The 230686-nt window shown below is 62.7% G+C and carries 189 protein-coding genes, 2 tRNA genes and 32 pseudogenes (1 of these 223 only partly in view); 93 read left to right on the forward strand and 130 right to left on the reverse strand.

Features of this window, described 5'->3' with window-relative positions; translation table 11 throughout:
* Both ACF0H6_RS02045 and ACF0H6_RS02050 read left to right on the forward strand, forming a co-directional pair.
* Positions 1-172, forward strand: the 3' portion of a protein-coding gene (locus ACF0H6_RS02045) for a VOC family protein (protein WP_395248258.1). It extends 302 nt beyond the left edge of the window; 172 of the gene's 474 nt are visible here — the last part of the coding sequence; the start codon falls outside the window, past its left edge; its stop codon occupies positions 170-172.
* 109 nt (positions 173-281) lie between these two features.
* On the forward strand, positions 282-701 hold the full coding sequence (locus ACF0H6_RS02050) for a VOC family protein (protein ID WP_395248259.1): 420 nt from the start codon (positions 282-284) through the stop codon (positions 699-701).
* A 68-nt stretch (positions 702-769) separates the two neighbouring features.
* On the opposite strand, the gene ACF0H6_RS02055 is transcribed toward ACF0H6_RS02050, so the two are convergent.
* The 5 genes from ACF0H6_RS02055 to ACF0H6_RS02075 form a co-directional block, all read right to left on the reverse strand.
* Complete coding sequence (locus tag ACF0H6_RS02055) at positions 770-2296, reverse strand: LCP family protein (RefSeq protein WP_395248260.1); 1527 nt, start codon at positions 2294-2296, stop codon at positions 770-772.
* A gap of 158 nt (positions 2297-2454) precedes the next feature.
* Entirely contained in the window at positions 2455-2973 is a 519-nt protein-coding gene (locus tag ACF0H6_RS02060; RefSeq protein WP_395248261.1) for a GbsR/MarR family transcriptional regulator, read from the reverse strand.
* 51 nt (positions 2974-3024) lie between these two features.
* Positions 3025-4647 carry an ABC transporter permease gene (locus tag ACF0H6_RS02065; protein WP_395248262.1) on the reverse strand — a complete coding sequence of 541 codons (1623 nt, stop codon included), beginning with the start codon at positions 4645-4647 and terminating at the stop codon, positions 3025-3027.
* Positions 4644-5627 carry an ATP-binding cassette domain-containing protein gene (locus ACF0H6_RS02070; RefSeq protein ID WP_395248263.1) on the reverse strand — a complete coding sequence of 328 codons (984 nt, stop codon included), beginning with the start codon at positions 5625-5627 and terminating at the stop codon, positions 4644-4646. Before ACF0H6_RS02070 ends, ACF0H6_RS02065 begins: the two co-directional genes overlap by 4 nt.
* Before the next feature lie 100 nt (positions 5628-5727).
* Positions 5728-7017 (reverse strand): MFS transporter, encoded by a 1290-nt coding sequence (locus ACF0H6_RS02075; RefSeq protein ID WP_395248264.1) that lies wholly within the window; start codon positions 7015-7017, stop codon positions 5728-5730.
* Here ACF0H6_RS02075 and ACF0H6_RS02080 point away from each other — a divergent pair.
* Positions 6992-7222, forward strand: coding sequence for a hypothetical protein (locus tag ACF0H6_RS02080; RefSeq protein WP_395248265.1), 231 nt, complete (start codon positions 6992-6994; stop codon positions 7220-7222). The genes ACF0H6_RS02075 and ACF0H6_RS02080 overlap by 26 nt on opposite strands.
* On the opposite strand, the gene ACF0H6_RS02085 is transcribed toward ACF0H6_RS02080, so the two are convergent.
* From ACF0H6_RS02085 to ACF0H6_RS02100, 4 genes are all read right to left on the reverse strand, one after another.
* The gene (locus ACF0H6_RS02085) at positions 7203-7772 is read right to left on the reverse strand and encodes a cysteine hydrolase family protein (RefSeq protein WP_395248266.1); all 570 of its coding nucleotides are present in this window, start codon (positions 7770-7772) and stop codon (positions 7203-7205) included. The genes ACF0H6_RS02080 and ACF0H6_RS02085 overlap by 20 nt on opposite strands.
* 3 nt (positions 7773-7775) lie before the next feature.
* Complete coding sequence (locus tag ACF0H6_RS02090) at positions 7776-8243, reverse strand: MarR family winged helix-turn-helix transcriptional regulator (protein ID WP_395248267.1); 468 nt, start codon at positions 8241-8243, stop codon at positions 7776-7778.
* 69 nt (positions 8244-8312) lie between these two features.
* Positions 8313-9044: a PhzF family phenazine biosynthesis protein gene (locus ACF0H6_RS02095; RefSeq protein WP_395248268.1), complete on the reverse strand. Its 732-nt coding sequence runs from the start codon at positions 9042-9044 to the stop codon at positions 8313-8315.
* A complete protein-coding gene (locus tag ACF0H6_RS02100) occupies positions 9007-9180 on the reverse strand; it encodes a PhzF family phenazine biosynthesis protein (RefSeq protein ID WP_395248269.1) in 174 nt (57 codons plus the stop codon). The genes ACF0H6_RS02095 and ACF0H6_RS02100 overlap by 38 nt, the downstream gene beginning before the upstream one ends.
* Before the next feature lie 390 nt (positions 9181-9570).
* On the opposite strand from ACF0H6_RS02100, the gene ACF0H6_RS02105 reads away from it, so the two are divergent.
* The gene (locus ACF0H6_RS02105) at positions 9571-10224 is read left to right on the forward strand and encodes a maleylpyruvate isomerase family mycothiol-dependent enzyme (protein WP_395248270.1); all 654 of its coding nucleotides are present in this window, start codon (positions 9571-9573) and stop codon (positions 10222-10224) included.
* An 87-nt stretch (positions 10225-10311) separates the two neighbouring features.
* Here ACF0H6_RS02105 and ACF0H6_RS02110 read toward each other — a convergent pair whose 3' ends face one another.
* The 4 genes from ACF0H6_RS02110 to ACF0H6_RS02125 form a co-directional block, all read right to left on the reverse strand.
* A complete protein-coding gene (locus tag ACF0H6_RS02110) occupies positions 10312-10659 on the reverse strand; it encodes a hypothetical protein (RefSeq protein WP_395248271.1) in 348 nt (115 codons plus the stop codon).
* Positions 10660-11098: 439 nt separating this feature from the next.
* The gene (locus tag ACF0H6_RS02115) at positions 11099-11653 is read right to left on the reverse strand and encodes a hypothetical protein (protein ID WP_395248272.1); all 555 of its coding nucleotides are present in this window, start codon (positions 11651-11653) and stop codon (positions 11099-11101) included.
* Positions 11654-11674: 21 nt separating this feature from the next.
* Positions 11675-11860 carry a hypothetical protein gene (locus ACF0H6_RS02120; protein ID WP_395248273.1) on the reverse strand — a complete coding sequence of 62 codons (186 nt, stop codon included), beginning with the start codon at positions 11858-11860 and terminating at the stop codon, positions 11675-11677.
* A gap of 129 nt (positions 11861-11989) precedes the next feature.
* Positions 11990-12145 (reverse strand): hypothetical protein, encoded by a 156-nt coding sequence (locus ACF0H6_RS02125; RefSeq protein ID WP_395248274.1) that lies wholly within the window; start codon positions 12143-12145, stop codon positions 11990-11992.
* A 220-nt stretch (positions 12146-12365) separates the two neighbouring features.
* On the opposite strand from ACF0H6_RS02125, the gene ACF0H6_RS02130 reads away from it, so the two are divergent.
* Complete coding sequence (locus ACF0H6_RS02130) at positions 12366-14687, forward strand: hypothetical protein (protein WP_395248275.1); 2322 nt, start codon at positions 12366-12368, stop codon at positions 14685-14687.
* A 96-nt stretch (positions 14688-14783) separates the two neighbouring features.
* Entirely contained in the window at positions 14784-15443 is a 660-nt protein-coding gene (locus ACF0H6_RS02135) for a class F sortase (protein ID WP_395248276.1), read from the forward strand.
* A gap of 1035 nt (positions 15444-16478) precedes the next feature.
* Here ACF0H6_RS02135 and ACF0H6_RS02140 read toward each other — a convergent pair.
* Entirely contained in the window at positions 16479-16775 is a 297-nt protein-coding gene (locus ACF0H6_RS02140; protein ID WP_395248277.1) for a hypothetical protein, read from the reverse strand.
* A gap of 787 nt (positions 16776-17562) precedes the next feature.
* Between ACF0H6_RS02140 and ACF0H6_RS02145 the strand changes: the two genes are divergently transcribed.
* Positions 17563-18174 (forward strand): dihydrofolate reductase family protein, encoded by a 612-nt coding sequence (locus ACF0H6_RS02145; protein WP_395248278.1) that lies wholly within the window; start codon positions 17563-17565, stop codon positions 18172-18174.
* Here the strand turns inward: ACF0H6_RS02145 and ACF0H6_RS02150 are convergent.
* Positions 18166-18591: a hypothetical protein gene (locus ACF0H6_RS02150; protein WP_395248279.1), complete on the reverse strand. Its 426-nt coding sequence runs from the start codon at positions 18589-18591 to the stop codon at positions 18166-18168. The two genes, ACF0H6_RS02145 and ACF0H6_RS02150, sit on opposite strands and share 9 nt — an antisense overlap.
* A gap of 261 nt (positions 18592-18852) precedes the next feature.
* Between ACF0H6_RS02150 and ACF0H6_RS02155 the strand changes: the two genes are divergently transcribed.
* From ACF0H6_RS02155 to ACF0H6_RS02185, 7 genes are all read left to right on the forward strand, one after another.
* Entirely contained in the window at positions 18853-20040 is a 1188-nt protein-coding gene (locus ACF0H6_RS02155; protein ID WP_395248280.1) for a CE1758 family FMN-dependent luciferase-like monooxygenase, read from the forward strand.
* Positions 20040-20516 carry a MarR family winged helix-turn-helix transcriptional regulator gene (locus ACF0H6_RS02160; RefSeq protein WP_395248281.1) on the forward strand — a complete coding sequence of 159 codons (477 nt, stop codon included), beginning with the start codon at positions 20040-20042 and terminating at the stop codon, positions 20514-20516. Before ACF0H6_RS02155 ends, ACF0H6_RS02160 begins: the two co-directional genes overlap by 1 nt.
* Positions 20513-21256, forward strand: coding sequence for a CE1759 family FMN reductase (locus ACF0H6_RS02165; protein WP_395248282.1), 744 nt, complete (start codon positions 20513-20515; stop codon positions 21254-21256). The genes ACF0H6_RS02160 and ACF0H6_RS02165 overlap by 4 nt, the downstream gene beginning before the upstream one ends.
* Before the next feature lie 105 nt (positions 21257-21361).
* A complete protein-coding gene (locus tag ACF0H6_RS02170) occupies positions 21362-22498 on the forward strand; it encodes a type III polyketide synthase (RefSeq protein WP_395248283.1) in 1137 nt (378 codons plus the stop codon).
* The gene (locus ACF0H6_RS02175; RefSeq protein ID WP_395248284.1) at positions 22498-23226 is read left to right on the forward strand and encodes a class I SAM-dependent methyltransferase; all 729 of its coding nucleotides are present in this window, start codon (positions 22498-22500) and stop codon (positions 23224-23226) included. Before ACF0H6_RS02170 ends, ACF0H6_RS02175 begins: the two co-directional genes overlap by 1 nt.
* Positions 23219-24361: an FAD-dependent oxidoreductase gene (locus ACF0H6_RS02180; RefSeq protein ID WP_395248285.1), complete on the forward strand. Its 1143-nt coding sequence runs from the start codon at positions 23219-23221 to the stop codon at positions 24359-24361. The genes ACF0H6_RS02175 and ACF0H6_RS02180 overlap by 8 nt, the downstream gene beginning before the upstream one ends.
* A 69-nt stretch (positions 24362-24430) precedes the next feature.
* A complete protein-coding gene (locus ACF0H6_RS02185) occupies positions 24431-25120 on the forward strand; it encodes a peptide deformylase (protein WP_395248286.1) in 690 nt (229 codons plus the stop codon).
* Here the strand turns inward: ACF0H6_RS02185 and ACF0H6_RS02190 are convergent.
* Positions 25117-27147, reverse strand: a complete 2031-nt coding sequence (locus ACF0H6_RS02190; protein ID WP_395248287.1) for a S9 family peptidase — start codon at positions 27145-27147, stop codon at positions 25117-25119. The two genes, ACF0H6_RS02185 and ACF0H6_RS02190, sit on opposite strands and share 4 nt — an antisense overlap.
* Positions 27148-27216: 69 nt before the next feature.
* On the opposite strand from ACF0H6_RS02190, the gene ACF0H6_RS02195 reads away from it, so the two are divergent.
* The 4 genes from ACF0H6_RS02195 (at position 27217) to ACF0H6_RS02210 (ending at position 30269) form a co-directional block, all read left to right on the forward strand.
* Positions 27217-28071 carry a methyltransferase domain-containing protein gene (locus tag ACF0H6_RS02195; protein WP_395248288.1) on the forward strand — a complete coding sequence of 285 codons (855 nt, stop codon included), beginning with the start codon at positions 27217-27219 and terminating at the stop codon, positions 28069-28071.
* Between the two features lie 109 nt (positions 28072-28180).
* Entirely contained in the window at positions 28181-28642 is a 462-nt protein-coding gene (locus ACF0H6_RS02200) for an NfeD family protein (protein ID WP_395248289.1), read from the forward strand.
* Between the two features lie 53 nt (positions 28643-28695).
* Complete coding sequence (locus ACF0H6_RS02205; protein ID WP_395248290.1) at positions 28696-29679, forward strand: SPFH domain-containing protein; 984 nt, start codon at positions 28696-28698, stop codon at positions 29677-29679.
* 242 nt (positions 29680-29921) lie between these two features.
* Positions 29922-30269 (forward strand): RNA polymerase-binding protein RbpA, encoded by a 348-nt coding sequence (locus ACF0H6_RS02210; RefSeq protein WP_059389983.1) that lies wholly within the window; start codon positions 29922-29924, stop codon positions 30267-30269.
* A gap of 118 nt (positions 30270-30387) precedes the next feature.
* Here ACF0H6_RS02210 and ACF0H6_RS02215 read toward each other — a convergent pair whose 3' ends face one another.
* The 18 genes and pseudogenes from ACF0H6_RS02215 to ACF0H6_RS02300 all read right to left on the reverse strand — a co-directional run bounded on the left by ACF0H6_RS02215 (position 30388) and on the right by ACF0H6_RS02300 (position 51297).
* Positions 30388-31131, reverse strand: coding sequence for a polyprenol monophosphomannose synthase (locus ACF0H6_RS02215; protein WP_395248291.1), 744 nt, complete (start codon positions 31129-31131; stop codon positions 30388-30390).
* 453 nt (positions 31132-31584) lie between these two features.
* Positions 31585-33249 carry an amidohydrolase gene (locus tag ACF0H6_RS02220; RefSeq protein ID WP_395248292.1) on the reverse strand — a complete coding sequence of 555 codons (1665 nt, stop codon included), beginning with the start codon at positions 33247-33249 and terminating at the stop codon, positions 31585-31587.
* A 31-nt stretch (positions 33250-33280) separates the two neighbouring features.
* Positions 33281-36178: a DEAD/DEAH box helicase gene (locus ACF0H6_RS02225; protein WP_395248293.1), complete on the reverse strand. Its 2898-nt coding sequence runs from the start codon at positions 36176-36178 to the stop codon at positions 33281-33283.
* A 24-nt stretch (positions 36179-36202) separates the two neighbouring features.
* Complete coding sequence (gene tatC / locus ACF0H6_RS02230) at positions 36203-36997, reverse strand: twin-arginine translocase subunit TatC (RefSeq protein WP_395248294.1); 795 nt, start codon at positions 36995-36997, stop codon at positions 36203-36205.
* Between the two features lie 48 nt (positions 36998-37045).
* Positions 37046-37312: a Sec-independent protein translocase subunit TatA gene (gene tatA, locus ACF0H6_RS02235; RefSeq protein WP_395248295.1), complete on the reverse strand. Its 267-nt coding sequence runs from the start codon at positions 37310-37312 to the stop codon at positions 37046-37048.
* A gap of 32 nt (positions 37313-37344) precedes the next feature.
* Positions 37345-37695 carry a hypothetical protein gene (locus ACF0H6_RS02240; RefSeq protein WP_395248296.1) on the reverse strand — a complete coding sequence of 117 codons (351 nt, stop codon included), beginning with the start codon at positions 37693-37695 and terminating at the stop codon, positions 37345-37347.
* A 44-nt stretch (positions 37696-37739) separates the two neighbouring features.
* Complete coding sequence (locus ACF0H6_RS02245; protein ID WP_395248297.1) at positions 37740-39731, reverse strand: helix-turn-helix transcriptional regulator; 1992 nt, start codon at positions 39729-39731, stop codon at positions 37740-37742.
* Between the two features lie 110 nt (positions 39732-39841).
* Positions 39842-40237, reverse strand: a pseudogene (locus ACF0H6_RS02250) (FKBP-type peptidyl-prolyl cis-trans isomerase).
* A 43-nt stretch (positions 40238-40280) separates the two neighbouring features.
* Positions 40281-41220, reverse strand: a pseudogene (locus ACF0H6_RS02255) (FKBP-type peptidyl-prolyl cis-trans isomerase).
* Between the two features lie 110 nt (positions 41221-41330).
* Positions 41331-42695, reverse strand: a complete 1365-nt coding sequence (gene pafA / locus ACF0H6_RS02260; protein ID WP_395248298.1) for a Pup--protein ligase — start codon at positions 42693-42695, stop codon at positions 41331-41333.
* A gap of 1 nt (position 42696) precedes the next feature.
* Positions 42697-43404: a proteasome subunit alpha gene (gene prcA, locus ACF0H6_RS02265; protein WP_395248299.1), complete on the reverse strand. Its 708-nt coding sequence runs from the start codon at positions 43402-43404 to the stop codon at positions 42697-42699.
* Between the two features lies 1 nt (position 43405).
* A complete protein-coding gene (gene prcB, locus ACF0H6_RS02270; protein WP_395248300.1) occupies positions 43406-44215 on the reverse strand; it encodes a proteasome subunit beta in 810 nt (269 codons plus the stop codon).
* 78 nt (positions 44216-44293) lie between these two features.
* Positions 44294-44497, reverse strand: coding sequence for a ubiquitin-like protein Pup (locus ACF0H6_RS02275; protein WP_184735227.1), 204 nt, complete (start codon positions 44495-44497; stop codon positions 44294-44296).
* Between the two features lie 123 nt (positions 44498-44620).
* A pseudogene (gene dop, locus ACF0H6_RS02280) lies at positions 44621-46238 on the reverse strand (depupylase/deamidase Dop).
* A gap of 50 nt (positions 46239-46288) precedes the next feature.
* Positions 46289-48103 (reverse strand): proteasome ATPase, encoded by a 1815-nt coding sequence (gene arc, locus ACF0H6_RS02285; RefSeq protein WP_395248301.1) that lies wholly within the window; start codon positions 48101-48103, stop codon positions 46289-46291.
* Positions 48104-48186: 83 nt separating this feature from the next.
* A complete protein-coding gene (locus ACF0H6_RS02290) occupies positions 48187-49257 on the reverse strand; it encodes a tRNA (adenine-N1)-methyltransferase (protein WP_395248302.1) in 1071 nt (356 codons plus the stop codon).
* 136 nt (positions 49258-49393) lie between these two features.
* Positions 49394-50565, reverse strand: a pseudogene (locus ACF0H6_RS02295) (site-2 protease family protein).
* The gene (locus ACF0H6_RS02300) at positions 50566-51297 is read right to left on the reverse strand and encodes an HAD family hydrolase (protein WP_395248303.1); all 732 of its coding nucleotides are present in this window, start codon (positions 51295-51297) and stop codon (positions 50566-50568) included. It lies immediately after the preceding pseudogene.
* Between the two features lie 121 nt (positions 51298-51418).
* On the opposite strand from ACF0H6_RS02300, the gene ACF0H6_RS02305 reads away from it, so the two are divergent.
* On the forward strand, positions 51419-52327 hold the full coding sequence (locus tag ACF0H6_RS02305; protein ID WP_395248304.1) for a PAC2 family protein: 909 nt from the start codon (positions 51419-51421) through the stop codon (positions 52325-52327).
* On the opposite strand, the gene mshC is transcribed toward ACF0H6_RS02305, so the two are convergent.
* Both mshC and ACF0H6_RS02315 read right to left on the reverse strand, forming a co-directional pair.
* Positions 52324-53607, reverse strand: coding sequence for a cysteine--1-D-myo-inosityl 2-amino-2-deoxy-alpha-D-glucopyranoside ligase (mshC, locus tag ACF0H6_RS02310; protein ID WP_395249852.1), 1284 nt, complete (start codon positions 53605-53607; stop codon positions 52324-52326). The two genes, ACF0H6_RS02305 and mshC, sit on opposite strands and share 4 nt — an antisense overlap.
* A 16-nt stretch (positions 53608-53623) precedes the next feature.
* A complete protein-coding gene (locus ACF0H6_RS02315; protein ID WP_395248305.1) occupies positions 53624-54457 on the reverse strand; it encodes an undecaprenyl-diphosphate phosphatase in 834 nt (277 codons plus the stop codon).
* A gap of 52 nt (positions 54458-54509) precedes the next feature.
* On the opposite strand from ACF0H6_RS02315, the gene ACF0H6_RS02320 reads away from it, so the two are divergent.
* A complete protein-coding gene (locus ACF0H6_RS02320) occupies positions 54510-55442 on the forward strand; it encodes an aldo/keto reductase (RefSeq protein WP_395248306.1) in 933 nt (310 codons plus the stop codon).
* 35 nt (positions 55443-55477) lie between these two features.
* On the opposite strand, the gene ACF0H6_RS02325 is transcribed toward ACF0H6_RS02320, so the two are convergent.
* A complete protein-coding gene (locus ACF0H6_RS02325; protein WP_395248307.1) occupies positions 55478-55747 on the reverse strand; it encodes a hypothetical protein in 270 nt (89 codons plus the stop codon).
* Positions 55748-55786: 39 nt separating this feature from the next.
* Here ACF0H6_RS02325 and ACF0H6_RS02330 point away from each other — a divergent pair, with 39 nt between their 5' ends.
* Entirely contained in the window at positions 55787-56020 is a 234-nt protein-coding gene (locus tag ACF0H6_RS02330) for a DUF5703 family protein (protein WP_395248308.1), read from the forward strand.
* Positions 56021-56038: 18 nt separating this feature from the next.
* Here ACF0H6_RS02330 and ACF0H6_RS02335 read toward each other — a convergent pair whose 3' ends face one another.
* Positions 56039-57199, reverse strand: coding sequence for an acyl-CoA dehydrogenase family protein (locus tag ACF0H6_RS02335; protein ID WP_395248309.1), 1161 nt, complete (start codon positions 57197-57199; stop codon positions 56039-56041).
* 10 nt (positions 57200-57209) lie between these two features.
* Positions 57210-58514: a M20/M25/M40 family metallo-hydrolase gene (locus ACF0H6_RS02340; protein WP_395248310.1), complete on the reverse strand. Its 1305-nt coding sequence runs from the start codon at positions 58512-58514 to the stop codon at positions 57210-57212.
* 276 nt (positions 58515-58790) lie between these two features.
* On the opposite strand from ACF0H6_RS02340, the gene ACF0H6_RS02345 reads away from it, so the two are divergent.
* Positions 58791-58873, forward strand: a tRNA-Leu gene (locus ACF0H6_RS02345).
* 239 nt (positions 58874-59112) lie between these two features.
* Here ACF0H6_RS02345 and ACF0H6_RS02350 read toward each other — a convergent pair.
* The 3 genes and pseudogenes from ACF0H6_RS02350 to ACF0H6_RS02360 form a co-directional block, all read right to left on the reverse strand.
* Positions 59113-60025: pseudogene (locus ACF0H6_RS02350) on the reverse strand (MaoC family dehydratase).
* Complete coding sequence (locus ACF0H6_RS02355) at positions 60022-61386, reverse strand: 3-oxoacyl-ACP reductase (RefSeq protein WP_395248311.1); 1365 nt, start codon at positions 61384-61386, stop codon at positions 60022-60024. The pseudogene ACF0H6_RS02350 and the gene ACF0H6_RS02355 overlap by 4 nt, the downstream one beginning before the upstream one ends.
* A 5-nt stretch (positions 61387-61391) precedes the next feature.
* Entirely contained in the window at positions 61392-62762 is a 1371-nt protein-coding gene (locus ACF0H6_RS02360) for an acetyl-CoA C-acetyltransferase (protein WP_395248312.1), read from the reverse strand.
* 68 nt (positions 62763-62830) lie between these two features.
* On the opposite strand from ACF0H6_RS02360, the gene ACF0H6_RS02365 reads away from it, so the two are divergent.
* Together ACF0H6_RS02365 and ACF0H6_RS02370 are read left to right on the forward strand one after the other, a co-directional pair.
* A complete protein-coding gene (locus ACF0H6_RS02365; RefSeq protein WP_395249853.1) occupies positions 62831-63553 on the forward strand; it encodes a TetR family transcriptional regulator in 723 nt (240 codons plus the stop codon).
* A gap of 35 nt (positions 63554-63588) precedes the next feature.
* On the forward strand, positions 63589-65691 hold the full coding sequence (locus tag ACF0H6_RS02370; protein WP_395248313.1) for an acyl-CoA dehydrogenase: 2103 nt from the start codon (positions 63589-63591) through the stop codon (positions 65689-65691).
* 136 nt (positions 65692-65827) lie between these two features.
* Here the strand turns inward: ACF0H6_RS02370 and glgA are convergent, their stop codons facing one another.
* Positions 65828-67033: a glycogen synthase gene (gene glgA / locus ACF0H6_RS02375; RefSeq protein ID WP_395248314.1), complete on the reverse strand. Its 1206-nt coding sequence runs from the start codon at positions 67031-67033 to the stop codon at positions 65828-65830.
* A gap of 104 nt (positions 67034-67137) precedes the next feature.
* On the opposite strand from glgA, the gene glgC reads away from it, so the two are divergent.
* Both glgC and ACF0H6_RS02385 read left to right on the forward strand, forming a co-directional pair.
* Positions 67138-68520: a glucose-1-phosphate adenylyltransferase gene (glgC, locus tag ACF0H6_RS02380; protein ID WP_395248315.1), complete on the forward strand. Its 1383-nt coding sequence runs from the start codon at positions 67138-67140 to the stop codon at positions 68518-68520.
* 108 nt (positions 68521-68628) lie between these two features.
* On the forward strand, positions 68629-70080 hold the full coding sequence (locus ACF0H6_RS02385) for an SDR family NAD(P)-dependent oxidoreductase (RefSeq protein WP_395248316.1): 1452 nt from the start codon (positions 68629-68631) through the stop codon (positions 70078-70080).
* 81 nt (positions 70081-70161) lie between these two features.
* On the opposite strand, the pseudogene ACF0H6_RS02390 reads toward ACF0H6_RS02385, so the two are convergent.
* The 3 genes and pseudogenes from ACF0H6_RS02390 to ACF0H6_RS02400 form a co-directional block, all read right to left on the reverse strand.
* A pseudogene (locus ACF0H6_RS02390) lies at positions 70162-71012 on the reverse strand (transglutaminase N-terminal domain-containing protein).
* Positions 71009-71935, reverse strand: coding sequence for an alpha-E domain-containing protein (locus tag ACF0H6_RS02395; RefSeq protein ID WP_395248317.1), 927 nt, complete (start codon positions 71933-71935; stop codon positions 71009-71011). Before ACF0H6_RS02395 ends, ACF0H6_RS02390 begins: the two are co-directional and overlap by 4 nt.
* A 72-nt stretch (positions 71936-72007) precedes the next feature.
* Positions 72008-73564: a circularly permuted type 2 ATP-grasp protein gene (locus tag ACF0H6_RS02400; protein ID WP_395248318.1), complete on the reverse strand. Its 1557-nt coding sequence runs from the start codon at positions 73562-73564 to the stop codon at positions 72008-72010.
* Positions 73565-73677: 113 nt separating this feature from the next.
* On the opposite strand from ACF0H6_RS02400, the gene ACF0H6_RS02405 reads away from it, so the two are divergent.
* The 4 genes and pseudogenes from ACF0H6_RS02405 to ACF0H6_RS02420 all read left to right on the forward strand — a co-directional run bounded on the left by ACF0H6_RS02405 (position 73678) and on the right by ACF0H6_RS02420 (position 78446).
* Positions 73678-74721, forward strand: coding sequence for a YeiH family protein (locus tag ACF0H6_RS02405; RefSeq protein ID WP_395248319.1), 1044 nt, complete (start codon positions 73678-73680; stop codon positions 74719-74721).
* Positions 74722-74725: 4 nt separating this feature from the next.
* Positions 74726-77328 (forward strand): annotated as a pseudogene (pepN, locus tag ACF0H6_RS02410) (aminopeptidase N).
* A 119-nt stretch (positions 77329-77447) separates the two neighbouring features.
* Positions 77448-77831, forward strand: coding sequence for a hypothetical protein (locus ACF0H6_RS02415; protein WP_395248320.1), 384 nt, complete (start codon positions 77448-77450; stop codon positions 77829-77831).
* Positions 77832-78194: 363 nt separating this feature from the next.
* On the forward strand, positions 78195-78446 hold the full coding sequence (locus ACF0H6_RS02420) for a hypothetical protein (protein WP_395248321.1): 252 nt from the start codon (positions 78195-78197) through the stop codon (positions 78444-78446).
* 14 nt (positions 78447-78460) lie between these two features.
* On the opposite strand, the gene ACF0H6_RS02425 is transcribed toward ACF0H6_RS02420, so the two are convergent.
* The 5 genes and pseudogenes from ACF0H6_RS02425 to ACF0H6_RS02445 form a co-directional block, all read right to left on the reverse strand.
* On the reverse strand, positions 78461-79552 hold the full coding sequence (locus ACF0H6_RS02425; protein WP_395248322.1) for a biotin/lipoate A/B protein ligase family protein: 1092 nt from the start codon (positions 79550-79552) through the stop codon (positions 78461-78463).
* A gap of 91 nt (positions 79553-79643) precedes the next feature.
* Positions 79644-79903, reverse strand: a pseudogene (locus tag ACF0H6_RS02430) (type B 50S ribosomal protein L31).
* A 140-nt stretch (positions 79904-80043) separates the two neighbouring features.
* Positions 80044-80854, reverse strand: a pseudogene (locus ACF0H6_RS02435) (TrmH family RNA methyltransferase).
* Between the two features lie 7 nt (positions 80855-80861).
* Complete coding sequence (locus tag ACF0H6_RS02440) at positions 80862-81647, reverse strand: sulfite exporter TauE/SafE family protein (RefSeq protein WP_395248323.1); 786 nt, start codon at positions 81645-81647, stop codon at positions 80862-80864.
* Between the two features lie 33 nt (positions 81648-81680).
* Positions 81681-82466, reverse strand: coding sequence for an ABC transporter ATP-binding protein (locus ACF0H6_RS02445; protein ID WP_395248324.1), 786 nt, complete (start codon positions 82464-82466; stop codon positions 81681-81683).
* Between the two features lie 135 nt (positions 82467-82601).
* Between ACF0H6_RS02445 and serB the strand changes: the two genes are divergently transcribed.
* Positions 82602-83495, forward strand: coding sequence for a phosphoserine phosphatase SerB (gene serB, locus ACF0H6_RS02450; protein WP_395248325.1), 894 nt, complete (start codon positions 82602-82604; stop codon positions 83493-83495).
* Positions 83496-83577: 82 nt separating this feature from the next.
* On the opposite strand, the gene ACF0H6_RS02455 is transcribed toward serB, so the two are convergent.
* Positions 83578-84327: an SDR family oxidoreductase gene (locus tag ACF0H6_RS02455; protein WP_395248326.1), complete on the reverse strand. Its 750-nt coding sequence runs from the start codon at positions 84325-84327 to the stop codon at positions 83578-83580.
* A 39-nt stretch (positions 84328-84366) separates the two neighbouring features.
* Positions 84367-85092, reverse strand: coding sequence for a beta-ketoacyl-ACP reductase (locus ACF0H6_RS02460; RefSeq protein ID WP_395248327.1), 726 nt, complete (start codon positions 85090-85092; stop codon positions 84367-84369).
* Between the two features lie 154 nt (positions 85093-85246).
* On the opposite strand from ACF0H6_RS02460, the gene ACF0H6_RS02465 reads away from it, so the two are divergent.
* The 4 genes from ACF0H6_RS02465 to ACF0H6_RS02480 all read left to right on the forward strand — a co-directional run bounded on the left by ACF0H6_RS02465 (position 85247) and on the right by ACF0H6_RS02480 (position 87530).
* Positions 85247-85816 carry a DUF3099 domain-containing protein gene (locus tag ACF0H6_RS02465; RefSeq protein WP_395248328.1) on the forward strand — a complete coding sequence of 190 codons (570 nt, stop codon included), beginning with the start codon at positions 85247-85249 and terminating at the stop codon, positions 85814-85816.
* The gene (locus tag ACF0H6_RS02470) at positions 85813-86160 is read left to right on the forward strand and encodes a hypothetical protein (RefSeq protein WP_395248329.1); all 348 of its coding nucleotides are present in this window, start codon (positions 85813-85815) and stop codon (positions 86158-86160) included. The genes ACF0H6_RS02465 and ACF0H6_RS02470 overlap by 4 nt, the downstream gene beginning before the upstream one ends.
* Positions 86161-87015 (forward strand): SURF1 family protein, encoded by an 855-nt coding sequence (locus ACF0H6_RS02475; protein ID WP_395248330.1) that lies wholly within the window; start codon positions 86161-86163, stop codon positions 87013-87015.
* 71 nt (positions 87016-87086) lie between these two features.
* Positions 87087-87530 (forward strand): SRPBCC domain-containing protein, encoded by a 444-nt coding sequence (locus ACF0H6_RS02480; protein ID WP_395248331.1) that lies wholly within the window; start codon positions 87087-87089, stop codon positions 87528-87530.
* Between the two features lie 9 nt (positions 87531-87539).
* Here ACF0H6_RS02480 and ACF0H6_RS02485 read toward each other — a convergent pair whose 3' ends face one another.
* A complete protein-coding gene (locus ACF0H6_RS02485; RefSeq protein WP_395248332.1) occupies positions 87540-89138 on the reverse strand; it encodes an ABC-F family ATP-binding cassette domain-containing protein in 1599 nt (532 codons plus the stop codon).
* 365 nt (positions 89139-89503) lie between these two features.
* Here ACF0H6_RS02485 and ACF0H6_RS02490 point away from each other — a divergent pair, with 365 nt between their 5' ends.
* The 4 genes from ACF0H6_RS02490 to ACF0H6_RS02505 all read left to right on the forward strand — a co-directional run bounded on the left by ACF0H6_RS02490 (position 89504) and on the right by ACF0H6_RS02505 (position 92426).
* Positions 89504-90262 carry a hypothetical protein gene (locus ACF0H6_RS02490; RefSeq protein ID WP_395248333.1) on the forward strand — a complete coding sequence of 253 codons (759 nt, stop codon included), beginning with the start codon at positions 89504-89506 and terminating at the stop codon, positions 90260-90262.
* A gap of 156 nt (positions 90263-90418) precedes the next feature.
* Positions 90419-91033: a biotin transporter BioY gene (locus ACF0H6_RS02495; RefSeq protein WP_395248334.1), complete on the forward strand. Its 615-nt coding sequence runs from the start codon at positions 90419-90421 to the stop codon at positions 91031-91033.
* A 5-nt stretch (positions 91034-91038) separates the two neighbouring features.
* Positions 91039-91806, forward strand: coding sequence for an energy-coupling factor ABC transporter ATP-binding protein (locus ACF0H6_RS02500; RefSeq protein WP_395248335.1), 768 nt, complete (start codon positions 91039-91041; stop codon positions 91804-91806).
* Positions 91803-92426: an energy-coupling factor transporter transmembrane component T family protein gene (locus ACF0H6_RS02505; protein ID WP_395248336.1), complete on the forward strand. Its 624-nt coding sequence runs from the start codon at positions 91803-91805 to the stop codon at positions 92424-92426. Before ACF0H6_RS02500 ends, ACF0H6_RS02505 begins: the two co-directional genes overlap by 4 nt.
* Here the strand turns inward: ACF0H6_RS02505 and ACF0H6_RS02510 are convergent.
* From ACF0H6_RS02510 to ACF0H6_RS02545, 8 genes and pseudogenes are all read right to left on the reverse strand, one after another.
* Entirely contained in the window at positions 92423-93652 is a 1230-nt protein-coding gene (locus ACF0H6_RS02510) for a thiolase family protein (protein ID WP_395248337.1), read from the reverse strand. The two genes, ACF0H6_RS02505 and ACF0H6_RS02510, sit on opposite strands and share 4 nt — an antisense overlap.
* Positions 93645-95055: pseudogene (locus tag ACF0H6_RS02515) on the reverse strand (class I adenylate-forming enzyme family protein). Before ACF0H6_RS02515 ends, ACF0H6_RS02510 begins: the two are co-directional and overlap by 8 nt.
* Before the next feature lie 136 nt (positions 95056-95191).
* A complete protein-coding gene (locus ACF0H6_RS02520) occupies positions 95192-95524 on the reverse strand; it encodes a metal-sulfur cluster assembly factor (RefSeq protein ID WP_059389266.1) in 333 nt (110 codons plus the stop codon).
* A 14-nt stretch (positions 95525-95538) separates the two neighbouring features.
* On the reverse strand, positions 95539-96333 hold the full coding sequence (sufC, locus tag ACF0H6_RS02525; RefSeq protein ID WP_395248338.1) for a Fe-S cluster assembly ATPase SufC: 795 nt from the start codon (positions 96331-96333) through the stop codon (positions 95539-95541).
* 38 nt (positions 96334-96371) lie between these two features.
* The gene (locus ACF0H6_RS02530) at positions 96372-96728 is read right to left on the reverse strand and encodes a non-heme iron oxygenase ferredoxin subunit (RefSeq protein WP_395248339.1); all 357 of its coding nucleotides are present in this window, start codon (positions 96726-96728) and stop codon (positions 96372-96374) included.
* A gap of 24 nt (positions 96729-96752) precedes the next feature.
* On the reverse strand, positions 96753-98063 hold the full coding sequence (gene sufD / locus ACF0H6_RS02535; RefSeq protein WP_395248340.1) for a Fe-S cluster assembly protein SufD: 1311 nt from the start codon (positions 98061-98063) through the stop codon (positions 96753-96755).
* Positions 98064-98065: 2 nt separating this feature from the next.
* Positions 98066-99542 (reverse strand): annotated as a pseudogene (sufB, locus tag ACF0H6_RS02540) (Fe-S cluster assembly protein SufB).
* An 11-nt stretch (positions 99543-99553) separates the two neighbouring features.
* Positions 99554-100321: a helix-turn-helix transcriptional regulator gene (locus ACF0H6_RS02545; RefSeq protein ID WP_395248341.1), complete on the reverse strand. Its 768-nt coding sequence runs from the start codon at positions 100319-100321 to the stop codon at positions 99554-99556.
* Positions 100322-100476: 155 nt separating this feature from the next.
* Between ACF0H6_RS02545 and ACF0H6_RS02550 the strand changes: the two genes are divergently transcribed.
* From ACF0H6_RS02550 to ACF0H6_RS02560, 3 genes and pseudogenes are all read left to right on the forward strand, one after another.
* Positions 100477-101442: an ABC transporter ATP-binding protein gene (locus tag ACF0H6_RS02550; protein WP_395248342.1), complete on the forward strand. Its 966-nt coding sequence runs from the start codon at positions 100477-100479 to the stop codon at positions 101440-101442.
* Positions 101439-102217, forward strand: a pseudogene (locus ACF0H6_RS02555) (ABC transporter permease). The gene ACF0H6_RS02550 and the pseudogene ACF0H6_RS02555 overlap by 4 nt, the downstream one beginning before the upstream one ends.
* Before the next feature lie 59 nt (positions 102218-102276).
* On the forward strand, positions 102277-103221 hold the full coding sequence (locus ACF0H6_RS02560) for a heme A synthase (protein ID WP_395248343.1): 945 nt from the start codon (positions 102277-102279) through the stop codon (positions 103219-103221).
* 518 nt (positions 103222-103739) lie between these two features.
* On the opposite strand, the gene ACF0H6_RS02565 is transcribed toward ACF0H6_RS02560, so the two are convergent.
* Positions 103740-104702, reverse strand: coding sequence for a heme o synthase (locus ACF0H6_RS02565; RefSeq protein WP_395248344.1), 963 nt, complete (start codon positions 104700-104702; stop codon positions 103740-103742).
* Between the two features lie 405 nt (positions 104703-105107).
* Between ACF0H6_RS02565 and tkt the strand changes: the two genes are divergently transcribed.
* The 6 genes and pseudogenes from tkt (at position 105108) to pgl (ending at position 113375) form a co-directional block, all read left to right on the forward strand.
* Positions 105108-107234 (forward strand): transketolase, encoded by a 2127-nt coding sequence (gene tkt, locus ACF0H6_RS02570; protein WP_395248345.1) that lies wholly within the window; start codon positions 105108-105110, stop codon positions 107232-107234.
* A 56-nt stretch (positions 107235-107290) separates the two neighbouring features.
* Positions 107291-108410 (forward strand): annotated as a pseudogene (tal, locus tag ACF0H6_RS02575) (transaldolase).
* A 5-nt stretch (positions 108411-108415) separates the two neighbouring features.
* Entirely contained in the window at positions 108416-110047 is a 1632-nt protein-coding gene (locus ACF0H6_RS02580; protein WP_395248346.1) for a glucose-6-phosphate isomerase, read from the forward strand.
* 15 nt (positions 110048-110062) lie between these two features.
* The gene (zwf, locus tag ACF0H6_RS02585) at positions 110063-111628 is read left to right on the forward strand and encodes a glucose-6-phosphate dehydrogenase (RefSeq protein WP_395248347.1); all 1566 of its coding nucleotides are present in this window, start codon (positions 110063-110065) and stop codon (positions 111626-111628) included.
* On the forward strand, positions 111625-112548 hold the full coding sequence (locus tag ACF0H6_RS02590) for a glucose-6-phosphate dehydrogenase assembly protein OpcA (RefSeq protein ID WP_395248348.1): 924 nt from the start codon (positions 111625-111627) through the stop codon (positions 112546-112548). The genes zwf and ACF0H6_RS02590 overlap by 4 nt, the downstream gene beginning before the upstream one ends.
* An 8-nt stretch (positions 112549-112556) precedes the next feature.
* Entirely contained in the window at positions 112557-113375 is an 819-nt protein-coding gene (gene pgl / locus ACF0H6_RS02595) for a 6-phosphogluconolactonase (protein WP_395248349.1), read from the forward strand.
* Positions 113376-113488: 113 nt separating this feature from the next.
* On the opposite strand, the pseudogene ACF0H6_RS02600 reads toward pgl, so the two are convergent.
* From ACF0H6_RS02600 to ACF0H6_RS02680, 17 genes and pseudogenes are all read right to left on the reverse strand, one after another.
* A pseudogene (locus tag ACF0H6_RS02600) lies at positions 113489-113722 on the reverse strand (RNA polymerase-binding protein RbpA); the annotation flags it as partial.
* Between the two features lie 98 nt (positions 113723-113820).
* Entirely contained in the window at positions 113821-114078 is a 258-nt protein-coding gene (secG, locus tag ACF0H6_RS02605; protein WP_366175926.1) for a preprotein translocase subunit SecG, read from the reverse strand.
* A gap of 46 nt (positions 114079-114124) precedes the next feature.
* Positions 114125-114940, reverse strand: a complete 816-nt coding sequence (gene tpiA / locus ACF0H6_RS02610) for a triose-phosphate isomerase (RefSeq protein ID WP_395248350.1) — start codon at positions 114938-114940, stop codon at positions 114125-114127.
* Between the two features lie 83 nt (positions 114941-115023).
* Positions 115024-116252, reverse strand: a pseudogene (locus ACF0H6_RS02615) (phosphoglycerate kinase).
* A gap of 9 nt (positions 116253-116261) precedes the next feature.
* Positions 116262-117272 carry a type I glyceraldehyde-3-phosphate dehydrogenase gene (gene gap / locus ACF0H6_RS02620; protein ID WP_395248351.1) on the reverse strand — a complete coding sequence of 337 codons (1011 nt, stop codon included), beginning with the start codon at positions 117270-117272 and terminating at the stop codon, positions 116262-116264.
* Between the two features lie 296 nt (positions 117273-117568).
* Positions 117569-118193 (reverse strand): annotated as a pseudogene (locus tag ACF0H6_RS02625) (superoxide dismutase).
* Between the two features lie 131 nt (positions 118194-118324).
* Positions 118325-119306: pseudogene (gene whiA, locus ACF0H6_RS02630) on the reverse strand (DNA-binding protein WhiA).
* A gap of 9 nt (positions 119307-119315) precedes the next feature.
* Positions 119316-120332, reverse strand: a complete 1017-nt coding sequence (gene yvcK / locus ACF0H6_RS02635; protein ID WP_395248352.1) for a uridine diphosphate-N-acetylglucosamine-binding protein YvcK — start codon at positions 120330-120332, stop codon at positions 119316-119318.
* Positions 120332-121255 carry an RNase adapter RapZ gene (gene rapZ / locus ACF0H6_RS02640; RefSeq protein WP_395248353.1) on the reverse strand — a complete coding sequence of 308 codons (924 nt, stop codon included), beginning with the start codon at positions 121253-121255 and terminating at the stop codon, positions 120332-120334. The genes yvcK and rapZ overlap by 1 nt, the downstream gene beginning before the upstream one ends.
* Positions 121256-121339: 84 nt before the next feature.
* Positions 121340-123374, reverse strand: a pseudogene (gene uvrC, locus ACF0H6_RS02645) (excinuclease ABC subunit UvrC).
* 65 nt (positions 123375-123439) lie between these two features.
* On the reverse strand, positions 123440-124108 hold the full coding sequence (locus ACF0H6_RS02650) for a lysophospholipid acyltransferase family protein (protein WP_395248354.1): 669 nt from the start codon (positions 124106-124108) through the stop codon (positions 123440-123442).
* The gene (locus tag ACF0H6_RS02655; RefSeq protein WP_395248355.1) at positions 124095-124811 is read right to left on the reverse strand and encodes an HAD hydrolase-like protein; all 717 of its coding nucleotides are present in this window, start codon (positions 124809-124811) and stop codon (positions 124095-124097) included. The genes ACF0H6_RS02650 and ACF0H6_RS02655 overlap by 14 nt, the downstream gene beginning before the upstream one ends.
* 100 nt (positions 124812-124911) lie before the next feature.
* Positions 124912-127837 (reverse strand): annotated as a pseudogene (gene uvrA / locus ACF0H6_RS02660) (excinuclease ABC subunit UvrA).
* 65 nt (positions 127838-127902) lie between these two features.
* Positions 127903-128284, reverse strand: a pseudogene (locus ACF0H6_RS02665) (GntR family transcriptional regulator).
* Positions 128281-130227, reverse strand: coding sequence for an ABC transporter ATP-binding protein (locus ACF0H6_RS02670; protein ID WP_395248356.1), 1947 nt, complete (start codon positions 130225-130227; stop codon positions 128281-128283). The pseudogene ACF0H6_RS02665 and the gene ACF0H6_RS02670 overlap by 4 nt, the downstream one beginning before the upstream one ends.
* Entirely contained in the window at positions 130224-131969 is a 1746-nt protein-coding gene (locus ACF0H6_RS02675) for an ABC transporter ATP-binding protein (RefSeq protein ID WP_395248357.1), read from the reverse strand. The genes ACF0H6_RS02670 and ACF0H6_RS02675 overlap by 4 nt, the downstream gene beginning before the upstream one ends.
* Positions 131970-132107: 138 nt before the next feature.
* A complete protein-coding gene (locus ACF0H6_RS02680; RefSeq protein ID WP_395249854.1) occupies positions 132108-132887 on the reverse strand; it encodes a trans-aconitate 2-methyltransferase in 780 nt (259 codons plus the stop codon).
* Positions 132888-132943: 56 nt separating this feature from the next.
* Here ACF0H6_RS02680 and ACF0H6_RS02685 point away from each other — a divergent pair.
* From ACF0H6_RS02685 to ACF0H6_RS02695, 3 genes and pseudogenes are all read left to right on the forward strand, one after another.
* Positions 132944-135491 (forward strand): annotated as a pseudogene (locus ACF0H6_RS02685) (DEAD/DEAH box helicase).
* 41 nt (positions 135492-135532) lie between these two features.
* On the forward strand, positions 135533-136069 hold the full coding sequence (locus ACF0H6_RS02690; RefSeq protein ID WP_395248358.1) for a GNAT family N-acetyltransferase: 537 nt from the start codon (positions 135533-135535) through the stop codon (positions 136067-136069).
* 34 nt (positions 136070-136103) lie between these two features.
* Positions 136104-137421 (forward strand): annotated as a pseudogene (locus ACF0H6_RS02695) (alpha/beta fold hydrolase).
* Positions 137422-137431: 10 nt separating this feature from the next.
* Here the strand turns inward: ACF0H6_RS02695 and ACF0H6_RS02700 are convergent.
* The 4 genes from ACF0H6_RS02700 to coaE form a co-directional block, all read right to left on the reverse strand.
* Positions 137432-138466, reverse strand: a complete 1035-nt coding sequence (locus tag ACF0H6_RS02700) for a TerC family protein (RefSeq protein WP_395248359.1) — start codon at positions 138464-138466, stop codon at positions 137432-137434.
* 178 nt (positions 138467-138644) lie between these two features.
* Positions 138645-140732, reverse strand: a complete 2088-nt coding sequence (uvrB, locus tag ACF0H6_RS02705; protein ID WP_395248360.1) for an excinuclease ABC subunit UvrB — start codon at positions 140730-140732, stop codon at positions 138645-138647.
* A 29-nt stretch (positions 140733-140761) separates the two neighbouring features.
* Positions 140762-141091, reverse strand: a complete 330-nt coding sequence (locus tag ACF0H6_RS02710) for a hypothetical protein (protein ID WP_395248361.1) — start codon at positions 141089-141091, stop codon at positions 140762-140764.
* A 9-nt stretch (positions 141092-141100) separates the two neighbouring features.
* Positions 141101-142321: a dephospho-CoA kinase gene (gene coaE, locus ACF0H6_RS02715; RefSeq protein WP_395248362.1), complete on the reverse strand. Its 1221-nt coding sequence runs from the start codon at positions 142319-142321 to the stop codon at positions 141101-141103.
* A gap of 22 nt (positions 142322-142343) precedes the next feature.
* Here coaE and ACF0H6_RS02720 point away from each other — a divergent pair, with 22 nt between their 5' ends.
* Complete coding sequence (locus ACF0H6_RS02720; RefSeq protein WP_395248363.1) at positions 142344-143033, forward strand: IMPACT family protein; 690 nt, start codon at positions 142344-142346, stop codon at positions 143031-143033.
* A gap of 349 nt (positions 143034-143382) precedes the next feature.
* Here the strand turns inward: ACF0H6_RS02720 and rpsA are convergent, their stop codons facing one another.
* The 4 genes from rpsA to polA all read right to left on the reverse strand — a co-directional run bounded on the left by rpsA (position 143383) and on the right by polA (position 150204).
* On the reverse strand, positions 143383-144861 hold the full coding sequence (gene rpsA, locus ACF0H6_RS02725) for a 30S ribosomal protein S1 (RefSeq protein WP_395248364.1): 1479 nt from the start codon (positions 144859-144861) through the stop codon (positions 143383-143385).
* 167 nt (positions 144862-145028) lie between these two features.
* Complete coding sequence (locus tag ACF0H6_RS02730; protein ID WP_395248365.1) at positions 145029-145976, reverse strand: polysaccharide deacetylase family protein; 948 nt, start codon at positions 145974-145976, stop codon at positions 145029-145031.
* Positions 145977-146018: 42 nt separating this feature from the next.
* Positions 146019-147323, reverse strand: a complete 1305-nt coding sequence (locus tag ACF0H6_RS02735) for a GNAT family N-acetyltransferase (RefSeq protein WP_395248366.1) — start codon at positions 147321-147323, stop codon at positions 146019-146021.
* A 76-nt stretch (positions 147324-147399) separates the two neighbouring features.
* Positions 147400-150204, reverse strand: a complete 2805-nt coding sequence (gene polA / locus ACF0H6_RS02740) for a DNA polymerase I (protein WP_395248367.1) — start codon at positions 150202-150204, stop codon at positions 147400-147402.
* 19 nt (positions 150205-150223) lie between these two features.
* Between polA and ACF0H6_RS02745 the strand changes: the two genes are divergently transcribed.
* Entirely contained in the window at positions 150224-150691 is a 468-nt protein-coding gene (locus ACF0H6_RS02745; protein ID WP_395248368.1) for a hotdog fold thioesterase, read from the forward strand.
* Here ACF0H6_RS02745 and ACF0H6_RS02750 read toward each other — a convergent pair.
* From ACF0H6_RS02750 to ACF0H6_RS02765, 4 genes and pseudogenes are all read right to left on the reverse strand, one after another.
* Positions 150644-151241, reverse strand: a pseudogene (locus ACF0H6_RS02750) (dihydrofolate reductase family protein). The gene ACF0H6_RS02745 and the pseudogene ACF0H6_RS02750 overlap by 48 nt on opposite strands.
* 36 nt (positions 151242-151277) lie before the next feature.
* The gene (locus tag ACF0H6_RS02755) at positions 151278-151499 is read right to left on the reverse strand and encodes a hypothetical protein (protein WP_395248369.1); all 222 of its coding nucleotides are present in this window, start codon (positions 151497-151499) and stop codon (positions 151278-151280) included.
* Positions 151496-152710 (reverse strand): anion permease, encoded by a 1215-nt coding sequence (locus ACF0H6_RS02760; protein WP_395248370.1) that lies wholly within the window; start codon positions 152708-152710, stop codon positions 151496-151498. Before ACF0H6_RS02760 ends, ACF0H6_RS02755 begins: the two co-directional genes overlap by 4 nt.
* A 263-nt stretch (positions 152711-152973) precedes the next feature.
* The gene (locus tag ACF0H6_RS02765) at positions 152974-153378 is read right to left on the reverse strand and encodes an HAD domain-containing protein (RefSeq protein WP_395248371.1); all 405 of its coding nucleotides are present in this window, start codon (positions 153376-153378) and stop codon (positions 152974-152976) included.
* Between the two features lie 224 nt (positions 153379-153602).
* Here ACF0H6_RS02765 and kynA point away from each other — a divergent pair.
* The 8 genes and pseudogenes from kynA to ACF0H6_RS02805 all read left to right on the forward strand — a co-directional run bounded on the left by kynA (position 153603) and on the right by ACF0H6_RS02805 (position 160896).
* Positions 153603-154395, forward strand: a pseudogene (gene kynA, locus ACF0H6_RS02770) (tryptophan 2,3-dioxygenase).
* Between the two features lie 45 nt (positions 154396-154440).
* Complete coding sequence (gene kynU / locus ACF0H6_RS02775) at positions 154441-155679, forward strand: kynureninase (protein ID WP_395248372.1); 1239 nt, start codon at positions 154441-154443, stop codon at positions 155677-155679.
* Positions 155676-156521, forward strand: coding sequence for a PaaX family transcriptional regulator C-terminal domain-containing protein (locus ACF0H6_RS02780; RefSeq protein ID WP_395248373.1), 846 nt, complete (start codon positions 155676-155678; stop codon positions 156519-156521). The genes kynU and ACF0H6_RS02780 overlap by 4 nt, the downstream gene beginning before the upstream one ends.
* Positions 156522-156638: 117 nt before the next feature.
* Positions 156639-157742, forward strand: coding sequence for an outer membrane lipoprotein carrier protein LolA (locus tag ACF0H6_RS02785; protein WP_395248374.1), 1104 nt, complete (start codon positions 156639-156641; stop codon positions 157740-157742).
* Positions 157739-158718, forward strand: a pseudogene (locus ACF0H6_RS02790) (ABC transporter ATP-binding protein). Before ACF0H6_RS02785 ends, ACF0H6_RS02790 begins: the two are co-directional and overlap by 4 nt.
* Before the next feature lie 61 nt (positions 158719-158779).
* Positions 158780-159580, forward strand: a complete 801-nt coding sequence (locus tag ACF0H6_RS02795; protein ID WP_395249855.1) for an ABC transporter permease — start codon at positions 158780-158782, stop codon at positions 159578-159580.
* Positions 159581-159607: 27 nt separating this feature from the next.
* Positions 159608-160228, forward strand: a complete 621-nt coding sequence (locus ACF0H6_RS02800) for an L-threonylcarbamoyladenylate synthase (protein WP_395248375.1) — start codon at positions 159608-159610, stop codon at positions 160226-160228.
* Between the two features lie 2 nt (positions 160229-160230).
* Positions 160231-160896 carry an alpha/beta family hydrolase gene (locus tag ACF0H6_RS02805; RefSeq protein WP_395248376.1) on the forward strand — a complete coding sequence of 222 codons (666 nt, stop codon included), beginning with the start codon at positions 160231-160233 and terminating at the stop codon, positions 160894-160896.
* A gap of 19 nt (positions 160897-160915) precedes the next feature.
* Here ACF0H6_RS02805 and ACF0H6_RS02810 read toward each other — a convergent pair.
* The 3 genes and pseudogenes from ACF0H6_RS02810 to hrpB all read right to left on the reverse strand — a co-directional run bounded on the left by ACF0H6_RS02810 (position 160916) and on the right by hrpB (position 166726).
* A pseudogene (locus ACF0H6_RS02810) lies at positions 160916-163094 on the reverse strand (elongation factor G-like protein EF-G2).
* Positions 163085-163954 carry a M50 family metallopeptidase gene (locus tag ACF0H6_RS02815; protein ID WP_395249856.1) on the reverse strand — a complete coding sequence of 290 codons (870 nt, stop codon included), beginning with the start codon at positions 163952-163954 and terminating at the stop codon, positions 163085-163087. The pseudogene ACF0H6_RS02810 and the gene ACF0H6_RS02815 overlap by 10 nt, the downstream one beginning before the upstream one ends.
* 69 nt (positions 163955-164023) lie before the next feature.
* Positions 164024-166726 carry an ATP-dependent helicase HrpB gene (gene hrpB, locus ACF0H6_RS02820; RefSeq protein WP_395248377.1) on the reverse strand — a complete coding sequence of 901 codons (2703 nt, stop codon included), beginning with the start codon at positions 166724-166726 and terminating at the stop codon, positions 164024-164026.
* A 98-nt stretch (positions 166727-166824) separates the two neighbouring features.
* Here hrpB and ACF0H6_RS02825 point away from each other — a divergent pair, with 98 nt between their 5' ends.
* Together ACF0H6_RS02825 and ACF0H6_RS02830 are read left to right on the forward strand one after the other, a co-directional pair.
* On the forward strand, positions 166825-167010 hold the full coding sequence (locus ACF0H6_RS02825) for a hypothetical protein (protein ID WP_395248378.1): 186 nt from the start codon (positions 166825-166827) through the stop codon (positions 167008-167010).
* Between the two features lie 143 nt (positions 167011-167153).
* Positions 167154-168080 (forward strand): SPFH domain-containing protein, encoded by a 927-nt coding sequence (locus ACF0H6_RS02830; RefSeq protein WP_395248379.1) that lies wholly within the window; start codon positions 167154-167156, stop codon positions 168078-168080.
* Between the two features lie 22 nt (positions 168081-168102).
* Here ACF0H6_RS02830 and ACF0H6_RS02835 read toward each other — a convergent pair whose 3' ends face one another.
* Positions 168103-168363 carry a hypothetical protein gene (locus ACF0H6_RS02835; protein WP_395248380.1) on the reverse strand — a complete coding sequence of 87 codons (261 nt, stop codon included), beginning with the start codon at positions 168361-168363 and terminating at the stop codon, positions 168103-168105.
* 227 nt (positions 168364-168590) lie between these two features.
* On the opposite strand from ACF0H6_RS02835, the gene ACF0H6_RS02840 reads away from it, so the two are divergent.
* The 3 genes from ACF0H6_RS02840 to ACF0H6_RS02850 all read left to right on the forward strand — a co-directional run bounded on the left by ACF0H6_RS02840 (position 168591) and on the right by ACF0H6_RS02850 (position 171300).
* On the forward strand, positions 168591-169169 hold the full coding sequence (locus ACF0H6_RS02840) for a hypothetical protein (RefSeq protein ID WP_395248381.1): 579 nt from the start codon (positions 168591-168593) through the stop codon (positions 169167-169169).
* Positions 169087-170142, forward strand: coding sequence for a CehA/McbA family metallohydrolase (locus ACF0H6_RS02845; protein WP_395248382.1), 1056 nt, complete (start codon positions 169087-169089; stop codon positions 170140-170142). The genes ACF0H6_RS02840 and ACF0H6_RS02845 overlap by 83 nt, the downstream gene beginning before the upstream one ends.
* 114 nt (positions 170143-170256) lie before the next feature.
* Complete coding sequence (locus ACF0H6_RS02850; protein WP_395248383.1) at positions 170257-171300, forward strand: NAD(P)-dependent alcohol dehydrogenase; 1044 nt, start codon at positions 170257-170259, stop codon at positions 171298-171300.
* 120 nt (positions 171301-171420) lie between these two features.
* Here ACF0H6_RS02850 and ACF0H6_RS02855 read toward each other — a convergent pair whose 3' ends face one another.
* Entirely contained in the window at positions 171421-171567 is a 147-nt protein-coding gene (locus ACF0H6_RS02855; RefSeq protein WP_284755784.1) for a lmo0937 family membrane protein, read from the reverse strand.
* 218 nt (positions 171568-171785) lie between these two features.
* On the opposite strand from ACF0H6_RS02855, the gene ACF0H6_RS02860 reads away from it, so the two are divergent.
* The 8 genes and pseudogenes from ACF0H6_RS02860 (at position 171786) to ACF0H6_RS02895 (ending at position 178854) form a co-directional block, all read left to right on the forward strand.
* Positions 171786-172376: a TMEM175 family protein gene (locus tag ACF0H6_RS02860; protein WP_395248384.1), complete on the forward strand. Its 591-nt coding sequence runs from the start codon at positions 171786-171788 to the stop codon at positions 172374-172376.
* An 89-nt stretch (positions 172377-172465) separates the two neighbouring features.
* Positions 172466-173443, forward strand: a complete 978-nt coding sequence (gene trxB / locus ACF0H6_RS02865) for a thioredoxin-disulfide reductase (protein ID WP_395248385.1) — start codon at positions 172466-172468, stop codon at positions 173441-173443.
* 123 nt (positions 173444-173566) lie between these two features.
* The gene (locus ACF0H6_RS02870; protein ID WP_395248386.1) at positions 173567-174817 is read left to right on the forward strand and encodes an Nramp family divalent metal transporter; all 1251 of its coding nucleotides are present in this window, start codon (positions 173567-173569) and stop codon (positions 174815-174817) included.
* 82 nt (positions 174818-174899) lie between these two features.
* A complete protein-coding gene (locus tag ACF0H6_RS02875) occupies positions 174900-176147 on the forward strand; it encodes an APC family permease (protein WP_395248387.1) in 1248 nt (415 codons plus the stop codon).
* A 95-nt stretch (positions 176148-176242) separates the two neighbouring features.
* Entirely contained in the window at positions 176243-176632 is a 390-nt protein-coding gene (locus ACF0H6_RS02880) for a hypothetical protein (protein ID WP_395248388.1), read from the forward strand.
* Between the two features lie 135 nt (positions 176633-176767).
* On the forward strand, positions 176768-177025 hold the full coding sequence (locus ACF0H6_RS02885; RefSeq protein ID WP_395248389.1) for a mycoredoxin: 258 nt from the start codon (positions 176768-176770) through the stop codon (positions 177023-177025).
* 87 nt (positions 177026-177112) lie between these two features.
* Positions 177113-178197, forward strand: a pseudogene (locus tag ACF0H6_RS02890) (S-(hydroxymethyl)mycothiol dehydrogenase).
* Between the two features lie 137 nt (positions 178198-178334).
* Positions 178335-178854: pseudogene (locus tag ACF0H6_RS02895) on the forward strand (MBL fold metallo-hydrolase).
* Here ACF0H6_RS02895 and ACF0H6_RS02900 read toward each other — a convergent pair.
* The 4 genes from ACF0H6_RS02900 to ACF0H6_RS02915 all read right to left on the reverse strand — a co-directional run bounded on the left by ACF0H6_RS02900 (position 178851) and on the right by ACF0H6_RS02915 (position 183165).
* Complete coding sequence (locus ACF0H6_RS02900; RefSeq protein WP_395248390.1) at positions 178851-181169, reverse strand: FdhF/YdeP family oxidoreductase; 2319 nt, start codon at positions 181167-181169, stop codon at positions 178851-178853. The pseudogene ACF0H6_RS02895 and the gene ACF0H6_RS02900 sit on opposite strands and share 4 nt — an antisense overlap.
* Before the next feature lie 103 nt (positions 181170-181272).
* Entirely contained in the window at positions 181273-182046 is a 774-nt protein-coding gene (locus ACF0H6_RS02905; RefSeq protein WP_395248391.1) for a biotin/lipoate A/B protein ligase family protein, read from the reverse strand.
* Entirely contained in the window at positions 182046-182849 is an 804-nt protein-coding gene (locus ACF0H6_RS02910; RefSeq protein ID WP_395248392.1) for a thioesterase family protein, read from the reverse strand. The genes ACF0H6_RS02905 and ACF0H6_RS02910 overlap by 1 nt, the downstream gene beginning before the upstream one ends.
* 121 nt (positions 182850-182970) lie before the next feature.
* Positions 182971-183165, reverse strand: coding sequence for a DUF1918 domain-containing protein (locus ACF0H6_RS02915; RefSeq protein ID WP_395248393.1), 195 nt, complete (start codon positions 183163-183165; stop codon positions 182971-182973).
* Positions 183166-183356: 191 nt separating this feature from the next.
* Between ACF0H6_RS02915 and ACF0H6_RS02920 the strand changes: the two are divergent.
* Positions 183357-183735: pseudogene (locus tag ACF0H6_RS02920) on the forward strand (DUF1016 N-terminal domain-containing protein); the annotation flags it as partial.
* A gap of 162 nt (positions 183736-183897) precedes the next feature.
* A complete protein-coding gene (locus ACF0H6_RS02925; protein ID WP_395249857.1) occupies positions 183898-184383 on the forward strand; it encodes a PDDEXK nuclease domain-containing protein in 486 nt (161 codons plus the stop codon).
* 8 nt (positions 184384-184391) lie between these two features.
* On the opposite strand, the gene ACF0H6_RS02930 is transcribed toward ACF0H6_RS02925, so the two are convergent.
* The 3 genes from ACF0H6_RS02930 to ACF0H6_RS02940 all read right to left on the reverse strand — a co-directional run bounded on the left by ACF0H6_RS02930 (position 184392) and on the right by ACF0H6_RS02940 (position 187005).
* Positions 184392-185048, reverse strand: coding sequence for a DNA alkylation repair protein (locus ACF0H6_RS02930; RefSeq protein WP_395248394.1), 657 nt, complete (start codon positions 185046-185048; stop codon positions 184392-184394).
* A gap of 27 nt (positions 185049-185075) precedes the next feature.
* Positions 185076-186050 (reverse strand): dienelactone hydrolase family protein, encoded by a 975-nt coding sequence (locus tag ACF0H6_RS02935; RefSeq protein WP_395248395.1) that lies wholly within the window; start codon positions 186048-186050, stop codon positions 185076-185078.
* 481 nt (positions 186051-186531) lie between these two features.
* Positions 186532-187005, reverse strand: a complete 474-nt coding sequence (locus tag ACF0H6_RS02940; RefSeq protein ID WP_395248396.1) for a DUF805 domain-containing protein — start codon at positions 187003-187005, stop codon at positions 186532-186534.
* A gap of 230 nt (positions 187006-187235) precedes the next feature.
* On the opposite strand from ACF0H6_RS02940, the gene ACF0H6_RS02945 reads away from it, so the two are divergent.
* The 7 genes from ACF0H6_RS02945 (at position 187236) to ACF0H6_RS02975 (ending at position 194505) form a co-directional block, all read left to right on the forward strand.
* Positions 187236-188630 carry a DUF222 domain-containing protein gene (locus ACF0H6_RS02945; RefSeq protein WP_395248397.1) on the forward strand — a complete coding sequence of 465 codons (1395 nt, stop codon included), beginning with the start codon at positions 187236-187238 and terminating at the stop codon, positions 188628-188630.
* 180 nt (positions 188631-188810) lie between these two features.
* Entirely contained in the window at positions 188811-189806 is a 996-nt protein-coding gene (locus ACF0H6_RS02950; RefSeq protein WP_395248398.1) for a carbohydrate ABC transporter permease, read from the forward strand.
* 49 nt (positions 189807-189855) lie between these two features.
* On the forward strand, positions 189856-191172 hold the full coding sequence (locus ACF0H6_RS02955; protein ID WP_395248399.1) for an ABC transporter substrate-binding protein: 1317 nt from the start codon (positions 189856-189858) through the stop codon (positions 191170-191172).
* 29 nt (positions 191173-191201) lie between these two features.
* Positions 191202-192131, forward strand: a complete 930-nt coding sequence (locus ACF0H6_RS02960) for a carbohydrate ABC transporter permease (protein ID WP_395248400.1) — start codon at positions 191202-191204, stop codon at positions 192129-192131.
* A gap of 36 nt (positions 192132-192167) precedes the next feature.
* Complete coding sequence (locus ACF0H6_RS02965; RefSeq protein ID WP_395248401.1) at positions 192168-193532, forward strand: MBL fold metallo-hydrolase; 1365 nt, start codon at positions 192168-192170, stop codon at positions 193530-193532.
* 41 nt (positions 193533-193573) lie between these two features.
* Positions 193574-194362, forward strand: coding sequence for an HAD family hydrolase (locus ACF0H6_RS02970; RefSeq protein ID WP_395248402.1), 789 nt, complete (start codon positions 193574-193576; stop codon positions 194360-194362).
* A gap of 11 nt (positions 194363-194373) precedes the next feature.
* A complete protein-coding gene (locus ACF0H6_RS02975; protein ID WP_395248403.1) occupies positions 194374-194505 on the forward strand; it encodes a hypothetical protein in 132 nt (43 codons plus the stop codon).
* A 132-nt stretch (positions 194506-194637) separates the two neighbouring features.
* Here the strand turns inward: ACF0H6_RS02975 and nrdF are convergent.
* From nrdF to nrdH, 4 genes and pseudogenes are all read right to left on the reverse strand, one after another.
* Positions 194638-195613, reverse strand: a pseudogene (gene nrdF, locus ACF0H6_RS02980) (class 1b ribonucleoside-diphosphate reductase subunit beta).
* A 121-nt stretch (positions 195614-195734) separates the two neighbouring features.
* A complete protein-coding gene (gene nrdE, locus ACF0H6_RS02985) occupies positions 195735-197855 on the reverse strand; it encodes a class 1b ribonucleoside-diphosphate reductase subunit alpha (RefSeq protein WP_395249858.1) in 2121 nt (706 codons plus the stop codon).
* A gap of 56 nt (positions 197856-197911) precedes the next feature.
* Positions 197912-198382 (reverse strand): class Ib ribonucleoside-diphosphate reductase assembly flavoprotein NrdI, encoded by a 471-nt coding sequence (gene nrdI / locus ACF0H6_RS02990; RefSeq protein WP_395248404.1) that lies wholly within the window; start codon positions 198380-198382, stop codon positions 197912-197914.
* Positions 198383-198437: 55 nt separating this feature from the next.
* Complete coding sequence (gene nrdH, locus ACF0H6_RS02995; RefSeq protein WP_028267421.1) at positions 198438-198680, reverse strand: glutaredoxin-like protein NrdH; 243 nt, start codon at positions 198678-198680, stop codon at positions 198438-198440.
* Positions 198681-199167: 487 nt separating this feature from the next.
* Here nrdH and ACF0H6_RS03000 point away from each other — a divergent pair, with 487 nt between their 5' ends.
* Both ACF0H6_RS03000 and ACF0H6_RS03005 read left to right on the forward strand, forming a co-directional pair.
* Entirely contained in the window at positions 199168-200169 is a 1002-nt protein-coding gene (locus ACF0H6_RS03000) for a LysR family transcriptional regulator (protein ID WP_395248405.1), read from the forward strand.
* Positions 200170-200220: 51 nt separating this feature from the next.
* Positions 200221-200728, forward strand: a pseudogene (locus ACF0H6_RS03005) (DUF2004 domain-containing protein).
* Positions 200729-200805: 77 nt separating this feature from the next.
* On the opposite strand, the pseudogene metE reads toward ACF0H6_RS03005, so the two are convergent.
* A pseudogene (metE, locus tag ACF0H6_RS03010) lies at positions 200806-203138 on the reverse strand (5-methyltetrahydropteroyltriglutamate--homocysteine S-methyltransferase).
* Positions 203139-203203: 65 nt separating this feature from the next.
* The gene (locus ACF0H6_RS03015) at positions 203204-204172 is read right to left on the reverse strand and encodes a methylenetetrahydrofolate reductase (protein WP_395248406.1); all 969 of its coding nucleotides are present in this window, start codon (positions 204170-204172) and stop codon (positions 203204-203206) included.
* A gap of 448 nt (positions 204173-204620) precedes the next feature.
* Here ACF0H6_RS03015 and ACF0H6_RS03020 point away from each other — a divergent pair, with 448 nt between their 5' ends.
* Positions 204621-204818, forward strand: coding sequence for a hypothetical protein (locus ACF0H6_RS03020; RefSeq protein WP_395249859.1), 198 nt, complete (start codon positions 204621-204623; stop codon positions 204816-204818).
* Between the two features lie 58 nt (positions 204819-204876).
* On the opposite strand, the gene ACF0H6_RS03025 is transcribed toward ACF0H6_RS03020, so the two are convergent.
* From ACF0H6_RS03025 to ACF0H6_RS03040, 4 genes are all read right to left on the reverse strand, one after another.
* Complete coding sequence (locus tag ACF0H6_RS03025; RefSeq protein WP_395249860.1) at positions 204877-205704, reverse strand: carbohydrate ABC transporter permease; 828 nt, start codon at positions 205702-205704, stop codon at positions 204877-204879.
* Between the two features lie 47 nt (positions 205705-205751).
* Complete coding sequence (locus tag ACF0H6_RS03030; RefSeq protein WP_395249861.1) at positions 205752-206645, reverse strand: carbohydrate ABC transporter permease; 894 nt, start codon at positions 206643-206645, stop codon at positions 205752-205754.
* A 72-nt stretch (positions 206646-206717) separates the two neighbouring features.
* Positions 206718-208076 (reverse strand): extracellular solute-binding protein, encoded by a 1359-nt coding sequence (locus ACF0H6_RS03035; protein WP_395248407.1) that lies wholly within the window; start codon positions 208074-208076, stop codon positions 206718-206720.
* A 106-nt stretch (positions 208077-208182) separates the two neighbouring features.
* The gene (locus tag ACF0H6_RS03040) at positions 208183-209436 is read right to left on the reverse strand and encodes an ROK family protein (RefSeq protein ID WP_395248408.1); all 1254 of its coding nucleotides are present in this window, start codon (positions 209434-209436) and stop codon (positions 208183-208185) included.
* 127 nt (positions 209437-209563) lie between these two features.
* Between ACF0H6_RS03040 and ACF0H6_RS03045 the strand changes: the two genes are divergently transcribed.
* Positions 209564-210472 carry an aminoglycoside phosphotransferase family protein gene (locus ACF0H6_RS03045; RefSeq protein ID WP_395248409.1) on the forward strand — a complete coding sequence of 303 codons (909 nt, stop codon included), beginning with the start codon at positions 209564-209566 and terminating at the stop codon, positions 210470-210472.
* 3 nt (positions 210473-210475) lie between these two features.
* Here the strand turns inward: ACF0H6_RS03045 and ACF0H6_RS03050 are convergent, their stop codons facing one another.
* A complete protein-coding gene (locus ACF0H6_RS03050; RefSeq protein ID WP_395248410.1) occupies positions 210476-211624 on the reverse strand; it encodes a class I SAM-dependent methyltransferase in 1149 nt (382 codons plus the stop codon).
* 257 nt (positions 211625-211881) lie between these two features.
* On the opposite strand from ACF0H6_RS03050, the gene ACF0H6_RS03055 reads away from it, so the two are divergent.
* Positions 211882-212262: a cupin domain-containing protein gene (locus ACF0H6_RS03055; RefSeq protein WP_395248411.1), complete on the forward strand. Its 381-nt coding sequence runs from the start codon at positions 211882-211884 to the stop codon at positions 212260-212262.
* A gap of 243 nt (positions 212263-212505) precedes the next feature.
* Here ACF0H6_RS03055 and ACF0H6_RS03060 read toward each other — a convergent pair whose 3' ends face one another.
* The 12 genes from ACF0H6_RS03060 to ACF0H6_RS03115 form a co-directional block, all read right to left on the reverse strand.
* A complete protein-coding gene (locus tag ACF0H6_RS03060; RefSeq protein ID WP_395248412.1) occupies positions 212506-212952 on the reverse strand; it encodes a hypothetical protein in 447 nt (148 codons plus the stop codon).
* 18 nt (positions 212953-212970) lie between these two features.
* On the reverse strand, positions 212971-213438 hold the full coding sequence (locus ACF0H6_RS03065; RefSeq protein ID WP_395248413.1) for a T6SS immunity protein Tdi1 domain-containing protein: 468 nt from the start codon (positions 213436-213438) through the stop codon (positions 212971-212973).
* Between the two features lie 335 nt (positions 213439-213773).
* Positions 213774-214304 carry a hypothetical protein gene (locus ACF0H6_RS03070; protein ID WP_395248414.1) on the reverse strand — a complete coding sequence of 177 codons (531 nt, stop codon included), beginning with the start codon at positions 214302-214304 and terminating at the stop codon, positions 213774-213776.
* A 70-nt stretch (positions 214305-214374) separates the two neighbouring features.
* A complete protein-coding gene (locus tag ACF0H6_RS03075; protein ID WP_395248415.1) occupies positions 214375-214770 on the reverse strand; it encodes a hypothetical protein in 396 nt (131 codons plus the stop codon).
* 133 nt (positions 214771-214903) lie between these two features.
* Complete coding sequence (locus ACF0H6_RS03080; RefSeq protein ID WP_395248416.1) at positions 214904-215137, reverse strand: DNA/RNA non-specific endonuclease; 234 nt, start codon at positions 215135-215137, stop codon at positions 214904-214906.
* 26 nt (positions 215138-215163) lie between these two features.
* Complete coding sequence (locus tag ACF0H6_RS03085; RefSeq protein WP_395248417.1) at positions 215164-215694, reverse strand: hypothetical protein; 531 nt, start codon at positions 215692-215694, stop codon at positions 215164-215166.
* A gap of 41 nt (positions 215695-215735) precedes the next feature.
* Positions 215736-217397 carry a hypothetical protein gene (locus ACF0H6_RS03090; RefSeq protein ID WP_395248418.1) on the reverse strand — a complete coding sequence of 554 codons (1662 nt, stop codon included), beginning with the start codon at positions 217395-217397 and terminating at the stop codon, positions 215736-215738.
* A gap of 4 nt (positions 217398-217401) precedes the next feature.
* Entirely contained in the window at positions 217402-217527 is a 126-nt protein-coding gene (locus tag ACF0H6_RS03095) for a hypothetical protein (protein ID WP_395248419.1), read from the reverse strand.
* 7 nt (positions 217528-217534) lie between these two features.
* Positions 217535-217693, reverse strand: a complete 159-nt coding sequence (locus tag ACF0H6_RS03100) for a hypothetical protein (protein ID WP_395248420.1) — start codon at positions 217691-217693, stop codon at positions 217535-217537.
* On the reverse strand, positions 217690-218061 hold the full coding sequence (locus tag ACF0H6_RS03105) for a WXG100 family type VII secretion target (protein ID WP_395249862.1): 372 nt from the start codon (positions 218059-218061) through the stop codon (positions 217690-217692). Before ACF0H6_RS03105 ends, ACF0H6_RS03100 begins: the two co-directional genes overlap by 4 nt.
* A 114-nt stretch (positions 218062-218175) precedes the next feature.
* Complete coding sequence (locus ACF0H6_RS03110; protein ID WP_395248421.1) at positions 218176-219681, reverse strand: hypothetical protein; 1506 nt, start codon at positions 219679-219681, stop codon at positions 218176-218178.
* A gap of 116 nt (positions 219682-219797) precedes the next feature.
* Positions 219798-221597: an RDD family protein gene (locus ACF0H6_RS03115; protein WP_395248422.1), complete on the reverse strand. Its 1800-nt coding sequence runs from the start codon at positions 221595-221597 to the stop codon at positions 219798-219800.
* Positions 221598-221785: 188 nt separating this feature from the next.
* Here ACF0H6_RS03115 and ACF0H6_RS03120 point away from each other — a divergent pair, with 188 nt between their 5' ends.
* The 4 genes from ACF0H6_RS03120 to ACF0H6_RS03135 all read left to right on the forward strand — a co-directional run bounded on the left by ACF0H6_RS03120 (position 221786) and on the right by ACF0H6_RS03135 (position 227702).
* Positions 221786-222082 carry a WXG100 family type VII secretion target gene (locus ACF0H6_RS03120; RefSeq protein WP_395248423.1) on the forward strand — a complete coding sequence of 99 codons (297 nt, stop codon included), beginning with the start codon at positions 221786-221788 and terminating at the stop codon, positions 222080-222082.
* A gap of 415 nt (positions 222083-222497) precedes the next feature.
* The gene (locus tag ACF0H6_RS03125) at positions 222498-222773 is read left to right on the forward strand and encodes a hypothetical protein (RefSeq protein ID WP_395248424.1); all 276 of its coding nucleotides are present in this window, start codon (positions 222498-222500) and stop codon (positions 222771-222773) included.
* Between the two features lie 595 nt (positions 222774-223368).
* Positions 223369-227091 carry an FtsK/SpoIIIE domain-containing protein gene (locus ACF0H6_RS03130; protein WP_395248425.1) on the forward strand — a complete coding sequence of 1241 codons (3723 nt, stop codon included), beginning with the start codon at positions 223369-223371 and terminating at the stop codon, positions 227089-227091.
* Entirely contained in the window at positions 227088-227702 is a 615-nt protein-coding gene (locus ACF0H6_RS03135) for a hypothetical protein (protein ID WP_395248426.1), read from the forward strand. Before ACF0H6_RS03130 ends, ACF0H6_RS03135 begins: the two co-directional genes overlap by 4 nt.
* A gap of 139 nt (positions 227703-227841) precedes the next feature.
* Here ACF0H6_RS03135 and ACF0H6_RS03140 read toward each other — a convergent pair.
* Both ACF0H6_RS03140 and ACF0H6_RS03145 read right to left on the reverse strand, forming a co-directional pair.
* Positions 227842-227914, reverse strand: a tRNA-Ala gene (locus ACF0H6_RS03140).
* A 208-nt stretch (positions 227915-228122) separates the two neighbouring features.
* A complete protein-coding gene (locus ACF0H6_RS03145; RefSeq protein ID WP_395248427.1) occupies positions 228123-229175 on the reverse strand; it encodes an NAD-dependent epimerase/dehydratase family protein in 1053 nt (350 codons plus the stop codon).
* On the opposite strand from ACF0H6_RS03145, the gene ACF0H6_RS03150 reads away from it, so the two are divergent.
* Positions 229174-229779: a ScbR family autoregulator-binding transcription factor gene (locus tag ACF0H6_RS03150; protein ID WP_395248428.1), complete on the forward strand. Its 606-nt coding sequence runs from the start codon at positions 229174-229176 to the stop codon at positions 229777-229779. The genes ACF0H6_RS03145 and ACF0H6_RS03150 overlap by 2 nt on opposite strands.
* 1 nt (position 229780) lies before the next feature.
* On the opposite strand, the gene ACF0H6_RS03155 is transcribed toward ACF0H6_RS03150, so the two are convergent.
* A complete protein-coding gene (locus tag ACF0H6_RS03155) occupies positions 229781-230668 on the reverse strand; it encodes a ScbA/BarX family gamma-butyrolactone biosynthesis protein (RefSeq protein ID WP_395249863.1) in 888 nt (295 codons plus the stop codon).
* Positions 230669-230686 lie beyond the last annotated feature (18 nt).

Here is a 230686-nt window from a genome sequence, read left to right on the forward strand (position 1 = left end):
ATGCGGTTGGCTCAAGGACAAGTTCGGTCTGTCCTGGCAGATTGTCCCGACCATTTTCACTGAACTTTTGAGTGGCCCGGACCCCGAGGGCGCGCAACGGGCGATGGCTGCCATGCTGCAGATGAAAAAGCTGGACATCGCGGCCCTCCAGAGTGCCTACGACGGCGCCTGAGACCGGATTCCCCGCGCCCGGCAAAATCCTGTGGATGCATCCGGACAGCGCTGTTAGCATGACGAAAAGGTAGCCGAGCCCGCTGCCGCAACAACTGAGGAGCCACGTAATGACCACGAACCTCAATCCTTACATCAGCTTTCGGGACAATGCCAAGGAGGCCATGGCCTTCTACAAGTCAGTCTTCGGAGGAGAGCTGACCCAGAGTACCTTCGCGGAGTTCCACGCCAGCGAAGACCCCGCCGAAGGCGAGAAGATCATGCACTCGGCACTCAAGATGGACAACGGAATGCAGTTGATGGCTGCTGACACCCCCAACAGCATGGATTACAGCCCCGGCAACAACATTTCGGTGTCGCTCAGTGGCGACGACGAAACCGAGCTTCGTGGCTATTGGGACGGACTGGCCGACGGCGGGACGGTCACTGTCCCGATGGAGAAGGCACCGTGGGGCGACATCTTCGGAATGCTGACTGATAAGTTCGGCATTGCGTGGTTGGTCAATGTATCGGGGGAGCAGCCCCAGTAGTTGGAAGCGCTTAAAGTCAAAGCGCCCTCCGTCCCGCATGGCGGGCCGGAGGGCGCTTGATTTTGACGCTATCCCGTCGGGTTAGTCGTCTGGCACGTCTGGTCTTGCGCGGTCTGGGCAACCACATCATTCGGCTTGGGGGCCGGAAGAGTCGGCTTGTTCCCAGTGGCGTAGTCTTGCCCGGCGTAGAGCTGGACTCCTTGGACGCCGGTAACCTGTTGTACGCTCGTCGCCGGCAATCCAAACATTGCGGCAACGTCCGCGGCTACGTCGGCAAAGCCGGCACCGTAGTAGACCATGGTTTGCGGCCTCGTATCGGCCTGTATCCGGGCCAACTTGGTAAAGCCGCCGGCGGACAGCAACGCTCCGATTTCCTGGCTCCTGCCGGTCACGCCTGTTCCATTGGCGACAGTAACTGGCTGGAGAGCCTTGTCGTAGGGGGCTTTCGGAGCTTCGGTAGACGGGGCTGCCGAAGGAGCCGAGCTAGGTGCAGGCTGGCTGAGATCGGCGCTCTGCTTCAAAGTGGCGAAGAAGTTGCTTGCGGCCGGTTGATCGAGGTCCAGCCTGTTCGGATCGGACGCGGCTGGAACGTTGGGAATCGTGATGAAGTTGACCTTGGCAGGGTCGATGTTCTTGAGCCTGCCGGAGATGGTCAGGAGAGCCGGGACCGAGGCCAACCCGTCATCAACAGTGAGGTTCTTTGTCACGGTATCTGCAATGCTCAGCATTTTCTGCGGATTTCCCAGCGTTCCGTCGGCCTTGAGCTTCCGCACCAGGGAACCGAGGAATGATTGCTGCGCCTTGATTCGGCCCAAGTCCCCGCCATCCGTAAATGCATGGCGGGTACGCAGGAACGCGAGGGCTTGGTCGCCTTGGACCTGCGAGGTGCCCTTGGGCAAATGCAGGCCTGAATCCGGGTCGTTCACTGCAGAGCTCACGCAAACGTCAACGCCTCCAACGGCCTTGGAGAGTTCGGTCACAGCGTTGAAGTCGGCCATCATGAAGTGGTCCACCTCCAGGCCTGTGAGCTTGTTGACGGTGTCCACAGCGCAGCCCACCCCCGCCTCGGCCATCGCACTGTTGATCATGGCATTTTTGCGTTCGGGGTAGTGCTGGCCGGTCTTGTTGTCAGTACAAGCAGGGATGTCGACCAACAAGTCACGGGGGAGGCTGATGACGTTGACGTGATTGTTGTCCGCGGAAATGTCCACGAGCATCATCACATCGGATTGGCCATAGCCGGAGGACTGGTCGGTGGTGCCGAACTGCCCGTTCTTACCGCTTCGGGTGTCGGTACCCAGGACCAGAATCTGTAGGCGGTCTTTGCTGTCGTCCACAGGGCCTTCCGTCCTCGGGCCTCCGGCACCAAGGGCAGATGCTGAAATATTGGACTGAAGGCGCCAAACCCAATACCCTCCAAAGGCAAGGACAGCGAGCAGCAAGACAGCCACTGCTGCGCTGGTGATTTTGAACCAACGGGGCGCGCGGCGATAGCTGAAACGCCGGCTTCGGGTAGCCAATTTGCCCTGGCCCGGATAGGCGACAGGTGCGGGCTGACCCGATTCCGGGCTGGGTGCATCGGGGCGTGTTACCAAAAGGGGACTACCTCTCCGGGGGAATAGCGGACGGCCTCTATTGTAGCTGGGGCCTCTGGGAAGGCACCGAATGCCCCGCGATAGCGGATGAGGGCAGCCGAGAAGTCCCCGCGATTGAACCCGGTTTTCAGCCCCGTTTAACAGCAAGTGTGAACGAGTCAATCAGGACTGCGGGGGAGCAGATCCGGCGCCCGGCCGCCGTCGTACTGTTGTTCCTCCCGCTGTTGCTCCCACTCAGCCATGAGCGCCGGGAGGCGGGCATCCATGAACCTGTAGAAGCTCGACATCTCCTCGAGGCGACCGGCAGCGGTGGAAGTTTGGTCACCTATCGCCGAGTACGCGACGTCGGCGAGGCCGGCCAGCGCGCGGTAAATCGGGCGTTCCTGGGCGAAGGCAGCCAACCACACGTTGGGAGGGATCTCATAACGGTCCCGGCGGCTGCCCGGCTGAGCCAAGCGCCGCACGAACGCAATTGATTGCAGATAGCGGACCGCGCCCGAGATTGCGGCCGCGCTCACTCCCAGGATCCCGCCAAGGTCGAGCGCAGTCAGGCCACCGTCCTCTGCGACCGTCAGGGCCATGAGGACCCGCGCAGGCATCTTCGGCATACCGGCGGCAGTAAGGATGGCGGCCGATTGCTCGGCCGCCGCACGAAGCGCCCGTTCATCTCTGGCCATTCGGTTGATGCTCCTTTCTCGAATCGCTCCGCGCTGAATTGTCTGCGAGCGCTATGCCGTGTTCAGTTCGCGCCGTTTCATGCCTACGGTTGCCAGAATGGCGACGGCGACCGCGATGCACAACATCCAAATGCCTCCGGTCCAATCCGTGGACGTGCCGACCGGCACGGGGGAGTGAGTGAACGGTGAGAGGTCGCGGGCCCATTGCGGCATTCCGACCAGACCGCCGAACAGTCCAAACACAGCACCGAGTCCTAGCAGCGTCCAGCCGAGGCCAACCGTCCAGCCCGGGAGCAGAACGAATACCAGTGCCAGCACGGTGAGATACACCAGGGCCGCGGGCAGCTGGGCTGCGGCTGCAGAGAAGGAATCTTCCGCTTGTGCGGAGGTATCGCCGATGGCCCACGAGCTCAGGCTCGACGCCGCGGCCCCGCTGAGGAGCACGAGCACTATTGAAACAGTGCCGACCGTGAGGTAACTCACCAGCCAACGGGCCCTGGACACCCTGGTGGCGAGGACTTGCTCGGCCGTGCCCTCCGTTTCTTCCTGGCGCATACGGATGACCACTTGCGTCGCACAAGCTGCTGCAAGCACGCCAACCATCACGAAGATGGCCGAGATGAAGAGTTGGACGAGGGACCCCTTGCCCCCGGGGATGAGACCGGCCATGATCTTCTCCACAGTCGGGTCCGCGGCCGCTGCGCTTGAGACTGCCTGTGCCAGGGTGCCTGTCAGCAGACCCCCAAAGGCGCTGCCGACGCACCAACCCACTACGGTGGGCCACTGGAGCCGCCATGCGAGGCCGAATGAACTCGACAGGAAACTGCGGGCATCCACGCGACCGAGCCTGCCGGCGAGCAGGCTCGCTCCGCTATCGCGTTGCGACTGAAGGACAAAGACCAGCGCGAGAAACGCCGCCGTGAGCGCGAGGTTGAGCAACAGGGGAGTGAGGGTGTTCTGGTCATAGGCGAGGGTTTGCTGGCCCCAACCGATCGGCGAAATCCAGCTCCACCAAGCCACCGTCATGTGGAGGTGGTCGGCGGAAGGCGTGCCGAGGGCATCGCCAATCCCGCGGAAGACGTAGGCCGCGGTGACGGCAGCGGCTGCGACGCCGTTGGCGCCGCGCGAAGTGCGCATGAGTTGGGCGGCGGAGAGTCCGACCGCGAGGAACGTGAGCCCGACGGCGGCAGTCGCACAGCCGGCGACGATCGAGCCCTTGGCGTCCAGACCACCGACGATAAAGGCGATCGCCAGGAAGAGCCCGTTGACGACGTTGACCAGAGCGCCGTAGACGATCGTGGCGACAGTCGGCAAAGTCCGCCCGGCCGGAGTGGATGCGAGGAATTCTGCCCTTCCTGATTCTTCCTCCGCCCGCGAATGCCGTACGGCCAGAAACGTATTCATCAGGCCCGCGAGCAGGGCAATGAACGTGAAGATCTCAAAGAAGACGAACTGATCGAGTCCGCCGCCCTCCGGTGTCCCGCGGAGCATGAGGATGCTCGGATTCGCCACGGCGAGTTGCAGGATGTTCTGACGTCCCGAGGGATCGCCGTATGCCTTGTCGACCGCGGAGACAGTGAAAAGAGCCAAGAGGGCGATTCCGACAATCCAGATCAGCAGCTGCAGCCGGTCCCGCCGGATCCGTTGCAGCATCAGCGTGAACACAGCGTTCATCGCACGCTCGCCACCTTGCCTGTTTCCCGGCGTCGGGCCTTGCGTGCCCGATGCGCCACCGAGGCTTCCGCCGGATTGATGTCGTCCCCGTAGTGCCTCAGGAACAGTTCCTCGAGCGACGGCGGTGCAATCCTGAGACCTTTGACGTTGAGGTCCGTCAGCGCGGGTAGTACGGACGAAATCTTGTCGCTGTCCACCGTGAAGCGGGCGCGGCCGTTGACCAACTCAATGTCGTGGGCGGATGGAATGCGCGCGATGTCGGCATCCGTGAGTCCGTTCTGCGCGAAGGACACCTCAGTTCGAGTGAGGTGCCTTAGGTCGGCGAGAGTCCCCGTCTCCACTGTTTTGCCGGCACGGATGATGGTCACCCGATCGCAGAGCTGCTCGACCTCGGAAAGTATATGGCTGGAGAGCAACACGGTTGTCCCCAGCGAAGCCGCGCGCCGTATCTCTTGGTTGAACACGCTCTCCATGAGCGGATCCAGTCCACTCGTGGGTTCGTCGAGGATGTACAAGTCTGCGGGTGAGGCAAACGCGGCCACCAAGGCTACTTTCTGGCGGTTCCCCTTCGAATAAGAGCGGCCCTTCTTCGACGGGTCCAACTGAAAGACCTCAATCAACCGGGCTTTGCGCTCAGCGTATGCCTCCTTGTCTTCAGTACCCCCACGCAGGCGGCTGAGCAGATCGATGGCCTCGCCGCCGGAAAGGTTTGGCCACAGGCTGACATCTCCAGGAACGTATGCAATGCGCTTGTGCAGTTCAACCGCGTTGCTCCATGGGTTTTGTCCAAAAACCGTCGCGTTGCCGCCGCTCGAGCGAGCGAGACCGAGCAACACCCGGATGGTGGTGGACTTGCCGGCGCCGTTAGGGCCAAGGAATCCATGCACCTCTCCGGCTTCGACAGAAAGGTCAAGTCCGTCGAGAGCCCGGACGCGACCAAAGCGTTTCTCAAGACCGTGAGTCTCAATAACTGTGTTCATATTTCGCACGCTACGCTCGATTCACAATTTTGTGAATATTCTTAACGGAACCTTAACGCGAGCGCTGAAAGCCACCCGGCGGGGTTGGCCGCCGTCGAACTCAATGCTTCGCGGCAACGGCTGGAACGCTGCGGTCAAAGACTGTCAGCACAACCATCACGGCACCGATAGCGATGAGGACCCAGGCCAAAGTATGGAAACCCGCATCAGTGGCGGACGGTCCGAAGGCAATGCCGATGAGGCTGGAGGAGCCGATCGCGCCGAGATACATGGACGTCCGCAGCAGCCCGGACGCCACCGCAATCTCGGCAGCGGTGGTCTGCAGGTACAGCGCTGCCTGGTTGGCGAAACTGCTGAAGCCATTCGTTAGGCCAAGCAACAAGGTCATTCCGATCAACAGCAGCACACCGGAGCTGTGGTTCGTCTGAAGCATCACTGCGGCGGAAAGCGCCAAGGCCGCTCCGGCGAGAATCAGCGGCCAGCGTACCCAGCCTCGGCCCGAGACAATCCGTGCAACCACAATGCTTATGAAGCTCAGTGGAATGAGGATCAGCCCTACCGTCGCGGCATTCAGCCCCAGGCTTTGTTCCATCCATTGGCTCGACGCGTACATCGAGGTGTAAGTGGCTAGCGCGGCCAGGATGGAGCGCAGGTAGGTACGTTGCAGCGGTCCGTTCCTACCGAGCATCCGGACATCGATCAGCGGGCTGCGCGCCCACCGTTCCCACCACAGAAGCACCCCGCCCAGGACCGCAGCCACGACGGCAAGCCACCACGCCGGCGTCGTCAACGCCGACAAGAAAACCAGCAGCGAGACAACGACGCCCGCGAAGAGCGCAATTCCCGGCAGGTCCAGCATGGCGAGGAGGCTGCCGCGGGTCCTCTTTTGAACTGGCGCGTCCTTGGCAACGCCTAGCAAGGTAAACACAAATGCCAACAACGCCAGCGGTATGTTTACGGCGAAAAGGGCCCGCCAGCCGAGGGACCCGGCCATGGACTCCGCCCAGGGCAAGCCGACGACGGCGGTCACTTGCGCGGCGATCGAAAAATTCCCCAAGACGCGGCCCGGCACGCCGATCCCCGCCTCGTCAGCCCGCCGCCGGACCAAGGCCATCGCCGTCGGGTAACACGCCGAGGTTCCGATACCTATGAGCGCCCGCGAAACCATCAGCACTCCCAAGTTCGGCGCCAGCACGCCAACCACTCCGGCCAGCAGGAGGATGGCGACGCCGGAGAGGAAGACCCGCCTGGGCCCGAAGAGCACAGAGAGTTTCCCCATGGTCGGCTGAGCGACGGCGCTGAATAAGTACAGGATGGAAATGAGGCCGGCGGTAGCTGCCGGACCGGACCGAAAGTCGTTCCCGATGCCCACCAGTGCTGTAGCGATCATCGAGCTATTGATCGGATTCAGCGTGGACCCAAGCAGTAACGGAGCGGTGAACCTCCAGCCCAGTGGGTTCGAGGCCCGGTTCTCCTTGTTGAAGCCTGGGACGCCGGTGACGCTCGTCGGGGGAGCGGGAGACAAAGTGCTCCCGTCCACCGACGGGCTCGATGGCCGGGCGGCGTCCGGCGCTGTCACGGCCGGGTGGCTTTGAGCATGTCCAGGATTTCCTGAGTTGTTCCGGTCTCGCCGAGTCGGGGGAATATACCCGTGACTGAGTTTTCGTGCGCGCTCATGGTCAAATCGGTCATGGCGTCTAGTGCCAGGGTGACGTTAAGCCCAGCCTCGTGAGCGCTCCGGGCCGTGGATTCCACCCCGATGCTGGTGGCAACGCCTGTCAGTACAACGTGGGTTACGCCCAAGTTTTCCAACAGGGCGCCGAGGCCGGTACCGGTAAACGCGCCCCACGTCTTCTTGGTCACAAGATGGTCGCCCGGCTGCTGGTTCAATTCAGGCAGCAGCTCGGCAAAATCGGCGGGAAAACTCCTTCCCGCGCTGCTGAGGCCCTGGTCCGTCCGTCCGGGAGCACCTCCGGTGACATTCACCAGCACCACGGGCAGACCATGGCTACGAAAGGCGTCGGCCAGCTCCGCGGCGTTCTTCACGACGGGCTCGATTGGATGGGCTTTCGGAGAGGCAACTATTCCGCGTTGCAGGTCAACAATGATCAGGGCGGTCTGTGGGTCAAGCGTGGAGATGGTCATGAGTTACGACTCCAAAAGACGTTTGAGTAGGTGGATGGCACCGGGCAGCTGTTCTTGTTCGTCCGGCGTGAGTTTGGACTGGATAGTGCGGTAGAGCCAATCAGCCTTGGCCGCTCGGCTGGCGGCGATGCTCGCCCTTGCTTCGGCAGTAAGGGAAAGGATTCTCTGACGGCCGTCCGAAGGATCCTGTCCACTCTCAACGAGCCCTGCGCTTGAAAGCGTGGAAATGATGGCCCCCATGGACTGGGGGCGCATTCCCTCGGCGCGGGCCAGGGCAGACATAGTGGCACTGCCGTCGCGTTCCAAATGGATCACTACAGCCTTTTGAGCATTCGTCAGGTTGTCCACCTGTGAGTGCTCACGCAGGCGACGGGTGAACTGGCCGATGAGCACGCGGAGTTCAGCGGCAGCTTCCAGCATCCGCTCTCCTTCAGCTGCTTCAGCTCCTTCGGCTTCCGAGCGAGACGTCATGATCGCGACGCTATCAGATAGTAAGGCAAACTGAAAAGACTTCCTTACTATTTTGGGACTCATCAGCGGCTAGGCGGGTCCAGCGATCTCGACGGCTTCACCGCTCACGACAATTCCGCCCGACGAGGGAATGTCGACCGTGAGTACGCTCGGCCGGCCAACATGGCTGCCTTGCTGCACCACCACCCCGCGTGGCGTCTCCACCAGCGAGAGCAAACGAAGGTATCCACCCAACGCCGCGGCGGCCGAACCTGTCGCCGGATCTTCAGTGATGGTGCCTACGGGGAAGAGGTTGCGCGAGTCGAACTCGTCCGTACCGATCTCGCAGAGCGTCGTGACAGTACCGGCCCAGTTCTGGGCATCCATCAGCGCGCGCATGGGATCCGGGTCGAAAACGAATGAGTCAAAGACCCCTCGTTCGGCGAGGACAAGAATGGGGTGCCAGTTTCCGGCAAAGGCAATCATCGGAGGGTAACCGGGGTGCAGTTCAGCCCTGCCGACGCCGAGCAACCCGAGCAGGGAGTCCAGGACGCCGTCGGGGAACTCGGCAACTCGAGGCTCCACGCTCGTGAAGCATGCCGTCACGGCAGCTCCCCGGCCTTCAGTCTCGATCACCACTGGGCCTACTGCGGTATCGAAGACAAAGGTCCCAGCACCATCACGGCCTGACAGCGCAACAGCCAACGCAATTGTGGCATGGCCGCAAAACGGCACCTCGGCGATAGGGGAGAAGTACCGCACACGGTTTCGTCGGGGGTCTCCATCAACTCCCTTCTCGGTGACAAAAAACGGTTTCGGCATATCCGATCTCGGCGGCGATATTCTGCATCGAGATGTCGTCGAGGCCTATTGCGTCCAAGACCACTCCCGCCGGATTTCCCCCGTCCGGAGTGTCTGTAAAAGCCGCATAACGCAATACATCCGAGGTTTGTTTCATGCCGATATCCTCGCACGGACGGGAGCGAGCAGATTCTTGCGTTGATCTGTGCAGGAACCAGGCGAGTTGGCGCCTGGTTCGAGGAAATCTGGGTTCTTGACCGGGCCGTAATCGCCAGAGAAACTTGGCGCATGGCAAGGGCAAACGTCAAAGGCATTGCCGCCGTGGCCGCTGTGGCAATGTTGATCGGATGCTCCTGAGGTTGTGGGCTATCTGCCCAGATGGTGCAGGCTTGGGCTAGTGGGGTCCGCAGCTGCGCAGACCGTCTAGTCTGGCTTTGGATGAGTGCCGAGACGGCCGAGCCCCACAGATGAATTAGGCTGCCTGAAAGCGTCTATAAGTGCGGCGTTGAGTTGAAGCTCCGAAAGCGGAATAGAGGAAAGAAGCGTTATGGCAAGTTCTTCGGAAGCCCATCTCTGGGCTCTCGCGCATGCTGAGCGCGCAGCGCTGGCGCAGGACTTGGCTGGACTCAGTGCGGAACAGTGGCATCACCAGACGCTATGTGGGCAGTGGGATGTCGAGCAAGTCGTCGCGCACCTCACTGCCGCCGCGAGCCTGAACCAGTGGCGGTGGCTGCGAAGCATGCTCGGCGCGCGTCTTCGCCCAGATGTGCACAACCTTCGCAGACTGCAAGAGCACCTTGGTAACACCCCGGCTGAGACCCTCGCCCGGTTTAGGGCAGTCATCAACAGCACCACCGCACCGTCCTCCCATACTCCGGCCTACCTGGGTGAAGTTGTGGTGCACGCCCAAGATATTCGCCGTGCACTGGGGCTTCCCCATACCCCGAGCATCGCCGCATTAACAGCCGTCGCGGACTTCTACGCGCGCCGCAACTTCACGGTTGCCAGCCGCGCGAACGCTGCAGGCCTCCAGCTAAGGGCAGATGACGGGACATTCACAGCTGGCACGGGACTGCAAGTTACCGGACCGACCGTTGCACTGGTGATGACCATGGCCGGACGGGTTCCTTACCTTGAGGACCTCAAGGGTCCGGGGGTGCCGACTCTTCGGTCACGCCTCGAAAGCTCCGCACCTCAATAATCACGACTTAAGCGGGACCTGCACCTTTCCGGCTGAGTCCTAATAAACCCTCGAGCAGCCAAATTTGCTAATGCGACATGGCCGTCTTCAGGGGTGAATTATCGAGGAGTCGAACCAGACGTCCTCGTGTCCAGGTGCGAGTAGGAACCGCCAGCCGGGGGGCAATGCAACGTAGGCCAGGATGTGAGGGCACCAATCGCTGATGTGGGATACGTGCACGGGGACGAAGAAGTCGGGGTCGTCGGATAGTTCTTCGCCGGCCCAGATATACCAACCGGTGGTGTCTCCGGCGGGAGAATGCCTTAATCCATTGATCGGATGCATGCCATTGCGGACGTTTCGAGAGATTCCTACTTTCATGTGCTGCGGCGCTGCCGTCGGCGTGACGCTGAATCGCCTGCAAAATTCTTGCTGATCATTGGTGGCGCTAGTCATTGGACCTCCCGGTGTTTTGGTCGCGTGTGGAATGAGTTCTGTAGCGGGCCTTCTGCTTCCAAGCAGCCGGAACCGGGGGAGTACGTATCGCTGTCCTGTTCTGCAGATTCTGCCATCGGATCACTTCTACTTGACATAATGTAGATTATCGGCGATAAAACTACGGGGGTTGAAGTAGCTGAGAAAACTCCCGTCCTATGACGAATCTGACGTCACACAAGTCGAAGCTGCCTACGATCACGCCGCGGCGCTTTGGCTGATCGAGTTCATGCTGTGGTCCGAAGAGGCAGGAATCTCCATCCGGAGCTCTGACGTCAGCATCAACGGCCAACCGCTTGATGTTCCGCGCTGGTAGGCGCTTTTTTCGACTTGCTCGACCGTTTCAGGCGCCCCTCTGCCAATCGCACTACGTCGGTCGAAGAGGCTTAGGCAGTAACCCCTAAATCCACTGACCTTCCGCCAGCTCGGACCAGAAATCGACATGGTGGGTGGGCAATTTTTGGTTGGGGAGCCTGAAAAACTCGGCTTGGAAATACGAAACGAGATCGCTGCCGTAGTAGATCACATCGGTTTGATGCACGGAAAAGACCGGGCTGCCGGCAGGCGCAGGAGCTGCCGGCATGAAACGGTGGGAATAGAGCGGAATAAGGATAGGCACGGTGCCCAAGCGCTCACGTGCTGCTTGGAGGGCTTCCTTAACTTCAGTGGGCCGGTCGCCCCATTCCTCGGGCCAGAAACCATTCTCCCGAACGTCAAACAACACGCCATCGCGTGGCCAGTCGAGCCTATTCTGAATCCCCGCGGGATCGCCCAGCCAATCAACCCATTTCGGGCCTATAGGCAACGCGAGGCTCAGAAACTGCACATGGTCAGGACTAAACTCGAACGAGAACTGCCCTTCAATATCATCGATTTGCCAAGGCGATAAGCCCGGAGCCAAGGGAACCTTCGCCGCGTAAAGAACCTCTACGGCTTCTTCAACAAGAGAACTCACGCCATAAATCTAGCCGTAGGGCTACTCGTCCCACATCAACACGTCTCGCTGCCAGTCAATAACGGGAGTTGCACTAAGTGCGAGAAGAATCAGGTCGTAGGCCTCACCATCAATGAGTCCTTCATCGAATGCCTGGCCGACTTCTTCGAAGGAGCCGGGCGTGTCCGGGTACGGGGTGGAGTCCCACTCGGCCTGCGCTGCGGCCAAACCTTTCGTTCGTCACGTAGGGCCATGCGAACAGTTCACGGATCATGGTGTCCTTGGCAATGTCTCCAGCGGCGTAGCGCTCGGCGATTTCGTAAGGACTCGCTCCGCTGAACCCTTCCGGGATCGGCTTCACTCCCTGGCTTCCGCCTGCGTCAGCAGCTTACTGATAGCCGGCTGGCTGACGCCAAGGGCACGGGCAACAACACGTTGATCGGCAGTCTCCACGGCCATCCGGATGCTCCTGATGTAGCCGCTAAATACGCCATTGTCGCCTGCGCCCTCCACTGACTCTTCTCCTTGCAGGTAGGCAATGTTCAGCGAAAACCCACGCGATGGGTCTGACCAAACCCGCGTCGACCCATTTCAACTGTCAAGTTCTTGACAGTTGAGGGCTCTGAGAACCGAGCTCTTCTCTCGGATTGCGTTTTGTCCGGCTCTCTACAAACGGGACCACATCAAGCGTGGTCATCGCGTGAATTGGCACGGTTGAAGAGAAGGGAACATAGTGAGTAAAAGTAGATTCGATCGAGGCCCCGGCAGCCCACCGGGAAAGACAACGGGCTGGCGGGCGTTCGCCAAGATCGGTGTCATGGCAGCCACCGGCGCCTTGGCCCTGTCCGTCGTCGGGACAGGCGGTATCTTGGCCGCGCCTGCGGCCCAGGCCGCAACAGACCTGCCGGGCATGCATCAATCCGGTATCACCGTCCAGGCTCCGCCGCCCAGGGGGTTTGGGGATTGGTCAATGTGGCTGGGATCCCTGAACCTGAACGGTGTCGCCGGCGGTCCGACGGCTTTCTGCTTCGACGTCGGAGTCCCGGCCGGCCCTGTCGGCTCCGGTGCCGTGGGATCCCTGGGCAACCCGCAACTCAATTACGCGATCCAGAAGTACCAGGACGACCCAGCTAACCATGCTGCATTGGCGTACTTGGCGCACGAGCTCGCGGATCCGAGGTTCAACGTTCCATGGAGCGGCGACGGCGTTCCCTACGCTAACCTTCGGGACTCATCTGATCCGCAAATGCCCGGCATCCGTGCGCAGGCCGCGGCGATGCTCGCCGATGCCCGGGCCAATTCCGGGCCGTATTCCACGCAGCCAAAACTCTCGATGGACGCAAGCGGTCGAGGCGGTACGGTCACCTCGACGGAACTGGTTTCCGCGACCGGAAACATGCTGAGCGGTTTCTCGGCCCGCGCCGTCCTGAACGGCCCCGCAGTATGGACAGGAACGAACTCCAAGGCAATCACTCTCCACACCGGAGATCAGCTCGGCTTCGCGGCCACTGGAAACGGAACCGTATCCGTGACGGTGACGATCGACGCTCCCGGGGTATCTGCTACCACCTATTCGGTGCCAGGGTTCCAGAACCTTCTCGTTGCTGGCGGTGCTCAACCCGTCACAGGAACGTCGGCCGACGCCAGGGCGGTCGTCGATTTCCAGCCCGTAGCGACCTCGACCGCTAGCCGATTCGTGGAGGGCCGCCAGCCGCTGGTGGATGTCCTGCACGTGAACACGTCCACGGGAAACGCCAAAGACTGGGCGTTCCTGAACGGCGGCGACGTTCCAGCCCGCTTTGACATCGACTGGTACTACAGCCCCGTCAAGCTCGCCCCGGCCGTCCAGATACCGGCTGCGGCCCTGAAAGTGGCCTCCGGAACGGGCACCGCAACCGGACCCGGAGACGTCACCGTGACCGCTGACCAAACAGCGGAGAAAGCCGGCTACTACTACCCGGTGGCCCGCTTCTCCAAGGCGGCCCAGCCCGCCGAACTGAAGAAGTACTTTCGTTCCGACTGGACAGCTGGTTTCAACGATTCCAATGAGGAGACGATCCAGAAGTACCAGCCCGAGATAGCGACCAAGGCATCGAACATTGAAAACGGCATGGTCTACGACGTCATCATCGTGACCGGAAACGAGCCTGGCAAAGAATTCGCAGTGACCACGAATCTGATTCTGACCTCCTCGGACCCCGTTGCGGGCGGCATGGAAACCGCGCCGGCTGATGCCGAAATCGTGGGTACAGTCGCCACGAAGGTCACCGGCAACGGCGAATTCAAGACCGCGGCCGTCGAGGTTCCATGGGAGAAGATCGTCGCCGAAAAGTGGTCCAAGGGCCTGAAAGCCAACCTGTACTTCTCCGAGAAGATCGACGGTAGCGAGTCCACCAAGGCGTGGGAGGGCAAGGAACTGCTGCCCAACGAAACTGTGCCGCTCGCGAAGCCTTCCATCGTGACCAAGGCTTCAGAGAACGGCACCGTACCGCTCGTGGGCCACGACACAGGGGTTGTCTCCGGCCTCATACCGTCCGGCGCCGGCGTCAAAGTCACCACGAAGGTAACGCAGTACAAATTTGACGATTCGACCGACGGCTCCGCCCAGGCCGTCTGCGCCAATCCGTCCTGGACCTCCCCGGAACAGAAAGTCACCTTAAGAGGTGAAATCACCTACCCGAGCCACACCATCGCTTACAAAGGCACTTACGGGTACGTCGAGGAACTGAACCTGACCATCGACAAGGGCCCGGGCAAGGAACCGTTCACCGCGCAGCTGCACAAGGGCAACTGCGGCGAAAAAAACGAAACCGTCATCGTTTTCCCCGAAGCATTCACTGTCACCCCGGACAAGCCGGCCCTGATGGTCAACACCGGATTCGCTCCGGCCACCGGCACAGCGCCGGCGGCCCGGCCGAACATGCCGCTGTTGATCACCGGCGGCGGCACCTTCGCACTGGCCCTGCTCGCAGGAGCAGGGCTGTTCTACCGCAAACGCCTCACCAACCGCAGAGCTGAAGCGGTCAGCGAGCATGCCGACGAAGTCGCCAACTAGAGAGCCTTAACCGGCACCACCATATTGACGCGGGCACCCGGATCCAGCCCACCAGGCTGATCGCCGGGTGCCCGCCTAACAACCAAGGAAAGTCCAATGATAGAAACCCGCGACCGTCCCGACGCCCGGTGGAACCGCATCGTATTCACTGTCGTGGTCCTTATTGGCGCGGCCGGAGCCACCGCGGGCGTCTTGGCGTTCACATCACCACCCGCTCCCCCGGCAGCGCAGCCGGCACCTGTCCTGGCGCCGTTTACTGACACGGGACCAGACACCTTCACAGACCGGGCCGAGATCCCCAGCCTTCCGCCGGCCACGCTCGCCATCCCTGGAGTGGGCCTCAATGTAGGGCTCGCAGGCCAGGGCCGCGACGATTCCGGGTACCTGGTGATCCCGGAACCTTCAAAAGCCGCCCGCTACACAGGGTCCGCGACCGTATGTGCCGCGAAGGGATCCACCCTGGTGGCAGGGCACGTAAACTTCCCGGACGGATCGATGGCCCCGATGGCCTCCCTTGCCCGGGTCACGAAGGGCATGCCTCTCTATGTATCCGACCAGACCGGCGTTACCTGCCGGTACAAGATCATCGGCCTTGAATCGCTGGCAAAAACGTCCCTGCCCGCGGAGACTTTTGCCACCGATGGCCCTCCCCTACTGCGGATCGTCACCTGCGATCTCACCAGCTCCTTCGTGCCCGTTGCGGAACACACCCAGTTCGCCAACATCATTGTGGCCACTGCGATCCCCTGGCCATGACCTCCGATCAGTGGGAAGTAAAAGGGGACCAAACCGGGCACGTCCGTGGCAGCGCGGCGGTTGTTGTTGATCGAGGCGTAGGAAAAAATGAACCCTCCGGTGCCTCCAAATGCGTCCGGCTAATCTCTACCGATCGTCGGTGCCCCCAATCGCGGTTCGAGGCGGGTCGGCCCTGTCATGCGGGGTTGTCCTCCCGGGAACGCGGCTCGCGTGCCGGACAGCGCTATGTTCGGGCCTGCTTGGGCCGCGTCTGCTCCAGACCAAGGATGCCAACGCCTCCCGGACCCCGGGCAGGGCAAGAGCGCTGGCAGGGGACATTCCGTGGAGGCGGGCCCAGAGATAGCCGCGTTCGCTGCACACAAAGTCCACTAGTGCCCTCTTGTGGCCCTTGGGCACGCAACTCAACGCCCTGTTCGTCTCCAACCGGGACAGCGCGGCGCCTGGTTCCGACCGGAAGCCGGTCTCCTCCGCATGCCGGGATGCCCGATGTTCGATCACCTGCAGGCCTTGTTCTGCGACGTCCCGATCCCAGCCGGCCCTGAGCAACAGCGCCTTTAGTTCCTCCCACAGAGGCGATGAACGGGCGGGCACGGGTAATACAGCCACCGGAATCCGCGGCCACTCGCTCTCATGCCCGTATACCGACACCAGCGGCGCTCCCATCGCCAGCGCGTTGTTGTTCTTAATGTCTGCCCAAACCCCGTCCCGCACATCCCGCTCCGAGAGCCAGTGCCGTTTGGTGATCGATCCAGGTTCGGAGCCCATTGCGGACAACTGTCAGTAGCCATGCGCAGGCCGGCGCCTCCGCGGGAATCCCGCCGTCGCAAAGAACTTCGGTGGCGTAGAACAGCGGATCTTCGGGATCAATCGACGGGAACTCGTGCTGAAAACGGGAAAGTAGCGCCGGAAGAAACGAACCAAACAACTCCCGGGTCCATGGACCGTTCCTGCCCTCTCCCTGCCATCTAGCCACCAGGTCCAATAGGAGGGCGTCGCGTTCGGTTGAAGTCGAACACTGCCCGTAGGTCTCTGGACTCACGCGGCGATACCCCACTGCCTCGCAACATCGCCCATCAGTTCCGCGGCCGCGCGGAACTGGGCGGCCAGCCGGCGTCGTCGTGCGGGATCCGCCTCGGGCAGGCGCTGGACCACAAGCTCGGAGGCTCCCATATTGCGGATGGAATCCATCAGCTCCCGCAGCTGGAGCTCTGCCAGCACGGCCGCGTCGGAAGGGCCGTGATCGACGCCCAAGGCGCCGACATCCGACAGGAACCCCTCTACATCGAAGATTCCCTCGTTGGAATCAAGGTGGACCAACTCGCCGGCAATCACATTCGGCGGTCTTGATGGTGCACTTCGGCGCATTCTGCCGTCCAGTGACAATCTCACAGGCGGCAACGCTCCGCCTTCTGCCACACCCTTCGCGAGCAGGGTCTTTACGGTCGAGTGGGATACACCCACGGACCGGGGCAATGGCACGCAACGATAGATTTCCGGCCGCCAGCTCCATGGCGACGCTCACCCGGGCACTGCCTCTCAGGCTCGAAAGGCCCAGCTGCTCAGCCTCCACCAATTCGGCCCACGTACTGAGGCCGAAGGCCGTCCATGCCCTCGCCTCGTACAGCTCCAAAGCAAGCTTCACGACTTGGCCAACCAGACGGTCGACAACATCCGCCTGGCGGCTAAGCTCAGCCAACCGCAGGCGTAGCCGGCGGACTTTGACGCGCGCACCCCCGACATCCAACTCCTGCTGCATACCTGCGCACCTCCCCAAAAGTACTAAGAATCACCCCGTTCGCCGTCCTGTCGCTCGGTGAACGGTCAAAATGAGCTCTCGTTAGAACTAGTGGCTCGTCGCTTCAATTTGTGTCGCAAAAGCCTTGGAAGCCCAGATCGGGTTGAATCATCCACTCCCCTTTCACCCGCAACACCCGGGAATTCGTGCGAACCGAAACAGAGCAGCCATCGATACCCGGTTCACTGCCGTCGCCGAACTGACCAATCAGGCCCGGTTAACACTTCCTTGACACCGGGACCGATTCAGCAGTCGAATCGGTCCCAGACCGATCGTAGAAAGACGATTAGGCGGCGCAGGGTAAAGATCCAAGGAGAACCGGATATGAGCACGATCGTGGTGCAGGCATTCATCACCCTTGACGGAGTCGTCCAGGCGGGCGGCGGCCCGGACGAGGACCGAGAGGGCGGCTTCGAGCATGGCGGATGGCAAGCCGATCACAACCCCGAAGAGCTCGGAGAGATCATCACGGAGTGGGAGAGCAAGACCGAGGCCCTGCTGCTCGGCCGTAAGACCTACCAGATCTTCGCCGGCGCCTGGGGCGTTTGGGACGAGAATGCCGGGGGCTTCGAGGGAGAGCTGACCAGGAGGTACAACCGCATCCCCAAGTACGTTGCGTCGCGCACGCTGGCCGAGGTCAGCTGGAAGAACTCACAGCTTCTCGGCCCCGATGTTGCGGCCGCGGTGGAGAAGCTCCGCTCAGATCCGGGCGGCGAGATCCGTGTGTGGGGCAGCACCGAGCTGGTCAAAACCCTGGCCGAACACGATTTGATAGACGAGTACCGGCTGGTTGTCTATCCCCTCGTGCTGGGCACCGGCAAGAAGTTGTTCTCTGACGGGTTCGCGCTCACCAGACTGACGTTGATCGAGACTCGCGCACTGGCGGCCGGCCTTCTGGTCAACACGTACCGTCCATTCCGCGCGGGCTCAGCTTGATCGCCCCTCATCGGGCATCAGCTGTGACAAGCAAGACGTGTAATTGGACATGACCTCTTCGAAGGCCAGCAGGCGCAGGCCTCCGTAGGCTGGGGCATCGGCCCAGCCAGCGATTGTGCCTTCAGCGTCGCAGAGGAGCGGTTCGCAGGTTGTTTCGGTTGTAGACAATGCAGCAATTCCCCAGGGGTGGGTGGGAACTGCGATAGTGATCTTTGCTGCCTCGAAGGTATCCCGGAGTACGTAGTGAATCACGGTCCGCCAAGACTGCAGGAACGGTGATTGCAACTGTGCAATGAGCTCGTCATCCTGGCTGTCGTACCCCCTCGCCAGGCTGGTTGAAAGTTCATCCCACTCTTGGGCATCACGGACCATCAGGTGTCCCGCACGGATGCGGGCAACGGCTTCATTCAACATCATGGCCACTCCCCCAAGCTTTCCCGCTAACGGCGGCATTCGGCCGCACTGATCGATTTACGGTGACAACGGACGGCGCGCCAGGAAGATTCCCGCATGTGACGGCCACCGAGAGTTGCCGATCTCAGCCGGAACAGAATTTCGTCTGCTCCCCCAGAACGCTTCCCGAGGCCGGGTCATTGCAGGGAATACATGCGCGCGCATGTTGTTTAACAGTATGCGCAGTCATGCAAACGGCGGACGCGCCCATAAGGAGCAATCACAATGCAGTTCGGAATCTTCACCGTCGGCGACATCGCGCCCGACCCGATCACGGGCTACACCTACAGCGAGGCAGAGCGGATTCAGAACATCATCCGGGTCGCCAAGCGTGCGGATGAAGTCGGCCTGGACGTGTTTGCCCTGGGCGAGCATCACAACCCGCCGTTCGTACCATCGTCACCAACGACGCTTCTCGCATATATCGCGGCCGAGACCGAGCGGATCATCCTCAGCACGTCAGTCACCCTGATGACCACCAACGATCCCGTGCGGATCGCCGAGGACTATGCGATGTTGCAGCACGTCGCAAAAGGGCGCCTCGATCTCATGGTCGGCCGGGGCAATACCGGCCCGGTCTACCCGTGGTTCGGCAAGGACATCCGGCAAGGTGTCGCGTTGGCGCTGGAAAACTACAACCTGCTCCACCGGCTGTGGCGCGAGGACGTGGTCGATTGGGAGGGACAGTTCCGGACCCCGCTCCAAGGCTTCACATCTACACCGCGTCCTTTGGACGACGTTCCTCCGTTCGTCTGGCATGGATCGATTCGCACGCCCGAAATCGCCGAACAGGCTGCCTACTACGGCAACGGGTTCTTCGCGAACCACATCCTGGCCCCGAACTTCGCCTTCAAGCCACTGGTCGACCTCTACCGCCGTCGCTTCGAGCACTACGGCCACGGCACGGAAGCCCAGGCAATCGTGGGGCTCGGCGGGATGTCCTTCATTGCGAAGCGCTCCCAGGACGCGGTCAACGCCTTCCGGCCGTACTACGAGAACTACCCGCTGTTCCGGGGCTCGCGGCTTGAGGATCACCTGGCCGCTACGCCGATCACCGTTGGGAGCCCACAGGAAGTCATCGACAAGGTCCTGACCTTCCAGGAGGGCTTCGGGGACTACCAACGGCAACTGTTCGCGCTGGACGGGCTGGCGCTGCCGATCGAGGTGGCCCTGGAGCAGGTTGAACTCCTGGGCACCGAGGTGATACCGGTGCTGCGCAAGGAGATGGAGGCCCGCCGTGCGCCGGACGTACCCGACGCTCCGACCCACGGGTCGCTCGTTGTCGCCAAATACGGCGACGCCGAACCACGGCAGCCGCGTCCTAACCCAAATCGGGGCGACAATCTCTCCGGCACGTCACCGTACCAGGACAGCGACCCGGCCATCGCGGCGCACTTCCCCGGGGCGTTCTGATGGACCGAACCACCCGGCTCGCGAATGTTGCCTGGGAGTCCTTATTCCGGGTCCAGGCCACGCTCGCCCTCGAATTTGAAAGCACCGGCAACTGGACAGGCCTGCTGCCCCGCGAGTACGGGGTCCTGTACGCACTATCGAAGACGCCGGACGGATTACGGATCTCGGAGCTCGGTGAGGATGCGCTTCTGTCCCAGGCCGGCATCTCGCGGCTCGTGACGAGATTGGTGGGACGAGGCCTCGTCGAACGCACTGACGACCCCCAGGATGCCCGGGCCTGTCGCATCCGGCTGACCGACGAGGGACGCAAAATCCAGCGTGACCTAGGCGCCCGACACGCCCGCCAGGTGGCCGAAGCGATGACCCGTGCGCTCGAGCCCGAAGAGCTCGCGGTCCTGTCGCAGCTTACTGACACGCTCCTGCGCGCCTGCCCGCCGATAACCAGCCAATCACATCTCAGGAAGGGCAACCGATGAAGACTCTGCACCCCGCCACCAACAATCTCGGAGCCAAGGCAACCGAGCGGACAGTGAAGCTCGCGGTCGTCAGCGCTGGTGTCAGCGATCCCTCTTCGAGCCGCCTTCTGGCTGACCGCATCACCCAGAAGGCAATCGACACGCTCGGGGAGGCAGGCATCCGGGCGCAGGTCAGCATGATCGACCTTGGCCCTCTGGCAGTGGACATCGCGCGGTCATTGGTCGCCGGCTACCCGAACGAACCGGTCCAGGCGGCGATCGATCGCCTCGCCACGGCCGATGCCGTCGTCGCGAGTACGCCAGTCTACAAAGCCGGCATCAGTGGTCTGTTCAAGTCATTCGCCGACCTGATCGATAACGACCTGCTCATCGCGAAGCCGGTGGTCCTCGCCGCCACTGGCGGTACAGCCCGTCATGCGATGGTGGTCGACGGACAACTGCGGCCCCTCTTCGCGTTCCTCCGCGCACTGCCGCTGCCGACATCGCTGTACGCGGCGCCCGAGGACTGGGGAACGACGGACCTCGGCAAGCGGATCGCGCGGGCCGCGACCGAGCTCACCCTCATTCTGCGGAGCGGCGTCACAGGCGACATCGCGGAAGAGAACTGGAACGGTTACCAGCACCAGTTCGGCGGCAACGCAACACGCGCCGGCCGCACGGCCGACGATGTCAACTTCGACAGCGACCTGATGAGACTCGCGGCCGGGGGACGTTCCAGCAGCTCCGGGGATCCAGACTGATCGATACTTCGCGGAACGGGCGCCAGAGGGTGAAAAGCTCACAAAAACGGCCACAATTCCATCCTCTGCCATTGTCAACGGCATCTTCGTCGCCAACAATGAAGCATGCCGGTCTACGTGAGGTCTCTCGAAACAGCCGTACCGCCCACAGTGCTTGTGCAACCACAGGCGCGCGACGTCTTTGCAGCTCAACCGGGCCTGACGCGCCTCGGATCCCGACTCGTCCGCACATGCTTTGATTCAGCAGCCATCGATACCCGGTTCACCGCCGTCGCCGAACTGACCCTGGACAACCATTCCGAGAACCCTGCCTTTTATGACCCGGACACCGGGCAGGTATTGAGCCCCAGCACCAAGTTTCGAAACGAGATTTTCGCGGTAGAAGCCACCAAACTGTTCATCGAGGCCGCGAAAGCCGCTGTTGGGAAATGTCCCGACATTGACTTGCTCGACATCACCCATGTCATCACCGTCTCGTGCACTGGATTCTTCAATCCCGGACCCGACTACAAGGTGGTGCGCGCCCTCGGTCTCAGCCCGGCCGTCCAGCGATACCACCTCGGCTTCATGGGCTGCTACGCCGCGTTTCCGGCGCTCCGTGCGGCCCGGCAGTTTTGTCAGGCGGATCCCTCCGCCGTTGTGTTGGTTATCTGCGCAGAGCTTTGCTCGCTCCACCTCCGGACCTCCAACGATCCGGACACCATCATGGGATCGGCAATCTTCGCGGACGGCGCGGCAGCCGCCGTCGTGACTTCCCGCGAACCGGAAGGGCCGGACCCAGTGATCAGGCTGGACCATTTCGAAACGGTCCTCACGCCGGTCGGCGAAGAAGCCATGGCGTGGAATATTGGCGACGAAGGTTTCGAAATGGTTCTCGGCACGTACGTGCCGCACATTATCGAAGAGCACATCACCGGAGCGCTCGAACCGCTACTTGCGCGGGACCCTTCGCTGGCCGGTCTCCCCTACCGGGACATCAAACATTGGGCCATTCATCCTGGCGGACGCAGCATCTTGGACAAAGTCGAGTCGAAGCTCGAACTCACCGAAGAACAGCTGATTCCCGCGCGCGAAATCCTGCGCAACTACGGCAACATGAGCAGCGCCACCGTTCTCTTCGTCTTGAAACACATCCTCGGACAAACCCCGTCGCAACGCGAGGAACGCATCTGTTCCATGGCGTTCGGGCCCGGCCTCACTGTGGAGACGGGGCTGTTCACCCGCATTTCCCCCGAACTGTGATGACTTGCCTCCCCCACCCATCCCGTTTTCTCGGCGAACGGGATGTAACCGCCGTCGAGGACATGGACCGCCCGGACTGCGAAATCGGGCGGCTCAACCGGAGTTATGCGCGGTTTCCGCTCGTCAACGCGGTGGTGTCAGGCTGGCGGGGTATCTACAGCTCGCGGATCAAGCCTTTGCTCACGACGGCGGGGCCCACCACGGTGCTTGACATCGGCTGCGGCGGTGGCGACGTCGCCCGAAGCCTCGCGCGCAGGGCCACAGCGGACGGCTACCGGCTCGAGATCACCGCCATCGATCCGGACGAACGGGCCTTCCATTTCGCAAACTCCGCACCGCCAGTGCAGGGCGTCAGCTATCAGAGGGCTCTCAGCTCGGAGCTGGTCACGGAAGGACTCAAGTTCGACGTCGTTATTTCCAACCATGTCCTGCACCATCTGACATCCGCCGAACTCGCCGATTTCCTCCACGATTCCGAACAGCTGTGCCACCGGCTCGCGCTGCACAACGATCTCACGCGAAGCCGCCTCGCCTACGCACTTTTTTGGGGGGGCTCCTGGCCGCTTGGCATTGGCTCCTACATCCACGGTGACGGACTCACGTCCATCAGGCGGAGCTACACCGCGCCGGAACTGAGTGCCGCCACTCCCCCGGCTTGGATGGTTGAACCGAGCGGCTTGTGGCACAACCTGCTGGTCTACCGGCCCGGCGAGGTCCACGATGTTTGACGTCGCGGTGGTCGGAGCAGGACCTGTCGGGCTATTCATGGCAGCCCTGCTGCTACAACTCGGGCATCACGTTGCCGTCCTGGAGCGGCGCCCGACGCCGGGCCGCCAGACCCGCGCCATCGGAATCCATCCTCCCGCGCTCGCGGCCCTCGACGCAGCGGGTGCCGCCCATGAGCTGCTCGCTTCCGGCGTCCGGATCACGCAAGGTGCCGCGTACAGCGGCGGCCGAAAAGTCGCCGACATGAATTTCGCCCGCCCGTCCGCCGAGTACCCCTTCATCCTTTCGGTTCCGCAATACCTCACCACCCAGGCCCTTGAATCCAGGGTCGTCGAGCTCGATCCGTACGCCCTCCGCCGCGGCGTCAACGTTGAGGAAGTAGCCGACGACGGCGGGTACTTGCGGTTGCGGGGACAGGAGGACGGCGCTCCAGTGGAGTTCCTGAGCCGCTTCGTCGTGGCGGCGGACGGCGTCCATTCCGCCGTGCGCGAGGGCCTGGGGCTTGAGCCACGCCTGCGCACCTATCCCGACTTCTACGTCATGGGTGATTTCCGCGATGAATCGATGTACGGCGACAACGCGGTCCTTTTCCTTGAACCCGGCGGAATCGTGGAATCCTTTCCTCTGCCCGGCGGCATCCGCCGATGGGTGGTCAGGCTCGGCGCTCCGTGCCAGGAACCCACTCCCCACGCGCTCGCCGCCCTCATCAAGAAGCGGACCGGCAGCACAGTGGACTCCGCAAGCAACACGATGATCAGTGCTTTCGGTGTTACCTCGAGGCTGGTCTCCCGAATGGTCCACGGACGGGTCGCCCTGATTGGAGACGCCGCCCACGAGATCAGCCCGATCGGCGGCCAAGGGATGAACCTGGGCTGGCTGGATGCAGTGGCACTGGCACCGCTCATCAGTGAAGCCTTGGGCACCGCAGCCCGAAATCCCTCGACGATGGAACTCGCGCACTTCGAGCGGGACCGCCAACGTGCTGCGAAGAAGGCCATCTGGCAGGCCAACCTGAACATGGCGCTGGGCCGCCCCTTGCCCCCGACGGTCCTCAGCGTACGGAATGCCTTGATAGGCCGAGCCATTACCTTGCCGGTGTTCTCGGAGCTTGTTGCCCGGAGATTCACGATGCACTAGGCCCGGTTTGCGCCCGGCCGCGACGGTCTGCAGAGTTCGTTTGAGCGGCCAGCCCACTAAGCTCAAGCCATGGACTTTGAGACCCGCCCCCTGGCTACCGGCCCGGACACGACGTTCACTGCTTCCCGGATCCGCACCGCGGTTCAGGATCTGCTCGGGCTCGAGGGCCTCCCGCCCATCGTCCAGGCCGGCCATCCGGTGCTGCGGCAACGCGCCGCGCCTTACGACGGCCAACTCGACGACACCGAACTGGCACAGCTGATCGAGCGGATGCGGGATGTCATGCACGCCGCCCCTGGAGTGGGCCTCGCAGCCCCGCAACTCGGCATCCCCCTGCAACTCGCCGTACTCGAGGACCATTTCGACGTCGATCCCATCGCTTCAGAGATCCGCGAAAGAACACCTCTGGCCTTCTTCGCGATCCTGAATCCCAGTTACGAACCGGAGGGGACTTCCACGGCGTCATTCTATGAAGGCTGCCTGTCCGTGCGCGGATTCCAAGCCGTCGTGACGAGGCATCGGAACGTTCGTCTGGAGTACCAGCGACCTGATGGATCTGCCGCCTCGGCCGGCTACTCCGGATGGCAGGCAAGGATAGTCCAGCACGAAACCGACCACCTGCACGGGGGACTCTATTTGGACAGGGCCGAACTACGGTCCTTGGCAAACGACGGCGAGTACTCCGCGAATTGGGCATACCCGGGAATCGACGAGGCACGCCTCGGTCTCGGTTTCCTTGACTCCGAGCCGAGCCCTTAGACCATGGATGATCCTGTTTCGCGCGCCGGATTTGCCGCAGATGGCAGATGCTTTGCCCACCACTCGAGGATCTGTTCGAAACGTTGACGCCGGTGATACGGCGTGCCCGAGCGCGATAGCTCGTGGTCCTCACCCGGGAACAGAAGCAGCGCAGTCTCCACGCCCTGGGCCTTAAGGGCTGCGAAGTATCGCTGGCCCTGCTCAACCGGGCAACGGAGATCGTTTTCGCTGTGGATCACCAGCGTGGGTGTCCGGACAGATGTCACGACGGCCATGGGGCTTTGGGCTGCCATCTGCTCAGCCGATGCCCCCGTATATTCGCCGCCGAAGAACCAGCCGATATCCGAGGAGCCCGTGAAACTGACCGGGTCAAGGAAGCCACGCTCGACGATCGCGGCCCTGAAGCGGTGCTCATGGCCGATAACCCACGCAGTCAGGTATCCGCCGTAGGAACCGCCCATGACACCCACAGCGTCCCTGTCCATGGACGGATACTCCTGCAGCGCGCCGTCGAGGAAAGTGAGGACATCTGCCATGTCCACGGTGCCCATCCGTTCCTTGATCGCTCTCCCGTGCATTTGTCCGTATCCGGCGGACCCGCGGGGGTTGCACATCAGTACGGCATAACCCGCCTCCGCATACACCTGTGCCTCGTCGAAAAAGGCGCCAGTGTACTGTGAGAACGGGCCGCCGTGGATGTTGAGCAGCACCGGGTGCGGGCCGGCCCCCGCAGGGAGCACAACCCAACCATGGACGGGGTAGCCATCGGCGCCAACGGCAGTGAACTCCATTGGTTCGCGGATAGTCGTCTCGGCCCTGAGCGCAGCGGAGAAATCCGTCAGTAGATGAAGGCCGCCCTGATCCAAGACGCCCACTTCGCCGGTGCTTGATCCATCGCTGACGCTCACAGCCACGATCGAGCCCGCCGCCGAAGCGCCCAACACTACCTGCGGCCGTTGGACAAGAACGTTCTTTTTCCCGTCGGCCGCCCACTCAATCAATTCCACGGCCCCGCGGCTCGTGTTGAGCGCGAGGACACTGTCATTTCCTGCAGGCTCAAGGCGCCCGGAAGAAAGGTCCTCGTTCTCGACGTCGCTCAGCATCACGGCCTCGTCTGGGCCGACCGGCATCGCATACAAGGCCGTGTTTCGAGCGACAAAGTCCACGCCGTCGTCTCCCAGGTCCTGGGCGGTGAAGAACAGCCACTCGCCGTCGCGGGATTCACGGACATCGTGGACCGCCTGCGGGGCGGCATGGGGACGCACAGCCACGGGCTCCCCTCCCCCGGCCGGGACAGAGTAAATGGCTGAGGCAATATCGGCGTCGCTCGCTTCGTGAAGCGATGCCACAAAGTAGATGCTGCTGCCGTCGCGGTTGAACGACGCCGCCACGTGATCGGCCTGCTCAAAAGTCAACTGCTTTGCCTTTGGCACCAGGCCCGCCGCATCCCGTCCAGCCTCTTTCGCCGCCCGGCCCACGGGAACCACGGGAGGTTCGGCCCCAAGCTCCGGGACTTCGACGACGAAGAGCTGGGCGGGTTTGTCCGCCGTGTAGCCGAGCCCGTTATGCCGGTACTGGTTGTCCGTGATCAGCCGGGCGTCCTCGCTACCGGCTCCCACACCGTCAACCGTTCCATAACGGCCTTCCTCCGGGACCCGTGAGGAGAAAACAATCCGACGCGAGTCCGGAGCCCAGGAGAATTCGGAAACGCCCAACTTCTGCTCCGTGACAGCCTGCGGTTCACCGCCGTCGGCCTCCACAACATAAAGCTGGGGTTTGCCCTCCGCCAGTGCCCTGACGAACGCCAACGCACGGCCGTCGGGCGAAAAAGCCGGGGCAGTGTCCCGGAATCCACGGGTGATGCGTCGGGGCGGCACCGCCGGATCGAAGGGTATGGACCAGAGCTGGCCCACATATGCGTCGGCGTCGAAGTCGGCCCGGGTCACGGACACCACGGCGCGAGTGCCGTCGGGATGAGCGGCAGGAGCAGAAACGGAATTCAGCAACGGAAGTTGTTCGGCTTTCACGCTGGTGAGCCTAGCGCCCGGCTCCGCCCCGCGGTTTGCGCCACTCCGGCCCACCGTAGGATTGTCCATATGCCTTCCGACGCCGTTGCCTCTCTGCGCTGCCCCGTCTGCCGCGGTACCCTCGGCTTGATCACCACCGGGCGTACTGGCCTGAAATGCGTATCGGGGCACAGTTTCGACGCCGCCAAACAGGGCTACTTCAATCTGCTCACCGGCAAGGGCACTCCTTTCGAAGCGGACAGCGCGGAGATGGTGGCGGCCCGCAGCGATTTTCTGGGTGCAGGCCACTACGGACCGCTGGCCAACGCGCTCGCAGAGCTGGCCGCACCCGAACTAGCCGCGCCGGGATCCCTCGTCTTGGATTCCGGCACGGGAACCGGCCATTATCTCCGCGCAGTGCTTGACCGGACTCCCGCAACGGCGATCGGACTCGATATCTCAAAGTTTGCGCTCCGCCGCGCCGCCCGGCTGAATCCCGACGCTATCAATCTGGTCTGGGACATCTGGCGTCCCCTGCCCCTCGCCGATCAGGCCGTGGATGTCCTCACCGTTGTCTTTGCTCCCCGGAATCCCCCGGAGTTCGCCCGCGTCCTCCGCCCGGGCGGCCGTGTGATTGTGGTGACTCCCCGGAGCGGACACCTCGCGGAAATTGCGGAGAGGACCGGGATGCTCAGCATTGAGGCGGGCAAAGAAGAACGTCTGGCCGAGTCAATGCGGGAGTTCTTCGTTCCCGGGGATTCGCTCCAACTCGATGTGGACCTGACGCTCACTGGACGTGACGTCGCCGACGTCGCCTTCATGGGCCCTGCAGGACACCATCTTGAGCGCGCTGCACTCGTGGCGTCGACGGCGGGAGAAACGTCCGTTCGCACCACCGCAAAGTTCGCCATCAGCGTTTTCATTGCCCCCGAGCAAGGCTCCTAACGCGAACCTTCACACCGGGCTAGGATGGGAAAACAGCGACTGTGATCTTGCTGACGGTGCAGTCCGGATCAGACCGGTTGCCGCCGCAAGTCCGGAAACAGGGGGAACGATGTTTGAATGGCTTGGAAGCAACTGGTGGGCTCTCTGGCTCACGGTGTTTCTCGCATTTGCCGTTGTAGAAATGCTGACACTCAACCTCTTCTTCATCATGCTCGGCGGTGGAGCATTGGCCGGACTTGTAGCGGACTTTGCCGGCGCGGATCTGTGGCTTCAGGTCGTTGTGTTCTGCATCGTATCCCTGCTCATGGTCGCCTTCGTCCGGCCCGTCGCCGTGAGGCATCTTCGGAAGGGCCCTTACGAGCTGGCCACCAACGTGGACCGTCTGATCGGCCAATCGGCGCTCGTGATGGAGTCCGTGAGTGCCACAGCGGGCCTCGTCAAGATCGGTGGCGACGTATGGAGCGCCCGCAGCGCCGCGGGAGTCATCGACGCCGGCCAGACAGTGCAAGTCACCAGGATCGACGGCGCGACGGCGGTAGTAGCGTCGACAGCGGAAAACAGCCCTCGCTGAGCGATCACACACAAGACCACATCAATTGCGTATCTGGGGAATGAAGGAGATGTATGGATAGCTTGGGAGGAACGGCAGCCGCAATAGTGCTGCTAGTTCTCGTCATATTTGTGATCATCGTGTTGGTCCGATCAATCAGGATCATCCCGCAAGCGCGCGCCGGCGTCGTCGAACGCCTGGGCAAGTATCAGCGCACCCTCAACCCGGGACTCACCATCCTGATCCCTTTCGTCGACCGTCTGCTGCCGCTTTTGGATCTTCGCGAACAAGTTGTTTCCTTCCCGCCGCAGCCCGTGATCACAGAGGACAACCTGGTTGTATCCATCGACACCGTGGTCTACTTCCAAGTGACGGACCCCCGGGCGGCGACCTACGAAATCGCCAACTACATCCAGGCTGTCGAACAGCTGACCACCACCACGCTCCGCAACGTGGTTGGCGGCCTGAACCTGGAAGAGGCGCTGACCTCGCGTGACCAGATCAACGGCCAGCTTCGCGGAGTGTTGGACGAAGCTACTGGACGTTGGGGAATTCGGGTTTCCCGCGTGGAGCTCAAGGCAATTGATCCACCCCACTCCATCCAGGACTCGATGGAGAAGCAGATGCGCGCCGAGCGGGACCGGCGTGCTGCAATTCTGACCGCCGAGGGTACCAAACAATCGCAGATCCTCACGGCCGAAGGCCAACGGCAGGCCGCCATCCTTGCCGCCGAGGGCGACGCCAAGGCAGCTATCCTCCGCGCCGACGGTGAAGCGCAGGCCATTCAGAAAGTCTTCGACGCCATCCACAAGGGCAACCCGGATCAGAAGCTGCTTGCCTACCAATACCTGCAGACCTTGCCGAAAATTGCTGAAGGATCGTCCAACAAACTGTGGATCATCCCTAGCGAGGTCGGCGAAGCTTTGAAGGGCATCGGAGCCGCCTTGGGAGGCACCAACGCCGCACCAGGCGTTGCAGACCTCTTCAGCGATCCTCAGAAGGCAGCTACGGAAGTCCCCGCGGAATCACATCCGCCAGCTCAGGGTCCGTCTGTCTAGGACACCGTTACTAGGCGAGGGGGCCAGCCAAGGAATTGGCTGGCCCCTCGCTTTTGTCCTCTCCGCATCGATCCGCGTATAATGGTGTATTTGTCCGGCCGGTTCAGTCCGAACGGAACATTAACGCTTAGTCAGGCGTTTCATCTAGTGATGCAACGTGTGCATTCAGTAGCCCGGGCGGCGTCAATGCGACGTCCGGCTAGCGCGGAGCCTGGCTCCGCGAACAGACAGAGGGAGTAATCATGAGCGATCGCAGCCTGCGGGGTATGCGTCTTGGCGCCCAGAGCATGGAAACCGAATCCGGAGTCGAGCCGGCACCGCGTCAGCGGGTGGAATACCGCTGCGCGGACGGGGAGCAGGTCTTCGTTACCTTCTCTTCCGAGGCCGAGATCCCCCCTGTTTGGGTTTCCAAGACTGGCAAGGAAGCGCTCCTGGTTGATGGCGAACGCCCCGTTGACACCAACGAGAAGGCAGTCCGTACGCACTGGGACATGCTCCTGGAACGCCGCAGCCTTCCCGAGCTCGAGCAGATCCTCGAAGACCGCCTGAACATCCTGCGCGAACGTCGCGGCGAACGTCGCTCGGCATAACCCCGCAGTTCTACGACAAACCGCTCTAGGACAAAAAGTCCCAAGACAAAAGGCCGGTCCGCGCTCTTCCGAGAGCGCGGACCGGCCTTTGCCGGTTTGGTCTACTTGAAGCTTGGACCTACTTTGAGACCGGGGTCTTCTTCTTGGTCAAAGCGGCCCACCGGGAGGCCAGCCCCCACTTGGTGACGTTGATCATGGCCTCAACAACGATGTTGCCGCTCATCTTGGAAGCCCCAAGTTCACGCTCTACGAAAGTGATGGGGCGTTCGACGATCTTCAGGCCGAGCTTGGCGACCCGCCAAGCAAGGTCTACCTGGAACCCGTAGCCGACCGATTCGACTTGGTCCAGCTTGAGCGCCTCGAGGGTGCTGCGACGGAACGCGCGGTAACCCCCGGTGATGTCCTTGATCTTCAGGCCGAGCATAAGCCGGGCGTAGGTGCTCCCGGTGCGTGAAATTGCCTGACGGTAGAGCGGCCAGTTCACTGTGCCGCCACCCGGAACCCAGCGGGATCCCATGGCGAGGTCTGCGCCGTCGTTGATGGCATCCAACAGCAGCGGCAACTGCTCTGGCTGGTGTGAACCGTCGGCGTCCATCTCAACCAGGACGTCGTAACCGGCCGCCATGCCCCACTTGAACCCGGCAATGTAGGCGGCTCCGAGGCCTTCCTTACCCTTGCGGTGCAGGACGTGCACTTGGCTGTCCTCGGCCGCAATTCCGTCGGCGAGCTGTCCCGTGCCGTCAGGGCTGTTGTCGTCGACAACGAGGACATCGGACGCGGGCACGGCCGCGCGCAGCCGTCCGAGGGTCTTGGGCAGCGATTCCAGCTCGTTGTACGTGGGGATGATCGTCAGGACACGCAAGAAGAGGCCTTTCCTTGATGGAGCGGTCAGTGGGCCCGTAGCAACAGCGTGGCTGGCGTTCAGGCGCAACTCTCCATTATAGGACGACAACCGGGCGTGCTCTGCACCACCTGTGCCATTCGCCACACTCTGAAACAAACGCACGGGCTGCTTGGCCGCGGGCAGGTCCACAAACCCAGGTCCAGTGCCGGCCCGCGTGTTGAACTCGAGGCCGAACCGTTTTCTGTTGCACAGTGGACCTGCCCACTACGAGTGCCGCGGTCCTGGAAAACGGGTCCGTTGACTGTTTTTGACAACGGAACCGACCGCGGCCAGACAACCAGGTATTCCCTGTGGCAGCCTGTTGAGCCTAAATGCTACGGGCTACACAAATCCTGTCAAGCAGCGCCTGACCTGCGGATTCACTCATAACCGCAGGTCAGGAGGCCTTCACGGCAGGCAAGATACTTGCAATTATGACCGCAAGGATTCGCTTGCGAAGATCTCCTGACCTTCGCGCACAGTTTGCACGCAGACGGGATCGCTCGCGCTGTCCAGGGCAGGGAGAAGTGGCGTGCGCGCCCGTGGATCGGTGGACCAGGACTGGACGCGGTCATCAGCAACCTGGACCATCAGTTCTTCAACCTCCCAAACGGCAAAGCTTGCTGGGGCTCCGGGTACCAGCTGGCCCATGAGCGGATTGCGCTGCTTGCTTGCCCTCCAACCGGCCCTGGTGTGTCCAAGGAACGCGGCCCGCGCCGAAATGGCCTGATCCGGGTTGCTGTGCTCCAAGCAAGCCCTGACACTGGCCCACGGGCGCAAAGGGGTTACCGGGCTGTCGCTTCCAAAGCACACAGGAACGCCCGTGGAGTAATACGAGGCGAAGGGGTTCATGGCTGCGCTACGCGTGCCCAGCCGCTGCTCGTAAAGTTTTCCGGCCCCGCCCCAGGCGGCGTCGAAGGCGGGTTGCGCACTCACCGTAATCGAATATCTGGCAAGCCGGGCGAGATCGTCTGCGTCCGCCATTTCCACGTGCTCGAAGCGATGGGCGGCGGAGCGGACCCGTTGCTCTCCCACCTCTGCGGCCGCAAGGTCCAAGGCATCCAACGCTGTCTTCAGTCCAGCGTCTCCAATGATGTGGAAGCCGGCTTGGATACCAAGCGTTGAACAAGCCGCAAGGTGACGGGTGGCCTCGTCGACGGAGAGGTACAGGTTTCCGCGATGACCGGCGGCGTCGGCATAGTCCGAAGTGAGGGCGGCGGTTCTGGATCCGATGGAACCGTCGATGTTCAAGTCGCCGGCCAAGCCAAGAACCGGGGCTCCCAAGCCCCCGAGAATGGATGCGGCATGATCGGCTGAAGCTGCCAGTTCCCCCCAATAAGGCAGGATCTCGGGGACGCCCGCATCACCTGCATTCCAGGCCGCGGACATCCGCAGATCCTCGACGCTGCAAATGTGCGGAGCTGCCATCTCGGCCAGCGCCACGTAACCGTTGGCAGCAGCCTCGCGGAGCGCCAATTCCTGGTACCGGCGGCGTTCTGCGTCGGGGAATTGCCTGGCGACCAAGCGTGCGGCTGTGTGGGCGGCCCTCAGGACCTGCGCAGAACCGTTGTACCCATCAAGGCCTTGGAGGTTGGCGGCGGACACCAAGGAAGACGACACAAGGGCGGAGTGTGCGTCCACTCGCGCCAGATAGACCGTGCGCCCACCGGCTGCGCGTTCGAGTTCCTCCGGTGTGGGAAGCGTCCCTTCCTCCCACAGCGATTCGTCCCACCCGTGGCCCAGCACCGAGCCGGTGGCCTCAAGACCCGCCGCGGTCCGGGCGACGGCGTCGAGCAACTCGCGCGCCGAGCCGACCCCGGACAGTCGCAGGGATTGGGAAGCTATTCCCGTCTCGGTGAGATGCATGTGGGAATCCACGAAACCGGGAGCCAGCAATGATCCCTGGAGATCAATGATTTCCATCGAAGAATCGGCAATCGACGTCGCGGCCTGTTCTGAACCGACCCAGGCAACGGTGTCTCCGTCAACCAGCATTGCCGTCGCGAAGGGATCCGCTGCCGTGTAGATGGATCCGTTCCGGTACATCGTGACCTTGCGCGGCTGGGTTTCGGCGGCGGACACGCCTGGATGGCTCATGGAGTTGCTCCTTGCTTTGAATCTGTCATGGTCAGGCGACGTTGGAGTAGGCCACTACGCCGCGACGGATGAGTTCGATCGCTTCGCGGCACATCTTGGCCTGGCGCCGTTCAAGCCCGGGAATCTTGGCCATCTGGTCCAGCAGATCGATCACTTGCTTCGCCCAGCGCACGAAGTCGCCCGCGGCAAGGTCGGTGCCACTGAGAACCTCTTGAAGGTGGCGTCCTTTGGCCCATTTGTAAATCGGCCAGACAAGTCCAAGTTCCGGCTCTGCGGTCAAGGGCAACTTGTTCTTATCCTCGACATCTTCCAGTGCAGACCACTCGTGCACCACGATATCCACTGATGTTTCGAGCGATATGGAAGGCATCTTCGGCCGTAGACCACGGTCCTCTCGCTTAGCCTGGTAAACCATGACGCTGGCCAGCGCAGCGAGTTCCGCGGCATCGAGATCCTTGATGGCACCTTGTCGAATGGACTGGGAAATCAGCAGGTCCTTTTCGCCGTAGATGCGGCGCAGGCGCTGGCCGTCCGGGCTGATGGTGACCTGGCCGCCGTCGGACGTCTGAAGGTAACCGTAACCGGCAAGGACATCGCAGACGCGGTCAAAAGTCTTCGCGATGGTATTGGTGCGTCCTTGGATCTGACGGACCAGACCGTCGGTTTCATGGCGCAGTTTCCACCAGCGCTCGGCCCAACGGGCATGGTCCTCGCGCTCGCTGCAGCCGTGGCAAGGGTGGGCACGCAACGCTTTGCGCAGGTCCGCGATTTTCTTTTCCTGGTCCGGCATGTAGCGGGCGCGGCCAAAGTCCTCGTTCCTGTTGGTCCCCCGGGCCGGCGGACGCCCTTCGCGCACCGCGTTACGCATCGCGGATGCGAGATCACGGCGGGATTTGGGCAGCTTCGCGTTGAACGACTTCGGTATGCGGATCCACGACACCGGAGCAACAGGCCCTTCGACCTCGTGGGCGCCGATCCTGTGCAGCTGGCTATCCTCCGTAAGGACTGCCGGACGCGGTTCGCGGGCGTTGGGGTCAGCATTGAGTACGACGGCGTAACCTGGCGTGCGTCCGCCGGGAACCTTGACGATGTCACCCGGCATGAGTCGTGTGAGGGAATCCACGGTCACCGACTTGCGCGCCCGGGAGGTGCTCCTCGAGGCAAACTGCTCGGCGTCGCTCAGGTCCCTTCTGAGCTTGGCGTACTCGGTAAAGTCGCCAAGGTGGCACTTCATGGATTCCGCGTAGCCGGCGAGCGACTCTTCACGGCTTCGAACCTGCCGTGCGAGTCCCACCACTGAGCGGTCGGCCTGGAACTGGGCGAACGACGATTCCAGGATCTGCCGTGCCCGGGGACGTCCGAATTGGGCAATGAGGTTGATGCTCATGTTGTATGTGGGCCGGAAGCTCGAATTGAGCGGATAGGTGCGCCGGGAAGCCAGGCCTGCGACGGCGGTAGGGTCGGTCCCAGGTTGCCAAAGGACCACGGCGTGCCCTTCAACGTCGATGCCACGCCTACCGGCCCGGCCGGTGAGCTGGGTGTACTCCCCTGCTGTGATGTTCACGTGGGCTTCGCCATTGAACTTGTCGAGCTTCTCCAGGACAACGCAGCGCGCGGGCATGTTGACCCCCAACGCCAGGGTTTCGGTGGCAAACACGGCTTTCACCAGACCATCGGCGAAAAGCTTTTCCACGACTTCCTTGAAGGTGGGTAGCAGACCGGCATGGTGGGCAGCGAGCCCACGGAGCAGACCGTCGCGCCAGCTCCAAAAACCGAGGACATCGAGGTCGTCAGCGGGAATCTCGCGGCTTGCCTCATCCACCCGCGAAGCAATGATCTGTTGTTCCCGCTCGGTGGTCAGCCACAGCCCGGCAGCGGCGCACTGTGCCACAGCGCCGTCGCAGCCCGCACGGGAGAAAATGAAGGTAATGGCAGGAAGGAGTCCTTGTCGATCCAGGCTGGCGATGATTTGTGGCCGGCTGGCCTTGCGTACCGGACTGCGCTGCTCTCCCGCATTGGATTCACGCTGGCGGTCTTGCCTGCGGCGGCTGCGCCCACCGTGCCCGAAGCGGCCACGGAAGTTCATCTGGCTCTCCGCCCTGGCCATGGACAGCAGCTCGGGGTTGACCTCGAATTCCTTTTGTGCCGGATTCCGGTCCTGCTCGCGCCGCGCCACGGGCGCTGGGGGCTCGACGGCGGTTGCCCCCGGAGCGATCTCGTCAAAGCTTGTGTCCCCCGCAAAGAGATCAACAATCTCGCGGCCAACCATGACGTGCTGCCACAAAGGGACGGGACGGTGCTCGGAGACGATCACATCGGTGTGTCCGCGAACCGTATCCAGCCACGCGCCGAATTCCTCTGCATTGGAGACGGTGGCACTGAGCGAAACCACCTGCACTTCGCTGGGCAGGTGGATGATGACTTCTTCCCAGACGGCGCCACGGAAGCGGTCAGCAAGGTAATGCACCTCATCCATCACCACATAGCCAAGATCTCCAAGGGTGTCAGAGTCCGCATACAGCATGTTTCGCAGGACCTCGGTGGTCATGACCACGATGGGAGCTTCACCGTTGATGGTGGTGTCACCAGTCAGCAGCCCCACGTTTGAGGCCCCGTACTTTGCGGTGAGCTCAGAGAACTTCTGGTTGCTCAGCGCCTTGATGGGCGTCGTGTAAAAAGCCTTAAGCCCCCGTTCAAGGGCAAGGTAGATGGCGAACTCCCCGACGATTGTCTTTCCGGCTCCCGTGGGCGCCGCCACCAGCACGCCTTTGCCTTCCTGGAGCGAACGGCACGCGTCACGCTGGAAATCGTCAAGTTCGAATTCCAGCGACTGGGCAAAGGTGCCAAGGTAGGTTTTCGACTCGGCACTCCGTTGCGCTGCGGCTTGGAAGGCTTCTGAGGGCGAAAGCGCCCCTGAATTGGAGGACATGCTTCAAGCCTAGTGGCCGGAAGTCTACAGATTCTCCAGATCAGCCGCAGGTGTTGCGACGTCGGCCGTGGCTTCCGTCTCCGCAGTAACTTTTGACTGACGGCGTGCGCGTCTCTTGTCATTCAGGATGCATATCCCGATTGCGGCGAAGAACAGCGCAAGAAGGGGGCCGGCGAGCATGAACATTGACAAGGCGTCCGCGCCGGGTGCCGCAATGGCCGCGAGGACGAACACCAGGAAGACGGTGATGCGCCACGCCTTGAGGATGGCTTTGCCGCTTAAGATGCCCGCCATGTTGACGCCCACCAGTATCACCGGGACCAGGAATGCGATACCAAGGAAAAGCAGCATATGCGTCGCAAATGTCAGGTACTGCGACGCATCGATATTGTTAGCACCGTTTTGCGGCGTGAACTGCAGCAACGCCCGCACGACGTTTGGAATGACCAACCATGCGACATAGACCCCAACCAGGAACAACGGCACCGCTGCGGCCATGAAGCCGAGCGTGTATCGGCGTTCCTTCTTGGTCAGACCAGGTGTGATGAACGCCCAAATCTGGTAGATCCAGATCGGACTGGACAGGACCAGGCCGATCTGGATGGCAATTCGAAGCTTGAAGTCGAACGGGTCACCCACGCTCGCGAAATTCAGCACCGCGGTCCGCTTAGTCTCCTGGGCGATCTTCACCAACGGATCCGACAGGCCGTTGACCACAGGCTCATAGAAGAACCACCCCGCCACGGCGCCCAAAAGCACGCCGATGGCAGCCTTAATAAGCCGATTCTTAAGCTCCTTCAGGTGCTCGAGGAGCGCCATCCGCCCTTCGGGGTTGGCTTTGCGGCCCGTCTTCGTTGCCACTACTGCTTAGCTACGGTTTGCTGGCGGAACGTCAGTGTCGTTACCGCTCCGGTTGGCTTCGGGGTAGTTGACCACTTTGCCTTCAACGGGGTCCGAGTCGTCCTTGGCCGCCGGCTTGCCGTCGTTCTTCATTTCCTTGACTTCGGATTTGATGATGCGCATCGACTGGCCAAGGCTCCGGGCCATGGCGGGCAGCTTCGGGGCCGCAAACAGGAGCAGGGCCACGATGATGATAATGACAATTGGCCAGGGGCCATCAAATAGTCGTCCCACGGGAAGTCCTTTCGTTGGAATACATCCTACGTCTAACTGAATTCGATGTCGTGCAAAGACTGGGGTTGGCCGCGTTCTGCTTTGCGCTTAACACGCTTTTGGCGACGCATTTCCTGGCGAATGGCCTTGGCCGTCACGTAATCATGACGCATCTGTTCCGGTGAGGCAAAAACGGCCACGCCGAACTCTTCGGGTGACGTTTCGCCGTCGTCGTCCGCGGGCTCCCCGAGGTGCGGGCGATGCCCGATCCGCTCCCCCGCTGCACTGAGCTCACGCACCGTAGCCATGAACTTCCGGAACAGGCGGACGCCCAGCACGACATAGAAGAGCAGCGAAACCGCAATCAGAGCGACCCATAGAAGGATCCAAGACCACCAAGACATTTGAGTAGTCTATCCAGCAATCAGTGCTTGCCTTGGGCTCATCGTCAGTATTGGGCGAGGGCGGCAGACACCCAAGCGGCAGAAGTCTCTGCCAACTCCGCGGGTTGCAGGATCCGGACCGCACCGCCGTGCTGGGCAACGAACATCGGCAACCAATCCGCACTACCGAACCGGACCTCGGCAAGCAGGCCGCCGTCAGGAAGCACCGCCGTCCGCTCGGCATAGTAGTCATCGGCCAGCCCGGCGCCCTGCCGGGTCAATTGAAGGACGACCACAACGTCGTCGTCGTTGGGCGTGAACAGTTTGACCGGGACACCATCCTCGGGGCTGGAATTCGTGGAAACCATCCGGCCGTTTGGCTCGATCACTTCGATACGGTCCAGGCGGAAGTTTCTCAGCCCTGCTTTGCTGTGGCAGTACGCCTCGAAGTACCAGGTGTTATCCAGCGAATAAAGCCGGAGGGGGTCCACATCGCGTTCCGAGACCGAATCGCGCTGCTGGGACAGATAGCGAAGGCGCAGCTGACTGCCCTTCTGGATCGCGCCGGTGATTGTCTCGAAAACCCCGGCCTCGGCTGGGGTGACGGGCGGGCCGGCCACGGCCGCGGCCAGGCGGCCAGCCTCCCCCGCAGCACCCGTGAGCTTCAAGGTCACGGACTCCAGTGCCCCGGTTTGCTCGTCTGCCGACATTCCCGCCTGGGCGGGAAGCCCACCCAAAGTGGCGAGGCCGGTGAGCAGCGCACACGCTTCGTCGACGCTGAAGCGGATGGGCCTGTTAAGCTCGAGATGCTCCCTGATGTAGACGTGCTCGTTTTCCCAATCGATATCGAACAAATCATCCGGATATCCTTCAGGACGTCCGGAGCAGATCAGGATCTTCAAGTCCTCAAGCAATTCCTTACGGCTGACACCGAAGCGATCCGCCACCTCCTGAATCGGCAGTCCTTGGTGGTGCACGAGGAAAGGGACCAACTGCAGCATGCGGTTGAGTTGGTCCTCCGAAGTCCGCTTGCGCGCCCGCGGCGCCGGTCCGGCGTCCGGGAAACGGGCCTCCACGACGGGGCTCGACGCGAACGCAGCGGCAGCCTCAAGGCGGCGGATCACGGCATCCCGCAGCTCGGGAGGTCCGGCCACGAGCACATGGGGACCATAGGAGGCCAGTTCTTCCGCGAACAGCTCGCTGTCCCGAAACTGCACGGAGACGCGATTCCTGCCCGCTTGGCGGCCGCTGTTGCTGGAAACACTTACAGCGCGCTTGCGGAGACCCAGCAAGCGGCCTTCGGCAACGTCGAGTTGGGCCTCCTGCAAGGGAAGTTCATTCAGGCTGTCCAGCTCGGCGCGGGTATCAAAGCCAGGAGGAATCTCGCAATGTTCCGCTGCCTCTACCTGAACTTCGCTGGTCATCCGGGACAGACGGAAGAAGCGTTTGGCCTTCCGGTCTCTGTCGAAGCCCACCAGATACCACTGGCCGAAGCGACTCCCCAGGCCCCACGGTTCTACGAGCCGGTGTTCGTCCTTGCCGGTACTCGCGGCACGATAGCCGAAACTGACGGGGTGCTGTCCATTCATTGCCGCGATGATGTCGTCAAAAGCCTGGCCCGCCGGCTTGATGCGCGGCTGGACGCCTGCCGGAAGTTCGACGTCGGCAAGGTCGCCGGAAGCATGCAGCTTCCGCAGCGCGCTGGCCGCGGCGGTGCCCAGTGCTGCGCGTTCCCACAATTGCGCGGCGAGAAGCAAGACCGTACCCTCCGAGGGCGTCAGCTTCACATCCGGCAAGCGGTTGGATACCTTGCCGATGCGGTAACGCGTGGATGCGGGATCGTCGGAGCCGAATCCATGGGCAAAGAGCGTTTCGATTTCGAAACCAAACTGCTTCAGGTCCGCCTTGTCCCGTTCAAACATGCGGCCGAACGCGACGTCGCTGTCGCCGGCGTCGTGGTAGACCTTGTCCCTGAGTACAGCCCGGGAGAGCCCGTACTTTGTGTTCAGGAGGGCGATCAAAAGGTTCAGGAGTCGTTCGGTACGTGATGCGGACACGATTGCAACGTTACTAAATTCCGCCGCCAAAGGCGGAAGGCGCGTCAGCCGCCGGATTGCTCCGGCCGCTGACGCGCCTTCTTATGCTGTGAAACTTAGTGCTGGGGAACCTAGCGAACTGCCACGAGATCCACAACGAAGATCAAGGCTTCGTTGGGCTTAATAGACGCGCCTGCGCCACGGGAACCGTAGGCCAGCTCGGAGGGGATTTCCAGCCGACGGCGGCCGCCGACCTTCATGCCGAGCAGCCCCTGGTCCCAGCCCTCGATGACCTGGCCGACGCCGACGCGGAAGTCCAGCGGCGCTCCACGGCCCAGGAGGCGTCGAATTCTTCACCCGTGGGACCAGGCAACGCCCACATAGTGGGTGGAGACGGTGTTGCCGGCCTGAGCCTCGACGCCGTCCCCGACGATGATGTCCTTGATAACGAGCTCCGTAGGGACCTCGCCCTCCGGGAAGTCGATTTCCGGCTTCGTGCGGTCGTAATCACGCTGACCAAATGACATGGGTACTCCTCAAATGATTGTGATGTGCGGGGGTTGTGAAAGGTTACTGGGCGCCCAGGATGTCCACGACGAAGACCAGATCGCCCGTGGGCTGGCCCTGGGATGCGGCGGCGTCGCCATACGCGAGGGCCTTGGGGATAACCAGGAGGACACGGGAGCCTACCGTCTTGCCGGCAAGGCCTTGCGTCCAGCCCTTGATGACGCCGTTCAGCGCGAAGCTAGCCGTCTGGCCCTTGTCGTAACTGGAGTCGAACTTCTTGCCATCAGCCAGGGTCACGCCGACGTAGTTGACCGTCAATGTGTCGGTCTCCTTGACGACTGCGCCCTTGCCCTTGATGAGGTCCATGGGAGATAAGGGCCGTCGGTGCCTTCGCCCCGTCAATGGAAATCTGCGGAACGCCCTTGTCATCTACCTTGACCGTAGGGAGGCCTGCGGGCGGAGTGACGGTATCGCCCTCGGGCTTGGCCAGGGGCTTGACTGCGTCCTTGACGCCTATGACCTTGAAGACCACCAGCTGTGTTGACGTTGCCGCGGCTTCTGCGGTCGCAGCGGTTCCGGGCACGGCGAAAGCGATGTCGGCTCCCACCTTCGCACCGACCAGCGCGTTGTAAAGGATGGCGCTGCCTGTCTTGAGCTGGTCGTTCAGTTCCACGGGCTGGGACCCAGAGGGAAAGGTGTCGTCAAGTGTCTTGCCGTCTTTACCGTCGACGGCAACGTAGGTGATCTGCGCCACTTGGCCGGCTTTCACTTTGTCACCAGTGCCGTCGCTCACCATTTTGATGGTTGGCTGCGTCACGTCCAGCGGTTTGGTGAAGTCCAAGCCGGGTGCCTTCTTGTCTCCATTATCGGAGACCTTGAGGGAATCCAGCTTGGCCACTTCGCCGGCGGACTGACTTGTGGGCTCCGGAGCTGCTGCCGGGGTTCCGCCGCAGGCGGTGAGCAGCAAGATGCCGGGGATAAGAATTGCTAGTAGACGTCGCACAAATTGAACTTTCGTCGGGGCAAAAGGAGGGCACGGCCGGGCCAGGCTCGGCCATGCGCGTAGAGGCCCGGTTAGAGGCCAACGTCAAGAATAACCCGTGAAGCTGGGAGTCAGCTCATTGAGTCCAGCAGGGCGTCCACCCGTTCGTCGACGCTGCGGAAGGGATCCTTGCACAATATCGTCTGATGGGCGCGATCGTTCAACTTCAGATGGACCCAGTCCACGGTGTAGTCGCGGCCAAGTTCCTGGGCCCGCCGGACGAAGTCGCCGCGGAGTTTTGCCCGGGTGGTCTGCGGCGGCGCATCAACGGCATCCTTGATGTCCGTATCCGCCACCAATCGCCTGGCCGCGCCACGGTTCTGGAGCAGGAAAAAGAGTCCGCGCTTGCGTGAAATGTCGTGATACGTCAGATCCAGCTGGGCGATTCGCGGGGAGTCAAGGCCGATTCCATGGCGGCGCATGTATCCATCCATCAGCTTCTTCTTGATGGCCCAGTCCACTTCCGTGTCGATTCCGCTGGTGTCGCCACTTTCGATGGCGTCCAGGGTGCGCTCCCACAAATCCAGGATGAGCGGCACGTGGGGGTTATGCGCTCCGTTTGAAGACACAAACGCGCTGACCTTGTCGAGGTACTCACGCTGGATATCCAGGGCCGTCAGTTGCCTGCCGTTGGCAAGGCGCACCAACGCTTTGCCGCTCAGATCGTGGGAGATTTCGCGGATACTGCGAATGGGATTCTCCATGCGCATGTCCCGCATGATGACTCCGGCTTCAATCATGCGCAGGAGCAGATCCACCGTTCCCACTTTCAAAAGCGCGGTGGTTTCGCACATGTTCGAGTCGCCCACAATCACATGCAAGCGGCGGTAGAACTCGGCATCTGCGTGTGGCTCATCACGGGTATTGATGATGGGGCGGGACCTCGTGGTTGCCGACGATACGCCTTCCCAAATGTGGTCTGCGCGTTGGGAAAACGCGAAGGTGGCCCCGTGAGGTGTCTTCAGGACCTTGCCTGCACCAGCGATCAGCTGCCGCGTGACGAGGAAGGGAATCAGTATTTCAGCGAGCCTCGAGAACTCGCCGCGGCGCGGAATCAGATAGTTCTCGTGGCTTCCGTAGGAGTTGCCCGCAGAGTCGGTGTTGTTCTTGAACAGGTAGACGGTTCCGTTGAATCCCTCTGCGGCGAGGCGGGCCTGGGCTTCGTCCACAAGGTCGTCGAGAATGAGCTCGCCCGCCCGGTCGTGGGCGATCAGTTGTGCGAGGTCGTCACACTCTGCCGTGGCATATTCCGGGTGCGAGCCGACGTCCAGGTACAGGCGTGACCCGTTGGTCAGGAAGACGTTGGAGGACCGCCCCCAGCTCACGACTTTGCGGAAGAGATACCTGGCGACTTCCTCGGGGGCCAAAGGCCTCGAGTCCGGACTCGAATACGAAATACCGAACTCGGTTTCAATCCCGAATATTCTCTTATCCATTTCAGGCCTCCCCTGCCAGCAACTGCGTGATTTCTTCGGCCCTCAGACGCCGGAAGGCCCGCCGGGACCCGCGTCCACTCTCCGGGCTACGGTCCAGCACTGCTGCCTCCACGGCCGTTCCGGGCAGGGCCTCCACCTCCTTGTCGGTCGCTAGTGCCTTGACTGCCAAACGCAGTGAACCAGCCAGGTCAAGCTCTGCCTTCCAGCCACCGGCCACGGTCTCCGCAACCTGCTCGGCCAAGCCGCCCATGACCACGAATCCGTTCTCATCCGCAATCGAGCCGTCAAAGGTCAGCCGATACAAATGGTCCTCGGCCTGGGTCCGCCCGACCTCCGCGACGGCGAGCTCCACCTCAAACGGCTTCTGTTCCGCGGTGAAGACGGCGCCGAGGCTTTGCGCGTAGACGCTCGCGAGCCCGCGGGCAGTGACGTCTTCCCGATCGTACGAATAACCGCGGACGTCGGCGTAGCGGACGCCCGCCTGCCGAAGGCTCTCAAACTCGTTGTATTTGCCGACGGCAGCAAAAGCGATCTTGTCATAGATCTCACCGATTTTGTGCAGGGACGGCGAGGGGTTTTCCGCCACCAGGGCGATGCCGTCGGCGCAACTGATCACGACGACGGAACGGCCCCGGGCGATCCCCTTCCGCGCGAAATCCGCGCGGTCCTTCATCAGCTGCTCGGGCGAAACATAGAACTGCTGGGTCATGTCAGGCCTCCCGTCCGGCGACTGCGCGCGATTCAATAATGGATGCCGCGATCATCGCTAGCTCCCTCTCGGGCACGCGGCGTGCACCGGCGCGGTTGACTGTGTACACCACCGGCCAGAGTTGGCGGACCGGATCCGGGCCGCCCGTCGCGGAGTCGTCGTCGGCGGCGTCATAGAGGGCTTCGACGGCGACGGAGACAGCTTCCTCTTCGGAGAGGTTCGGACGCCACAGTTTCTTCAATGCGCCCCGCGCGAATACGGAACCAGAGCCGACCGAGTGGTGCTCCAATTCCTCGTATCGTCCGCCGGTGACGTCGTAGGAAAACAGCCGTCCCACGCCGGCTACCTGATCGAAGCCCGCGAAGAGCGGGATTACTGCGAGGCCCTGCATGGCCATGGGAAGGTTTCCCCTGATCATGGCCCCAAGCCGGTTCGCCTTGCCGTCCAAACTCAGCAGCGTGCCTTCGATCTTTTCGTAATGTTCTAGTTCAACCTGGAACAAACGGGTGATGTCGATCGCGAGGCCTGCAGTTCCGGCAATGCCCAGGACGGAGTACTCGTCGGCCGGGAAGACCTTTTCGATGTGCCTGCTGGCAATCACATTGCCCATTGTGGCGCGCCGATCCCCCGCCATCAGGACACCACCGGGATAGCTGAGGGAAACAATCGTGGTGGCGTGCGGGACCGGTGGAATCTGCCCCGCGGGCAATGCTTGATTGAAAGGAAGGAGTTCAGGCCAGGAGCGTTGCAGATGCTCTGTGAACGAGGACGTGGCTTGGGTGGCAAGGTGGCCGGCTGCTGGATCCTGCATGGCTGCGCTCCTTCGACTCTGACATCCGATGCCCGGCGGCCTCACGCCGGCCGGGCCCTGAGATTAGCTGGGGGCTGCTTACTGGCCGCCCTTTTGCACAAATGCCCGGACGAACTCTTCGGCGTTCGATTCGAGTACACCGTCGATTTCGTCGAGGAGATCGTCTACGCCCTGCGTGGCGACCGAAGCCTGAGCCTCCGGCGCGGCGGGCGGTGCCTCGGGTACGTCAGCCTCTGTCTCGACGTCGCGCGACTGCGGTTGCTGCTGCTCCTGAGCTGCCATTTTCCTTCTCCATTCTGTCCATCCCCGGCGACGGGGACTTCCTGTAATGCCATACTGCCACGGGGCGGGCCGCGCCGCTGCGGTTTTGCGGACCCGTTTAGCGGCCTTTCCCCAGCCGCGCCTTCAGGCGGGCGGGGCCGGGTCCAAACCGAGCAATTCACGGAGAAAAGCACCGGCTGTGGCGTGCTTCTGAAAGAGTTGGCCGGTCAGTGCCTTCGTTCCACGAAGGGGTTCCCGCGTGGGCACCCGCTGGAGTTTGCCGATGCCGGGAACGTCGAAAATGACTGAGTCCCAGCTGGCGCCGACCACATCCTTGCCGAAGCTGGACACGCACTTCCCGCGGAAATATGCCCGGGTGTCCGAAGGCGGCTCAACCACCGCCCGGCTGATGGCGGCGTCGTCCACGATCTTCTGCATACGGTCGCGGGCAAGCAAGCGGTAATACAGGCCCTTCTCCGGCCTGACGTCGGACCATTGCAAATCGACCAGTCCCAAGCGGGCGTCGTTCCACTCCAACCCGTCGCGGTTCCGGTAGCCCTCCAGGAGGGACATCTTCGCTAGCCATTCCACGGAAGACGCTGCAGCTCCAGGGTTGCTCCCCAAAAGCCCCAACGTTGACTCCCACCGGTCCAGGACCTCGCGGGTATGTCCGTCTCCGCTGAACGAATCGGAAACCCCGGACTCCTGGGCAAGCTTGGCAGCGGCCTCGTAGTACATCCACTGGATATCCAGCGCTGTGACGCGGCGCCCGTCAAGAAGCCTGACCGTGGCGGTTAGGGACGTGTCGTGGCTGATGGCCTGGAGGCCCGCAACGGGCTCATGCACCTCGATCTTCGGAGCTTTGCCGGCCTCGACAAGGCTCAATACCAAGGCCGTGGTGCCGAATTTGAGGTAGTTGGACACTTGGCTTAAATTCGCCGTCGCCAATGATCACGTGCAAACGCCGGTACTTGTCCGCCGTCGCGTGAGGTTCATCACGGGTGTTGATGATCGGACGCCTGATGGTGGTTTCCAGTCCTACCTCGGCCTCGAAGAAGTCCGCACGCTGGCTGATCTGGAATCCGGAAACAGAACCGTCCTGACCCTTGCCGAGCCTGCCAGCTCCGCAAATGACCTGGCGTGTCACGAAGAACGGCGTCAGACCCCGGACAATGTCCCCGAAAGGCACGGACCGCGGCATGAGGTAGTTCTCGTGCGATCCGTAGGACACCGACTTGTTGTCCGTGTTGTTCTTGTACAGGTTGATGGCCGGCAAATCGGGATCCGCCGCCACTTTCCGAACCGTGGCTAAGGCAACAAGGTCACCGGCGGCGTCCCACGCAACGATGTCCCGCGGATTCGTGACCTCAGGACTGGAGTATTCCGGATGGGCGTGGTCAACGTACAAGCGCGCCCCGTTACCGAGGACCATGTTCATCAGCAGCGACCCGGACTCGTCACTCCCATCGGCTTCGAGTTCCTGGCGCCCGTACGCCAGCGCGACTGCCTCGGCGTCGAGCACTGGAGGCCTGTCCGTGAGCTGGCTGGGATCTGCGGCACTACGCTCCACCGTCCAGCCACGCGCGTCGTGCAGGGGTTCTTCGTCCGTATAGTCCCAGCGCGTTTCAGCGCCCCCGGCCGCCCGCTGCCGCGTCAGGTTCGCATAGGCCTGGATGATGCGCGCTGACATCATCGTTGCGTTCGCCCCCGGCGCAGAAGGCGCGTGGATGCCGTATTCGGTTTCCGAACCCATGACCCGCATGGCCCCGCCCGCGGGAAGTTTGTCCGAGGGCAGGCCTTCCGGCCGGGCCGTCACAGGTACTGGCCGGTGTTGGGAGTCGTTTCGATCGACTTCCCGGGCTCCTGGCCTGCCTTGCCCTGAACGATGGTCCGAATGTACGTAATGCGTTCGCCCTTCTTGCCTGAGATGCGTGCCCAGTCGTCCGGATTGGTGGTGTTGGGCATATCCTCGTGCTCGCGGAATTCGTCGACGACGGCGCGCAACAGGTGATCGATCCGCAGGCCCTTCTGCTGGGTCAGAAGGAGATCCTTGATGGCATACTTCTTGGCCCGGTCCACGACGTTTTGGACAACCGCACCGGAATTGAAGTCCTTGAAGTAGAGCATTTCAGTGTCGCCATTGGCGTAAGTGACTTCAAGGTACTCATTGGACTTTTCCGTGGAGTACATGGCTTCAACCGTGCGCTGGATCATGGCGTCCACCGTGGCCTGGACGTCGCCGCCGTGCTCGGACAGGTCCGTTGCATGGAAGGGCAGGTCGGTAGTGATGTACTTGGCAAAAATGTCGGCTGCCGCTTCGGCGTCGGGTCGCTGGATCTTGACTTTCACGTCCAGCCGGCCCGGGCGAAGGATGGCCGGATCGATCATGTCTTCGCGGTTCGAGGCACCGATCACGATCACATTGTCCAACCGCTCGACGCCGTCGATCTCGCTCAGGAGCTGCGGCACGATGGTTGTTTCGACGTCGGAGGAGACACCGGTGCCGCGGGTCCGGAACAGAGAGTCCATCTCGTCGAAGAACACCACCACGGGACTGCCGTCCGACGCCTTTTCACGGGCGCGGGCAAAGATCAGGCGGATATGGCGTTCCGTTTCACCGACGTACTTGTCGAGGAGCTCAGGACCCTTGATGTTCAGGAAGTAGCTCTTCAGGTCCACGTTGCCGGCCCGTTCAGCAGCACGGGCCGCAAGCGAGTTCGCAACGGCCTTGGCGATCAGCGTCTTACCGCAACCCGGAGGGCCGTAAAGCAGGATGCCCTTGGGAGCCTTGAGTCCGTGCTCCCGGTAAAGGTCCGGGTGCAGGAACGGCAGCTCGACGGCGTCGCGGATCTGTTCGATCTGTGGGCCAAGTCCGCCGATGTCCTCGTAGGTAATATCCGGGACTTCCTCGAGAACGAGATTTTCGACTTCTGCCCGGGGAACCTTCTCCAGGGCATAGCCTGTGCGGGAATCCAGCGACAATGCATCGCCGACGCGAAGGTGAACCTTTTGCAGGGCGCCGGAGAGCCTGACAACCCGCTCTTCGTCTGCCCGGCCCACCACCAAGGCGCGGTCGGTGCCCAGCATTTCCTTGAGCGTGACGAGCTCGCCGGCCCGCTCGTATCCCAGCCCGGTCACCACAAGCAGCGCCTCGTTGAGAAGGACTTCCTGCCCTACGGCCAGCTGGTTGATATTCACCAGCGGGCTGACCCCCACGCGCATCTTGCGCCCGGCGTTGAAGATATCCACCGATTCTTCGGTGGCCGCCTGGCCCGTGCTGCCCGCGGTTGGTTGCCGCTTGGGGTTGATCTGCAGGACAGTCCCGAAGCTGTACGGCGGTTGCCCGTCCTGTTCGAGGGCGCCTTTGAGCCGCAGGATTTCGGCCTTGGCTGTTTCCAGCATGGTCACGAGCTTGGTGTTGTTCTGCGTAGCGGCGGCCAGCTGACGGTCGATATGGCGCAGCTTGTCGCGAAGGATGTTTATCTGGCGTTCCGCGACGGTGAGCTCACCAGACGCATCCACCGGCTGGATGACCCCACCACCGTGGCCCACTTTTCCTTCAGCCACAGCCTTGTTCGATGGCTCCTCAGGGCTTGTCCGCCCGAAGTCATTGTTCGACGTATCCACGAAGCACCAGCTCCTTCCCGCTTTCTATAAATAGACCTTAGCCCTCAAAAGCGTTGGGAAACCTGTGACATCCGGAATGCGGACTAGTTTTTGATGTTTGGCTCGTCCGAGGGCGAGGGCTCGTCCTTGACGTTGGTGCCCGCGATCGCGTCACGCGCCGCACGGCGCAGTTTCTTGTCAGAAACGGCCCGCTCCCCTACAGCCCCGGGTGTCCACGCGTTCAGGTCCTCTTCGCTGAACTCCGTCTTGGAAGGACGGCGCTTGACGGAGATTCCTGTTACACCGTCCGCGAGGCGGCGGGTCACCAGCAGGAAGCCGGTGTGGGCCACCATGCGGTGGTCCGGCCGGACGGCAAGTCCCTCGAGGTGCCAGCCGCGGACCATGGACTCCCACGCGTCCGGCTCAGTGAACCGGCCGTCGGCGCGAATGGCCTCGGCAGTACGGGAGAGCTGGGTGACGGTGGCAACGTAGTTGATCCACACGCCGCCCGGGGCCAGGACCGTCGCGACGGCGTCGAGGCATTCCCAGGGAGCGAGCATGTCCAGCACGACCCGGTCCACGGAGCCGGGCTCTTCACTGCGGACAACTTCCTCGCTGGAAATCCCCCAGGAGATCTTCCAGGCAGGGTGGGGACCGCCGAAAATGGTCTCCACGTTGCCCCGGGCAATGTCGGCAAATTCTTCGCGGCGCTCGAAAGAGTGCAGGTAGCCGCCGTCGCCCACTGCACGAAGCAGGGAGATCGAGAGGGCACCGGAGCCCACGCCGGCTTCCACTACGCGCGCACCCGGGAAGATGTCGGCCATGGTCACGATCTGGCCGGCATCCTTGGGGTAGACCACCGCGGCACCTCGGGGCATGGACAACACGAAGTCGGAGAGCAGCGGCCGGAGCGTCTGGTATTGCTGGCCGATGTTGTTGGCCACCACCGAGCCGTCAACCTTGCCGATGATTTCGTCGTGGTTCAGGAAGCCGCGGTGCGTGTGGAAGGCTCCGCCTTCCTCCAGCGTGATGGTATTCATCCGCCCGCGTTCATCCGTGAGCTGTACCCGCTCACCCACCCGGAACGGCCCGCGCCGCCGTGCAGCACCAGTCGGCTGGATGGCAGGGTTGGCGGCGCCGATGGCCGTGTAGTTGGCGGCGGTTTCGCTGCTCATGAGTGTGTCCTCGCTCCTGTACGGCTTGGCCGTCAATTGTTGCCGCTGTTACTGCTGTTACTGCTGTTACTGCCGGGGGGCGCGCTGTGCCGGCCTGCTTATTTCTCGACCGGCAGGTAACTCTACCGGGAAGGTACTACGGGCGCCCGCTCCGGCGGGCTTCTTTACCTGTAATGGCTGTCACTACGGCCTGCTGCCGCAGCAGGCCAATGACTGTGCCGGCTTCGTCCACAACGGCGTACTCGCCGCCGTTGAGCTGGGCCAAGTATTGGATCAATTCCTGGCCATTGGACGTCATTGGCACGTACGCGCCCTCGGCGAGAGGAGTTGAAACGGCTGTGACCAGTGTCGCGTATATCTCTGAGGCAGGCACGCCTGCAACAGCGGCAGGATCGACAAGACCTTGCGGCCGCCCGTCGGGTCCGCAGATCACGACGGCGGGAAAACCGCGGGGCGCCACGCTGAGGACATCGGCAACCGTGGCTGAATTCGGAATCCCGACGGCGGGTTCCGCCAGGGCGGCTGCGCTCACCAGGTGAAGCCGACCGCGGAGCGTGGCGTTCTTGATGGCACCCGAGGCACCCATCCAGAGGAAGCTGCACACCAGGAAGGTGATGAGCACGGTGGACAGATCCGGGGTGCCCCCGCTTAGCAAAGGCAGAGCGATGATCCAAACACCCAAGACGATCGCGATGACCCGCCCGGCCCAGCCTGCCGCCACCGTTCCCTTTTCCTGGCTGCCCGTCACTTTCCATACCGCGGACTCCACCAAACGACCACCGTCAAGGGGCAATCCGGGGAGCACGTTGAAAATGCCGATCAGCAGGTTGGCGGCCATGAAGATGTTCGTCAGCGTGTCTGCTACCCCGGTGAAGGTATCGGCTGCGCGCAGCAGCCAGGTGGCCCCCGCAAGGACGAAGTTCGCTGCGGGCCCCGCCAGGGCAACCACCACGGACCGGCCGGGGGAAGCGGTAAAGCTCTCAAACTGCGTGTGCCCACCCCAGAGGTTCAGGACGATCCTCTCCGTGGGCCATTTGAAGGCCTTGGCGCTCAAGGCATGGGCAAGTTCATGGACCAGCACCGAGAGCGCAAGGAGAACGGCATAGGCGAAGGCAACAAGGTAGGCACCTAGCCCCAAGTAGGGATACCGGGCGAGCACCAAAGGGCCGAATGCGATGACCGTGAACGCCGCGATGATGAACCAGGAATAAGCCAGGTGGAGATGGGGATGCCTGCAATGCGGCCGAGGGGGATCCCATCCTTACGGCCGCCGCGGGCGCTGTGTCCGCCGTTCCGGGAAGTGCTCACCTAGTTTGCCTGTCCGAGGAACGCCCCAGCCGGCACGTTGGCCGATGCCCGCGATGCCACGAGCGCTTCGAGGTCGGCCATTCCGTGCCCCAGGAGGGTGTCCCACGTAGCGCGGCGCGCGTCGTCAGGCAGCGGCATCTGGTGCGGAATTCCCACAGTGACCACGCCGGAAGCTACCGCGGAGGCAACCCCAGGGACGGAATCCTCGAGGGCGACGCAATGGTCGACCGTCAGCTCGGGGTCCGTTTCCCCGAGGCGCTCGACGGCAGTGAGGTAAGCCTCCGGGTGGGGCTTGCCTTGGCTGACGGTGTCCCCGGTGATAAGGAACTCAAAGTACGGTTTGGGAAGGCTGGCCACGACTTCCCGGGCCATGGGACCTTCGGACATGGTCACAAGGGCGCAACGGACGCCGGCCTGGTACAACTCGTCAAGCAGTTCCCGGGCGCCCGGGCGCCACGGCACTTCGAGGCGCAGGCGCTCGGTGACCTGGCCGCTCAAGGTATCGACAATTTCGCGCTTTTCCAGGTTGACGCCTGCCGCCTGGAGGATGCCGGCGGAGTGCATCAGCGATTGTCCTACCAGCTGCATGGCTTGTTCATGGCTCCAAACGCCACCGTGGGACTCTACGAGGGCGCGCTCTGCGGCGATCCAGTACGGCTCGGTGTCCACGAGGGTGCCATCCATGTCCCATAGCACGGCTTTGAGGAGGGGCTGGGTGGCTGAGGCATGCATGCAATCAAGTCTACGTGGAACGAACGGAGGCAATTGCCGCGCTACCCCCGCGGCGAAGTGTGGCCACGCTGGTCCTCTCAACGCCATGCATGGGTGGCTGTCTTGGACGTAGGGTGAGTGAATGAACAGTTTGGACGGAGCCCCTGACGGACAGGTCACAACACCCGAGCCTGAGCGCCTTCTCCAGCCTGTAGCCGAGGGCCAGCGCATCACTGTGATGCTTGCGGCTTTCGAAGGCTGGAACGACGCCGGCGAGGCGGCCAGTGATTCCCTGCACTACTTGAACAAGTTGTGGCAAGGGAAGAAAGTAGCGTCCGTTGATGCGGACGACTACTACGACTTTCAGTTCACCAGACCTACCGTGCGGCGCAACGCGGCCGGGACCCGGAAGGTGAAATGGCCTTCCACACGCCTTTACAAGGCCAGCGTCCCTGGAAGCAATGTGGATGTGGTGTTCGTGCTTGGCACAGAGCCTTCCTACCGCTGGCGCGCCTACACGGCTGAGCTTCTGGTGCACGCCGAAACTCTCAAGGTCGACTACGTTGTGCTGATCGGCGCACTCTTGGCTGATGTACCGCACAGCCGCCCGATCCCGGTCAGTACTACCACGGACGACGGCGGATTGCGGCAGCGCTTGAATTTGGAGGCCTCGCAGTACGAGGGCCCCGTCGGCATTGTCGGCGTTTTGGGTGAATTCGCCCTGCTCGCGGGGCTGCCCACGGTATCCCTTTGGGCAGCCGTTCCGCATTACGTCGCCCAAGCGCCGTCCCCCAAGGCGCAACTGGCCATCTTGAATAAGATCGAGGACCTGCTACAAGTACCGCTCGATACCCACGCCCTCAGCGAGGAATCCGAGGCCTGGGAGCGTGGCGTGGACGAGTTGGCTACCGAGGACCCTGAAATCGCCGCGTACGTGCGTCAGCTTGAAGAAGCCAAGGACACGGCTGACCTGCCGGAAGCGAGCGGCGAATCCATCGCCCGCGAATTCGAGCGCTACCTCAAGCGCCGCGGCAGGCCCGAAAGGGACTAGAGCTCGACGCCGAGCAATCCGTTGACGGCGTCGCTCACCAGGGCGGCGTCCAGAGCACTTGGCGTGTCACCGGAGTGGTCGCTGAGTGCTGCCGCTGCCCAGGAGTCAACGGCCGCGATAGCGCCGGGAGCATTAAGATCATTCGCCAGTTCCGCGCGCATCCGGGTCAGAAGTTGTGCCGCGGTGCCCTCCGGTGCAACGTCCCTGGCCGCACGCCATGTGCTGAGCCGTTCCTTTGCTTGAGCGAATCCCTCGTCGGTCCAGGACCAATCGGCCCGGTAGTGATGGGCGAGGATTGCCAAGCGGATTGCGGCGGGTTCTTCGCCCGAGGCGCGGAGTTTGGACACGAGCACCAAGTTGCCCTTGGACTTGCTCATTTTTTCCCCGTCCAGGCCCACCATTCCAGCGTGGGCATAGTGATGTGCTAAGGGAACGCCGCTGAGCGAATAAGCGTGTCCCGCGCCCATTTCGTGGTGCGGGAAGACGAGGTCCGAGCCGCCGCCTTGGACCGTGAAGGGCGCCGGCAAGTACTTCTGGGCGATGACCGTACACTCAATGTGCCAACCAGGACGTCCGTCGCCGAGGCTTGCGCCGGGCCAACTCGGCTCACCGTCGCGGGCAACGCGCCACAGCAAAGGATCGAGGGCGTTGCGTTTGCCGGCACGGCCTGGATCGCCACCACGCTCCGCGAAAAGTTCCAACATTTCAACTTCACCGAGCCCCGAAATGTCCCCCAGCGTCCACGCATCCGGGCTGTCGGAGCGTTTGCCGGCGGTCTCGACGTCGTAATAAACGTCGCCGTCGGGCTGGCCGTCGGTGCCGTGCACGCGGTACGCGAGGTCATCCGCGATCAACTTTTCAATCGCAGGCACGATCATCGGGATGGCCTCGACGGCGCCGATGTAGTGGTTGGGAGCCAGCACGTTGAGGGCGTCCATGTCGCTGTGGAAAAGCTCAATCTGGCTTGCTGCCAACTCACGCCAGTCGACGCCGGTAGCCGTGGCGCGCTCCAGGAGGGGATCGTCGACGTCAGTGACGTTCTGGACGTAGGCAACCCGCTGGCCGCCGTCCCGCCACGCCCGGTTAAGCAGATCGAAAGCGACGTAGCTGGCCGCGTGGCCCATGTGGGTGGCGTCGTAAGGAGTGATCCCGCAGACGTACATGGATTGCTCGGCGCGTGGCTCGAGGTCCACGAGGGCTTTGAGGGCGGTGTCGAACAGCCTGAGTTGGGGCATGCTGCCGGGCAGTTCAGGCACAGGGCGGGAGATCCACGATTTCACAGCCTCAACCATAGTGCTAGGCACTGATGACATTGAAACCGAGCAGGATATAGAGGGCGAGTCCCAGCAGGATGCGGTACCAGACGAAGACACGGTAGCTATGGGTGGAAATGAACTTGAGGAACCAACCGATGATGACGAATCCCACAACAAAGGCAATGACCGTGGCCAAGGCTGTCTCCGGCAGGCCGAACGGACCCGTGATTCCTTCCTTGGAGACCACTTTGTACAGCTGGTAAAGGCCGCTGCCAAAGACCGCAGGGATTGCCAGCAGGAAGGAATACCGCGCGGCGGCTTCACGGGTGTAACCCATCAACAGGCCTGCGGTGATGGTTCCTCCGGAGCGGGATACGCCAGGGATGAGCGCCATGGCTTGGGCCAGCCCGTACAGGATGCCGTGCTTGTAGCTCAACTCGCTCAGTTCACGTTCCTGCCGACCCACCGCGTCGGCAACCGCAAGGATCATGCCGAACACAATAAGCATGGTGGCCACGATCCACAGACTGCGGAGGACGGATTCGATCTGGTTCTGGAAGAGCAGGCCGAGCACGATGATGGGCAGGCTGCCAAGGATGACCAACCAACCCATCCGGGCATCCGGATCGTTCCTGGAGACCTTGCCCCGCAGGGATCCGAACCAAGCCCGCACAATCCTGACGATGTCCCGCCAGAAGAAAACGATCACCGCGGTCTCGGTACCCAACTGCGTAATGGCCGTGAAAGCAGCACCGGGCTCCGCCGCATTGGGCAGAAACGAGCCGACAATTCGCAGGTGTGCACTTGAAGAAATCGGAAGGAATTCGGTAAGACCCTGCACCAGGCCGAGGAATGCTGCTTCTATCCAGTTCACGTCAATAGACCCTACGTCATGAACGGGCCGAACTCCCCGTAAGCTATCAGCTATGCAGCAGCGTTACGTCGGCAACAGTGGGTTTCGGGTGTCCACCCTTTCGTTGGGCACCATGTCCTGGGCGGAAGAAACAGACGAACAGGATGCACGCGAGTTGCTCCATACCTTTGTTGCGGCAGGCGGCACCATGATCGATACCGCGGCCTCTTACGCGGGCGGACAAGCAGAGGCTCTTTTGGGCTCCATGCTGGGCGACGTCGTGGCCCGCTCGGAGCTTGTCATTTCCACAAAAGCCGGCGTCTCGACGTCGGACGGTCGCCGCAGGGTCGATGCCTCCCGCGGCTCCATGTTGTCCTCACTCGACGCCAGCCTCGCCCGCCTGGGAACCGACTACGTCGACATCTGGTTCGCCCAGGCATGGGACGGCAATGTTCCGCTGGATGAGACACTTTCCGCCCTTGACCTTGCACTGCGGACGGGGCGTGCACGGTACGTCGGTATCTCCAATTACAACGGCTGGCAGACAGCCAAAGCGGCCGCCGTCGCAGGATTCACCATCGTGGCCAACCAATCTGAATATTCTCTCTTGCACCGGAGGCCTGAAGACGAGGTGGTGCCCGCCATCGAAGACGCAGGCCTCGGACTCATGGCTTGGGGGCCGCTCGGCCGCGGAGTACTCACCGGGAAGTACCGCGGACAGATTCCCACCGAATCGCGCGCCGCCGAGGGACGCCTGAGCGGCTACGTCGAAAAGTACCTCGATGCGCGTGGCGGACGGGTGGTCGAAGCCGCAGCCATGGCCGCGCGTGGTTTGGGACGCTCCGCCGTCGACGTATCCCTGAGCTGGCTGCTCTCCCGGCCGGGCGTATCAACCGCAGTGGTAGGCGCACGGAACGCGGTTCAGCTGAAGGAACTGCTCGATGCCCAGCTGACTCCTCTCCCCGCCGAAATCTCGCGGGCGCTCGAGGACGTTTCCGCCGTCTAGGGCTGGCCCTACTGGCTGATCTATACTGGCTGGTCCTACTGGTCCAGGATCTCGAGTTCGTCTTCATCGAGGAGTTCGTTACTGTCCTCGTCGTCATCGTCATCGTCGTCGAACACCTGAAGTGGTGTGACTTCCGAGTAGGCCTCGTATAGTGAATCCTCATATACCTCAAAGGCATCTGCGACGGCGAAAAACGCTGCCTCTACAGTGGGATCTCCTTCGCCCCTGCGGGCGGAAGCGGCAATCAGGTGCTCTTCCAAGGCAGCTGTCAGTGACTGAAGCGCGACACGCGGATCGATGCTCATGACTTCACGTTAGCCCGAAAAAGACGAAAATGGAGAGGGATGAGAGAACAATTTCTAAGCAGCTCGGTGGAACGCCAACGGGACTATGCACGGCAGTACGAGTACCTCGTACTGACTGTCAGCCCTGACGATTCCCTGCCCGACGCGCGGCGTCGGCTCGTGGAACACTCCGAGTACGGCAAGTGGGAACTGGAGCGCAGCATCCTCTACATCGGCGGTGGCCGCCGTTTTTGGTTGCGCCGCAAAGTGCTCAACGTACAGCGCACCGTGTAGCGGATCCGGACTTCGAGTTCAGCCTTCGAGGGGGCCGAGCCACGCATTGGCGATGGTGTTGTGTGCCGATTCATCATTGGACGGATGGAAGATCCCGGCCAGGACATCGCGGTAGAGCCGTTCAAGCTCGGATCCGCGGAAGTAACTGGAGCCTCCGGAAACCCGGATTGCAAGGTCCACCATGGTCCGGGCGTTCTCCGTGGCGCGCACTTTGAGGCCGACGAACTTCGGAAACCAGTGGGCTCCATGGTCAACCAGGGCATCCACGTCACGGGCAACTGACGCCAGCTGGGTTTGGATGGCATCCATGGCCATGGCGCCGTCAGCAACCTTCCAGCGGATGTCCGGGTCTTGCGCGAAGCTCCGGCCTCCGTATTTGGCGGAAGTCCTGCGTTTGGCTGCCTCAACGGCCAGGGCGAACGCCCGTTCTCCGATACCCGTGTATACGGCGGCTAACAGGGTTTCGAAACACGCGAAGATCGCGAAGATCAGGGGATCCCCGTTCGGTCCCACGGGCAGTTTACGGAAGATGCGCTCCGGCGGTGCCACCGCGCCGCGGAGGACCGTAGTGTTGGATTGGCTGGCGCGCATGCCCAGCGTGTCCCAGTCATCCAGTGTTTCGTGGCCTGCGTCGTCGCGACGGATGAAGCCGAAGACCAGCTCACCCTCCCCCTGCCGCGCGTCGCTGTCCTTACCGAAAATCCCGAGGCGGGTCCAAGCCGGTGACAGGCTTGTGAAGATCTTCCAGCCGGTGAAGCTGTACCCGCCGTCGGGCAGCGGTTCAGCCGACGTGCCTGAGTCAAAGAGCATGGAGTCATTGCCGGCCTCCGAAATGCCAAACGCGAAAATCTCGCCTTGACCGGCTTCCTTGAGGACAAAACCGAGCGAATTGTCGCCGCGCTCCGCCAGGACATGCGCGACGCCGGTCCAGACGAGGTGCATGTTGACGGCCAACGCGGTGGCCGGAGCTGCCGTCGCAAGCCGCCGTTGAAGCGCAGCCGCCGCTTCGAGTCCGAGCCCCCATCCGCCGTCGGGCCCGGAGACGAAGATCTTCAGGTAACCGGCCGCGGCGAGCTCCGCCAGGTCCTCATGGAAGAACGAATTGTCCTGATCGTAACCGGCGGCGCGGATCTTCATGCGTTCCAGCAGTTCGTCCGGCAGGATCTCCTCGGGAGTCAAGGCATTCTCCTTAGTAGTTGCTGAGCAGGGTGTTCAGTACCCGTGCTCCGAACTGGAGGGAATCGGCCGGGACGCGTTCGTCAACGCCGTGGAACATCCCCGTGAAGTCGAGTTCGTCCGGCAACATGAGCGGCGCGAATCCGTAGCCGGTGATGCCGATCTTGCTGAGCGACTTGTTATCGGTGCCGCCGGACAGTGTGTACGGCAACACCTTGGCTCCCGGATCTTCCGAGTGGAGGGCATCGATCATCGCATCCACCAGGTTGCCGGCAAACGGAACCTCAAGCGACACGTCGTCGTGAACGTAGCTGACGTCCACGCCCTCTCCCGCGAGCCGCTTGATGGTTTCGAAGACGAGTTCCTGCTGGCCGGGCAGCGTGCGGCAATCCACGAACGCCTCGGCGGATTCGGGGATGACGTTGTGCTTGTATCCCGAGCGCAAGAGCGTGGGATTGGACGTGTTCTGCAGTGTGGCGCCGACAAAGCGCGCTACCGTGCCGAGTTCCTTCAGCAGGGTCTCGGGATCGTCCGGATTGAATTCGACGCCGGTCAGTTCAGTGACGCCGTCCAGGAACTGGCGCGTGGTGGGCGTGAGTTCGATCGGCCAGCGGTACTCCCCGATGCGGGTGACGGCTCCGGCGAGGCGGGTAATGGCGTTGTCCGTGTTAATCTGCGAACCGTGCCCGGCCCGGCCGTGTGCCATGAGCCGCAACCAGGAAATACCCTTCTCCGCAGTCTGGAGGAGGTACGTCCGCTGGCCGCCGATCGTCGCGGAGAAGCCACCCACCTCGGAGATAGCCTCCGTGGCTCCGTCGAACAACTCACGCCGGTGTTCGACGGCGTAGCGCGCGCCATAGTTGCCGCCGGCTTCCTCGTCCGCGAAGAAGGCGAAGATGATGTCGCGCTTGGGTTTGCGTCCAGTCCGGGCGAAATCGCGCATGACGGACAGGATCATGGCGTCCATGTCCTTCATGTCCACGGCACCCCGTCCCCAGATGAGCCCGTCTTTGAGTTCGCCGCTGAAGGGGTCCACGGACCACTGGTCTTTGAGCGCAGGAACAACGTCAAGGTGGCCGTGAACCACCAGGGCGTCGGCTGAAGGATCCTCACCCGCCATGCGCGTCACTACGCTTGCCCGGCCGGGAGCCGACTCAAAGATTTCAGCGTCCAAGCCAACTTCACTGATCAGAGCCGCGGCGTATTCGGCTGCAGCGCGCTCCCCCGGCCCAGAGCCGTCGCCGTAGTTGGAGGTGTCTATCCGGATAAGTTCCTGGCAGATCCGGACTACTTCGTCCTCGGGTCGGATATCAGTCATGGAACTCTCCTTGCTGGCTGGGATTCATGTACTCCGGCAGGCAGGCGTCGTAGTGCGGACGCTCCCGCGCGCTTCCCTCAGCCTACCCACCGGGTGCCGGTTTAGCCTTGCGTCTTTTCGTGTTTTGACCCGGATTGGCGCGGACTAATTGCCGGCCCCTGGCCTCGCTAGGAACCGGTTTTTTTATTTCCCAGAATCCGTGTTAGAGTTTTTCTCGCTGCTTCGGAGGAAAGAGAAGCGCCGAGAGGCGCAGAACGAAGGCCCCGAACACCACCTGCGCGGGTGGCGGAATGGCAGACGCGCTAGCTTGAGGTGCTAGTCCTCGAAAGGGGGTGGGGGTTCAAGTCCCCCTCCGCGCACAAATACAAGGTCCGGAATCGTAATGATTCCGGGCCTTGTTTGTTTAATATGAATTTGCAATTTCGGCAATTGTGCGGCGTTCATCACAATTATCAAAGTGACATTTCCGGAAATTCACTCAGGGCCACCGACCAGGCCCCTTCGAACGGCGACGGCGGCCACCCAAGTGGGCGGCCGCCGTCGTGATCGGTCCTTCAATGCTGAAACTGCAGCACTTGAAAACTACAGCGTTCGAAAACTACAGCGCAGTCACGGACCCGCTGAAGTGCTTCCTGCCGCTCCTTGGATTCCAGGCGACATAGTCCGAGCGCGCCCACGTTCCTGCCGCAGAGTGCACCGTGCCGATTTCGAGGGCCACCCGTGCCGGGAGGAACACCGGTGCTTCGAAGTTCACGTCCCAGCGGAATGCTTCAGACTTCACCGAACCAACGTCGGCCAAAGCCCGGGATGCAAGATACATGCCGTGTGCGATGGACCCCCGCAGACCCAGTGCCTTGGCCGAGAGGACGCTGAGGTGGATCGGGTTGAAGTCTCCGGATACCGCGGCGTAGAGGCGACCGGTATCAACACCGAGTTGCCACACGGCCGTCGGTGCCGGAGCCGTGAACTCTCCGGGGGCACCGGCCACCGTCGATTTGTCGACTCCCGGCAGGAACACGCTTTTGGCCAGGGTAGGTCGAAACGCCTCGCCACAGCATGTCCCCATCGCCGCTGGACCGGACCTCGGCCACAACGTCCAACTGGGTCCCGGCCCGGTGGCCGCGCATGTTCTCGGCCCAGGACCGGATGTCGAGCGCTTCGCTGAACTGCACCGCCCGCAACTGCTCCACACGGTTCTTCAAGTGGATCATTCCCAGCAGCGGAACCGGGAAGTCGTCCCGATTGAGCACGCTCATGGCGACCGGGAATGCCAGGGCGTGCATGAAGCCAGCCGGCAGAACGTCACTAGCCTTCTCGCCGATCAGGTGCTGGTATGCAGTCAGGTTCCCTACATCGGCCTGCACCCCGCGTACCTCATGACTCCCCCGAGGCAACACGTTGACCGCCTGGAACCCGAGTACCCTCCTGCGTGCCGCTGTGGCCGCCGCATTCACATACAGCTTCGAAAGCGATGGCAGGTCCCCCAAGATGAGCGGTTGTTCCGTAGTCATGCACCCACCAGGTTCTGTCCGCAGACCCTCAGAACTTCGCCGGAAATCCCGGCTGCTGCGTCCGAAGCGAGGAAGGCGATCGCCTCCGCTACATCGCCCGGTTGGCCGCCCTGCTGAAGCGAATTCAGCCGGCGGGCCACCTCCCGGGTAGCGAAGGGGATCCGTGCCGTCATCTCGGTCTCAATGAAACCCGGAGCGACGGCGTTAATGGATCCGCCACCCTCTGCCAGGAGCGGCGCAGTGGCGCGCACCATTCCGATCACCCCACCTTTGGAAGCGGCATAGTTGGTCTGCCCGCGGTTTCCCGCGATACCGCTCGTGGAGGCCACCGACACAATCCGGATGGCCTTCCCGAGCTGCTCGGAACCCAGCAATGCCTCATTGATTCTTAGCTGCGAGGCTATATTGACGCCGATGACGGAGTTCCAGCGGGCCTCGTCCATGTTGGCCAAAAGCCTGTCCCGGGTGATGCCGGCGTTGTGGATGACGATGTCCACGCCGCCATGGCGTTCGATGGCATGCTCGATGATCCGGGTCCCCGCATCCTCCGCCGTGATGTCCAGTTGGAGCGCAGTGCCGTGGACCTCATTGGCGACAGCAGCAAGGTGTTCACCTGCCGCGGGGATGTCCACCACCACGAGCCTGGCGCCGTCGCGGTACAGCGTCCGTGCGATCGCCGCACCGATTCCGCGGGCGGCACCGGTGACTACAGCCACCTTGCCCGCCAGCGGTTTATCCGCGTCGGCCGGAAGCCGGCCGGCGCCCGTGGTGACCGTCAGGAACTGTCCATCCACGAACGCGGATCGACCGGACAGGAAGAACCGCAGCGCACCCAGTGTGCTTGAGCTGGTGGTGCCGGCGCTGTCCGCAAGAAGTATGCCGTTGGCTGTTGCGCCGGCCCTGAGTTCCTTGGCGAGGGACCGCAGCAGCCCGTCAACACCCTGGCGCGCCGCGGCAAGAGCCGGGGCGGCCGCGGAAGCGGAGGTGCGGGAGATGGTGATGACTCGCGCACCACGCGCCAAGTCGCGGAGCGATTGTGCCGCCGTGAGGACAGGTTCAGCGAGACCTTCCGGGCGTTCGACGTCGTCGAGCACCAGGATGATCGCGCCGAGCTTTTCCTTGGGCAAAGCATTGCGCCGCACATCCAAGCCCCAACCCACCAGGGCAGCAGCCAATTCGTCCGCGCCGCCAGTGGTGCCCGCCGTCTTCCCGTTCCCGCTCCCCAGCAAGAGCACCGGACCGGGAACCAGCGGCTCTCCCGCCTTGTACCTCCTCAGCACGGCGGGCTGGGGCAGACCAAGCTTCTTGGCCAAATCCTTGCCGAAACCCTGACTGACAAATTGTGTGTACTTGTCCGTCATGCCGGCTACCGCCCTTCCGGAGCAGTGTATGCCTCAAGGATCGCGACGACGCCCTGTCCCCCGGCAGCACAGATGGAAATGAGGCCACGGGCCGGACGGCCATCAACAGGTCCGTTCTCGTGGAGCATCTTCGCCAGCGAGGCGACAATGCGTCCGCCCGTGGCCGCAAAGGGATGCCCTGCGGCGAGGGATGAACCATTGACGTTCAGCTTGGCGCGATCGATCTTGCCAAAGGCGCCGTCCAATCCCAAACGGCTACGGCCAAAGTCCTCGTCTTCCCAGGCGGCGAGCGTGCTCAGGACGGTGCCAGCAAAGGCCTCGTGAATTTCGAAGAAGTCAATGTCCTCGAAGGACAGCCCGTGGCGGGCTAGAAGCCGTGGCACAGCAAATGCAGGAGCCATGAGGAGCCCGTCCTTGCCGTGGACAAAATCGACGGCAGCCGCTTCACCGTCGACCACGACGGCCAGCTTGGGCAAGCCGCGGGCATCAGCCCATTCCTCGGTGCCCAGCAGCACCGTTGAGGCGCCGTCGGTGAGCGGAGTGGAGTTGCCGGCTGTCATGGTGGCCTCCGCCCCAAGACCCTTGCCAAAGACCGGCTTGAGGGTGGCCAGCTTCTCCATGGACGTGTCCGGCCTGAGGTTCGAATCGCGGCTCAGTCCGCGGTAGGGAGTCACGAGGTCGTCAAAGAAACCACGCTCGTAGGCTGCGGCCAAGTTGTGGTGGCTGTTGAATGCGAGCTCATCCTGGGCTTCGCGGCTGATCTTCCATTGGGCCGTGGTCAGCGCCTGGTGCTCACCCATGGACAGGCCGGTCCGCGGCTCTCCGGTGTTCGGGGCATCCGGAGCGAGGTCCTTGGGACGCAACCGCGAGAGAACCTTAAGCCGTTCAGGCAGGGACTTCGCCCGGTTCAGGTCGAGCAGGACTTCCCGTAGTCCCTCGCTGACTGCAATGGGGGCGTCGGACGCTGAGTCGACGCCGCCTGCGATGGCCGAGTCGATCTGACCGAGCTTGATCTTGTTCGCCAGGCCCAGGACGGTTTCAAGGCCGGTGGCGCAGGCCTGCTGGAGATCATATGCGGGCGTCTCGGCCGACAGCGCAGAGCCAAGCACCGCCTCGCGGGTCAGGTTGAAATCGCGGGAGTGCTTCAGGACAACCCCGGCTGCAACTTCACCGATCCGCTCCTCCTGGAGCCCGTAACGCGCGATCAACCCGTCCAAGGCCGCTGTCAGCATGTCCTGGTTGGAGGATTTGGTGTAGGCGCCGCCGGTCCGGGCAAAGGGGATCCTGTTTCCACCCACCACCACGGCCTTGCGCGGTGCGCTCGGGCCGGCGGGGGTTTCCTGTGGTGCGCTTGCGGAATGTGCTGCAGCAGGCATGCGTTTCTCCTCATGATCACGTCGGGTTACTGATACCCAGCGTACCTGATACGCTGAGTATCGTGAACATCCCCAGCCCAGCACTTTCTGCAGGCCACGACGGCGCGACCCAGCACCTCGCGGACGGCGAGGTTCCCGCCGTCGACGGCCGTGCCGCCCGCTGGCAGAACCACCGTGAGGAGCGTCGCCGCGAGCTGATCAAAGCCGCGCGCAAAGCGGTCCACGCACTGGGCAGCGACGCTTCCATGGAGGAGATCGCGACCGCGGCAAGTACATCCAAGTCTGTGTACTACCGGTATTTCGGGGATAAAGCCGGCTTGCAGCAGGCCATGGGCGAAGTAGTGCTGGGACAAATGCAACGGCGAATGAAAGAAGCCGCAGAGAGCGCGCAGACTCCCCGCGAAGGCTTGCTGGCCATGGTCTCCGCTTATCTGCAGATGGCAGAGTCCAGCCCCAACGTCTATGCGTTTATTACCCGGCTCTCGCAAGGTGAACCCTCAGCCCAGGACGCCATCGCCGCATCCGGGGCACTTGGCCACTTCTTCGAATCGATCACGGCGATGATTGCCCGGCCCATGAGGAAACACCTGGGTGCCGAAAAAGAAGCTCTCATCGATTACTGGCCCACGGCAGCCATCGGGCTGGTCCGCAATGCCGGTGAAATGTGGCTCGGCAGCCCCTCCTCCCCCGCGAAGCCCGACCACGCGACCATGGCGGCGCAGATCACCGACTGGCTGTGCGTGGGCATCGCCCCGGAACTCAAGACCAACTCCGCTGAATACCAGCAATGACTCATCGGTTATTCGGAACCAAAGAAGGAATCAACATGACTGAAGTAGTGGACCGCACCCGCCCCGGCACCCGGGAAACTGCCAAAGCACCTGAGGGCACCGGGCCCGCAATGCCCGGTGTTGACGTAGCGGAACTTGGTGAACTGCTGCTGGGCAAGTGGGCCCACATCCGCCGCGCCGCGCGCGACGTCGCCGGACGCCCCGAGGTACACAAGATCGAAGGTTTGACGCACACCGAGCACCGCAAGCGGGTGTCCGGGCAGTTGAAGTACCTCGTGGACAATAAGGCTGTGCACCGGGCGTTCCCGGCCAGCCTGGGCGGTTCGGACGATCACGGCGGCAATATCGCCGGCTTCGAGGAACTCGTCACCGCCGACCCTTCACTTCAGATCAAGGCCGGCGTCCAGTGGGGGCTGTTCGGTTCCGCCGTCATGCACCTGGGTAACGAGGAACACCACAACAAATGGCTCCCGGGCATCATGAACCTGGACATACCCGGCTGCTTCGCGATGACCGAAACCGGCCACGGATCCGATGTTGCCAGCATCGCCACCACGGCCAGCTATGACGAGGCCACCCAGGAATTCGTCATCAACACGCCGTTCCGCGCGGCGTGGAAGGATTACATCGGCAACGCGGCCACGGACGGCCTCGCCGCCGTCGTGTTCGCCCAACTGGTGACCCGAAACGTGAACCACGGGGTCCATGCGTTCTACGTTGAGCTGCGGAACCCGGACACCAAGGAATTCCTGCCCGGAATCGGCGGCGAGGACGACGGCGTCAAGGGCGGACTCAACGGCATCGACAACGGCCGCTTGCACTTCAGCAATGTACGGGTTCCGCGGACCAATCTGCTCAACCGCTATGGCAACGTGTCCCCGGAGGGCGAATACTCCTCTCCGATCGCCAGCCCCGGACGTCGCTTCTTCACGATGCTCGGCACGCTGGTGCAAGGTCGCGTTTCCCTCGACGGCGCCGCTGTGGCCGCGAGCAAGGTAGCCCTGACTACCGCCATCCGATACGCCACCGAGCGCCGCCAGTTCAACGCCTCCTCCCCCACCGATGAAGAAGTCCTCCTGGACTACCAACGGCACCAGCGCCGCCTGTTTAGCCGCCTGGCCACCACCTTCGCGGCGAGCTTTGCACATGAGCAGCTGCTCGAGAAGTTCGACGACGTCTTTTCCGGCCGGCACGACACCGACGCCGACCGGCAGGACCTTGAAACCCTCGCCGCAGCCCTCAAGCCTTTGAGCACCTGGCACGCGCTCGACACCCTTCAGGAATGCCGCGAAGCGTGTGGCGGCGCCGGATTCCTCATCGAAAACCGCTTTGCCTCGCTCCGCGCGGATCTGGATGTCTATGCCACCTTCGAGGGCGACAACACCGTACTTCTCCAGCTTGTCGCCAAGCGCTTGCTGGCAGACTATGCCAAGGAATTCCGCAATGTCGACTTCGGCATTTTGGCCCGCTTCGTGGTGGCCCAGGCGGCCGACGTCGCCATCAACCGCACCGGGCTGCGGCAAGTGGCGCAGTTCGTGGCCGATACCGGATCCGTCCAGAAGGCAGCCCTGGCCCTGCGTGACGAAGCGGGCCAGCGCACACTGCTGACCGACCGCGTGCAATCAATGGTGGCGGAAGTGGGCTCTGCCCTGAAGGGTGCAAACAAGCTTCCGCAGCACCAGGCAGCCGCACTGTTCAACCAGCACCAGGACGATTTGATCGACGCGGCCCAGGCACACGCCGAACTCCTGCAGTGGGAAGCATTCACGGAGGCCCTTCGCAAGGTCAGCGATCCGGGAACCCTTCAAGTGCTGACCTGGCTTCGCGATCTTTTCGGCCTCTCGCTCATCGAAAAGCACCTGTCGTGGTACCTCATGAACGGCCGGCTTTCCATGCAGCGCGGGCGCACGGTGGGTGCCTACATCAACCGGCTCCTCATCAAGATCCGTCCGCACGCACTGGACCTGGTTGAATCCTTCGGCTACGGTCCCGAGCACCTTCGGGCGGCCATCGCGTCCGGCGCCGAGAAGGAGCGGCAAGACGAAGCACGCGGCTACTTCCAAGCACAACGAGCCAGCGGAAAGGCTCCCATCGCGGAGAAGGCCGCCCTCGCGCATAAGGGGAGGAAGTCCAGCTAGCATCCCGCCGTGACCGGCCGGTAAACATTTGCCGAATGCTTAGCCGGCCGGGACTCCCTTCAACGGCCAGGACTCGCTTTAACCACGACGACGGCGCCACACCCCACGCGGGGAGTGCGGCGCCGTCGTCCGTTTTCTACCGAACTGACTCGAGGACTGAACGGTAGACCTCGAGGGTTGTTTCGGTAATCGATTCCCAGGAAAAGTGCTGCTCTGCCCGGACACGGCCTGCAGCACCCATGACCTTGGCGCGCGCAGGATCGGAGACTACTTCATTGAGGGCTGCGGCGAAGTCTGCGACAAACTTCTCCGGATCCAGGGGGGTTCCGGTTCCGTCTGTGACCTGTTCCAGCTCCACGAGGAGTCCCGTTTCGCCGTGCTGGACCACTTCGGGAATTCCACCGGTAGCGCTCGCCACGACGGCGGCACCGCACGCCATGGCTTCGAGGTTGACGATGCCGAGCGGCTCATAGATCGACGGGCAGGCGAAGGCAGTGGCATGACTGAGGACCTGGATGAGCTCGTGGCGGGGAAGCATACGCTCAATGAGCAGCACACCCTCGCGCTTGCTCTGCAGTTCCTCGATAAGCCGCGCGGTCTCAGCAGCAAGTTCCGGCGTGTCGGCCGCGCCCAAACACAGCACCAGTTGCACGCCCTCCGGCAGGCTCGCGGCCGCCCTCAGGAGGTAAGGAACACCCTTCTGGCGAGTGTTGCGCCCTACGAAGACCACGCTTGGCTTGGCGGGATCGATGCCAAGCGCGCGGATCGCGTCTTCGCCTTCGTCCGGCTGCCACATCTCGACGTCGATGCCGTTATGGACCACGCGGACCTTGGCGGGATCCACGTTCGGATAGCTGCGGAGGATGTCCTGCCGCATGCCGTGCGAGACCGCAATGATGGCTGCTGCGGCTTCGTAGGCGGTTTTTTCAACCCATGACGACAGGGCGTAACCACCGCCCAGCTGCTCTGCTTTCCAGGGCCGCAGAGGTTCCAGGCTGTGGGCACTAAGCACATGGGGAATGCCGTGCAGCAGCGACGCCAAGTGGCCTGCCATGTTGGCGTACCAAGTATGGGAGTGGACCAGGTCCGCTCCGGCGATGTCCGGCACGATGCGCAAATCCACCCCGAGCGTCTGGAGAGCGGCATTGGCCGCCCCCAGATCTTCCGGTGTGGAATACGACGTCACCGTCGCCCCGTGGAACTCTGCATCGCGGGGCGCACCAAAGGCCCGCACCTGCAGCTCCACGTGCTTCGCCAAGACGCGGCTGAGCTCGGCAACATGTACGCCGGCCCCTCCATAGATTTCGGGTGGAAACTCTTTAGTCACAATGTCTACGCGCACGCTTCCTAACGTAGTCCTTCCGGAGTATGTGTTCTAGTGTGAAAGGGTCCGGCAACCCGGGCTTTTTTCGGGGGCTACAAAGACGTACAGGGAGAGCAAACACCATGGCGTTGAAGAAAGTATTGTCAATAGTGTTGGCTGGCGGCGAAGGTAACCGCCTCATGCCACTGACGGCAGACAGGGCCAAACCTGCAGTGCCGTTCGCGGGGGGCTATCGTTTGATCGATTTCGCTCTCTCGAATCTGGTCAATTCCGGGTACCTGCAGATCGTGGTGCTGACTCAGTACAAGTCGCACAGCCTTGACCGCCACATTTCCGAGACTTGGCGCATGTCCACCCAGCTGGGGAGATATGTGGCCTCGGTTCCGGCACAGCAGCGCGTGGGCAAGAGCTGGTTCCTTGGCAGCGCCAACGCCATTTACCAGTCCCTGAACTTGATTCACGACGCCGACCCCGACATCGTCGTTGTGGTCGGCGCGGACCACGTGTACCGCATGGACTTCAAGCAGATGGTGGATCAGCACATCGCCAGCGGGGCCAAGGCCACCGTGGCGGCCGTCCGCCAGCCGCTGAACATGGCCAACCAGTTCGGGGTCATCGAAGTCGACAAGAACGATTCCCAGAAGATCTCGGCGTTCGTCGAAAAGCCCGCTGAAACGGAAGGCCTCGCCGCCGATCCCTCGCAGTTCCTTGCCTCCATGGGCAACTATGTCTTTGACGCCGATGCCCTGGTGGAAGCCCTTCGCATCGATGCGGAGCGCCTGGACACCAAGCACGACATGGGCGGCGACATCATCCCCTATTTCGTAGGGCAGGGCGAAGCCGGCGTCTATGACTTCACGCTCAACGACATTCCCGGATCCACCGATCGGGACCGTACCTACTGGCGCGACGTAGGTACTATCGATTCCTTCTATGACGCCCACATGGACTTGATTTCGCCGGTCCCCGTGTTCAACCTGTACAACTCGGAATGGCCCATCTACACCCGGCAGAGCATTTCACCGCCGGCCAAGTTCGTCCGCGGCGACAACAACACGGTTGGCACGGCCTTGGACTCGATTGTGGCCAGCGGCGCAGTGATTTCAGGCGGGATCGTCGAGGGCTCGGTCCTCTCCAACGACATCTATGTGGGCACGGCCAGCAGGATCCAGGATTCGGTGTTGATGGATAAAGTTCGCGTAGGCGAAGGCGCTGTGGTGTTCCGGTCAATCGTCGACAAGAACGTCAAGATCCCCGCTGGTGCGGCCATCGGACTGGATGCTGACCTGGACCGTGCCCGCGGTTTCAAGGTCACGGAATCGGGAATCACGGTGCTCTCCAAGGGCCAGCTGGTGCCCGAGCCGGATGCCGCCGAACTTGCCTTGGCGGCCGATTACCGGCGCTCGGTACCCCAGGCGATCAAGGCCGCGACGGAAAATTTCCCGGACATCCGGGATTCCGCAGAGAAGGTCACGAAAATTCAGGCTACCTCGGTAGAGGTCTGACCGGACCACACAGAACGAGATCAGCCCGGGCCTCCCCGGTGGCACCAGGCGTCCAGCCTGGGGCCACCGGGGAGGCTTTGCTGTTCCCGACCCTGTAAAATTGAGCCAATGAGCCCCGCCGATTTGACGCCTGAAGAGATCCAGGCCTGCCTCAAGGTCTTGAATACCATCCACGCCTACGACGAGGAGCACCCAGACTACGTCGCCATCCGGCGTGCCACGGGGAAGATGTTCAAGGCCGTCAAACGCCACCGCCGTGTGACCAAACGGGACGAGATCGCCGAAGCGGACCGCGCAGTCCTCGCGATGACTGCCACCGCAGCCCCGGACAGGATCGACGACGAGACCCGCGGCAACAAGCTCGCAACGTCTGCCACCGGTGAAATCGCGGGCCACCTCCTGCGCTCCAGGCCGTGCTACATCTGTAAGCAGCACTACACGCAGGTAGACGCGTTCTACCACCAGTTGTGCCCTGAATGTGCAGCCTTCAGCCACAGCAAGCGTGACGCCCGGACCGACCTCAGCGGCCGCCGCGCCCTGCTCACGGGCGGGCGCGCCAAGATCGGCATGTACATCGCCCTCCGCTTGCTCCGCGACGGCGCACACACCACCATCACCACCCGTTTCCCCAAGGATGCGGCGCGCCGCTTCGCCGCCATGGAGGACAGCGGGGACTGGCTGCACCGGCTCAGGATTGTGGGGATCGATCTCCGTGATCCTTCACAGGTCATGGCCCTCACCGACTCACTCAACGAGGCCGGTCCGCTCGACATCATCATCAACAACGCCGCCCAGACAGTCAGGCGTTCCGGGAATGCGTACAAGCCACTGGTAGATGCCGAGGACGAGCCGTTGCCGGAAGCCCTTCAGGCAGCCAACGGCGGTCCGGAACTGGTCACTTTCGGCCACGCCCACGACAAACATCCCCTGGCTATCACCCAGAGTGTCACGGAACATCCGGTGCTGGCAGGCGATGCGATTACCTCGCTCGCCTTGTCCGCGGGATCGGCATCGTTGGAGCGCATCGCACAGGGCACCGCGATCGACGCCGGCGGCTTGGTTCCCGATCTTGCCTCCATCAACAGCTGGACCCAAGTGGTGGACGAAGTGGATCCTTTGGAGCTGCTTGAGGTTCAGCTGTGCAACGTCACGGCACCGTTCCTCTTGGTCAGCCGGCTGCGCGGTGCCATGAAACGCTCCACGGCACACCGCAAATACATCGTGAACGTCTCGGCCATGGAGGGGCAATTCTCCAGGGCCTACAAGGGCCCCGGGCACCCGCACACCAACATGGCCAAGGCCGCGTTGAATATGATGACGCGGACCAGCGCGCAGGAAATGCTGGACAGCGACGGCATCTTGATGACCGCCGTCGACACCGGCTGGATCACCGATGAACGCCCGCACTACACCAAGGTCCGGCTCATGGAGGAGGGTTTTCATGCGCCGCTCGACCTGGTGGACGGCGCCGCACGCGTCTACGACCCAATCGTCATGGGAGAAAACGGCGAAGACCAGTTCGGCGTCTTCCTAAAGGACTACAAGCCCTCCCCCTGGTAATCGAGCAAGCCACGCGAGTTTGTGTACAGCTCGTGTCCCCTAAAGCGAAGCTTGAGGGGCATTAGCTGTACACAAACTTGGCTAAGCGAGCCGGGTGATCTCTACCGTCACTGTGAGGCCCGAGCCGCCGCCCCCGGACAGGATCCCCTTCAGCGGGGGAACGTCGCGGTAGTCCCGGCCGCGCGCAACCGTGACGTGGAGGTCGCCGGCAGGTTTGTGGTTGGTGGGATCCCAGCTCCGCCACTCGCCGTCCCACCATTCGAGCCACGCGTGGGATTGGCCCGCAACCGTTTCACCGATCTCGGCCGAAGGCCGCGGATGGATATAGCCCGACACGTAGCGGGCCGGAATACCGCAGCTCCGCAGCGAGCCGATGGCCAGGTGGGCAGGTCCTGGCAGACCCCTTGACGCTGGCTCCAGGCCTGTTCGGCGTTGGTTGTGACGCCCGTAGTGCCCTTCACGTAGCTCATCTCGCCACGCATCCATTCGAAGATGGCCATGGCAGTCTCGTGCGGGTTCTTGCCGGCGACAACAGTGGGAATGATGCCCAAGACTTCCTCCCCGGGGCCGCTGAGCTGCGATTGGGGCAGCCAGTCGCTGAACTGGTCACGGATCTCGTCCGAGGCCATCACCTCCCAACCAACAATCTCCTCGTCAAGGGCCACCCGCTCGACCCGGTGGACCTCGACCGTGGTGGTAGCCACGACCTCCAGACGCTCATGCGGCATCTGCATATCGAATCCAGTCACACGGGTGCCCCAATAGTCACGATAGGTGCTCACGGCGGCTTGCGACGGCGTGATCTTCAACGAGGATTCAAGAACCACCTGCTGCGGATCGGTCAGCGGCGTCATGCGTGCCTCGTTGTAGGACAGGGTCACGCGGCGGTTGTATTTATAAGCCGTCTTGTGGACGATGCTCAGCCGGGTCATGAAACTTCTCCCACCCAGGCCAGTTCATCCGCCTGATTGAAGTACTTACGGGAAATCGCGTCGGACGCCTGCGTGACAGCCTTCTGGACCCTGTCCATGTGTTCTGGCAGCTCGGACATGAGATCGTCAGTGCGGTGGAACTCGAGGAAAGTGCGTGCCTGGCCAACAATCCGCCGGGCGTCATTGATGAAGCCCACCCGCTGGGCCGAGGGGTCCAGCTTGGCAAGGCACTCGTCGGCATCGCGCAATGCGAAGACGATAGAGCGTGGGAACAAACGGTCCAACAAGAGGAACTCGGCCGCATGCTGGTCGCCGAATGCCGCACGACGGGTCCGCAGGAACGATTCGTAAGCGCCGGCACAGCGCAGCATGTTCACCCAGGACATTCCCGCGGACAGGACATCCCTGGTGGACAGCATGCGCGCGGTCATGTCGGCACGTTCAAGCGAGCGGCCCAGGGCCAGGAAGAGCCAGCTTTCATCGTGGCTCACCGTGGTGTCCGCGAGGCCCCTGACCATCGCGGTGCGTTCCAGTACCCAGTTACAGAAGCGGTAGGTCCCCACAACATCTTTACGGTGCTGGTTCAGCCCGTAGTACGTGGTGTTGAGGCTCTCCCACAGCGAGGACGACACAGTCTCGCGTGCGCGCCGGGCGTTCTCCCGTGCGGCGCCCAACGACCCCGCAATGGACGTAGCGCTGGTCTTGTCATAGGCGAGGGCGTGGAGAAGCTCCGGCAAGCCGAACTCTTCGCTCTGCGGACGCGCGCCCATGACGGCCAGGAGTTCCCTCGCCACACTGCGCTGCTCTTCGAGCGGAAGATGGTTCAGCCGTTCGAGATGGACGTCCAGGATTCTGGCCGTCCCATCGGCGCGCTCCACGTAGCGGCCGATCCAGAAAAGCGATTCAGCAATACGGCTCAGCATGGGGCTGTGCCTCCTTCGGGTCCTGCGTTGTGGCGATGAATGAATCCGGTCCGGGCACCATGGCGTAGCCGGTCACTGCTGCTGGTCCGATTGGCGATCCCGCCAATTGCTTTCGACAGGCCAGACCGAGACCTGTTCGCGGATGGTGATGGCGGACCGCGGGAGCTCAGCGGCAGGCAGTTGCGGGGAGTCCGAGAGCACCCAGGTGTCCTTCGAGCCGCCGCCCTGGGAAGAGTTCACGATCAGCGAGCCTTCCTTCAAGGCCACACGGGTCAGACCGCCGGGCAGCACCCAGACGTCGTCGCCGTCGTTGACCGCGAAAGGACGCAAGTCCACGTGCCGCGGCCCGAACCGGTCTCCCGAAAGGGTGGGCACCGTGGAGAGCTGCAGTACCGGCTGGGCGATCCACCCGCGCGGATCCGCCAACACCCGCTTCCGCAAAGCGTCCAGCTCTTCCCGTGAAGCATCGGGACCAATCACCAGTCCCTTGCCGCCGGATCCGTCCACCGGCTTGACTACCAGCTCCTCGAGGCGGTCCAGGACCTGCTCGCGGGCTTCCTTCTCCTCCAAGCGGAACGTCTCTACGTTCGCGATCACGGGCTCTTCGTGCAGGTAATACCGGATCAGGTCAGGCACATAAGAATAAACCAGCTTGTCATCTGCGACGCCGTTCCCCACGGCGTTCGCAATGGTGACCCCGCCTGCCCTGGCCGCGTTGACCAATCCGGGACACCCCAACATCGAATCGGAACGGAACTGCAGCGGATCCAGGAACTCATCATCAATCCGCTTGTAGATCACATCGACGCGCTGTTCGCCGGCGGTGGTCCGCATGTACACGCGGTTGCCACGGCAGATCAGGTCCCTGCCCTCCACCAGTTCCACGCCCATCAAGCCCGCGAGAAGCGTGTGCTCGAAATAGGCGCTGTTGAACACACCGGGGGTCAACACCACCACCGTGGGGTCGTCTACGCCCGACGGCGCCGTCTTCCGCAGTGCCGAAAGCAACCGGCGCGGGTATTCCTCAACAGGGCGGATGTGCTGCTGCCCAAACGCCTCAGGTAGGCCTTTCGCCATCGCACGCCGGTTCTCCAGCACATAGGACACTCCCGAAGGCACCCGGACGTTGTCCTCCAACACCCGGAACGTGCCCGCGGCATCGCGGACAACGTCGATGCCGGATACGTGTACGCGCACGCCGCCGGCCGGTTCGAACCCATGCACCGCACGGTGGAAGTGGGCACTCGTTGTCACCAATGCCCGCGGCACTACGCCGTCAGCGACCACCGCCATCCGCCCGTAGACATCGTCCAGGAAAGCCTCCAACGCGCGCACGCGCTGCTTGACCCCGCGCTCAAGCACATCCCACTCATCAGCCGGAATCACCCTCGGCACGATGTCCAACGGGAAGGGCCGTTCCTCCCCCGCATAATCGAAGGTCACGCCCCGGTCCAGGAAGGTCCGCGCCATCGACTCGGCACGCGCGCTGACATCGGCGAGCGAAAGCTCGCGGAGTGCGCCGTCCACCTGGCCGTACGATTTTCGGGCAACGGTGCCTGGGGCGAACATCTCGTCGTAGGCGCCGGAACGGGCGGCGGCTTCGGAGTAATCCCGGAATAGCTCTGACATGGGATTCAGACAATCACCTTTTCGATTACGAACGCATTTCGCGTTCTGCATGTTGCGACACCAAGTGTGAACCCGGTTCGCATTTCAGCGCTTGCATGTATCAAGGTTGACGAATGCACCCCCAACGTTTCCCGTTCCCCGTCTCCCGATGGGGAGCCGGGATTGTCATGGCAGTGGCAGCCACTGGACTTGCCTTCATTGTCCATGCCCTGCTTCCCCCCATCCCCGCCATGACAGCCGCTGTAGCGCTGGGTTTGCTAGCTGCAAATATACCGGGCACGGCGGCATGGGCTGCCGGACGCGCCCGCCCGGGCCTGGACTTCGCCGGTAAGCACCACATGCGGGCTGGCGTCGTGCTGCTGGGCTTGAAGGTCAGCGTCGTCGATGTCCTCGATCTTGGCTGGTTTTCGCTCGTCCTGATTGCCGGCGTCGTGCTCCTCAGTTTCGCCGGCACCTATGGGCTGGCCCGCCTGGTGAAGCTTCCCAGCGAAGGCGCCCTCCTGATAGCAACCGGCTTCTCCATCTGCGGCGCCTCTGCCATCGGAGCCATGGCCGCGGTGCGCCGCATCAAACACCAGGACACCGTTCTGCCCGTTGCCCTGGTGACCCTTTGCGGCACTCTCGCCATCGGCGTCCTGCCCCTGCTCATGCACCCCTTGGGATTGAGTCCCGAACAATTCGGAGCGTGGACGGGCGCTTCCGTGCACGACGTCGGTCAGGTAGTAGCGACCGCTCAGACTGCCGGTCCGGTGGCACTGGCGCTCGCCGTCGTCGTGAAGCTGACCAGGGTGGTCCTGCTCGCCCCGATTGTTGCCGGAGCGGGCCTCGCGCAACGGTGGTCCATGCGGCGGAAGTCCCGAAATGGCATGGAGGCGAACGACGACGGCGGTAAGTTCCCGCCGATCGTTCCCGTTTTCGTCGTCGGGTTCATCGCCATGGTGGCCCTGCGTTCCTTGGGCTGGCTGGGCCCGGGCGTGCTGGAGGCCGCGGGAGGGCTCCAGGACATACTGCTCGCCTCCGCTTTGTTCGGGCTGGGCTCCGCGGTCCGTGTGCGCACTCTGCTGCACACCGGTGGCCGCGCCGTACTGGTCGCCCTCGGCTCCTGGTTCCTCATCGCGCTGTTGGGCTTGGGCGCGGTCGGGCTCATGATTAGATAGCTTGGTGTCGAATCACAACCTGTCGCGCGCTGAAGCCGCCACCCGTTCAAACCTGATCAGCACCCACAGCTACGATGTCTCGCTCGACATTCGCGAAGCCGCCGACGCCGGCATACCGGGGTACACGAGCCGCAGCGTGATCGACTTTTCCGCCAACCTGGTTCCTCCACGTTCTTGGACTTCATTCACGGCGGAGTGCACAGCGTCTTCCTCAACGGAAAAGGCCTGGACGTAGCCGAGGTAGTGGTAGGCGACAGGATCCAGCTCGACAACCTCCAGGCCGAAAACCAGGTCACCGTCACGGGAACCGCGCTCTACAGCCGCTCCGGCGAGGGCATGCACCGCTTCGTGGATCCCGCCGACGGTCAGTGCTACCTCTACACACAATACGAACCTGCCGATGCGCGCCGGGTGTTCGCGAATTTTGAGCAGCCGGACCTGAAGGCCGAATTTACTTTCCACGTCATGGCACCTTCCGGCTGGAAAGTTGCCTCCAACGGCGCCGAGGAGGCCAGGACACAGCTGACGAGCGATCCGGCCACCAGCCGCTGGGACTTCGCCACTACCAAGCGGATTTCCACCTACATCACCACCGTCCTGGCGGGTCCGTACTACCAGGCAAACGACCACTGGAGCAAGACGCTCGACGGCGGCAGCAGCCTTGAGGTTCCGCTGGCGCTCTATTGCCGCGCATCCATGCAGGAGTCCTTCGACGCCACGGAGCTTTTCCGGTTGACGAAGAACGGCTTGGACTTCTTCAACGACCTCTTCGACTATCCATATCCCTGGGGCAAATACGAACAGGCGTTCGTGCCCGAGTACAACCTCGGTGCCATGGAAAATCCCGGGCTGGTCACGTTTACCGAAAAATACGTCTTCACCTCGCGGGCCACCGATGCCCAGTATCAGGCCCGGGCCAACACTTTGATGCACGAAATGGCCCACATGTGGTTCGGCGACCTCGTCACCATGACCTGGTGGGACGATCTGTGGCTCAAGGAATCATTCGCCGATTACATGGGGACCCTCGGCGTGGACAAAGCCACGGACTGGGACAGCGCGTGGGTGAATTTCGCGAACAAACGAAAGTCCTGGGCATACCTGCAGGACCAGTTGCCGACAACCCACCCCATTGTTGCGGACATCCCCGATTTGGAAGCAGCCAAGCAGAACTTCGACGGCATCACTTACGCCAAGGGAGCATCTGTCCTCAAACAACTCGTCGCTTACGTTGGTTTCGAGGCGTTCATCGCTGGCTCGCGACGCTACTTCAGGGATCACGAATACGGCAACACTTCCCTGGCCGACCTTCTCGGAGCACTGGGCGCCGCGTCGGGCAGGGACCTGGGAACGTGGGCCCGTCAGTGGCTGCAGACTTCAGGGATCTCCACCGTTGCGGCCGACATCTCCGAGGGCAACGGTGTCATGGAGGCGGTCACCCTTCGCCAAGACTCCGTGGACCCCATCACGGGCAAACAGGAGCACCGCCCGCACAGGCTCAGGCTCGGTCTTTACAACTTCGACGACGGCGGCGGACTGGTTCGCACGGAGAGCATTGAGCTCGACGTCGAAGGGGCCGAAACCACGGTTGAGGCACTGGCGGGCAAACCGCGTCCGGCGCTCCTGCTCGTCAACGACGACGACCTCAGCTATGCCAAGGTCCGCTTGGATGCAGCGTCTGAGGCGACAGTTCGTTCCTCCTTGGACCGCCTCGGCGATCCCATGGCCCGGGCACTGTGCTGGACGGCGCTGTGGGATTCAGCGCGCGACGCCGTTACACCGGCGGCGCTGTACGTCACCGCCGTCGAGCTCTTCGGCCCTTCCGAGCCGGGAATCGGCGTGCTGCTCAACATTCTGGGCAACGCCGTGACTTCCGTGGAACGCTACGTCCCGGCTTCGCAGCGCGATGCGGTACGCCGGAGCCTCATGGAAACAAGCGCGCGGCAGCTGCGCACGTGCGAGCCCGGTTCGGACCAGCAGCTTGCCTGGGCGAGGACCTTGGCGGAGTTGTCGCGCCATGATGGCGCCTACGTCGAACTCCTGCGGGGCATTCTCTCCGGAAGCGTCACCGTTGACGGACTGACTGTGGATGCGGATCTTCGGTGGAGCCTGTGGCAGGCACTAGCAGCCAACGGCGCGGCCGGGCTAGCGGAACTGGATGCCGAACTTGCCGTGGACCACACCGCGTCCGGACGCGAAGGCCATGCCCTGGCCGCAGCGGCCCGTCCCGATGCAGCCGTCAAGACGGCCGCATGGAATGCCGCAGTCAACGACACCGGGCTCTCCAACGAGACCCTGAGCGCGACGATCGCAGGCTTCTCCCTTGCTCCCGCCGGTCTGCTGGATGGCTTCGTCGAGCCGTATTTCGAATGCCTCGAGAAGGTCTGGCAGTCCCGCAGCATCGAGATCGCAGGCCGGATTGTGCGGGGCCTGTTCCCCGCAGCCCAGGATCTGCAGGCCGGCATGGCTCCGGCGGATCACCCTGTGCTTCGGCGTACTGACGATTGGCTCGACGCCCACGCCGATGCTCCTCGCGCGCTCCGGCGGATCGTCATCGAGCAGAGGAGCCACCTGTTCCGAGCCTTGGCGGCTCAAGCCGCCGGATAGCGTGCAGGCCGGCGTTGCGAGGCCGGCGTTGAGCTCGGGGTTGAACCTCGGAGGTGCCGGGAGCGTCTTTAGTTGCAGGCCGGGCGCTCCACCCCGGGCCTTCCCTGAGGAGGTTTACAATGACGTTTCCCCGCCCCGTGTTTGCCATCGCAGCACTGGGCAGCAGCCTTTTGCTGGGAGCCTGCTTCGGCGGACAGCCCGCCGCTCCAGCGCCCTCGCCGACTATCGCCAAGACTGTCCCCGCACCGGGCACGCGCTCCCAGCCACCGTCGCCGAGTGCCCCCACGAACAGTCCAGTCCCGCCCCCGACGACGACCCCAGCGGCACCGCCGGTGGCGCCGCCCGCCGTCGTGGTGCCTCCCGTGAAGGCGCCTGTGCCCCAGGTACCTGCTCCTGCGCCCGCTCCACCCCGGATGGTTCCGCCACCCCCGCTGCATCCAAATGGAGGCGACCGCGACGGTGACGATCGCGGCGGACCGGACGACGGCGATGGCAACAAGTAGCGCGCGCCCCGGGCAAACGCTGCTCGTCCCGCTTTCCTTGATGGCGGCGACCGCAATCCTGGGAACCGCAGCCTGCAATGGCACGGCTCAAGGCGCGAAGGCAACATCAGTCCGGTCGGCAGAAGCACCGTTCGCGTGGTTCAAGGCGGTTCCTGCACCCGCTGGCTGGAAAACCATGGAACTTCCGGACGGCACCGGGATACTCGCGGTCCCGCCCGAAGCGAACCCGGCGGAGAGCGACCCCGGCAGCGTGTCCGCCGTCGTCGCGTCTTCCACGGGCGAACTGCGGATTTACTGCTTAATGCCACGCCAAGGCAGGGCGACGAGTCGCTGGATACCTGGACCACTTTCAGGCTGGATCATTTGGCGGACGAGAACTCCTCACCGCCAAGCCAAATCGCAGGCCTAACCGGAATGGCGTTCCGCGGCGGCACGGGTTCCTGCGTGGATGACAGCTACGTGACCCATGTCGGCAACAACCGCTACCGCGAGATTGCCTGCCTCGTTTCAGGCAGCCACGGGATCAGCGTCCTCATTGTGGCTGCTCCCGCCGATTCCTGGGCGCTCTACAGTCCGGTCCTGGAACAGGCAGTGAACTCGTATCAGGCCGGGTGAAAAGAGGGCGGGGCCTATGGCACTCGGTGCAGCCATTCCTCGGTACCGAACTTTGACTGCACCCGCTCCCGGGCTGTTGCCAATTCGGCGTCGGTGATGCTGGACTCCGTCGCGCCGTAGCGCTCTGTGAAGACTTCCTGCATGGCTTTGATGATCTCCGTCCGCGCCAGGCCGGTTTGCCGGCGAAGTGGATCGACGCGCTTCTTTGCACTGCGGGTGCCTTTGTCGGACAGCTTTTCCTTACCGATGCGCAGGACCTCCACCATCTTGTCGGCGTCGATGTCGTAGCTCATGGTGACGTGGTGCAGCATGGCGCCGTTGGCGAGGCGCTTTTGCGCGGCGCCGCCGATCTTGCCTTGCTCAGTCGCGATGTCGTTGAGCGGGACGTAAAACGCCGTAATGCCCAGCTTTTCCAGCGCAGCCATGACCCAGGCGTTCAGGAAGGCGTAGGAGTCGGCAAAGCTGATCCCGTCCACGAGGCTCTGCGGCAGGTATAGCGAGTACGTGATGCAGTTGCCTGCCTCCATGAACATCGCTCCCCCACCACTGACGCGGCGGACCACCGTGATGCCGTGGCGTGCGACGCCGTCGGGATCGATCTCGTTGCGGAAGGACTGGAAGCTGCCGATCACCACTGATGGCTCTTCCCAGTCCCAGAAGCGCAGGGTCGGGTTGCGAAGTCCGGCGCCGACTTGCTCGGTGAGCACCTCGTCCAAGGCGACGTTGAGGTGCGTTGGAAGCACCGACGGCGGGATGACCTCCCATTCGTGGTCTGCCCAGCCGCTTGCCTTGGACAATGCCCTGCGGACAGCAACGGCGACGGCGTCGGCGGAAAAGCCGAACAGGACCGTGTCGGCAGGCAACGAGGCGGTGACGGCAGCGGAGATCTCTGCCGGCGTCGAACTGTCCGGAAGGCCTTCCAGCGCCGCGTTGATATCCTGCAGCGCCTCATCCGGTTCCAGGAAGAAGTCGCCGCTCAGAGAGACATGCGCGAAGTGCGCGTCCACGACGTCGAGGTCTACCACCACCAGTTTTCCGCCGGGGACCTTGTATTCGCCATGCAGGCGGGGGACGTTGTCGTGCGGTAGAACGGGGCTGGAAGTCATGGTTTCCATCCTGCCGGAAAACGAAAAAGCCCGCATCCGCCGGGAGTGCCGGTGGATGCGGGCTTTCGCTGAAGCTTTGGGGTGAAGTTGATTACTTCTTGCCGCCGAAGCCCTTGAAGCGAGCGTTGAAGCGCTCGACGCGGCCTGCAGAGTCCATGATGCGCTGCTTGCCCGTGTAGAACGGGTGGGACTCCGAGGAGATTTCGACGTCGATGACCGGGTAGGTGTTGCCGTCTTCCCACTCGATGGTCTTGGAAGAAGACACGGTGGACTTGGTCAGGAACTTGACGCCAGAAGCCAGGTGCCGTTGAAAACAACAGCTTCGTACTTCGGGTGGATATCAGACTTCATAGTGGGACCTTTTGTTCACGCAACTGGATTTTGCCAGCTGCCAGGTATGAATGGAGGTGGTCCGTTGCTGTCATAGGCATATTTCAGCGTCCGGGCCAACAACCAATCATAGCGGAAACGGCAGGACCACACGAACGGGCTTAGTCGCGCGGCCGCAGTTCCCAAAACGCCACAGCGGAGGCGGCAGCAACATTGAGCGAATCGACGCCGGCGCGCATGGGAATCTTCACGGCGAGGTCGACGGCGGCAAGTGTCTCCGGGCTCATGCCCGCACCTTCGGTGCCTCAGTACCAGGGCGAGCTTTCCGGGGTTGCTTGCGGCGAGGGCGTCCAGGTCCACGGCGTCGTCCGTCAATTCCATGGCGGCAACGGTGAAACCTTGTTCCTTGAGCCGTTCAAGATCACCGGGCCACGACTCGAGCCGCGCCCATGGAACCTGGAAGACGGTGCCCATGCTCACCCGGACGCTGCGGCGGTACAGCGGATCCCCGCAGCGCGGCGAGACCAACACGGCATCCACGCCGAGTGCGGCCGCGGAACGGAAGATGGCGCCAACGTTAGTGTGGTCAACAACGTCTTCGAGCACAGCCACCCGGTGCGCCCCGGCCAGAAGTTCTTCAAGCGGGACCGGAGCCGGCCGATGCATGGCCGCCATGGCACCTCGATGCAAATGGAATCCGGTGATTTCCTCAAGCAGGGCGGCCTTGCCGATGAACACAGGCACCTCAGGGAACTGCTGGAAAACGTCGTTGAGGTCTTCCAGCCATTTCTCCGCGAGGAAGAAGGAGCGGGGCTGATGACCCGCTGCCAACGCACGCCGGAGGACGCGGGAGGACTCGGCGATATACATGCCTTCCTCCGGCTCGCGGAGCTTGCGGAGGTGGACATCGGTAAGTTGAGTGTAGTCAGCGACGCGCGGGTCGTCGGCGGACTCGAGGTAGTGGAAGGTCACGGGGTTCCTATTTCAGCAGATTGGCAATCATGAACCCGAGCGCAACCAGGCCCAGCGCGAAAATCACGATGCGCAGCACGAACGGTTTCAGGCGCCGCCCGACTTTGGAGCCGACCACCCCGCCGATCAATGAGCTGACGGCGATGATCGCGACCACCGGCCACTCGATCCGGCCGAAGGCGAACAAGAGGTAGGAGCAGGCGGCCACCACGTTGACGGCCAACACCAGAATGTTCTTCATGGCGTTGGCGTTCTGTATGGTGCCCGTCATGAAGACACCCAGGATTCCGACGAGGAGGATGCCCTGGGCCGCCACGAAGTAACCGCCGTAGATTCCGGCGAGGAACACGAGGAGAACGAGCATAACCGTATGGCGCTTGTCCTGGATGGCATGTTCCGGATTACCGGCCCGGTCCTGGACCCACCGCTGGAGTTTGGGCTGGAAGAGCACCATGAGCAGCGCCAGCACAATCAGCACAGGCGCGGCGTAGTAGAAGACCTTCTCCGGGAGGTGCAGAAGCAGCCAAGCGCCGGTGATGGCCCCCACAACCGACGAAGGCAGCAAGCGCAGTAGCTGCCTGCCCCTGCCCTTGAGTTCGTGCCTGTAGCCCCATGCCCCGGTGGCATTGCCAGCCACCAAACCCATGGCATTGCTGATGGAGGCCGAGACAGGCGCGTAGCCCAGGGCGACCAGAACCGGGAACGTCACCAGAGTGCCGGAACCAACCACACTGTTGATGGTTCCGGCCCACAAGCCCGCGAAAAAAATCAGGATGCCGTTAAGGATCTCCACTGCTTCTGGTGCCGCCCCTTCTAATGCCGCAGCCTAGCGGCGGGCGGTGGCCGTGTAGCGGCCCGAGTTTTCGGTTACCTCAAGCTGCAGGCCGAACGTGTTGCTGAGGTGCTCTGCGGTCAGGACTTCTTCGATGGGGCCCGCCGCAACAACCGCGCCGTCGCGAAGCAGCATGGCATGAGTGAATCCGGGCGGCACTTCCTCGAGGTGGTGGGTCACGAGGACCATGGCCGGAGCATCTTCGTCGCGGGCGAGTTCTCCGAGTTTGTGGACCAGTTCTTCGCGTCCGCCAAGGTCCAAGCCGGCCGCCGGCTCGTCGAGCAAGAGGAGTTCAGGGTCGGTCATGAGGGCGCGGGCGATCTGCACACGCTTACGCTCCCCCTCCGAAAGCGATGCGAAGGAACGGTTCAGCAGCGGCCCCATGCCCCACTCATTGAGAAGGCCGAAGGCGCGTCGCTCGTCGTCGCGCTCGTAGCCCTCTCGCCAGCGGCCGGTCACGCCATAGGCAGCGGTGACCACAACATTCAGGACGTTTTCCTGCTCCGGAATCTGGTTGGCCAAAGCGGCGGAAGAAAGACCGATGCGCGGGCGGAGTTCAAAAACATCGACGCGGCCGAGAATCTCGTCAAGGATCCCCGCCTTTCCGCTGCTGGGGTGCATCCGTGCCGCGGCAATCTGGAGCAGAGTGGTCTTGCCCGCTCCGTTGGGGCCAAGGATGACCCAGCGTTCGCCTTCATTGACCTGCCAGTCAACCTTGTCCAGCAGGATCTTGGTACCTCGGACAACGCTGACGGAAGCCAATTCAAGAACATCACTCATAGAAGTAGACACTAGGTCAAAAACTGGGGTGATTGATAACCGAAACGAGGTCACACTGCCCGCGGGTCGCGCGGAACACAAACCTGAAGAAACAGTAATTCGGGCCGTGGTTCCGCGCTGGCTAAGATTGCAGCCATGAGTTCGAACTTGACTGCGGTCAGCTATGGCGTGAATTTGTCCCCTTCGGAGCTTGAACACCTGCGCACGGTGCTGTCCGGCTCGGGGGCTTCCTTCACGTCTGAGTCGCGTTCAGGGGACGAGCGTTTTGGGGTCTACACCCTTGGCTTGGCGCTTGACGGGGCCACTGCAGCCGACTTGTCCGGCATCCGGCGCCGGGTGGCGGACGCCGCGGCTCCCGGGATGGACACTGCGATCGTGGCCGACGCGTTGCGCGACGCTTCCCGCAAGCTGCTGATCATGGACGTAGACTCCACTTTGATCCAGCAAGAAGTCATTGAACTGCTCGCTGCGCACGCCGGTAAGCGGGAGGAAGTAGCGGCCGTCACCGAAGCCGCCATGCGTGGCGAATTGGACTTTGCGCAGAGCCTTCATGCCCGGGTGGCAGTGCTAGCGGGGCTGCCGGCCGCCGTCGTCGACGCCGTTCGTGCCGAGGTGCGCTTGAGTGAAGGTGCAGCGGAACTCGTGGGCGCTTTCAAGGCTGCGGGCCATGCAGTGGCTGTTGTCTCCGGCGGTTTCAACCAGATCCTGGGGCCCATCGCGCAGGAACTCGGCCTGGACTACTGGATCGCGAATGAACTCGAGATTGTTGACGGCGTGCTCACCGGCAAGGTCCTCGGTGACGTGATCGACCGCGCGGCCAAGGAGAAATACCTTCGGGAGTGGGCATCTGCCGAAGGGATCGACCTGGAGCACACCATTGCCGTGGGCGACGGCGCCAATGACCTGGACATGCTGGGCGCGGCGGGCATCGGAGTCGCTTTCAATGCCAAGCCAGCCGTCCGGGCGGTAGCCGATGCCGCAATCAACATGCCGTACCTCGACGCAGTCCGGCATATCGCCGGCGTCTGACCGAGGAGAGCACGCACAAAGGGCGGCCCGGGACTGTGTTAATCAGACAGTCCCGGGCCGTTTCTTCATCCGCAAAAGGTGATTAGACGCTCTCGCCGAAGTAGTCGGCGCCGCCAACGTACTCGGTGTGGCCGCTTTCGACGTCGGCCGTGGCCATCTTTGCCACCTCGGCGGCGAATTCCTCCACCGAATACAGCTTGCCGGCCTGGGCACGCCGGGCCTCGATAGCGCCCGGGTTGGATCGGTCAAGCAGAGTGGCCGTCACGGTGCCTTCGATCATGTCACCGGAAACCACCACGAGGGAGATGCCCTTGTCGGCGAGGTTCGGGAGCAGTTCGCGCAGTGCGACTTCGCCGGCGCGCTTGCTGCGGGCAACCGGCTCGTACTCAGGCATCGTGGGCACGGTCTCGACGAAGTGCGCCTGGTGGCTGGTGACGAAGACCACGCGGGAGCCTTCGGGCATCAGGGGAACCGCCGCGTTGAGCATGTTGATCTGCGCGTCACGGTTCAGCTTGAGGGCGTAGTCCTCCTCCATGCCGGATTCCATGCCGCCGGAAGCGTTGAGCACCAGGACGTTCAGCGAGCCAAACTCCTCCATGGCGGCGCTGGCCAGCGCCTGGACACCTTCCTGCGTGGTGAGGTCTGCGCCGACGGCGACGGCACGGCCGCCGGCCGTCTGGATGTCGCCCACTACCTTGTTGGCCCGGGGGGCCTTCTGGCGGTAGTTGACGACGACGGCGGCACCCTCGCCAGCCAGGATCTTGGCTACTTCAGCGCCGATGCCGCGTGAAGAACCGGTGACGATTGCCGTCTTGTTGTCCAGCAGTCCCATTCGTGCTCCTTTGTTTAGAACGTCCAATTTGTTCAAATCCTAGTGGCCCATGCCGAGGCCGCCATCAACAGGGATAACAGCGCCGGAAATGTAGGCGGCTTCGTCACTGGCGAGCCAACGCACCACGTTGGCGACCTCGGACGCTTCGGCGAAACGGCCAGCCGGAACACTCGCGAGGTAAGCCTTCTGGGTGTCCTCGGGAAGTTCAGCGGTCATGTCGGTGTTGATGAAGCCTGGAGCCACCACGTTGGCTGTGATGCCGCGGCTGCCGAGTTCGCGGGTCAGGGAACGGGCGATGCCCACCATCCCGGCCTTCGACGCCGAGTAGTTGATCTGGCCCGGGGCGCCGTAGAGACCCGACACGGAGGAGATCAGCACCACGCGTCCCTTGCGCAGGCGGATCATGCCTTTCGAGGCCCGCTTGATGACGCGGAACGCGCCTGTCAGGTTGGTGTCGATGACGGAGGTGAAGTCGTCCTCGCTCATGCGCAGGAGAAGCGTGTCTTTGGTGATTCCGGCGTTGGCCACCAAAACCTCCACGGGACCGTGGGCAGCCTCAACCGCTTTGAATGCTGCGTCGAGCGAGGCCTCGTCCGTGACATCGGCTTTGACGCCAAGGATGCCCTCGGGGAGCGGAGTCTCGCTGCGGTAGGTCACGGCAACCTTATCCCCGTTGGCGAGGAAAGATTCGGCGATGGCCAAGCCAATGCCGCGGTTTCCGCCCGTGATGAGGACGCTACGGCCGGTGGATACTGCTTCAGACATGCTCTTCTCCAGAGTTCCGCGGCAGCACCGTGCCGCTTGAAAGTGGGTGATTTCCTGGAATTGATCTTAGCCGCCGGGAGCCCGCAGCTGTGGGCACCTGCACTCGGCGCGGTTTGGGCGGCCCGTTGCATGGTGAGAGAATTGAGAGAAGCCGTTGGAGCGTGATGAATCAGCCGTGACAAGAGATAGCAGTCCCCTGCAGCAGGCACCCGGGGACCCGGACGCCGTTTCGGGCGAACCCGAGGTGCATAGCATTACCGATGCCGCCGCCGCCCACTCAGACGACATGCGCGAACGAATGATCAAATACGCCGTCGCCATGGGCATTCGCTTGGTGTGCATCATCCTGATCTTCGTGGTTGATGGCTGGTTCAAGATCATTGCCATTGCCGGGGCGGTGTTCCTCCCGTGGGTTGCCGTGGTGATTGCAAACGGCAGTGACAAAGCCGAAGTCCACAGCGATGCCCTACTGGACTACGTGCCAGCGGTCGAGCTGGAACGGTCGCCGGAAGCAGAACCCGAAACACCAGCGGATCCCGTCACAGTCTTCGAGGGCGAACTCATCGACGACGACGCCGCGCACCAGGAAGATTCCCGCCCGGAAACTGGAAACAGCGCCGGCGGGACGCTCAAAACGCCACACGGCGGAGACTCACCCCGCGGCCGAGAAGAACAGGCCAGTGGAGAAGGACAGCACAGCGGCGAAGAACAGGCGGCTTCATGAACATCTTCACAATGGGCGGCCTGGGCTTGGAAAATGAACAGCAGGATGGTCATCGCGAGCCGGCCCCGGCCGTGTGTTCACGCAAAGCCTGCCGGGCCGAAGCCGCCTGGCAGCTCTTGTGGAACAACCCGCGTATCCATACTCCCGAGCGCCGCAAGGTTTGGCTTTCGTGCCAGGTGCATCGCGAATGGCTGGAGGATTACTTGCAGACCCGCGGTCTCTGGAAGGAGACGATACCTTTCGATAAGGAAATGTCATCCTCTGGGGAACAGCCCGAACCTTCCAGCTCCACACCGGTTTCCGGCGACACCGACGCCACCCCTCAACCAGGCGAGGCCCGCTGAATGTACCGCTTCCTTTTTTCCAGCAAGTGGCTGGGCTACTTCGTTCTGGCCGTGATTTTCGCCACAGGCTGCGTGCTCCTTGGCCGCTGGCAAATGGACCGGCGGGCCGAGACGTTGGCGGAAATCAACCGTGTTGTCACCAACTATTCAGCCACTCCAGTTCCTTTCTCTGCCGTCAAGACCGAGTTCCAGTCCCTGAACCCGGAGCGGGAATGGACACAAGTGGAACTGCATGGAAGCTATGACGTTTCCGGCGAACGGGTGGTCCGCAACCGCCCGCTCAATGGCCAGCCCGGCTACGAGGTAGTGGTTCCGTTCCGCTTGTCCAGCGGCGAAGCGGTGGTGGTTGACCGTGGTTGGCTCCCCATCGGAAACAAGACTCCAGGCCACCCCGACAGCATCCCGGCCCCGCCGGCCGGTCAGGTCACCGTCGTCGCGCGTTTGAAGGCCTCAGAACCCAATCTGGACCGCGGCGTCGTTGACGGCCAGCTGGCATCCATCGATCTTCCCTCCTATGCGACGGAGCTCAGCTACCCTATCATGACCGGGGCGTACGGGCAGCTCGCCACGGAATCACCGGCGGTCCAGCAGATGCCCGCACCGTTCCCCATGCCGGCCACAGACGAAGGCACCCACCTGTCTTACTCCCTGCAGTGGTTTGCTTTCGGCGTGTTGATGTTCATCGGATTCGGTTATGCCGCCCGGCAACAGGCCCGTAATGCCCAGATCGACGCTGAGGACGAGGACGAAGAAATCAGCGCAATGCCGCGTCGCAAGGCACCCGCACCACGGAAGTCAAAGCGGCCAACGGCTGAGGAAGAGGAAGACGCCATCCTGGATGCTCAAGGCTACTGAACCGGTGATTCACAGGTCCGCTGGAGCGCTCACCCGTTGATCCACGGCGGTCATTCACTAGGCTGGTGTCCATGGCCGAATACACCTACGTCACGTACATCGAAGGAACCCCGGACCGGATTTGGACGGCGTTGACGGACGCCGCCCAGAGCGCCGAGTATTGGGGTCACGCCAACGTCTCGGACTGGAAGGCGGGTTCACGCTGGGAACACCAGCGTACGGATGGCTCCGGAACTGCCGACGTCGTGGGAACCATCCTGGAAGCAACTCCGCCCGTCCGGCTTGTGAATACCTGGGAGAATCCCGCGGTTCCAGAGCTTGGCAAGCCCGACGTGGTCACCTTCACGATCGAGTCGCATGACGGGATCGCAAGGCTCACCGTTCACCACAGGAACATCGCCGACGAAGAACAACTGGCAATCGCAAGCCGCGGCTGGTCGGCGGTCCTGTCCAATTTGAAAAGCTACATTGAACTGGGACGGCCGCTTGCCTCTGTGCCGTGGGAGATGCCCTGAATCTGATCCCTAAGCGAGGGTGATGAGGTCCAGGTAGTCTTCGTTCCAGTGGTCTTCGACACCGTCCGGGAGCAGGACCACGCGCTCAGGATTCAGGGCCTCGACGGCGCCCTCGTCGTGGCTGACGAGTACGACGGCGCCCGAGTAGTTCCGTAGCGCGCCGAGGATCTCCGCGCGGCTGGCGGGGTCCAGGTTGTTGGTCGGTTCGTCCAGAAGCAGGACGTTGGCGCTCGAAGCCACAATCGTGGCGAGAGCCAGGCGCGTCTTCTCACCACCGGAAAGCACACCGGCGGGCTTGTCGACGTCGTCCCCCGAGAAAAGGAACGATCCGAGGATCCCGCGGACCTCAGCGTCCTTCATGTCGGGGGCGGATGAACGCATGTTCTGCAAGACGGTGCGTTCATGGTCCAAGGTTTCGTGCTCCTGGGCGTAGTAGCCCACTTTGAGCCCGTGGCCCGGGACGATTTCGCCGGTGTCAGGCTTGTCCACTCCGGCAAGCATCCGCAGGAGGGTGGTCTTGCCCGCACCGTTGAGGCCCAGGATGACCACCTTGGAGCCGCGGTCGATTGCCAGATCCACGTCGGTGAAGATTTCGAGGGAGCCGTAGGACTTGCTCAAGCCCTCCGCCGTGAGCGGAGTCTTGCCGCACGGAGCAGGATCCGGGAAACGCAAGGCTGCCACGCGGTCATGCTCGCGGACTGCTTCCAGGCCGCCCAGCAGCCGCTCGGCACGCTTCGCCATGTTCTGCGCCGCCACGGCCTTGGTGGCCTTGGCACGCATCTTGTTTGCCTGGTCCATGAGGACCTGTGCCTTCTTCTCGGCATTGGCGCGTTCGCGCTTGCGGGCCCGCTCGTCAGTTTCACGCTGTTGCAGGTAGCGCTTCCAACCCATGTTGTAGAAGTCGATCTGCGCCCTGTTGGCGTCCAGGTGGTAGACCTTGTTGACCGTCGCTTCAAGGAGTTCCACATCGTGGCTGATCACGATCAAGCCGCCCTGGTGGCCTTTGAGGAAGTCACGAAGCCAGGTGATCGAGTCCGCATCGAGGTGGTTGGTGGGTTCGTCAAGGAGCAGTGTCTCGGCGTCGGAATAGAGGATCCGGGCCAATTCCACGCGGCGGCGCTGGCCACCGGAAAGTGTTTTGAGCGGCTGGTTCAGTAGGCGCTCCGGCAGGGCCAGGTTGGAGGAAATAGCTGCGGCCTCAGCCTCGGCGGCGTAGCCGCCTCCCGCCAGGAACTCGGATTCCAGCCGGTCATAGCGGTTCATCGCCTTGCGCTGGACCGTGGCGTCTTCGCTGGACATGTCCGTTTGAGCCTGCTTCAACTTGCCCACCACCACGTCAAGCCCGCGGGCGGAAAGGATGCGGTCGCGTGCCAGCTGTTCCATGTCCGGGGTCCGGGGATCCTGCGGCAAGTAGCCAATCTCACCGCTCCGGGCAACCTTGCCTGCTGCGGGCAGCCCCTCGCCAGCCAGAACACGGGTGAGCGTCGTCTTGCCGGCGCCGTTCCGGCCGACCAGTCCGATCTTGTCCCCCTTGTCCACGCGGAAACTGACCTGGTCCATGAGCAGGCGGGCGCCGGCGCGCAGTTCGAGTTCCTGGACGGTAATCAATTCGGGGGATGCCTTTCAATGGGGAACACCCGCAGCGCCGGGGTTCACGGCACGGCTGAGACGGAGAGGGGGCCGAACAAACGGCCTTTTCGATTCTACCGCCCGCCACGTCCCAAGCTCACCAGCGCATTTCCGCCCGGCTCGCGGACCGAACACGGGTTCCGCCCACGTGAGGGCGGGCGAAATGCCGCAAATATAGCCTCGCGGGCAGCATCCGTGGAACGTGACATCGGCCGGCCGGGAAATAGTAAGCACCCTTGCTACTCCGTTCGGCACGTGGTTAGGTGGAAGAGAGACCGGGCGAGGAGCCTTGGCATTGCGCTTCCTGGCTTGGGCCGGTTGGACGATTGCAAGGGAGGCTCTCGATGAGCAGTGCAACAGGATCCGATGGCAGGCACGTTCGGGCGGAACACATCCATGATGGAATCCCGGACGCGGCAGAACCACGCGAAGGACGGGCTGGCGATGTTCGCCGAAATGACCCCGGCACCGTTGACGGCCCGCGCAGCTATGCCGTTCCGGCGGTTTCCGACCCCGGTGCTGCCACTCGCGAAACCGTCATTGCAAGGGAAAAGGAACAATTCGGCGGAATCAAGCTCGGCTCCGCATTCTTCGGTTGGCTGACCGCCACCGGGATGGCGGTCCTACTCGTCGCCATCCTCGCAGCGGCCGGCATGGCTGTTGGACTCGCCACCAACACCAACGTCAATGACGCGGTGAACCAAGCGTCTTCCCAGACAGTGGGTATTGCGGGAGTCATAGCGCTCCTGGTGATCTTGTTCCTCTCCTACTACTCAGGCGGGTACGTGGCCGGAAGAATGGCCCGTTTCAATGGAGCCAGGCAGGGAATCATGGTCTGGCTTTGGGCAATTATCGTCGCGGTTCTCGTGGCATTGTTAGGGTGGGTCGCCGGATCGCGGTTCAATATCCTTGCGAACCTGAATAGCTTCCCGAGGATTCCAGTAAATGAGGGGCAGCTGAGCACAACTGGAATCGTCGCCGCCGTGGTCGTCGCAGTCATAACCCTCCTTGCTGCGGTATTGGGCGGACTGGCCGGCATGCACTACCACCGGAAGGTGGACCGCGCGGGGTTCACCCCCACGTACGACGACGCGGTGGACTAGCCGGGAGGCTCTCACCGCAAACAGACCCCGTTTGTGTCTTGGGTCCAAGGCTTGGCTCCACCGCTCGTGGATACCCTACAAAATTTTGCGTCTGGCCGCTCTGTAGTCTCGGTTTCAGGGGATTTCCCCACCCCCCGGCATCAGACAGGATCCACCATGAGCAGCATTAAAACCGTAGCTGCGGGACGCACATCCCGCCGTGCCCGCTGGACCTCCACAGACATCGGCCTCATCGCCGTCTTCGCGGCCCTGGTGGCCGCCTCAACCATGATTCCGGGCATTCCGGTGGGCGCCCTCGGTGTCCCGATCACCCTGCAGACGCTTGCGGTCATGCTGACCGGCCTCGTCCTCGGCGGCGGCCGGGCCTTTGCCGCCGTCGGACTCTACACACTGCTCGGTTTCGCCGGGCTGCCGATCTTCAGTGGCGGCCGTAGCGGACTCGGTATTCTGGCAGCCCCATCGGCCGGCTACATCATCGCCTTCCCGTTGGCTGCCGCCGCCGCCGGCTGGTTGACGGCGCGCGTGATCCGCAAGACCGTGAAGTACCGCGCCGTCTTCCTTTTTGCAGCCGCCATGGTCAGCACCATCGTCCTCATCCACGGCCTCGGAGTGCTTGGCTTCATGGTCAATGCCAAGTTCGACTTCGCCAAGGCGTTCCTGGCGGACCTGCCCTACTACCCCGGAGATATCATCAAGAATGTCCTGGCCGCGGTGATCGCAGTGTCCCTCCACAAGGCATTCCCGGACATCCTGGTCCGCCGCGTGAAATAGGCACAATGAACTCCATTATTCTCAGCGAAGTCACGGTGCGCGTGGCCATCGACGGCAGCAGCACCGCCAAAACTTTGCTGCGGGACGTCTCCTTGGAACTCACCGAGCAGCGGATCGCCGTCATTGGAGCGAACGGCTCGGGGAAATCCACCCTGCTGCGCTTGCTCAACGGACTGGTGGCGCCAAGCGAGGGTGTTGTCACCGTCAATGGCGCGGACAGCCTGAGGGACGTTCGCCGGGTGCGCGGCCAGGTGGGTTTCGTCTTCACCGATCCTCTCTCGCAGCTGGTCATGCCCACCGGCCGGGAAGACGTTGAACTTTCCCTTCGGCGTTCCATCAAGAATTCGAAAGAACGTGCGGCCCGAGCCGAAACTGTCCTGGAGCGGTTCGGCCTCCTGAAGCTCGCCGACCAGAGCATTTACGAGCTGTCCGGCGGGGAACGGCAACTGCTTGCCCTGGCTGCCGTCCTCGCAGTAGATCCGGCGGTACTGGTTCTCGATGAGCCTTCAACGCTTCTGGATTTGCGCAACAGGGAGCTGCTCCGGCGCACGCTTGTGGGCCTCGAGCAGCAGATCATCATGTCCACCCACGATCTGGACCTCGCGCTCGAAGCGGATCGCGCGCTGGTTGTGGACGGCGGACGCATAGTGTTCGACGGCGGAGCAGCCGCCGCCGTCGAACATTACCGCGCGCTGTGTGCCGAGGCAGCGGTGGTCGAGGTGACCGCGCCGGTTGAGGTGATCGCGCCGCGGGGAACGGTGCAGGCGACGTGAGGAGCCGCGGGGTCCTGATCGCGAACTATGTGCGCGGCGACTCTTTGGTGCACCGCGCACCCCTGTGGCTGAAGTTCCTCCTGGTTGCGGGCTGCGGCCTGGCATCGTTCCTGATTGTCGACTGGCTCGTTTCGGCCGTGGTCTTAGCCGTGATGTGCGGACTTTTCCTGCTCAGCGGCGCGGGGCTCAAACGGCTCGCGCACGCGGTGTGGCTAGTGACTCCCATCCTTCTGGCCATCGGCGCCTTCCAATGGTGGCAACTCGGCGGTCCCGTCGCAGCCCGGATCGTGCTCAACGTTCTGGTCTGCGTCGTGGCCGCGTCGGTCCTGACGGCCACTACTCCCGTGCAGGCATTGCTGGACGGAGTGGTGTCGCTATCGAAGCCGTTCAAGCGTTTCGGGGCGGACCCGGAACGTTTCGCGCTGACCATCGCCATCATGCTGCGGAGCCTCCCGTTCATCGCCGGGGCATTCTCCGACGTCCGCGATTCCGCGCGCGCTCGTGGGCTCGAACGCAATCCGCGGGCTTTGGTCCTTCCGGTGTTCATCACCACTGTGGCCTACGCGCGGCAAACCGGCGATGCTTTGGCTGCGCGAGGCTTGGGCGAGCCCGAAAACTAAGCTTTCCGCAATGGGGCGTAGCGGAACATCACCGCCGTGCCCATCCCGCCCGCGATGCTGATCATCGCCAACGCCAGGCTTTCCCTGCCCGGCGCCGCTTCGGCAAGCCTGCGTGCTTGAGACAGAAGCCGTGTGACCAGAACAGCCCCGGAGGCACCATAACCGTGTCCCAAAGCCAGCGCCCCGCCATCGAGGTTCGCCCGCTCCGGATCCACACCCAGCGCTTCGAGGCAGGCAAGCGCCTGCGAGGCAAATGCCTCATTGAATTCCACGAGATCCACATCCCGCGGCTCGAGGCCTAGCCCTGCCAGCAGTCGTTTGGCCGCCACGGATGCCCCGATTCCCAGCAGCTCCGGATCCACCCCGGCGGTGTCGCAACCCAGCACGAGGAGGCCGTCGGCAGCGCCAAGTTGCCGTGCCCGCTCAAGCGAAGTGATCACGACGGCGGAAGCCGCGTCCGCGTCGAAGCACGAGTTTCCGGCGGTCACAGTACCGCCCTGCACGAAGGCGGGCGGGAAGCGTGCCATGAGTCCGGCCTTGAGCGACGCGCGCGGTCCGTCATCCTCCCGCACCGCCGTGCCCTGTGACTCCAAAGGGACAATTTCCGGGGAAAACGTTCCGGCCAGCTTGGCTGCGACTGCGCGCTGGTGGCTGCGCACGGCAAATTCGTCCTGCCGCTCCCGGCTGATGCCGAATTCGCGCGCCACATTTTCGGCAGCTACACCCATGTCCGGATCGCCGAACTCGGGTGGCACGAAGGTGGCACGGGTGTAAAAGCGGGGTTCGCCGTCGGGGTCTGCGTTCCGCCTGGCACGCAGCGGTGCCGTGCTGATGCTCTCCACTCCCCCGGCCAAATAGACCCCGTTGCCGCCCGCTGCTACCAGCCGCGAGGCCAGGGCAATGGCATCCAGCCCGGAACCGCATTGCCGGTCCACGGTGAGTCCGGGAACATCCACCGGGAGGCCCGCTTGAAGGGCAGCATGCCGGGCCAGATTGCCGCCCCCGCCCACGGCGTTGCCAATCACGACGTCGCTGACATCCGCATCGGCAACACCCGAGACAGCGAGCAACGAACGCAGGACCGGAGCAAGGAGGTCTTCGGCCCGGAGGGACTTCAACTGTCCGTTAGCCCGGCAAATCGGGGTCCGGAGGGCCGCAATGATCACGGGTTGGCGCGAAGGGTCCGGGACCGTAGCTTCCTCACCGCCCGGCTGACCGCTACGCAAGGAGCTTCGCCCGGGGGTCGTTGTTCTTGATCCAGTCCAACAAGATCTGGCGGCTGACCTTTCCGCGGTCCGTCACGGGCAGCTCGGACAGCGCGAAATACTGCAGTGGCCGCTTGTCCCGGGCGAGTACACCTTCGAGGCCGGTCTTTACCCTGGGTCGCCGTCACGGAACCGCAGGACGGGAGAATTCCCGCGACCACCTTCTGGCCACGGAGCTCGTCCATCATGCCAGCCGCGACCGCCGCCGAAACTCCGGGGACTGAGGCCAGGGCAAGCTCCACCTCGTGTGGATAGACGTTCTTCCCCGAAGTGATGATCATGTCCGATCGACGGCCCAGGATATGCAGGACATCCGAGTCCAGGGTAGCCCTGGTCCCCCACGGTGTACCAGCCGGCAAAACAGCGCAGCGCCTGGCCGTCGTCACCCCACAAGTATCCGTTGCTGATCATGCCGCTGCGAACACAGATATTCCCGTGGGCCCCCTCAGGCAGCTCCGCGCCGTCGTCGTCCATGATCTTGAGCTCGACGCCGGGAAACGGTCCGCCGATGCCGGTGCCGCCGGCGTCGAGCGGTTCCCCTGCAAGAAGGCGCGTTCCGGAGACGAAACTGAGCTCGGAGGCACCGTAATACTCGAAGATGGCGGCGTTAGGCGCCCAACGCCTGGCGGCCTCCAGCGTACGGGCGTCCAGTTTCGATCCGGCGCAGATGATGCTGCGCACTCCCGACGCGTCCACTCCTCCGGCCAAGCCGCGCTCGCTCAGCAGGCGCAACATGGTGGGTGCCAGGACCAAGCGCGTGACACCGTCGTGGCTGATGGCTGCGTGGGCATCGCCGACGTCGAAGGACTCCAGTGTGTGGAAGGCGGCCCCCGCGTACAGGCATTCGGACAGCGCGTACAGGTTCAAGCTCGCCGCCAGGGTCCAGGGGCCAGCGTCCTATCCTCCGCAGTCAGCCCGAAGAATTCGATGGACGCGTCGAAGGAAACCTGCCAGGAGCGCCGTGATCGCGTGAAGGCTTTCGGGACAGACGTGGTTCCCGACGTCAGGCCGATCAGGAACGTGGTGTCAGGGGGGCCATCGGCGAGTTCCCGGCCTCCCGCAAAGGCCGGGGCCGCCGTCGATCCGGACAAGCCGATCTGCTCCGCGACCTCATCGATCATTGCCTGCGGCCACAACGGATCCAGCACCGCACAGCGCCGCTCGCCGGCAACCGCGGCGGCATAGGCGATGACAAAATCGAGGGAATTCGGCTCGGCAAGAAGAGTGGTCGCGGCAGTTCGTTCCAGCCGCAGTGTTGCTGCGTCCCGAAGGTCCGCCCAGTTGAGCCGCGTGCCGCCCACGACGACGGCGGTGTCGTCGGGACGTTCGTCGGCCCAGCGGTGAAGGTTATCCAGAAAGGGCACCCTTGGATTTTACCGTCCTGCCGCGCTTGGGGCGCGGACTATGACGCCGGACGTTCATCCTTCGACGACAGCACGACGGCGGCAGGTCACCTTCGCTGGGAAGGTGACCTGCCGCCGTCGTTGCTGCCGGAGGGACTTAGATGTTGAAGCCGAGGGCCCGCATCTGGTCCTTGCCGTCGTCGGTGATCCGCTCAGGACCCCAAGGCGGCATCCATACCCAGTTGAGGCGCCAGTCGTCGACGATGCCGTCGAGTGATTGGCCTACCTGCTCTTCAAGGACATCCGTCAGCGGACAAGCCGCCGTGGTCAGCGTCATGTCGATGAGCAGCGCGCCATCTTCTTCGGAGTACTTCAGACCGTACAGCAGCCCAAGGTCCACCACGTTGACACCGAGTTCCGGGTCAATGACATCCTTAAGCGCCTCCTCGACGTCCTCGAGGCTGGTGCGAGCCGCGTTGATTTCGGTCATGGCGGGAGTCCTAACTAGGCCTGTGCTGCTGCGGCAGCAGCAATGGTGGCTGCACCGGCGCCGGTGGCGTAACGGTCGTAGCCTTCTTCTTCAAGTCGGTCGGCAAGTTCCGGGCCGCCTTCTTCTACAACCTGGCCGTCAACGAAGACGTGGACGAAATCCGGCTTGATGTAGCGCAGGATGCGGGTGTAGTGGGTAATGAGCAAGGTGCCCATGTTTCCCGTCGCGTGAGCGCGGTTGACACCCTCGGAGACCACCTTGAGCGCGTCGACGTCCAGGCCGGAGTCGGTCTCGTCCAGCACGGCGAACTTCGGCTTGAAGAGCTCCAACTGGAGGATCTCGACACGCTTCTTCTCGCCACCGGAGAAGCCTTCGTTGACGTTGCGCTGTGCGAAGTCAGCGTCGATGCGCAGCTGCTCCATGGCGGCCTTGACGTCCTTGGTCCAGGTACGAAGGGCCGGTGCAACGCCGTCGATGGCGGTCTTCGCGGTGCGCAGGAAGTTGGTCATGGTGACGCCCGGAACCTCTACGGGGTACTGCATGGCCAGGAAAACGCCTGCACGGGCACGCTGGTCAACGCTCATGGCCAGCACGTCTTCGCCGTCGAGCGTGATGGTTCCGCTCGTGACGTTGTAGCGCGGGTGGCCCGCAATGGTGGAGGCCAGAGTCGACTTGCCGGAACCGTTGGGGCCCATGATTGCGTGGGTCTCGCCGGTCCTGATGGTCAGGCTGACGCCCTTCAGGATCTCTTTTGTGCCCTGCTCCGTCTCGATGCTGACGTGCAGGTCCTTGATCTCAAGAGTAGACATGCTCTTCTTTCTTTCGTAAGTCTTTAGGCACTTGGCGCTCAGTAGTTCTGTACCGAGGCGCCGTTCACAACGTTGGTCACGTCCACATAGACGTCGTCGCCGTCAAGGGTGACGGCGAAGACGGGGACGGGGTCATAAGCAGGGAGCTGCAGGGGCTGTCCGCTGCGGAGATCGAACTGGGAACCGTGGCCCCAGCATTCGATCGCGCAGCCTTCAATCTCACCCTCGGAGAGTGAAATGTCCGCATGCGAGCAGGTGTCCCCGATGGCATGGATCTCTCCCATCGAGTCCTTCACGATGGCTACGGGGTAGTCATCGATCAGGATGCGCAGCGCTTGCTTGACCTCGATCTCATTGGCGTTGCACACCAGTTCACCTTGTGGCTGTTCACTCATTCTCTGTTCCCCTGCCGGCCGGTATCAGTTGTCGCTCACAGCGAGCTCACGCTCAACAGCGTCGGTCAGGCGCTCCTCGAGAGCCGGAACCTTGATCTGCTGGATGATCTCGTGGAGGAAGCCACGGACCACCAGCCGGCGGGCCACGTCTTCCGGGATACCGCGTGCCATGAGGTAGAACAAGTGCTCGTCATCGAGTCGGCCGGTGGCGCTGGCGTGGCCGGCACCTGCGATCAGACCGGTTTCGATCTCGAGGTTGGGGACAGAGTCTGCGCGCCCGCCGTCGGTCAGCAACAGGTTACGGTTGGCTTCATAGCTGTCCGTGCCCTCTGCTTGCTTGCGGATGAGGACGTCCCCAACCCACACGGTGTGCGCATTACGGCCCTGCAGGGCGCCCTTGTAGAGCACGCGCGACTTGCAGTTGGCCACGGCGTGGTCAACGTAAAGACGCTGCTCAAGGTGCTGGCCGGCGTCGGCGAAGTACAGGCCAAACATCTCAACGTCGGCGCCTGGGCCCGTAAAACGGGTTGACGGCGTCACGCGGACAAGGTCACCACCGAGGCTGACCACGACGTGCTTGAACTTGGCGTCGCGGCCGATCTTCGCCTGCTGCGAGGATGCGTGGACGGCGTCGTCGTTCCATTCCTGGAGTGAGATGACCGTCAGGTCAGCGCCGTCTTCGACAACGATCTCAACATTTTCCGACACGATCGCTGTGCCCTGGTGGTCCAGCACAACAACGGACTTGGAGAAACGCTCTGCCACGATCACGATGTGCTGGGCCGAAGCTTCAGCGGAGGTACCGGTCAGCAACACGGACACTTCGCCAGCGGCCTCGAGCTCGGCGGGCACCGTGATGACGGTGGCCTCGGTGAAGTTCTCCCAGGCATTCGCGGACACGCGGTCCTCCGGGATACCTGCCAGGCCGATGCGCTTGTCGTCCCGTCCGACGGTTTCGACGACGACGCCGTCCGGGGCGGTGACGGCCACGGACGGTGCCGAACCGGAGAGCACCTCGGTGTGAAGTCCGCGGAGGCGCTTGAGCGGGGTGAAGCGCCAGTCCTCTTCCAGCCCGGTCAGGGGCTTGAAGTCAGCCAGTTTGTACGAGGTCAGCCGACCTGCACGCGAACTGTCCGGAATGCCGACACCGCCACCGTGGGAGTGGCTCTTGGCAGAGGCTCCGGCAAGCGGACCGGCCGACTTCTCCGATGTACTGGAGGTGTTGGTACCGGTGTTGACGGGCGAGAGATTCTCGCCTTCTTCGGTGAAGCCGTCGATAAATGGCTGTGCCGAGGGCGCGCCGATGCGGGCCTTTTCAGTAGTGATTTCAGTCATTGCTAACCGACGGATCCTTCCATCTGCAGTTCAATCAGGCGATTGAGTTCAAGGGCGTATTCCATGGGCAACTCGCGGGCGATCGGCTCAATGAAGCCGCGCACAATCATGGCCATGGCCTCGTCCTCGGGCATACCGCGGGACATCAGATAGAAGAGTTGCTCCTCGCTGACCCGGGAAACGGTGGCCTCGTGACCCATCACCACGTCATCCTCGCGGATGTCGATGTAGGGATAGGTGTCGGAACGGGAAATGGTGTCCACCAGCAAGGCATCGCAACGCACGGTGTTGGCGGAGTGCTTGGCGCCTTCGCGGACCTGCGACCAGGCCCCGGTAAGCTGCACGACCACCGCCGCGGGCCACGGATTTGGAGATGATGGAGCTCTTGGTGTTCGGCGCGATGTGGACCATCTTGGAGCCGGTGTCCTGGTGCTGGCCTTCGCCTGCGAAGGCGATGGAGAGTGTCTCACCCTTGGCGTGCTCGCCAACCAGGTACACAGCCGGGTACTTCATGGTCACCTTGGAGCCGATGTTGCCATCGATCCATTCCATGGTGGCGCCTTCTTCGCAGATGGCACGCTTGGTCACCAGATTGTAAACGTTGGTGGACCAGTTCTGGATGGTCGTGTAACGGACGCGGGCGCCCTTCTTCACGATGATTTCCACCACGGCAGAGTGCAGCGAATCCGAGGTGTAGATCGGCGCGGTGCAGCCTTCGATGTAGTGGACGTACGAGTCTTCGTCCGCGATGATCAGGGTGCGCTCGAACTGGCCCATGTTTTCCGTGTTGATGCGGAAGTAGGCCTGCAGCGGAATGTCCACGTGAACGCCCTTGGGGACGTACACGAAGGAACCGCCGGACCACACGGCCGTGTTCAGGGAAGCGAACTTGTTGTCGCCCACGGGAATGATGGTTCCGAAGTACTCCTGGAAGATCTCAGGGTGCTCGCGGAGCGCGGTATCCGTGTCCAGGAAGATGACACCCTGCTGCTCCAGGTCCTCACGGATCTGGTGGTACACCACCTCGGATTCGTACTGCGCGGCGACGCCGGACACGAGGCGGCTGCGCTCGGCTTCCGGGATACCCAGCTTCTCGTAGGTGTTGCGGATGTCCTCGGGGAGGTCTTCCCACGTGGCAGCCTGCTTTTCCGTGGAGCGCACAAAGTACTTGATGTTGTCGAAGTCGATGCCGGAGAGGTCTGCACCCCAGGTGGGCATGGGCTTGCGGTCGAAGTACTTCAATCCCTTCAGGCGCAGGTCGAGCATCCATTCCGGCTCGCTCTTCTTGCCGGAAATGTCACGGACGACCTCTTCGCTGAGACCTCGGCGCGCGTTGGCGCCGACGTCGTTCTTGTCGGCCCATCCGTACTCGTAGTTGCCAATACCGTGGAGCTCGGGATTCTTTTCCAGAATCTCCGAGATCACAGCACCGTCAGCCAGCGCTTTCTCTGCTGTTCCTTCAGCTAATTGACCCGTCATCACGGCCTTTCTTACTGATTGTTAGATTCGACATGGGGCGTGGCTGGCAGCTTCGGAAACCCGAGGGCTTCCTTGGCGGCCGGCCTGCCGGTTGGAATGTGGGTAGTGCAGACATGTCCGCCCTGGGCGAGGGTGGAGAGCCTGCGGACATCGACGCCGACCAAACGGGAAAACACTTCGGTCTCAGTGTCGCAAAAAACGGGAAATTCTGCGGCTAGTTGCTGGATGGGGCAATGGCCCTGGCACAGCTGGACGCTGGAGAGGGAGGCGGGCAACGGTGCCTTGGTCTCGATCGAGGCGGCCGATGCTACGTAACCGTCCCGGCTCAATGCCGCGGACAATGCCAAGGCACGGGCTGCGATATCGGATCCCGCCCGGTCAACTTCGGGTGCATAACGCTGCTCCATCTCGGCGAAGCGCTCCACGGCGTAGTCCCTGACAGCTTCTTCGCCGGCAAGGTCCCGCAATCGACGCAGAGCCGAGCTGGCAATGTTGAGATAGTCATCGCCGAGCTTCGACTGGCCTTGCGAGCTAAGGACATAGCGCCGCGCTGGACGGCCTGCGCCGGCGCCTGCCTTTGCAACGCGTTTGACCTCGATGACTCCCGCGCGCTGAAGGTGATCCAGATGGCGGCGGACGGCTGCGGAGGTGAAGCCCAGCATATCGCCGAGTTCAGCCGCGCTCACGGGCCCATGCTCCAACACTGCGTTGAGAACACGGTTCCTGGTGCGGTCTTCCGCATCAGCCACTACCGCGGCGGTCTCGCCTGGCACAGTCATGACTGTGCTGTGTCGCATTGCGGGCACAGAAGCAGAACTCCTCATGGAATACACAACACAATCATGTCGTAATTTGGTCCGAGCATCCAGTAAGGCAAGGCTGGCCTGCAACCCCAGGCCCGACACTCCCCTACTACTTCACGTAGAATACGTTGGTGCGATCCCCCGAATCTCCCGTCCTCACCATCGAAGGACTCATCAAGGACGTCGGTCCGCTGGCATCCCTCGACGGCAAAATGCTCAGGGTGGTCAGCGGCCTGTCGATGTTCGCCGAGCGCGGCCAGATCACAGCACTCCTGGGTGCCAACGGCGCAGGCAAGACAACGACGCTCGAGTGCGCGCAGGGTCTCCAAAAACGCACGGGTGGCCATATCGGACTCCTCGGTGAAGACCCGGACTCTGCCGGAGCCGACCTTCGTTCACGCGTTGGCGTGATGCTGCAGGACGGTGGGTTGCCGCCGTCGGCCCGTCCCATTCCGCTACTTCGGCACATTGCCGGCATGTACCAGAACCCCCTTCCCGTAGACGGACTGGTTGAACGGCTGGGCATCGATACCTTCAGCCGTACCGGCGTCCGTCGATTGTCAGGTGGTCAAAAACAACGGCTGTCGCTTGCAGCGGCCTTGATCGGAAATCCCGAAGTCCTCTTCCTGGACGAACCCAGCGCGGGCCTCGATCCCCAGTCCCGCCAAATCGTTTTCGAACTGATCGCCGAACTGCGGGATGCGGGCATGGGAATCATCCTCACCACGCACCTGATGGACGACGCGCAGAGGCTCGCGGACTACGTCTACATCATCGACGCCGGACACAATGTCGCGGAGGGCACCGTTGCCGAGTTGCTGAGCCACGGCCACGAAGCCATGGACGGCATCACTGAGCGCACCCTGTTCTTTGATGCCCCGGCCGGTCTCGACATTGCCGCAGTGCTAGGCAACGAACTGACCATCGCGGAAAGCCGGGCAGGAAGCTACTCGGTTGCAGGCGAACTGACTCCCGAGCATTTGGCGAAACTCACGGCCTGGTGGGCAGAAAAGAGCATCATGCCGGCATCGCTTCGCTTGGAGGCACGTAGCTTGGAAGACGTTTTTCTGGACATTTCCGGAAGGGACATTCGATGACCAGCGCATCCCCCGCGCTCAGCACGCCGCACGCCGGACCGGCACCTTTGCTGCGCAGGATCCTGATTCAAGGACGCTACGAAACCTTGACCATGATCCGGAACGGCGAACAGCTGATCCTCGCGGTGATCATGCCACTTCCTGGGATTGGTGGGGCTTACTGTCACACCGCTCCTGGATGCGCCTGGGGAGCAGCCGCGTGGACATCGCGGCGCCCGGCATTCTGGCCCTGTGTGCCATGTCCACCGCATTCACCGGCCAAGGAATCGCCACCGGCTTCGACCGCCGCTACGGCGTGCTCCGCTTCCTCTCGACAACCCCCCTCGGCCGGACCGGCCTCATTGCCGGAAAAATCGTGGCCGTCCTTGCTGTCCTGGTCCTCCAGGTGCTGGTGATCGGCGCCGTCGCCGCATTGCTTGGTTGGCACCCGCGCCCGGAGGGCTGGCTTCCGGGACTGGGCCTCCTTGTCCTCGGCGCCGCCGCCTTCACAGCTCTCGGACTCCTGGTTGCCGGCACAGTGCGGCCGGAGGCTACCCTTGCCATTACGAACCTGCTTTGGATCCTGCTGGGTGCCTTGGGGGGAATCGTCGTTCCAGCCGAGCGCCTGCCGGCCTTGGCGCAGAACATCGTGCACTTCCTGCCCTCGGGAGCCTTGGGGCAGTCACTCCGCGATGCTTTCCTTCATGGAAGCGTTTCCGTGCCCTACGTTCTTGTGCTGCTGCTGTGGACTGTGGTCCCCGGGGCAGCCGCTGTCCGCTGGTTCAAGTGGAACTGAGCGCTCCGTTGTGGAACTGAACTGTCAGCCTGAGTTGTGAACCAAGAATTGAGATATCTGTGAGCACGGCCTCCCGCATTCCGAAGTCCATCCAGCACTTGGCGGCCAAACTGCCGACGGAAGTCAACAGCACGGTCCGCAGACTGGCGATGCTGTCCTTGATCGGGCAGACGGTCCTGGTGGTTACTGGCGGCGCGGTCCGGCTGACATCCTCCGGACTCGGCTGCCCGACGTGGCCGCGCTGCACCAGCGGCTCCCTCGTCAACACTCCCGAGATGGGGATCCACGGCTTCATAGAATTCGGCAACCGGATGCTGACGTTCGCTTTGGCCGCCGTCGCCGTCCTGACCTTCGTGTACCTGTGGAACCTCCGCAAGGAACGCCGCGACCTCTTCCTGCTGGCTTTGGGCCTCCTCGCCAGTATTCCGGCACAGGCCGTCATCGGCGGCATCACCGTGCTGTCCAATCTGAACCCGTGGGTCGTCGGACTACATTTCCTCGTGTCCATGGCCTTGATCGTCTTCTCCACCCTCCTGGTCAACCGCGCCTACGGCCGGACAGGTCGCTTCATGGAACGTCCGCTGGCATCGATCCCAGGCGTGATGAGTCCCGTCATGACCGCCGTCGCGTTCTTCTCGGCGGCCGCGGTGTGCCTCGGCGTCGTAGTGACTGGCGCCGGACCCCACGCCGGGGACGCCAACGCTCCGCGCAACGATCTCGATTGGGATCTTTTCTCGCACATCCACGCGGTTCCCGCATACCTCATCACCGCGGGATCTCTTTTCGCCGTGTACTTCGTCCTTCGCAAGGGAATAACAGGGCCGTTCCGCTCAGCGGCTTTGCTTCTGCTCGGCGTGACCATCCTTCAGGCAATCATCGGCTTCACGCAGTATTACAACGGCATCCCCGCCCTCCTGGTGGGCGCGCACATGCTGGGCGCCGCCCTGCTCATGAGTGCGGCAACCAACGCGGCGGATGTGGCACACTCCAGCCCAAAGGGCTAGCAACCCCCGCCTCCGAACGCTCGATCACCTATAGCGGCGCAAGAGAAAACCCTCCCTCACAAATGATGTGAGGGAGGGTTTTGGGTTATAGGACAAAACGTGTGTATGGGAGGGGCGTGCTTCCCTGTCGGGGCGCGGGGTTTCCGGGGTAGCTAAGCTTTTGAGGCTTGGGTCGGCTGGGGTGCTTGCATGTCTGTGGAGTGTTTGATTTGTGATCGTGGGCTGTTTCGGAACGGGAAAACGGCTGGGGGTTAGCAGCGGCACCGGTGCCTGGAGTGCGGGGCGGGCTGTTCGGGTGAACGTCCCGACGTGAGCCGGAGTGCTGAATTGGACGCGTTCCTGGGATGGCTGCTGCTCCCACCCGGCCTATAACCCCGTGCAAGAGCTGAGCGACACGGCAAATGGATTTCGACGCGGGAATTCCGGTGTCGACAGGGATTTAGCGCACCCGCAAGTATTTTGCGCGTCGTGAGCGCGCGTCGGTCAGTCCGCCGCCATACCTGCAGGAGCGTCCTGGGCTAGCCGCCGATGATCGGCGAACCGAGGAACGGGTCCACCGCGAGGGCAATGAAGAGCAGGGTCAGGTAGCTGATGGACCCGTGGAACACCTTCATGGCGCCCTTGTTCGAGACATCGCCACCCTGCGCACGGTTGTAGAGGGCGTGGGATTCATACAGGAACCATGCACCCGCGAGGACCGCGGCCACCGTGTATACCCAGCCCGCGTGGCCTACCGGCACCAAGAGCAGCGAGCACGCAACCATGGCCCAGGCGTAGAGAACCACCTGGACGGAAACCACCTTGGCGCCGGCGATTGCACCCAGCATGGGGACATTGGCGTTGCGGTAGTCCTCGCCGTAGCGCATGGACAGCGGCCAGTAGTGCGGAGGGGTCCAGAGGAAGATCACCATGAAGAGTACGACGGCGGGCCATTCCACTGTGTTTGTCACGGCGGCCCAGGCGATCAGCACCGGGAAGCAGCCGGCTGCGCCGCCCCACACGATGTTCTGGGCGGTGCGGCGCTTGAGGATCATCGTGTAGATGACAACGTAGAAAACTATCGCACCCAGGCCAAGCCAGGCCGAAAGCGGATTCGCCCCGAACCACAGGATGGCGATCGAGGCAGCCCCAAGAATCCAGGCGAAGATGAGCGCCTCGCGGGGCGTGACCTCCCCCGTTACCAGCGGCCGCTTCTCGGTGCGATGCATCAGCTTGTCGATATCGCGGTCGATGTAACAGTTGAAGACTCCGGCACTGCCAGCCGCGAAAGCGCCGCCCACAAGTGTGGCAAGAATCAGCCCAATGGAGGGAAAACCGCGCTCGGCAAAGATCATGGTGGGCAGGGTGCTGACCAACAGGAGTTCGATCACGCGGGGTTTGGTCAGTGCCAGATACGCCTTGAACTTACGGGACATTCCGCTCTTCCTCACAGCCGGTGAAGCGTTGAGGGGCGTATCTGTTGTGCTCACGTTGGCAGTCACTCTGTTCTTTGCTGGTGTTCTCAAGGCGGGTGTTCTCGCAACGGCGGCACCCTGCTTCGGCCTCCAGATATCATACCGTGGCCCGTCCGGCGTCGCGGCACCGGCGGACTTTCCTTTGTTTCCGAAAGTTCACCGGCACTTTGACGTCGCGGTGATTCATAAACCGGAATTTGCGTCCATTTTTTGAGATTCCCACCAATTGAGGCCGGAAACCGGGCTAAGCTGTCTGCAGATCAGCTCACGCAGGTTTCCGAGAAAGCGTATTCTCAGATTTGCATGTCTGGATGATAGATGATCGTTTCAATGGTGAACGGCTGGTAGAGACTTCGCAGCGGGCGCCATCCTGTGCCCGAGGCTTGCCATGTCCCAACACCCGCCGTCAGCACAGAGAGGGGCTCGGTTTACGTGCCACATTTGGAAGAGCAAGAACTGACTTGGACTAGCCTGGACCAGCGCGCCGTGGACACCATCCGCGTTTTGGCCGCTGACGCCGTCGAGAAGGTCGGCAACGGTCACCCCGGCACGGCCATGAGCCTTGCACCGGCCGCCTACCTTCTCTTCCAGAAGCTGATGCGCCACGATCCGAAGCACCCGGACTGGATCGGCCGCGACCGGTTTGTCCTGTCCCCCGGGCACACATCGCTGACCCTGTACATCCAGTTGTTCCTCTCCGGCTACGGCCTGGAACTGAAGGACCTCGAGGCCCTTCGTCCCTGGGGCTCACTCACCCCCGGCCACCCGGAATACAAGCACACCGCCGGCGTCGAGATCACCACCGGCCCGCTGGGCCAGGGCCTCGCCTCGTCGGTGGGCTTCGCCTACTCCCAGCGCCGCCAACGCGGCCTGTTCGACGCCGACGCCGCCGAGGGCACCAGCCCGTTCGACCACACCATCTGGGTCATTGCATCCGACGGCGACCTCCAGGAAGGCGTGACCTCGGAGGCTTCCTCCCTGGCCGGCCACCAGGAACTGGGCAACCTCGTGGTCATCTACGACGAGAACCACATCTCCATTGAGGACGACACCAACGTCGCCTTCACCGAGGACGTCCTCAAGCGCTACGAGGCCTACGGCTGGCACACCCAGCGCGTGGACTGGACGAAGACCGGCGAGTACGTCGAAGACGTCCAGGAGCTTTACGGCGCCCTGTTGGCCGCCAAGGCTGAGACCTCCAAGCCGTCCATCATCTCGCTGCGGACCATCATCGGCTACCCCTCACCCAAAAAGCAGAACACCGGCAAGATCCACGGTTCCGCCCTCGGCGGCGAGGAAGTTGCAGCACTCAAGGAAGTCCTGGGCTTCGACCCCGAGCGGTCCTTCCAGGTTGACGAAGACGTGCTGGCGCATACCCGTGCCGTCGTCGAACGCGGCGCCTCTGCCCGCAGCGACTGGCAAGCTTCCTTCGAGGCATGGCAGGCAGCCAACCCGGAGAACGCAGCGCTCCTTGAGCGCATCGAAGCCAAGAAGCTCCCGGTCGAACTCGACGCTGCCCTGCCGGTGTTCGAGGCAGGCAAGGAAGTCTCCACCCGCGCGGCCTCCGGCAAGGTCCTGAACGCCATCGGCCCGGTCCTGCCGGAACTGTGGGGCGGCTCCGCTGACCTCGCGGAGTCGAACAACACCACCATCGAGGGTTCGCCCTCGTTCATTCCGACGTCGCGATCCACCGCCGCATGGAAGGGGAACCCCTACGGCCGGGTCCTGCACTTCGGCATCCGCGAGCACGCTGCCGCGTCGATCGTGAACGGCATCAGCCTGCACGGCCGGACGCGGGCCTTCTCCGGTACATTCCTGATCTTCAGCGACTACCAGCGTCCCGCGATCCGCCTCGGCGCCCTGATGGGTGCTCCGTCGCTATACGTATGGACCCATGACTCGATCGGCCTGGGCGAAGACGGCCCCACCCACCAGCCGGTGGAACAGCTGTCCGCCCTCCGCGCCATCCCGGGCCTGGACGTGGTCCGTCCCGGTGACGCCAACGAGGTTGCCGCAGCCTGGAAGACCATGCTCGAGAACCACGAGAACCCGGCAGGCATCGTGCTGACCCGCCAGAACATCCCCACCTACGCACGTGGCGAAGGCATTGCCGAGGGTGACACCTTCGGCTCCACCGCCGGCGTCGCAAAGGGCGGCTACGTCCTGGCAGAAGCTTCCAAGGAGGGCGCCACGGTCCCGGCCCAGGTCATCCTGATCGGAACCGGTTCCGAGGTCCAGCTCGCAGTGAACGCCCGCGAAGCACTGCAGGCCGAAGGCATCGCCACGCGCGTTGTCTCCATGCCCTGCGTGGAGTGGTTCAACAAGCAGGACTCCGCGTACCGCGAATCCGTGCTCCCGGCCGCCGTCAAGGCCCGCGTCTCGGTCGAAGCCGGCCTGGCACTGGGTTGGAGGGAATTCGTCGGCGACGCAGGACGTTCCATCAGCCTCGAGCACTTCGGCGCCTCCGCGGACTACAAGCGCCTCTTCAAGGAGTTCGGCATCACGGCAGAAGCAGTCGCCGCCGCCGCCAAGGACTCCCTCGCGGGTCTCAATAGCTGAAACGCGTCTGAGACGAATCCGACAGCAACGAACAGATTTCCAAGGAGATTAAAGAAATGACTACGACTCCCACCCAGCAGCTTTCCGACGCCGGCGTGTCCATCTGGCTTGACGACCTCTCCCGGCAGCGCCTGACCAGCGGCACCCTGCAGAAGCTCATCGACGAAAAGAACGTCGTCGGCGTGACCACCAACCCGTCCATCTTCCACGCCGCCATCACTGCCGGCAGTGACTACGACGCCGTGATCGCCGAAAAGGCCGCCAAGGGCGCAACCGTTGAAGAGACCGTCTTCGAGATCACCACCACCGACGTCGCGGATGCCTGCGACCTCTTCGCCCCGGTCGCAGCCGCCACCAAGGGAGTGGACGGCCGCGTCTCCATCGAGGTGGACCCCCGCCTGGCGTGGGACACCGAAGGCACCATCGCCGAGGCCAAGCACCTGTACAAGAAGGTCAACAAGGACAACGTCCACATCAAGATCCCGGCAACGCTCGAAGGCCTAAGCGCCATCACGGCAACCCTGGCCGAGGGCATCAGCGTCAACGTGACACTGATCTTCTCCCTGGAGCGCTACCGCGCCGTCATCAACGCGTTCCAGTCCGGACTTGAGCAGGCCAAGGACAACGGCCACGACCTCTCGACGATCCACTCCGTGGCCTCCTTCTTCGTTTCCCGCGTGGACAGCGAAATCGACAAGCGCCTCGACGCACTGGGCACCGAAGAAGCCAAGGCCCTCAAGGGCAAGGCCGGCCTTTCCAACGCCCGCCTCGCCTACCAGGTCTACGAAGAGCTGTTCTCCACCGAGCGCTGGGCAGATCCTGGCCGAAGCCGGAGCACTCCCCCAGCGCCCGCTCTGGGCCTCCACCGGCGTCAAGGACCCGGCATACCCGGACACCCTCTACGTGACCGAACTGGTTGCCGCAGGCGTCGTCAACACGATGCCGGAAAAGACCCTCGACGCCACGTTCGACCACGGTGTGGTCAAGGGTGACACCATTTCCGGTACCTACGAGGAAGCAAACAACGTCCTCAACGCACTGGAGGGCCTGGGCATCTCCTACAACGACGTCGTCGCAATCCTCGAATCCGAGGGCCTGGACAAGTTCGTCGCCAGCTGGAAGGAACTTCTGGCCGACGTCGAAGGTGCCCTCGCCTCTGCACGGAAGGCTTCCTAACCCACATGAGCACTCTCAGCTACGACGCCAACGGTGCTGCGCAGCAGGCCATTGAGCAGCACGTCCCGGCACTTGTCCAGGACCGGATTGCCACCAGGATTTTCGCGAAGGACTACACGCTTTGGGGTCCTGATGCCGAATCCGAATCCGCCGTCCGTCTTGGATGGGTGGAGGCGGCAACCGTTTCCCAGCCCTTGGTCGACGGAATCCTGGAACTCCGGGATGCCCTCAGGGCCGAAGGTGTCTCCCGCATTGTCCTGTGTGGCATGGGCGGCTCTTCGCTCGCCCCCGAGGTCATTGCCGGCACCGCTGGCGTCGAGCTGACCGTACTGGACAGCACCGACCCCGAACAGGTCGGTGCTGCCCTCGCGGACCGTCTCGCCGAGACTGCCATTGTGGTCTCGTCGAAGTCGGGCTCCACCGTGGAAACCGACTCACAGCGCCGCGTGTTCGAGCAGGCCTTCACCGAGGCCGGTATCGATGCCAAGAGCCGGATCGTCATCGTGACCGATCCCGGTTCCCCGCTGGACAAAGCTGCCCGTGAAGCCGGTTACCGCGCCGTCTTCAATGCCGACCCGAATGTCGGCGGCCGTTTTTCAGCGCTCACGGCTTTCGGACTGGTCCCCAGCGGCCTGGCGGGAGTCGACATCCAGGCATTCTTGGATGAAGCCGAGGAAGCGGCGGAGATCCTCAACGAGGACTCTCCTGAAAACATCGGGCTGACGCTTGGTGCTGCACTTGGTGGAACCACGCCACTGCGCAACAAGATCGTCATTGTCGAAGACGGCTCCGGCATTGTCGGCTTCGCCGATTGGGCCGAGCAGCTCATTGCCGAATCCACGGGCAAGCTCGGCACCGGCGTTCTCCCGGTTGTCGCCGGCCCTTCCGCACCTGAGGTCAGTAGCGGCGCGAAAGACGTGCTCGTCATTCGCCTCGTCGGCGAGGACTCCGACGTCGAGCTTGGTGAAAACGAAGCCGCCATCGCCGGTGGTCTGGCCACCCAGATGTTCGTCTGGGAGTTTGCCACCGCTGTCGCAGGGCGCCTGCTGGGCATCAACCCGTTCGACCAGCCCGACGTCGAGGCAGCCAAGATTGCCGCGCGCGGCCTCCTGGACGCACGTCCCGAGCCCACGCCGGCGAACTTCGTCGACGGCGCCATCGAAGTCCGCGGAGGTGCGTGGCTCGGCGACGCGGCAACGGCAGCCGACGCCGTCAAGGCACTTCTGGGTGAACTCGGCACGGACGGCTACCTGAGTGTCCAGGCCTATTTCGACCGCATCGCGTTCGCGCCACTAGAAGGCATCCGCGACGAACTCGCCGCACTCAGCGGCCGCCCCGTCACTTTTGGCTGGGGCCCGCGGTTCCTGCACTCCACCGGACAGTTCCACAAGGGCGGACCGGCCATCGGCTCGTTCCTACAGGTCACGGCTTCCGCCAACAGCGACATCGCCATCCCGGAACGGCCGTTCACGTTCGGCCAGCTGATCACAGCCCAGGCCGCCGGCGATGCCCAGGTTCTGGAGAACCACGGCCGTCCGGTCCTGCGGCTGCACCTCACGAACCGTGAAGCCGGAGTGGCCCAGCTCCAGGAAATCGTCGCCGCGCTTGCCGGCCAGGCAAGCGCGCTCGAAAGCTAAGGCAAAAACCCAAACATGCCAGAAACTGAAAACGGCTACAGGTCCACGGGAAAACCAAGCCACCGCAATCCCCTCCGGGATCCGCGGGACCGGCGCCTGAACCGCATCGCCGGACCTTCGTCATTGGTGTTCTTCGGAGTCACCGGTGACCTCGCCCGCAAGAAGCTCATGCCGGCGGTGTACGACCTCGCCAACCGCGGGCTGTTGCCGCCGAGCTTTGCGCTGGTCGGCTTCGGCCGGCGCGACTGGAGCAATGAGGAGTTCGCGAACGAGGTCAAGGAGAACGTCAAGGCGCACTCCCGTACCCCGTTCGACGACGCCGTCTGGAACCAGTTGTCCGAGGGCATCCGCTTCGTCCAGGGAGAGTTCGACGACGATCAGGCCTTCAAGCGCCTCAGCGCCACGCTCGATGAACTGGACGAGACCCGCGGTACGCGCGGCAATCACGCTTTCTACCTGTCCATTCCGCCCAAGGCCTTCGAGCAGGTCTGCCGCCAGCTCTCCAAGCACGGGCTGGCGCAGGCCGGCGATGGCCAGTGGCGCCGGGTGGTCATCGAGAAGCCCTTCGGCCACGACCTTGAGTCCGCGCGCAAGCTCAACAACATCGTGGAGTCCGTCTTCCCGCCGGACGCGGTCTTCCGCATCGACCACTACCTTGGCAAGGAAACGGTCCAGAACATCCTGGCGCTGCGCTTCGCCAACCAGTTGTTCGAACCTTTGTGGAACGCCAACTACGTGGACCACGTTCAGATCACCATGGCAGAGGACATCGGGACCGGCGGGCGTGCGGGATATTACGACGGCGTCGGAGCGGCACGCGATGTCATTCAGAACCACCTCTTGCAGCTGCTCGCGTTGACGGCCATGGAGGAGCCCATCTCCTTTAACGCCGATGACCTGCGTGCCGAGAAGGAAAAGGTCCTCGCGGCCGTCAGGCTCCCCGAAGACCTGTCCACCCACTCGGCCCGCGGCCAGTTCGCCGGCGGCTGGCAAGGCGGAGAGCTCGTGCAGGGATACCTTGAGGAAGAAGGCATCCCGGCCGATTCCAAGACCGAAACCTACGCGGCGATCCGCCTGGACATCAACACCCGGCGCTGGGCCGGGGCACCGTTCTATCTGCGGGCCGGTAAGAGGCTCGGACGCCGCGTGACGGAAATCGCGGTGGTGTTCAAACGGGCGCCCAACCTGCTCTTCCGCGGCAACGGGGAGGATGACTTCGGCCAGAATGCCGTGGTCATCCGGGTCCAGCCCGACGAGGGCGCCACCATCCGCTTCGGATCCAAGGTTCCCGGCACGCAGATGGAAGTCCGCGACGTCACCATGGACTTCGGCTACGGACATTCCTTCACCGAGTCCAGTCCCGAGGCGTACGAGCGGCTCATCCTGGACGTGCTGCTGGGCGAACCCCCGCTCTTCCCCCGGCACCAGGAAGTCGAGGAGTCCTGGAAGATCCTGGACCCCTTCGAAGAATACTGGGCAGGGCTCGACGAACAGCCCGAACCCTACGCCCCCGGCAGCTGGGGGCCGGCCTCGGCCGACGAGCTGCTTGCCCGCGACGGACGAACCTGGAGAAGGCCATGATCGTAGATCTTCCCAACACCACCACCTCCAAGGTCTCCAAGGAGATCACCTCCCTGCGCGAGCAAGGAGGTGTGATCGCCCTCGGACGTGTCCTCACCCTCGTGGTGGTCACAAAGTCAGGGCTCGAGGAAGAAGCCATCGAGGCAGCCAACGAGGCCAGCCGCGAACATCCCTGCCGCATCATCGTGCTCGCGGATGCAGGCAGTGAGGCCCCGAATCGCCTTGACGCCCAGATCCGGGTAGGAGGCGACGCCGGCGCATCCGAGGTGATCGTGCTGCGCGGTTACGGTGAGCTCGCCAGGGAGAGCGAATCGTTGGTCGCCGCATTGCTCCTGCCGGACGCGCCAATCGTCGCCTGGTGGCCCCACGGAGCGCCTGACAACGCCTGCGAGACCTCCATCGGCCGCATCTCGCACCGCCGTATTACGGACTCGGCAAACGAACCCGATCCCGCCGCGGCACTCGCCCGGATCCGGGAAACCTACCGGGCAGGTGACACCGACCTCGCCTGGACGCGCCTGACCAACTGGCGCCTGCAGCTTGCGGCCGCCCTGGACCAGGTAGACGAATCACCCGTCACGGCAATCACCGTCGAAGGCGCATCGGACTCGCCCAGCACACTCCTGCTCGCCGCCTGGCTCACGCTGTTCCTGGACGCTCCGGTCCAGATCGTGGCCGATCCCGCAGGCACCGGCATCCGCAGGGTACGGCTGAGCCGCGCCACCGGCGATGTCCAGCTGGTCCGGCCAGGCCTGACTGTTGCGGAACTGACCCAGCCGGGCCAACCCGCCCAGCGGATTTCACTGCCGCGCCGGAGCCTGCGGGACTGCCTTGCCGAAGAACTCCGTCGCCTCGATCCGGACGATGTCTTCGGAGAAGTGATTACTATGGGACTGCCCCGAACAAATAGCAAGGAGTGACCGTCCCAGTGAGCGCCGACCCCAGAGTAAGCATCCATCCCAGCTCCGCCGTCCTTATGGCCGCCATCGCTGCACGGCTCATCACTAAGCTGGTGGACGTGCAGGACAAGCACGGCGAAGCCACTGTGGTCCTCACCGGCGGAACCGTGGGAATCGGCACCCTGAAAGCCGTTGCCGACTCCCCTGCGGCCCCCGCGGTCGACTGGTCACGGGTGAACTTCTGGTGGGGCGACGAGCGTTTTGTCGGCAAGGACAGCCCGGACCGCAACACTGTGCAAGCACGTGAAGCATTGCTTTCCAGCCTGCCGGTCGATCCGGCACGCGTGCACGAACCGGGTTCATCGGACGAGTTCGCCACGGCAGACGAGGCCGCAGCCGATTACGCGGCCCGGCTCAAGGAAGCCGCCCAGGCTGAGCACGCGGCGGATGCTTCGGACAATCGTCCGGAGGAGGCTGGCGACTTGCCTCGCTTCGACATCTTGCTGCTAGGCGTCGGCCCGGATGCGCACATAGCCTCGCTCTTCCCCGAGCAGGCGGGAATCCGCGTCCAGGACCGCACCGTGGTGGGAGTGGAGAACTCCCCCAAGCCACCGCCGTCGAGGGTTTCACTGACCTTGCCGGCCATCAACTCGGCCCAGGAGATCTGGATGGTTGTGGCAGGCGAGGACAAGGCCGGGGCCGTGGGACTGGCCCTCGCCGGGGCCAACCCTGTCCAGGTTCCCGCCTCCGGACCCATCGGCCGCACAAGGACCCTCTGGCTCATCGATGAAAACGCGGCCTCACGTGTCCCGCAGCAGCTCATCCGTAAGGATCCTGCGGGCGCGTAACCGCTTAAGCGCTCCGGCCAGGACAATCTCCGCGTCTTGGCTGGAGCGTCTTTCTTAACGTAATCCAGGTGGCTCTTGAAGATCTCTTCGCCGGCCCGTTCCATAGTCGCTTCGCCTTGTTCCCGGACGGCAACCAGACCGCATTTGGGGCAGTCCCACCGTAGCGGAATCTGATCCTCCGGGAGCTTAACGAAAACGAGCCGCGTTTCATGTCCCTTGGCGCACCAATAGGGAACACGAATACGCGGCAAGCTCTCGCCAACTACAGAGTCGGGTTGGTTTCGGGGCGCCGATCCAGCTGTTACGCCGGCCCGTGTGCCCCGGAATCCAGAATTACCATGAACCATCGTCGATCCCTTGAGAGTTCGGCTGCCTGGCGGTAAAGGCCATGCAGCCTAGTCTAATGAGAGGACACCTCTAGTGCGAGGATCCGACGGCGGCAGCGCTAGGAGTTTGCGCCCGTGGTGAAGCGCATGATCAGCCCAAGGCCAATGATCACGACACCCCACGTGCAGCCCAAGACGATGGTGAAGCGGTTAAGGTTACGCTCCGCGACACCCGAAGAACTCAATCCCGAGCTCATGCCACCGCCGAACATATCGGACAAACCACCGCCCCGTCCCTTGTGCAGGAGGATGAGCAGCGTCAGCAGAAGGCTGGTGATACCCAGCAGAATCTGCAGAATGACTTGAAGAACGTCCACGACGGCCTTTCAGAAGAACGGAAAACGGGAGCGGAACCTAAACGGACTAAGCCGCGCTGTGGTGGCTCTCGAACCTGACAATGTTAGCAAACTCCGCAGGGTCCAGGCTCGCGCCACCCACCAGCAAGCCGTCGACGTCGGACTCAGCCATGATCGCGGCCGCATTGTTGGCCTTCACCGAACCACCGTAGAGGAGCCTGGTCTTGGCCGCGACGGCGTCATCGAACAAGGAGGCGAGCTCAGCCCGGATCGCGGCGCACATCTCCTGTGCGTCCTCGGGACCAGCGACTTCCCCGGTGCCGATGGCCCAGACGGGTTCGTAGGCGACGACCAGTTCGCTTGCCTGGTCTGCGGAAAGCCCTTCGACGCCGGCCCGCAACTGAGCGAGCGTGTGTTCGACATGCGTGCCGGCTTGGCGGATCTCAAGCCCTTCGCCGACGCACAAGACCGGGGTTACCTCATGCCGGAAGGCAGCTTTGACCTTCGCGTTGAGGACCTCGTCGCTCTCGTTGTGGATGGTGCGGCGTTCACTGTGGCCCACCAGGACATAGGCGCAACCCAGCTTGTTGAGGAACTGGCCGGAGATGTCACCGGTGTATGCTCCGGAGTCGAACTGCGAGAGGTCCTGGCCGCCATAGACAACCTCCAGTTCGTCACCCTGGACGAGGGTCTGCACGCCACGGAGATCGGTGAACGGCGGGAAGACCGAAACCTCCACCCTGTTGTAATCGTGCTTGGCGTCGGACAGGGTCCAGGCCAGTTTCTGCAGCAGGGTGATGCCCTGGACGTGGTCCATGTTCATCTTCCAGTTGCCGGCGATGAAGGGCTTGCGAACGAAGTTTCCGTTGGCGGAAGTTGTCACGTGTGCTCCAAAGATGCGTTGAGATAGGGAAGCCGGCGGGGCGCTTTCCCTTCGCAGAAGGGCGCCCCGCCGGCTGTGTAGCCTTAGCGGTCCAGCACGCTCAGGCCGGGAAGATCCTTGCCTTCAAGGTATTTCCAGGCTGGCGCCGCCGCCGGTGGAGATGTGGCCGAACTGGGAGTCCTCAAAGCCGAGGGTCCGCACAGCCGCAGCGGAATCGCCGCCGCCCACCACGGTGAACGCCGCGGTCTCGGTCGAAGGCCTGGGCGATGGCACGGGTTCCGGCAGCGAAGGCTTCGAATTCAAAGACGCCCATGGGGCCATTCCAGAACACCGTCTTGGCGCCCTTGATCTGCTCGGCAAAGGCCGCGGCGGAAACGGGTCCAATGTCCAGGCCGATTCCTGCTGCGCCGAAAGCACTTCCTTCGATCGCGTCGGCGCTGACCACCTCGTGGTCGGCATCGGCTGCGAAACGGCTGGCGACCACGACGTCGGTGGGGATGACGAAGGTGGTACCGGCGTCGGAAGCGCGCTTGAGGTAGTCCTGCACCACGGGGATCTGGTCTGCTTCAAGCAAGCTGCCTGCCACCTTGTAGCCGGCGGCTGCCAAGAACGTGAAGAGCATGCCTCCGCCAACAAGGATGGTGTCTGCCTTGCCCAGGAGGTTGTCAATGACCGCGAGCTTGTCCGAAACCTTGGACCCGCCGAGAACCACGACATACGGGCGCTGGGTATCCGTAGTCAGCTTGCGCAGAACCTCCACCTCGGTGTGCACGAGGTCCCCTTGGTAGGACGGAAGCCTGGTGGCGACGTCGTAGACACTGGCGTGCTTGCGGTGCACCGCGCCGAATGCATCATCCACGAACGCGCCGTCTTCACCGGTCAGTGCCACGAGTTCATCAGCAAAAGCTCCGCGCTCGGCGTCGTCCTTGCTGGTTTCGCGGGCGTCGAAACGGACATTCTCAAGGATCAGGACGTCTCCGTCCTCCAATGACCCTGCCAGTTCTTTCGCAGACTCACCTACGGTGTCCTCCGCGAGCTGCACTTTGAACGGCGCGAGCTCAGCAAGCCGTGCTGCAGCGGGCTTGAGCGAATACTTGGGCTCGGGAGCACCCTTGGGGCGTCCCAGGTGGGCGGTGACGAGCACGCGGGCACCGGCGTCCGAGAGCTTTTCGATGACCGGGAGGGAGGCCTTGATGCGGCCGTCGTCGGTCACTGTAGAGCCGTCGAGCGGCACATTCAGGTCACTTCTGACGAGAATGTACCGCCCGCGGACACCTTCAGCGATCAGTTCGTTGAGGGTGTGAGATGTCATGGGTCTACCCTAGCCCAGCTTGGATGCGACGAGCTCCGTGAGGTCAACGAGGCGGTTGGAGTAGCCCCATTCGTTGTCATACCAGGAAACAACCTTGACCTGGTTGCCGATGACCTTGGTCAGGCCGGAGTCGAAGATCGAGGAAGCCGGATCGCCGACGATGTCCGAAGAGACGATCGGATCGGCCGTGTAGCTCAGGATGCCCTTGAACTGCTCGGACTCCGAAGCCGCCTTGAGGGCCGCGTTGACTTCCTCAACGGTGACTTCACGGGAAACCGTGACGGTGAGGTCAGTGGCGGAACCCGTGGGAACCGGTACGCGGATGGCGTAGCCGTCCAGCTTGCCCTTGAGCTCCGGGAGAACGAGGCCAATTGCCTTGGCCGCACCCGTGGAGGTGGGGACCATGTTGATGGCTGCGGCGCGTGCGCGGCGGAGGTCGCTGTGGGGGCCGTCCTGGAGGTTCTGGTCCGCCGTGTAGGCGTGAATCGTGGTCATCAGGCCGCGCTCGATACCGAAGGCGTCATTGATGACCTTTGCCAGCGGGCCAAGGCAGTTGGTGGTGCACGAAGCGTTGGAAATGATGTTGTGCGCTGCGGAATCGTAGAGCTCGTGGTTGACGCCCATGACGATGGTGATGTCTTCGTCGGAAGCCGGTGCGGAGATCAGGACCTTCTTGGCGCCGGCATCGATGTGCTTCTGTGCCGCGGCAGCCTTCGTGAAGAATCCAGTGGACTCGATGACGATGTCCACTCCCAGCTCGCCCCACGGGAGGTTCGCGGGATCGCGCTCGGCAAGGACCTTGATGATGTTGCCGTCAACAATGAGGTTGCCCTCTTTGACTTCAACGGTCTGGGTCAGGCGGCCGCCGACGGAGTCGTACTTCAGCAGGTGGGCAAGTGCCTCGGGACTCGTGAGGTCGTTTACCGCAACAATTTCGAGATCGGCACCCTGGGCGAGTGCTGCGCGGAAGTAGTTGCGGCCGATGCGGCCAAAGCCGTTGATACCAATACGGGTGGTCACTATTTCAGTCTCCTTGGTGCTCTTGCAAGCACACCTAGTGAGTCGGATCTTGATTCCAACTAACAATTCCCGCACATCTTTGGGCAGAAGTGATTATCAGATCGGAGGGCGACCAGCCACGTTGCTGAAGGCTAACCGCCTTCCGTGACCCATCTTACGTTTAACTACGTCTGCCCCCGCAACTGCGGGGGCAGACAATCCGGTATTTGGGCGAAATTCACCTGAATGTGAAGTTTGTTACATCCCCGTGTATTCCACGTCACTCACCGATTCGGCACGAAAGTCCCTGGACTTTGCTAGAGAACAATCAGGCCGGTGGCGTTGGCGCGGGCTGCTTCAAAGCGCTTCGCGACGTCGGCCCAGTTGACGATGTTCCAGAATGCCTTGACGTAGTCGGCCTTCACGTTGACGTAGTCCAGGTGAGAAGGCGTGCTCCCACATGTCCAGCATGAGCAGCGGCGTGGTGCCGACCGCGACGTTGCCCTGCTGGTCGTAGAGCTGCTCGATGAGGAGGTTCCCACCGATGGGCTCGTAGGCCAGGAAGCCCCAGCCGGAACCCTGCAGGCCAAGGGCAGCTGCCGAGAACTGGGCGCGGAATGCATCGAACGAACCGAAGGCATCGTCGATGGCTGCGGCGAGTTCGCCTTCAGGCTTGTCGCCGCCATCCGGAGAGATGTTGTTCCAGAAGACGGAGTGGTTGATGTGGCCGCCGGTGTGGAACGCGAGGTCCTTGGAGAGGCGGTTGATGTTGGCGAAGTCGCCCTTGTCGCGGGCCTCGGCCAGCTGGGCCAGGGCGTTATTCGCACCGGCTACATAGGCAGCGTGGTGCTTGCTGTGGTGCAGCTCCATGATCTTCGCCGAAATGTGCGGCTCAAGTGCTGCGTAGTCGTAGCCGAGCTCGGGCAGTACGTACTCTGTCACGAAATCCTCCAATGTAGTGGACCGGGGTCCGGTTGGTAACTCTCGTTTTGTTCATCCGGCCGGCGAACCGGCCGGAAATCTTCGGGCGGCCGGGTCTTCCTCCGCACCACGACGATTCTAGGACGGGTGCCTTATTCGTCCATCATCTCGGGGGTCACATTTGCCTCGGTCCCGGGGATGCCCAAATCTCCCGCCCGTTTGTCCGCCATCGCCAGCAGCCGGCGGATCCGCCCCGCGATGGCGTCTTTGGTCATGGGCGGATCAGCGAGCCGTCCGAGTTCATCCAAGCTGGCCTGCTTGTGTGCCACCCGGAGCTCACCGGCGTACTCTAAGGTGGTCCGGAACGTCGTCGCCCAGAATCTCCAGGGCCCGGTCCACGCGTGCTCCGGCAGCGACGGCGGCCTGGGCCGAACGGCGCAGGTTGGCATCGTCGAAGTTCGCGAGCCGGTTGGCGGTAGCCCGGACCTCCTTGCGCATACGGCGTTCCTCCCACACCATCAGGGCGTCATGCGCTCCCATCCGGATGAGCAGCGCAGCGATGGTATCGCCGTCACGGATGACCACCCGATCCACTCCGCGCACTTCGCGCGCCTTGGCCTGGATGCCAAGGCGACGCGCGGCTCCAACCAGCGCGAGAGCGGATTCCGGGCCCGGGCACGTGACCTCGAGGGAAGACGATCGGCCCGGTTCGGTCAGGGAACCATGAGCCAGGAAGGCTCCGCGCCAGACAGCCTCGGCATCGGACGCCGAGCCGTTGACGACGGCGGAGGGCAGCCCGCGCACAGGCCGTCCGCGGCCGTCCAGGAGGCCCGTCTGACGGGCCAGGGCCTCGCCGTCGCGCACTACACGGACAACATAGCGGCTCCCGCGCCGGAGCCCCCCGCCGGAGACGACGATGATCTCGCTCTGGTGCCCGTAGACCTCGGCGATCGCGGCCCGGAGCCGCCGTGCCGTGGCGGCAAGGTCAACCTCTGCCTCAATCACGATGCGGCCCGAAATGATGTGCAGTCCTCCGGCAAAACGCAACATTGCCGAGACTTCGGCCTTGCGGACGGACGACTTCTTGATGTCCAGCCGGGAAAGTTCTTCCTTGACCGATGCGGTCAGTGCCATCGCATGTTCCTAACTATTCCCGAAAATATCGTGATACGCCGATGCCAGACGCAGCGGGTCGTGGATTGGACGGCGGCTCGACGCCCCCACTTTACCCAAGACCACCTCCGCACCGATCATCCCCGCTGCCCGCTCGAATTCCTTGAGGTCGGATATCGAGGAAGGATCGGCGAGGACAACGTCCACGCTGAACTCCGGCGCGTAGTGGCGCAAGGCGTCCAAGTGGTCCGACGCGGACATCCCGGAGGTTTCTTTGGTGTCCATGGCGAGGTTCATGGTGAGGCAGCGTTTGGCGGGAGTGTCGCACAAAGCCTGCCGCATTTCGGGCAGCAGCAAATGGGGCAACACGGAGGTGTACCAGGAGCCGGGACCGAGAATGATCCAGTCCGCGAGCTCAATAGCGGTGAGCGCTTCGATGCATGCCCGCGCGTCCTCGGGAAGGAGCCTGACGTTTTCGAGTGAACCGGCAACAGCACACTTCGCCTGGCCTTTGACGGTCTGGAACTCGAATCCGCCGCCGGGCAACTGCACCCTGACGTCGCCCTCGATGTTCAGTGGTTGCGTCGACATCGGCAGGGCCTGGCCGCGGGCACCCAGGAGGGCGCCGGCCCATTTCAGGCCCGCCACGGCATCGCCCAGCAGTTCCCAGAGGGTAACGATGAGCAGGTTTCCCATGGCGTGATCGTCGAGGGAACCCTTCCGGCCGCTAGGGGTCTTGAAACGGTGCTGCATGACGTCCCGCCAGGTGCGACCCCAATCGGTGTCATCACAGAGGGCGCTCAGCGCCATCCGGAGATCGCCGGGCGGAAGGACTGCGTACTCTTCCCGCAGCCGCCCGGAAGATCCGCCGTCGTCCGCTACGGTCACAATCGCGGTGAGTTCGGAAGTGAGCAGCCGCAACGCGGAAAGCGATGCGGAAAGTCCGTGTCCGCCGCCGAGCGCTACAACCGTGGGCCCCTTGGCAGGCTGGCTGCCAGGCGTGCCCTTGGGCGGAACCAGCGGCAGGGGTCCGGTCAGAACCCCCATTATTCGCGACCCAGATCGCGGTGGCTTGTGGTGACGGTGACCCGCGGGAATTGCGCCAACCGTTTGGAAAGTTCGACGGCGACGGCGACGGAGCGGTGCTTGCCTCCTGTGCAGCCAACGGCAATGGTGGCGTAGTGCTTGTTTTCTGTCCGGTAGCCGTCGAGGACAGGTTCCAGGGCAAGGACATAGCGGTCAACAAAGTCCCTGACGCCGTGGGCACCGAGTACATAGTCGCTGACATCGGCGTCCAAGCCGGTGTGCGGGCGCAACTGCGGGACCCAGTGCGGGTTGGGGATGAAGCGCGCGTCAGCGACGAAGTTGGCGTCCACGGGCAACCCGTATTTGAAGCCGAAGCTCATGACGTTCAGGCGCAACGCCACGGGGCCGGTTTCGCTGAAGAGCTCGGTGATGGCGGTGGCGAGGCCGTGCACGTTGAAGGTGCTGGTGTCCAACACGACGTCGGCCGATTCGCGGAGTTCCTTCAGCACGTCCCGCTCGGCTGCGATCCCGTCCAGGATCCGGCCTCCGCCTTGCAGCGGATGCGGGCGGCGGCCTTGCTCAAAGCGCCGGACCAGGACGTTGTCGCTGGCATCGAGGAAAAGCACCCGGAAAGTGATGCCGCTGGCGCTCAGTGCGCCCAGGGCTGTCCGAATATCGGTGAAAAGGCCCTTGCTGCGAACATCCACCACAACTGCGAGCCTGGGGATGGACTGTGGCGCGTGGGACACAATTTCGGCGAGAGTGCCGAGCATCTGCGGCGGAAGGTTCTCGACGACGTACCAGCCGTGGTCCTCCAAGGCATCCGATGCTGTACTGCGGCCTGCTCCGGACATACCAGTCACCACCAGCAGTTCCGCTTCGACAGGCTTGACGGGGATCAATCCGTCCTGCTCCGCGCCGGATCCTGCTGTTGACTCTGACATCTAGTGTCCCCGTTTCTGAGATGGTCCAGGCTTCTGTTGGTCCAGGCCGGACCGCCTGATTGAGGCGTCCGATTATTACCCTAGCTAAAATTCAAGGATTTCGCCGGTCGTCATATTCACGGCAGGGGCAGTCTCCCCGGAGGCGCTTGCCGCCGTCAGGTGGCTGACGACTGCTTCCGCGAGTGCCGGGCCGATTCCCTTTGCCGCCGTGAGCTCAACTGCCGAGGCGCCCTTGATCTTCTTGAGGGAACCGAAATGCGCCACGAGCGCCTTCCGCTTGGCCTCGCCGAGTCCGGGGACACCATCGAGGGCGGACACCGTCATGGCCTTTCCACGTTTCTGCCGGTGGAACGTGATGGCAAAGCGGTGGGCTTCGTCGCGGATGCGTTGCAGCAAGTAGAGCCCTTGGGATGTGCGGGGCAGGATGACCGGGAAATCACTGTCCGGCAACCAGACCTCTTCGAGCCGCTTCGCCAATCCGACAACGTAGACGTCGTCGATCCCCAACTCTGCGAGGGCGCGCGCTGCCGCGTTGACTTGGGGCTGGCCGCCGTCGACGACGACGAGGTTGGGCGGATAGGCGAACCTCGCCTTGGTCTCAATGCCGGTTCCGGGCCCGGTGACGGCAGCGTCCCCGGGCACAGCGTCTCCGGGTGACGGTGGAAGCGCCCCGCGACCGGGGTTGGGGATCTCCCCGCTCTTGGGCGGCTGGGCGGATTTGTCCTGCAGGTAGTGCCTGAAGCGTCGCGTGAGGACGTCGTGCATCGCAGCCGTATCGTCGGTTGCGGCAGGCCCGGTGATGGAGAACTTCCGGTAGTCGGATTTCTTGGGAAGGCCGTCCTCCACGACCACCATGGACGCGACCACATTGGTGCCCTGCACATGGGAGATGTCGTAGCACTCAATCCGAAGCAACGGTACGGGGAGCTCAAGGGCATCCTGCAGTTCCTGAAGCGCCAGGGAACGGACCGTGATGTCGCCTGCCCTCCGGACTTTGTGCAGCTTGAGCGCGTGTTCGGCGTTTTCCCGGACGGTGGACATGAGCGCAGCCTTGTCGCCACGTTGTGGCACCCGGATATCCACTTTGGCTCCCCTGAGGCCGCCGAGCCATTCAAGCAACTCATGATGGTTGGACGGAATCTCCGGTACCAGGACTTCACGCGGAATGCGGCCCGTGGTTGTCGCTGTCTTCGCCGTAGACCTGTTGCAGAAGGTGTTCGATGAGCTCCGGGGTAGTGGCGTCTTCGACCTTTTCCACCACCCATCCCCGTTGACCGCGTACCCGGCCGCCCCGGACGTGGAAGACCTGCACGGAAGCCTCGAGATCGTCGTCGTGCAGAGCGAAAATGTCTGCCTCAGTATCCTCAGAAAGGACCACCGCGTTGCGCTCAAACACTTTGCGCAAAGCCGCGATGTCGTCCCGGATCCGTGCTGCCCGCTCGTAGTCGAGTTCAGCTACGGCGGCACCCATGTCCTTTTCGAGGCGTCGGATGAACTTGCCGGCCTCGCCCCCCATGAAAGAGCAGAAATCTTCGGCCAAGGCGCGGTGCTGTTCAGGGGTGACTCGACCGACGCACGGGGCCGAGCATTTGTCGATGTAACCCAGCAGGCATGGCCTCCCGCTGGCCTGCGCCCGCTTCAAAACCCCGGCGCTGCAGCTCCGCACCGGGAAGACCCGCAACAAGGTGTCCATGGTTTCGCGGATGGCGCCCGCCGTGTAGGGGCCGAAGTATCGCGTGCCCTTGCGGCGTTCGCCGCGCATGACCTGGACCCGGGGAAGCTTCTCCGCCATGGTGACCGCCAGGTACGGATAGGTCTTGTCATCGCGGAACACGACATTGAACCGCGGCTTGAATTCCTTGATCCAGGTGTATTCGAGCTGGAGGGACTCCAGCTCACTGCCCACCACCGTCCACTCAACGCTGCTGGCGGCGTGCACCATGGCATGCGTTTTCGGCAGCAAACCTGCTGGGTTGGCGAAGTATGAGTTCAGCCGGGAACGCAGGTTCTTCGCCTTGCCAACGTAGATGACGCGGCCGTGCGGATCCCGGAACCTGTAGACACCGGGGGTGGTGGGGATTTCGCCCGTCTGGGGTCGATAACTCGCTGGATCTGCCACAGTTCCAGTCTAGTAAGGGAAAACCCGTGCCCCTGCACGCCAGGGGCGTGGTACGGGGACCGGGGCTACTCTGCCGACTTGCTCTGGTTGTAGCTCGTGGAGCGTTCCTGGCCGCTCAGCACCGCAATGGCGTCCATGATCTTGTCCGTCACTTCGCGGCGGGCAGGCAGGGAATGGTCCGGACCTGTTTTGTCGAAGTACAGCGGCTCCCCCACCTTCATGATGAAGTGCTGCGGACGGACAGTGTTGCGGTCCACCGGCTGCAACTTGTCGGTGCCGATGAGTCCTACCGGCACCACCGGCGCGCCCGTAGTCAGCGCAAGCCACCCGACGCCAGTACGTCCGCGGTAGAGCAATCCGTCGCGTGACCGGGTGCCTTCGGGGTAGATACCGATGCCCTTGCCGTTCTCAAGGATGTCCAAGAGGGTCTTGAGCGCCTGCACGCTGGCCGCCTGTTCCCCACGTTCCACGGGGATGGATCCAACCGCTTGGAAGAATGCCTTCATGGCGCGGCCTTTGAAGCCCTTGGTGGTGAAGTACTCGGCTTTGGCGAAGAAGCCCACCGGGCGGGGCATCAGGGCCTGGACAATCACACTGTCCAAAAAGGACAAATGGTTCGGGGCCACAATGAATGGCCCGTCCTTGGGTACGTTTTCCAGCCCGATAACCGTGGGCCGGCAGGTGCTGGAAATCAGTCCACGCGTGGTCCAGCGGATGACATCAAAGGCTTCCATCGTTCTGCACCTCGCTCAGGGCCGCCGCACGAACGGCATCAAGTTCTTCGATCTTCTTCAGCAGTTCGGTCGCAGAGTCGACGACGGCGACAGCCCCGGCTTCCTGAAGCTCACCGTCCAGTGCAAATCCCCAGCTGACGCCAATGCAGTCGAGGCCATTGGCCATTGCACCGAAAACATCCTGGTGACGGTCCCCCACCATTACTGCAGGTTGCGAATGCAGCTTGGCCAGTGCCGCACCAACGATTTCGACCTTGCCGGGGGCTGTGTTGGCCGCCACGGATTCGTCGTCGGAGGCACCGCAGATGGAGGCAAAGAGGCCCGCAATGCCGTGGTGTTCCAACACCATGCGCGCCAGGCCCTCGGGTTTCTGGGTGGCCACCGCGACTGGACGCCGGGATTCAGCGAAGAATTCCAGAAGCTCACGAATGCCGGGATAAAGCTGGCTTTGTGCGATGCCGACGGAACGGTAGTAGCCGCGGTAGAGGCCAATGACCGCGTCGACTTTCGCGGCGGGAACCCCGGCAATGTGCTCGAGGGAATCGCTGAGCTTGGGCCCAACCATGGAATCCAGCACGTGCTGTTCCGGGATGGGGAGGCCCATTTCTCCCAGGGCTGCGGCGATGCCGCCGGTTATGCCACCTGCAGGATCGACAAGGGTGCCGTCCAGATCAAAGATGATGGGCACCATTGTTTGAGTCACCGGGTTAGTTTCTCACGAGTTGAGGCATGCCTGAAACTCACATGCCGGCCAAGGAATACTCCAAGCGTTGCCAGAATATTCCCCGGCCGGAGCTACCGGACTAGCCCAGAATCTCGGCCAGGAAGGTAGCAGTGTGGCTTTCGGTCGACTTTGCCACCTGCTCGGGGGTACCGGTGGCGATGATCCGCCCACCGCCTGAACCACCGTTGGGGCCAAGGTCCACAATCCAGTCGGCGGACTTGATCACATCAAGGTTGTGTTCGATGGTGATGACGGTGTTGCCCTTGTCCACCAAGCCCTGAAGCACCATGAGCAGCTTGCGGATGTCCTCGAAGTGCAGGCCCGTGGTGGGCTCATCCAAGACGTAGACACTGCGGCCGTTGGAACGCTTCTGGAGTTCCGACGCCAACTTCACGCGCTGCGCCTCGCCGCCGGACAACGTAGTTGCCGGCTGTCCAAGACGGACATAGCCAAGGCCGACGTCTACGAGGGTGTTCAAGTGCCGGGCGATCGGCGTGAAAGCCGCAAAGAACTCTGCGCCTTCCTCGATAGGCATGTTGAGGACGTCCGCAATGGTTTTGCCCTTGTAGTGCACCTCAAGGGTTTCCCGGTTGTACCGGGCGCCATGGCACACCTCGCACGGGACGTAGACGTCCGGCAGGAAGTTCATTTCGATCTTCAGGGTGCCGTCACCGGAGCAGGCCTCACAGCGGCCGCCCTTGACGTTGAAGGAGAACCGGCCTGGCTGGTAACCGCGGACCTTTGCCTCGGTGGTTTCAGCGAAGAGTTTCCTGATGTTGTCGAAGACGCCGGTGTATGTGGCCGGATTGGAACGGGGGGTCCGTCCGATCGGGCTCTGGTCCACGTGGACCACCTTGTCGAGATGCTCCAGGCCGGCTACAGAGCGGTGGCGGCCCGCAACTTGCTTGGCGCCGTTGAGCTTGTTGGCAAGAACCTTGTAGAGGATCTCGTTTACCAGGGTGGACTTCCCCGAGCCGCTGACACCCGTCACCGCAGTGAAGAGCCCCAGCGGGAAAGTGGCGTCGACGTTGTTCAGGTTGTTCTCGCGCGCACCAATAACCTTGAGCTCGCGCTTCTTGTCGTACTTGCGCCGCTTCGCCGGGATATCGATCTTGCGTCGCCCGGACAGGTAGTCGCCGGTCAGCGAGTTCGTGTTCTCCAGGAAGCTCCTTGTAGGAACCGGAGTGCACCACCTGGCCACCGTGTTCGCCCGCACCGGGTCCGATGTCAACCACCCAGTCGGCCTCGTGGATGGTGTCTTCGTCGTGTTCGACGACGATCAGCGTGTTGCCGAGATCGCGCAGCCGGGTCAGCGTTTCAATGAGGCGGCGGTTGTCCTTCTGATGCAAGCCGATGGACGGTTCGTCCAGCACGTACAAGACACCCACCAGGCCGGAGCCGATCTGCGTCGCGAGGCGAATACGCTGGGCTTCGCCGCCGGACAGGGTCCCGGACGGCCGTTCGAGGTTCAGGTATTCGAGCCCGACATCGAGCAGGAACGTCAGGCGCGCCTGGATCTCCTTGAGGACTTGGTGGGCAATCTGCGCTTCACGGTCGGTCAGCGTGAGGCCGCCCAGGAACTCCGCGCAGTCCCGCATGGGAAGGGCCGCAACTTCAGCGATGGACTTGCCGTTGATGAGCACCGAGAGCGACGCCGGGTTCAGCCTGGCCCCGTTGCACTCAGGGCAGGGAATCTGCCGCATGTACTCTTCGTAACGGTCGCGTGCCCAGTCCGAGTCGGTTTCGCCGTGCTTGCGGTGGACATATTGGATGGCACCTTCGAAGCCGGTGCTGTACTTGCGTTCCCGGCCGAACCTGTTGCGGTACTGGACCACAACCTTGTGGTCCTTGCCGTACAGCACCGTCTGCCGCACTTCCTTCGACAACTTCTCCCACGCCGTGTCCATGGAGAATTCGAGCTCCAGGGCGAGTCCTTCAAGAAGCCGGTTCCAGTACTCGGTGGTGGCGGTACCCAAGGACCAAGGCGCAATGGCACCTTCACCCAAGGACAGCTCAGGGTTGGGAACTACGAGTTCCTCGTCGACTTCAAGTTTGGTACCGATGCCACTACAGGCAGAACAGGCGCCGAACGGGTTGTTGAAGGAGAAAGAGCGTGGCTCGATTTCGTCGATGGCCAGCGGGTGCTCATTGGGGCAGGCAAGGTTTTCGGAGAAGGCCCGGATTCGCGCCGGGTCTTCGGCGTCGAGATCCACGAACTCGATCAGCACCCTGCCTTCCGCAAGTCCAAGCCCGGTCTCGATCGAATCAGTCAGCCGTTGGCTGATTCCTTCTTTGACCACAAGCCGGTCAACAACCACTTCAATCGAGTGCTTGAACTGCTTGCCGAGCTTGGGCGGATCGCTCAACTGGACGAGCTCGCCGTCCACCCGGGCGCGTGAGTAGCCCTTGGCGGTGAGCTCCTTGAAGAGCTCGACGAATTCACCCTTGCGTCCCCGGACCACCGGGGCAAGGATCTGGAAGCGGGTACCGGATTCGAGCTCCAGCAATTGGTCAACGATCTGCTGCGGCGTCTGCCGCGTGATCGGCTCGTGGCACACCGGGCAATGCGGCCGGCCGACACGTGCCCAAAGAAGACGCATGTAGTCGTAAATCTCGGTGATGGTTCCCACCGTGGAACGCGGATTCTTGCTGGTGGACTTCTGATCGATGGAAACTGCCGGGGAAAGGCCTTCGATGAAATCGACATCCGGTTTGTCCACTTGGCCCAGGAACTGGCGGGCATAGGCCGACAATGATTCCACGTACCGGCGCTGGCCTTCGGCGAAGATGGTGTCGAATGCCAAGGATGACTTGCCCGAACCCGACAGGCCGGTGAAGACAATCATGGCGTCACGGGGAAGGTCGAGATCGACATTGCGGAGGTTGTGTTCACGCGCCCCCTTGACCACGAGCCGGGACAGGTCGTGGCGTACGGGTATGGCGGGCTGCGCGGAAACGCTTGCGATGGATTCGACGGCGGGGACTTCAGCTACGGCTTTAGGCACCCACTAATGCTAATCGAAAACTTCTTCGAATTTCCATGTGGCCGCCCGCGGCCTACTGACGGGTATCAATCCGCGTCGTAGGCAGCCGCAAGAAGCTGGACGGCCTCGGCGAAACTGGCACCCTGGGCTTTGGCTGCTGCCGAGTAGTTCGCGGCGACCGCGGCCAAGGCGCCCCAGCGGTCGTCCCGGGCGCACACCACCGTTCCGTTGCGCCCCCTGGTCTGCCACAACTCCTGCCGCTTCGAGTTCCTTGTAAGCGCGGGCGACGGTGTGGGGGGCGACATCCAGTGCACCGGCAAGGCTGCGCACCGCCGGAAGTTTGGTCCCTACGGCGAGGCTGCCACCATCAGCCAACTCAATAATGCGGAGCCGAAGTTGCTCGTACAAGGCCACGGTGCTCGACTGGTTGGGACGCCAGGAGCCGGGAAACTCCACTGAGCCGCTCACGAGGCTCCCCTGTCCCCTTGGTCAGCGCGGTGCTTGGCGATGTGCACGGGCGTCGCCGCGAGCTCACCGTCCCCACTCGCAAACTGCGCGTCATGCAAACGGGCGTAGTGCCCGCCGAGTTCCAGCAGCGAGTGATGGGTGCCGTGTTCAACGATCCGTCCGTGGTCCATGACGAGAATTAGATCAGCGTCGCGGATGGTGGACAAGCGGTGGGCTATGACGAACGAGGTCTTGTTGCTCCGCAACCTGTGCATCGCCTGGCGGATGAGGACTTCCGTGCGCGTGTCCACGGAACTTGTGGCCTCGTCCAGGATCAGGATGGGACGGCCCGAAAGGCGTGCGCGTGCGATGCTCAGCAATTGCCGCTGCCCTTGACTGAGCGGGTCCCCTCCATTGGTGAGCATGGTCGAGTATCCGTCCGGCAGCGAGCGAACAAAGTGGTCCACGTGGCTGGCCTCGGCCGCGGCCACGATGTCTGCCTCGCTGGCACCTGGAAGTCCATATTCGATGTTTTCCCGGATGGTGCCCGTGAAAATCCATGGATCCTGGAGCACAACGCCGAAGTTACGGCGGAGAACGTCACGTTGCATTCCAGCGATGTCCACTCCGTCAATGGTGATTTTTCCAGAGCGGAGTTCGTGGAAACGCATGAGGAGGCTGACAAGCGTCGTCTTCCCCGCTCCCGTGTGTCCCACAATGGCGACGGTTTGTCCTGGCTCCACACGGAAGGACAGGTCCTCGATCAGCGGCGCTTCCGGCCGGTAGCTGAAAGCAATGCGATCAAAGGAAACCCTCCCGGCAGGGACCCTGAACTCGGCCTCAAAGCTGTCATCAAACCGGACGACGGCGGGTGCTGCCGGTGCTGTCCGTGCTGTCGGTGCTGTCCGTTCGGTGGCGCGTGCGGTGGCTGAAGTGGGTTCCGTGGGTTCCGTGACTTCCTCGGCGTCCAAGAGCTCGAAGACCCTGCCGGCGGAAACTGCGCACGATTGCAGGACCTGGGCCATGCCGCCGATCTGGCCCAGAGGCTGGCTGAACAGCCGGTTGAACTGGATGAACGCCTGGATGCTGCCGATGCTCATCGCTCCGGCGAGGAACTGTAGTGCGCCCACAATCACAACGCCCACATAGCTTGCATTCGACACGAAAGCCATCAGCGGCGTGATCAGTCCGGACGCGAACTGGGCCTTGGAACTGGCCGAATACAGCCCGTTGTTGTGGGCGGCGAACCGATCCGCCATCGCACCCTGCGCGTTGAACAGCTTGATGGTCTCATGACCCGTAGCCGTCTCCTCCACGAGGGAGTTGACGTCTCCGGTAGCCTCCCACTGCCGGACAAAATGTTTCTGCGAGCGTCGGGTCACCACGATCGAGGCCAGGGCCGAGAACGGAACCGCCATCAAGGACACGAGGGCCAGCAGGGGCGAAAGGAACAACATCATCCCCAGGGAAGCAATGACCATCAACATTGACGTCAAAAGCTGTGCCAGGAGTTGGTTGAGCGTCTGCGCCACGTTGTCGAGATCGTTCGTGGCACGGCTCAGGACATCGCCCCGGGAACGGCCATCGTAATAGGCCACGGGGAGCCGGTGTAGTTTCGCTTCCACCGCTTCCCTCAAGTCGTGCGCGAGCTGTTGCACGGCGCGGGCGTTGAGACGGCCTTGCGCCCAGCTGAGCAGTGCCGCCGCGGCATACATCGAAGCAGCCACGAGCAGCAGGAAGACGAAGCGCCCGTTATCGAACTGCTCACCGAACACCACAGCTGCGATCACATCGGTGGCGTCGCCGAGGATCTTGGGAGCGGCCACATTGAGCGTGACAAAGCCGCAGATGCAGAGGATGGCCGCGGTCATGACACCCCGCGCAGGCTTCAGCAAACCCGCGAGACGGACGAGCGACCGCGACGGTCTCTCGCTGCCAGGCCTGCTCGTGCTTTGCTTGCTCACGCGGCATCTTCTGTTTCGAGCTGGGACGCCACGATCTCCCGGTACGTTTCCGAGGAACCAAGAAGCTCGTCATGCGTCCCCTTGGCCACCAGCCGTCCCTCGTCGATCAGGAGGATCTGGTCCGCCGAAACCACAGTATTGACCCTCTGGGCGATGATGATGACAGTTGCTTCCCGAAGTTCAGGTTCAAGGGCCGCCCGGAGCTTTGCTTCGGTCACGGTGTCCAGGGCTGAGAAACTGTCGTCAAACAGGTAGACCGAGGCAGGGCGCAGCAATGCGCGGGCAATGCATAAGCGCTGCCTCTGGCCACCGGAGAGACCGGCGCCGCCTTGGGACAAGGTGGTTTCCAGTCCTTCGGGGAGTTCTGCCACGAAATCCGCCGCCTGTGCTGTCTCCAGCGCGTGCCACAATTGGGAATCCGACGCCGAGGCCAGGGAAAGCCGCAGGTTTTCTGCGATGGTTCCCCGGAACAGCCACGCCTCCTGGGGCACCACAGCGAGCCGGTCGCGCAAGGCACCCAGGGGGGTCGCCGTGATGTCCTGGCCATCGAGCGAGATACGTCCACTGCTCGCCTCAAGCAACCTCGGCACAAGGCTGACAATGGTTGACTTGCCGCTTCCTGTGGAGCCGATGACCGCCGTCGTGGTTCCTGGAGCGGCCTGGAAGGTGATGCCTTCCAGGACCGGTGCTTCGGCACCTGGATAGGCGAAAGAGACGTCGTCGAAGCGCAAGCCACCTGCCGGGGAGGGATCCTCAATGACTGCGCCGGGCGTGTTTCCCGGCAGGACCAGTTCGGATGCCGTGTTGAGAACTTCCGTGACTCGTTCTGCACTGACTGCCGCACGGGGAGCGGTGCTCAACACATACATCGCCATCATGATCGCGAGGAGGATCTGCATGATGTAGGCGATGAACGCCGTGAGCGCCCCCAATTGCATTTCTCCCGCAATAATGCGGTGTCCGCCGAGCCAGACCACTCCAGCAGACGAGAGGTTGACCACGATCATGACGAGCGGAAGCATCGCCGCGACAATCCGGGCGGAACGGAGATTGTTGTTCGTCAGGGCGTTATTGGCCACCTCGAACCGCTTCATCTCAACCGGTTGGCGGACGAAAGCCCGGATGACCGCGGTCCCCAGGATCTGTTCGCGGAGCACGCTGTTGATCCGGTCCACCAATCCTTGGCCCTCGCGATACAAAGGGACGAGCCTGCGGACAATCAACAGCATGATGACCAGCAGCACCGGGACAATGGCGAAAACGATCCAGGACAACACCACGTCCTGTTCGACGGCGAGAATGACGCCCCCGATTCCCATGACCGGCGCGGCTACGAGCATGCTGAGCACGAGGACCGTGATGTTCTGGAGTTGCAGGACGTCATTGGTGGTCCTGACCACGAGGCTGGCCGGCCCGAAGGCCGCGACGTCCTGGTCCGGCAGGGAATGGATCTTGTCGAAAAGTTCCTGGCGCAGTCCGCTGCCGATCTTCATGGCGACCACCGCGCCAAGGTACCCGGCCAACACTGCGGCAAGGACTTGGATGACGGTGAGCACCAGCATCCATGCACCGAGGCGCAGGATTACTTCGCTGTTGCCGGCGACCAGTCCGTCGTCGACGATCTTGGCGTTAAAGGTGGGCAGAAGCAGCGTGGCGCCGGTCTGGACGAGTTGCAGGAGAACAATGGCCAGGACGTGGGCCTTATAAGGGGCTAGACGCTGCAGCAGCAAGGATGCCAGCACGTTGCCTCCAATCGTTCGCTTCCGGAGCGGCGAATTCCCCACGATGCCGCCCCGCGATCGCGTTGTCATTGTAGTTCAGATCACACCGGGAAGCCGCGCAATTCACGCACTTCCAGAGTCCGCTGGAATCCGGCCTGCTCAGCCCCGCTTTTTGGCCACTGCAAAAATCCTGCGGAAGGGAAACACGGTCCCGTGCCGGCTGGCCGGGTAAGCCGTCCGCAGCATCGCCGCATACTGGTTTTCGAACTCGGCGGCGTCTTCTTCAGGAAGGACGGCCAGCACCGGGCGCAGGCCGGTCCCCCGCACCCACTCCAGCACGGGATCGATTCCCGGCAGAAGGTGCTGGTAGGTGGTCTCCCAGGCGTCGGCGTCGCATCCGGCGTCGAGCATGATCCGCAGGTAGTCGGCCGGTTCCCCGACGGCGTCGTCGTGGCGCAGTACACCGGACAGCCTTCCGGACCATTCCGCCGAGTCCGCCAGTTCGCGCATGAGCACGTGGGACGGCGCACCGAAGTTTCCGGGGCCCTGGAGGGCAAACCACGCTCCCGGTTTCAGCGTCTTCAACCATGCAGCGAGCATCGCCATGTGCCCCGGCACCCATTGCAGCGCTGCATTGCTGACCACGACGTCGGTGTCCGCTTCCGGCATCCACTCGGCAATGTCTGCGGGAGCGAACGAAAGACCCGGCTGGACTTCCGCGAAGAGCTCGGCCTTCGCCAGCATCTCGGCCGAGGAGTCCAACCCGACGACGTCGGCACTCGGCCAGCGCTGCGCGAGGGTGGCCGTCAGGTTTCCCGGACCGCAGCCCAGATCCACCACGTGCCTGGGGTTCTCCGCCAGAATCCTCGACGTGAGGTCAAAAAAGGGACGATCGCGGTGGTTGCCGAACTCGACGTATTTACTTGGATCCCACTTCACTGCTGTCTCCCCGCCGGTAGCCCTGAGCTGTTCCACCCACACTAAGCTGGAAGGCAATGAAACTTCTTGAGCAGCTTCCCGGAATGTCCGACGCCGGATCGGGCAGCGCACGCGTTGATCCCGACGAAATCTACACACGCTTTGTTGACTGGACCGGGAGCCGCGGGCTTCAGCTCTACCCCGCCCAGGACGAGGCCATCATGGAACTCGCGTCCGGCGCCAACGTCATCCTGGCAACCCCCACGGGCTCCGGGAAATCCCTAGTGGCGATCGCCGCGCACTTCGAGGCAATGGCCAGAGGCATGCGCAGCTACTACACGGCCCCCATCAAAGCCCTGGTCTCCGAGAAGTTCTTCGCCCTCTGCGACATTTTCGGAGCCGAGAACGTCGGCATGATCACGGGTGATTCCGGCGTGAACCAGGACGCCCCCATCATTTGCTGCACCGCTGAAATCCTCGCCAACATCGCCCTGCGCGAAGGCAAGGAAGCCGAGCTTGGCACGGTCATCATGGACGAGTTCCATTTCTACTCCGACCCCCAGCGTGGTTGGGCGTGGCAGGTGCCGCTCCTGGAACTCCCCCAAGCCCAATTCCTCCTCATGTCGGCCACTTTGGGCGACGTCAGCCGCTTCGAAACCGCCCTGAGCGAACTCACCGGACGGTCCACCACCACAGTCAGCTCGGCCGAACGCCCTATCCCCCTGCACTACTACTTCCAGGAAACCCCGGTCCACGAAACCCTCGAGGAACTGCTGAGCACCAAACAAGTCCCCGTGTACGTGGTCCATTTCAGCCAGGTCGAGGCCATCGAGCGCGCCCAGAACCTCATGAGCATCAACATGTGCAGCCGCGAGGAGAAGGACAAGATCGCTGAGCTGATTGCCGGCTTCCGGTTCGCGGCAGGTTTCGGCAAGACCCTGAACCGGCTGGTCCGCCACGGCATCGGCGTCCATCACGCAGGCATGTTGCCCAAATACCGTCGCCTCGTGGAGCAACTGGCGCAGGCAGGGCTCCTGAAGGTCATCTGCGGCACCGACACGCTCGGGGTCGGCATCAACGTCCCCATCCGAACGGTCCTTCTGACCGCATTGAGCAAGTACGACGGCGTGCGCACCCGTCTGCTGAACTCACGGGAGTTCCACCAGATCGCCGGCCGCGCCGGCCGTGCGGGTTACGACACTGCCGGAACCGTCGTGGTGCAGGCTCCCGAACACGTCGTGGAAAATGCGAAAGCGATGGCCAAGGCCACCGCAAAGTTCGGGGACGACCAGAAGAAACTTCGGCAAGTGGTGCGAAAGAAGCCGCCGGAGGGCTTCGTCTCGCTGGGGCCAGCCGACCTTCACCCGTCTTGTGGAGTCCGTGCCGGACCCGTTGACGTCGAGTTTCACTGTGACGCATGCAATGCTGCTCAACCTGATGGAGCGCTCTGGCGACCCGTTCGCCGCTGCCCGCCGGCTCCTCACCGAAAACCATGAGACCCGGGCCGCCCAGTTGCAGCTCATGAAGAAGGCCCTGGGCATCTACCGCGAACTGCTGGCGGCCGGAGTGGTGGAACGCATCCCCGAGGACGAACAGCAGAAAGAGGGCCGCTCTGTGCGGCTGACGGTCCACCTGCAAGCCAACTTCGCCCTGAACCAGCCGCTTTCGCCGTTTGCACTTGCGGCGCTGGAACTCCTGGATCCGGAGTCGCCGTCGTACGCCTTGGACGTTGTGTCCGTGATCGAGGCAACCCTCGAAAAACCGCGCCAGATCCTCTCCGCGCAGCAAAAGAAGGCACGCGGCGAAGCCATTGCCGCCATGAAGGCCGACGGCATTGACTATGACCAGCGCATGGCGATGCTCGAGGAGGTCACCTATCCGCAACCCCTCGCGGAGATCCTGGGCGAAGCGTTCGACGTGTACCGCAAGGCCGCCCCGTGGGTAGGCGACTTTGAGCTGGCGCCGAAATCGGTGGTCCGCGATATGTATGAGCGCGCCATGAACTTCGGCGAGTTCGTCCAGTTCTATGGACTCGCCCGTTCCGAGGGCATTGTGCTGCGCTATTTGGCTGACGGTTTCAAGGCACTTCGCCAGACGGTTCCGCAGGACGCGCTCCGCGAAGACCTCGAGGACCTCATCGCCTGGCTCGGTGAATTGGTCCGCCAGGTCGATTCCAGCCTCCTGGACGAGTGGGAGGAACTCACGTCAGGCGCGGCCCCGACGCCCCACGATGCTCCGCCTCCACCCCCGCCCTCGCTCACTTCCAACATCCGCGCCTTCAGGGTGATGGTCCGCAACGAAATGTTCAGGCGTGTCGAGCTGTTCGCCGACGAGGACGCCGCCGCTTTGGGCGAGCTCGACGGCGGCAGCGGCTGGGACGCGGAGCACTGGGAAGACGCGCTGGACGCCTATTTCGACGAACACGACGATATCGGGACCGGCCCTGACGCCCGCGGTCCGGGGCTCCTCATCATTACCGAGGAACCCGGCGTGTGGCGCGTCCGGCAAATCTTCGACGACCCCGCTGGCAACCATGACTGGGGCATTTCCGCTGAAGTCGCCCTTGAGGCCTCCGACGAAAGCGGCACCGCCGAGGTGAAGGTGACTGCGGTCAACAGGCTCTGAGGCTTCCTGGATCGGCTGGGCGCTCCTAGTAAGCTCGAATCATGAGTGTTATCCGCCCCGCCACCGTGTCCGATGTCCCAGCGATCCTGCAGATGATCCACGAGCTTGCGGTCTACGAAAAAGAGCCCGAAGCCGTGAAGAACACGCCGGAAATGCTCGCCTCAGCCTTGTTCGGCGAGAATCCGCGGATCTACGCGCACATTGCGGAAAACTCGGCCGGGGACGTCCAGGGCTTCGCCTTGTGGTTCCTGAACTACTCAACGTGGGAGGGCGTCCACGGCATCTATCTTGAGGACCTCTACGTCACTCCCGATGCGCGTGGCGAGGGCCACGGCAAGGCGCTCCTCCAGCATCTGGCCGCTACCGCCGTCGAGCGGGGTTATGCCCGGGTGGAGTGGAGCGTGCTGGACTGGAACGAACCGTCCATCAACTTCTACCGCAGCCTGGGCGCCGAGCCGATGGATGGCTGGTCCACGTTCCGGCTGACCGGCGAAGCACTCAGCGCTTTCGGGGGTAACGGAACTGTCCGCCGTAACGGTGTTTTGGGCAACGGCAGCACGGTGTTGGCCCGTGGCTGAGGGCGCGGCAGCCGCGGGGCCTTCCGGACACACAATCCGGGCCCGTCACGAATTCCGGGGAATCCGGACCGCGGAGCACTTCTTCACTGTCCCCCTTGACCATTGGCCCGAGGAAAGCGCGGGAGCTACCGAGGCGGGTCCCGCGGAAACGATCACTATCTTCGCCCGGGAGTTCGTCTCCGCCGAGCACTCGGCTGAGGACGCGGCCAGGGCTGCCTTGGTTGCTCTACCTCCAGGGTGGACCGGGCGGACGCGGAACGCGGACCACGTCCCTGTCCGGTTGGATGAAAGCCGCCTCAAGGAGCTTCCGCATCCTGATGCTGGATCAACGGGGTACCGGGCTGTCGACCCCGGCGGACCGCGTGACACTTCCCCTTCGAGGCGACGCTTCGGCCCAGGCGGACTATCTCACCCATTTCAGGGCCGACTCGATCGTCGCCGACGCCGAACTCATCCGGAAGACCTTGGGCTCGGAGCCGTGGACCGTCCTCGGCCAGAGTTTCGGCGGTTTCTGCGCACTGACATACCTTTCCTTCGCGCCTGAGGGCCTTCGCGAAGTCCTCATTACGGGAGGGCTTGCACCATTGGAAGGCCCGGCGGAGCGTGTCTATCGGGCCACATTCCAGCGGGTCGCGGAACGGAACGCCGAGTATTTCGCCTGGTACCCGGAGGACCGTGGCACCGTGACCCGGATCGCGCGTCATCTGGACTCCACGAAGGAGCGGCTGCCCAGCGGCGAACGCCTCACCACGGAGCGCTTCCAGATGGTGGGATCTTTCCTGGGAGGCAATACCCGCGTGGATGCCCTGCACACCCTACTGGAGGACGCCCTTGTGCCGTCCCCGGAGGGAGAGCGCCTCTCTGATGCCTTCCTGGAACAAGTCCAGGGTTTGGTCTCCCGTGCCTCGAATCCCCTGTACGCCGTCCTGCACGAGGCCATTTACGGCCAGGGGCAAGCGACGGACTGGGCGGCGTGGCGGGTGCTAGGCGAGTTCCCGCAGTTCCAGCCCGACGCCGCCGAGCCACTCCTGACAGGCGAGATGGTCTATCCCTGGTATTTCGAACAGGATCCGGCGCTGGTACCCCTGCAGGAAGTGGCTGCGCTGTTGGCCGGCAAGCGGGATTGGAAACCCCTCTATGATGTTGCCCGGTTGAACGCCAACACCGTGCCGGTGGCGGCTGCTGTCTATCGCGACGACATCTATGTGGACTTCGAACTTTCCATGGAGACCGCGGCGGCGGTGCGCGGGTTGCACACCTGGACCACCGCGGACTTCCACCACGACGGAATCGGCGAGGACGGAGAAGGTATCTTCAATCGCCTGCTGGGAATGGCTCGCGGCCAGAACTAAGCCGCGGCTTTTAGCGGCCGCTGACCTCGTTTGCGCTCTTACGCGAGTCTTCCTCGAGCCGGGCATCCAGCTTGGACGTCGTGGCAGCCGGGGTCAGGAGGCTCGCGACAACCGCCACCACGATGGTGCCGATGATGACCGCCAGGGAAACATAGGTCGGAATCTCGGGAGCCCATTCAATATGGTGGCCGCCGTTGATGAAGGGCAGCTCGTTGACGTGCATGGCGTGCAGCACGAGCTTCACGCCGATGAACGCGAGGATGACGGACAGCGCGTGCTTGAGATAGACCAAACGGTTCATGAGTCCGCCCAGCAGGAAGTACAGCTGGCGCAAGCCCATGAGCGCGAAGATGTTGGCGGTAAAGACGATGAACGCACTTTGGGTCAGTCCGAAGATCGCCGGAATGGAGTCAACCGCAAACAAGAGGTCCGTCATGCCGATGGTCACGAAGACAATCAGCATGGGGGTGAAGAGCTTCTTTCCATTGACCGTGGTGCGAAGCTTGCCGCCGTCGAACTTCTCCGACATCGGGACAACTTTGCGGATGCGGGCAACCAGCGGGTTTTCGGCGCCGTTTTCCTCGTCTTCGCCGTTGTCCGTGGCCTGCTTCCACGCTGTCCACAGGAGGAACGCGCCGAAGATGTAGAAGACCCAGCTGAACTCCTGAATCACCACAGCACCCAAGGCAATGAAGATGCCGCGCAGGACCAGAGCGATGATGATGCCAACCATCAGCACTTCTTGCTGATACTTACGGGGCACCGAGAATCGCGCCATGATGATGATGAAGACGAAGAGGTTGTCTACGCTCAAGCTGTACTCGGTCACCCAGCCGGCGATGAACTGGCTGCCATGCTCCGGGCCGCCGAACGCGAACATTGCCCCGGCGAACACCAAGGCGAGGGTGACGTAGAAGCCGACCCAGAGGCCTGCCTCTTTCATGGAGGGTTCATGGGGTCTCTTGATGACCAAGAGGAGGTCGACAAGGAGGATGATTCCGAGAACGACGAAAGAGCCGATCTCAAACCAGGCGGGGAGTTGCATCTAAAATGCCTTTCGCAGGTACGCCAAAATGGCGTAAGTCTCTCCGACCTGCCTGCACCTGCGCCAATCGGCATCCGATGCATTGAAAGCGGCCTGCTACATCCGGCGAGGCATCGATGCCTTGCGTGTTGACGGACGTAGCGCTTGGGATACTCCCCTACGTACCACCAAGTTTACCCTAGGCGTGCCCGGCAGATTGCATCTGGCGGAGTTCACGCTTGAGGTCACCAACCTCGTCACGGATCCGCGCAGCGATCTCAAACTGCAATTCGGCAGCGGCAGCGTGCATCTGTTCGGTCAGTTGTTCGATAAGTCCCACCAGGTCTTCCGCCGGGGCCGCGGCCAGGCCGTCTTGCCGGACCTTCGAAGCGCCCTTGCCCTTGCCGGTCCTGCCGCCCTTTCCAGCTGTAGCGAGCAACTCGCGGGTGTCGGCGTCTTCGCGGGCAAGCTGATCGGTGATGTCCGCGATCTTTTTGCGCAACGGCTGGGGATCGACACCGTTGTCGGAGTTGTACTTGACCTGGATTTCCCGGCGGCGGTTGGTTTCCTCGATTGCCTTGGCCATGGAGTCCGTGATCCTGTCGGCATACATGTGGACCTGGCCCGAGACGTTTCGGGCGGCGCGGCCGATCGTCTGGATCAACGAAGTGGACGAGCGCAGGAAACCCTCCTTGTCGGCGTCAAGGATGCTGACAAGGGATACCTCGGGCAAGTCCAGCCCCTCACGGAGCAGGTTGATGCCCACCAGGACGTCGAAGACGCCCATGCGGAGTTCACGGAGGAGTTCCACACGCCGGAGGGTGTCGACGTCGGAGTGCAGGTATTGAACCTTGACGCCGTGGCCCAGGAGATAGTCGGTGAGGTCTTCGGCCATGCGCTTGGTCAGCGTGGTGACCAGCACGCGCTCGTCGCGCTCCACGCGGGTCCGGATCTCGCCGAGGAGGTCGTCGATCTGGCCCTTGGTGGGTTTCACGATGACCTCGGGGTCGATCAGGCCGGTGGGGCGGATGATCTGCTGGACGAACCCGTCGGCCTTGCCGAGCTCGTACTTGCCCGGGGTCGCCGAGAGATAAACGGTCTGGCCGACGCGCTCCAGGAACTCGTCCCACTTGAGCGGCCTGTTATCCATGGCGGAGGGAAGGCGGAAGCCGTGGTCCACAAGGGTACGCTTTCGCGACATGTCTCCCTCATACATGGCCCCGATCTGCGGAACCGTGACATGGGATTCGTCGATGACAAGCAGGAAGTCATCCGGGAAGTAGTCGATAAGGCAGTGGGGTGCGGTACCGGTGCCGCGCCCGTCGATGTGCCGGGAGTAGTTCTCGATCCCGTTGCAGAATCCCATCTGCTGCATCATCTCAAGATCGTAGGTGGTGCGCATTCTCAGACGCTGGGCTTCCACCAGCTTGTTCTGGTCTTCCAGGGCCTTGAGCCGCACCGCGAGTTCGTCTTCAATGGCCGTGATGGCGCGGGACATGCGTTCCGGGCCCGCAACATAGTGCGAGGCAGGGAAGATGTACATCTCGGTTTCCTCGCGAATCACATCGCCGGTGACCGGATGCAGGGTGTAGATGTTCTCGATCTCGTCGCCGAAGAACTCGATGCGCAGGGCCAACTCTTCGTACATCGGGATGATTTCCACGGTGTCCCCGCGGACACGGAAGGTGCCACGGTGGAAGTCCATGTCATTGCGGGTGTACTGCATCGAGACGAATTTGCGGAGGAGGTGATCCCGGTTCATCTCGGCACCCTTGGTGAGGGTGACCATGCCGGCGATATATTCCTCCGGGGTGCCGAGGCCGTAGATGCAAGAAACCGTCGCCACCACAATGACGTCCCGGCGGGTCAGGAGTGCGTTCGTTGCAGAGTGCCGCAATCGTTCGACTTCCTCATTGACCGAGGAGTCCTTTTCGATGAAGGTGTCCGTCTGGGGAACGTAGGCTTCGGGCTGATAATAGTCGTAGTACGAAACGAAGTACTCCACCGCGTTGTTAGGCAGCAGTTCCCGGAATTCGTTGGCCAGCTGCGCTGCGAGGGTCTTGTTTTGGACCATCACCAAGGTGGGCCTCTGGACCTGTTCGATCAGCCAGGCAGTGGTGGCACTCTTACCCGTACCGGTGGCACCGAGCAGAACGACGTCTTTTTCGCCATTGTTGATGCGTTCGGTGAGTTCCGCAATGGCGGCCGGCTGGTCTCCAGCGGGCTGGAACTCGCTGATGACCTCAAAGGGCGCGACAACACGGTTGATCTCTTGGGCAAGGCTCATGAATCCAATGTACCCCCGCCTGCGGACAGCTACTGTCCGCGTTTTCCGGTCGGACCGGTACCATCGCCCCGCCTGGTCCAGCTGCCATCCAGGCGGCCGATGATGGAGCGGAACATCTTGACGCCGAACCACACGCCCGCCACAAGCCAAACGGTCCACGCCAGCCAGAATGCCGCGGCCGGCACGAGGACCCGCCACGTAAGCGGTTGCGTCCCGGCGACGAATTCCCCACGACCTCCGGCCAGAAACCACAGCACCGCAGCTCCCGCCATAAGGACCAGCCCGGCCCACGCGAGCCCCCGGACAGCGCCGAGCCGCTGCCCCTCAAGATGCGGTGTGATCCTGCGCTTCCCGGCCACGCCTGCCGCCTAGCCTTGGGACGTGGAGTACGACGGCGGCTGCCACCCGCTGCTTTCGGCCCAAGCATCCATGAGCGGCCACGCGACCTCCGTGAACCACGGTTCTTTGGCCTCCGCATACCCGAGCGTCCGGAGGTCGCCGGCGTGGGCCGCCGCGAGTTCCTGTTTCATGTCGGTGTACATCTTCACGGCATCCGGGTTGGCCCGGAGCCAATCCCGGAACAGCAACGCATAACGCCAGCCCGGGCTTCCAAGCACCCGGATGTGGACATTGGCGGGCCGCCCCGGGTCCGCGTTGCAATGGAAGCGTTTCTGCCAAGCCGAGGGATCCAGGTGCGGCGGTTTTGGGGTGTCCCGGGCGGAAGACTCCCGCAACGGGAAACCGGCCGCGGCCAAAGCCGGGGCCATCCTGTCTGCCGCTTCCAAGGAGGAGACCGCCACCTGAAGGTCAATGATGTCTTTGGCCGGCATCCCGTTGACGGAGGTCGAGCCGATATGGTCCGCGCCCAGCACTTCGGGGGTCGCCGCCCGGATCCTCCCGAGCAGCCGTTCAGCCTGCAAGGGCCAGCTTGGATCCGCCGTTGACAGTACCGGGCCGCCGGAACGGGGTGCAGAGAGGCCGGCTGCGAGGTTGAGGGCAAACGGCACGAAGCGCTCCTTCCACAAGGCGTCGACCAAGGCGATCACATCCTCGACGCTGCCGGAGTTATCCAGCACGATGTCGGCCGCCGCCAGCCGCTCACCTGTGCTTGCCTGGGCAGCTATCCGCAATGCGGCGTCGTCGGCGCTCATGCCACGGATCTCTGTCATGCGCCGGATCCGTTCTTCGTCCGGCGCATCGACCACGAGCACCAGATGGAAATTGCTGCCCTGCCCGGTTTCAACCAGGAGCGGAATATCCTGAACAACCACGTCTCCGGGCTTCGCGGTCGAGAGCATCGCGGCAGCTCTCTCCCTGACGCGCGGATGGATGATCGCGTTGAGCGCTTCCCGGCGGCCGGGCTCTGCGAACACAATCGCGCCGAGGCGTGCCCGGTCGAGGCGCCCTTCGGCGTCGACGATGTCTTCGCCGAACTCGGCAACGACGCCTGCCAAGCCCGGGGTGCCCGGCTCGACGACCTCGCGGGCCAGCGCATCGGCGTCGATCAAGACAGCCCCCAACTCCCGGAGCCGGGCTGACACCAATGATTTGCCGGAGGCGATCCCGCCTGTGAGTCCAATCTTCAGCACCCCTCCACAGTAGACTGGGTCGGTGGCAGAAGAGGAAGAAAGCCGGGCGACCGCGTACACAACGTTGGCGCCCGGACACGATTTCCGCCACGAACTTGAGATCAAGCGTTCCCGCTTTATCACGGTGCTGCGCCGGGCCTCCGACGAAGGAGCCGCCCGCGCCCTGGTGGCCGAGCAGCGGAAGGAATTCCATGATGCGCGGCACCATTGCTCGGCTTTCGTCATCGGCCCGGACCGCCTCATTCAGCGTTCCAGCGACGACGGCGAGCCCTCCGGAACGGCCGGCATCCCGATGCTCGAAGCGCTCATCAAACGCGAGACACTGCCCGGGGTGACCGACCTCAGCGACGTCAGCGCCGTCGTCGTACGCTATTTCGGCGGGATCCTCCTGGGCGCCGGTGGACTGGTGCGCGCTTACTCCGAATCCGTGTCGGCAGCGCTGGATTCCGCTCCCCTGGTTCAGCGGCACCGCTTGCGGATCTGCGACGTCGCGGTGCCCCACCATGCAGCCGGAAGGTTGGAAAATGACCTGCGCTCAGCTGGATACGTCATGGCCGAAACGAGCTATGGGCCCACTGAGACAATCCTGCGCCTGGCCCTCCCCGATGGTGCCAGCGCAATCGCCGACGCCGGTGAGCGGCTCGCGTCCATGACCAGCGGCGCTTCGGGGCTCCAACCCCAAGGAACGGAATGGGTCGACGTCCCCGGCTAAACCCTTGGAACCCCCATCTCCACCCGGCCCATAACCCCGCATGAGCTGAGCGACACGGCAAATGCATTTCGACGCGTGAATTCCGGTGTCGACAGAAATTTAGCGCACCCGCAAGTATTTTGCGCGTCGCGAGGTTCCGGGGGGTTATAGGGACGAAGGCCTCTGGCACCGCAAAGGCTGGGCGGGACGCACATGACACACCCGGGATTTACACACGTTTGCCCTATGGCCACCAAGGCTGGGCATGTCCCCGTGGAAACCGGGGGTTAAGAAAGCGGGCTCCTGCGATTCGTGACTGAATCGCAGGAGCCCGCTTCATTCCAGCCCGGAAGCCCGGGCCAGTGGCAAATTAGTTGCCGGTCAGCTTCTCGCGCAGAGCGGCGAGTGCCTCGTCGGATGCCAGGGTGCCACCCGAGGTGGCCTCGGTAGCAGCCGGCTCAGAGGAGTAGCTGGTGGTGCCGGAGTCGCTCTCACCGGAAGCAGCAGCAGCGGCGTCGTCAGCAGCATGCTGGGAAACCTGCTTCTTGTGTGATTCCCAACGTGACTGGGCGTCAGCGTACTGCTGCTCCCATGCGGCGCGCTGCGTCTCGTAACCTTCGAGCCATTCGTTCGACTCGGGGTCGAAGCCCTCAGGGTACTTGTAGTTGCCTTCTTCGTCGTACTCAGCGGCCATGCCGTACAGAGCCGGGTCGAACTCGGTGCTATCGGCGTCAACGCCCTCGTTAGCCTGCTTGAGGGAGAGGGAGATGCGGCGGCGCTCGAGGTCGATGTCGATGACCTTGACGAAGAGCTCGTCGCCAACGGAGACGACCTGCTCAGCAAGCTCAACGTGGCGGACAGCCAGCTCGGAGATGTGAACGAGGCCTTCGATGCCGTCTTCGACGCGAACGAACGCACCGAACGGAACCAGCTTGGTGACCTTACCCGGAACAACCTGGCCGAGGGCGTGGGTGCGGGCGAAGGTCTGCCACGGGTCTTCCTGCGTGGCCTTGAGGGACAGGGACACGCGCTCGCGGTCCAGATCCACTTCGAGAACCTCGACGGTGACTTCCTGGCCAACCTCGACAACCTCGGACGGGTGGTCGATGTGCTTCCAGGACAGCTCGGAAACGTGAACCAGACCGTCTACGCCGCCAAGGTCCACGAATGCACCGAAGTTGACGATGGAGGAAACGACGCCGGGACGAACCTGGCCCTTTTCCAGCTTGTTGAGGAACGTGGAGCGGACCTCGGACTGGGTCTGCTCGAGCCATGCACGGCGGGAAAGAACAACGTTGTTGCGGTTCTTGTCCAGCTCGATGATCTTGGCTTCGATCTGCTGACCGATGTACGGAGCAAGGTCGCGGACGCGGCGCATCTCGACGAGGGATGCGGGCAGGAAGCCGCGCAGACCGATGTCGAGGATAAGACCACCCTTGACAACCTCGATGACGGTACCGGTGACGACACCGTCCTCTTCCTTGACCTTCTCGATGTCGCCCCAGGCACGCTCGTACTGAGCACGCTTCTTGGAGAGGATCAGACGGCCTTCTTTGTCTTCCTTGGTGAGCACCAGGGCTTCGACCTGATCGCCAACGGAGACAACGTCTCCGGGGTCAACGTCGTGCTTGATGGAAAGCTCGCGGGAAGGGATGACACCTTCGGTCTTGTAACCGATGTCGAGCAGAACTTCGTCGCGGTCGACCTTGACGACGATACCTTCGACGAGGTCTCCGTCGTTGAAGTACTTGATGGTGGCGTCGACAGCTGCGAGGAAGTCCTCAGCGGTACCGATGTCGTTGATCGCGACTACGGGGGTACCGGGCTTCTCGGTGGAGGTGATGGTCATGTAGTAGGGGCTCCGTTGTGGATAGAGTATCGGTCAGGCAAACCGCCTGAGTCCCGTTCCCGGCACGCAGGACACGGCAAAACGCCGGGTCATCCTGAATTGTGGATTGTAAAAACACGCGCACGTAGTATGCGCCCGTTCATTCTAATCGTTCGCCCCAAGGAGGGTCAAAGCGGCAGCGCGTCACCGAGCCGGGTGAACGTCACACCGCGGTCCAGCAAGCCTGGAAGAACACGCGCGTACCCCTCTGCGGTGCCCCCGGCCGGCTGGTTGAAGTGTGAGATCACAATCTGTCCCGCGCCCTGTCCCACGCCGATCTTTGCCACCTCCGCCGCCACCGTGGCGGCCGGGAAGGTCGCGCCGCCGTCGCCGTTCACCGTGAAGTTCACAGGAATGAGTCCGAGCGCCCGGGTGATCGCCGCGGCGACGTCATCGTAGTAGGCGGTGCCGGGCCGGAAGAAGCGGGGAGGCTCTCCCGTCAGCTGCGTCATGGCGTCCTGATTGCCCATGATTTCGTCATACACCTCGCCCGCATTCACCGTGCCCGGTATGCCGTAGGCGGAGCGCGCACTCACAGAGAGGGGCTGGTGCCGGAAGCCATGATTGCCCAGTTCGAACAAAGGATCAGCCGCGAGTTCGGCCGCCAATCCGGGATTGGCCTTGATCCAGCGTCCGTTCACGAACAGCGTGGCGGGAACATTGAGCTTGCGGAGTGTCTTCAGCAGGCGCTGATCGCAGTCAGCTCCGTGAGGGCCGCCGCACGCGTCAAAAGTCAGGACCGCATGCGGGGACGCTGTCTTCGTGACCACGCCGGTAACGCCGAGCCCCCATTCGACAGGCTTGCGCGCTGAGAACTCGGCGAGGATCTGGGATTTCGACGGCGGCGACAGCCGCGTTTCGGGCGTGGCCTGATGGTGGCCTGCAGGCTCAACGGCTGGCGAGGAAATGACCTGCGATGGAACCGGAGCCGGCCGCGCCGGGGTCCTCGTGTCCGACTCCGAGGCGCAGGCCGCCAGGCCGGCTACTGCGAGTCCGGCGGCAGCCAAGAGCAGTGACCGCCTGCCGGGCAGCGCCGATTGACTGGTGGGCTGGCCACCAGCAGGGAATTCCCCCATGGAATCCTTCTTTTGTTTTAGATCATGCGAGTGAGGTTCTGCCTAGAAATGCGTCAGGCAGTGGGCTGGACGTTCGACGGCGAACATTTGTTGGGCAATTAGGGTTGCACCCGGCGTGTGCTCGTGGATGCGCCCTGCCGAAGCCAAGATTACCGGACTCACGGCACCCAAATAGACAGACCCAAGATCAGTGACATCCATGCTCAGGTCCGGGCTGGCGCCGGGCGCCTCGCTCACGGTGACGACGCCGCCGTCGGACACCAATTCCCAGATGCCGTCCGCAAACCCGAGAGCATCCCCGATCTCCACCACCAAACGGCCGTCAGCGGCGTAGCGGCGGGCCGACAGCGCCGCAAGGACGTCCATGACGCGCAGCCACAGCATGTCCCGATAGTCCGACGACGTGATGCAGCGGCCGTCCACAAGAGCCCACGCGAGCGGGTCCTCGACGGGAGCGTCGTCCCAGGAAACCTGCTCGACCAGGTCAATGCTGCCCAGGAATTGCCACAACTCCAGATACGCCGAATCCGTGGCAGCGATGAGGTCCACGACTTCCACGGTGTAAGGCTTCGATTCCCAGCCAGCGAACTTGTACGAAACGTAGCCGTCAATAGCGCCGTCCGGCCCGTAATGCAGGGCGCATTTGATGGCCTTGTCTTCAGTCCCGTCCCGTTTCATGGCTCCGGACACCTGGTGGCGATAGGAGTCCTGCCGCACGATGGACCCCGGCGTACGGCGGTGGACATGTCCGAAAACCTCGGGTGCGAGTTCGAGAAGAACCCTCGGATCGGCGATTTCCACGCGGCCCACGGGTTCGTGACGGATGCGGAATTTTGGACCGGTGTCCACCTTCACGCTCCGTTCGAAGGTTGCGACACCGAATCCAAAGCGACCGTAAATCGATGCCTCCGACGCCGTCAGCGCCGCCATGGCGAAGCCGTCGTCCTTAGCCTCGGCGAGATCGGCGGTCATCATCCCCCGCAGCAGACCGTGCCGACGATGCGTTCCGCGGACAGTCACAGCCGTGATCTGGCGTGTCCGCAATTCCTGGCCAAAGCCAATATTCAGTTTGTTTTCCAACGTTCCGAACGTTGCTACCGGAAAATCCGGGTTGAGCGCATGGAGCGGAGACTCGCCGTTGAGGTAGACGCCGGTCAACTCACGATTGTCCACCTGGTAGATCGCGAGCATCTTGTCTATGAGTTCATCGCTTCGTTGCTCGTCATGGAATCCAAAGCCGACGGCGTGGAGCCAATCACAGGCTTGTCCGTAGCCCGGCTCGTCCTTGCCGACCGAACGAAAGCGCTTGACGGTGTATTTTTCGTATGTTCCCTGGGGATCAGCCACGTCCCGAGCCTAGCCAGACAGTACGGGGCACGCCACTATAGCCGCGGTGTGCCCCGTACAGACCCTCAGGATTCTGCTAGTGTCCGGCGTCGTACCAGCTGGAGCCGACACCGAGCTGCACGTCCAGCGGCACCGTCAGCTGGGCTGCCGTGCCCATTTGTTCGGTGACGAGCTTTTCGACGGCGTCGCGTTCGCCGTGGGCTACCTCGAGCACGAGTTCGTCATGAACCTGCAACAGCATTCGTGACTTCAGCCCCTGGCTGGTCAACTCGGCCGAAACGCCGAGCATCGCCCGCTTCATGAGGTCCGCCGCCGATCCCTGGATCGGCGAGTTCAGCGCGATGCGCTCAGCGATCTCCCGGTGCTGGCGGTCCGTGCTGGTCAGGTCCGGAAGATAGCGACGGCGGCCTTCGATCGTGGCGGTGTAACCGTCGATCCGTGCCTGCTCCACCACGCCACGCAGATAATCGCGCACTGCCCCGAAGCGGTCGAAGTAGTCCTTCATGAGGTTCCTGGCTTCATCCACGGAGATTTCCAGCTGCTTGGAGAGGCCAAACGAGGTCAGTCCGTAGGCCAGGCCGTAGGACATGGCTTTGACCTTGGACCGCATCGCGCTGGTGACTTCTTCCGGTGCCACATTGAAGATGTGCGAGCCCACGTAGCGGTGCAGGTCCTCACCCTCCTTGTAGGCCTGGATGAGGCCCTCGTCACCTGAGAGGTGGGCCATGATGCGCATTTCGATCTGCGAATAGTCAGCGGACAACAGGCATTCATAGCCTTCGCTGACCACGAAGATACCGCGCACACGCCTGCCTTCCTCGCTGCGCACCGGGATGTTCTGCAGGTTGGGGTTGTTCGAAGAGATACGCCCCGTGGCCGCGACGTTTTGCGCGTACGTAGTGTGGATGCGGGCGTCCTCCGCCACCGACTTCTTGAGCGTCTCCAGCATCTGGGCGAGCTTTGACGATTCCCGATGGGCCATGAGCTGAACCAGGAACTCGTGCCCCGTCTTCTCCAGGAGGGCCTTCAAGGAGGCGGCATCGGTGGTGTAGCCGGACTTGATCTTCTTGGTTTTGGGCAGACCGAGTTCTTCGAAGAGGACAGTCTGAAGCTGTTTGGGCGAGCCGAGGTTGACCTCATGGCCGATCGCCGCGAAGGCCTGCTCCTGGGCGTTGCCTATCACCTTGGAGAGGTCCGCGAGCTGCTCGTTCAACCGATCCATGGAGATGGCTATGCCTGAGAGCTCCATCTGGGCCAACACCCGTGCCACCGGCAATTCGAGCGTGGTCAGAAGTGCTTCGGCCTTGCGTTCGGCCAGCTCGCTTTCGAAGTGCTTGCTCAGGGTGTGCACGACGGCGGCTCGCTGGACGAGCGCGGTAGCCGCGGCACCGTCCGGTCCGTCATTGAGCTCAAGCTCCAGTTGGCCGGATTGTGCCGCGGCCGTGGCAAGCGTGATTTTCAGGTGGTGCTGAGCGAGCTCGGCGAGTTCGTAGCTGCGGCGATCCGGCTGAATCAAGTACCCGGAAATGGCGGTGTCATCCACCACGCCCTCCAGGCCCAATCCGCGCTGATACAGGGCTTTCAGTGCGTCTTTGAAATCGTGCATCACCTTGGCCTCTTCGGGGTCCTGCAGCCACTTGGCCAGGACCCCCTCAGCCGCGGCATCCAAGGACGAAAGATCGATGTACGCAGCACCTTGGGCCCGCACTACGGCGAGGGCATCGGCGTCGTCGCCGATCCGGCCGGGAACCAATTGCACGGCGACGGCGGCACGGCTCCCCGTGCCGGCAGCGAAGAACGCCTCCAGCGCGGCGGCGTCATTCAGGACCTCGTACTCGGGGGCGTCGATGGTTTCCGGTGCCGCTCCGGCAGTGTCGTCGCCATAGAGCGCGAACAGCCGGGTCCGGAGGGTCCTGAACTCGAGGGTGTCGAACAGCGTTTCGACTTCCTGGCGGTTCGGACGCGGCTCTTCGAGGTCCACGAGGGTCACAGGGAGTTGGAGATCGCTCAGCAGCTGGTTGAGGCGCCGGTTGCGCTTGACGGCGTCGATGTTCTCCCGGAGGGCTCCGCCCACCTTGCCGCCGATCGAATCGACGTTCTCGAGGATCCCTTCGAGGCCACCGTAGAGCTTGATCCACTTGGCAGCCGTCTTGGGGCCGACGCCGGGAACACCCGCAAGGTTGTCGGCAGACTCCCCCACGAGCGCCGCGAGGTCTGAGTAGAGGGACGGGGGTACGAAGTACTTTTCTTCGATGGCCGCTGCATCCATGCGCGGAATGTTGGAAACGCCCTGCTTCGGATAAAGCACGAACACGTTGTCCGTGATGAGCTGGAAAGCGTCACGGTCCCCTGATACGAGGAGGACTTCGAAGCCCGCGGCATCGCCCTGGGCAGCGAGCGTGGCGAGGATATCGTCCGCTTCGTAGCCAGGCATCTTGATGGTCTTGATGCCCCAGGCCGCCATAACCTGATCGATGAGATCGATCTGTCCGCGGAACTCGGAAGGGGTTTCGTTCCGGCCGCCCTTGTATTCGCTGTATTCGGCCTTGCGGAACGTGGTGTCGTCCGAGACATCGAAGGCTACTGCCACGTGGGTGGGCTTCTGGTCCTTGATGAGGTTGATCAACATCGAGGTGAAGCCGTGCACGGCATTGGTGTGCTGGCCCGAGGAGGTGGCGAAATTCTCAGCCGGCAAAGCATAGAACGCCCGGAATGCCATGGAGTGCCCGTCCAGGACCAGAAGCCTCGGCCGGCCACCCGCCGTCGTGCTCGCAATGGTTTCTGAAGGGTCTGGTGCCGTTGCGGTGGAAGTCGACACCGCGCCTGCCGTTGGCGTTGACGTTGCGGTGGGAACCGATTCCGGTTTGGTTGTTTCGCTCACAGGTGCCAGCCTAGTTGCCATGATGGACAATTTCACGCCCGGCGAGTTCGCTGACCAACTGAATGCAGCTGGCGTTCCGCAAGAGTTGCACGGTTGGCTTTCCCGCTATGGTGTGGGATCACTCGTGGCCAAGATGGGCATCAAGTTCCTTGAACTGAGCCCTGAACGGACCGTTGCTACGATGCCGGTAGAGGGGAACACCCAAGTGGCCGGCATTCTCCACGGCGGAGCTCACGTGGTTCTCGCCGAGACCCTGGGCTCCTTCGCGGCAGCGCTGCATGCAGGAGCCGGGCACCATGTGGTGGGTATCGAGGTAGGTGCGACCCATCACCGTTCGGTGGCAAACGGCCTGGTGACAGGCACGTGTACGGCCATCCATTTGGGCGGAACGCTCACCACCCACGAAATTGTCATGACCGATGAGCACGGCCGACGCCTGTCAACCGCCCGGATTACCAACATGATCCGGGAGAACCGGGGCCGCTGAGCCAGTACGGCCAGGGAGCCGGTAACGCAACTCCACAGCCGCTCCACCAAGGGGGCGGGATGAGATCAGCTCAAGTGGCGGCGTCGGACTTTCAACGGGCAGCAGGCGCTTGCCGGAGCCCAAGGCGACGGGGATGAAGGTGACGATCAATTCGTCGAGGAAACCCGCCTTGGCGAATTGGGCCACCAGGTCTTCCACCGCCCACCAGCCATACGTTCTTGTCGCCGGCGTCGGCAATCAAGTCAGGCGCGAATTCATGGACGTCACCACGCACAAAAGTGACGTCCGCACCCGCAGGGGCCGCGTATTCGCGGTGGGTGAAGATCCAGCACGGAACACCCGGATAGGGCCATTTGCCGGGCTCGTGTTCCAGCAGCCAGCGATACGTCTGGCCACCCATCACGATGCAGCCGATCCCGGCCATGAAGTCTTCGTAGCTTTCGGTGACGCCCTCGGCATCTTCGAACTGCATCAGCCAGCCGAGATCGTCTTCGTTGGTGGCGATGAATCCGTCGAGTGAGGACGCCACGTAGTACTGGAAATCCGACATGGCCTTACCCTACTCATTCGGCAGGGTGGTTCCCAGCTACTTACTGAAGTAGGGAACGATCAGGTAGATCCCGATCAGCACCGCTATTCCGCAAGCCACGAAACACAGATACGCAAGGGACTTGACCATGGCCGGGGACTTCTGCCGGGCATCCCCCGCTATCGCCGTCAGACGGACACCGAGCGAATACAAGACCACCAAAAGCACGGCCGAGACCAGGGTTGCCCCTGCGACCTGCACCAAATCCAACCACTTCATGCCTGGATGTCCTCACTCATGCTCTTGCTTGGGCTGGGGTTTCCGGATTTCTTCTTGCGGAAGCGGACTGCGGTGCCGGCTTCCTCGACTTCGACCGCATTGTGGTGGCCCACGCGCGACTTCTTTGAGTACATGAACATATAGACCACGACGGCGGTGCCCACCACTGCCGCGATGACCACTCCGAAGGTGCCGATACCGACGAGAAATGCCGTCAGCGCCCCCACGATCGCGGCGGCAGGGAGGGTAAAGAGCCAGCCGGTGGCGATGCGCCCCACCGTGCCCCAGCGCACCGTGGTGCCTTTGCGCCCGAGGCCCGAACCGATCACGGAACCGGAAGCCACCTGGGTGGTGGAAAGCGCGAAGCCGAGGTGGGAGGAAGCAAGGATGGCCGACGCGGTGCTGGCTTCCGCTGAGAAGCCCTGGGCTGGTTTGACTTCGGTCAGCCCGGAGCCCATGGTCCGGATGATGCGCCAGCCGCCCGCGTAGGTACCGATGGCAATGGCCAGGGCGCAGGCCCCGATGACCCACAACTGCGGGCCGCTGCCCGGCACTTGTGTTCCGGCCGCGATGAGCACAAGGGTGATGATGCCCATGGTCTTTTGTGCGTCGTTGGTGCCGTGGGCCAGCGCGACGAGACTGGAAGTGAAGATCTGGCCCGTACGGAATCCGCCGCGTTTCTGCGTCAGCTTGTCACCGGTTTCGGGGTCGTGCCGGGACGTCAGGGCGTAGGCCAGTTTGGTGCATAGATAAGCCACGCCGCCAGCAAGGATCGGCGAGAAGACGGCCGGAAGAATGACCTTTTGGAGCACGGTATCGAAGTTGACCGCGTGGAACCCGATGCCCACGATTGCCGCACCGATGAGGCCGCCGAAGAGTGCGTGCGAAGAACTGGACGGCAGTCCCTTGAGCCAAGTGAACATGTTCCAGAGGACGGCTCCCATCAAACCGGCGAAGATGATCTCCGGCGTGATGTGGATTCCGTCCGTGCCCTCGCGGATGAGGCCTCCGGAAATGGTTTTCGCCACCTCGGTCGACAGGAACGCGCCCACGAGGTTGAGCACCGCGGCCAAGGCAACCGCCGTCTTTGGCTTGATAGCGCCGGTAGCGATCGGGGTGGCCATGGCGTTGGCTGTGTCGTGGAACCCGTTGGTGAAGTCAAAAAATAAGGCCAGCGCTATGACAAGCGCGACCATGAAGGTGATTCCCACCTAGTGCCCAATCTGCAGAGTCGACGATTCGCAGTTCCAGTTCCCCGGGGCCCGCCTTGCGCAGCACAGTTCAACAATTGTTCATGTGACTGTACTTGTGGAATTTACGACGACGGGTGTGAAACCTAAAGAATCTTACGTGCCAACTCCAGCATGGCCAAACATTGAATCAGCCGAGGAATTGCCGGACGGCCGCAATATCGCTCCGGGAGAGACCCCGCCGCGGGTCGGGTGAGATCCACAGCACGCGGCTGCCCAGGACGTCAGCCCAGTGACCGGGCCGCCGCCTCGTGGGCCAGTTGATCATCCATCCAGACGATGCGCCCGGCCTCTGATTGCTGGACATCCCGCTGAATGGCATCAAACTTCCACCAATCCGCGCTGAGGTCCCAGCCCGCACTGGACAGGACGGGCCACTCTTCGCCATGAAGACCTATGGCCGGACATAAGAATTCCGGGGCGAGCCGCTGCCACGTGGTCAGCCAGACAAACCGCGCCGCGGGATGCGCGGCCAGCTCATTGAGCCCGTCAATCAATTCGGCCGCGTAGATCACATCAAGAATTCCGGCGTCGGCGATTTTCCATTCGGTGCCCCAATCGGTGAAACCCATAGGACCGAAGGGATTCACCACGCCGTCGACGTCCAGGTACAGCGACACGGTGGTCATGCAGCCCCCTCCCGGACTTGGCGACAAGGTCAGCGTAAGGCACAAGGACTGTCGCCCGGCGGTTAATTTGCTGAGATCCCCGACTGAATTCACTATCTTGACGTCCGTCATAAGAATGATATGCTCATTGAATGGAAAACCGCACCGGCAACGAGACCCTCAACGGCGACGCCCAGAGCATCAGGCACATCGAGGACTCGGTTCGCACCGACTTCAGGAACGCCATGTCGTACGGCGGGTACCCTGGACCTTGACCGCTTGCTCACGTCCCAGCATCCGCTGAGCACGCCGGAACACCACGACGAAATGCTGTTCATCATCCAGCACCAAACCAGCGAACTGTGGCTCAAGCTGATCCTGCATGAACTCCTGGAAGCCCGGCGGCTCCTTAATGCCGACAACCTTGGCAAGGCGCTCAAATGCATCGCTCGTGTCAAGGCGATCCAGCGGACCATGACCGAACAGTGGTCCGTCCTGGGCACCCTCACTCCACGTGAGTACTCCGAATTCCGGCGCTTCCTGGGCAGTTCCTCCGGTTTCCAGTCCCACCAGTACCGCGGTGTGGAGTTCCTGCTGGGCAACAAGAACCGCGGCATGCTCCGGGTCTTCGAGAGTGATCCTGCCGCGCACAGCCAGCTCAGCGAACTCCTGGAACAGCCAACGCTCTACGATGCCTTCCTTGCAGTGCTCGCACGGGCCGGCTACGCCATTCCCGCCGAAATCTTGAACCGCGACACCAGCGAACCGTGGACCTTCCAGAAGGACCTCGTTCCGGTTTTCCAGGAGATCTACGAATCGGATGCCACTCCGTGGGGCTTCTACGAAGCCTGCGAAGACCTGGTGGACGTCGAGGACAATTTCCACGCCTGGCGCTTCCGCCACCTGCGCACCGTACAACGGACCATCGGCTTCAAGGTGGGTACGGGCGGCTCCTCGGGCGTCGACTTCCTCAAGCGGGCACTCGATCTGACCTTCTTCCCCGAGCTCTACGCAGTCCGCACGGAAATCGGCGGCTGAACAGCAATCCAGTCCCAGCAACCATCAGACTTCCTCAGGAGAGACATGACCAGCGTGCAGCAAACGCAACGCCCGACGTCGGCCGAACTCGACGCCGCAGATCCCCTCGCCGAGCAGCGTGAGGCCTTTTACACCCCGGCGGACGGGCAGCTCGCCGCGTACCTCGACGGGAACTCGCTAGGACGGCCCCTCAAGGCGACGTCGGCAAAGCTCGCTTCATTCGTCGAGGACGCCTGGGGCAGCCGCCTGATCCGCGGCTGGGACGAACAATGGATGGACGAGCCCACCTCGGTGGGCGACCGGATCGGCGCTGTCACCTTGGGCGCAGCGGCCGGCCAAGTCACGGTGGGCGATTCCACCTCCGTGATGCTCTACAAGCTCATTCGTGCCGCGGTGGACTCCCAGCCGGGCCGCACCGAGATCGTGGTGGACCGGGATAACTTCCCCACCGACCGTTTCATCATCGAGGGAATCGCTGCGGAGAAGGGCGCCACCATCAGGTGGGTCGCCTCCAACCCTGCCAGCGGCGTCAGGACCTCGGACCTCGAGGAACTGCTCAGCGAGCGCACCGCCGTCGTCGTCCTCAGTCACGTCGCCTACCGTTCCGGCTTCATGGCGGATGCCGGAGCGATCACCAAAATGGTCAAGGATGCCGGCGCGCTCATGCTCTGGGACCTTTGCCACTCAGTGGGTTCCGTCCCCCTCGAACTGGACGCCTGGGGCGTCGATGTTGCTGTGGGCTGCACCTACAAGTACCTCAACGGCGGCCCCGGCTCCCCCGCCTTTGCCTATGTCAATGCCACCCAGCAGGACCGCTTGCAGCAGCCGATTTGGGGCTGGATGGGCGCCGACAACCCCTTCGGGATGACGGAAAGCTATGCGCCGGCCAAGGGTATCCGCCGCTTCATCACCGGCACTCCCCCGGTGCTGGCCATGCAACCGCTCAAGGACATGGTTGAGCTGATCGCATCAGTGGGCATGGATGCCGTGCGGGAGAAGTCCATCAAGCTGACGGAGTACGCAGTTGCCTTGGCCGAGGACATGCTGGTCCCGCTTGGCGCGGAGATCGTCAGCCCGCGCGACACCGCAGAGCGTGGCTCGCACATCACGGTGGACCATCCCTTGTTCGGCGAGGTGACCCAGACACTCTGGGAACGGGGTGTCATTCCCGATTTCCGTCCCCCGCACGGACTGCGGATCGGCCTCTCCCCGCTCAGCACCAGCTACGCGGAGGTTGAGCTGGGAGTGACCGCCATCCGGGACGCCCTCACCGAACTCCTGTGAGCGCTGTCCTCGACGACATGGACTCCCGGCCCGGGAGTACCACGTCGTTGCTTCGCACAGTCATCGGCTTGTATGTGCGGGACGCAGGCGGATGGATGGCCACGCGGCACATCATCGCCCTGATGGAGGCCCTTGGGGTGACCGCGGCTGTTTCCCGGACGGCCTTGTCACGGTTGAAGAAGAAGGAAATCATCCTTCCGCAGCTGCGTCATGGTGTTCCCGGCTTCGCGGTCACCGAGGGCGCCGCAGCGATGCTTGCCCGCGGCGACCGAAGGATATTCAACCCACGCTTCATGACGGCCAAGGACCGTTGGTGCCTCGTGTCCTTTTCCATCCCGGAAACCGAACGGGAAAAGCGGCACCAATTGCGGCGCAGGCTGCACTGGATTGGTTGCGGCACGGTAGCAGCAGGGCTGTGGATCTGTCCGGATTCGTTGCGCGACGAAGTAGAGGAAATACTCGAGGACTTGGAATTGCGAAGCTTGGCCACTGTGTTTGTGACGGACACACCGTTGGTTGGCGGCGATCTCCGCGATGCGGCATCCGCGTGGTGGGACCTGGACGCTCTGGCGGAACTGCATCGCGACTTCGTCCGGCACCATGATTCCGTGTCCGACGCCCGTACGTCGGCCCCGAGCGGCAGCCCCTCTGCCGAAACCTTCGCCAGCTATGTGCGTTGCATCGACCGCTGGCGGATCATCCCGTATCTCGATCCGGGCCTGCCGCCGGAGTTCCTGCCCGAAGACTGGCCCGGAATGGCGGGAATCGCCTTGTTCGAGCGCATCGGAGCCGGGTATGCGGGGCCGAGCGCGGAGTTCGTGCGGGCAACGTTGGAGTCGTAACCGGGACAGCCCCAACCAGGGCGCCGGACAGGTGATCAGGACAGGTGATCAGGCGAGGCACCAGGAGTAGTGTGGAAACATGACCTTCACCGATGGTGGCTGGTTAGTGAGGTTGCCATGACTCGTACTTGGTTGCGTTGGTTGCCGGCCGCAGTGGTTCCGGTAGCGATCGCCGCGGCGGCGCTGGCTGGTTCGTCCCAGGCAGGCGCTGCGACGAGCCTGCCTGACAAAACGGCCGCCGAAGTCATCGCCATGATCGGCCGGGCCGACGTCCACTCGATGTCCGGAACCCTTCAACAAAATTCCGATCTCGGCCTCCCCAAGCTTCCTTCTACGGGTTCAACGGCTACCCAGGGTCCGGCTTCCATCATGGAACTTTTGAGCGGTTCGCACACGGCCCGGGTTTACGTGGACGGTCCCACCAAAGCCAGGTTCCAGGTGATGGACATGCTCGCCGAACGTGACCTTGTCCGCAACGGCAACGATCTCTGGCTCTACAACTCAGCGGACAACAGTGCTGCGCACATGACGCTGCCTGCGGAGCCGACGTCGAGCTCAAAATCGCACCCATCAGCAACCCCGGGAATGACCACACCCGATGCCCTCGCGCAACACTTCCTGGCCGCCGTCGGGCCCAGCACTGAGGTGACGGTGGGCGACGGAACCACGTTAGCCGGGCACTCGGCCTACCAGTTGGTCATCAAGCCACGCAGCACCGGAACGTTGGTTGATTCCGTGACGATCGCCGTCGACTCTGCCTCCGGTCTTCCGCTGGGCGTCGATGTCCGGGCGCGGGGACAGGCCGCACCGGCCTTTTCGCTCGCATTCAGTGACGTGAATCTGTCGACGCCCGACGCCGCGCTGTTCAGTTTCACCCCTCCTCACGGTGCCGCCGTGGAGGAGAAGGCGACTCCGCAGCTGCATGCCCTCCCAGGCAAGGCGAGCCCAACGCCTTCGGCAAAGACAGAAGCAGGCAGGCCGACCGTCACCGGCAGCGGCTGGGACGCTGTGATCAGCTTCCCCGCGGGCACAGTGCCCGCTGACGTCCGAACCGGATCTAATAGCGCTATGGGTCCGATGCTGGCCCAGCTCACCCAGGCGTTGCCGGGCGGCCGGGCGCTGACCACCAGCCTCGTGACAGTTCTGATGCTCGACGACGGCCGCGTATTCGCGGGAATGGTGCCACTTGAGCGGCTGCAGGCTGCAGCCGCCCCGCAATGATAGAGGGATCCACGCCGACTGAACTGGCGATTGAAACACATGGCCTCAGCAAGCGTTTCGGCCACCGGTCCGCCGTCGATGGCATCGAGCCTGGCTGTGCCCCAGGGTTCAGTTTTTGGTTTTCTCGGCCCGAATGGCTCCGGCAAGACCACCACCATTCGCCTCTTGCTCGGCCTGGCGGCCGCCACAAGCGGCCACATCCGGGTTCTTGGGCGGGACATGCCACGCCAACTGGCTGCCGTCCTGCCCGAAGTTGGCTCGTTGGTCGAAGGGCCGGCTTTCTACCCTTTCCTTTCCGGTGCTGCGAACCTCCGGCGCCTCGACAGCGCCGATCTGCATGCCGCGCCCGGTACCCGCACTGCACGCGTTGACGAAGCACTTGAGCGGGTGGGCTTGTCCCATGCAGCAGGCAAGAAAGTCCGTGCCTACTCGCTCGGCATGAAACAGCGCTTGGGGATTGCGCATGCCCTGCTCCGGCCACGGGAACTTCTTATACCTGGATGAACCCACCAACGGCCTGGACCCGCAAGGAACCAGGGAGGTGCGGAACCTTGTCCGTTCCCTTGCGGCCGGGGGCGCCACTGTGTTCGTTTCCAGCCATCTCCTCGCAGAAGTGGAACAGATGTGCACCCACGTGGGCGTGATGAGCGTGGGCAAGCTCGTGGCGCAAGGAACACTCCATGAACTGCGCGCCGCAGGACAGGCCACTATCCGGCTCCACACGCCCGACGTCGAGGCCGCCGTCCGTGTTCTGTCGCGGCTTGGCCTGCAGTCCGAATTATCGGCTGCCTTCCCCGGCTCAGATGGCGGGAGCCTGGTCAGTACCGCGCCGCCCGGGCAGGATGTGGCTCCCGAGGCGATTGTGGCTGCCCTCGTCGCAGACGGAGTCCGGGTCCGGGGCTTTGGAGTGGAGAACGCCAGCCTCGAAGAGCGTTTTGTCTCCCTTACCGGGGAAGGCTTCGACATTGCTGGCTGAACACGGGACTGAATCCATCGATGCCGCTCCCCCAACGCGTCGACCAAGCTCCTGGTCCCTCATGGCTTCGGAGCTCTCGGTGCTGTTCAGGCGGCTGCGGACATGGGCCATGCTGCTGGCGCTCGCAGCAATCCCCATTCTGGTAGCCGCTGCGGTTAAATTGAGCTCGCATCCCGTGGCTCCAGGGCGGGGGCCTCCGTTCCTGGACCGCATCACCCAAAACGGCCTGTTTGTCGGCGTGACGGCACTGGTGGTTTCCGTGCCTTTGTTCCTGCCGCTCACCGTAGGGGTAGTGGCAGGTGACACCATCGCCGGAGAAGCGAACCTCGGCACGCTCAGGTACCTGCTCGTCGCGCCGGCGGGCCGGGTCCGCCTGCTGCTGATCAAGTACGCGGCCGCCGTCGCGTTCTGCCTGGCCGCGACGGTGACGGTAGCTGCGGCCGGTGCCTTGGCCGGCGTCGCACTCTTCCCGGTGGGGCCTGTCACCCTGCTGTCCGGCGACACTATTGACGTCGGCGAATCCGTGGCGCGTTCCCTCCTGATTGCCGCGTACGTTGCTGTGTCACTGCTGGGACTGTCCGCCATCGGGCTGGCAATTTCCACCTTCACGGACGTGCCGGTCGGAGCCATGGCCGCCACGATCGTCTTGTCCGTGGGTTCCCAGGTGGCCGACAACCTGCCCCAACTCGACTGGCTGCATCCCTGGTTATTCAGCCACTATTGGCTGGGCTTCGCGGATCTGCTGCGCCAACCCATCTCGTGGACCACCTTCCAAGACAACGCCTTGCTGCAGGCGGGCTACGTCATTGCGGCAGGCGCGTTGGCCTATGGCAAATTCACGAGCAAGGATGTCCTGTCCTGAAGTGCGGGCTGGCCGTAAGCTCGTGGAATGGCGAAATTCTTCGATGTCCACCCCCAAGACCCTCAACCACGTGCCATTGCACAGGTGGTGAACATCGTGCAGTCCGGCGGACTGATCGCCTACCCCACGGATTCCTGCTACGCGCTGGGGACGCAACTGGGCAACAAGGAAGCGTTGGACAGGATCCGCTCCATCCGCCGCCTCGACGACAAGCACCACTTCACGCTGGTCTGCAAGGATTTCGCCCAGCTGGGACAATTCGTGATGATCGACAACGACGTGTTTCGGAGCATCAAGGCCGTCACGCCGGGTAGCTATACGTTCATCCTCCCTGCCACCAAGGAAGTGCCGCGCCGTCTCCTGCACCCCAAGAAGAAGACTGTGGGCGTACGTATTCCAGACCACAATTTCGTCCAGGCCCTGCTGGCCGAACTGGGCGAACCGCTACTTTCCAGCACGTTGCTTCTCCCTGACGAAGAGGAGCCCCTGACCCAAGGCTGGGAAATCAAGGAACGCCTGGACCACCTGGTGGAAGCCGTCATCGATTCCGGGGACACCGGAGCGGAGCCCACAACCGTCGTGGACTTCTCGAGCGGCACTGCGGAAGTGGTCAGGCGCGGAACCGGCGATCCCTCCCGATTCGAGTGAGCATGCGCGTCACCGAGTCTCCTCTCACCATTGATGTCGACGGCACACCGATTTCCGGTATCTACGCCGGGCCGGACAAAGCTGCGGCGACGCTTGTCCTCGCCCATGGGGCCGGGGCTGGCATGGAGCATCCGTTCCTGGCCGGCCTCGCCCACGCATTGAACGACGACGGCGTCGCGACCTTGCGCTTCAACTTCCCCTACCGGGAAGCCGGCAGAAGATTCCCCGACCGGCCGCCTGCTGCGATCGCGGCGTGGCGGGCGGTCATGGATGTTGCGGCTTCACTTTCGGAAGGCGAGCCGCTGTGGGCGGCCGGCAAGTCTTTCGGCGGCCGCATGGCATCGATGGCGGTAGCCGAAGGCATGCCCTCTGCCGGGCTGGTCTACCTCGGCTACCCCCTGCACCCGCCGGGCAAACCGGAGAAACTCCGTGATGAGCACCTGTACGGGCTCACGCTCCCCATGCTGTTCCTGCAGGGCACCCGGGATACCTTCGCGACCCCCGGGCTCCTCGAAAACGTGGTTGCCCGGATCGGGCCTACGGCCACCATCGAGTGGTGGGAGGGCGGCGACCATTCCTTTGATCGCGTAGGAGTCAAGAAGATCGCCGCCGATGTAGGGGCGTCCTTGGCGCCCTCAGTTTCGGCCTTCCTGCGTAAGAACAGCTGATCTTCACCTGAAGCCGGCGTCAACCCTTCGCAGCGGCGACGGCAATTCCCGGAGGCAGCGGCTCGTGCCGCAAATACTCCCGGCGGAAACGGCCACTGCCAGCGGTCAGTCCCCGTAACACGATCGCGTACCGCAGCAGTTCCTGCTCCGGAACCTCGGCGCTAATTTCCGTGTTTTCTCCACCCACCGACGTGGTGCCGGTGACACGCCCCCGCCGGGAGGACAAATCGCTCATGACCGCGCCCACGTGGTCGTCAGCCACAAGGACCGTCACAGCCGAAATCGGTTCCAGGAGCTGGATGCTGCTCGCAGCGGCCGCCTCCCGCAATGCCAAAGCACCCGCGGCTTGAAACGCCGCGTCTGACGAGTCGACGCTATGCGTCTTGCCGCCCACCAAGGTCACCCTGATGTCGACCACAGGGAACCCGGCGCGCACCCCTTTGTTCATCTGGGCGCGGACGCCCTTCTCGACAGAAACAACGTAGGTACCGGGGATCACGCCCCCGACAATCCTGTCAACGAATTCGAAACCGGCCCCCCGTTCAAGCGGTTCCACCTCGATATCGCAGATCGCGTATTGTCCGTGCCCGCCTGATTGTTTGACGTAGCGCCCGTGGCCGGTGGCCGTGGGCGCCGAAGGTCTCCCTGAGCGGCGTCACGACGTCGACCGTCTGCAGCTTCACCCCTTGCTCACGCAACCTGTCCAGGACCGCTTCCGAGTGCGCCTCCCCCATGCACCACAAGACCAACTGGTGCGTTTCGGCGTTGCGCTCCACCCGAAGCGTCGGATCACCCGCGGCCACCTTGGCCAGGCTCTTGGCCAAGGCATCCTCATCGCCGTGCGAGGCTGCTTCGATCGCAACCGGCATCAATGGCTCGGGCATGTCCCACGTCTCCACAAAGAGGGGAGCCTCCCGTGCGGACACAGTGTCTCCCGTCTCGGCGCTTGCCACCTTCGCCAGCGCACAAATGTCCCCGGCCACCGCGAACGGCACCGGCCGAAGGCTCGATCCAAGGGGGGAATAAAGGTGCGTGATCCGCTCGTCGCTGTCATGGTCCGGGTGGCCGCGTTCAGCGAGTCCATGCCCTCCCACGTGCACGGCGGAGTCCTCGCGAAGCGTGCCCGAAAAGATCCGGACAAGGCAGACGCGTCCCAGGAACGGGTCTACGGTGGTCCGCACCACCTCCCCCAGGAGGGGACCATCCGGATCGCACGCCAAGGGTGCTACCGGAATCCCGCCCAGGTCGGTTGCCTCAGGCAGAATTCGCTCCATCGGCGTCGGAAACGCCCTGGTCAGCACGTCCAGGAGCTCTGCGGTCCCCACACCTGTCACCGACGACGTTGCCATCACCGGGAAAAACGTCCCCCGGGCAATCGCGGTCTCCAAATCTTCCACGAGGGTGTCTACCGGGATCTCTTCGCCGCCAAGGTACCGGTCCATCAGCGTCTCGTCCTCGCTCTCGGCGATGATGCCCTCGATGAGCGCGCTGCGGGCACCGTCGGAGCTTGCCAGTTCCTCCTCGCTCGCGGAGCGTGATGCGGGACGTTGATCTCCGGAGGTGTACTCGGAAACGGAGCCCGAAAGCAACCCGAGCAACCCCGTGACCGTTTCCCCGTCGCGGACAGGCATGTGAAGGGGCAGAACAGCATCGCCGAAGGTGGCCCGGCATTCGGCAAGGACGGCGTCGTAATCCGCCCGTGGGTGGTCAAGCCGGCTGATCACCACTGCCCTCGGGATTCCAACGCGTTCGCATTCGCCCCACAGTGCGGTGGTTCCGGCGTCGACCCCCTCAACGGCCGAGACCACGAACAACGCAGCATCCGCGGCACGCAGCCCCGCACGCAGCTCGCCCATGAAATCCGCGTAGCCCGGAGTGTCGAGGAGATTCACCTTGACGTCCTCGAATACCAGCGGCGCCGCCGACAGCCCGATGGACCGCTGCTGGTGGATGGCCGTCGCCTCCGAGTCACTCACTGTGGTGCCCTCAACAATCGAGCCCATGCGGGTGACGACGCCCGCGGCATACAGGAGGGACTCAATCAGCATGGTTTTTCCGGCGCCGGAGCGGCCGATCAAGGCGACGTTGCGGATGTTTTCCGGCCGATCGGCAGGGGCCGCGGAAGCGTCCGCGCGCCGCAGATCGGGAGTGGAACGATTCGGCCCCTTCGTCGCACTGCCTGAGCTTTTCACTGACATGAGCGCCTCCTGGAGTAGCAGCCGAATCCCCCGGGTCCTTTGCTAACCGATTTCACACCTTCTACCGGCGCACGGCAAGAGCACAGCGTGAGACCGTGCCCAGTACCTAGGAGAGCATGCCCCAGACCTCGCGAACGGAAAAGACCGCGCTCGCGCCAATCACTAGCGCGAATGCCACGAGCCACAGCATTGACGGCACTCCGGTGGTGCGGGCCAGTGATGAAAGCATCGGAGGATGCCAGCCTGTCCCGGCGTCGCGTGTGGACCGAAGCAACCTTGAACCAATCCCGCACGGCGCCTACTACCAAGGCAATGCCGAGTCCCAGCACCACGTGGCTGACGGTTGAAGCATTCGCGAACATGACGAGCAGCTGGGCAACCGCAGCACTGCACAGCGCGACAAAGACTCCGGTGAAATTCCGCAGAAAAATCAACGCGAGCAACAGCAGCAACGCACCGATTGACATAGCGGCTCCCGACCGGCCGGCCGACACCGACCAGATGAGAACGGCACCCACGACGGCGGGGCTCGGATACCCCCAGAACCCGGACCAGGTGGCACCAAACTTGCCGCGTCCGCTGCTGAGGAGTTGTCCGGAATGGTCAAGCCCGATTCGAAGCCCGTGGACAACCCTTCCTGTCATCAGTGCAGCGAACGCGTGTCCCAACTCATGCACGAAAGTCACATAGAGGCCGAACCAGCGCCACGTGACCCTCGGGATACTCAACAAAACGGCCGCGGCAAGGATACCCACCACTATCGGCGTCGAAATGGTGGGAACCTCTGTGGTGGTGAATCCCCTCACCAGGGCCTGCCACCAGTTGGTGGCCACATCAGCGGGACGCAATTCCATGTTCATCACGGTGGCATCCTAAAGAAAAAGCCTGTGAATGCCCCTCAGGCGGCTGGAATCGCCGGCAAGCCGAGGTCACATCCTGCGCTTGGTTTTGGCCGTGGCAGGCGCTGTCCAAGGGTCCTCGGGCCATGGATGCTTCGGATAGCGGCCTCGCATTTCAGCACGGACCTGCGCGTACGGCCCGGACCAGAAGGACGCCAGATCGTCGGTCACAGCCAAGGGCCGTCTTGCCGGGGACAGCAGATGAAAGAGCACCGGCACCCTGCCGTCTACCAGCCGTGGCGTCTCAGCCCAGCCGAAACACTCCTGAAGTTTGACTGCCACCACCGGCCTGCCGCCGTCGTCGGCCACGTCCGGATAGTCGATTCCCACGCGCGAACCGCTTGGCACTTCAAGCGATTCCGGCGCAAGTTCACTGAGGCGGCCAGCCTCAGGCCAGGGAAGCAGCCGCCGCAACGGCTCGGCCAAGTTGATTCCGCTCGCGGCGGCACCGCCCGCCAGCGCCTCCAGCTCGGGTGCGAGCCATTTGTCCAAGCCGGCCAACAGCGCCGGCTCGGACATGTCCGGCCACGGAGCGCCGAGTTCCCGGTGCAGCAAGGCCAGCCGCCGACGCAACGCATCCGCGGCCGTCGACCACCCGATGATCCCCAACCCGTCCTTCGCCAGAGTCCGAGCTACGGCGGCACGCCCATTCTCAGCGGAAGGCCGCACAGGCGTGGAAGAAAGAACAATCGCTCCCAAACGCCGTTCCTGCCGCGCCGTGACGCGGCCTTGGTTGAATTCCGCTTCCACTCTGTCGAGGAGGAGATGGCCCGCGGCAGCTTCCGCGGTGTCCGCCGCAAGGGGCGCAGCGGAACGGATGACGGCTCCGGTTCCTGCGGCATCCCGCCCCTCCGCACGGGAAACTTCGGCCACGGCCAGCCATTCATGACCGGCCAAGGAGCTACCAGCAGGAAGTCCCGCCCGCGTTCCGGAGCTGAGCAAGTAGCGCTCGGGGCCGGAACCTGGAACACGGCGTGCAACCCGGTCCGGAAACGCAAGGGCGACGACGAACCCCAGGGCTTCCGCGGCACCCATTGGAGACAAGGTAGCCGGCGCAGTCAGGCTCGCAGCGGAAGGAAAGGACGCCTCGACGCCGGATACCTCCTGGCGTACTATCGCCTCCATGCGCCGGACATCCTCCGCCCAACGACGGGACGCGGGATCCTTAGCCGTCCGCAGCGTGGGCAGAAGGCGCGTCAAGTCAGCTCCGGGAGCACGCTGCTCCCCCGCCACGAGAGCGACGGCCTCCGCGGCCGTGCGGTGCCCGACTGTGGCGGCGCCATCCAGCAGCGCACGGGCCAAGCGGGGATCGGCGGGAATCCTGGCCAGGACCTTTCCGACCTCCGTAGCAAGTCCGTCCGGGGAAATCGCGCCGAGTTCCCGAAGCACTTCAACCGCATCGTCCATCGCTGCCTGGGGCGGTGCGTCGGGAAGGGCCAGCCCCCGGCCGCGCGGAGCTCCCCAACAGGCCAGGACCAACGCCGCGCCCGTCAGGTCAGCGGCCGCAATCTCCGGCGTTGGGTGGGCAGGGGCGGCACCAAACGCTTTCTGCTCGTAGCAGCGAACCACTCGTCCCGGCCCTTGGCGTGCAGCGCGTCCGGCGCGCTGTTCGGCAGAGGCCTGCGAGCAGGAAACGGTGACCAAACCGGACATGCCGCGACTGGCGTCACGCCGCAGCTCGCGGGACAGCCCCGCGTCGATGACCAGCCGGACTCCCGGAACCGTCAGGGAGGATTCCGCCAGCGCCGTTGACACGATGATCCGGGGTGCTCCGCCGGGATCCCGTCCGGAAACTGCACGATCTTGTTCCGCCGGACTCGCCTGTCCGTGAAGCTCCAACACCTCCGCAGCCGGTACCTCCGCAGCGCGTACCTCCGCAGCCATGCGGGCGCGCAGCCGGGAAGCGACATAGGACACTTCCCATGCACCCGGGACGAACACCAAGGCGTCGATGTCCGGATCCGCTGAGAGCGAGTCCGTGTACGACGCCGCTGCGGTCTCTGCGACATGGTCCAGGAAAGCGCGGGTGACCCCGCGCCCGTCCAGGCGCGGTATCGGCGCGGGCGCCCAGTCCACCCTCAAGGGGTGCAGCACGGAAGGGCAGTCGACCACGGGTGCCGGTCCGCCGCCGTCGTGATCCTGGATCAATGCCGCAAACCGTGGCGCGTCGAGCGTCGCCGACATCGCCACGAGGGCGAGGTCGTCCCGCAGATCCCTGACTTCGATGAGCATTCCGAGCAACAGATCTGTTTCCAATCCGCGTTCGTGGACTTCGTCGAGGATGACTGCACTTGCAGTTTCAAGCCCGGGATCCGCGAGCAGGCGGCGCAGGAGGATTCCAGGAGTCACGAACTCGATGAGGGTCCCGGGACTCGTCTTGCTCTCCCCCCTGACCGTGTACCCGATGCGGTGGCCCAGCCGGCTGCCGTCGAGGGCCGCGAGACGCCTCGCAGCAGAACGAGCGGCGACCCGGCGGGGTTGGGTCACCACCACTCGGCGTTCCCCGCCTTTGAGCGCGCCGGCCACGATGTTGGCGAGCAGGGGTGGAACGAGCGTCGTTTTGCCGGTACCCGGAGGCGCCTGTACGACGGCGGTCCCTGCCCCTCCTCCTGCACCCAGTGCTTCGGCGAGCTCGCTCAACGAGTCCGAGAAAACCAGTCCCACCCCGATGGTGTCCAGGTCAAAGAGGCGATAGGCAAGCGCAGGGTCCTTGGGGGCAAGAGGGGAATTCACTCCTCCATTGTGCCTACATACGAAACCCGCCCTGAAAGGTGGACTGCTTGCCGAATCGGGAGGAAGATTAAGGGGCAGTCGCTAGAAGGAGGTCAGTGATGTGCTACGGGTACAGCAAGGATTTCCGGCGGGACACCAGGAAAGATGCCTCACGGGAACCTGAGGAACGCCCTGAGCCCAAGGTGGACGCGAAGGACTTCATGTTCTGGGCCTTCCCACGCCGCCACCGCGAGTTCACGAACGATCCGGAACCGGTCATCGACCGGACCCACGAAAGGGTCTAGCCCAAGAAGGTGAAAGGAATGTCCCGCAGGGGGCGTTCCTTTCATTCCGGCGGCATCTCGGCTCCCGTTTCAGCTGTACTGCAACTCCCCGAAACAAACCGCCATGAATACATCAGCGCCCAGGAACGGAGCCGAAGGCGGCCATGTCGGCGGGTTCGATTACTCTTCTCATCATTCTCTTGGTTTTGGTGGTCATCTGGTTCGGGATGGCCGTCCATATCGTCACGCAGTACGAGCGCGGCGTGTTGTTCAGGCTGGGTAAGGTCCAGCGCATCAGGTCCCCCGGGCTGGTCATCATCATCCCGTTCGTGGACCGGTTGAGGAAGGTTTCCCTGCGGATCGTCACCGTACCGATCCAGTCCCAGGGCATCATCACCCGGGACAACGTTAGTGTTGACATTTCCGCCGTCGCTTACTTCCGGGTGGTGGACGCCATCAAGTCAGTCATCGCGATTGAAAGCGTTCACGCAGCGATCGATCAAATAGCCCAAACCACGCTCCGCAAAGTGGTGGGCCAGCACACCCTGGACGAGACGCTCGCGGAAACCGACGTGATCAACGCGAACATTCGCCAGATCCTGGACGGACTGACCTTGGAGTGGGGCGTCGAAGTGACGCTGGTGGAGCTGAAGGACATCCAGCTGCCGGACAGCATGAAGCGCGCCATGGCCCGGCAAGCCGAAGCGGAACGCGAAAAGCGCGCCAAGATCATCGCTGCCGAAGGCGAGTCTTTAGCCGCAGCAGCGTTGGGCAACGCCTCCGACACGATGATGGCCCATCCGCTGGCGTTGCAACTGCGTAACCTCCAGACCATGGTGGAGCTAGGCGTCGATAAGAACACCACGGTGGTGTTCCCCGCGCCCCTGATGAGCACCATCAACGAGCTTGGAGCATTCCTCGCCCGCGAAGCATCCTCCGCAAGGACCATAGTCCAGGCGGCGGCCACACCAAATGAACCCGCTCCGGTGGTCGCAGCGCATGTCGTAGAAGAACCCGTCCTCGCAGCGCCTGTCGTAGCAGAACCCGTCTTCGTAGCTCCTGTATTAGCAGCGCCAGAGACGGGCCGGTAGCGTTACCTGCTGGCCGGTCTCGTCAGGCGCGGCCGCCGGACGCGCTTTCGGCTGTTTCGAACACGGCCTCCGCGACGTCTTCCCGGAGATGGTAATCCCGGGCTTCGACCGGATACAAGGAACCACTCACGACGTAATACCCCCGGCCTTCACCGGGCCCGCCAGCTGCGGCGTCAATTGCCGCGATCAGCCCCGGTTCCAGTGGCTCTTTATTGCCCAGCTCCCGCAATCGTGCGAGGTCTTCGGCCTCAAGGCGACGGATCAAACCCGGAATATCGCACATCTAAAAGCACCGTCCTGTTCGGTCGATAGGAAAGGTTTGCGCCGTCGCCCCAACCGTTGGTGCATGCCAAGAACAGTAAGCCCGGGCGTTGCTTGTGACAAGGGTCGGATCAGCGGCAGTCCGTTATTTGGACTCAAGTTGCTGACGCTCGTGGTTTCATGGCGCGTTCTCAGGACCGTTACCTACTGTTCAGTAACTGGCGGCAGGATCGTCCGGGTGACTTCTCCATGCAAAGCCCATTCGGGCGAAAATGCCACCTTTTCCTCAACCCGGCGCGGCTTCCTGGCCGCGGCACTGACCGGCGCAGCGTTGACTCTTGCGCCCGTCTCCTTCGCCGCAGCCGCTACCGGAACCAGCAAGACCAAGACCATCACCGGCCATTTGGACCCGGGCGCCGCAGATTTCGTGTACTTGCCGGTCGAAGTTCCGGCAAGCGTCAACAAGATCAGCGTTTCCTACACCTACAGCAAGCCCCAGGTGACCCTGGACTTCTCGGGAATGCCTGCGACATCGGAATCTTCGATGAGAAGGGCACCGACCTTGCCGGTAAGGGTTTCCGCGGCTGGTCCGGCGGATTCCGTACCGAATTCAGCATCAGCGCTGGCGACACGACGCCGGGTTACCTGCCTGGACCCGTCGGAAAGGGTACCTGGAACATCGTTCTCGGCCCGTACCAGGTAGCCGAGCAGGGCCTCGACTACACCGTGAACGTCACCCTCGAGTATGGACCTGACGGCACGCCCTTCAAGGCCCAATACCCGCCGCAGCAGATCGCCGGCCGCGGCGCAGGCCTGGTACCGGGGTGATGCGCACCTGCACACCGTCTACTCCGACGGGAAGCGCACTCCCGAAGAAGTCGCAGCGGGTGCCCGTGCCGCGCGGCTCGACTTCATGATTTCCACGGACCACAACACGCCCGCGTCTCACGGCGTCTGGGGGCCGCTCGCCGGCAACGACCTGCTCATCCTCACGGGCGAGGAAGTTACCACCCGCAACGGTCACTACCTCGCGCTCGGCCTCGAACCCGGCGAGTGGATTGACTGGCGCTACCGTGCACGCGACAAGGGATTCGAGCAGGAAGCGCGGCGGATCCACGATTCCGGCGGAATCGTCGTCCCGGCCCACCCGTACTGCCCATACGTCGCCTGCCGCTGGAAGTTCGGCTATGACGACGCCGACGCCGTTGAGGTTTGGACGGGCCCGTGGACCTTGGACGACGAGTCCTCGGTCAACACGTGGGACTCCATGCTGGCCCAATCCGTGCGCACGGGTGGCCGGTGGCTCCCCGCGATGGGAAACAGCGACGCCCACAGTGTCCCGCAGGTCATTGGCTTCCCTCACAACGTAGTCAACGCCTCGGCCTTGTCCCGCGATGCGCTCTTGGACGGCATCCGCAAAGGACGGAACTGGATCGCCGAATCGGCGGATGTTTCGGTGGACTTCCAGGTGACGTCAGGCGGCAAGAGCGCGACGGTCGGCGACCGGCTAAGTGTCGCGGCAGACGCTCCCGTCACGGTGACGGCGAAAATCGCCGGCGTGCCCAACGGCGTCGTCCGCTTCATCACGGATGAAGGGCAGACCCAGCAAGTCACGCTTCCCGCGTCGGGCCAGGGAACCAGCACCTGGATCACGACGCCGCAGCTCGCGGCGTATGTGCGCGTGGAGGTCCGGCATCCGAAGATCGACGGAACCTCTGGAAGCGGTACCGAGATGGGTACCACCATCCCGCTCGGCCCCATGGCAGCGTTGACCAACCCCATCTTCCTCGGAAAGAGCTAGCCCGCAATGGCTGAGGGAGGCCTTGCCAGTACCCCTATCAGCAGGGCCTCCCTCACGTCCGAAAGTTCCTGTTTGATGGATAGTGCCAATCCTCCGTCCACAAACAGGAGAAAAATGCTGACCGTCAATGCTTACGCCGCCCCTTCCGCGAGCGGGGCCCTCGTCCCCACCACCATTGAGCGCCGCGACGTCGGTGCCCACGACGTGCTGATCGAGATCAAGTACGCAGGCATCTGCCATTCAGACATCCACACCGTCCGCGGCGACTGGGGACCGCAGTCCTACCCGCTGGCTCCCGGCCACGAAATCGCCGGTATCGTCACCGAAATCGGCTCCGAAGTGACCCGCCACAAGATCGGCGACCGTGTTGGCGTCGGCTGCATGGTCAACTCCTGCCGCGAATGCGAGAACTGCCGCAAGGGCGAGGAACAGTACTGCCTCAAAGGCATGACCGGAACCTACGGCGCCGTCGACCGCGACGGGACCATCACCCAGGGCGGCTACTCCACCCATGTTGTGGTCACCGAGGACTTCGTGGTGCGGATTCCTGAAGGAATAGAGCTCGACGCCGCCGCTCCCCTGCTGTGCGCAGGCATCACCACCTACTCACCGCTTCGGCACTGGGGCGCCGGCCCCGGAAAGAAGGTCGCCGTCGTCGGACTCGGCGGGCTCGGCCACATGGCAGTCAAGCTCGCGCACGCCATGGGTGCCGAAGTGACCGTGTTGTCCCAGTCGCTGAAGAAGATGGAAGACGGCCTTCGCCTGGGCGCGGACCACTACTTCGCCACGAGCGACCCGGCCACCTTCGAAAAGCTCGCGCGAAACTTTGACCTGATCATCAACACCGTCAGTGCCTCCATCGACATCAGCTCCTACCTTCAGTTGCTGACGCTCGACGGCGCGCTGGTGAACGTCGGGGCACCGGCCGAACCGCTGCCGGTCAACGCCTTCGCACTCATCGGGGGCCGGCGGTCCTTCGCCGGATCCATGATCGGCGGCATCCGGGAGACCCAGGAAATGCTTGACTTCTGCGCCGAGCATGGGCTTGGTGCCGAGATCGAGGTCATCCCGGCAGAGAAAATCAACGACGCCTACGAGCGGGTGCTCGCCTCCGACGTGCGGTACCGCTTCGTGATTGACACGTCCACACTGGGCTAGACCGGGAGACCTGGTGATGGAGTACGTCTTGAAGGCTGACTCCTCCTCATGTCCCTGCCAGGCATGCATCGCGGCCACGAGCGCGTGCCCCATGCCCGGCAGGGACATTCGCTGGAACGCCTAAACGCGGGACCTGCCACGGAGGAAGTGGAAGATCAGGACGATCACGGCAACAACCAAAAGCAGGTGAATGAACCCGCCGCCGATGTTCCCGATCAGGCCGAGAAGCCAGAGAACAGCGATAATGATGGCTATCCAAAGCAACATGAGAATCTCCCTTGTTCGTGTATGGATGACTTAAAGGCCCACGCGGTAACGGTGGTGCATTCACCATATGCCACGATCGCGCCGCTGAAAATGGCAAACAAACATGAGCCGGCCACTGTCCGGCTGGGTGCATTGTTTCGCAGTCCAGAAGCAGCATGAGGTGATCGTTTGGCACTGGAAGTCCTTACCAACGATGATGTGCTCATGAAGGCAAATCGATGAACAAGAACCGGCTTGAGGCATTCAGTGACGGCGTCCTCGCCATTGTCATCACCATCATGGTGCTGGAACTCCGGGTACCTCCGGAAGCGACTTGGCACGGCTTGCTCAGCGTCCTTCCTACCTTCCTCAGCTACCTGCTCAGCTTCGTCTATGTAGGAATTTACTGGAACAACCACCACCACCTGATCCATTTGGCAGAGCGCGTCAATGGCGGAATACTCTGGGCAAATTTGCACTTGTTGTTCTGGATTTCGCTGTTCCCGTTCAGCACGCGTTGGATGGACGAGTCAGGCTTCGTGGAAGTCCCCGTCCTGGCCTATGGCGTCAACCTGCTCTGCGCCGCCATTGCCTACTTTGTCCTACAGCAGGCGTTGATCCGCCAACAGGGGCGCCAGGGCGCACTCGCTCAGGCGCTGGGCCGGGATTGGAAGGGAAAGACGTCTCCCCTCATCTATCTGGCGGGGCTCGGCCTCTGCCTGCTTCATCCGTTGCTCGCCGTCGGCGCTTACACCGTGGTGGCGCTGATCTGGTTGGTTCCGGACCGACGGGTTGAACACTTTGTGGTGCACGCTTCAGACCCGGCGTGAGCGGCGCTCAAGGAGCGTATCGCGCCATTGGCGATGGCCGCCGTCGTCGGGCCCTTGATTGAAGTCCGGGATCTTGCTGCACTGTCCTCATGAGCAAAGAACAGTTGATCATCATCGGATCCGGCCCTGCCGGCTACACCGCCGCAATCTACGCGGCCCGGGCAGGCTTGGCCCCCTTGGTCCTCGCCGGATCAGTCACCGCCGGCGGTGCGCTGATGAACACCACCGAAGTGGAGAACTTCCCCGGCTTCCCCGCAGGAATTCAGGGCCCCGAACTCATGGACGGATTGCAGGAGCAGGCAGAACGGTTCGGCGCCAAAATAGTGTTCGACGACGTCACGGAAGTCCAGCTGGCCGGGCACCTCAAGCGCGTGGTCACTGGATCGGGCAACACTTACAAGGCCCGGGCCGTGATCCTTGCAACCGGCTCCGCCTACAAGGAACTCGGCTTGCCGGAAGAGAAGAAGCTCAGCGGCCACGGCGTCTCGTGGTGCGCGACCTGTGATGGCTTCTTCTTCCGCGAACAGGACATCGTGGTGGTGGGCGGCGGCGATTCCGCCATGGAAGAGGCCACCTTCCTGACCCGCTTCGCCACGACCGTCACGGTGGTAGTCCGCAGGGAAGAGCTCCGGGCCTCCCGGATCATGGCCCAGCGGGCCAAAGACAATCCGAAAATCCGCTTTGCGTGGAATTCGGCCATCACTGCCATCCATGGCGACGCCAAGGTGACCGGCGTGACCCTGACGGACACCCGCACCGGCGAAACTCGGGAACATGCGGCTACAGGAATATTCGTGGCCATTGGACATGTCCCCCGCACTGACCTGGTTGCGGGGCAGGTGGAGCTCGACGCCGAGGGCTACATCAAAGTGGACTCCCCCACGACGGTGACCAACCTCTCCGGAGTTTTCGCATGCGGTGACGCTGTGGACCACCGCTACAGGCAAGCCATTACGGCCGCAGGCACAGGTTGCGCCGCGGCCTTGGACGCCGAGCGTTACCTCGCCGCGCTCGAGGACGCGGACAGCATCGCCACCGCCTTGGTGGAGGAACCCACCCACGCCTAGCCCCCTGCCCAACTGACGGGGAGGGTGTGAGCAAGATAATCCAGTGCACCTAAAAGCTACTTTTCGGTGTGCCTAACTTAACGGTATCCTCGTGGTATTCCTATCCCCGATGTTGAGGAAACCATGGCCGCCACGATTGCGCAGCAAGGAGCTGGAAAGACCCGGTGGCGGTCCCGGCTGCTCTTGATGGGCCCGGCTTTCGTGGCTGCCATCGCCTACGTGGATCCGGGGAACGTCGCGGCAAACCTGACTGCCGGGGCGAGCTATGGCTACTTGCTCGTGTGGGTCTTGGTTGCGGCAAACCTCATGGCCGTCTTGGTGCAATACCAGTCCGCGAAACTCGGCCTGGCCACTGGCCAGAGCCTTCCCGAGCTCCTCGGCAAACGGTTGGGAACCCACCGCCGGAGGCTGTTTTGGATCCAGGCGGAGGTGGTGGCCGGCGCAACAGACATGGCAGAAGTCATCGGCGGAGCCGTAGCCCTCAACCTCCTCTTCGGGCTGCCCCTGCTCTTTGGCGGCATCATCATCGGCTTGGCATCGATGTTGCTTCTGGCGCTCCAGTCCTCACGGGGCCAAAAGTCATTCGAATACGCCATCATGATGCTCCTGGCGGTCATCGCTCTTGGTTTCGTCTCAGGACTCTTCGTCAATCCCCCGGCGACCGGTGGCGTGTTGTCCGGCCTGGTGCCACGGTTCGAAGGCACGGACACCGTCCTCCTCGCCGCGAGCATGCTCGGTGCCACAGTCATGCCGCACGCCATCTACCTGCATTCGGCCCTGGCCCGTGACAGGCACGGCTTCTCGGAAGATCCGGCAGTGCGTACGAAGCTCATCAAGACAACCAGGGTGGACGTCGTATCTGCGTTGTTGCTGGCCGGGGTGGTAAATATCGCCATGCTCCTTTTAGCCGCTTCCAGCCTCCGGGGAGTCGAAGGAACTGACACCATTGCAGGCGCCCACGCCGCAGTCACCTCCGCCCTTGGACCTGTCATCGGGGTCGCATTCGGCGTCGGGTTGCTGGCCTCGGGCCTCGCCTCAACCTCCGTTGGATGCTACGCCGGCGCCACGATCATGGGTGGCCTCCTCAAGGTCCGCGTACCGCTGCTACTCCGGCGGGTGATCACCCTGGTCCCCGCGTTGATCATCCTTGGTGCGGGCATAGAACCGACCCTGGCATTGGTGTTGAGCCAAGTCCTGTTGAGCTTCGGCATACCGTTCGCTTTGATCCCCCTGATCCGGCTCACGGGCAAGCGCGAGGTCATGGGGATCCATACGGATTCACCGGCATTGAAGGTTGCCGGGTGGACTAGCGTGACGCTCATTATCGGACTCAACTGCGTCCTCATCGGCTTGACGATCACCGGACAGTCTTAGGAACCTCCAACCACTCGAACCGGACTGCCATTCCGGGGAGCTCCCGGCACATAGGCTAGTCACGAGTGGCGAAGGAGACCCCATGAGCAACCCCCAGGCCCTGGCCCGTCGGCTGGGTACCTTTGACGCAGTGGTCATCGGCCTAGGGTCGATGATTGGGGCGGGAGTCTTCGCGGCTTTCACTCCAGCCGCTACCGCCGCTGGATCCGGTCTGCTGATTGGCCTTGTTGTTGCAGCCGCGGTGGCGTTCTGCAACGCAACATCCAGCGCGCAACTTGCGGCTGCCTACCCCACGTCGGGCGGAACGTACATTTACGGTCGCGAGCGGCTGGGCCCGTGGTCCGGGTATTTGGCCGGGTGGGGCTTCGTCATCGGCAAGACCGCCAGTGCCGCGGCCATGGCCATGACATTCGCGGCCTATGCAGCTCCCGCGGGATGGGAACGCCCCGTGGCGGTCGCCGCCGTCGTCGTCCTCGCCGCCGTGAACTATCACGGGGTGACCCGGACGGCGGGCCTGACCCGTCTTCTGGTCCTCCTCGTTCTAGCGGCTCTCGCCATCGCCGTCGCCGCTTGCTGGGGCGGTTCCTCCCCTGCCCTGGCCAATATTCCCGGGGACGGGTTGCTGGCGCATGGCTGGTACGGAATCCTCCAATCCGCCGGGTTGCTGTTCTTCGCGTTCGCCGGCTACGCCAGGATCGCGACCATGGGCGAGGAAGTCCGCAACCCCAGGCGCGCCATTCCGCGTGCCATCGGGATCGCCTTGGGAATAACCGTGATCCTCTACGCCGTCATCGCGGTGACGCTCCTGGCGACGCTCGGACCGGACGGCGTGGCCGGCACACCAACGCCACTCGCCGCCGCCGTGGGAGCCGGAACGTCAGGGTGGGCCGTTCCCGTCGTCCGGGTGGGGGCCGCCGTCGCCGCCCTCGGCGCGCTGTTGGCGCTCATCGCGGGCCTGGGCAGGACGACCTTGGCTATGGCCCGGCACCATGACCTGCCGCACTGGCTTGCCGCAGTCCACCCCCGCTATCGCGTCCCGCACAGGGCCGAAATCGCGTTGGCCGTGGTGATCTGCGTGATCGTCGCCGTCGCTGATTTGCGCGGGGCGATCGGTTTCTCCTCGCTCGGAGTGCTCATCTACTACCTCATCGCCAATATTGCAGCCTTCACCCAGCCGGCCCCGGACCGCCGGTACCCGAAAGCGCTCCAGGTGTTCGGGGTCCTTGCTTGCCTGGTCCTGTTGGCCACACTCCCGCCGCTTTCGGCGGCCCTCGGCATCCTCATGTTCGCGGCCGGCATCGTGCTGCGGGTGGTCCGGCTCCGTTCCTAGCCTAGGACCAGCACACGGAGCGGAGGCCCTGCGAATACAAGTCTCAACCGCAAACAGGGGTGGACGGCAACGGCCGCACAGAGCAGGATTGTGCCATGAGCACCCATGACGCACTTCTGAAGCAGGCCACCATCACCGCCACGGAAGCCACCTTGGTGGCCCGGTTCGAGATCGAGGGGAACATCCCTGGGTCCGGTGCCTTTGTTGTGGGCCTGGTCGCGGCGAGTCCGGACTATTCCTCCCAGCGAAGGCTGGGCATTGAGTTCATGAACGGGGAGGCAATCGCCTTCTTTTCTTTTAACCACGACCAAAGTGCCGAAGAGAACTACGACCTCAAGGGTGTGGAGCACACGGGGAACACCATTACGGGCCATTTTCCCCTTTCCGCGATCCACGGCCTCGGCAAGGGACACGTGATGACCGCCTTCAGCGAAGCGGACGGCCGCGAGTTCCAGTCCGGAGTGGTCGTCGAAGAGTCGCTTTAGGATCGATTTCCTCAGAATCCATAGAACCGCGTCTCTGTTTCATCTCCCGCGCGAAAGAACAGGGTGCGAAGGAATACAGCCTGCCGGGTTACCGTTGACGCCAGTAGTTCCAACAAACGACGACAGGAGACTTTCGTGGATTTCACCCCCGAATCCGGCACCATCACCATGTTCTCGACCACCTGGTGCGGCTATTGCAACCGGCTGAAGAAGCAACTGGATGCAAAGGGCATCGGCTACAAAGAGATCAACATCGAAGAGGTGGAGGGCACTGCCGAACTCGTGGAGACGCTGAACGGTGGCAACCAGACCGTTCCCACGGTCCTTTTCCCGGACGGCAGCGCGGCTACCAACCCCTCAGCGTCAGAGGTCGAAGCGCGTCTCGCGGCCTGATTCCCCTTCGGCCTATGTGATAGACAAGTTGAGATGAAAGATGCGGACAGACGTCCGCCGTCCACGAACCTCAAAGGGGAACCATCCATGGTGCATGCAGTCACAGGGGCAATCGTCCGTTCGAAGGGCGCTCCCGTAACCCTCGAAACCATTTTGGTCCCGGACCCGGGTCCCGGCGAAGCGCTGGTGGACGTCTTGACCAGCGGCGTGTGTCACACGGACCTGCACTACAAACTGGGCGGCATCAGCGACGATTTTCCCTTCCTTCTGGGCCACGAGGCAACGGGTGTTGTGAGTGCGGTCGGTCCGGACGTCACGGAAATCGCCCCCGGAGATCGAGTAATCCTGAACTGGCGGGCAGTCTGCGGCAATTGCCGCGCCTGCAACCGCGGCCAGGCCCAGTACTGCTTCAACACGCACAATGCCACCCAAAAGATGACGCTTGAGGACGGCACCGTTCTGTCTCCGGCCTTGGGAATCGGAGCCTTCGCGGAGAAGACACTGGTGGCCGCGGGGCAATGCACCAAAGTTGATCCCGACGCCGATGCTGCCGCCGTCGGGCTCCTCGGCTGCGGCGTGATGGCCGGGCTGGGCGCCGCGATCAACACCGGAGGCGTGAAGCGTGGCGATTCGGTGGCCGTCATCGGGTGCGGCGGCGTTGGTGTGGCCGCCATCGCGGGAGCTGCTTTGGCTGGCGCCACCACGATCATCGCGGTCGATATCGATGCCAAGAAGCTGGACCGTGCCCGCGAACTCGGCGCCACCCATGTGGTCGACTCCTCCAGGGCGATCCGGTGGAACAGATCCGTGAACTCACGGGCGGGTTTGGTGCGGACGTGGTGATCGACGCCGTCGGGCGCCCTGAGACGTACAAGCAGGCGTTCTACGCACGTGACCTCGCCGGAACTGTGGTCCTGGTGGGCGTCCCGACGCCGGAGATGACGCTCGAACTCCCGTTGCTGGATGTCTTCGGCCGCGGCGGTTCGCTGAAGTCCTCCTGGTACGGCGACTGCCTGCCGTCCCGCGATTTCCCGATGCTGGTCAGCCTTTACCGGCAAGGCAAGCTCGATCTCGACGCCTTCGTCACAGAGCGGATCGGCATTGCCGATATCGAGGAGGCGTTCGACAAGATGCATTCAGGATCCGTCCTTCGATCGGTGGTTGAACTGTGACCTCGGAAGCCCTGAGCCACGAAGCGGGCGAGGTCCGCGTCGATCGCGTCGTGACGTCCGGGACGTTCTCCCTCGACGGCGGCACTTGGGACGTCGACAACAACGTCTGGATTGTGGGCGACGACGCCGAGTGCATCGTGATCGACCCCGCGCACAACCCGAAAGCCATCGCCGAAGCCGTCGGTAACCGCAAGGTGAAGGCCGTCCTGCTCACGCATGGCCACGACGACCACATCCGGTCAGCGGGAAGCTTCCGGGACCTCGTCCAGGGCACCCATCCACCTGCACCAGGACGACTGGATGCTCTGGAGCGCGGTCTATCCGGAAGCCGAGCCGGACTCCGCTATCTCAGATGGGGACTCCTTCGACGTGGCAGGGGTGCAGCTCAAGGCCATCCATACGCCGGGCCACTCGCCGGGCTCCGTGTCCTTCTACCTGGAGGGCGAACGAACCCTATTCAGTGGCGACACCTTGTTCCAAGGCGGCCCGGGGGCCACGGGACGTTCTTACAGTGATTTCCCCACGATCATCGATTCGATTCGCTCAAAGCTCCTGACACTGCCGGCCGAAACCCGTGTCCTGACCGGTCATGGCGACTCCACCACGATCGGAGCCGAGGCACCCCAGCTCGAGGAATGGATCGCCCGGGGGCACTAACCCTTGGACTTCGCGAAGTATGGTGGTGCGGCTGGCTCCAGCCGCACCACCACGGACTTGGACGCGGGGGTGTTGCTGCCCTCAGCGGTCGAATCCAGCAGCACCAGGACATTCGCTTCGGGATAGTAGGCCGTCACACAACCGCGTGCAGTGGGGTAAGCGATCAGCCGCAACTGACGCAGAACCCTGTCCACGCCGTCGTCGGCTTCGCTGTGGACGTCTACATAACCGCCGTCGGCAAGTCCCAGTTCAGCCAGGTCGTCGCGGTGCACAAAAAGGACCAGGCGTTCCTCTTTAACGCCCCGGTAGCGGTCGTTCATGCTGTAAGTCGTGGTGTTGAACTGATCATGGGAGCGGACTGTCTGGAGCAGGAGGCGCCCCTGCGGAACCTGGATGGTCTCCAGGTCATTGACGGTGAACATCGCCTTTCCGGTAGCCGTGGGAAACTTCCGCTCATCCCGGGGACCGTGAGGCAGGACAAAACCGTGGCGACTCCGCGCCCTCTCATTGAAGTCCTCGAAGCCCGGCACCACGTGGGAGATGTGCTCGCGCACCATATCGTAATCGGCCTCAAAACCTGACCAGCTGACCGGCACCTTGTCGCCCAGGACCGCGCGGGCCAAGCGGCAAACGATCGCCACTTCGGACAGGACCTTCTCGGAAATCGGCTCCAATCTGCCTGCCGAGCGATGAACCGCGCAGACCGTGTCTTCCACTGTGACAAACTGCTCGCCGCTCGCCTGGCGGTCAATTTCCGTCCGGCCCATCGTCGGCAAGATCAACGCTTGCTCGCCCACCACGGCATGGGAACGGTTGAGCTTCGTGGAAATCTGGACAGACAACTTTGTCTTGCGGACCGCAGCCTCCGCCGCGGTGGTGTCCGACATCGCATGCACGAGGTTTCCGCCGAGGGCTACCAGCACCTTGATCTGCCCGTCCCGCATGCCGCGGACGCTGTCCACGGAATCGAGGCCCGGCTGCCTCGGCGGGTCGAAACCGAATTCCTGCTGCAAGGCATTGAGGAAAGGCTCAGGCATCTTCTCCCAGATGCCCATGGTGCGATCACCTTGGACGTTGCTGTGCCCGCGGATGGGCGACGGGCCCGCACCGGGTTTGCCAATGTTCCCGCGAAGCAGCAGCAGATTGACGATCTCTTTGATGGTGGCCACGGCCTTCTTGTGCTGCGTGAGGCCCATGGCCCATGTCACGATGACCTTTTCGGCGCTCAGGTAGCGGGAGGCGAACTCGTCGATTTCTTCCGCCCTCAAGCCCGTTGCGGCGAGGACGTCCCGTCCATCCAGGTTTTCGATGTGTGCCTTGAACTCTTCGAGTCCTTGGCAGTGCGCCTCGATGAACGTGTGGTCGAGCACAGCCCCCGGTGCCGCCTTCTCTGCATCCAGCACGCGTTGGGACACTGCCTGCAGCAGTGCCATGTCTCCCGCGAGCCGGATCTGCAGGAACTGATCCGCCAGATCGGTTCCCTTGCCGGCCAGGCCACGGGGCCGTTGGGGGTTTTTGAAGTTGATGAGTCCAGCCTCCGGGAGCGGGTTCACCGCGACGATGCTGGCCCCGGCGATCTTGGCTTCTTCCAAGGCCGTGAGCATCCTGGGATGGCATGTTCCCGGGTTCTGGCCCATGATGACGATGAGATCCGCCTTGGCAAAGTCCGTGTAGGTGACAGCGGATTTGCCCACGCCCAAGGTCTCGCCAAGGGCCAGCCCGGTGGATTCATGGCACATATTGGAACAATCCGGCAGGTTGTTGGTCCCGAATGCGCGAACGAAAAGCTGGTAGACAAACGCAGCCTCGTTGCTGGTCCGCCCGCTCGTGTAAAACGTGGCTTCGTCGGGTGAATTCAGCGCGTTCAGTTCACGCGCAATAATCCGGAATGCGTTGCCCCAGCTGATGGGACCGTAGTGGCTTGAATCCACGGGTTTGTAGACGGGTTCTACCAGCCTCCCCTGCTGGCCGAGCCAGTACTCCGAGCGCCCGGCGAGGGATTCGACGTCGTTCTCGTCCCAGAAGTCAGACGGGACTTTGAGCGGATCTGCTTCCCAACCGACTGCTTTCGCGCCGTTTTCGCAGAACTCGGCCAATTTCCGCTCGGGAGGATCGGGCCAGGCGCAGCTCATGCAATCGAAGCCGTCCTTCTGATTTATCGCCCGTAGTGTCTTCCACATGCGGGACGGCCCCATGTCGGTCAAGGAACGCGGCAAAGACTCCGCCAGGCTGGGCAACCCTGCAGCCGATCGCTTGGGCGGACCCACAGTCAGCTCCGCATCGGAATCGTGGACGACAGATGGCTTCTTGTCCATCGCGCTACACCTCGCTTCAGGAGGGCGGCATATTTCCTTCCCGGGAAACCACCGCCCGGGTCCACATGGTTGTGGCCTCAAGCGTAGTCGCGCCGGAATTCGTCTACAACGGCTGGGTGTTCGTCACGGGGAGCAGGCTCTGGAAATCGCCGTCGAGCAGGTCCGCGTATTCGGCGTAAGCCTCGACGACGGCGTCCTCCACGGCGGGCACGTCCAGTTGGGGCAAGAGATCGTTGGCGGCTCCGGCGGTGGCAGGATCCCACTCGAGGCCGAGGGCTTCATAGCTGGCCGTGAGGACTTCACGGATGGGAGCGGAGTTTTCGATGACGATCACCGAGCTGAACAGCCACCCTCCGGACACCACCCTTTGCGCAGTGCCGATCAGCTTGATTTGATGCGTCGGAAAATCCGGGTCCAGTCCGTGGACGCTGAACTCTCCCGGGCAGTATTCGCCAGGAAGCTCCCCCACGGCCGCGTGCACGCCGACACGACGGAGTGCCCCCGCCAAGAGCTCACCGAAGAAGGAGAATCGGGCCTTTGCACCGGCAATCGCATCGGTTTGCGGCTCAACATGGTCGATCACCAAGGTGCCGCGATGGTAAGCCGCAGCCCGGCCGCCGGCCCTGCGGATCAATGGTTCGAAGCCGAGTTCCCGGCAGGCCTCGGACGCGGCGTGAAACCCGGAGAGCTTAGCGTCCCGCTGCCCGAACGCCACGGTGGGGCGGGGCCGGTAGAGCCTCAGCGTTGGCGGGAGCTGACCTCTGCGGGCACGATTCAGGAGCTCGATCCCGAACTCGAGGTCATCAGCGACCCCGAGTGATTCTTCCTGACGAACCACCGTCAGCGTGCGCCGCGCCCCGCTCGATTTCCCGGCCATCAGCTCTTCCTCAGCGTGAGGATCTGTTCCGCACGGCCGAAGGGGCCACTGATGTCGTGCAGCACCGTGGACGTGAGGCCAATTCCGTCAGTGCCGAAGGAGACCATGTTGTCCAAGCCCAGCCACTCGCCCGCGGGCTCACGGTACATATGGATCTGGAGGTCCAGGTTGGGGAACGCATAACTGTCCTTGCCGGGTGAAACACGGGCGGCGATGCCGTTGGCGGTGTCGACAAGTCCTACAAGCCTCGCGACATCACTGCTGTCTGCAGCGTCGGTGAGGGGGTGCCCTGTGCGGATCCAGACCTTGCCCGAGCCCGCTCTGTGCCCCTCGGCAATGCGCATTTCCAAGGACCGGATGTAGCCGCCGGGCCACACGCTCGCACCGTCCCAGGGCTTGCATTCATCAGGCGCCGGCATGGCGACGTCTTCCACGGCAGCCACTGCACTTGTGTCGCTCGTGGCCATCCGCCACGCCGAGGCCCGGATTGCCACGCGGCCTGCTGCCGAAAGTTCCGCCTGGATCAGTTCGATGGTCCTGCCGGGGCGGACGGTACTGGTGGTGACTTCGAAGTCGCCTCCCGGGATCAGTCCCAGGATTTCGTAGCTAAGGCGGGCCATTCGGACGTCGTCCCGCGGTTCGTGCCGGAGCAAAGCGTCGGCCATGATGCCCGACGCCGGTGCCATGTGCTGCTCGTGGGGATTCCACGCGCCTTGGGCGTGGATAGTGGAGCGAAACCGCCCATTTCCGAGCGATTCGTAGTAGAAATCGCCTTCCGCAAGTTCCGGAAGCTCAATACTCAACGCCTGCCCTTTCGCCGGTCCGGTAGTGGAACTCAGACCACTGTATCTTCTGGGGCCACAGCCGTCCGACGTCGACGCAGGATGACCAACGCCCAGATCACGGAGTGCGCAGTGCCCTCGGCTACGTCGGCCCTCCCGAGTGATCGACGCTGAAGTCACCACCCGGATACAGGATGGTCTCGTGCCCATCGTCAAAGCGCACGAAGTACGGCGGCGCGCCATTGGCGCCGCGGACTTCGATGATCTCGCCGTGCCGGTCAGTCGAACCGACCGTCCTGCCATGAATGATGATCCGGTCTCCCTGGGCTGCTTCCACAGGAACCACCTCCCAGAATCAGAGTACGAGGGATGGGTTGCGCTGGGAACACAAAATCGGAGCATCGCTCATCCAAATATTCTGTCGGTGCCCGCGGGTAGCTTGAAAACATGCCAGCACAGCAAATGAGTCCAGCTCCCCCGCCAACCGCTCCTCCGGCGTCGTTCCCTGCGACCCCCGCCGCTTCCTCCATGCCCGCTTGGTACCCCGAACTGCTTGCGGGCGTGGCCAAGGAAGTCAGCGCGGGCCGTTCGAGAGCCATTTCAGTGGTGAACAGGGAGCTTCTCACGTCGTATTGGTCGGTGGGCCGGCAATTGGCGCAGCGAGAGTCGGAGCATGGTTGGGGTTCGAAGGTAGTCACCCGCCTTTCAGCCGACATTCGCTCGCGTTTCCCCGCAGCCAAAGGGTTCTCACCACGGAACCTGCGCTACATGAAGGCATTTGCCAGGCTGGCCGGAATTCCCAATGTTGCAAGCGCCGCTTGCAACATTGCCCTGGTACCACCAGATCGCGCTGCTTGAGAAGCTCGACGACGCCGCGACGCGCCTCTGGTACGCGGCGTCCGCCGTCGAGCACGGATGGTCCCGGAACGTCCTGGTCCATCACATCGAGACAAAACGCATGGAGCGCTCAGGCAAGGCAATCAGCAACTTCAAAGCAACGCTCCCGCCTGCGGATTCCGACCTGACCCAGGAGGCCACCAAGGATCCGTACGTCTTTGACTTTGTAGCTATGACGGATCGGCAGAATGAGCGCGAACTGGAATCGCAGCTGGTTAAGCACGTTGAAAAATTCCTCTTGGAGCTAGGCCACGGTTTTGCCTACGTGGGGAGCCAAGTCCAGTTGCTCATTAGCGATCAAGAATTCTTTGCCGACTTGCTTTTCTACAACTTCAAGCTCCGCTGCTTCGTGGTGATCGAGCTTAAGGCCACGGACTTCAAGCCCGGCTACCTTGGTCAGCTCGGGATGTACATGGCCGCCGTGGATGACCTGCTTGCCCACCCCGATGACAAGCCCACCATCGGACTCCTCCTTTGCAAATCCAAGGACAGTCTGGTGGCCGAGTACGCTCTCCGGACAACCTCCATGCCGATCGGAGTCTCGGAGTGGAAGACCGAAATCATGGAGTCCATGCCGGAAGAATTCGCTTCGAGCCTGCCCAGCGTCGAACTCCTCGAGGCCGAACTGGCTGACGAACGGGCAAGCGAGGCTCAGTGAATCGGAGGTCAGGCGACTGACGATGGAAAGTGCAGCTCAGGCCTGCGCTTCGCGACCTCGCTCAGCACAATGGAAACAGCGTCCCGGACCGACTCGGCTTCATCGGCCGCCTCCCGTGCGGCGTCGAGCGCTGCAGTGGCCGTCCTTACAAAGGCATCCCAGTCGCCTCCCCCGGCACGGAGTGCGCTCAATGGCGACATGAGGGCGGCGCGGCGCAGCCACTGGTCGGTTCCGCCCACCCAACGCTGCAGAACACCCTCCGCCCGCGTCTTGGCCTGCCCATCCAACCCGGCTATCAAAGGTCCAATCACATCGACCGCGAGCGGATCGACAAGTTCCCGCAGCTTTCCTTCCCGGACAAAACCCTCAAGGCGTGTCAGATCGGAATTCGTTAGCAGCTGGATATTGGTCTGCAACAGCACTATCGCCGCGAGACGACGCTCGAAAACAGGAGGCTCCCACAGTTCCGAACTCAACGCAGTGACCTCGTCATGCGTGAGTCGCGAATGGCGACGGAGCGCGTCGCGAACAGTCCCCCGGACGGCGCCGATGGACGACCCGTAGAAACGAAGCCCGGCTCCAAGCCGCGCCTCTGCCTCTTCGGCGCGGAGCCAGGAGCTTTCACGGCGTAAAGCCTCATCGATGAACTCGGCGGCGTCACTCATGCGAATATTCTTTCGCAACGTCCCTGTTTAGACGTATTCGGCGAACCACTCCAGCATGTCCTGCCAAGCAGCCGTCGCCTGCGCCTCACTGTAGCGTTCGCTCGTGTCGTTATGGAAAGCGTGGTCGACGCCGGGATAGACAGTGAGCTTGTGGCGGACGTCAGTGGCGGCGAGCGCATCCCGAAGGGCCGGCATTGCGCCGGTGATGCGCTGGTCGAGTTCGGCATAGACGCCAAAGACAGCGGGTTTGATGGAGGGGACTTTGTCCAGATCGGGTGCGGGTCCGTAGAAGGCGGCTGTGGCTTTCAGCCGTGGAATTTCCGTCGCGGCTTGCCACGTGATGCCGCCACCAAAGCAATAACCGTTCATGGCGATCCGCTCCCCGTCCACAATATCCAGTGATCGGAGGTAATCGAATCCAGCGGAAAAATCGGACACATGCCGCCCGGCTCCGGCTCTGGTCAATGCTCCCGGTACGGCGTCGGGATCCAAGCCCGATGTGCCGCCTTCCCTGCTCAGGAGATCCGGAGCCAGTGCCACATACCCGGCCTTCGCGAAACGGCGTGTTACGTCCCGGATATGTGGGGTTAGTCCGCGGTTCTCGTGGCAAACGAGGACCGCCGGCCCGGCGTCTGCCGCATCAGGCCTGGCGAGGTAGGCGCTGATCCCGGTTCCACCCGCGGGGAAGCGGACGGTGTCCGTCACCAGTCCGGGCGCGCCGTCCGGAACGGACAGCGGTCTCTTCGCGCCGGGAACGGCCCCGCCTTCGGCGGCCGAAGCCTGCTGGGAGCTCGAAGCCTCGAGTCGCGGCATCGGGTCGGTGCCACGCGGGACTTCGGCCGGAGTGCAGCCTAACTGAAGCATCGTTGACGAAGCTGCCGCCATGCTCCCGGTGATAAAGGCAACCCGACGAATGAATGTCCGCTGCGACATTTCTCCCGCGCGGTAGTCGTCGAAGAACTCCTCGACCAGATACTTCTCAAATTTGCCAAGCTGGGTCACGAAAGGCCTCCCGGGTGTGCCGCATATCCTCCTCCGAAGACCGTCATCGGGCAAGCCCCCGCAAACGATCGGTAACGGTGATCGTCGCATAGCCGGGGCGGGGCCGGCTCACGTAGGCATCCGGGACTCTTGGGACCCCTTCGCCTGAAAACGAGTACACGCCACTCGTGCCACGCCACACGGTGGAATATTGAATAGATACAGGACCACATCCGGTGCCTCGCTAGCTACCGGCCCTCCGGGGCCGGCATGAGACGGGGCCGACGGCGGGAGGGCCCCTCGAGCCCGGGGCTCGGGGCTCTCTACCCCAGACGCCGCCGGCCCCCCGTTGTGTTTGGGGGTGTGCCCAGCGTCATCATCGATACGCCGGCAGGAGTCCAGCAGTCGTCTTGTCCTCTGACCCGGCGAATACTGGCGTGCACACACTAAAGGCCACCGACACGACGACGGCGGCCTTTAGTGTGTTCGCTAGCGTGGAGACTCAAGCAGGAACGTCGAACCGCTGGCCTTCCGGCTTGGGCGGAAGGCACATGAAGACAAGGAGGGCCAGGCTACCCAGGAACGGGACCAGTCCAATGAGGATCATCCAACCGCTGAAGTTCGCATCGTGCAGGCGTCGGACCACAAGGGCCAAGCTCGGGACGATGATGGCCAGACCCCAGATGACCACCAGAACGATGCCGATCACTGCGCCGGGTCCCGGGACCATGGCTCCGGAATCGCTGACGGTCGAGCCGGCGGAACCTGCCACGGACGTGATGATGTTCAGCACGATTCCTACTACGACGGAGATGAGAGTCCACCACCAGTATTCGCTGCGGCTGGCGCGGCCGGTGAATGTAGCGTACTTCTTGAAGAACCGACGAGCGGCCTCAACGATCGGCGCGCCGTAGTACGGGGCCCAAAGCGGGACGGCATTTCCGGACTGAACGCTCTGTTGCTGCGGATACGACAATGGAACTCCTTCTTAGATGAGTGATGACGACTTATCGTAGGGTCTGAAACCACCTCCTGAGTTGACTTCCAGATGAAATTTCGTCGGCGTGTCGGAATACTACGGTCGGCATGCCGTAATTGCCGTAATAATTGCATCCTTTTCTGTGTCCGGTTTTTTGAATTTTGTGAGTTGACAGCGGCAAAAACGCTTCGGCTTTTAATGTCAGCCCCCTCTGACAGAGTTATCTTATGGACGGCATTCAGGAATCTCGGTCGACGCGGGAGGCAGCGCGAACCGCCGCTCCGTGTACCCGCGTGGAGGACCTGATTGCCGCGGTGGGCTCGCTTCGGCCTGATGCAGACAGCGCCAGCCTCATCGACCAGCTACGTGGACTTGAAGACCTGAAGTCCGCGGTCGCCGGCCTGCAAGCCCGGATTTCTGTCGCATTTGACGCCGCACAGCGCCGGGCACAGGGCGAGGAAGGCACTCCCAGCGCGGAACAGGGAAAAGGTGTGGCTGCGCAGATTGCCCTCGCACGGCGGGAATCCCCCGCCCGCGGTGCCCGGCTCCTAGGCCTCGCAAAGGCTCTTGTGACCGAAATGCCCCACACTTTGGCGGCCTTGGACACAGGCCAATTGAACGAATGGCGTGCAACTCTGTTGGTCAAGGAGACCGCGTGCCTGAGCGCAGCCGATCGATGCGCCGTGGATGAAGAGCTGGGCGCCGACAGCGGGGCGTTCACTGGAGCGGGAGACCGGGAAATTGTTGCTGCAGCCCGGGCGGCCTCATACCGCAGGGATCCCAGATCCGTCACGGAACGTGCCAGCCATGCCGCCGTCGAGCGCCACGTCAGTCTGCGCCCGGCACCTGACACCATGACCTATCTGACCGCGCTGCTTCCCGTCGCCCAAGGCGTGGCCGTGCATGCGGCGCTTAGTCGGCACGCCGACTCGCTCCGATCGGACGGAGACAACCGGAGCCGCGGCCAGATCATGGCCGACGCCTTGGTGGAACGGACCACTGGCACCTCGATGGGAATCTCAAGTGTAGAGATCCAACTCGTCATGACGGACCGCACCCTCTTTCAAGGCGACAGCGAACCGGCCCGTATTGCTGGATACGGCGTTGTGCCTGCCGGTTGGGCCCGCACCTTGCTGACGGACAACCAGGCTGATTGCGGTCGAGAGCTCAAAGTGTGGCTCCGGCGGCTGTACACCGCGCCTGGAAGCAGCGACCTTCTTAACGCCGACTCCCGGGCGCGGCTCTTCCCGGCTGGGCTGCGCCGTTTCATCGAGGCCCGCGACCACACGTGCCGGACCCCATATTGCGATGCGCCCATCAGGCATTTCGACCACATCGTCCCCTGGCGCGACGGCGGAACTACGAGCCTTGGGAACGGGGCAGGCCTCTGCGAAGCATGCAACCACACCAAGGAAATCAGCGGTTGGAAATCCCGACCGCGCCCCGGTGCGCGGCACACTTTGGAAGTGCGCACGCCCACCAGACACACATACCGCTCAACAGCTCCGCCTCTGCCTGGAAATGACCATCCCGAAACAACAAAGGCGGATGTCCGACGCCGTCTGCGCCACCACGCGAAGGCGCTCAAATACGCCAACCTCACGGAGCCGCTGGCTGCGTAGCGCTTGACCGTCGGACAGTGTCCTTTTGACCTGTCTGTTTGGGTGGGTCCTGCTGCGCCCGTAGTCCCATCGTCCCGAATACAGACGCCTTGGTTGCCGGTCGAAATATCCGCCCTTTGTTTGCCTTCGATTCACTTTGGAGTTCTGACTTCGCCATGTTCTGACCGGAAGGTAGGGATCTTGGCCACCCACCAAGGACCGGACAGGTCATGCATGCAGTTGGGAGTCACCTTGAAGGCAATCATCCAGGGCAGGTCAGTGCCTGCGTCCCGGACCGCGGTCTCCCGGGGCAGGTCGGGACTGCGCTCCCCGGTGGCGTATCTATTAATACTCCCGGCTCTGGCTATCTTCTTGGTCTTTACCATCGCGCCAACCGTTTTTACTTTTGTGGTCAGTACTTTCAAGTGGAACTGGCTGAACCCGGACCAGAACAAGTTCGTCGGCCTGGCCAACTATCAGATGTTTGTGGACGGCTCGCAGGATCCGCCGTTTGCCGGCACGCTAGCGACATCCACGTATTTTGTTGTTGTCATGGTGGTAGGCGGAACGGCCATTTCACTGGGCCTGGCTATGTTGCTGCGGCGGGCCGGAAAAATCAATGTTGCCGCCCGCACCGCGGTCTTCCTGGCCCACGTAACCCCGCTGGTCGCGACGTCGATTGTTTGGGTCTGGATCTTCAACCCGCGCTTCGGTTTGGCCAACCTGGTCATGAGTTGGTTCGGAATATCCAATATTGACTGGCTTGGAAACTCCCACTTCGCAATGCCCGCGGTCATTATCTATTCCCTGTGGCACGAAATCGGATTCACCACCGTGATCTTTTTGGGCGGCCTGACCACCATCTCCACCGAACTGTCCGAGGCAGCAAGGCTCGATGGATGCAACGGATGGCAGGAATTTTGGAACGTCACCTTCCCGCAGCTGCGCCCGGTCACGATTTTCGTCATCGTGGTCTCCTCGGTGGCCTCCCTGCAAGCTTTCACGCAGTTCTTCATGATGACAAACGGCGGTCCCGGGTTCGACACGGCCACGCTCGGCTTCCAGCTCTACCAGCAGGCCTTCGTTTTCAGGAAAACGGGTTACGCCGCCGCGCTGGCCGTTGTCCTCTTCGCCATCACCGTGGCGCTCTCGATCCTTCAACTGCGCACCACCCGGTCTCCGGACCGGACCACCTAACACTTCCCCGAACACCCGACACTTACAGGAGCACAAAATGACTCGAAGCATGAAGAGAACCGAACTGATCGGCCGTCGTCAGATACTTGCGACGTCTGTTCTGGTTGCGGCCAGTCTGGCGTTGAGCGCATGCGGCGCCGGCACCAGCACGCCGTCGTCCGGAAGCACCGTGCCGGCCGACACTGGGGCCCCAGCCACCATCACGTTCATGGAGGCAATGTCCTCGGGCGCGCAGAAAACTGCGCTGGCCAAAATGACCAAAGATTTCATGGACAAGAACCCGAACATCAAAGTCGAGTTGCAGGACCAGCCCGACTACGGGACTCTCCAGACGAAAATCAACGCCCAAACCGCGGCAGGAACCCCTCCGACGATCGCCCAGGTCTACGGAAACTGGGCCGATGAATTCGCGGCCAGCCAAGTGATCGTCCCGCTGGATGGTTATGTAGCACAGAGCGATCAGTACAAGACGTTTTTTGAGGGCATCAAGAAGGACATGAAACTCACCGACGGCAAAACTTGGATGTGGCCGTTCAACAAATCCGTGGTGGTCCAGTATTTCAACCCGACCATGGTGCCGGCGGCGCCCAAGGCCTGGGATGAATTCGCTGCGACTGCCAAAAAGGCCTCCACGGGGGGCGCCGTTGCCCTGTCCATGGACCCGGGCAGTTCCTCCGGGCCTGCGGGCGGAACGGCCCTCTTTGAAATCCTGGCCGAGTCGATGGGCGATTCGGTGTTCGCGGCCGACGGCACGCCTCAGTTCACAAAAGACGGGGTCATCAAGGCGATGGACTACTTGGTCCAGATGAAGAAGGACGGATCTTTGGTGCTGGGGACCAACTACCCCGGCCAGGTTGCGCTGGGCGGGGGAACCGGCGCGTTCGACCTGTCTTCAGTGGCCAGCTACCCGTTCAATCTCAAGGCTGTGGGTGACAAGTTCAAGCTCGGTGTGGCGGCGCTGCCCTCGGGACCCAAGGGCACTGCCAACCAGCTGGCAGGTACCAACATTGCGCTCTTCGCCAAGTCCACCGACGCCGAGAAGGCAGCCGCATGGAAATACATGCAGTTCCTGACCTCCCCGGAGCAAATGGCGTTTTGGTCCTCCAACACCGGCTACTTGCCGGTCAGCAAGGCCGCCATGGATCAGCCCGTGTTCAAGGACTACGCTGCCAAGGCACCGTTCGTTACTGAAGCCGCCAACCAGCTCGACTCTGCTACCCCGCTGCCGCCGAAGGCCTGGATCAGCAAGGCCTCCGGCTCCCTGGCCCAGGCAATCCAAGCAGCAGTAAACGGGACCGCGACCTCGAAAGACGCCCTTGCAACCGCCCAGGACTCGGCCATGAAGGCCATGAAGGGTTCCCAGTAACTCAAGTGGAAGCAAGAACACCATCGCCCGTGGGGACTCCCGTCCCGCCAACCCCGCCGGACGCCGGGGCGGAACGCGTGGACAAGTCGTTGCCGTTTACTCGATTCGTTCCGCGGAGGCCACTCCCTGGACGGCGGAGCCTCCGCTTGGGGCCGCTGCTGCGGCCCGTGGCCGCCGTCGCCGTCGGATTCCTGTTTCTGGTTCCCATATTTTGGATGCTGATTACCAGCGTGGCATCAGACTCGGACGTCTTCTCATTTCCGCCCAAGCTTTGGCCTTCGTGGGACTTTTCCAACTACGCCCGGGCCTGGGGCAGCAGCCCATGGCTGACATACTTCGGCAACACCGTACTGATTGCCGGCTGCGTTGTCCTCTTGGTCTTGATCACCTCGCTGCTAGCCGGATTCGCGTTCGCCGTCATGCGATTCCGGGGAAAGGGCATCCTCTTTCTTCTAGTGATGAGTGCCATGATGGTGCCGCAGACCGTTCTCCTGATTCCCAATTTCATCATTGCTCAGAAGCTGGGTTGGTACGACACCTATCTGATCCAGATCGTTCCTTGGGGCGCGTCGGTATTCGGGATCTTCCTGCTCCGCCAATTTTTCCTCACGCTGCCCAAGGAGCTTTTCGAAGCGGCGGAGATTGACGGTGCCGGTCCCGTCCGAATGCTCTTCTCGGTTGCCGCTCCGCTGGCCGCGCCCAGCCTTGTCCTCGTGGCGCTGAACTCGTTCATGGGATCTTGGAACGCGTTCGTCTGGCCGTACATCATGACCAAATCCGATGCGGTCCGGCCCATCGAAGTGGGGCTCCAGGCCTTCTACGGAACCGAAGGCACAGACTGGACAGGACTGTGCGCTGCGGTGTCATTTACGACGCTGCCCATCATCGTGCTCTTTCTGTTCTTGCAGAAGTACTTCGTTACGGGTGCCTACGGGACGCAGGGAAGTGTTCGTGGCTAAAGAAGCAAAACAAAATACACACGAACGGGGCACGATATGACAACGGTTGAATTCTTCGGCGGGATCGGGGTGATCGGTTCCTCCAAGATCATGATCTCGACGCCGGAGGCGCGGGTGCTCCTGGACATGGGACTAGACATCCCCGCCGAACATGACCTCTTTCGGGCACCTGTGCGGGAACGCCCAGGCTTCGAGCTGCGCGACCGCCTTACTGTCGGGTTCGCGCCCGAAATTCCAGGTGTCTATGACCCGTCCCAGCTGGATCCTGGCGCAACTCTGAGCCGGCCCGACCATCGGCCGACGGCCGTCTTCCTCTCGCACGCCCATCTGGACCACGACGGCGCCCTCGGCTTTGTCCGGCCCGATGTGCCAATCTACGCGCACCCGGACACGGCGCTGCTGGAGGCTGCCATCGCGGTGTCCGGGACGGCAGGCCCGGGCAACCAGCCCGAGCTGACCCCCATGACGACGCCGGTTACCGTTGGGGACATTACTGTGGAGGCCGTCCCGGTGGACCACGATGTCCCCGGCGCATGCGGATTCCTTGTTACCACACGCGAGGGGACGCTGGCGTATACCGGGGATCTCAACTTCCACCGTGACGGCGGCCGCCTTAGTCAGGGATTTGTAGAGCGCGTCAGGGGCGTGGACATGCTGGTCACCGAGACCACCATGCTCTCCTTCGACGTTCCCGCAGATGCCAGCGCATGGGAGCCCCGCAGCGAGTCGGCGGTGCTCGATCTGGCCGCGGAGGCCATGACCCGCGCGCCCGGACTGGCATTGGTGAGCATGTACGTACGCGATGTCGACCGCGCCGCGCGCTTCATTGCCCGGGCCGCGGCACACGGCCGCACCCTCGTCTGGCCCGGTCAGGCCGCGGCACTCCTTCACAATATGGGGGTGGAAGGCGTTGTCACGTGGGATGGCTCCCGACCGCAGACCCGCTGTCACACCGAAGCAGTGGCTCGGGCCGAAACCTGTAGCGGCGGAAGCATCCGCACGGTTGGTCTGGAAGCCGTCCGGGACTCACCGTCGTCGTACTTGATTCAACCCGATGTCTCCGACGTCCCCAGTCTTTTGGATCTCCCTCTGGTCGGGCCCTGCCGCCTGAACGGCACGTTCGTGCCGTTCATCCACGCCCAAGGCGAGCCGTTAGGTCCGTTCATGGCAAACTGGTCCACCTACATCGAGTGGCTGGAACGGCTGGACGTCACCTTTGTCGGCGTCGGCTCCTCCGGGCATGCCACGGGTGAAGCGCTGCACAAGATGGTCATGGACATCCACCCGGGTGTCGTCGCGCCGATCCACGGCTTCCGCCCGGAAGCACTCCAGGTCGACGTGCCCAGGCTCGTCCCCGAATACGGGAACCTGTACACCCTCGACGGAAAGACGCTCCCGTAAGCGTTCCTCCGGCGACCCGTTCCACTGATCGAAAGCCTCATATGAGCCCCCACCAATCGGCCACAGCCAAAATCGATACAGCCTACGACTCACCGTTGCCGCTGCTCGTCCTGGACTTTGACGGAACTGTCTGCCAGGGAGACGGGCCGGTGAATGCCTACGCGAAAGCTGCAGCACGTCGGCTCCCAACCGGCTTCAGCCAACCGTTGCTCGACGCCTTGCAACGGTTCCTGGACAACGAGCCGGGCTCCCGCGCCTATCCGGACGGATACGCCGCCGTCCAGGACCTTTTCGGTTCACATCTTCCGGCCGATCAGCTCAGTGCCGCGTTTGCCGAGAGCCGTCAGCGCATGGCGGCCGGGAAGGTGGAGATAGCCCCCGCCCCCGGCCTCCCCGGGTTCCTCGACAGCCTCAGCGGCAGCGTGCTCCGGGTCCTTGTGACCAACGCACCTCCAACCGGCGTGCTCGAGAGCATCCGGACGCTCGGCCTCGAAAAACTTATCGACGTAGTGACACCGAACGCAGGCAAACCCGACGGCTTCCGCACCCTGTTGCCAAGGATGCTCCGCCACCGCTCACGTCGCCGGATACTCAGCGTCGGCGATATCTGGGAAAACGACATCCGGCTGCCACTCGCAGCCGGATGCGCCACGGCCTACATTGATCGCTTCAACTACCCGAGCGGGCCGTCCAATCTGCGAGGCCCCGACTTCCCGGACCTGTATCCGGGCATCACGGCGTGGGCGGAAAATCCGGACCGATTCCATGAAGACTACCCGGCGTGGCCGTCAGAGGTTGCCAGGGACGCACAGGGGGCCACGCGCGCCTGACCGTTCCCTGGGTGGACGAACAACCCGGCCGCCTGACCAGCGCGGATGCATGGCTAAAGCAATACGTTCCGATGATCACCTCCTCACCGGCGTTCCGCCAGAACGGGGTCCTGGTCATCACCTTCGACGAATCCGATAGCTGAACCCCTTCGGACTCGACGTCTACAACGCAAAACTCTAAGCCGCAACAACGAAGTGGCGCGCAGCTACGCTGCCCGCCACTTCGTCGAAGAAAACCAAAAAACCTAGGAACTAACTGCTAATAACTAAAAACCTTAGAACTCCCAGTCCTCATCCTCAGTATTAACAGCCTTGCCGATCACATAGCTCGAACCGGAACCCGAGAAGAAGTCGTGGTTCTCGTCCGCGTTCGGTGACAGGGCCGAGAGGATGGCCGGGTTCACGTCGGTGACGGAGGCCGGGAACATGGCCTCGTAGCCGAGGTTCATGAGGGCCTTGTTGGCGTTGTAGTGCAGGAACTTCTTGACGTCCTCGGCCAGTCCGACGCCGTCGTAGAGGTCGTGGGTGTACTGGACTTCGTTCTCGTATAGCTCGAAGAGCAGTTCGAAGGTGTAGTCCTTGATTTCCTGGCGGCGCTCCTCGGAAACCTTCTCCAGGCCCTTCTGGAACTTGTAGCCGATGTAGTAGCCGTGCACTGCCTCGTCGCGGATGATGAGGCGGATGAGGTCTGCCGTGTTCGTCAGCTTGGCGCGGGAAGACCAGTACATGGGCAGGTAGAAGCCCGAGTAGAACAAGAACGATTCCAGCAGCGTGGAAGCTACCTTGCGTTTGAGGGGATCGTCGCCCTGGTAGTAATCCATGACGATCTGGGCTTTCTTCTGCAGGTTCTCGTTCTCGAGGGACCAGCGGAAGGCATCGTCGATCTCCTTGGTGGAGCACAAGGTGGAGAAGATGGACGAGTACGATTTCGCGTGCACCGACTCCATGAAGGCGATGTTGGTGTACACGGCCTCTTCATGCGGGGTGATCGCATCCGGAATCAAGGAAACGGCACCAACCGTACCCTGGATGGTGTCCAGCAGGGTCAGGCCCGTGAACACGCGCATGGTGAGCTGCTGCTCGTCCGGAGTCAGGGTGTGCCAGGAACTGGACGTCGTTGGACAGCGGCACCTTCTCCGGCAGCCAGAAGTTGTTGACCAGGCGGTTCCAGACCTCCACGTCCTTATCGTCCTGGATTCGGTTCCAGTTGATCGCTTCGACGTGGCTGAGCAGCTTGACCTTCTCGGTCATTTCGTCCCCTTAACGTATGTGTTCTTTAAGGTAAGCGTACGACGCCGGGCGCTCACCCGGCGTCGTACTCTTCAGTTTTCAGGCGCGGCGGTTGCCGCAAATAATCAACCGATTACGGTTGTCATAGCATGCAGCTGACGCAACCCTCAACTTCGGTCCCTTCCAGCGCGAGCTGGCGGAGGCGGATGTAGTAGAGCGTCTTGATGCCCTTGCGCCATGCGTAGATCTGCGCCTTGTTGATGTCACGCGTGGTGGCGGTGTCCTTGAAGAACAGCGTCAGGGACAGGCCCTGGTCCACGTGCTGAGTGGCAGCAGCGTAGGTGTCGATGATCTTCTCGTAGCCGATCTCGTACGCGTCCTGGTAGTACTCCAGGTTGTCGTTGTCGAGGTACGGAGCCGGGTAGTAGACGCGGCCGATCTTGCCTTCCTTGCGGATTTCAATCTTGGCGGCCACCGGGTGGATCGACGACGTCGAGTTGTTGATGTAGCTGATGGAACCCGTGGGCGGAACGGCCTGCAGGTTCTGGTTGTAGATGCCGTGCTCCATGACCGAAGCCTTCAGCTCGCGCCAGTCATCCTGCGTGGGGATGTGGATGCCCGCGAAGAGTTCGCGGACGCGCTCGGTCTCCGGGGTCCATTCCTGCTCGGTGTACTTGTCGAAGAACGCACCGCTCGCGTAGGTGGAGTTCTCGAAGCCGCCGAAGGTCTGGCCTGTCTCGATAGCCAGTCTGTTCGAGGCGCGCAGGGCGTGGAACAGCACCGAGTAGAAGTAGATGTTGGTGAAGTCCAGGCCCTCTTCGGAGCCGTAGTGGACGTGCTCGCGGGCAAGGTAGCCGTGCAGGTTCATCTGGCCGAGCCCAATGGCGTGGCTCTGCGCGTTACCTTGGGCGATGGACGGCACCGAGTTGATGTAGGACATGTCCGAAACCGCGCTGAGGGCACGGATGGAAGTCTCGATCGAGAGGCCGAAGTCCGGCGAATCCATGGTCTTGGCGATATTCATCGAACCAAGGTTGCAGGAAATGTCCTTGCCAACGGTCTCGTAGCTGAGGTCCTCGGCGTAGATGGACGGCGTGGAAACCTGCAGGATCTCCGAGCACAGGTTGCTCATGGTGATCTTGCCGGCGATCGGGTTGGCCCGGTTCACCGTGTCCTCGAACATGATGTACGGGTAACCGGATTCGAACTGGATCTCCGCGAGGGTCTGGAAGAACTCGCGGGCGCTGATCTTGGTCTTCTTGATCCGGGAGTCGTCCACCATCTCGTAGTACTTCTCGGTGACCGAGATGTCGGAGAACGGCACGCCGTACACGCGTTCGACGTCGTACGGGGAGAAGAGGTACATGTCCTCGTTCTTCTTGGCCAGCTCGAAGGTGATGTCCGGAACCACGACGCCGAGGGACAGCGTCTTGATACGGATCTTCTCGTCGGCGTTTTCACGCTTGGTGTCCAGGAAGCGGTAGATGTCCGGGTGGTGGGCGTGCAGGTAAACGGCACCTGCACCCTGGCGTGCACCGAGCTGGTTGGCGTAGGAGAAGCTGTCCTCGAGGAGCTTCATGACCGGAATAACGCCGGAGGACTGGTTCTCGATCTGCTTGATCGGGGCACCGTGCTCGCGGATGTTCGTCAGCGAGAGAGCAACGCCGCCGCCGCGCTTGGACAGCTGCAACGCCGAGTTGATGCCGCGGGCAATCGACTCCATGTTGTCTTCGATGCGCAGCAGGAAGCAGGAGACCAGCTCGCCGCGCTGGGCCTTGCCGGCGTTGAGGAAGGTGGGCGTTGCCGGCTGGAAGCGGCCGTCGATGATCTCGTCCACCAGACGGCTGGCCAGCTCTTCGTTGCCGCGGGCAAGGTGCAGGGCGACCATGCAGACGCGGTCCTCGTAGCGCTCCAGGAAACGCTTGCCGTCGAAGGTCTTGAGCGTGTAGGAGGTGTAGAACTTGAAGGCGCCGAGGAAGGTCTCGAAGCGGAACTTCTTCTTGTAGGCGCGGTTGAACAGCTCACGGATGAAGTTCATCGTGTACTGGTCGAGGGTCTCGCGCTCGTAGTACTGGTTTTTGACCAGGTAGTCCAGCTTCTCTTCCAGGTCGTGGAAGAAAACGGTGTTGTTGTTCACGTGCTGCAGGAAGTACTGGTGCGCGGCCTCGCGGTCGGCATCGAACTGGATCTCCCCGTTCGGACCGTAGAGGTTCAGCATGGCGTTGAGCTCATGGTACCCGAGACCCTTATAGGCCTCCGGCAACGGCTTCTTGGTTGCCTTGACTGCTTCCACTGCGGTGGCCTGCCCTTCGGACCTGGTTACTTCTGTATCTGCGACAGTCGTGTCCAAAACTTTTCCAATCCTTGATTGACCCGGTCAACATCTTCCGGAGTCCCCATGAGTTCGAATCGATAAAGATGCGGAACCCGGCATTTGGTGGCGATGATGTCTCCCGCCATGCAGTAGTTGTCCGCGAAATTGGTATTTCCCGCTCCGATGACGCCGCGGATCAGTTCCCTGTTCTGCGGGTTGTTCAGAAACCTGATGACCTGCTTGGGCACCGATCCTTCGCCCCCCGTGCCACCATAAGTCGGCAACACAAGAACGAAGGGTTCCAGCGCGATCAGCGGCGCGTCCTTGGCATGGAGCGGGATGCGTGCCGCGTCGACGCCGAGCTTCTGGACGAAGCGCTTGGTGTTCTCAGATGTGGAGGAAAAGTAGATGAGGTGACTCCGGGTGCTGACGGCCTCAGCCATTGCGTGAGCAGGTGCTGTTGCCAGCGCTGCCATGGGAGTCACCTCGACTACATTGGAATACTTGAAAGATCTAGGCCTGTTGAAAGATCTAGGCCACGGAAGCGGCAGCCAGTGCCAGCTCTTCGATCTTGTCCGGACGGAACCCTGACCAGTGATCCTGCTCGGTCACCACGACGGGAGCCTGCATGTAACCCAGAGCCTTCAGGCGCTCAAGGGCCTCGGCATCCTGGGAGATGTCAACGCTCTGGTAAGCGATGCCCTTTTTGTCCAGTGCACGGTAGGTTGCGTTGCACTGCACACAGGCCGGCTTCGTGTAAACCGTAACGGTCATGGTCCCTGTCCCCTTTGTTGGAGTCTTTGCTCTTCGTTTTGGCAGGCCCCGCCGGTTCTGGTTCCGACTTTCCGGTGCTGGCCCGCTGGCTGCCAAAGCAGCCAAACGCTCTATTCAAGTCTTGTGCTGGTTTCCCGCTCAATCCGTAAATCGATACTACATGTAGTGCAAGCGCCTCAGCGGAACCCCAAGATGATGTATTACAAGTATGTCATTTAACGCACCGGTAGTCCACAGGCCACAGGGGTAAAAATGTCCGGAAATCCGCCAAATCCGAAGACGTAATCCACACCCTGTGGACTACTTAGCCACATTTAATCGCCAGCGTGTCGCGTAGGTCCCGGCGTGTCGCGGCATCCGGAAAACACCGTGCCCTGAGTCACCAGCCACGTCGCGAACGGCACGGCAGGCAGCCGCGGAGACTGAACTCACACAGTTATGCTGGCTTCCACGGTCTTTCGGCCGGCATCAAGCCTAAGGATCACTGATGGTCAACCTCCTCCACTTGCGGACACTCCTTGAAGTCACAAGGCTCGGTTCCTTCGCAGCGGCTGCCACGCGGCTCGGCTACACCGCCTCAGCCGTATCCCAACAGATGGCAGCGCTGGAACGGGATACCGGCGTCGAACTCTTCCACCGCTCAGCGCGCAGCGCGGTTCCCACCGAAGCCGCCGTGACCATGGTGCGCCACGCGTCCAAAGTGCTCACAGACGTCGAGACCTTGCTGGCCGCCGCATCGAGGCATACGGACTCCCCCGTCCAGGAGCTGCGGCTCGGCATCTTCCCTAGCCTGGCCACCTACGTCCTGCCGGACATCCTCCGGAACCCGCGCTGGAAAAAGCTGGGCATTGAACTCCGCGTGTGGGTTGCCGAACCGTCCCAAACGATTCAAGGGCTGCGCAGCGGCGGCGAACTGGACCTGGCCTTGGTGTACCAGGTGGGCCAGTCCGGACTCGCCTGGCCGCACACCCTGGACCGGCAATGGATCGGCGACGACGACTTCCGGGTAGTGCTGCCCGCGTCCTGGGGCATCCGGGAGGACGCCGAAATGCAGGCTTCGCAACTCTCCGACATGCCTTGGATCATGCATCACCCGGGCACCAGCGACGCGGTGGTAATCGAACGCCTGTTTGCAAGTTGCAATCTGCACCCCCGCGTCGTGGCCTACAGTGACGACTTCCACGCGAGCCTCGAGATGGCGGCAGCGGGGCTTGGTGCCGCGCTGGTACCTGAACTGGCACTGCGGCACCGGCCACCCGGCGTCGTGGTTCTCGATGTCCCGGACATCCGGCTTGCGCGCAATGTGTTCGCGCTGCTCATCAATGAAAAGCGCACCGCTCAAGTGCAGCTCTTCACGGAGTTGCTGGCCGACACGCTGCACGGGAGCGCGGCAACGGTCAGGGCCGGCGGCCCTGGGACAACAGGCGCCGGCGGCACCGCCAGTACGCCCAAACCAACGCAAAAGTCAACGCCTAAGCCACGCGGCTGAATTCTTCCAGGATGCTGGAACACGCCGCTTGTTTGGGACTATCTTGAAGACATGAGCAAGGTAGCGAGCAAGCATTTTGGGGACATCGAGCTCAACCACGGGCGGGAGCACTGTTACGTGGCTTCGCACGAGCTCGCCGGCAATCCCCTCGAACTGGACCTGAACGTCACGGCCCATGACCACTTCGACGAGAAGGCGCTCCACAAGGTGGACTACCGCCTCAGCTACCTCTCCGAGTTGGTGGATCAGGTCCGGGACATGATTGCCGAGGAGCTGGACCAGGACGGCACCAACTCCCAACAGTTCCTCCACTTCCACTGCAGCCAGCTCAAGGAAGAGCAGTTGGAAGCAGTGTTCGGCGTCCGCGAAAAGACGCAGCTCACCAAGGACGTGTTCCTCAGAGCCCTGAAACTAGGTCATGTGGCGATCTACCCCGGCCAGCCGGAGCGCTACTTCGTCCTGGATCTTCACCCTGGGCTCGCACTTCACCGACGAGCTCCTGGTGGTCGCGGCGGACGAGGACGGCGTGGTGGACGACGAAATCCTTTGGGAGTCCTGAATCCATCGGTGATTAAACTACCGACGGCGGCCGGCCACCTTTCGAGGTGACCGGCCGCCGCCGTTTGTTTCTAGGTACTACTTGGCTGCTTCGAGCAGGCTGGCGCGGACCGTCTTGGTGGCCTTGACCAGGTTGCGCAGGGACTCTTCGGTCTCGACGTAACCACGGGTCTTCAGGCCGCAGTCCGGGTTCACCCAGAGCTGGCGGGATGGAACGTGCTTGACGGCGGTGGCCAGGAGCTCGGTGACCTCCGCCTCGCCCGGAACGCGCGGCGAGTGAATGTCGTAGACGCCCGGACCAACGCCGCGGCCGAAGTGGTGCGCCTCTAGGTCGTGCACAACCTCCATGCGGGAGCGTGCCGCCTCGATGGAGGTGACGTCGGCGTCGAGGCCGTCGATCGCGTCGATGATCACGCCGAACTCCGAGTAGCAGAGGTGGGTGTGGATCTGCGTGGCGTCGGCGGCACCGGCGGTGGACAGGCGGAAGGAGTCTACCGACCACTTCAAGTAGGCAGCGTGGTCAGCCTTGCGCAGCGGAAGGAGTTCGCGTAGTGCTGGCTCGTCCACCTGGATGACCTTGATACCTGCGGCTTCGAGGTCTGCGATTTCGTCACGCAGCGCAAGACCGACCTGGTTGGCGGTTTCGCCCAGCGGCTGGTCATCACGGACGAAGGACCAGGCGCAGGATGGTGACCGGACCGGTGAGCATGCCCTTCATCGGCTTGCTGGTCAGGGACTGTGCGTATTCCGCCCAGGCAACCGTGATGGGGGCGCTGCGGGTGACATCTCCCCAGAGGATGGACGGACGGGTGCAGCGGGAGCCGTAGGACTGGACCCAGCCGTGCACCGTGACATCGAAGCCTTCGAGGTTCTCGGCGAAGTACTGGACCATGTCGTTGCGCTCGGGCTCGCCGTGCACCAGGACGTCGTAGCCGAGCTCTTCCTGAAGGTCCACGACGCGCTTGATCTCGTCCTTCATGAGCTGCTCGTACTGCTCGTTGTTCAGCTCGCCCTTGTTGTTGCGGGCGCGGGCGGAACGGATTTCCGAGGTCTGCGGGAAGGAACCGATGGTGGTGGTGGGCAGCGGCGGCAGGTGCAGTGCTTCTTCCTGGGCAGCTTCGCGGACCGAGTACTCGGAGCGGTTGAAGTCGGCCTCGGTGAGAGCGGCAGTGCGGGCACGGACATCGGCACGCTGGACGCCTTCGGCAGTGGCGCGGGAGGCGATCACAGCGGAGGCTTCGTCGATGGCGGTCTTTGCGGAGGCCGGGTCAGCCAGGTAGTCGGCGAGGGTCTTGACCTCCACGGCCTTCTGGTCGGAGAACGCGAGCCAGCTACGCAGCTGTTCGGAGAGCTGGGTTTCCTCTGCGGTGTCGTGCGGGACGTGCTGCGTGGAGGTGGAGGTGCTGACAGCGATCTTGCCGGCAGCTGCCTTCAGTTCGTCCAGCTTCGCCGCGGAGACCGCGAGGTCGTTGCGCCAGATGTTGTGGCCGTCGACGACGCCGGCAACCAGGGTCTTGTTGCCCAGGCCGGCCAGGGCTGCCGCGGACGGGACCGCACCCTTGAAGACGTCGATGTGCAGCGCGTCGATGTTGGTCGCAGCGAGCGTTCCAAGCTGGCCATCGAGCGAGCCGTACGGGGTGGAAACGAAGAGCTGCGGGCGCTGGGCGGCACCGGAGAGTACCTCGTAGGCGCGGGCAACGGCAGCCTGGATCTCGGCGGCCGGGGTGTCCTGGTCGAACAACCAGGGCGGGCTCGTCCAGCTGGATCCAGCTGGCGCCGGCGGCGGCCAACTTACCGAGGAGCTCAACGTAGACCGGGAGGATGTCCTCGAGGCGGGACAGCGGAGCGAAGCCGGCGGGCGCGTCATCCGAAGCCTTGGAGAGCAGCAGGTAGGTCACCGGGCCAACGATGTAAGGGCGGGTCTCGATGCCGTTGGCCAAGGCGAACTCGAACTCTTCAACCTTGCGGGTGGAGGCGAGGGTGAACTCGGTCTCCGGGCCGATTTCCGGGACGAGGTAGTGGTAGTTGGTGTCGAACCACTTGGTCATTTCCAGCGGCTGCTGTTCCTTGTTGCCACGAGCCAGCGTGAAGTAACCGTCAATGTCCAGCTGGCCCTCTGCGTTGAGGAGCTTGCCGAAACGGGCCGGAACGGCGCCAAGGTGCGCGGTGGCGTCCAGGCCCTGGTCGTAGTAGGAGAAAGTTCCCGGAACGGCAGCGGCTTCGGTGAGCCCGAGTTCCTGCAGACGCTTGGCGATGGTCAGCTGGATGTCCTTGGCGGCAGTGTCAAGGGCTGCTGCGTCGATCTTGCCGGCCCAGTACGCCTCGATGGCCTTCTTGAGTTCGCGACGGCGGCCGATGCGCGGGTAGCCGAGGAGGGACGCGGAGGGGAATGCGGTGTTCTGTTCAGTCATCGGAGTTTCCTTGGGCAGTAGGTGCAAATCGTTGATGTTTAGGGGTTCGCGGAACAGGTGGTTGTTCAGCTGACGAGTTCTTGGCGGCGGGCGATGGCGTTGAGCCGGCTGGCAGGCCGGGCCGGGCGGGGCAGCGCAAGTTTGTCCAGGACGTCCAAGGCACACCCGTGCTCATTGAAGGTGTAGAGGTGAATGCCCGGAGCGCCTGCTTGGAGCGCCGCGTTGGCCAGGTCCACCGTGGCTTGAACGCCGATCTTGCGACGTTCGGCGTCGGTGTCCGCAGCAGCCAGCCGTTCGATGAGTTCCGGTGCCGGTTCGACGCCGGTGAGCTCGCCAAGGCGCTTGAGCCGGCGGAGGCTCGTCAGCGGCATGACCCCGGGAATGATCGGGATAGTGACTCCAGCACGCCGGGCACGGGAAATCAGGTCCGCATACTGCTCGGTGTGGAAGAAGACCTGCGTGATGGCGAAATCCGCGCCTGAACGCTGCTTCGCGAGCAACACCTCGACGTCGTGCTCTACGCTCGGGGACTCCGGGTGGCGGGTGGGATAGGCGGCCACGCCAACGGCGATCTTGCCTGCGCACAGCAGGGCCGAACGTCGCTGCTCCACACGGCGGATCAATTCGATCAGGTCCTGGGCATAGCGCAACGAACCGCTGACGGGCTGCCCGCTGTCCTTAGGCAGGTCGCCGCGCAGGGCAAGGATGCCACGCACGCCGTTGTCCAGGAGTTCGCCGATGATCTCCGCCAGCTCCTGCGGGGTGTTTCCCACGCAGGTCAGGTGGGCCAGGGGCCGGAGCGTTGTTTCCAGGAGCAGCCGGTTGATGAGTTCGACGGCGGTGTCCCGGTTGGAGCCGCTGGCGCCGTAGGTGACGGAGACGAAGTCCGGATCTGTGGCCTCAAGCTCGCCGATAGTGGTCCACAGCGATTCTGCAGCAGCCGGGGTGCGTGGCGGGAACAGTTCGTAGGAGAGGGCGACGGGAGCGGCGCTACTGAGGTTCGGATGAGTGTCGATGAGGCTTGGTGGTGACATTTGCGTCCTTGGCTGTGTGTCAACGGGCCTGCGTTCACGGACTTGAAAAACAGGTCCGTTGATTGCAGAATCGGTGAATTGAGTTTGGGATACACGCAACGAACTCCAGCAGGGCGCAGCCGCGACTGTTACGCCTGGAATGAAGTTGTCCGTGTGCAAATGTCAGGCCCACATGGGGGCACCCACACCCTCCTGCCTGCCCTCGAGAGGCAGATCCGGCGGAGGATCGCTGACACGTTACCGCGGTAACTTGTCTACGACTCTAGAACGGGGCTCCGGGCGCCACAAATCACCCGCCGAATTAAGACGCAGTTTTACGCCACATTTCGCCCGATTTCTGAAGATTGTTCGTTTGACCGTTCACCACGATTTAGGCCGCGAGCAGTATGCCACCGGGCCCCCGACGCAAGCCCTCCCCATGACGGTCCAGCAGGACTATTCTTTTGCCATGATCCAGCTTCCCGCCAGTTACCAGGAGTACCTCGCAGGCAAAGAGGAAAGATTCGTCCAGACCGTCCGCCCCATCCTCATGCAATCGGCCGCGGACCAGCTTCACGGTGTCCGCGTGGTCTACAACCACAGCGGCCACCAAGCGCACCTGGACGACTCCATCCCGTACGGCACCATTGTGGAGGACATCGATTAGTTCGCGGCGCTCCGGCGATGCGGACACCTGCTCCTCGTCGGGCGCCGGGTCCTGCTGTTCAGCCTTTGATCGCCCCGGACAGTGCAAACGCGTTGCCTGAGCCCCTCGCCACGACGGCGTAGAGGACAAGCACCGGCACCGAATACAGAATGGAGAACGCGGCGAGTTCCCCATAGGCGATCGCCCCGTGCTGGCCGAAGAAGCTGAAAACCGAGACCGCAGCCGGCTGCTTGGCCGCAGACAACAACAGGATGAACGGGACGAAGAAATTTCCCCAGGCTTGGATAAAGACGAAGATGAACACCACGCCCAGGCCTTGACGCATCAGGGGCATGACGATTCTCCGCAGTGTGGCCAGCCCCGAGGCGCCGTCCATCCAAGCAGCCTCCTCCAGCTCCAGCGGCACTGAGTCCATGAAGTTCTTGGTCATCCAGATGGCCATGGGCAAGGTGGTGGTCGCCATGAAGAAGATCGTGGCCGGCATCGAGTCCAGCAACTGCAACTGCACGAACAGTCCATAGACCGGCACCATGATTGCCGTGACCGGAAGGGACGTGCCGAACAGGATTGCATACAGGAAGGGCTGGTTGAATCGCGACTGGTAGCGGGACAACGGATAAGCCGCGAGGACGGCCGCTGCCAGGTTGACCACCGCCGTTCCGGCAGAGAGCACGAAGCTGTTCGCCAACGGCTGGAAGAGCAGCTCCGGCGTCAGGACGGCTGCAAAATTGGCGAACGACGGCGGCTGCGGCCACTGCGTCTCGTATCCGGCATGCGGGTCAACGGACGCAAGTAACAACCACGCGAGGGGCAGCACGAAGCACAAGCCGATCACGGCCAAAGCTGCGTTGGCAGCCAAGCGGACCCGGGGCCGCGCCCCGGTCATCGCCGTCGTACGCTTCCCTGTCACCAGCGGCGCGCGGCGCAGCGACGTCATGCTTTCGCCCCGCGGAGAAGCCTGATGTACACGGCGCCGAAGACCATGCCGATAAGGATCAAGACCGAAGCGATCGCGGTGCCATAGCCAATATCCCCAAGCTTGAAGGCTTCCTGGTATGCCAATACCGGCAGCGTGGTGCTGGCGTTGGAGGGACCGCCCGCCGTCATGACCCAGATGAGGGTGAAAACGGCGAGAGTCTGGAGGGTGATCAGCATGAGGTTGGTGGCGATGCTTCCCCGGATGATCGGCAGGGTGATGTAGGCGAGCCGCTGCCAGCCCCGGGCGCCGTCCATGAGGGCAGCTTCGGAAATGTCCCGCGGCACCTGAGAGAGGGCGGCCCGGTAGACCAGCATGGAGAACGCGGTGCCCCGCCAGATATTGGCGAGGATGATGGCGGCCATTGGGAAGGCATAGAGCCAGTTGGCACCTTGGATACCCAAGGCCCCCAAGAGCTGGTTCAACGTACCGTCCTGGCTGAAATATGCGTATGCCGCGAAAGCAGCCACAATCTCAGGCAGTACCCACGATGCGACCACCGCTGTACCCACCCATGACGCCGTGGCTCCGCCGGATTTGGTCATCAGGAGGGCGATGGCCATCCCCAGGGCGCTCTGTCCGAGGATCGCGGACACGGCGACGAAAACCACCGTCAGCCACGCCGAAAGCGGGAAGACCGAATCGGTCAGCATCCGGACATAGTTGTCCGCACCGATCCACTGCGGGTCCAGGGCGCCCTTGCCGGATAGCGCTGAGTTGGTAAAGGAGGCGTAGAAGGACCATGCGACAGGAGCCAGCAGGAAGATGGCAAGCAGCAGGATCGAGGGCGCTACCGGCAGCAAGCGGAACCGGCGACGCAGCGAACTGCGCCGCACGGTGCCGGGCCCCATTGTGCGGCGTAGGGTGCGGCTCAGGTTGCGGCGTAGGTTGCGGCGGCGCGGATAGTCAGGGACTGCCATGCGTCATTTCTGCATGACCTTGGCGTCGCCCACGAGTTTCTTGACCGAAGCGTCATACTCGGCGGCGGCCTGGGCTGGGCTCTGTTTGCCGGTGATGACGGCCTCCGTGGCCTGCTGCACGGCGAGGGAGATGGCCGGGTAATCGGCGGTTGCCGGCCGGTAGTGCGTCACGCCCACCAGTGTGGAGACGTCCTTCACGAACGGGTTGGCCGCTTGGTATGAGGGATCGGCGGCAACGTCGGTGCGGACGGCGATCTGCGAGTTATTCATGTCGAAGGCCAACGCGTTCTTCTTGTTCAAGGCAGTGGTCAGGAACTTGAAGGCGAGATCCGGGGCCTTGGTCTTCGCGCCGACGGCGAGCGTCCACCCGCCGGACATGCTCACGCCGCCGGGATCCTGCCCGTACTGCGTCGGGAAGCTCGCCACGGCCATATCCTGCGTGTAGCCGGGCCATTCGTAGGAACCGCCTTTTTGCCAGAACGACGGCGCGTAGGAACCTTCCACGGTGGCGCCCATCTTGCCTTGCGGCAGCCACTCGCCAAAGACCTTTTTCCACACATTGGAATCGAGTGCCTGCGCCGGCGTCACGGCTAGCTTCTCGTCGTAGAGGGTCTTCAGGAATTGGAGCGAATCGGCGAATCCCTTGGATCCCACCACCCACTTCTTATCTGTTTCCGAGTACAAAGAGCTTCCCGTTCCGTAGAGCAACTCGTAGAAGCTCTGCATCACGGTTCCTTCGCCGGTGCCTTTTCCTGCGTACATGTTGAACGGCACCACCCCCGGATCCGCGGCCTTCATCTTGCGGGCCGCCGTCAGGATGTCATCCCAGCTTTTCGGCTGCCAGGGCAAGGCGATGCCGGCCTTCTGGAGGACGGTCTTGTTATACCAGATTGCCCTGGTATCGGTGCCGAGCGGCACGGCGTAGATGCTGCCATCGTCACCGCGCCCCGCAGCCTTGGCGCCCTCGTTGAATTTGCTCCACTCCTCCCAGCCGGCCAATTGGCTGTCGAGTTTCAACAGGTACCCGGCGTCGACGTCGGAACGGACCTTGAAGGTGTCCTCGTAGAAGACGTCCGGAGCGGTGGCCGGTGACCGCTGGGCCAGCGCGAGCTTGGTGCCGTAATCGTCGTCGTTCGCTTGGATAGGTTCCAGGTCCACAGTGACACCCGCGTTTGCCGCTTCGAATTCCTGTTTGGCGTCCGTGAAGACCTTGTCCAGCGCGGTGAAGGAATCCGTTTTTTGGTACACGATCTTGATGGTGTGTTTGTCATTGGCTTGCGGTTGGGTGGCAGAACAAGCGGCCGAGGCCAAAAGGCCTATTACCCCTAGCGCTGCTGCTCCGATCCGGACTGGGCGACGCATGACGCTCCGATCTTCAAGCGGCTGCAGCCCCCCACACTTCAGCTGGCCCAGCCTGTTACCGATATTGACAGGTACTGCCCTGCAACGCAGGACGTCGTGGAAAGCCTCAGCCTTCCAACAGGAGCCGCTGGGCGCGCGGCGCAAGGGTATGTTCCAGGACAAGGCAGGCAGCGCCGATGGCACCAACGTCCTCCCCTACCCCGGTCCCGACAACTTCGATGCCGTGGATGCTGTTGGCGGCGCTGCTGGCGGCGAGGAGGGCGGGGACGCGTTCCAGGAACCGTTCGGACATTCGGCCCCAGAACGGACCTCCGAACACAACGCGTTCGACGTCGAGCGTGTTGGCGACCACCGCGACAGCGCGGGCAACCAGCACTGCCGACTTGTCGATGATAGCGATGGCCCGTTCGTCGCCGGCATCAGCGGCATCGCACAGGCGGGTAAAGCCCTCCTGAACTTCCGGGCCCTCCGTCCCCTTGCGATCACCGTTCAGGACACCTTGCGCCTCGGCTTCGGCTACCAGGACCTGCGGGATGCAGGAAGACTTGACGCACCCACGCAGGCCACAATCGCATTCTGGGCCGTCGGGGTCCACAATGATGTGGCCGATTTCGCCGGCGTTGCCTGAAGTTCCACGGACCACTTCGTCGTTCAGGACGATTCCGCAACCGATGCCGGTACCCATATACATGAAGATGAAGCTTCCCGTACCGCTCGCTCCGCCTGCCCATGTTTCCGCGACAGCCGCACTGGTGACGTCCTTGTCAACGAGGGTCTCCAGCCCGGTGGCTTCGGCAAGGCCGTCCCGCAACTGCACTCGGTCCCAACCCACCAGGAGGGGTGGATCGACAACAGTACCCTCATCGAGGTCTATGGGGCCCGGCGCGGCCACGCCAAGTCCCGCGATCTTGGCTGAATCGACACCGGAGTCCTCGATCAGCGCCTTGATTTCCTCCGCGATGGCAGCGATGACGCGCTGCGGATTGCTGCCGGCCGGGGTGGGAATCCGGGAGTGCTTGACGACGTCGCCCACCAGGTCCAGGACCACCGAGGTGATGACTGCAGGATCAATGTGGACGCCCACCGCGTACATTCCCGAAGGATTCAGGCGCAGTATGGTGCGGGGTTTGCCCGGACCGCTGCCTTCCTTGCCGGCCTCGATAATGAGTTGCTGGTCAAGCAGGCGGCGAGAGATATTGGAGATGGTCTGCGGCGATAGGCCAACAATTTGGGCAAGCTCCACCCGGCTCAGCCCACCCGATGAGCGCCTGATAGCGTCGAGAATGACGGTCAGGTTGAAGTCCCCCATGCGTGGCAGATTGGTTCCGCGCCTCGGAGTCGGCTGGCGGATCTCAGTCACGGATTCCCCTAAAATCATTCGAATAATGCTGTTGCATTTGCATCGTACGGCACCCATGCGTGTCCCGGTATGCCCACACGCAGGTCATGTGGAACCGGCACCAAAATTGCGGAGGGAGAGGCCTGACATGGCATTGATGCCGCGCGCGGAGCTGGATGTCACCGCGGGGTTGGTAAGGAGCTTGCTCAAGGAGCAACTGCCCATGCTGTCAGGCCTTCCCTTGAAGCTGGTGGCGAACGGTTGGGACAACGTCATCTACCGCCTTGGCGAGGAGTGGGCCATCCGCTTGCCTCGGCGGGAGCCGGCAGCACAGTTGGTACTCCATGAACAGCGGTACCTCCCTACGTATGCCCGGCGCTCCCCGGTACCCGTTCCCTCACCTATTCATTCAGGGCTGCCATCTGCCGATTATCCGTGGCATTGGAGCGTCACTGCCTGGTTGGAAGGACTTTCCGCGGCCCGGGTGCCCCAGACGTCACGGAATGCGGCGGCCGAGGACCTGGCCGGTTTCCTCATCGCCATCCATGTGCCCGCCGCACCAGGCGCGCCAGTCAACCCTGTCCGCGGGGTGCCTTTGGATGCCAGGTCCGACGCGGTCACGGACCGGCTCAACGGTTCCGGCCGCTATCCGCAGGCCTCAGCGTTGAGGAAGATCTGGGCCGAGGCCTGCGCAGCCCCGCCATGGGACGGACCTGGTCTGTGGCTGCATGGAGATCTCCACCCCGCGAACATCCTCCTGCGGCCGGACGGCCGGCTCGCTGCTGTCCTCGACTTCGGGGACCTCGGCGCCGGGGATCCCGCCGTCGATCTCGCCGTCGCATGGTTGATGTTCGACGCCGGTGCGCGTCACCGCTTCATGGCGGCCTTCGGGAATGCGGTTGATGCGGGTACGGCGGTTGATGCTGCTACGTGGGCCCGGGCCCGCGGCTGGGCGGTGGTCCTGGCGACGGCGATGCTCAGTTTCTCGGATGACAACCCGCAGATGTCGGAGATCGGGCGCTTCGGCGTCGAACAGTTGCTGTCGGAGCTGTCCTGAGGCCTAACGCTTGATGCTGCGCGTCACCGTGAATTTTGGGTTCCGGCCGATTTCTGTGCTGGGCCCGATCAGCCGTTCCAACCCGGCGCGATACTGCAGGTGACTGTTGTAGACAGTCCAGAGTTCCCCGCCGGAAGCAAGGACCCGGGCGGCCGCCTCGAACATCTTTGTTGCCGCGCCGGCGTGGACGCTGGCGCCGAGGTGGAACGGTGGGTTCAGCAGGATGAGATCCGCGCTGCCTGGTTCGAAGGAGGACATGGCGTCGTCCTGGACCACCGTGACTCGATCTGCCAGCCCATTTGCCGCGGCCGTTGCCCTGGCGGATGCCACTGCCGCGGCCGACTGGTCAGTCGCCGTAACGCGTGCCTCAGGCCGGCTCCGCGCGTACATCGCAGCGAGGATGCCCGTCCCGCAGCCGAGGTCAACGGCGTGGCGGGCGCCGGGAATCCTGTCCATGAAGCTCAAGAGGAAGCGTGTGCCGATGTCCAGTTTGGTGCCCGAAAACGCAGCGCCGTGCGCGCAAACCGTCACGCCGAGCTCGTTGTTCCGTTCCGAAACCGGGAAGGGCGGCGGAGTGGCAGGACGCCTGGGCCCGGTGGCAAGCAGTACCCGTGACTTCCGCTGCGCGAGCTGCGGCTGCACGGACTCAAAGCTGCCTTCCAGGACGGCGTTCATGCCCAGTGACATGTGCTTGACGCGTCCACCGGCCAGCAGGACGGCGCCTGGCGCCGCAAAGCGGGCGACGGCGTCGGCGATCTCTTCCAGTTCGGCGAGTGACTTCGGCAACTGCATGATGACTAGTTGGGCGCCGTCGAGCAGTTCTTCTCCCAGCTCGAACGGTTCAAAGCGGCCGGACAGCCCTGCCGCCTCGGCGTTCCGCTGGAGCGCGAGCCTGCCGGCGAAGAGGTCTTGGGTCACCTTGACGTGCCCGACGCCGAGAGCCGCCCCAGCGCCCAGGGTCAAGGCTCCGTAGCGGTCGCCGATCACTGCGACGCGGGTCTCCGGATCGAGGACGTATTCTGCCGCGGTCTCGAGGAGCAGCCGGTCGGTGGCGTCGAAGGCTTGCAAATTCTCAGCTTCGACATCGGGGAACCGGCGCAGACCACCAAATAATGAGTCAAAGTCCAATTCATCAAGCTCAAATGGGGTCACGCTGAACTCGGGCCTTCTTTCGCTTCTGGGCCCACCGGAGCGGTCCGGGGCCTTGCGACAATCTATCCTTCACGGGAACCCTCGACAACACGGGGGTGGCGGAGGATGGTAGAGATTGCAAGTATCGACCGTCTGCCCACTGCCCACGACCAGCGCACCCACCGCTAGCCAGCAGCTCAGACACCAGGGTCCGCTGCGCAGAACGAGCCAAGGTTGCGGATCTGGAACAACAGGCTCCCACCCCTTGTGAGCAGACCATGAGTGTTAATGTCGTCACGCAGCTTGAAGTAAAGTCGCACAATTCCCCTGACGAAACGCGGCGTCCAGACAAAACCGTGCTGGACATCGTCACTGTCGGTGACTACACTATCGGCCGCCTCAGCTTCGAGCCGGGCTGGACGTGGGCGGATTGCATCAAGCCCGTGGTCCAGACCGATTCCTGCCAGCTCAACCACGTGGGCTTCTGCCTGGCTGGCGCCCTCGAAGTCGAGACGGAGGACGGAAAGAAAATCAGCATTTCCAAAGGAGATTCGTACACCATTCCACCGGGGCATAATGCCAGGGTCATAGGCGACGAGACGTACTCAGCCATCGAGTTCGTCAGCGCGGCAGAATACGGTATCAAACCCGAGGAATAGCCGGGCAAACCGAAGATTACATTGACAACGAAAAATACCCCGCTCGAATGAGCGGGGTATTTCTTTCAGTGAGCGTACTGCAAGCCTATTCGAACCGTCCGACGATAGTTGTTTCCGGTAGGTCTGCCAAATGATAGCTTCGGGACGTTCGTTCCGGCGGCGGTAACTGCTACACCAACGTTCGCTGCACCCACCGTCACCGGCAAGCTCCTACGTCGCCTGAGCTGACTGGAGTTATCCGCGCTATTTGGCGAGTTCATCCTGCCAGTTGGGATAATCCTCAAATATCGGAAACCAGCCGGGGACCTCATCCTGGGGGCGCGGATGCTTTCCAAGCTCTAATAGGTAGTTTTCTGGCTCGGGATCAATATGCCAGTTAGGCTTATCGTTGTAATTGAATTTGATGTGAATCTTGCTCGTCTCACGATCTAGAACCGCATCAGCGGATATCCACGCCCCATGCTCCGGGGACGCAGTTGCAGCTTTCAGCTTCCGAAGGATCTGTATCGAGTTGGCGGGCATCCCGGATTCATGAGTTGCGCCCTGCGCATCGGCATAGTTGCAAGTGGCTTCCGCGAACGACCCTATGTGGGCATAAGAAACATTAATCTTCTTCCAGTTAACATCTGAGAACGACTCTATCAGGGCATATCCCAGTTCAACCTGCAGATCCATAGATTCTTGATTCATCGTCAACATCCTCCTGGGTCATCGAAAGTTATTGTTCTTGTTGGGCCATCCCCCATTTGCGGGTTTACTGGTTTCCCAAGGAGCCCGCCGTCGATTGAGCATTTGATGGACGATCGATAGGAACACCCACACGTCGCCCTTATTGTAAGAAGTCGGGTCGTTCTCGTCGCCACCCAGGAATGGGTATGGCGTCGGGATATACACTTGATCCCTTTGAAGCGGGCCTAGCCGCGTTGCGATCTCTTGCTGAAGGTCAAGCCTGAGCACCAGGCTCTCGGAGACCGAGTCCATGAGGATAGACCTCTCGAACGAGTCGCAAGAGTCGAAGGATCCGTAAGACTTGTACGCGTTCACAAGCGGATGATGCACCGCGTACTCACTGGTCCCGGCGTTCAGGAGGAAAAGATGGCCTAGGCCGGAGAAACCGAAGACGTGAGTGAACGCTTCCTGTATGGGACTCCACCCACCAAGCTCCTCAACAGGCACCGCTTCCTCTAAAAGCCTGTAACCGGCAACCGGGGAACTCGCTATGCCGGCCTGAAGTTTCTACCGAAACAAGTCGAAGAATCCCATGCAGATACCTTACTGGAATCCCGGAAGGCCCTGTCCCAGGAGACCCCCTTGCACACATGGCGGACAACGATGCCGCCCCTGGCATGACACAAGTTCGGCGGCTCAAACCCAAGCCCGGGCAGACTCGGCATATTTCCAGCCCCCGCGAAAATAATTTCGTCGATGCTGAGCGCTCAAGAACCTCCTGGTCAGCCGAATTGGCCCGAGGTCGGTAGCAAATCTCCAGCAAGCCCAACGTCGAACGTGGTTTAGCTCAGCGGCTTCCATCGGGCGTCGAATCGTCCCAAGGACTCCCAATCTCCGAATGCCGGGATCGGCTCCCAATGAGCGGAGACATCGACATCCTTAGAGTGAACAACGGAAATATCTGGCTGTGATTTATCAATTGTTTCAACTTCAACGACACCGTCAGTCTTGTAATACATAGACACGACTTTGGCGCACTCGTTCTGGTTGTAGTGCTTTGTCATGTCAGGATAGGCATAAGCAGTGATGTCTTCGAGAAATAGTTGCTTCCCGGTCTTACGAAAGCCGAAGATGTAGTGAATGGACCCGAACGGATCGATAAAGTAAACGGCGGCATAAGCCCCGTGTGGGGTGATCTCGGCATAAAACTCTGGCACCTGCTCCGGGGTCGCATCCTCGACAAAGGCCGCGACCGTGAACCAGTCCGGCTTGGAACGCTCCCCGTTGAATCTTGCCATCGCTTCTGCCTCGTCGAGGGCTTCGGTAGGCTGGTTGCGGGTAGGATGCCAACGCTGGCCATACACATACTTCATATTGTCTGTTCCTGGCTCTCGTCAGCGCCGTTGGTCTTACCCCGGCTGGTTATTACTACGCGCTAATGCTTTAGCTCCTCATGCCAGTTGGGGTAGTCGTCGGGCTTCGGGTACCAGGCGGGAATCTCATCGGCAGGTCGGGGATACCGCTCAAGGTCGAGCAGGTAATTCTCCGGCTGAGGCTCAATGTCCAGGATGGCTGCTCATCGTAGTTGTATTTGATGTTGAACTGCCCGGTCTCACGAACAATAGTCACGTCGGCTGTCACCCACGTTCCGTGATCGGGTGTTGCTGAAACTTCCTTCAACACCTCAAGCGCATCAAGCGCTTGCTTCGGGATCGACGCATATTGGGTGTCCCCGTTGACATCGAGGCACTCACTCGTTGCCTCAGCTATCTGCCCAACCTCACCATAAAACAATGTGATGACTTTCCAATCAAAACCGGAGTATCCGGCAACCAGCAAGTTGCCCAGAATGCTCTGAAGCTCGTTTATTCACTCACTCATCAAAACACCTAATTTCAAGAAGTCTACTCTTAAGTGCGCCGCTATCGATTCGATATTCAACGCAATAAATCATTGGACGAAGGCCACCTAATTAATTATAATTTATTTCCATTCGAACATCGACCTTTTTCCGTTCGCTGATGGCCGTGGCCCGGGTCCTCTTGAGGTCGTAGTACTGGCGGTTACCTAGTCTATTGAGGTCGCTACGCATGGCGGTGAGGTTTATTGCCTCGCCAGGTGGGCCAAATTGGCTTCCGAAGATGTGCCCGCAGTCATTGGCCGATGGGAGTTCCCGGCCGCAAACCGAGGTCTGCAAAGAGTTCACCGAAGCAGGCGAGCATCCAACATGAACTAACTCAGCGGCTGCCAGCGGGCATCAAATCGTCCCAAAGACTCCCAATCCCCGAATACCGGGATCGGCTCCCAATGAGCGGAAACATCGACATCCTTGACATCCATGACGGAAATATCTGGAGCAGCATCATCATCGGTACGCACACGCGCTGTACCATCGGTTTTGTAAAAATACGAAACCAGCCTTGTGCACTCATCCTGACCATAGTGCTTAGTCATGTCAGGATAGGTATAAGCAGTGATGTACTCAAGAAATAATTGGTTCCCCGTCTTACGGAAGCCGAAGATATAGTGAATTGACCCGAACGGATCAATAAAGAATACTTTGGCGTAGTCTCCGTGCGGGGTGATCTCGGCATAAAACTCAGGTACCTGCTCCGGGGTCGCGTCGTCGGCGAATGCGGCTACGGTGAACCAGCCCGGTTTGGGGCGTTCACCGTTGAATCTTGCCAGCGCTTCTGCCTCGTCGAAGGCCTCGGTAGGCTGGTTGCGGGTGGGATGCCAACGCTGGCCATACACATACTTCATATCTTCAATTCCTGGCTCTCGTCAGCCCCAACTAGTTATTACTAAGGGCTATTATATCGCTTGCCGGTGATATCACGAATGATGATATCGTACCTATTTGCATAATCTAGCACGCTCTGGGGAATGGGCTTGACTTGGCGAGGGATTTCCAGTATCCATATCCCATCAATTGGCTCACCGGTTCGAGCGGCGACCTCTCCGGGCGCGTACTTTTCCGGGAGTTCTTTGAGGTACCCGAGAGCGGTTCTCTCTTGGACTTCTGCGAGCTGGGTGTATTTCCGGGAAATGATCTGTTTACCAGGAATGTAGGAATCGAGTCGTTTGCCGTTGCTAAGGACAAGTTCGTTTAACGGGTACCTGGCTCGGTTTTCGTAATTGAAGGCCTGGCCAAGCCAGATCTTCTCCTCAAAAGGGCGGATCCCCGGAGATGTGAGCTTGTTCTTGATCCACTGAGGGGTCCGGTCGGTCATCCAGCCAGGCAGCTTACCCGCCACCGCGGTTGCGCCTCCTGCTACCGCAACTTTCTCCGCGTCGATGGCAGCCCTGGTTCCGGCTTTGATGCTGTTCACTGCCGCGCCGGCCCCGAAGGGTGTGATGCCGCCGAGCAGGATGTCGTGGGCGACGTTCGTTGGTGTGCCGCCGTGCATGGCGGCGTCGATGCCGACCCCGATCGCGGAGTTGAAACTGATCCCGGTCATGGCCCGGACCGGGGCCGGGGCCTTGGTCCCCAGGTAGGTGAGGACTTTGACGACCTTGAGCTCACGGAGCAGTCCCACCGTGCGTGTGATCGCCCCCGTGATTCCGGCCAGCCTGGCACCGACCGTGGCCGCGACTTCCACCAGCCGGGCGATCATCGCAGTGACCCGGGCACCGGTGAGCCCGATCCGCGCCATCAGGGCCGCGTTGCCGACAACCTCGGACGCGCCCACCGTGAACACCGCCAAAAGGGCCGCGCCGGCTTCCAAGGCGACGGTGGTGATGAGGAGTTCCTGCAGTTCGTTGATGATCGCCGTGTGGGCTTCTTCAATCCCGTCCGCGTACCCGGCACAGCCCTCACCCAGCGCATACGCGCCGGCCGACAGATCATTCAAGTAGCCCCGGTACTGGTCAAGTTTGGCCTGCGCCAGGGAAAGTTCGGGGGTCACCAGCCCGGCAAGCGCGCTGTTGGCCGCGTCGACTTTCCAGGAAGCGCTGCGCAGATCATCCCCGGCACGCTCCCACGCCTTCCGGGCCGACCTGAGCTTGCCGGCGTCACCGTTCGGCCACACGGCCCCGACCACCGATTGCACCCATTCCCAGCCCTCGGGAACGAAATCACTCCGTCCACCGAGTGCGGTGGGCGACACGGCCGAGCAGGTCCCGGACAAATCCGAGGTATCAGCCGTGCTCCAGGCCAGACCGGGCGGGGCGACCCCGCCCGAAGCGTAGTGCTCGGCATCGGCCCACACATTCGCCGTGTCCGCCAGGAGCCTGGACAACACACCGGCACCAGTCAGGGAGTCAGCGATCCCGCCGACCAAATTCCGGGCCGCTTCGTCATAGTCATGGGCGAACTTGATCCCGGCGTGATCGTTGCCGGCCATCTGGGCGGCACCGGCCAGACCGCTGCTCAACCCGTCCAGCGCCTGACGGAGATAGACCTGCGCCGAGGACAACTCGGCCGATGCCTGCACATAGGCCGAAGTATCAACAATGAGGCGCATGTTCTCAGACCCAGCCTTGTTTCAACGCGTCGGCCGCCTGGGCGTACTGCTCTCTGGCGTGGGAGACCTGCCCGATGAAGTTGTCGACCTCGGCGATCATCGCGTTGGACTCGTTCTGCCACCGGATCATCTGGGCTTCAAAAGCCCGGGCCGCGGCCCCGTCCCACCCGGCGGTGATCGTGGCTGACCCGGAGCTTCACCTGGCCCAGCAGTTCCCGGGCGTAGGAGGTCACTGCTGCGAGTTCCTCCAGAAGAAGGGCGATCCCGGATTCGTCTGCTTCAAAATTCGTGCTCACTGCGGACCCGGGCGTCCGTGAGACGGGACGGGCAACACCGGCTCCGGCGTGACTTTCACGCCCGCGGCCCCCGTGGCGGCCGCGGCCATTCTGGCCAGGCTCTCGTCGGTAACGGTGAAGGAAGAGGCACTCACGCCGGCGAAGGCCGACAGGGCAGTAAGTGCTTCCCACACACCCCGGGACCCGTCAACCCAACGCCCGAAAGTCGCATTCAGCTCGTTGGCGGTGATTCCTTGCCAAGAACTCCCCAATACCTGGCCCGCACGGGCTTGCAACGCCACGACCCGGCGCTCCAGTTCACCCGCATGGGCGGCTAACGACCCGGAAAAGGCCTCCAGGGCCCCGCCATCAACGCGCACATCGGCCATGCTGGTCACCACCTGAAGGTTCAGAAAAGGAATCGACTCGTAATTAGGCTAAAGGATGGACATATCCCGGACAACCACCCAGCGTCGCGTTACGATGCTGCCGGACACAGTGCCTTAAGGGCGCTTGCGGCCGGTCGCAGCGATGCCGTAGCCGCCTGCGAGGCCGATAGCGACTGCGATCAGGGCCACGAGGACCAGAAGCCACCAGGGAAAGTCCGAAGTTGTGCTCACCTGCGTTGAGGCCGCCGCAGCGGGGGCGTCCTGCGCCGCTGGGCTACCCGGGGATCCTGACGTCTGCCCGAGCGCGGTGGGAGTCGGGTCCTTACCGAGGAGCCCCCCGTTCGCGGCATTGGTCGAGGATGAATTTAAGTCAGGAACCTGGCTATTAGCCAGCCCCGCGAAGGGGTCGGTGGCGGGTACCGCAATAATCTGGTGGATCAGCGGAACCGGTGCGGGTGCCGGGGCTTTCACCGTGGGATCCGTCGGCAAAGGGGCTACCGGGACGATGGCTACCACCGGAGCGGCCGGGGTGACGGGAGCAAGCACGGTGGGCTTCGGGAACACGGCGATCCAGGTTGCGGCCAGGCGGGCGTCCCCCGAGGTGGCGGCAACCTGGTAGAGCCCGGGCGGGGTGATTGCCGGGATGGCCACGGGGGTGCTCACCAGCGCACCGTTCTGTACAGCGACCTGTTGGGCGAGCTGAGACACGACGGTGGTCCCGTCAGAGTTGTAGAGAGTCAGATCGAGCGCGTAAGAACCGGCGGAAAATCCGGCACCGCTAATCGTGGTGCTGTAGCCGCCCGCGACACCAGTACTGACGGTGGAGGAGAGCGCGGCGTTCGGACGCAGCACGTACACCGAGAGCTGAGCACTGACACCGGTGATGTCATCAACGACGTTCACGAAGTACTGGCCCTGCGTGGTGAAAGGACTCGGGGTGAGAGCGAAATCGAAGTTTCCGCTCGGATCGGCGGTTGCTGTTCCGCCCGGCAGCATCACGCTTCCGGTGCTCAGGCTGACGGTTCCGCCAGGGACGAAGCCAGTTCCCTTGATGCTGGCGGCGGCCCCGGGCGCGATGGGAAGACCCGGGCCGGTGACTCGCGGGTCATAGGCACCGCTCTGCACGACGTACACTGCGCTGGAGGTCCCCGTCCGGGTTTTCCCTCCGGTACCCGCCTGCGTCACGGAAACCTCGTACGCACCTTGGGCCTGATTGCCGGGGAGCGCGCACGAAAGGGCCCGGTTGGTGGCCTGCGCGTTGAGGACGCAATCCGTCGTGACCGTTGGACTTGCCGGGAAGGTCCTCGTCAGGGTGGCCTGCGCCGGGAGCAAGGCATCGAGGCCATCAACTGTCCCAGTGAAGGTGCCGCCTGGCTGGGCCGAGACCTGACCGACCGTCACGGTGATCGGCGGTGCAGGTGAGGCCGAAGCGGCGGAGACTGGCTGCCTTGGCGGCTGTGCCGAAGCCGAGGACGCCGAGGGGGAAGGAGCCGGACTCGGTAGCCCGGCTGCCGGAGTCGGAGGGTTTCCGCTGGCCGGAGCAGTCGCCATCGGAGTTGGTACTCCCACTACGGTTGCGGATAGTCCGGCCGCCTGCGAAGCGGCGACGGGCAATGCCATCAGGCTGCCTACGGCGAGTGTTGCCAGGCTAATCCGCAGAGCCTTGAGCTTTTGTGGCGCAACTCTTCCCACGATGATCTAGTCCCCTTCTAGTCGTCTCCTGCAGCGCAGCCCTGTTATCTGGCAGCGAATGCCTGTATTTCGTTGTCCTTGGTTTTGACAATCGCCCCGCCGGTGACAATGGCCAGCGGCGTCACTCCGTTATACGGTGTTGCTTTGTCTTGCTGGATGAATACCGGACCCTCATCGGTGGTTCCCAGAACGCCGTCTGCAAGAATCCCGGATCGCTTGATGCCCTGAGCCTTAAGGTCCAATGAGGGAAATCCAGTCGATTGATTATATGCATACCCCGCGAATGACGCCCAAACAAAGCCGTTTCCACGCACCCAGACAGGGTCCTCATCGACCCGTGAGAGGCTGATTTCCATGCTGGAGAGCAGCTCACCGCTGGACTGCCTGTAGACGCCCACCGTGACCCGGTTGTTCGGGTCGTGACTCTCGGGGAAGGCGGACCACAAAAGCACCGCAAGCCCGTGTCCGGCGGTAACCCATCTCATGACCTGGAGGTTCTCCGCCGGGGCGTTCAGAGGCACATCCTGTCGCGTTTTGCCGTCGGGACTGCTCAGGGTCAGCGAGCCTGAATACTTCGCGCTGAGCAGTTTGTCGCCGTCGACCCCCAGTGCGATCTTGCCCTCCACGGCGACCAACGGCGCCAGCCCGGTCTTGGTGAAAGTGGAAAGTTTCCCGTCGCGCGCGGTCACCAGCAAATCGGTCCCGGCGGTCGAAATCACCGCATCAGCAGGTATCTCGGCGACGACGGCCGGCGCTTTGGCCAGGCTCGGGACCCATCCGTGGAGGGTGTTGCCGATACGCCAGACCATCCCCGGCTCACCGCTGATCCGGGTCTCCTGAGCAAACACCACGTCACCATCGATGCTCTGTTGGCTCGCGACCGCACCGGTGGCGTTGTCCAGAATAGTCAAGGCCCGGTTGTCGAAAATGAAGGTACCGGCCTGCGCTGCGGTGACCTGCGCTGTAACGCTGAGAGGTTTGCGCCAGACGGGGCCGGCCGAATACCCGGGGAATCCGCTAGCCGTGCCGGCTGAGAGCGGAGGTTTCAGGAGGGCAAGATTGGCCGCACTGAACTGGTTGGGCCGTGACGGCCGCTCCAGCGGTTGCAGAAAGCCGACACCCCAGGCAGAGCTGATGGAGAGCGCGCCGATGACGACCAGACCGACCACACCCTGAGCAACCGGCACTACCCACCGCGGCCGGGGCTCAGGCCCCGGCGCGGTTGCAACCGGAACCAGAGGCGGCGAAGGCAGCGGGGCCGTCGTCGTGGGCCGCGAATTTTCCGACCAGCCCGGGAGCGGCGGCGGGAGGATGTCCACCGCCGCGGCCGTACCGGCCTTAAACCAATCCTCAATATGGGGCGGATAATACGCGGGCTCAAGGTTGAGCGGATCAATGCCTGCGTTGATATCGATGACCGTGCTCTCGCCCAGTTTGTGCAGCCAGGTGTCCTGATCGTTCCTTCGCTTCCGGTATTCCAGCACGAAGATCAGCGGGCCGACACCGGCAAGCAACAACCCGCCGAGGGAAGCTATGCCACGCAGGAGCGTCCGACCAACGGACGCCGGGGCATCGGCGCCCTCGGCGAGCACCCGCAATCCCAGCAGGCGCCCCCCGATCGACTGGCCCGTCCTGGAGAGCATGCCCGCAAGAACGAGCCCGTACACGCCTCCGATCACTGCGATGGCCAAAAGACCGACGATTCCCGGACCCGGCACAGGGATGAACCCAGCAGGGATCAACAAGGCAACACCCGCGGCGGCTGGCACAGCGAATACGGCCAAGTCAATGAGATAGGACGTGGCACGGCGGGGCAGTGACGCGACAACGATGCCTTCAGGCACAACAGAACTTTCCGTTTGAGGACAGGTAGCGGGAATCCTTTCGAGTGTAACGACACCAGAGCGGTGCCACGTCCCAAGAAACCCCATATACGAGACTAGGTGTCGGCCTAAGCTTGCTTCCCGCATCAAGAGTTTCTAAAGTCAATGGTGTAATCGTGCTTTTTCCTCAAAAGTCAAGGAACCCAGTAATGGCCAACCTTAATGTCACCTTTGATGAGCTCGAAACCGCCGCAAAAAGTCTGGAAACGGGCAAAGCGGATCTCGAAGCAAAACTGGGCGAGCTTCAGAAGCAGATCCAAGCCTTGGTCACGAGCGGGTACGTGACCGACAAATCCTCCAAAGCCTACGAAGCCGAATACCAGCAGTTCACCCAGGGAGCGCAGCAGACCATCGGCGGACTTGACGGACTCTCCCACTACCTCCACCACGCCGCGGAGACGCTCCGCAGCATCGACGAGCAGCTGGCCGGCCAGATCGGCAGGTAACATTCGTTGACATACGGGCCGGAAGCCCCGGCGTCCGGTAACAGGAGCCCCCGGTCTGCCGTCGCCGACCGGGGGCTCTGTCTTGGACGGTCGTCACCAAGCACCGGCTGCCCGTCCACTCCCATTGCTGGCAAGCGGGTCTGCGCCCAGGAACGTGTTGCGCCGATGGTTACCAAGTCGATGCGGCTACCAAGGACCACGGATACCTCGACCTTGGCACCGGCTCGGTCCACAATATTGCCTTGGCATCCATCGGTCACGGGGACCAAATCAAGAATCTCGTCCCATTGAGACAAGAGTGGATGCCGGCACTTTCAGGGTCCAAGAATCAGTACGGTTTCGACATTGGTCCGTGGCGGCTGATCCCTGACGAAGCCAACCAAGATCCCGTAACCCTAGCCAAAGGCTGATCACTATGACCCGCTCGACTTGCCGAATGCTTGCCGCGTTTGCCATTGCTTCAGCCCTGGCACTGACCGGCTGCGCTCCCACAAACGCCCAGCCCGGAGGAACCGTGACAACCAACAACGCATCCAGGCCTTTCGGTGGTACGCGCCCGGCCAAGGAAGTCTTCACTGAATTTCTGGACACCATCGGCGACACCGTCCTGCGTTCCGGAACAACCTTCCCAGGGTGGGACCGCAAAAGAACCGCGGGGTACAGCACTGAAGTGTGTGGCATCAAGTCCTGAGAAGACGGTAATCGCTACACCGTGACAGGAGACGGGGGGCCGATAGCTGATCCTAAGGCGGCGATCGAAGCGATGAAGACCCACTGGGAAGCAAAGAGATACACCATTGGAAACATCTTTGATGAGACCGAGACCACGTCCGGTAAGGGTATGGACATCAATGCAACGACTCCCACTGGTATGGTCGTGCACTTTTCAGCGTCCACCTTTGGTTCGTTCATTTCCGTGAAGAGTGATTGCACGCTTGATCCGGTGGCGAGAAAGACAACCACAGGGACGATCCTCTTAGGCAATTCAGCCGGATCTTAGGAAGCAAAACAGTCCTACCTCCATGTCGGTATTGCGGATCGAAGTTGTCTTCCGTTCCGTATCGTGGTGATCAAACCTACTTCGTTGTGTCAGGAATCGGACTCGAGTTCATTCTGGGCCACCAACTGAACGCCTGCTCAACGGGGTTGAACCCGCAGCGATTGTTCCCGACTTTGGTGCGCCGCTGGATTTGAGGGATCCCGGTATCGGTCTGGACCTCGTTTGATTGTCATTTCGCTAGACTTTCGTGGAGGCTTCGCTGGTTCTTCATTTATTGGGGGTTCGTGTGTTTACGCAGTTCACCGTCGTCGACGCTTCAGGCACGAGAGCAGTTGACGTCACCGTTGAGGCTGCCGGCGATGCTGATGCCGTCCGGATATTGAAGGCATCCGCCGGGGACTGGGATGCCTTCCCGGCTGAGAACGGGCCTGTCGTTTGGGCTGAGGCCGGTGTGCATGACGGAGCGGTGATCAGCGCGAATGCCGTTTTGCCCATCAGGTCCGGGATTTCTTCACCTGATACGTCCATCGCGCGGATTCTAGTGGTGAGTGGCGAGGCCGGGACGGTCCACATGGCCGGTTCCGGGCGGCTGAGTATCGGCGCTGGTGCTGAGTGTTCCGTGGTCCTTGCCGGTGAGGGGTTGCCATATCTTGCCGCCGTGGTCGACGTCGCTGCTGACGGGGTGTGGGTGGAACGGGCACATGCGGATGTTGAGTTGACGTTGAATTCTGCACCGGTCACGGTCCGGGTGCGCTGGGCGGACGGGGAGGTCCTTCGGGTCGGGGCGGTGTTGCTGGCCCTTGCGCTCGCCCCGGTCGAGGCCGCGTCGCTGAAGGTCTCGGATGAGCCGGGGAAGCTTGATTTCAACCGGCCTCCACGGTTGCTCCCGCCCTCCCGCAACACGAAATTCCGTCTCCCCGCAGAGCCGAAAGAGGACGGGAAACGCTCGCTTCCGATCCTGATGACATTGGCTCCGTTGGCAGTGTCAGTGGGCATCGCCGTCGTCATGGCCAGACCGATGTATCTCTTGTTCGGGCTCTTGTCCCCCGTCTTGATGATTACCAACTACTTCCAGTCCAAAAAGGCCGGTAAAGAGGGGTATCGGGATCGTCTACGGGCATTCCGGACGGAGAAACGCACGATCGAGACGGATGCCCGGAACGCGTTGCTCGCGTTTGAAAAGGAGGCCCGTCTGCTCAGTCCCGATCCGGCGATGGCCGGACTGATTGCAACGACCCCCGGCACCCGGTTGTGGGAGCGAAGGCGGACCAACCCGGACCATCTCTCGGTGCGCTTGGGCGTTGCAACGATGCCTTCGGATGTGGTCTTGGAAGATCCCGGGCAGGTCGAGCACAAGCGTCAGGTCACCTGGGATGCCCGCGATGTGCCCGTAACGGTTGCTCTGCCACGGCACGGGATTCTGGGGATTTGTGCTGATCAGGAAAGCGCCCGCCAAGTAGGCGGTTGGGTGATGGCTCAATTGTCCGTTGCCCAAAGCCCCCGCGATATGCGTTTGTATTTGCTGACAACATCGGAAGCCCGGGCTGCCTGGGACTGGGTCCGTTGGCTGCCGCATATTCAGTCTCCGACACCTGAACGTTCCTTTGCCTTGGTGGGTTCGGACTCGTTCAGCATCACCCAGCGCCTTGCTGAGCTCGCGGTGCTGATTACCGAGCGGCAGAGAGTGCGAGCAACGAGTTCCGGGATCGAATTCGCCGATCCCGACGTGGTGGTCGTGATCGACGGCGCCCGGGCTCTCCGGGGCCGTCCGGGAGTATCCCAACTGTTGCAGGACGGACCAGCTGTCGGCGTGTACACAGTGTGCCTCGACACCGAGGTGCGCTACTTGCCCGAAGAGTGCAACGCCGTCTTCCGACGGGAGTCAGACGGGCACTGGGCGCTGCGGCAGCAACGCGAGCATGATCTCGAGAAGGTGTGCGCCGACCGGGTCAGTGCTACCTGGTTTGACTGGGTAGCGCGCGGTATCGCCCCGCTTCGCGATGCCGGCGATGACGCTGAGAGTTCAATCCCGGCCTCTGCCAGGTTCCTGGAGGTGGCGGGTATGGAGCCGGCCACTGCTGAAGCGGTCATTGAACGTTGGTTCCGTTCCGGCCGGAGTACGGAGGTGCTCCTGGGCGTGGACATGGAAGGTGCCTTCCGCGTCGACCTGCACCGCGATGGGCCCCACGCTTTGATCGGCGGCACCACCGGTGCCGGCAAGTCCGAGTTCCTGCAGACCATGGTCGCGTCACTGGCGTTGGTGAACACCCCGGATGCCCTCAACTTCGTCCTGATCGACTATAAGGGCGGGGCTGCATTCAAGGACTGCATTGCCCTCCCGCACACGGTAGGGATCGTCACGGACCTCGATACGCACCTCGTGGGGCGCGCCATCGAATCGCTGGGCGCCGAGCTTCGCCGCCGCGAGCATCTGCTTGCATCCGTCGGGGTGAAGGACATCGAGGACTACACCGTCATTTCGGACCGGGACCCCAGCGTGCCGAAAATGCCGCGATTGGTGCTGGTGGTGGACGAATTCGCTGCCATGAAAACGGAGCTGCCGGACTTCATCACCGGCATCGTCAACATCGCCCAGCGAGGCCGATCCCTTGGGATCCACCTGGTGCTCGCAACCCAGCGCCCAAGCGGGGCGATCACTGCCGACATCCGCGCCAATACGAACCTCCGGATCGCACTGCGGGTCAGTGATGTCGGAGACAGCCTGGATATCCTGTCGGCCCCGGACGCCGCGAAGATTTCCCAGTCCACGCGCGGGCGCGGGTACCTCCGTTCGGGCGCCGAAGCGTTGCGCCCCTTCCAGACAGCGAGAGTGGGTGGCCGCCGTCCCGGCCAGGACACGAGGGAAGCACCCGAGCCACTGGTTGTGCCGATGCCATGGACACAGCTGGGCCAGCCGCGACCGATGAAAACGACCGAGGCGAAAGAACGGGAAGAGACCACCGACCTCATGGTCTTGGTCGAGGCCATCGCCCAAGCCGCACAGCAACTGCAGATCGCACCACAGGCCTCCCCTTGGCTGCCTCCTTTGCCTGAAACCCTCGCCCTGGCCAACATCACCCCACCACACCGAGCCGACGAAGCCGGGCCCGGATGGATCGAACCAATTGTGTTCGGCCTGGAAGACCTTCCCAGCCAGCAACGGCAAAACCCGCTGATACTCGACCTGCAGCACTTCGGCCACCTGTATCTCACCGGTTCGGCGCGAAGCGGCCGATCCCAGTCTCTACGCACCATCGCAGGATCGATTGCCCGTACTACCCGCGTGGACGACGTCCACGTCTACGGCCTGGATTTCGGCAATGGAAGCCTGCTGGCGCTCACCGGTCTCCCACATTGCGGGGCAGTCGCCACGAAGGCGCAGCCCGAACGAGTCGAGAGGCTCCTCGACCACATCCTCGCGGAGATCGCGACCCGGCAGCGGGACTTTGCGGCAGTCGGCTTCGCCAACCTCACGGAACAGCGGGCCAATACGACGAGGGAGGAACGATTGCCCCACCTCGTGGTGCTATTTGACCAATGGGAAGGGTTCCTCACCACCTTGGGCGACGGCGGAAGCAGCGCCCTGGCCGAAAAGGTCATTTCGATTCTGCGTGAAGGATCCTCGGCCGGAGTCCACTGTGTGATTACCGGGGACAAGCAGCTCCTCAGCCCGCGCATGTCCTCACTGGTCGACTGGAAACTCATGCTCAGGTTCTCCGACCGCGGTGACTACACTTTGGGGGGCCTGCAACCACGCAAACTCCCGGAAGCGATTTCCGCCGGGCGGGCATTCGCCGCCGACACCGGAACCGAAGCCCAGATCGCTCTCCTCGCGGCGGACCCGGCAGGACAAGCCCAGATTCAGGCGCTTCAAACCATCGCCCAGGAAGCACAAGCGTCGACGGAAAACACGAGCGCCCGGCACGCACCCTGGCCCTGCGCACCCTGCCGACACGAATCCCTTTCGACGAGGTCTGGAAGAACCGGGTCCAACGGACCTCTCAGTTGACCGCCGTGATCGGCGTCGGCGGCGATGACCTCGACACCATCCACATCGACCTCCAAACCGGTTCGCCCAGCTTCCTCATCGTCGGCTCACCACGAAGCGGACGCAGCACCATGGCCGTTGCCGCCGCCGAGTCGCTTCGCCGGAACGGAACAGAACTTGTCCTCATCGCCCCGCAGGCCTCTCCCTTGTGGCAGCAGGCAGAACGGGCCCGGGCCGCATTTGACCCGTCCAATCTCAACGTGGAAAACCTCGCGGCTGCGACCGCCGGGCCCGGAAATCTGGCATTGATCATCGACGATGCCGAGCTGGTTCAAGACCCGGACGCACGCCAGTGGCTCAAAACCTACCTTCGGTCAGCCAGAGGAAACGAACGTGCCCTCATCGCCGCCGGAAGCGTGGAAGACTTCGGCACCAGCGTGTTCAGCGGCTGGGAGATCGATATGAAAACCAACCGACGGGGAGCCCTGCTCAGTCCAACCGCAACCCTTCAAGGCGGACAGATCGGCGTCTCCCTGACCCGAACCCACCTCAGCCAGAGCGGCATCCCAGGACGGGCACTCGTCAACCTCGGCGACGGCACCATCCGCACCATCCAAACGCCTCTCATCTAGTGGACGCGGGCTCGCCCGCACTGAAAACGACAGGGAAAACGAAAGGGCAACCCCAGCCGGGTTGCCCTTTCGACTTCAAAAAACTGAGGCTCTGCTTGGAACATGAAGTGCGTTCACGTTCCAAGCAGAGCCTCTATCGTGGAGCTGAGGGGACTCGAACCCCTGACCCCCTGCATGCCATGCAGGTGCGCTACCAGCTGCGCCACAGCCCCAAACTTCGCTTGACGGGAACTTCCATCCCCGCCGAAGCAACTCGTCAATACTAAACCACAACGATGTGAGATAGGAAATCGAAGGCTGTCAGCTTCAGGACAGATGAAGTGCGGTCGACGACTCGGCCGCACGTCCCCCCATTGCTGCCCCTAACTAGTTGCTTCACTCAACAAGTCACTGGATTGAAGTGTAGGGCCTCACTAGTAATCAAACAAACCGTCCATCCGGTTTATGACTGCCGGGCCCGATGGCCGGGTAAGAATCGGAAAATTCTGCAAGGGCGCTCCAGAAACTCTCCGGCTCGCGTCCTGAGATCCGCCAAAGACGTTCAGATGAGTACCAATGATCGATGGTCACCATGTCAATCTGGTGGTCCGTGAATCCTGCAATTCGCAACGCCAATCGGGCGCGATGGTCGTCTCCAAGAAACCTTGGATAGTCCATCTTGAATGCCTGTGCCACGCTTCGCAGGAGGACGGACGCGGGAACCGGCTCCGGATAGGCCGCATGGAAGGCCTGTCCGGCTTGCCGGGGAGCTAAGGCAAGATCGGAAACCAGCCTGCCCAGCGTCTCGACGCTAATGAGCGAGAGCAGCGCTGAGCCGTCACCCGGCCACCCACCAGCGACCTTCATGACGTTGAGCAAGCCGGGAACGAACCACCGGTCTCCCCCGCCGAACACGAGGTTTGGACGAACAACTTCACCGCCGAAGCGGAGGATCATTTGCTCTGCGATGGCGCGGCTGGAGCTGGCCACGGAGGCCGGATGATATTCGGCTTCGGTTTCCGGGAAGCCGCGGTGGGGGCCTGAGCCGTACACGCTGCATGTGCTGACATAGATCAGTCGGTCAACACCGGCTTGCTGGCACTGCTCAATGACGTTGCTGGTGCCGACCTGGTTGATCTCATGGGCCAGACCCGGATCAGAGCCCACATACGATGCGGCATGGACCACAACATCCGTACCCTCCAAGAATGGACTCAGGCTTCCCGGGACGGAAATGTCGGCGGCCGCAATGGTATCGTTATGATTTTGTAGCAGGGCACCGGGATTCCGCGAGAGCGCCACGACGCGCGCTTCTCCAGACCCGGCAAGCGAGGCTACAACCCGACTTCCAATGAAGCCCGACGAACCCAGGACCAGAATCCGGGGCGTATGGTCAACAGATGTTGTCATCGCCCTGGCCGGTCCTAGGTCCGTCGGATTCATATACCCAAGTATCCCGGATGCAGAAACCGGAGAGGTCTCCACGCTGATCATGCAACAACGCGCCAAAGCCACCCGAACGGCAGTGATTGAGGGAGCCGCGTCGATCTTTGAAGAGGTCGGCTACGGGAATGCAAGCCTCAGCGATGTCACGGAACGCGCCTCCGTGACCAAAGGCGCGCTCTACTTCCATTTCAAATCGAAAGAAGACCTCGCCCTCGCGGTGATCGCCGAACAACACAACATTGTGCGTGTTGCTGGCGAGGAGATTGCCGCTGCCGGGCTACCGGCCCTGGAGACGATGATCGCAATGTGCCGGACGTTCGGCCAGCAGCTACTCGATGAGCCAGTTGTGAGGGCTGGGATCCGGCTGACATTCGAGGCCTCGGCGTTCAACGGAGATGTCAAGGGTCCCTACCATGACTGGGTCACCACCATGGAGTTCCTGACGAGCCAAGCTCAAGCGCAGGGTGATGTGAGGCCCGATATTGATGCCGCGGAGTTCGCCCGGTACTTGGTTGCGTCCTTCACTGGCGTGCAGATGGTTTCCAATGTGCTGACCGAACGGCGCGATGTCCTCAAGCGGATTGAGGACATGTGGCGTTTCATGATGCCTGCCCTTGTTCCGAACCGCCCTCCGGACTCAACGGTCTCCTAAGTTATCGCGGGTCTTTGACCCAGGCCTGCAGGGACATCAAAGTCTCCCCGTTGTGCAACATCCGGACCTTCAAAACGCCAGCGCTATTGTTTGAGCCAGCCTTGGTCACAACAACATCCACCGGATAGCTGAACTCAATCAACTTCGTGAATTCCGCTTTGAACAGGGCAAAATCGGCATCGGGCCGCGAACAGCTCGCGCGCACGGCTTGCCTCGCTGCCTCCACGAGGAGCATTCCCGGAACATGGTCGAGGGGATGGTCGAAGAAGATGGGGTGGGTTGGATCAACCCGCAGTGGCCAGGCGAAAGGGCGCTGGCTTTGCCCGAGCATCACGTTTCGCTGGGTAGCGTGCCCGACGTCGACGCAGTCAAGCAAGTCTCCGCCGTATTCTTCCGGCGCTGCAGGGACTGCTCCGCGAAGTCGCTGGTACGTCGCCGCATTCACAATGCGGGCGCTCGCGGCTCCCTCCCCTATGACCGCGCCGTCAATCGCAAACCGCGCAGAGACCGTCAGGGCTGATAGCCGTCCGGCACTGAGCTTCATGTCCTTGACGTTGAGCTCGACGGCGACTTGGGCGGGCACCATGGGATCCAGCGTCGCGGCTGCCACCGAGATCCTCATGTGTGGCATGAGCAACTTGTGCGCCAAGGGAACTCCACACAAGTGGCACAAGAAGATCACGGCTTGCCTCAACGTCTCAGCCATGAGCGCCGAATCCGGAGAATCATCCGGCGAACCATAGAAAACATGCCATCGCGGCCATTGCGCTCGGGCGACGAACCGTCGGGAACTTGATTGAACAAAGTGAGTCAAGAAGACTTCCGAAACGGAGCGCTTGTGCACCAGCTCCCGCCTGACGGAAGCCGCAAAGAGCGCCTCGTCGCGCATCGGGTCCCCCACTTCTCA

The sequence above is a fragment of the Arthrobacter sp. NA-172 genome, assembly GCF_043952055.1.
Taxonomy (GTDB): Bacteria; Actinomycetota; Actinomycetes; order Actinomycetales; family Micrococcaceae; genus Arthrobacter.

What these genes read in the sequence shown, in the direction of transcription:
- ACF0H6_RS02050 (WP_395248259.1), top strand. Translation starts at nt 282, where the DNA reads ATGACCACGAACCTCAATCCTTACATCAGCTTTCGGGACAATGCCAAG.
- ACF0H6_RS02060 (WP_395248261.1), bottom strand. Translation starts at nt 2,973, where the DNA reads ATGGCCAGAGATGAACGGGCGCTTCGTGCGGCGGCCGAGCAATCGGCC.
- ACF0H6_RS02065 (WP_395248262.1), bottom strand. Translation starts at nt 4,647, where the DNA reads ATGAACGCTGTGTTCACGCTGATGCTGCAACGGATCCGGCGGGACCGG.
- ACF0H6_RS02070 (WP_395248263.1), bottom strand. Translation starts at nt 5,627, where the DNA reads ATGAACACAGTTATTGAGACTCACGGTCTTGAGAAACGCTTTGGTCGC.
- ACF0H6_RS02080 (WP_395248265.1), top strand. Translation starts at nt 6,992, where the DNA reads ATGCCCACCAGTGCTGTAGCGATCATCGAGCTATTGATCGGATTCAGC.
- ACF0H6_RS02075 (WP_395248264.1), bottom strand. Translation starts at nt 7,017, where the DNA reads ATGATCGCTACAGCACTGGTGGGCATCGGGAACGACTTTCGGTCCGGT.
- ACF0H6_RS02085 (WP_395248266.1), bottom strand. Translation starts at nt 7,772, where the DNA reads ATGACCATCTCCACGCTTGACCCACAGACCGCCCTGATCATTGTTGAC.
- ACF0H6_RS02090 (WP_395248267.1), bottom strand. Translation starts at nt 8,243, where the DNA reads ATGACGTCTCGCTCGGAAGCCGAAGGAGCTGAAGCAGCTGAAGGAGAG.
- ACF0H6_RS02095 (WP_395248268.1), bottom strand. Translation starts at nt 9,044, where the DNA reads ATGCCGAAACCGTTTTTTGTCACCGAGAAGGGAGTTGATGGAGACCCC.
- ACF0H6_RS02100 (WP_395248269.1), bottom strand. Translation starts at nt 9,180, where the DNA reads ATGAAACAAACCTCGGATGTATTGCGTTATGCGGCTTTTACAGACACT.
- ACF0H6_RS02105 (WP_395248270.1), top strand. Translation starts at nt 9,571, where the DNA reads ATGGCAAGTTCTTCGGAAGCCCATCTCTGGGCTCTCGCGCATGCTGAG.
- ACF0H6_RS02110 (WP_395248271.1), bottom strand. Translation starts at nt 10,659, where the DNA reads ATGACTAGCGCCACCAATGATCAGCAAGAATTTTGCAGGCGATTCAGC.
- ACF0H6_RS02135 (WP_395248276.1), top strand. Translation starts at nt 14,784, where the DNA reads ATGATAGAAACCCGCGACCGTCCCGACGCCCGGTGGAACCGCATCGTA.
- ACF0H6_RS02145 (WP_395248278.1), top strand. Translation starts at nt 17,563, where the DNA reads ATGAGCACGATCGTGGTGCAGGCATTCATCACCCTTGACGGAGTCGTC.
- ACF0H6_RS02150 (WP_395248279.1), bottom strand. Translation starts at nt 18,591, where the DNA reads ATGATGTTGAATGAAGCCGTTGCCCGCATCCGTGCGGGACACCTGATG.
- ACF0H6_RS02155 (WP_395248280.1), top strand. Translation starts at nt 18,853, where the DNA reads ATGCAGTTCGGAATCTTCACCGTCGGCGACATCGCGCCCGACCCGATC.
- ACF0H6_RS02160 (WP_395248281.1), top strand. Translation starts at nt 20,040, where the DNA reads ATGGACCGAACCACCCGGCTCGCGAATGTTGCCTGGGAGTCCTTATTC.
- ACF0H6_RS02165 (WP_395248282.1), top strand. Translation starts at nt 20,513, where the DNA reads ATGAAGACTCTGCACCCCGCCACCAACAATCTCGGAGCCAAGGCAACC.
- ACF0H6_RS02170 (WP_395248283.1), top strand. Translation starts at nt 21,362, where the DNA reads ATGCCGGTCTACGTGAGGTCTCTCGAAACAGCCGTACCGCCCACAGTG.
- ACF0H6_RS02175 (WP_395248284.1), top strand. Translation starts at nt 22,498, where the DNA reads ATGACTTGCCTCCCCCACCCATCCCGTTTTCTCGGCGAACGGGATGTA.
- ACF0H6_RS02180 (WP_395248285.1), top strand. Translation starts at nt 23,219, where the DNA reads ATGTTTGACGTCGCGGTGGTCGGAGCAGGACCTGTCGGGCTATTCATG.
- ACF0H6_RS02185 (WP_395248286.1), top strand. Translation starts at nt 24,431, where the DNA reads ATGGACTTTGAGACCCGCCCCCTGGCTACCGGCCCGGACACGACGTTC.
- ACF0H6_RS02195 (WP_395248288.1), top strand. Translation starts at nt 27,217, where the DNA reads ATGCCTTCCGACGCCGTTGCCTCTCTGCGCTGCCCCGTCTGCCGCGGT.
- ACF0H6_RS02200 (WP_395248289.1), top strand. Translation starts at nt 28,181, where the DNA reads ATGTTTGAATGGCTTGGAAGCAACTGGTGGGCTCTCTGGCTCACGGTG.
- ACF0H6_RS02205 (WP_395248290.1), top strand. Translation starts at nt 28,696, where the DNA reads ATGGATAGCTTGGGAGGAACGGCAGCCGCAATAGTGCTGCTAGTTCTC.
- ACF0H6_RS02210 (WP_059389983.1), top strand. Translation starts at nt 29,922, where the DNA reads ATGAGCGATCGCAGCCTGCGGGGTATGCGTCTTGGCGCCCAGAGCATG.
- ACF0H6_RS02220 (WP_395248292.1), bottom strand. Translation starts at nt 33,249, where the DNA reads ATGAGCCATCCAGGCGTGTCCGCCGCCGAAACCCAGCCGCGCAAGGTC.
- ACF0H6_RS02225 (WP_395248293.1), bottom strand. Translation starts at nt 36,178, where the DNA reads ATGTCCTCCAATTCAGGGGCGCTTTCGCCCTCAGAAGCCTTCCAAGCC.
- tatC (WP_395248294.1), bottom strand. Translation starts at nt 36,997, where the DNA reads ATGGCGCTCCTCGAGCACCTGAAGGAGCTTAAGAATCGGCTTATTAAG.
- ACF0H6_RS02240 (WP_395248296.1), bottom strand. Translation starts at nt 37,695, where the DNA reads ATGTCTTGGTGGTCTTGGATCCTTCTATGGGTCGCTCTGATTGCGGTT.
- pafA (WP_395248298.1), bottom strand. Translation starts at nt 42,695, where the DNA reads ATGGATAAGAGAATATTCGGGATTGAAACCGAGTTCGGTATTTCGTAT.
- prcA (WP_395248299.1), bottom strand. Translation starts at nt 43,404, where the DNA reads ATGACCCAGCAGTTCTATGTTTCGCCCGAGCAGCTGATGAAGGACCGC.
- prcB (WP_395248300.1), bottom strand. Translation starts at nt 44,215, where the DNA reads ATGCAGGATCCAGCAGCCGGCCACCTTGCCACCCAAGCCACGTCCTCG.
- ACF0H6_RS02275 (WP_184735227.1), bottom strand. Translation starts at nt 44,497, where the DNA reads ATGGCAGCTCAGGAGCAGCAGCAACCGCAGTCGCGCGACGTCGAGACA.
- ACF0H6_RS02290 (WP_395248302.1), bottom strand. Translation starts at nt 49,257, where the DNA reads ATGAGCAGCGAAACCGCCGCCAACTACACGGCCATCGGCGCCGCCAAC.
- ACF0H6_RS02300 (WP_395248303.1), bottom strand. Translation starts at nt 51,297, where the DNA reads ATGCATGCCTCAGCCACCCAGCCCCTCCTCAAAGCCGTGCTATGGGAC.
- ACF0H6_RS02305 (WP_395248304.1), top strand. Translation starts at nt 51,419, where the DNA reads ATGAACAGTTTGGACGGAGCCCCTGACGGACAGGTCACAACACCCGAG.
- ACF0H6_RS02320 (WP_395248306.1), top strand. Translation starts at nt 54,510, where the DNA reads ATGCAGCAGCGTTACGTCGGCAACAGTGGGTTTCGGGTGTCCACCCTT.
- ACF0H6_RS02325 (WP_395248307.1), bottom strand. Translation starts at nt 55,747, where the DNA reads ATGAGCATCGATCCGCGTGTCGCGCTTCAGTCACTGACAGCTGCCTTG.
- ACF0H6_RS02330 (WP_395248308.1), top strand. Translation starts at nt 55,787, where the DNA reads ATGAGAGAACAATTTCTAAGCAGCTCGGTGGAACGCCAACGGGACTAT.
- ACF0H6_RS02340 (WP_395248310.1), bottom strand. Translation starts at nt 58,514, where the DNA reads ATGACTGATATCCGACCCGAGGACGAAGTAGTCCGGATCTGCCAGGAA.
- ACF0H6_RS02355 (WP_395248311.1), bottom strand. Translation starts at nt 61,386, where the DNA reads ATGACGGACAAGTACACACAATTTGTCAGTCAGGGTTTCGGCAAGGAT.
- ACF0H6_RS02360 (WP_395248312.1), bottom strand. Translation starts at nt 62,762, where the DNA reads ATGCCTGCTGCAGCACATTCCGCAAGCGCACCACAGGAAACCCCCGCC.
- ACF0H6_RS02370 (WP_395248313.1), top strand. Translation starts at nt 63,589, where the DNA reads ATGACTGAAGTAGTGGACCGCACCCGCCCCGGCACCCGGGAAACTGCC.
- glgC (WP_395248315.1), top strand. Translation starts at nt 67,138, where the DNA reads ATGGCGTTGAAGAAAGTATTGTCAATAGTGTTGGCTGGCGGCGAAGGT.
- ACF0H6_RS02385 (WP_395248316.1), top strand. Translation starts at nt 68,629, where the DNA reads ATGAGCCCCGCCGATTTGACGCCTGAAGAGATCCAGGCCTGCCTCAAG.
- ACF0H6_RS02395 (WP_395248317.1), bottom strand. Translation starts at nt 71,935, where the DNA reads ATGCTGAGCCGTATTGCTGAATCGCTTTTCTGGATCGGCCGCTACGTG.
- ACF0H6_RS02400 (WP_395248318.1), bottom strand. Translation starts at nt 73,564, where the DNA reads ATGTCAGAGCTATTCCGGGATTACTCCGAAGCCGCCGCCCGTTCCGGC.
- ACF0H6_RS02405 (WP_395248319.1), top strand. Translation starts at nt 73,678, where the DNA reads ATGCACCCCCAACGTTTCCCGTTCCCCGTCTCCCGATGGGGAGCCGGG.
- ACF0H6_RS02415 (WP_395248320.1), top strand. Translation starts at nt 77,448, where the DNA reads ATGACGTTTCCCCGCCCCGTGTTTGCCATCGCAGCACTGGGCAGCAGC.
- ACF0H6_RS02425 (WP_395248322.1), bottom strand. Translation starts at nt 79,552, where the DNA reads ATGACTTCCAGCCCCGTTCTACCGCACGACAACGTCCCCCGCCTGCAT.
- ACF0H6_RS02445 (WP_395248324.1), bottom strand. Translation starts at nt 82,466, where the DNA reads ATGAGTGATGTTCTTGAATTGGCTTCCGTCAGCGTTGTCCGAGGTACC.
- serB (WP_395248325.1), top strand. Translation starts at nt 82,602, where the DNA reads ATGAGTTCGAACTTGACTGCGGTCAGCTATGGCGTGAATTTGTCCCCT.
- ACF0H6_RS02455 (WP_395248326.1), bottom strand. Translation starts at nt 84,327, where the DNA reads ATGGGACTGCTGGACAACAAGACGGCAATCGTCACCGGTTCTTCACGC.
- ACF0H6_RS02460 (WP_395248327.1), bottom strand. Translation starts at nt 85,092, where the DNA reads ATGTCTGAAGCAGTATCCACCGGCCGTAGCGTCCTCATCACGGGCGGA.
- ACF0H6_RS02470 (WP_395248329.1), top strand. Translation starts at nt 85,813, where the DNA reads ATGAACATCTTCACAATGGGCGGCCTGGGCTTGGAAAATGAACAGCAG.
- ACF0H6_RS02475 (WP_395248330.1), top strand. Translation starts at nt 86,161, where the DNA reads ATGTACCGCTTCCTTTTTTCCAGCAAGTGGCTGGGCTACTTCGTTCTG.
- ACF0H6_RS02480 (WP_395248331.1), top strand. Translation starts at nt 87,087, where the DNA reads ATGGCCGAATACACCTACGTCACGTACATCGAAGGAACCCCGGACCGG.
- ACF0H6_RS02490 (WP_395248333.1), top strand. Translation starts at nt 89,504, where the DNA reads ATGAGCAGTGCAACAGGATCCGATGGCAGGCACGTTCGGGCGGAACAC.
- ACF0H6_RS02495 (WP_395248334.1), top strand. Translation starts at nt 90,419, where the DNA reads ATGAGCAGCATTAAAACCGTAGCTGCGGGACGCACATCCCGCCGTGCC.
- ACF0H6_RS02500 (WP_395248335.1), top strand. Translation starts at nt 91,039, where the DNA reads ATGAACTCCATTATTCTCAGCGAAGTCACGGTGCGCGTGGCCATCGAC.
- ACF0H6_RS02520 (WP_059389266.1), bottom strand. Translation starts at nt 95,524, where the DNA reads ATGACCGAAATCAACGCGGCTCGCACCAGCCTCGAGGACGTCGAGGAG.
- sufC (WP_395248338.1), bottom strand. Translation starts at nt 96,333, where the DNA reads ATGTCTACTCTTGAGATCAAGGACCTGCACGTCAGCATCGAGACGGAG.
- ACF0H6_RS02530 (WP_395248339.1), bottom strand. Translation starts at nt 96,728, where the DNA reads ATGAGTGAACAGCCACAAGGTGAACTGGTGTGCAACGCCAATGAGATC.
- sufD (WP_395248340.1), bottom strand. Translation starts at nt 98,063, where the DNA reads ATGACTGAAATCACTACTGAAAAGGCCCGCATCGGCGCGCCCTCGGCA.
- ACF0H6_RS02545 (WP_395248341.1), bottom strand. Translation starts at nt 100,321, where the DNA reads ATGACTGTGCCAGGCGAGACCGCCGCGGTAGTGGCTGATGCGGAAGAC.
- ACF0H6_RS02580 (WP_395248346.1), top strand. Translation starts at nt 108,416, where the DNA reads ATGAGCACTCTCAGCTACGACGCCAACGGTGCTGCGCAGCAGGCCATT.
- zwf (WP_395248347.1), top strand. Translation starts at nt 110,063, where the DNA reads ATGCCAGAAACTGAAAACGGCTACAGGTCCACGGGAAAACCAAGCCAC.
- ACF0H6_RS02590 (WP_395248348.1), top strand. Translation starts at nt 111,625, where the DNA reads ATGATCGTAGATCTTCCCAACACCACCACCTCCAAGGTCTCCAAGGAG.
- yvcK (WP_395248352.1), bottom strand. Translation starts at nt 120,332, where the DNA reads ATGGGGGTTCTGACCGGACCCCTGCCGCTGGTTCCGCCCAAGGGCACG.
- rapZ (WP_395248353.1), bottom strand. Translation starts at nt 121,255, where the DNA reads ATGTCAGAGTCAACAGCAGGATCCGGCGCGGAGCAGGACGGATTGATC.
- ACF0H6_RS02650 (WP_395248354.1), bottom strand. Translation starts at nt 124,108, where the DNA reads ATGGAAGCCTTTGATGTCATCCGCTGGACCACGCGTGGACTGATTTCC.
- ACF0H6_RS02690 (WP_395248358.1), top strand. Translation starts at nt 135,533, where the DNA reads ATGAGTGTTATCCGCCCCGCCACCGTGTCCGATGTCCCAGCGATCCTG.
- ACF0H6_RS02700 (WP_395248359.1), bottom strand. Translation starts at nt 138,466, where the DNA reads ATGCAACTCCCCGCCTGGTTTGAGATCGGCTCTTTCGTCGTTCTCGGA.
- uvrB (WP_395248360.1), bottom strand. Translation starts at nt 140,732, where the DNA reads ATGAGCCTTGCCCAAGAGATCAACCGTGTTGTCGCGCCCTTTGAGGTC.
- rpsA (WP_395248364.1), bottom strand. Translation starts at nt 144,861, where the DNA reads ATGACCATCACCTCCACCGAGAAGCCCGGTACCCCCGTAGTCGCGATC.
- ACF0H6_RS02730 (WP_395248365.1), bottom strand. Translation starts at nt 145,976, where the DNA reads ATGGGGGAATTCCCTGCTGGTGGCCAGCCCACCAGTCAATCGGCGCTG.
- ACF0H6_RS02745 (WP_395248368.1), top strand. Translation starts at nt 150,224, where the DNA reads ATGATGGACAATTTCACGCCCGGCGAGTTCGCTGACCAACTGAATGCA.
- ACF0H6_RS02755 (WP_395248369.1), bottom strand. Translation starts at nt 151,499, where the DNA reads ATGAAGTGGTTGGATTTGGTGCAGGTCGCAGGGGCAACCCTGGTCTCG.
- ACF0H6_RS02765 (WP_395248371.1), bottom strand. Translation starts at nt 153,378, where the DNA reads ATGACCACCGTGTCGCTGTACCTGGACGTCGACGGCGTGGTGAATCCC.
- kynU (WP_395248372.1), top strand. Translation starts at nt 154,441, where the DNA reads ATGACCAGCGTGCAGCAAACGCAACGCCCGACGTCGGCCGAACTCGAC.
- ACF0H6_RS02785 (WP_395248374.1), top strand. Translation starts at nt 156,639, where the DNA reads ATGACTCGTACTTGGTTGCGTTGGTTGCCGGCCGCAGTGGTTCCGGTA.
- ACF0H6_RS02795 (WP_395249855.1), top strand. Translation starts at nt 158,780, where the DNA reads ATGGCTTCGGAGCTCTCGGTGCTGTTCAGGCGGCTGCGGACATGGGCC.
- ACF0H6_RS02800 (WP_395248375.1), top strand. Translation starts at nt 159,608, where the DNA reads ATGGCGAAATTCTTCGATGTCCACCCCCAAGACCCTCAACCACGTGCC.
- ACF0H6_RS02805 (WP_395248376.1), top strand. Translation starts at nt 160,231, where the DNA reads ATGCGCGTCACCGAGTCTCCTCTCACCATTGATGTCGACGGCACACCG.
- ACF0H6_RS02815 (WP_395249856.1), bottom strand. Translation starts at nt 163,954, where the DNA reads ATGAACATGGAATTGCGTCCCGCTGATGTGGCCACCAACTGGTGGCAG.
- ACF0H6_RS02825 (WP_395248378.1), top strand. Translation starts at nt 166,825, where the DNA reads ATGTGCTACGGGTACAGCAAGGATTTCCGGCGGGACACCAGGAAAGAT.
- ACF0H6_RS02830 (WP_395248379.1), top strand. Translation starts at nt 167,154, where the DNA reads ATGTCGGCGGGTTCGATTACTCTTCTCATCATTCTCTTGGTTTTGGTG.
- ACF0H6_RS02835 (WP_395248380.1), bottom strand. Translation starts at nt 168,363, where the DNA reads ATGTGCGATATTCCGGGTTTGATCCGTCGCCTTGAGGCCGAAGACCTC.
- ACF0H6_RS02840 (WP_395248381.1), top strand. Translation starts at nt 168,591, where the DNA reads ATGCAAAGCCCATTCGGGCGAAAATGCCACCTTTTCCTCAACCCGGCG.
- ACF0H6_RS02845 (WP_395248382.1), top strand. Translation starts at nt 169,087, where the DNA reads ATGGACCTGACGGCACGCCCTTCAAGGCCCAATACCCGCCGCAGCAGA.
- ACF0H6_RS02850 (WP_395248383.1), top strand. Translation starts at nt 170,257, where the DNA reads ATGCTGACCGTCAATGCTTACGCCGCCCCTTCCGCGAGCGGGGCCCTC.
- ACF0H6_RS02855 (WP_284755784.1), bottom strand. Translation starts at nt 171,567, where the DNA reads ATGTTGCTTTGGATAGCCATCATTATCGCTGTTCTCTGGCTTCTCGGC.
- ACF0H6_RS02860 (WP_395248384.1), top strand. Translation starts at nt 171,786, where the DNA reads ATGAACAAGAACCGGCTTGAGGCATTCAGTGACGGCGTCCTCGCCATT.
- trxB (WP_395248385.1), top strand. Translation starts at nt 172,466, where the DNA reads ATGAGCAAAGAACAGTTGATCATCATCGGATCCGGCCCTGCCGGCTAC.
- ACF0H6_RS02870 (WP_395248386.1), top strand. Translation starts at nt 173,567, where the DNA reads ATGGCCGCCACGATTGCGCAGCAAGGAGCTGGAAAGACCCGGTGGCGG.
- ACF0H6_RS02875 (WP_395248387.1), top strand. Translation starts at nt 174,900, where the DNA reads ATGAGCAACCCCCAGGCCCTGGCCCGTCGGCTGGGTACCTTTGACGCA.
- ACF0H6_RS02880 (WP_395248388.1), top strand. Translation starts at nt 176,243, where the DNA reads ATGAGCACCCATGACGCACTTCTGAAGCAGGCCACCATCACCGCCACG.
- ACF0H6_RS02900 (WP_395248390.1), bottom strand. Translation starts at nt 181,169, where the DNA reads ATGGACAAGAAGCCATCTGTCGTCCACGATTCCGATGCGGAGCTGACT.
- ACF0H6_RS02905 (WP_395248391.1), bottom strand. Translation starts at nt 182,046, where the DNA reads ATGGCCGGGAAATCGAGCGGGGCGCGGCGCACGCTGACGGTGGTTCGT.
- ACF0H6_RS02925 (WP_395249857.1), top strand. Translation starts at nt 183,898, where the DNA reads ATGACGGATCGGCAGAATGAGCGCGAACTGGAATCGCAGCTGGTTAAG.
- ACF0H6_RS02930 (WP_395248394.1), bottom strand. Translation starts at nt 185,048, where the DNA reads ATGAGTGACGCCGCCGAGTTCATCGATGAGGCTTTACGCCGTGAAAGC.
- ACF0H6_RS02945 (WP_395248397.1), top strand. Translation starts at nt 187,236, where the DNA reads ATGGACGGCATTCAGGAATCTCGGTCGACGCGGGAGGCAGCGCGAACC.
- ACF0H6_RS02955 (WP_395248399.1), top strand. Translation starts at nt 189,856, where the DNA reads ATGAAGAGAACCGAACTGATCGGCCGTCGTCAGATACTTGCGACGTCT.
- ACF0H6_RS02965 (WP_395248401.1), top strand. Translation starts at nt 192,168, where the DNA reads ATGACAACGGTTGAATTCTTCGGCGGGATCGGGGTGATCGGTTCCTCC.
- ACF0H6_RS02970 (WP_395248402.1), top strand. Translation starts at nt 193,574, where the DNA reads ATGAGCCCCCACCAATCGGCCACAGCCAAAATCGATACAGCCTACGAC.
- nrdI (WP_395248404.1), bottom strand. Translation starts at nt 198,382, where the DNA reads ATGGCAGCGCTGGCAACAGCACCTGCTCACGCAATGGCTGAGGCCGTC.
- nrdH (WP_028267421.1), bottom strand. Translation starts at nt 198,680, where the DNA reads ATGACCGTTACGGTTTACACGAAGCCGGCCTGTGTGCAGTGCAACGCA.
- ACF0H6_RS03000 (WP_395248405.1), top strand. Translation starts at nt 199,168, where the DNA reads ATGGTCAACCTCCTCCACTTGCGGACACTCCTTGAAGTCACAAGGCTC.
- ACF0H6_RS03015 (WP_395248406.1), bottom strand. Translation starts at nt 204,172, where the DNA reads ATGTCACCACCAAGCCTCATCGACACTCATCCGAACCTCAGTAGCGCC.
- ACF0H6_RS03020 (WP_395249859.1), top strand. Translation starts at nt 204,621, where the DNA reads ATGATCCAGCTTCCCGCCAGTTACCAGGAGTACCTCGCAGGCAAAGAG.
- ACF0H6_RS03025 (WP_395249860.1), bottom strand. Translation starts at nt 205,704, where the DNA reads ATGACCGGGGCGCGGCCCCGGGTCCGCTTGGCTGCCAACGCAGCTTTG.
- ACF0H6_RS03030 (WP_395249861.1), bottom strand. Translation starts at nt 206,645, where the DNA reads ATGGGGCCCGGCACCGTGCGGCGCAGTTCGCTGCGTCGCCGGTTCCGC.
- ACF0H6_RS03035 (WP_395248407.1), bottom strand. Translation starts at nt 208,076, where the DNA reads ATGCGTCGCCCAGTCCGGATCGGAGCAGCAGCGCTAGGGGTAATAGGC.
- ACF0H6_RS03045 (WP_395248409.1), top strand. Translation starts at nt 209,564, where the DNA reads ATGGCATTGATGCCGCGCGCGGAGCTGGATGTCACCGCGGGGTTGGTA.
- ACF0H6_RS03055 (WP_395248411.1), top strand. Translation starts at nt 211,882, where the DNA reads ATGAGTGTTAATGTCGTCACGCAGCTTGAAGTAAAGTCGCACAATTCC.
- ACF0H6_RS03060 (WP_395248412.1), bottom strand. Translation starts at nt 212,952, where the DNA reads ATGAATCAAGAATCTATGGATCTGCAGGTTGAACTGGGATATGCCCTG.
- ACF0H6_RS03070 (WP_395248414.1), bottom strand. Translation starts at nt 214,304, where the DNA reads ATGAAGTATGTGTATGGCCAGCGTTGGCATCCTACCCGCAACCAGCCT.
- ACF0H6_RS03085 (WP_395248417.1), bottom strand. Translation starts at nt 215,694, where the DNA reads ATGAAGTATGTGTATGGCCAGCGTTGGCATCCCACCCGCAACCAGCCT.
- ACF0H6_RS03090 (WP_395248418.1), bottom strand. Translation starts at nt 217,397, where the DNA reads ATGCGCCTCATTGTTGATACTTCGGCCTATGTGCAGGCATCGGCCGAG.
- ACF0H6_RS03095 (WP_395248419.1), bottom strand. Translation starts at nt 217,527, where the DNA reads ATGATCCGGTGGCAGAACGAGTCCAACGCGATGATCGCCGAGGTCGAC.
- ACF0H6_RS03105 (WP_395249862.1), bottom strand. Translation starts at nt 218,061, where the DNA reads ATGGCCGATGTGCGCGTTGATGGCGGGGCCCTGGAGGCCTTTTCCGGG.
- ACF0H6_RS03110 (WP_395248421.1), bottom strand. Translation starts at nt 219,681, where the DNA reads ATGGCATTGCCCGTCGCCGCTTCGCAGGCGGCCGGACTATCCGCAACC.
- ACF0H6_RS03120 (WP_395248423.1), top strand. Translation starts at nt 221,786, where the DNA reads ATGGCCAACCTTAATGTCACCTTTGATGAGCTCGAAACCGCCGCAAAA.
- ACF0H6_RS03125 (WP_395248424.1), top strand. Translation starts at nt 222,498, where the DNA reads ATGACCCGCTCGACTTGCCGAATGCTTGCCGCGTTTGCCATTGCTTCA.
- ACF0H6_RS03150 (WP_395248428.1), top strand. Translation starts at nt 229,174, where the DNA reads ATGCAACAACGCGCCAAAGCCACCCGAACGGCAGTGATTGAGGGAGCC.
- ACF0H6_RS03145 (WP_395248427.1), bottom strand. Translation starts at nt 229,175, where the DNA reads ATGATCAGCGTGGAGACCTCTCCGGTTTCTGCATCCGGGATACTTGGG.
- ACF0H6_RS03155 (WP_395249863.1), bottom strand. Translation starts at nt 230,668, where the DNA reads ATGCGCGACGAGGCGCTCTTTGCGGCTTCCGTCAGGCGGGAGCTGGTG.